Annotated in this window: 155 protein-coding genes and 1 pseudogene (1 of these 156 only partly in view); 93 read left to right on the top strand and 63 right to left on the bottom strand. The window is 66.4% G+C overall.

What is annotated here, in order from left to right; all coding sequences use genetic code 11:
* Positions 1 to 44: 44 nt before the first annotated feature.
* Entirely contained in the window at positions 45 to 455 is a 411-nt protein-coding gene (locus AC6H42_RS12285) for an acyl-CoA thioesterase (RefSeq protein WP_497548152.1), read from the bottom strand.
* A 14-nt stretch (positions 456 to 469) separates the two neighbouring features.
* Positions 470 to 1,525 (bottom strand): porin, encoded by a 1,056-nt coding sequence (locus tag AC6H42_RS12280; protein ID WP_057155092.1) that lies wholly within the window; start codon positions 1,523 to 1,525, stop codon positions 470 to 472.
* A gap of 157 nt (positions 1,526 to 1,682) precedes the next feature.
* Here AC6H42_RS12280 and AC6H42_RS12275 point away from each other — a divergent pair, with 157 nt between their 5' ends.
* Positions 1,683 to 2,594 (top strand): LysR family transcriptional regulator, encoded by a 912-nt coding sequence (locus tag AC6H42_RS12275; protein WP_057155090.1) that lies wholly within the window; start codon positions 1,683 to 1,685, stop codon positions 2,592 to 2,594.
* Positions 2,595 to 2,715: 121 nt separating this feature from the next.
* Here AC6H42_RS12275 and AC6H42_RS12270 read toward each other — a convergent pair whose 3' ends face one another.
* Both AC6H42_RS12270 and asd read right to left on the bottom strand, forming a co-directional pair.
* Positions 2,716 to 3,396, bottom strand: coding sequence for a thiol:disulfide interchange protein DsbA/DsbL (locus AC6H42_RS12270; RefSeq protein WP_497548151.1), 681 nt, complete (start codon positions 3,394 to 3,396; stop codon positions 2,716 to 2,718).
* A gap of 20 nt (positions 3,397 to 3,416) precedes the next feature.
* Positions 3,417 to 4,262, bottom strand: coding sequence for an archaetidylserine decarboxylase (gene asd, locus AC6H42_RS12265; RefSeq protein WP_057155087.1), 846 nt, complete (start codon positions 4,260 to 4,262; stop codon positions 3,417 to 3,419).
* Positions 4,263 to 4,452: 190 nt separating this feature from the next.
* Between asd and AC6H42_RS12260 the strand changes: the two genes are divergently transcribed.
* The 4 genes from AC6H42_RS12260 (at position 4,453) to AC6H42_RS12245 (ending at position 10,352) form a co-directional block, all read left to right on the top strand.
* Complete coding sequence (locus AC6H42_RS12260) at positions 4,453 to 6,600, top strand: TonB-dependent receptor plug domain-containing protein (protein ID WP_497548150.1); 2,148 nt, start codon at positions 4,453 to 4,455, stop codon at positions 6,598 to 6,600.
* 67 nt (positions 6,601 to 6,667) lie between these two features.
* Complete coding sequence (locus AC6H42_RS12255; RefSeq protein ID WP_229418160.1) at positions 6,668 to 7,108, top strand: hypothetical protein; 441 nt, start codon at positions 6,668 to 6,670, stop codon at positions 7,106 to 7,108.
* Positions 7,105 to 9,429: a GAF domain-containing protein gene (locus tag AC6H42_RS12250; protein WP_200953960.1), complete on the top strand. Its 2,325-nt coding sequence runs from the start codon at positions 7,105 to 7,107 to the stop codon at positions 9,427 to 9,429. The genes AC6H42_RS12255 and AC6H42_RS12250 overlap by 4 nt, the downstream gene beginning before the upstream one ends.
* On the top strand, positions 9,429 to 10,352 hold the full coding sequence (locus tag AC6H42_RS12245) for a LysR family transcriptional regulator (protein ID WP_057155083.1): 924 nt from the start codon (positions 9,429 to 9,431) through the stop codon (positions 10,350 to 10,352). Before AC6H42_RS12250 ends, AC6H42_RS12245 begins: the two co-directional genes overlap by 1 nt.
* A 16-nt stretch (positions 10,353 to 10,368) precedes the next feature.
* Here AC6H42_RS12245 and AC6H42_RS12240 read toward each other — a convergent pair whose 3' ends face one another.
* Positions 10,369 to 11,217: an aldo/keto reductase gene (locus AC6H42_RS12240; protein WP_057155201.1), complete on the bottom strand. Its 849-nt coding sequence runs from the start codon at positions 11,215 to 11,217 to the stop codon at positions 10,369 to 10,371.
* A gap of 213 nt (positions 11,218 to 11,430) precedes the next feature.
* On the opposite strand from AC6H42_RS12240, the gene AC6H42_RS12235 reads away from it, so the two are divergent.
* The 5 genes from AC6H42_RS12235 (at position 11,431) to AC6H42_RS12215 (ending at position 15,574) form a co-directional block, all read left to right on the top strand.
* Positions 11,431 to 12,387: a sugar-transfer associated ATP-grasp domain-containing protein gene (locus AC6H42_RS12235; RefSeq protein ID WP_162249894.1), complete on the top strand. Its 957-nt coding sequence runs from the start codon at positions 11,431 to 11,433 to the stop codon at positions 12,385 to 12,387.
* A 76-nt stretch (positions 12,388 to 12,463) separates the two neighbouring features.
* Positions 12,464 to 13,609, top strand: a complete 1,146-nt coding sequence (locus AC6H42_RS12230; RefSeq protein ID WP_497548149.1) for a PepSY-associated TM helix domain-containing protein — start codon at positions 12,464 to 12,466, stop codon at positions 13,607 to 13,609.
* Positions 13,610 to 13,785: 176 nt separating this feature from the next.
* The gene (locus tag AC6H42_RS12225) at positions 13,786 to 14,079 is read left to right on the top strand and encodes an H-NS histone family protein (protein ID WP_057155077.1); all 294 of its coding nucleotides are present in this window, start codon (positions 13,786 to 13,788) and stop codon (positions 14,077 to 14,079) included.
* A gap of 164 nt (positions 14,080 to 14,243) precedes the next feature.
* On the top strand, positions 14,244 to 14,858 hold the full coding sequence (locus tag AC6H42_RS12220) for an LON peptidase substrate-binding domain-containing protein (RefSeq protein ID WP_057155075.1): 615 nt from the start codon (positions 14,244 to 14,246) through the stop codon (positions 14,856 to 14,858).
* 86 nt (positions 14,859 to 14,944) lie between these two features.
* Positions 14,945 to 15,574: an FMN-binding negative transcriptional regulator gene (locus tag AC6H42_RS12215; protein ID WP_497548148.1), complete on the top strand. Its 630-nt coding sequence runs from the start codon at positions 14,945 to 14,947 to the stop codon at positions 15,572 to 15,574.
* Between the two features lie 21 nt (positions 15,575 to 15,595).
* On the opposite strand, the gene AC6H42_RS12210 is transcribed toward AC6H42_RS12215, so the two are convergent.
* Positions 15,596 to 16,549, bottom strand: coding sequence for a DMT family transporter (locus AC6H42_RS12210; RefSeq protein WP_497548147.1), 954 nt, complete (start codon positions 16,547 to 16,549; stop codon positions 15,596 to 15,598).
* Positions 16,550 to 16,693: 144 nt separating this feature from the next.
* On the opposite strand from AC6H42_RS12210, the gene AC6H42_RS12205 reads away from it, so the two are divergent.
* Together AC6H42_RS12205 and AC6H42_RS12200 are read left to right on the top strand one after the other, a co-directional pair.
* Positions 16,694 to 18,049: an erythromycin esterase family protein gene (locus AC6H42_RS12205; RefSeq protein WP_057155069.1), complete on the top strand. Its 1,356-nt coding sequence runs from the start codon at positions 16,694 to 16,696 to the stop codon at positions 18,047 to 18,049.
* On the top strand, positions 18,046 to 19,137 hold the full coding sequence (locus AC6H42_RS12200; protein WP_497548146.1) for a chemotaxis protein CheB: 1,092 nt from the start codon (positions 18,046 to 18,048) through the stop codon (positions 19,135 to 19,137). Before AC6H42_RS12205 ends, AC6H42_RS12200 begins: the two co-directional genes overlap by 4 nt.
* Before the next feature lie 107 nt (positions 19,138 to 19,244).
* Here AC6H42_RS12200 and AC6H42_RS12195 read toward each other — a convergent pair whose 3' ends face one another.
* Positions 19,245 to 19,814, bottom strand: coding sequence for a DUF1294 domain-containing protein (locus tag AC6H42_RS12195; protein ID WP_497548145.1), 570 nt, complete (start codon positions 19,812 to 19,814; stop codon positions 19,245 to 19,247).
* Between the two features lie 17 nt (positions 19,815 to 19,831).
* Positions 19,832 to 20,854, bottom strand: a complete 1,023-nt coding sequence (trpS, locus tag AC6H42_RS12190; RefSeq protein ID WP_057155065.1) for a tryptophan--tRNA ligase — start codon at positions 20,852 to 20,854, stop codon at positions 19,832 to 19,834.
* A 288-nt stretch (positions 20,855 to 21,142) separates the two neighbouring features.
* Between trpS and AC6H42_RS12185 the strand changes: the two genes are divergently transcribed.
* Positions 21,143 to 21,850 carry a hypothetical protein gene (locus tag AC6H42_RS12185; protein ID WP_497548144.1) on the top strand — a complete coding sequence of 236 codons (708 nt, stop codon included), beginning with the start codon at positions 21,143 to 21,145 and terminating at the stop codon, positions 21,848 to 21,850.
* Between the two features lie 60 nt (positions 21,851 to 21,910).
* On the opposite strand, the gene AC6H42_RS12180 is transcribed toward AC6H42_RS12185, so the two are convergent.
* Positions 21,911 to 22,315, bottom strand: a complete 405-nt coding sequence (locus AC6H42_RS12180) for a YXWGXW repeat-containing protein (RefSeq protein ID WP_057155061.1) — start codon at positions 22,313 to 22,315, stop codon at positions 21,911 to 21,913.
* A gap of 197 nt (positions 22,316 to 22,512) precedes the next feature.
* Here AC6H42_RS12180 and AC6H42_RS12175 point away from each other — a divergent pair, with 197 nt between their 5' ends.
* The 10 genes from AC6H42_RS12175 to AC6H42_RS12130 all read left to right on the top strand — a co-directional run bounded on the left by AC6H42_RS12175 (position 22,513) and on the right by AC6H42_RS12130 (position 30,152).
* The gene (locus tag AC6H42_RS12175; RefSeq protein WP_057155059.1) at positions 22,513 to 24,456 is read left to right on the top strand and encodes a CocE/NonD family hydrolase; all 1,944 of its coding nucleotides are present in this window, start codon (positions 22,513 to 22,515) and stop codon (positions 24,454 to 24,456) included.
* A 244-nt stretch (positions 24,457 to 24,700) separates the two neighbouring features.
* Positions 24,701 to 26,071, top strand: coding sequence for a reverse transcriptase family protein (locus AC6H42_RS12170; RefSeq protein WP_497548154.1), 1,371 nt, complete (start codon positions 24,701 to 24,703; stop codon positions 26,069 to 26,071).
* A gap of 81 nt (positions 26,072 to 26,152) precedes the next feature.
* Positions 26,153 to 26,368, top strand: coding sequence for a DUF4287 domain-containing protein (locus AC6H42_RS12165; RefSeq protein WP_057155055.1), 216 nt, complete (start codon positions 26,153 to 26,155; stop codon positions 26,366 to 26,368).
* A gap of 97 nt (positions 26,369 to 26,465) precedes the next feature.
* A complete protein-coding gene (locus tag AC6H42_RS12160) occupies positions 26,466 to 26,921 on the top strand; it encodes a GNAT family N-acetyltransferase (RefSeq protein WP_497548143.1) in 456 nt (151 codons plus the stop codon).
* Positions 26,922 to 26,956: 35 nt separating this feature from the next.
* A complete protein-coding gene (locus AC6H42_RS12155; protein ID WP_057155197.1) occupies positions 26,957 to 27,370 on the top strand; it encodes a GNAT family N-acetyltransferase in 414 nt (137 codons plus the stop codon).
* Positions 27,352 to 27,825 (top strand): nuclear transport factor 2 family protein, encoded by a 474-nt coding sequence (locus tag AC6H42_RS12150; RefSeq protein ID WP_082551776.1) that lies wholly within the window; start codon positions 27,352 to 27,354, stop codon positions 27,823 to 27,825. Before AC6H42_RS12155 ends, AC6H42_RS12150 begins: the two co-directional genes overlap by 19 nt.
* A 27-nt stretch (positions 27,826 to 27,852) precedes the next feature.
* Complete coding sequence (locus AC6H42_RS12145; protein ID WP_229418159.1) at positions 27,853 to 28,479, top strand: DUF6928 family protein; 627 nt, start codon at positions 27,853 to 27,855, stop codon at positions 28,477 to 28,479.
* A 16-nt stretch (positions 28,480 to 28,495) separates the two neighbouring features.
* Positions 28,496 to 28,705 carry a DUF7661 family protein gene (locus AC6H42_RS12140; RefSeq protein ID WP_497548142.1) on the top strand — a complete coding sequence of 70 codons (210 nt, stop codon included), beginning with the start codon at positions 28,496 to 28,498 and terminating at the stop codon, positions 28,703 to 28,705.
* A gap of 175 nt (positions 28,706 to 28,880) precedes the next feature.
* Positions 28,881 to 29,297: a hypothetical protein gene (locus AC6H42_RS12135; protein ID WP_157200909.1), complete on the top strand. Its 417-nt coding sequence runs from the start codon at positions 28,881 to 28,883 to the stop codon at positions 29,295 to 29,297.
* 549 nt (positions 29,298 to 29,846) lie between these two features.
* Complete coding sequence (locus AC6H42_RS12130) at positions 29,847 to 30,152, top strand: hypothetical protein (protein WP_497548141.1); 306 nt, start codon at positions 29,847 to 29,849, stop codon at positions 30,150 to 30,152.
* Positions 30,153 to 30,211: 59 nt separating this feature from the next.
* Here AC6H42_RS12130 and AC6H42_RS12125 read toward each other — a convergent pair whose 3' ends face one another.
* Positions 30,212 to 30,814: an NAD(P)H-dependent oxidoreductase gene (locus tag AC6H42_RS12125; RefSeq protein ID WP_057154764.1), complete on the bottom strand. Its 603-nt coding sequence runs from the start codon at positions 30,812 to 30,814 to the stop codon at positions 30,212 to 30,214.
* Positions 30,815 to 30,961: 147 nt separating this feature from the next.
* Between AC6H42_RS12125 and AC6H42_RS12120 the strand changes: the two genes are divergently transcribed.
* The 3 genes from AC6H42_RS12120 (at position 30,962) to AC6H42_RS12110 (ending at position 34,731) form a co-directional block, all read left to right on the top strand.
* Positions 30,962 to 31,879, top strand: a complete 918-nt coding sequence (locus tag AC6H42_RS12120; protein ID WP_057154763.1) for an AraC family transcriptional regulator — start codon at positions 30,962 to 30,964, stop codon at positions 31,877 to 31,879.
* Between the two features lie 91 nt (positions 31,880 to 31,970).
* Positions 31,971 to 32,444 carry a (2Fe-2S)-binding protein gene (locus tag AC6H42_RS12115; RefSeq protein WP_057154762.1) on the top strand — a complete coding sequence of 158 codons (474 nt, stop codon included), beginning with the start codon at positions 31,971 to 31,973 and terminating at the stop codon, positions 32,442 to 32,444.
* 10 nt (positions 32,445 to 32,454) lie between these two features.
* Entirely contained in the window at positions 32,455 to 34,731 is a 2,277-nt protein-coding gene (locus tag AC6H42_RS12110) for a xanthine dehydrogenase family protein molybdopterin-binding subunit (RefSeq protein WP_497548140.1), read from the top strand.
* Positions 34,732 to 34,739: 8 nt separating this feature from the next.
* Here AC6H42_RS12110 and AC6H42_RS12105 read toward each other — a convergent pair whose 3' ends face one another.
* A complete protein-coding gene (locus AC6H42_RS12105) occupies positions 34,740 to 35,672 on the bottom strand; it encodes an AraC family transcriptional regulator (RefSeq protein WP_497548139.1) in 933 nt (310 codons plus the stop codon).
* Between the two features lie 165 nt (positions 35,673 to 35,837).
* On the opposite strand from AC6H42_RS12105, the gene AC6H42_RS12100 reads away from it, so the two are divergent.
* Complete coding sequence (locus tag AC6H42_RS12100; protein WP_057154759.1) at positions 35,838 to 36,578, top strand: SDR family oxidoreductase; 741 nt, start codon at positions 35,838 to 35,840, stop codon at positions 36,576 to 36,578.
* A gap of 23 nt (positions 36,579 to 36,601) precedes the next feature.
* On the opposite strand, the gene AC6H42_RS12095 is transcribed toward AC6H42_RS12100, so the two are convergent.
* Genes AC6H42_RS12095 through AC6H42_RS12080 form a run of 4 tightly spaced genes read right to left on the bottom strand, consistent with a single transcriptional unit; the run spans position 36,602 to position 40,342 of the window.
* On the bottom strand, positions 36,602 to 37,537 hold the full coding sequence (locus AC6H42_RS12095; RefSeq protein WP_057154758.1) for an EamA family transporter: 936 nt from the start codon (positions 37,535 to 37,537) through the stop codon (positions 36,602 to 36,604).
* Between the two features lie 27 nt (positions 37,538 to 37,564).
* Positions 37,565 to 38,395 carry a substrate-binding periplasmic protein gene (locus tag AC6H42_RS12090; RefSeq protein ID WP_497548138.1) on the bottom strand — a complete coding sequence of 277 codons (831 nt, stop codon included), beginning with the start codon at positions 38,393 to 38,395 and terminating at the stop codon, positions 37,565 to 37,567.
* Positions 38,392 to 39,660, bottom strand: coding sequence for a TCR/Tet family MFS transporter (locus tag AC6H42_RS12085; protein ID WP_057154757.1), 1,269 nt, complete (start codon positions 39,658 to 39,660; stop codon positions 38,392 to 38,394). The genes AC6H42_RS12090 and AC6H42_RS12085 overlap by 4 nt, the downstream gene beginning before the upstream one ends.
* Before the next feature lie 22 nt (positions 39,661 to 39,682).
* Complete coding sequence (locus AC6H42_RS12080; RefSeq protein ID WP_057154756.1) at positions 39,683 to 40,342, bottom strand: HD domain-containing protein; 660 nt, start codon at positions 40,340 to 40,342, stop codon at positions 39,683 to 39,685.
* A gap of 183 nt (positions 40,343 to 40,525) precedes the next feature.
* Between AC6H42_RS12080 and AC6H42_RS12075 the strand changes: the two genes are divergently transcribed.
* Positions 40,526 to 41,017 carry a chemotaxis protein CheW gene (locus tag AC6H42_RS12075; protein WP_057154755.1) on the top strand — a complete coding sequence of 164 codons (492 nt, stop codon included), beginning with the start codon at positions 40,526 to 40,528 and terminating at the stop codon, positions 41,015 to 41,017.
* A 5-nt stretch (positions 41,018 to 41,022) separates the two neighbouring features.
* The gene (locus AC6H42_RS12070) at positions 41,023 to 42,639 is read left to right on the top strand and encodes a methyl-accepting chemotaxis protein (protein WP_057154754.1); all 1,617 of its coding nucleotides are present in this window, start codon (positions 41,023 to 41,025) and stop codon (positions 42,637 to 42,639) included.
* On the opposite strand, the gene AC6H42_RS12065 is transcribed toward AC6H42_RS12070, so the two are convergent.
* A complete protein-coding gene (locus tag AC6H42_RS12065; protein ID WP_057154753.1) occupies positions 42,636 to 43,406 on the bottom strand; it encodes a reverse transcriptase-like protein in 771 nt (256 codons plus the stop codon). The two genes, AC6H42_RS12070 and AC6H42_RS12065, sit on opposite strands and share 4 nt — an antisense overlap.
* Before the next feature lie 177 nt (positions 43,407 to 43,583).
* Between AC6H42_RS12065 and AC6H42_RS12060 the strand changes: the two genes are divergently transcribed.
* From AC6H42_RS12060 to AC6H42_RS12035, 6 genes are all read left to right on the top strand, one after another.
* The gene (locus AC6H42_RS12060; RefSeq protein ID WP_497548137.1) at positions 43,584 to 45,389 is read left to right on the top strand and encodes an ABC transporter ATP-binding protein; all 1,806 of its coding nucleotides are present in this window, start codon (positions 43,584 to 43,586) and stop codon (positions 45,387 to 45,389) included.
* Entirely contained in the window at positions 45,379 to 47,226 is a 1,848-nt protein-coding gene (locus AC6H42_RS12055) for an ABC transporter ATP-binding protein (RefSeq protein WP_497548136.1), read from the top strand. Before AC6H42_RS12060 ends, AC6H42_RS12055 begins: the two co-directional genes overlap by 11 nt.
* A gap of 65 nt (positions 47,227 to 47,291) precedes the next feature.
* Positions 47,292 to 48,581, top strand: a complete 1,290-nt coding sequence (locus AC6H42_RS12050) for a sigma-54 interaction domain-containing protein (RefSeq protein ID WP_082551730.1) — start codon at positions 47,292 to 47,294, stop codon at positions 48,579 to 48,581.
* 150 nt (positions 48,582 to 48,731) lie between these two features.
* Complete coding sequence (locus AC6H42_RS12045) at positions 48,732 to 49,775, top strand: LLM class flavin-dependent oxidoreductase (protein WP_057154750.1); 1,044 nt, start codon at positions 48,732 to 48,734, stop codon at positions 49,773 to 49,775.
* A 26-nt stretch (positions 49,776 to 49,801) separates the two neighbouring features.
* Positions 49,802 to 50,938, top strand: coding sequence for an LLM class flavin-dependent oxidoreductase (locus AC6H42_RS12040; RefSeq protein WP_057154749.1), 1,137 nt, complete (start codon positions 49,802 to 49,804; stop codon positions 50,936 to 50,938).
* A gap of 183 nt (positions 50,939 to 51,121) precedes the next feature.
* Positions 51,122 to 53,488 (top strand): TonB-dependent receptor, encoded by a 2,367-nt coding sequence (locus AC6H42_RS12035; protein ID WP_497548135.1) that lies wholly within the window; start codon positions 51,122 to 51,124, stop codon positions 53,486 to 53,488.
* A gap of 58 nt (positions 53,489 to 53,546) precedes the next feature.
* On the opposite strand, the gene AC6H42_RS12030 is transcribed toward AC6H42_RS12035, so the two are convergent.
* Positions 53,547 to 54,605, bottom strand: coding sequence for an ABC transporter substrate-binding protein (locus AC6H42_RS12030; RefSeq protein ID WP_057154747.1), 1,059 nt, complete (start codon positions 54,603 to 54,605; stop codon positions 53,547 to 53,549).
* 261 nt (positions 54,606 to 54,866) lie between these two features.
* On the opposite strand from AC6H42_RS12030, the gene AC6H42_RS12025 reads away from it, so the two are divergent.
* From AC6H42_RS12025 to AC6H42_RS11995, 7 genes are read left to right on the top strand one after another with little or no spacing between them, the layout of a single operon-like run.
* Positions 54,867 to 55,592: a class II aldolase/adducin family protein gene (locus AC6H42_RS12025; protein ID WP_057154746.1), complete on the top strand. Its 726-nt coding sequence runs from the start codon at positions 54,867 to 54,869 to the stop codon at positions 55,590 to 55,592.
* 9 nt (positions 55,593 to 55,601) lie between these two features.
* Entirely contained in the window at positions 55,602 to 56,768 is a 1,167-nt protein-coding gene (locus AC6H42_RS12020; RefSeq protein WP_057154745.1) for a PhnD/SsuA/transferrin family substrate-binding protein, read from the top strand.
* Positions 56,769 to 56,784: 16 nt separating this feature from the next.
* Entirely contained in the window at positions 56,785 to 57,690 is a 906-nt protein-coding gene (locus tag AC6H42_RS12015; RefSeq protein ID WP_497548134.1) for an ABC transporter permease, read from the top strand.
* Between the two features lie 2 nt (positions 57,691 to 57,692).
* Positions 57,693 to 58,451 carry an ABC transporter permease gene (locus AC6H42_RS12010; RefSeq protein ID WP_497548133.1) on the top strand — a complete coding sequence of 253 codons (759 nt, stop codon included), beginning with the start codon at positions 57,693 to 57,695 and terminating at the stop codon, positions 58,449 to 58,451.
* Positions 58,452 to 58,460: 9 nt separating this feature from the next.
* On the top strand, positions 58,461 to 59,267 hold the full coding sequence (locus AC6H42_RS12005) for an ABC transporter ATP-binding protein (protein ID WP_082551728.1): 807 nt from the start codon (positions 58,461 to 58,463) through the stop codon (positions 59,265 to 59,267).
* A gap of 30 nt (positions 59,268 to 59,297) precedes the next feature.
* Positions 59,298 to 60,350 (top strand): ABC transporter substrate-binding protein, encoded by a 1,053-nt coding sequence (locus tag AC6H42_RS12000; RefSeq protein ID WP_057154743.1) that lies wholly within the window; start codon positions 59,298 to 59,300, stop codon positions 60,348 to 60,350.
* Positions 60,351 to 60,372: 22 nt separating this feature from the next.
* Positions 60,373 to 61,425 carry an ABC transporter substrate-binding protein gene (locus AC6H42_RS11995; RefSeq protein WP_057154742.1) on the top strand — a complete coding sequence of 351 codons (1,053 nt, stop codon included), beginning with the start codon at positions 60,373 to 60,375 and terminating at the stop codon, positions 61,423 to 61,425.
* Here AC6H42_RS11995 and AC6H42_RS11990 read toward each other — a convergent pair.
* Both AC6H42_RS11990 and AC6H42_RS11985 read right to left on the bottom strand, forming a co-directional pair.
* Positions 61,422 to 61,982: a YXWGXW repeat-containing protein gene (locus tag AC6H42_RS11990; RefSeq protein ID WP_057154741.1), complete on the bottom strand. Its 561-nt coding sequence runs from the start codon at positions 61,980 to 61,982 to the stop codon at positions 61,422 to 61,424. The two genes, AC6H42_RS11995 and AC6H42_RS11990, sit on opposite strands and share 4 nt — an antisense overlap.
* A 209-nt stretch (positions 61,983 to 62,191) precedes the next feature.
* Positions 62,192 to 62,443 (bottom strand): hypothetical protein, encoded by a 252-nt coding sequence (locus AC6H42_RS11985; RefSeq protein ID WP_057154740.1) that lies wholly within the window; start codon positions 62,441 to 62,443, stop codon positions 62,192 to 62,194.
* A gap of 227 nt (positions 62,444 to 62,670) precedes the next feature.
* Between AC6H42_RS11985 and AC6H42_RS11980 the strand changes: the two genes are divergently transcribed.
* The 7 genes from AC6H42_RS11980 (at position 62,671) to AC6H42_RS11950 (ending at position 75,379) form a co-directional block, all read left to right on the top strand.
* Positions 62,671 to 66,207 (top strand): penicillin-binding transpeptidase domain-containing protein, encoded by a 3,537-nt coding sequence (locus AC6H42_RS11980; RefSeq protein ID WP_497548132.1) that lies wholly within the window; start codon positions 62,671 to 62,673, stop codon positions 66,205 to 66,207.
* A 159-nt stretch (positions 66,208 to 66,366) separates the two neighbouring features.
* Entirely contained in the window at positions 66,367 to 67,701 is a 1,335-nt protein-coding gene (locus tag AC6H42_RS11975) for a hypothetical protein (RefSeq protein ID WP_497548131.1), read from the top strand.
* Positions 67,698 to 68,294, top strand: coding sequence for a hypothetical protein (locus AC6H42_RS11970; protein ID WP_057154737.1), 597 nt, complete (start codon positions 67,698 to 67,700; stop codon positions 68,292 to 68,294). The genes AC6H42_RS11975 and AC6H42_RS11970 overlap by 4 nt, the downstream gene beginning before the upstream one ends.
* Before the next feature lie 3 nt (positions 68,295 to 68,297).
* Positions 68,298 to 69,560: a hypothetical protein gene (locus AC6H42_RS11965; protein WP_497548130.1), complete on the top strand. Its 1,263-nt coding sequence runs from the start codon at positions 68,298 to 68,300 to the stop codon at positions 69,558 to 69,560.
* A complete protein-coding gene (locus tag AC6H42_RS11960) occupies positions 69,557 to 70,651 on the top strand; it encodes a hypothetical protein (protein ID WP_497548129.1) in 1,095 nt (364 codons plus the stop codon). Before AC6H42_RS11965 ends, AC6H42_RS11960 begins: the two co-directional genes overlap by 4 nt.
* 101 nt (positions 70,652 to 70,752) lie before the next feature.
* Complete coding sequence (locus AC6H42_RS11955) at positions 70,753 to 73,071, top strand: SPFH domain-containing protein (protein WP_057154734.1); 2,319 nt, start codon at positions 70,753 to 70,755, stop codon at positions 73,069 to 73,071.
* A gap of 7 nt (positions 73,072 to 73,078) precedes the next feature.
* On the top strand, positions 73,079 to 75,379 hold the full coding sequence (locus AC6H42_RS11950) for an SUMF1/EgtB/PvdO family nonheme iron enzyme (RefSeq protein WP_497548128.1): 2,301 nt from the start codon (positions 73,079 to 73,081) through the stop codon (positions 75,377 to 75,379).
* Positions 75,380 to 75,448: 69 nt separating this feature from the next.
* On the opposite strand, the gene AC6H42_RS11945 is transcribed toward AC6H42_RS11950, so the two are convergent.
* Genes AC6H42_RS11945 through AC6H42_RS11935 form a run of 3 tightly spaced genes read right to left on the bottom strand, consistent with a single transcriptional unit; the run spans position 75,449 to position 78,441 of the window.
* Entirely contained in the window at positions 75,449 to 75,787 is a 339-nt protein-coding gene (locus tag AC6H42_RS11945; RefSeq protein ID WP_497548127.1) for a hypothetical protein, read from the bottom strand.
* The gene (locus AC6H42_RS11940; RefSeq protein ID WP_057154732.1) at positions 75,788 to 76,087 is read right to left on the bottom strand and encodes a hypothetical protein; all 300 of its coding nucleotides are present in this window, start codon (positions 76,085 to 76,087) and stop codon (positions 75,788 to 75,790) included.
* Positions 76,088 to 76,098: 11 nt separating this feature from the next.
* On the bottom strand, positions 76,099 to 78,441 hold the full coding sequence (locus AC6H42_RS11935; RefSeq protein ID WP_497548126.1) for a hypothetical protein: 2,343 nt from the start codon (positions 78,439 to 78,441) through the stop codon (positions 76,099 to 76,101).
* Positions 78,442 to 78,632: 191 nt separating this feature from the next.
* Here AC6H42_RS11935 and AC6H42_RS11930 point away from each other — a divergent pair, with 191 nt between their 5' ends.
* The gene (locus AC6H42_RS11930) at positions 78,633 to 79,031 is read left to right on the top strand and encodes an OsmC family protein (RefSeq protein WP_057154730.1); all 399 of its coding nucleotides are present in this window, start codon (positions 78,633 to 78,635) and stop codon (positions 79,029 to 79,031) included.
* A 17-nt stretch (positions 79,032 to 79,048) separates the two neighbouring features.
* A complete protein-coding gene (locus tag AC6H42_RS11925) occupies positions 79,049 to 79,945 on the top strand; it encodes a pirin family protein (RefSeq protein ID WP_497548125.1) in 897 nt (298 codons plus the stop codon).
* A gap of 6 nt (positions 79,946 to 79,951) precedes the next feature.
* On the opposite strand, the gene AC6H42_RS11920 is transcribed toward AC6H42_RS11925, so the two are convergent.
* The 8 genes from AC6H42_RS11920 to AC6H42_RS11885 form a co-directional block, all read right to left on the bottom strand.
* Positions 79,952 to 81,370: an FHA domain-containing protein gene (locus tag AC6H42_RS11920; RefSeq protein WP_497548124.1), complete on the bottom strand. Its 1,419-nt coding sequence runs from the start codon at positions 81,368 to 81,370 to the stop codon at positions 79,952 to 79,954.
* A 245-nt stretch (positions 81,371 to 81,615) separates the two neighbouring features.
* Complete coding sequence (locus tag AC6H42_RS11915) at positions 81,616 to 82,626, bottom strand: PP2C family protein-serine/threonine phosphatase (protein WP_497548123.1); 1,011 nt, start codon at positions 82,624 to 82,626, stop codon at positions 81,616 to 81,618.
* 2 nt (positions 82,627 to 82,628) lie between these two features.
* Positions 82,629 to 83,165 carry an SH3 domain-containing protein gene (locus AC6H42_RS11910; protein ID WP_497548122.1) on the bottom strand — a complete coding sequence of 179 codons (537 nt, stop codon included), beginning with the start codon at positions 83,163 to 83,165 and terminating at the stop codon, positions 82,629 to 82,631.
* An 8-nt stretch (positions 83,166 to 83,173) separates the two neighbouring features.
* Positions 83,174 to 84,904: a hypothetical protein gene (locus AC6H42_RS11905; RefSeq protein WP_497548121.1), complete on the bottom strand. Its 1,731-nt coding sequence runs from the start codon at positions 84,902 to 84,904 to the stop codon at positions 83,174 to 83,176.
* Complete coding sequence (locus tag AC6H42_RS11900; protein ID WP_497548120.1) at positions 84,882 to 87,380, bottom strand: FtsW/RodA/SpoVE family cell cycle protein; 2,499 nt, start codon at positions 87,378 to 87,380, stop codon at positions 84,882 to 84,884. Before AC6H42_RS11900 ends, AC6H42_RS11905 begins: the two co-directional genes overlap by 23 nt.
* Entirely contained in the window at positions 87,377 to 88,516 is a 1,140-nt protein-coding gene (locus tag AC6H42_RS11895) for a serine/threonine-protein kinase (RefSeq protein ID WP_497548119.1), read from the bottom strand. Before AC6H42_RS11895 ends, AC6H42_RS11900 begins: the two co-directional genes overlap by 4 nt.
* A gap of 107 nt (positions 88,517 to 88,623) precedes the next feature.
* Entirely contained in the window at positions 88,624 to 89,082 is a 459-nt protein-coding gene (locus AC6H42_RS11890; RefSeq protein WP_057154725.1) for a glycine zipper domain-containing protein, read from the bottom strand.
* A 103-nt stretch (positions 89,083 to 89,185) separates the two neighbouring features.
* The gene (locus AC6H42_RS11885) at positions 89,186 to 89,722 is read right to left on the bottom strand and encodes a GNAT family N-acetyltransferase (RefSeq protein ID WP_057154724.1); all 537 of its coding nucleotides are present in this window, start codon (positions 89,720 to 89,722) and stop codon (positions 89,186 to 89,188) included.
* 124 nt (positions 89,723 to 89,846) lie between these two features.
* Between AC6H42_RS11885 and AC6H42_RS11880 the strand changes: the two genes are divergently transcribed.
* The 3 genes from AC6H42_RS11880 to AC6H42_RS11870 all read left to right on the top strand — a co-directional run bounded on the left by AC6H42_RS11880 (position 89,847) and on the right by AC6H42_RS11870 (position 94,541).
* Positions 89,847 to 91,262, top strand: a complete 1,416-nt coding sequence (locus AC6H42_RS11880; protein WP_057154723.1) for a M20/M25/M40 family metallo-hydrolase — start codon at positions 89,847 to 89,849, stop codon at positions 91,260 to 91,262.
* A gap of 89 nt (positions 91,263 to 91,351) precedes the next feature.
* Positions 91,352 to 93,271 (top strand): TOL_0244 family TonB-dependent receptor, encoded by a 1,920-nt coding sequence (locus AC6H42_RS11875; RefSeq protein ID WP_497548118.1) that lies wholly within the window; start codon positions 91,352 to 91,354, stop codon positions 93,269 to 93,271.
* A gap of 55 nt (positions 93,272 to 93,326) precedes the next feature.
* Positions 93,327 to 94,541 carry a voltage-gated chloride channel family protein gene (locus tag AC6H42_RS11870; RefSeq protein WP_497548117.1) on the top strand — a complete coding sequence of 405 codons (1,215 nt, stop codon included), beginning with the start codon at positions 93,327 to 93,329 and terminating at the stop codon, positions 94,539 to 94,541.
* Positions 94,542 to 94,601: 60 nt separating this feature from the next.
* Here AC6H42_RS11870 and AC6H42_RS11865 read toward each other — a convergent pair whose 3' ends face one another.
* The 4 genes from AC6H42_RS11865 to AC6H42_RS11850 form a co-directional block, all read right to left on the bottom strand.
* Positions 94,602 to 94,811 (bottom strand): hypothetical protein, encoded by a 210-nt coding sequence (locus AC6H42_RS11865; protein ID WP_157200882.1) that lies wholly within the window; start codon positions 94,809 to 94,811, stop codon positions 94,602 to 94,604.
* 215 nt (positions 94,812 to 95,026) lie between these two features.
* A complete protein-coding gene (locus AC6H42_RS11860) occupies positions 95,027 to 96,250 on the bottom strand; it encodes an ABC transporter permease (protein ID WP_229418136.1) in 1,224 nt (407 codons plus the stop codon).
* A 17-nt stretch (positions 96,251 to 96,267) separates the two neighbouring features.
* Positions 96,268 to 97,023 (bottom strand): ABC transporter ATP-binding protein, encoded by a 756-nt coding sequence (locus tag AC6H42_RS11855; protein WP_057154718.1) that lies wholly within the window; start codon positions 97,021 to 97,023, stop codon positions 96,268 to 96,270.
* Entirely contained in the window at positions 97,020 to 98,255 is a 1,236-nt protein-coding gene (locus AC6H42_RS11850) for an efflux RND transporter periplasmic adaptor subunit (protein ID WP_057154717.1), read from the bottom strand. The genes AC6H42_RS11855 and AC6H42_RS11850 overlap by 4 nt, the downstream gene beginning before the upstream one ends.
* 863 nt (positions 98,256 to 99,118) lie before the next feature.
* Here AC6H42_RS11850 and AC6H42_RS11845 point away from each other — a divergent pair.
* The 4 genes from AC6H42_RS11845 to AC6H42_RS11830 all read left to right on the top strand — a co-directional run bounded on the left by AC6H42_RS11845 (position 99,119) and on the right by AC6H42_RS11830 (position 105,663).
* A complete protein-coding gene (locus tag AC6H42_RS11845; RefSeq protein ID WP_057154716.1) occupies positions 99,119 to 100,747 on the top strand; it encodes a sensor domain-containing diguanylate cyclase in 1,629 nt (542 codons plus the stop codon).
* Between the two features lie 119 nt (positions 100,748 to 100,866).
* Positions 100,867 to 101,700, top strand: a complete 834-nt coding sequence (locus tag AC6H42_RS11840) for a hypothetical protein (RefSeq protein ID WP_057154715.1) — start codon at positions 100,867 to 100,869, stop codon at positions 101,698 to 101,700.
* Between the two features lie 22 nt (positions 101,701 to 101,722).
* Positions 101,723 to 103,963: a penicillin acylase family protein gene (locus AC6H42_RS11835; RefSeq protein ID WP_497548116.1), complete on the top strand. Its 2,241-nt coding sequence runs from the start codon at positions 101,723 to 101,725 to the stop codon at positions 103,961 to 103,963.
* A gap of 89 nt (positions 103,964 to 104,052) precedes the next feature.
* Positions 104,053 to 105,663: a hypothetical protein gene (locus tag AC6H42_RS11830; RefSeq protein WP_057154713.1), complete on the top strand. Its 1,611-nt coding sequence runs from the start codon at positions 104,053 to 104,055 to the stop codon at positions 105,661 to 105,663.
* Between the two features lie 30 nt (positions 105,664 to 105,693).
* On the opposite strand, the gene AC6H42_RS11825 is transcribed toward AC6H42_RS11830, so the two are convergent.
* Both AC6H42_RS11825 and AC6H42_RS11820 read right to left on the bottom strand, forming a co-directional pair.
* The gene (locus AC6H42_RS11825) at positions 105,694 to 106,875 is read right to left on the bottom strand and encodes a trans-sulfuration enzyme family protein (protein WP_057154712.1); all 1,182 of its coding nucleotides are present in this window, start codon (positions 106,873 to 106,875) and stop codon (positions 105,694 to 105,696) included.
* Positions 106,872 to 108,248, bottom strand: a complete 1,377-nt coding sequence (locus AC6H42_RS11820) for a pyridoxal-phosphate dependent enzyme (protein WP_497548115.1) — start codon at positions 108,246 to 108,248, stop codon at positions 106,872 to 106,874. Before AC6H42_RS11820 ends, AC6H42_RS11825 begins: the two co-directional genes overlap by 4 nt.
* A 231-nt stretch (positions 108,249 to 108,479) precedes the next feature.
* Between AC6H42_RS11820 and AC6H42_RS11815 the strand changes: the two genes are divergently transcribed.
* The 4 genes from AC6H42_RS11815 (at position 108,480) to AC6H42_RS11800 (ending at position 113,859) form a co-directional block, all read left to right on the top strand.
* Positions 108,480 to 109,034 (top strand): thymidine kinase, encoded by a 555-nt coding sequence (locus tag AC6H42_RS11815; RefSeq protein WP_057154710.1) that lies wholly within the window; start codon positions 108,480 to 108,482, stop codon positions 109,032 to 109,034.
* A 114-nt stretch (positions 109,035 to 109,148) separates the two neighbouring features.
* Complete coding sequence (locus AC6H42_RS11810) at positions 109,149 to 110,849, top strand: phospholipase D-like domain-containing protein (protein WP_497548114.1); 1,701 nt, start codon at positions 109,149 to 109,151, stop codon at positions 110,847 to 110,849.
* Between the two features lie 76 nt (positions 110,850 to 110,925).
* Entirely contained in the window at positions 110,926 to 111,462 is a 537-nt protein-coding gene (locus tag AC6H42_RS11805) for a hypothetical protein (protein ID WP_497548113.1), read from the top strand.
* Between the two features lie 144 nt (positions 111,463 to 111,606).
* The gene (locus AC6H42_RS11800) at positions 111,607 to 113,859 is read left to right on the top strand and encodes a carboxy terminal-processing peptidase (RefSeq protein WP_497548112.1); all 2,253 of its coding nucleotides are present in this window, start codon (positions 111,607 to 111,609) and stop codon (positions 113,857 to 113,859) included.
* A 156-nt stretch (positions 113,860 to 114,015) separates the two neighbouring features.
* Here AC6H42_RS11800 and AC6H42_RS11795 read toward each other — a convergent pair whose 3' ends face one another.
* On the bottom strand, positions 114,016 to 114,810 hold the full coding sequence (locus AC6H42_RS11795) for an AraC family transcriptional regulator (protein WP_057154706.1): 795 nt from the start codon (positions 114,808 to 114,810) through the stop codon (positions 114,016 to 114,018).
* A gap of 92 nt (positions 114,811 to 114,902) precedes the next feature.
* Here AC6H42_RS11795 and AC6H42_RS11790 point away from each other — a divergent pair, with 92 nt between their 5' ends.
* The 4 genes from AC6H42_RS11790 (at position 114,903) to AC6H42_RS11775 (ending at position 120,654) form a co-directional block, all read left to right on the top strand.
* Complete coding sequence (locus AC6H42_RS11790; protein ID WP_497548111.1) at positions 114,903 to 116,126, top strand: MFS transporter; 1,224 nt, start codon at positions 114,903 to 114,905, stop codon at positions 116,124 to 116,126.
* Between the two features lie 704 nt (positions 116,127 to 116,830).
* Entirely contained in the window at positions 116,831 to 117,901 is a 1,071-nt protein-coding gene (locus AC6H42_RS11785; protein ID WP_497548153.1) for a rhodanese-like domain-containing protein, read from the top strand.
* A gap of 45 nt (positions 117,902 to 117,946) precedes the next feature.
* The gene (locus AC6H42_RS11780) at positions 117,947 to 118,864 is read left to right on the top strand and encodes a phosphatidate cytidylyltransferase (RefSeq protein WP_497548110.1); all 918 of its coding nucleotides are present in this window, start codon (positions 117,947 to 117,949) and stop codon (positions 118,862 to 118,864) included.
* Positions 118,861 to 120,654, top strand: a complete 1,794-nt coding sequence (locus AC6H42_RS11775; RefSeq protein ID WP_497548109.1) for a bifunctional alpha/beta hydrolase/class I SAM-dependent methyltransferase — start codon at positions 118,861 to 118,863, stop codon at positions 120,652 to 120,654. Before AC6H42_RS11780 ends, AC6H42_RS11775 begins: the two co-directional genes overlap by 4 nt.
* Here AC6H42_RS11775 and AC6H42_RS11770 read toward each other — a convergent pair.
* The 3 genes and pseudogenes from AC6H42_RS11770 to AC6H42_RS11760 all read right to left on the bottom strand — a co-directional run.
* Positions 120,605 to 121,222 carry a CDP-alcohol phosphatidyltransferase family protein gene (locus AC6H42_RS11770; protein ID WP_497548108.1) on the bottom strand — a complete coding sequence of 206 codons (618 nt, stop codon included), beginning with the start codon at positions 121,220 to 121,222 and terminating at the stop codon, positions 120,605 to 120,607. The two genes, AC6H42_RS11775 and AC6H42_RS11770, sit on opposite strands and share 50 nt — an antisense overlap.
* Positions 121,219 to 121,506: a hypothetical protein gene (locus AC6H42_RS11765; RefSeq protein ID WP_497548107.1), complete on the bottom strand. Its 288-nt coding sequence runs from the start codon at positions 121,504 to 121,506 to the stop codon at positions 121,219 to 121,221. Before AC6H42_RS11765 ends, AC6H42_RS11770 begins: the two co-directional genes overlap by 4 nt.
* Positions 121,507 to 121,928: 422 nt before the next feature.
* Positions 121,929 to 122,282, bottom strand: a pseudogene (locus tag AC6H42_RS11760) (hypothetical protein); the annotation flags it as partial.
* 233 nt (positions 122,283 to 122,515) lie between these two features.
* On the opposite strand from AC6H42_RS11760, the gene AC6H42_RS11755 reads away from it, so the two are divergent.
* Both AC6H42_RS11755 and AC6H42_RS11750 read left to right on the top strand, forming a co-directional pair.
* Entirely contained in the window at positions 122,516 to 123,613 is a 1,098-nt protein-coding gene (locus AC6H42_RS11755; RefSeq protein WP_229418135.1) for a patatin-like phospholipase domain-containing protein, read from the top strand.
* On the top strand, positions 123,610 to 124,374 hold the full coding sequence (locus tag AC6H42_RS11750; protein WP_497548106.1) for an SDR family NAD(P)-dependent oxidoreductase: 765 nt from the start codon (positions 123,610 to 123,612) through the stop codon (positions 124,372 to 124,374). The genes AC6H42_RS11755 and AC6H42_RS11750 overlap by 4 nt, the downstream gene beginning before the upstream one ends.
* A gap of 22 nt (positions 124,375 to 124,396) precedes the next feature.
* On the opposite strand, the gene AC6H42_RS11745 is transcribed toward AC6H42_RS11750, so the two are convergent.
* A complete protein-coding gene (locus AC6H42_RS11745; RefSeq protein WP_497548105.1) occupies positions 124,397 to 125,500 on the bottom strand; it encodes an HAF repeat-containing protein in 1,104 nt (367 codons plus the stop codon).
* A 93-nt stretch (positions 125,501 to 125,593) separates the two neighbouring features.
* On the opposite strand from AC6H42_RS11745, the gene AC6H42_RS11740 reads away from it, so the two are divergent.
* Positions 125,594 to 127,909, top strand: coding sequence for a gluconolaconase (locus tag AC6H42_RS11740; protein WP_497548104.1), 2,316 nt, complete (start codon positions 125,594 to 125,596; stop codon positions 127,907 to 127,909).
* Positions 127,910 to 127,921: 12 nt separating this feature from the next.
* On the opposite strand, the gene AC6H42_RS11735 is transcribed toward AC6H42_RS11740, so the two are convergent.
* Positions 127,922 to 128,710 (bottom strand): LytR/AlgR family response regulator transcription factor, encoded by a 789-nt coding sequence (locus AC6H42_RS11735; protein ID WP_497548103.1) that lies wholly within the window; start codon positions 128,708 to 128,710, stop codon positions 127,922 to 127,924.
* Entirely contained in the window at positions 128,707 to 129,768 is a 1,062-nt protein-coding gene (locus AC6H42_RS11730; protein WP_497548102.1) for a sensor histidine kinase, read from the bottom strand. Before AC6H42_RS11730 ends, AC6H42_RS11735 begins: the two co-directional genes overlap by 4 nt.
* 155 nt (positions 129,769 to 129,923) lie before the next feature.
* On the opposite strand from AC6H42_RS11730, the gene AC6H42_RS11725 reads away from it, so the two are divergent.
* The 6 genes from AC6H42_RS11725 (at position 129,924) to AC6H42_RS11700 (ending at position 135,160) form a co-directional block, all read left to right on the top strand.
* Entirely contained in the window at positions 129,924 to 130,757 is an 834-nt protein-coding gene (locus AC6H42_RS11725) for a DUF2306 domain-containing protein (protein WP_497548101.1), read from the top strand.
* 228 nt (positions 130,758 to 130,985) lie between these two features.
* Positions 130,986 to 131,786, top strand: coding sequence for a glycine-rich domain-containing protein (locus AC6H42_RS11720; RefSeq protein ID WP_057154693.1), 801 nt, complete (start codon positions 130,986 to 130,988; stop codon positions 131,784 to 131,786).
* Positions 131,787 to 131,879: 93 nt separating this feature from the next.
* On the top strand, positions 131,880 to 133,070 hold the full coding sequence (locus AC6H42_RS11715) for an acyl-CoA dehydrogenase family protein (protein ID WP_497548100.1): 1,191 nt from the start codon (positions 131,880 to 131,882) through the stop codon (positions 133,068 to 133,070).
* Between the two features lie 11 nt (positions 133,071 to 133,081).
* Positions 133,082 to 134,221 (top strand): acyl-CoA dehydrogenase family protein, encoded by a 1,140-nt coding sequence (locus tag AC6H42_RS11710; RefSeq protein ID WP_497548099.1) that lies wholly within the window; start codon positions 133,082 to 133,084, stop codon positions 134,219 to 134,221.
* Between the two features lie 29 nt (positions 134,222 to 134,250).
* Complete coding sequence (locus AC6H42_RS11705) at positions 134,251 to 134,715, top strand: MaoC family dehydratase (RefSeq protein ID WP_497548098.1); 465 nt, start codon at positions 134,251 to 134,253, stop codon at positions 134,713 to 134,715.
* On the top strand, positions 134,708 to 135,160 hold the full coding sequence (locus tag AC6H42_RS11700) for a MaoC family dehydratase (RefSeq protein ID WP_057154689.1): 453 nt from the start codon (positions 134,708 to 134,710) through the stop codon (positions 135,158 to 135,160). Before AC6H42_RS11705 ends, AC6H42_RS11700 begins: the two co-directional genes overlap by 8 nt.
* Before the next feature lie 34 nt (positions 135,161 to 135,194).
* Here AC6H42_RS11700 and AC6H42_RS11695 read toward each other — a convergent pair whose 3' ends face one another.
* Complete coding sequence (locus AC6H42_RS11695; protein WP_057154688.1) at positions 135,195 to 135,425, bottom strand: hypothetical protein; 231 nt, start codon at positions 135,423 to 135,425, stop codon at positions 135,195 to 135,197.
* 224 nt (positions 135,426 to 135,649) lie between these two features.
* Here AC6H42_RS11695 and AC6H42_RS11690 point away from each other — a divergent pair, with 224 nt between their 5' ends.
* On the top strand, positions 135,650 to 137,068 hold the full coding sequence (locus AC6H42_RS11690; protein WP_497548097.1) for a pectate lyase family protein: 1,419 nt from the start codon (positions 135,650 to 135,652) through the stop codon (positions 137,066 to 137,068).
* Positions 137,069 to 137,091: 23 nt separating this feature from the next.
* Here the strand turns inward: AC6H42_RS11690 and AC6H42_RS11685 are convergent, their stop codons facing one another.
* The 15 genes from AC6H42_RS11685 to AC6H42_RS11615 form a co-directional block, all read right to left on the bottom strand.
* The gene (locus AC6H42_RS11685) at positions 137,092 to 138,015 is read right to left on the bottom strand and encodes a diguanylate cyclase domain-containing protein (protein ID WP_057154686.1); all 924 of its coding nucleotides are present in this window, start codon (positions 138,013 to 138,015) and stop codon (positions 137,092 to 137,094) included.
* Positions 138,012 to 142,583 (bottom strand): PAS domain-containing protein, encoded by a 4,572-nt coding sequence (locus AC6H42_RS11680; protein WP_497548096.1) that lies wholly within the window; start codon positions 142,581 to 142,583, stop codon positions 138,012 to 138,014. The genes AC6H42_RS11685 and AC6H42_RS11680 overlap by 4 nt, the downstream gene beginning before the upstream one ends.
* Before the next feature lie 141 nt (positions 142,584 to 142,724).
* Positions 142,725 to 143,984: an acyl-CoA dehydrogenase family protein gene (locus tag AC6H42_RS11675; RefSeq protein WP_057154685.1), complete on the bottom strand. Its 1,260-nt coding sequence runs from the start codon at positions 143,982 to 143,984 to the stop codon at positions 142,725 to 142,727.
* 11 nt (positions 143,985 to 143,995) lie between these two features.
* Positions 143,996 to 145,075: a phosphotransferase gene (locus AC6H42_RS11670; protein ID WP_057154684.1), complete on the bottom strand. Its 1,080-nt coding sequence runs from the start codon at positions 145,073 to 145,075 to the stop codon at positions 143,996 to 143,998.
* A gap of 77 nt (positions 145,076 to 145,152) precedes the next feature.
* Positions 145,153 to 145,737 carry a prepilin-type N-terminal cleavage/methylation domain-containing protein gene (locus tag AC6H42_RS11665; protein WP_057154683.1) on the bottom strand — a complete coding sequence of 195 codons (585 nt, stop codon included), beginning with the start codon at positions 145,735 to 145,737 and terminating at the stop codon, positions 145,153 to 145,155.
* A 27-nt stretch (positions 145,738 to 145,764) separates the two neighbouring features.
* The gene (locus AC6H42_RS11660) at positions 145,765 to 146,472 is read right to left on the bottom strand and encodes a type II secretion system protein (protein WP_057154682.1); all 708 of its coding nucleotides are present in this window, start codon (positions 146,470 to 146,472) and stop codon (positions 145,765 to 145,767) included.
* 2 nt (positions 146,473 to 146,474) lie between these two features.
* The gene (locus tag AC6H42_RS11655; protein WP_497548095.1) at positions 146,475 to 147,215 is read right to left on the bottom strand and encodes a hypothetical protein; all 741 of its coding nucleotides are present in this window, start codon (positions 147,213 to 147,215) and stop codon (positions 146,475 to 146,477) included.
* On the bottom strand, positions 147,202 to 147,690 hold the full coding sequence (locus AC6H42_RS11650; protein WP_057154680.1) for a hypothetical protein: 489 nt from the start codon (positions 147,688 to 147,690) through the stop codon (positions 147,202 to 147,204). The genes AC6H42_RS11655 and AC6H42_RS11650 overlap by 14 nt, the downstream gene beginning before the upstream one ends.
* Positions 147,687 to 148,358 carry a hypothetical protein gene (locus AC6H42_RS11645; RefSeq protein WP_497548094.1) on the bottom strand — a complete coding sequence of 224 codons (672 nt, stop codon included), beginning with the start codon at positions 148,356 to 148,358 and terminating at the stop codon, positions 147,687 to 147,689. The genes AC6H42_RS11650 and AC6H42_RS11645 overlap by 4 nt, the downstream gene beginning before the upstream one ends.
* Positions 148,355 to 149,920 (bottom strand): hypothetical protein, encoded by a 1,566-nt coding sequence (locus AC6H42_RS11640; RefSeq protein WP_497548093.1) that lies wholly within the window; start codon positions 149,918 to 149,920, stop codon positions 148,355 to 148,357. The genes AC6H42_RS11645 and AC6H42_RS11640 overlap by 4 nt, the downstream gene beginning before the upstream one ends.
* Before the next feature lie 7 nt (positions 149,921 to 149,927).
* Positions 149,928 to 151,136, bottom strand: coding sequence for a type II secretion system F family protein (locus AC6H42_RS11635; protein WP_057154678.1), 1,209 nt, complete (start codon positions 151,134 to 151,136; stop codon positions 149,928 to 149,930).
* Positions 151,136 to 152,848: a GspE/PulE family protein gene (locus AC6H42_RS11630; RefSeq protein ID WP_057154677.1), complete on the bottom strand. Its 1,713-nt coding sequence runs from the start codon at positions 152,846 to 152,848 to the stop codon at positions 151,136 to 151,138. The genes AC6H42_RS11635 and AC6H42_RS11630 overlap by 1 nt, the downstream gene beginning before the upstream one ends.
* A 2-nt stretch (positions 152,849 to 152,850) precedes the next feature.
* A complete protein-coding gene (locus AC6H42_RS11625; protein ID WP_057154676.1) occupies positions 152,851 to 154,860 on the bottom strand; it encodes a tetratricopeptide repeat protein in 2,010 nt (669 codons plus the stop codon).
* Complete coding sequence (mshL, locus tag AC6H42_RS11620) at positions 154,857 to 156,713, bottom strand: pilus (MSHA type) biogenesis protein MshL (RefSeq protein WP_497548092.1); 1,857 nt, start codon at positions 156,711 to 156,713, stop codon at positions 154,857 to 154,859. The genes AC6H42_RS11625 and mshL (AC6H42_RS11620) overlap by 4 nt, the downstream gene beginning before the upstream one ends.
* Before the next feature lie 110 nt (positions 156,714 to 156,823).
* Positions 156,824 to 159,004 carry an ExeA family protein gene (locus AC6H42_RS11615; RefSeq protein ID WP_497548091.1) on the bottom strand — a complete coding sequence of 727 codons (2,181 nt, stop codon included), beginning with the start codon at positions 159,002 to 159,004 and terminating at the stop codon, positions 156,824 to 156,826.
* 137 nt (positions 159,005 to 159,141) lie between these two features.
* On the opposite strand from AC6H42_RS11615, the gene AC6H42_RS11610 reads away from it, so the two are divergent.
* From AC6H42_RS11610 to AC6H42_RS11540, 15 genes are all read left to right on the top strand, one after another.
* Positions 159,142 to 160,845, top strand: a complete 1,704-nt coding sequence (locus AC6H42_RS11610; RefSeq protein WP_057154673.1) for a GspE/PulE family protein — start codon at positions 159,142 to 159,144, stop codon at positions 160,843 to 160,845.
* A 1-nt stretch (position 160,846) separates the two neighbouring features.
* Positions 160,847 to 162,073, top strand: coding sequence for a type II secretion system F family protein (locus AC6H42_RS11605; protein ID WP_057154672.1), 1,227 nt, complete (start codon positions 160,847 to 160,849; stop codon positions 162,071 to 162,073).
* On the top strand, positions 162,073 to 162,618 hold the full coding sequence (locus AC6H42_RS11600) for a type II secretion system protein (protein ID WP_057154671.1): 546 nt from the start codon (positions 162,073 to 162,075) through the stop codon (positions 162,616 to 162,618). Before AC6H42_RS11605 ends, AC6H42_RS11600 begins: the two co-directional genes overlap by 1 nt.
* A gap of 62 nt (positions 162,619 to 162,680) precedes the next feature.
* Positions 162,681 to 163,142: a type II secretion system protein gene (locus AC6H42_RS11595; RefSeq protein WP_057154670.1), complete on the top strand. Its 462-nt coding sequence runs from the start codon at positions 162,681 to 162,683 to the stop codon at positions 163,140 to 163,142.
* A 22-nt stretch (positions 163,143 to 163,164) separates the two neighbouring features.
* The gene (locus AC6H42_RS11590) at positions 163,165 to 163,710 is read left to right on the top strand and encodes a prepilin-type N-terminal cleavage/methylation domain-containing protein (protein ID WP_497548090.1); all 546 of its coding nucleotides are present in this window, start codon (positions 163,165 to 163,167) and stop codon (positions 163,708 to 163,710) included.
* Positions 163,700 to 164,263, top strand: a complete 564-nt coding sequence (locus tag AC6H42_RS11585; protein ID WP_497548089.1) for a prepilin-type N-terminal cleavage/methylation domain-containing protein — start codon at positions 163,700 to 163,702, stop codon at positions 164,261 to 164,263. Before AC6H42_RS11590 ends, AC6H42_RS11585 begins: the two co-directional genes overlap by 11 nt.
* Complete coding sequence (locus tag AC6H42_RS11580) at positions 164,260 to 165,117, top strand: prepilin-type N-terminal cleavage/methylation domain-containing protein (RefSeq protein WP_057154668.1); 858 nt, start codon at positions 164,260 to 164,262, stop codon at positions 165,115 to 165,117. The genes AC6H42_RS11585 and AC6H42_RS11580 overlap by 4 nt, the downstream gene beginning before the upstream one ends.
* Entirely contained in the window at positions 165,114 to 165,563 is a 450-nt protein-coding gene (locus AC6H42_RS11575) for a hypothetical protein (RefSeq protein WP_057154667.1), read from the top strand. Before AC6H42_RS11580 ends, AC6H42_RS11575 begins: the two co-directional genes overlap by 4 nt.
* A 176-nt stretch (positions 165,564 to 165,739) precedes the next feature.
* The gene (locus AC6H42_RS11570; RefSeq protein WP_057154666.1) at positions 165,740 to 166,684 is read left to right on the top strand and encodes a type IV pilus biogenesis protein PilM; all 945 of its coding nucleotides are present in this window, start codon (positions 165,740 to 165,742) and stop codon (positions 166,682 to 166,684) included.
* Positions 166,681 to 167,397, top strand: coding sequence for a hypothetical protein (locus AC6H42_RS11565; RefSeq protein ID WP_057154665.1), 717 nt, complete (start codon positions 166,681 to 166,683; stop codon positions 167,395 to 167,397). The genes AC6H42_RS11570 and AC6H42_RS11565 overlap by 4 nt, the downstream gene beginning before the upstream one ends.
* Positions 167,394 to 168,134, top strand: a complete 741-nt coding sequence (locus tag AC6H42_RS11560; RefSeq protein ID WP_057154664.1) for a type II secretion system protein GspM — start codon at positions 167,394 to 167,396, stop codon at positions 168,132 to 168,134. Before AC6H42_RS11565 ends, AC6H42_RS11560 begins: the two co-directional genes overlap by 4 nt.
* Positions 168,119 to 168,472 (top strand): hypothetical protein, encoded by a 354-nt coding sequence (locus AC6H42_RS11555; RefSeq protein ID WP_057154663.1) that lies wholly within the window; start codon positions 168,119 to 168,121, stop codon positions 168,470 to 168,472. Before AC6H42_RS11560 ends, AC6H42_RS11555 begins: the two co-directional genes overlap by 16 nt.
* Positions 168,473 to 168,507: 35 nt before the next feature.
* Positions 168,508 to 170,292, top strand: a complete 1,785-nt coding sequence (gene mshL / locus AC6H42_RS11550; RefSeq protein ID WP_057154662.1) for a pilus (MSHA type) biogenesis protein MshL — start codon at positions 168,508 to 168,510, stop codon at positions 170,290 to 170,292.
* Positions 170,292 to 171,182: an ExeA family protein gene (locus AC6H42_RS11545; RefSeq protein WP_497548088.1), complete on the top strand. Its 891-nt coding sequence runs from the start codon at positions 170,292 to 170,294 to the stop codon at positions 171,180 to 171,182. The genes mshL (AC6H42_RS11550) and AC6H42_RS11545 overlap by 1 nt, the downstream gene beginning before the upstream one ends.
* Positions 171,179 to 172,504, top strand: a complete 1,326-nt coding sequence (locus tag AC6H42_RS11540; RefSeq protein ID WP_082551716.1) for a tetratricopeptide repeat protein — start codon at positions 171,179 to 171,181, stop codon at positions 172,502 to 172,504. The genes AC6H42_RS11545 and AC6H42_RS11540 overlap by 4 nt, the downstream gene beginning before the upstream one ends.
* A gap of 49 nt (positions 172,505 to 172,553) precedes the next feature.
* Here the strand turns inward: AC6H42_RS11540 and AC6H42_RS11535 are convergent, their stop codons facing one another.
* The 3 genes from AC6H42_RS11535 to AC6H42_RS11525 form a co-directional block, all read right to left on the bottom strand.
* Positions 172,554 to 173,552: an HD-GYP domain-containing protein gene (locus AC6H42_RS11535; protein WP_057154771.1), complete on the bottom strand. Its 999-nt coding sequence runs from the start codon at positions 173,550 to 173,552 to the stop codon at positions 172,554 to 172,556.
* Between the two features lie 25 nt (positions 173,553 to 173,577).
* Positions 173,578 to 174,756 (bottom strand): pyridoxal phosphate-dependent aminotransferase, encoded by a 1,179-nt coding sequence (locus tag AC6H42_RS11530; RefSeq protein WP_497548087.1) that lies wholly within the window; start codon positions 174,754 to 174,756, stop codon positions 173,578 to 173,580.
* A 93-nt stretch (positions 174,757 to 174,849) separates the two neighbouring features.
* Positions 174,850 to 175,287: a putative toxin-antitoxin system toxin component, PIN family gene (locus AC6H42_RS11525; RefSeq protein WP_057154658.1), complete on the bottom strand. Its 438-nt coding sequence runs from the start codon at positions 175,285 to 175,287 to the stop codon at positions 174,850 to 174,852.
* A gap of 37 nt (positions 175,288 to 175,324) precedes the next feature.
* Between AC6H42_RS11525 and yaaA the strand changes: the two genes are divergently transcribed.
* A complete protein-coding gene (gene yaaA / locus AC6H42_RS11520; RefSeq protein ID WP_057154657.1) occupies positions 175,325 to 176,095 on the top strand; it encodes a peroxide stress protein YaaA in 771 nt (256 codons plus the stop codon).
* Between the two features lie 87 nt (positions 176,096 to 176,182).
* Here the strand turns inward: yaaA and AC6H42_RS11515 are convergent, their stop codons facing one another.
* Positions 176,183 to 177,004: an outer membrane protein assembly factor BamD gene (locus AC6H42_RS11515; protein ID WP_497548086.1), complete on the bottom strand. Its 822-nt coding sequence runs from the start codon at positions 177,002 to 177,004 to the stop codon at positions 176,183 to 176,185.
* Between the two features lie 64 nt (positions 177,005 to 177,068).
* Between AC6H42_RS11515 and AC6H42_RS11510 the strand changes: the two genes are divergently transcribed.
* A protein-coding gene (locus AC6H42_RS11510) for an RluA family pseudouridine synthase (protein WP_057154770.1) crosses the window boundary here: on the top strand, positions 177,069 to 177,763 show its 5' portion. 379 nt of this gene lie beyond the right edge of the window; 695 of the gene's 1,074 nt are visible here — the first part of the coding sequence; its start codon is at positions 177,069 to 177,071; its stop codon lies beyond the right edge, outside the window.

Genomic DNA, 177,763 nt, shown 5'->3' with positions numbered 1-177,763 from the left:
CGGCGGGTTAGCGGGGCGCGCCGCGCGTAAGCCGCCGGGCGGCGCTACAGCAGCTGCCGCAAGTCATCCGGGATGGAAATGGCCTTGTTGGTATCGAGCGAGGTCGTCACCAGCACCTGCCTGGACACCACGCGTACTTGCCCGCCCGCGCTGGCGCTTAGCCGCAGCGCAATCGAGCTGCTCCCCACGCGCTCGACGCCCAGCGACAGCGTAAGGCGTTCCCCCATCTTGCTGGGCGCCTTGAACTCGCAATCGAGCTTCACGATCGGCAGTCCGCAGCGCCGCGCGCCGATAAAGTGCGCATATCCTATTCCCAGCCCCTCGTTGAACCAATCCTCCACCAGGCCATTGAACAGCACCAGGTATTGAGGAAAGAAGACGATGCCGGCCGGGTCGCAATGCGCAAACCGGACCAGCACTTCGCGTTCGAAACTGACCTCCGGCTTGGCATCCATGATGGGTTCCCCGCTTAGAAGGTGTGGCGCATGCCGAGGTTGATGGCGCGGTCGCCCGAGCCCACTTCGGTGGCGTTGCCTACGGTGTAGAAGCCGGTGGCGCCCTTGGCCGCGTCGTTGTCGATGCTGGCGTAGGCCAGGTAGACGTCGGTGCGGCGCGACAGGTAGTAGCTGTAGCCCACGCCCCACTGGTCGGCGCCGCGCCTGGTGCCGGCGCGGTCCTTCTTGTTGATGATGGAGGCGCGCAGCGTGTGCGGGCCGTACGGCACGGTCACGCCCAGCAGCAGGTCGCGCGAATCGGCCTGGCCGTTCGGGTTGATGGTGTTGTTGATGTTGACCGTGCCCCGGTTGACCGAATAGGCCAGCGCGGCCTTGGCCACGCCGAAATCGTAGGTGGCGCCCAGCATGGTGGTGCGGCCCTTGGTCATGGCGGCGGTGCCGGCCGGAATACTGTTGATGTTGGCGTAGGCTGCCTTGATGCTGAGCGGGCCGCTGGTATAGCCGGCGTTGGCGCCGATATTGCGGCCGGCGTCGCTGTTGCCGGCCACTTCGCCCAGGCCGTAGGCCAGCTCGCCGGAGAAGCCCATGGTATCGGGCATGGCGTATTTCACGGTGTTGTTCATGCGGATGCCGGCGTTCGACATCAGGTTGGCGGCGGAGCCTGCGGTGCTGAGCGACTGGAAGGGATCGATATTGGTCATGGCCATGAACAGCGGCGTGTATTGGCGGCCCAGGGTCAGCGTGCCGGATTTGGTCTGCAGGCCGACCAGGGCCTGGCGGCCGAACAGTACGCCGCCCTGGCCGCTCACGCCGGTGTCCAGGCCGAAGCCCATCTCCAGCGCAAAGATGCCTTTCATGCCGTCGCCCAGGTCCTCGCTGCCGCGGAAGCCGAGGCGCGAGCCGCCTTCCACGCCGCCCGTCAGCTTGGTGATGTTGCCGGCCACGCCGCCCGATTCGCGCACGATGCCGGCGTCGACCGCGCCATACACGGCGACGCTGCTTTGCGCGGCGGCCAGGCCGGAGAGGGAACAGGCGGTACACATGGCGACTGAGAGCAAGGTCTTTTTCATCTTGTTTTCCTGGTTGGGTTGGGGAGCCTGCGGAATATACTTTAAGCTTAAACATATTAGGTGTAAATCAGTTTATGCAAGGCGTTGCCGGCTGCGTTGTTTTCTGGGCAGCGCCTGATGTGGTAAGGTGCGCGGGCATACACAGCATGGAATTCTTATGGCGGATATCGACCCCGGCGACTTGCTCCTGTTCGCCCGGATAGTGGAGTGCGGCAGTTTCAGAGCGGCGGCGGATCGGGTGGGGCAGCCCAAGTCCACCGTGTCGCGCCGGCTGTCGCTGCTGGAGGCGCAGCTGGGCGAACGCCTGCTGCAAAGGACCACCCGGCGCCTGGTGCTGACCGAGTTCGGCGCCAGCCTGCTGGAACACGCGCGCAAGGTGACCGAGGAAGTGGAGGCGGCCGGCGCGCTGGCGCAGCACCGCCAGCAGGCGCCCAGCGGCTTGCTGCGCGTGTCCATGCCGGGCGACTTCGCCAACCACACCATGGGCGCGCTGATGGCGCGCTTCATGGAAAAGTATCCGGCCATCTCGCTGGAGATCGACTTGTCGCCGCGCCGGGTGGACCTGGTGGCCGAAGGCTTCGACCTGGCCATCCGCATGGGCAATCTGCCGGACGACTCCACGCTGGCGGCGCGCGCGGTGGCCATCAGCAAGCTGGCGCTGTATGCCTCGCCCGGCTACACCACGTTGCGCGGCCTGCCCGAGCATCCGGACGACCTGTACCAGCATGACCTGCTCAGCCTGCCGCCCAAGCTGAACGGCATGATGCGCTGGCGTCTGCTGCGCGGCAAAACCGAGTGGGAGCGGGAACTGCCGGCGCGCATGATCGCCAACTCGCCGGAGCTGCTGGTGCGCATGGCCTGCACCGGCATCGGCATCGCCGCCAGCACCGAGCTGTTTGCGCAGAGTTTCCTGGAAAGCGGGCAGTTGGTGCGGGTGCTGCCCGAATGGAGCTTCCCGACGGTGACCGGCTGGGCCGTGTTCCCGGGCCGCCGGCTGATGCCGGCCAAGACCCGGGTGTTCCTGGACATGCTGGAATCGCTGGACGGGCTGGTGGGCTCAGTTGCTTGATGGCGCTCAGGTCAGGGGCGCAAGTGACCGGCTAGCAAGATGAGGCATTCTTCCGATTGGGGAATCGCATGTCTGCTCGCGACGGAGTGGAGAGCCCACAGCGCAGCCGCCCGCCATCGCTTTACTTGCCCAACTCCTGCTGCGCCTTGAGCACCAGCGCGTCCATCACCTGGAACGCTGCCGCTTCCACCGACGCGCGTGGCAGGTTGGGGTTGCTTTCGGAGACGATGGAGGGCGAGGTCAGGTAGCGGCCGTTGATGACAACGGTGGGCGTGCCGTCGACGCGGTAGCTGCCAACCAGCTTTTCCAGGTTGCGCAGGCGCGTCAGCACGCCGAAGGAGTTGTAGGCGGACTGGAATTGCGCCTTGTCGAGGCCGTTTTTCACCGCCCACTCCAGGTTGTCCTCGTCGGACTTCAGGCGCTTGCGCTCCACATGCCAGGTGTTGAGCACCTTGCCGTGCATGCTGTCGTCCAGCTTCATCGCTTCCAGGGTCAGGAACAAGTGCGCTTCCGGATCGGCGGCGCCGGTGTGCGGCACGTGGATGCGGCGGAACTGGATGGCCTCGCCTTGCTTCTTGACCCACGCCGCCAGGCCCGGCTCCAGCATGTTGCAGGCCGGGCAGTGGTACATGAAGAACTCTATCACCTCCACCTTCTTGCCTTGGGCCTGCGGCGTCACCGGCGAGGCCAGCGTGCGGTATTCAGCGCCGTCGCGCGGCACGGCGGGAGAGGCGGCGGCTGGCAGGGCGGCAACGGCGGCCATGGCCAGGCTCACGGCAAAGACGGTACGTTTCAGCAGCATCGCAGTTTTATCCGGCAGGGTTATTTAAGGTTGGCCATGGTTTCGCCCAGGCGCACCGGGCCGGCCGGCTGCCAGCTGTCGTTGAAGTGCAGCTTGTCCTTGGGGAACAGCATGACGACGGTGGAACCGAGCAGGAAACGGCCCAGTTCGTCGCCTTTCTTCAGCACGATGTCCTGGTCGGCATACGTCCACTCTTTCACGCTGTCGTGGCGCGGCGGGTTGACCACGCCGTGCCACACGGTGGCCATGCTGCCGACGATGGTGGCGCCCACCAGGGTCATGACGAAGGGGCCGCTGGCGGTGTCGAACACGCACACCACGCGCTCGTTGCGGGCGAACAGGCCGGGAATGCCGCGCGCGGTGGTCGGGTTGACCGAGAACAGCTCGCCCGGCACGTAGATCATGCGCGTCAGCTTGCCGTCGCACGGCATGTGGATGCGGTGGTAGTCGCGCGGACTCAGGTACAGGTTGGCGAAGCTGCCATGCTGGAACTGCGCGGCCAGTGCCTGGTCGCCGCCCACCAGCGCGGTGGTGCTGAATTTGTGGCCCTTGGCCTGGAAGATCTGGTCGTCCTCGATAGCCCCGAACTGGCTGATGCGGCCGTCCACCGGGCAGATGAAGTCGGCGTTGGCCAGCGGGCGCGCGTCCGGCCGCAATGCGCGGGTGAAGAATTCGTTGAAGGAGCTGTAGCTGGCGATGTCCGGATTGGCCGCCTCGGCCATATTGACGTCGTAGCGGCCGACAAACCAGCGGATCAGGCGGGTTGTCATGGCGCCGGCCTTCGCGCCGGCCACGCGGCCTGCGAAGTTGGTCAGCGCGCCCTTGGGCAGCAGGTATTGCGGCAGTACAGCAAGACGGTCGGACACAGTTATCACACCTATCAATATAGACGAATACGCATTATAACGGCGCGCCACGCGCAGAGGACATTTTCTGCTCCCTTAGCGACAGGGCGCACGATTGAATCTATTTCCCAATAACAAGCAATTATGAGAAAATGTAGCCTTTTTTGCAAAGTTATACTGCGCCATGCCTCGCTTTCATACTGCAATTAATTTGTCGCTCGCCGCTGCCGCCGTGGCTTCCGCCCTGAATGCCTGGGCGGCGCCGGCTCTATTGAAGGATGAGAAGACGTCTATACAGAAAGTGGAAGTGACAGCGTCCGGGGCCGGCTACGACGCGCGGCGCGACGACACGGCCAGCAAGATCATTGTAGGCAGCGAGGAGATCCTGCGCTACGGCGACAGCAACGTCGCCGATGTGCTGAAACGGCTGCCGGGCGTGACCGTGACCGGCGGGCGCGGCGGTGCGGTCGACATCCGGCTGCGCGGGCTGGGTAGTGGCTACACGCAAATCCTGCTGAACGGCGAGCGCGCGCCCGCCGGCTTTGCGGTGGACCAGCTGTCGCCGGACGCCATCGAACGGGTGGAGATCATGCGCGCGGCGAGCGCCGAATTCAGCACGCAGGCCATCGCCGGCACCATCAACATCGTGCTCAAGAAGGCGGTCAGGAGCGCGCAGCGCGAGCTGAAGGCCACGGCTGGCCGCGGCAACGATTTTTCGCAGGCAAACGGCGTCTTCACCCTGTCCGACAAGGAGGGCAATTTCTCCTACTCGTCCGTGCTGAGCATGAACCGGCTGAACTTCCACTGGCTCAAGCTGATCGACGACAACGGCGCCGATGCGGCCGGCCGCGCCAGGCTGCTGCGCCATGCCGAGTCCAACGACGTGGGCCGGCTGGAGAACCTCAGCCTGGCGCCGCGCCTGAACTGGACGCTGGCCAACGGCGACACGCTGACCTCGCAGAACCTTATCGCCTCCAACCGTTACCGCTTCGTCGGCACCGTCGATACGGCCACGGTGTTTGGCGCGCCGCAGGAATTCGACGCCACCGCCAACGACCTGCACCAGCGCAATGACTACTACCGCACCGACCTCAACTGGGTGCACAAGCTGGCCGGCGGCGGCAAGCTGGATACCAAGCTGGGCCTGAACGCCAACCGGCTCAGCAACGGGACGCGCCAGACCGGCTCCAGCCACGCCGTGCCGGGGCTGGACCGCCAGGTGGATACGCTGTCCAAGGAGCGCGGCTACACGTTCACCGGCAAATACTCGACCCCGCTGGTGCCCGGCCACGCGCTGTCGATGGGCTGGGACGGCGCCGACAGCCGCCGCGACGATACCCGCCTGCAGCGCGAAGTGCCGCTGGCGGGCGGGCGCGCCTCCACTATGGACGAGGATTTCAGCGCCGACGTGCGGCGCCTGGCGCTATATGCGCAGGACGAATGGGACTTCACGCCGCGCCTGTCGATTTACGCCGGGCTGCGCTGGGAAGGGTTGCAGACCGACAGCCACGGCGCGGGCTTCGACCCGGTGCGCAACCGCAGCAGTGTGCTGAGTCCGGTCTTCCAGGGTTTATGGAAAATACCGGATAGCAAGGACCAGGTGCGCCTGGCGCTGACGCGCACCTATAAGGCGCCGGCCACCACCATGCTGATACCGCGCCGCTTCCTGGCTGTCAACAACACCCAGAACACGCCCGACCAGCGCGGCAACCCCGCATTGAAGCCGGAACTGGCGCTGGGGCTGGACCTGGCATACGAGCATTACTGGTCGGAATCGGCCTTGCTGAGCGCCAGCGGCTTCGTGCGCAAGGTGAGCGACTACACGCGCCCGGGGCTGCTGCTTGAAGAGGGCCGCTGGGTGCAAACCTCGGTCAATGACGGCAAGGCGGTGGCGCGCGGGCTGGAACTGGAGGCCAAATTTCCGCTCAAGGCGGTGATGCAAACCGCGCATACGCTCGACTTGCGCGCCAGTGTCAGCCGCAACTGGTCGCGCGTCGATGCGGTGCCCGGCCCGTACAACCGCCTGAACCAGCAGTTGCCACTGACGGCCACGCTGGGTGCGGACTACAAATCGGCGGACGGGGCGTTGACGGCCGGCGGCAGCTTTATCTTCAAGCGCGGCGGAGTGATGCGGATCAGCACGGAACAGTCCAGTTTCGTGACGGCCAAGCGTGACCTGGACGTCTATCTGCTGTACAAGTTCACGCCCAAACACGCGCTCCGGCTCTCCATTGTCAGCGCGCTGGCCGAGGATTGGCTGGAAGAATATACCTACACCGACGCCCGCGGCAGCCTGCGCCGCAACTCGCTGGCGCCCGGCGCGGCGCAGTTCCGGGCCGGACTGGAGTGGAAACTGTAGCGCGGCGACGTCGGCCGGGGCCGGCAGCGCGGTTTTCCCCGGCCGGGACGGATGGTATGATTGCTGCATGACAAACACCATCCACGCCGAGCCGGACGCACTCAGTCTTGCCCTGTCCGAAGTGCGCGACCTGCAGCGCACTGTCGTTGTGCTGCGCACCGAACTGGAACAGGCCCAGCACGAGCGCCAGCGCCAGGTGCAGGACGCGCAGGCCGCAGCGCACAACGACACGCAGCAACTGCGCGCCACCGTGTTGTCGCTGCGCGATGCGCTGGAGCTGGCGCACGGCGAGCGCGACAACGCCGTCAAGGCCGCGCTGGCCGCTTCCCTCGCCGAAATCGCCCAGTTGCGCGACACCATCGCGGTGCTGCGTACCGGGCTGGAGCGCGCGCTCGCCGAGCACGCCAGCCTGCAGCAGCAGAGCGCCAGCGCGCAGCGCGCCGAGGTGCAGCAGTTGCAGGACACCATACGCGCGCTGCGCAGCGCGCTGGAAGGCGCGGCCGCATGAACGATATGGCAAAGGGCGGCGTCGTCCCCGGCGGCGGGGGCAGGCAGCGCGGCCAGGGCGGCCTGCCGCGCGCGGCATCGGGCGCGCAGTCGCGCTTGCGCATGGCCGAGCTGCTGCTGGAAGTATCGCGCCGCATGGCGGCCTACGACACGCTGGACGAGATCCTCACCGCGCTGGTGGAGGTGACCACCGAGGAGCTGGAGGCCGAGCGCGGCACGCTGTTCCTGAACGACCCGGAGACCAATGAACTGTTCTCGCGCGTGGCGCAGGGCGAAACCCAGCGTGAGATCCGCTTCCTGAACAGTTCCGGCATTGCCGGCCACGTGTTCACCACCGGCGAGCCGCTGATGATTGCCGACGCCTATGCCGACCAGCGTTTCAACCGCGCCATCGACGAGCAGACCGGCTTTGTCACCCGCAACATCCTGTGCGTGCCGATCCGCACCTTCAAGGGCGAGATCATCGGCGTGTCGCAAACGCTGAACAAGCAGCGCGGCCAGTTCACCCGCAAGGATCTGGAACTGCTGGCGGCGCTGACCACGCAGGGCACGCTGGCGCTGCAAAGCGCGCGTTTCCTGGAAAGCATGCAGAAAGTGCGGCGCCAGGAGATGGAATTCATCGACGTGGTGTCCGAAGTGACCGCCGACATCAAGCTCGGCTCGCTGCTGCAGCGCGTGATGGGCGAAGCCACCCGCCTGCTCAGTGCCGAACGCTCGACGCTGTTCCTGAACGACGAGAAGACCGGCGAGCTGTGGTCGGAGGTGGGGCAGGGGCTGGACTCGCTGCAGATCCGCCTGCCGAACACGGCCGGCATCGCCGGCGCCGTGTTCAGCTCCGGCAAGACCATCAACATCCCCTACGCCTATGCCGACCTGCGCTTCAACCCGGCGTTCGACAAGCGCACCGGCTTTTTCACGCGCTCCATCCTGTGCGTGCCCATCGTCAATAAGCATGGCAAGACCATAGGGGTGACGCAGGTGCTGAACAAGCGCGGCGGTCCGTTCAGCCTGGAGGACGAATCGCGGCTGCGGGCGTTCACGGCGCAGATTTCCATCGCGCTGGAAAATGCCAAGCTGTTTGCCGACGTGCAGCAGATGAAGAACTACAACGAGGCCATGCTGGAGTCGATGTCCAACGGCGTCATCACCCTCGACGGGCAGGAGAAAATCGTCACCTGCAATGCGGCCGGCCTGCGCATCCTGCGCGCCGAGGCGGCCCAGCTGCTGGGGCGGCCGGCGGCGGAGTTCTTCACCGGCCCCAACACCTGGGTGCTGGACAAGCTGCGCCTGGTGGAGGAAAACCATGTGGCCGAGCACTTCATGGACGCGCCGCTGATCGTCGGCGAGGACACCATTTCCGTCAATTTCAACGTGCAGCCGCTGTTGTCGGTGGAGAAGAAGCGCATCGGCTGGATGCTGATGCTGGAAGATATCTCCAGTGAAAAGCGGCTAAAAGCCACCATGTCGCGCTATATGGACCCCGGCATCGCCGACCAGATGGTGGCCAACGGCGCCGAAATGCTGGGTGGCAAGAACGTCAACGCCACGGTGCTGTTCTCGGACGTGCGCAGCTTCACCACCATCACCGAGCAGCTCGGCGCGCAGGGCACGGTGGCCTTGCTGAATGAATACTTCACCATGATGGTGGACTGCATCCAGCGCGAAGCGGGCATGCTGGACAAATTCATCGGCGACGCCATCATGGCCGCCTTCGGCATCCCGGTGGCGCACGAGGACGACCCGGACCGCGCGGTGCGCACCGCCATCGCCATGATGGCCGAGCTGCGCGCCTGGAACGTGCAGCGCGTGCGCGACGGCAAGCTGACCGTCGATATCGGCATCGGCTTGAACACGGACCAGGTGGTGTCGGGCAATATCGGCTCGAAGAAGCGCATGGACTACACCATCATCGGCGACGGCGTGAACCTGGCGGCGCGGCTGGAGTCGGCCTGCAAGCAGTACGGCGCCCACATCCTGATCAGCGAGTTCACCTACCGGGCGCTGCGCGGCACCTACCGCACGCGCGAGCTGGACATCGTGGTGGTGCAGGGCAAGACCAGGCCGGTGGCGATCTACGAGGTGCTCGACTACCACACCGAAGACAGCTATCCCAACCTGATCGACGCCATGGGCCTGTTCCGCAACGGCATTATCAACTACCGCCAGCGCAAGTGGGCAGCGGCGCGCAAGCTGTTCGAGGAAGTGCTGGCGCTCAATCCCGGCGACAAGGCGGCCGCGCTGTACATCGAACGCTGCCTGCGCCTGGCGGCCGAACCGCCGCCGGACCACTGGGACGGTACTTACGTCATGCAAAGCAAATAATGAAAATTCCACGGAGCACGCTGGAGCAGTGGCAGGTGCTGCAAGCCATCGTTGAATGCGGCGGCTACGCGCAGGCGGCGGAAGCGCTGCACCGCAGCCAGTCCTCGGTCAGCTACATGGTGGCCAAGCTGCAGGAGCAGCTGGGCATTGAACTGCTGGAAATCGACGGCCGCCGCGCCCGGCTTACCCAGAACGGCGAAACCCTGTTGCGCAAGGCGCGCGAGCTGCTGGACGATGCCTTCCAGCTGGAAGAGCTGGCCGCCAGCCTGAACGAAGGCTGGGAATCCGAACTGCGCTTCGCGGTCGACAGCCTGTTCCCCAGCGAACTGCTGATCCAGATCCTGCAGGAGTTCGAGCCGCTGGCGCGGCACACGCGGGTGAACCTGGAGGAAACCATCTTGTCGGCCTCGGACGACGTGCTGCGCGAAAAGCGCGCCGACGTGGTGATCGCCAACTATGTGCCCAGCGGTTTCCTGGGCGACGCGCTGCTGGACATCGAGTTCCTGGCCGTGGCCCACCCCAGCCACCCGCTGCACGGCCTGAACCGCGACCTGAACGAGGACGACCTGGAGCGGCACCTGCACATCGTGGTGCGCGACGGCGGCGTGTCCGCGACGCGCGATTTCGGCTGGCTCAACACGGCCCAGCGCTGGACCGTCACCAGCCCCGCCACGCGCACCGAGATGGTGTGCGCCGGCCTCGGTTTTGCCTGGATGGCCACGCACAAGATCCAGCACCAGCTCGCCTCCGGCCTGCTGAAGCCGCTGCGCCTGCGGGTGGGACAGAAGCGCAAGCTGTCGCTGTCGCTGATCATCGCCAACGCCGAGCGCCCCGGGCCGGCCGCCTGCCAGCTGGTGAGCATCATCCGCGCCGTCATCGCCCGCCACTGCAAATACAAGGCCGGCGGCTGCCCGGCGATCTGAGCGCCGGCCGCCCTGCTCAGCGCATGGCCAGCGGGCTGTGGCGGCGGGGCAGGGGATAGCCCTGGTCCAGCTCGGCCAGGTCTTCAGCGCTGAGTTCGTAATCGAGCGCGGCGCGGTTCTGGCGGATGTGGTCGGGATTGGCGGCCTTGGGGATGACGATCACGCCGTCCTGCCGCAGCAGCCAGGCCAGCGCGATCTGCGCCGGGGTGGCGCCGTGGCGCCGTGCCACCGTTTGCAGGCTGCGGTTGTCCAGCATGGCGCGCTGTTCCAGCGGATTCGATTCCAGCGGCGAGTAGGCCATCAGCGGCACTTGCTGCTGCTGCGACCACGGCAGCAGATCCCATTCAATGCCGCGCTTGGCCAGGTTGTACAGTACCTGGTTGACGGCAATGGCGCCGCCGCCGGGCAGGGCGCGCGCTTCGCGCATGTCGGCCAGGTCAAAATTGCTGACGCCATAGGCGCCGATCTTGCCGGCTTGCTGCAGCGCCATGAAGCCGGCCAGCGTTTCCTCCAAGGGCACCGAGCCGCGCCAGTGCAGCAAGTACAGGTCGATCTGCTCGACCTTGAGGCGCTTCAGGCTGCGCTCGCAGGCCGCCACCACGCCGGCCCTGCTGGCGTTGTGCGGATAGACTTTGCTTACAAGAAAGGCCTCGTCGCGCCGGCCGGCAATCGCTTCGCCCACCACTTCCTCGCTGCCGCCGTCGGCGTACATTTCCGCCGTGTCGATCAGCGTCATGCCCTGGTCCATGCCGAGCTGCAGCGCGGCCACCTCGTGCGCGCGGTAAGTGGGATCTTCGCCCATGTTCCAGGTGCCCTGGCCCAGCGCCGGCACTTGTCGGCCCGACAATAAAACCACACTCTTCATTTCCACCTCCGGCATGTGAAAGTTTGCATTACACTGGTCTCCTCTCTTCCGGAGGAGGTCTCGATGAGTCTATTGCTAGGCAAGTTGCGGATGGCGCGCGATGCGGGCGGTAAACCCGCTTTTCGGCAAGTATGGGAGGCCGCCAGCCTTCGATTGCGCCGTTCCCCGGTCGGGATCAGCGAATATTTCGATTATGGCATCTGGCACAACTCCGTGACACCCGCCAGGCGTGCGGAATTTATCGGCTGGCGCGCGAGCAGCGCACTGGACCGCGAATTGAACGCGCCGCAATCGCGCGTGCTGGCAAACGACAAGCTGATCAACCACGTGATCCTGCGCTCGGCCGGCTTCCCGGCCCCGGAGCCGCTGGCCACCTACACCACGGCAGGGCGCCGCATCGACAGCGAAACCGCGCTCACCAGCAAAGACCAGGTGCTGGCCTGGCTGCGCGGCGACGTCTACCCCTTCTATGTCAAGCCGATCTCGGCCGGCTATGGGCGCGGCGTCCTGGGCGTGGCCGGCATGGAAGGCGAGCGCCTGCGCCTGCTGGACGGCAGCGAGATCGGCCTGCCGCAGTTTCTGCAGCCCTTCGATTTCGAGCCGTACGGCGGCATGCTGTTCCAGCGCCCGCTCAAGGCGCACCCGGCCATCACGGAGCTGACGGGGTCGGAAGCGGTGAGCTGCGTGCGCTTCATCTGTTTCGTCACGCCCGGCGGGCCGGTGCTGCACACGGCGTTCTGGAAAATCACCGTGGGCCGCAATATGCTCGACAATTTCTCGCACGGCGACTACGGCAACTGCCTGGGCGATGTCGACCCGGAGAGCGGCCTGGTGCGGCGCGTGATCAGCCGCATGGGCCCGGGCGGCGAGATCAGCCGCCATCCCGGCACCGGCCGCGAGCTGGTGGGCTTTGCCTTGCCGGACTGGCAGCGCGCGGTGCGCCTGGTGTACGCCGCCAGTGCGCTGTTCCCCGGCCTGCGCCTGCAGAATTGGGACGTGGCCTTGTGTCCGGAAGGCCCGGTGCTGCTGGAATTGAACACCGAATCGGAATTGGCGGTGCCGCAGGCGATTTCGGGCCGCGGCTTGATGGACCAGCGCCTGCGTACCATCCTGGCCGAGATCGGGCAGGGCGAGCTGGCGCACCGCGCGGCGGTGGCGGGTCGTCACTAGCGGAGTGATACCGGTAATTGAGAACTATTCTCACGAATGCTATGATGCGGGCTGACCGAATCATTGCTTAGAGAAAATGTCCACCGCAGCCGTTCCCTTGCGCCGCATCTCGTTCCGTCCGGCCATGGCGTGGCTGCACCGCTGGGCCGGGCTTACGCTGGGCCTGCTGTTCGTGCTGATGGGCCTCAGCGGCACCCTGCTGGTGTTCGAACACGAGATCGACGAAGCGCTCAATCCGCAGCTGTTCCATTCCACCCCTGCGGCGGCGGCGTGCAGCGCGCCGCTGACGCCGGACGCCGCCGCCGCGACGGTGCAAGCGCAGTGGCCGAAAGCCCGCGTCGGCGGCGTGTTCCTGCCGCGCCACGAAGGCGGCAGCTGGCGCGTCACGTTCAAGGCGCCCGGGATAGAAACCGGCGAAGCCTTGCTGGATGCCTGCAACGGCGCGCTGCTGGGCAGCCGCGACCGGGCGGCAGTGGGATTCGGCGCGCAATATCTGATGCCCATGATGCAGACCTGGCATTTGAATATGTTCCAGGGTAAGTCCGGCCGTTTGGCGCAAGGTTATATCGGCGCCGCTATTGCGGTACTGCTGGCAGTGGGCCTTTACCTGGCATGGCCAGCCAAGCGCCAATGGCTGCGCGCGCTGCGCATTAAACTGAATCAGAGCACTTACCGCAGCCATTACGACTTGCACCGTTCCATCGGCTTGTTGGCGCTGCTGCCTTTACTGCTGCTGGCGCTGACGGGCTTTTACAACGGATTACCGGAAGTGGTCAGCTCCATGGTCGGCAGCGTGGCGCAAACCGGCGCGGAGCGGCGCGCTATCGCGAGGCCAGCCTTGCAAAAAGGCGAAACCGCGATTAGCTGGAACCAGGCGCAGGCGATAGCCGCGCCGTATTTGCGCGACGGCGCCGCCATGGCCGGCATTTCGCGCCAGCCGGACAAAGGAATATTCATTGCACGCCTGCGCCGCGCCGACGACTGGCAGCGTACCGGCACGCTGCGGATTTACATCGATATGCGCAGCGGTAAAATACTGGAAGCCATCAATCCCTTATCCGGCAAGCCGGGCGACCGTTTCCTGGCCGCGCTGTTCCCTCTGCATTCCGGCCAGCTCGGGGGCGCCCCGGTGAAATGGCTGGTGGCGCTGGCGGGATTGTTGCCGGCGCTGTTTTTTATAACCGGTATTACTACCTGGTTACTGCGCAGGAAAAAGAAATAGTTTAGAACGCGGGTGTGGACATGGCTCAACGCTGGCGTGGAAAATATGCCTCCCGTTTCATATTTAGCTAGAATGCGGGCGTATTCTTGTGGTAAATTGCGGTCTTGAATTCTCACAGATTGTCACGCATCGCTTTTGTGGGAATCTCTTATCAACCATAGAGGAAGAGTTGAGTCATGACCACTTATCAGGAATACCAGGCAAAAATCGCTGAACTGCAAAACCTGGCGGAATCCGCCCGCCGCGACGAGCTGAATTCGGCTAAAGAGAAAATCGCCGCCATCATGCGCGAGCACGGTCTGACCCTGGCTGATCTGGCTGGCACGGCCAAACCTGCAAAAGTAAGCAAGCCACGCGCACCGGTGCCGATGAAATATCGCGACACCGCCACCGGTCAAAGCTGGACCGGCCGTGGCCGCGCACCGAAATGGCTGGAAGGTAAAAACAAGGAAGACTTCCTGATTAAGTAATCAGGTTGTTGTTGCAAAAAATATCCGGCATGCCCGCGTGGGCCTGCCGGATATTTTCATTTATGCATCACAGTGTGGCATTCGCCACAAAACCTGCATGTTTCCTCGCCCTGGCGCTAGAATTTTGCTCGGCGGCATGACGTATTTCGTGCGATGATGGCAAGATGCCATCCATACCGCTATTTCCTCTTAATACAGTACTGTTTCCAGACGGACACTTGCCGCTGCAAGTATTCGAAGTCCGTTATCTCGACCTGGTGAAGAAGTGCATTGCCCGTTCGGAAGAGTTCGGAGTGGTGGCGCTCGCGTCCGGCAGCGAAGTGCAGCGCCCGGAGCAGCATGAGGAATTAACGGACATCGGCACCATGGCCCGCATCGTGGACTGGTCTTCTCCCATGTCCGGCCTGCTTCAGCTGACCTGCGTGGGCACGCAGCGTTTCCGCATCAATTCGGCTTCCCAGCTCAAGCACGGCCTGTGGATGGGCGAAGTGGACATGCTGGAACCCGACATGCAGGTGCCCGTGCCCAGCGAGCAGCAGGACGTGGCCGAAGCGCTGGGCGCCGTGATCCGCTCGCTGCAGAAGCGCCAGCTGCCGACCACCCAGATGCCCCTGCTGCCGCCGTACAAGCTGGACGACGCCGGCTGGGTGGCCAACCGCTGGTGCGAGCTGCTGCGCATGACGCCCACCCGCAAGCAGTTGCTGATGGCCCAGCAAAACCCGGTGCTGCGCCTTGAACTGGTGCAGGATGTGCTGTGCGAGAGCGGGCTGCTGGAGTAGCTGGCTCCACATTTCCACGACGTCCTGGCTCTCGCCGCGTGCCGCAAGCCTCGTTACACTGGGGCCATCGCCACTGTGGAGCCGTCATGTACAACCAAGCCGCTTTTCTCGAAGAACGCCCCGAGGTGCTGCACGCACTGCTGCGCGCCCACCCGCTGGGCACGCTGATCGTCGCCAGCGGCGGCAGCGTCAGCGCCGACCTGATTCCGTTCATCCTGTACCCCGAGGAGGGCGCGCGCGGCGTATTGCGGGCCCATGTGGCGCGCGCCAATCCGGTCTGGCAGGCCTTGCGCGACGGTGGTGAATGCCTGGTGCTGTTCCAGGGGCCGCACGCCTATATCAGCCCGAGCTGGTACGCCGGCAAGGCCGAGCACCACAAGGTCGTGCCAACCTGGAACTACGCGATGGTGCAGGCGCGCGGCGCCGCGCGCGTGGTCGAGGATGGCGCCTGGCTGCACCGTGCGCTGGGCGACCTGACCGCCGTGCACGAGGCCGGGCTGCCGCAGCCGTGGCAACTGTCCGATGCCCCGCCGGATTTCCTGGCGGCAACCATGAAAGCCATCGTCGGTATCGAGATTCCGCTGGCGTCGCTCGAGGGCAAATGGAAGGCGAACCAGAACCGCAGCGCGGCCGATCGCGACGGGGTGGTGCAGGGCTTGCGCAGCCGGCCCGACGGAGCGGCCATGGCCGCGCTGGTGCAGGCGACGCTGAAGTAGCGGCAACGGTATCGGCCCGTTTTATGGCGGGGGCAGGTCTTCCTCCATGGCGTGCACCCGCACCGACCACATCACGCCCACCGCCAGCAGCACGATGGCGGCCGCTTCCAGCGGACGCGGCCATTGTTGCTTGTAGAGAAAGCCGTACAGCAGCGCGAACAGCGTTTCGAACAGGATCAGCTGGCCGGACAGCGTAACCGGCACGCGCCGGCTGGCGATGTTCCACAGGTGATTGCCGATGACCGACGCGCCCAGTGCCAGCAGGGAATTGGTGATCCAGAACATGGTCCAGTCCCGTCCGCTGGCCTTGCCGGCGGCGCCCAGCACGTCGCCGTGCCACACGGCCAGGGCCGCGGCGCCGATCAGCAGCGCGATCAGGCCGCTGGACAAGCCATACAGCGCCGACCATTCGGCACTCGTGAAATGCGGGTTGCGCTTCAGGTAGCGCGCGTTGTCCAGCGTGTACCAGCTCCAGCACAGCAGTGCACCGGTGGCGCACAGCACGCCCAGCAGGGTTTGCAGCACGGGGTGGCCTGCATTGCCGGCATGCATGAACACATCCACATTGATGCAGGCGATGCCTGCAGCGGCCACCAGCAGCGGCAGCGCCAGCTGGCGCAACGGCAGTGCGCCGTGGTCCTTGCGGCCCATCAGCGTGACCGAGATCGGCAGCACGCCGATGATCAGCGAGGTGGGCGCCACGCCGGCCAGCTTCACGCCGAGCGCCAGCAGCATGTAATAGACGATGTTGCCGGCCAGCGCATGGCGCACCAGCGCCGCGTAGTCGCTGCGCTCGAGCCGCGCGTACAGGCGGCCCAGGCGCGGCAGCATCAGCCCGAAGGCGATGGCGCCGTAGGCGATGTAGCGGCCCACCGCCATTTCCACCGGCGAGAACGCCGACAGCAGTTCCGGCACGATGAACACCATGCCCCACATGGCCCCGGCCAGCAGGCCGCACAGCACTCCATTCCACATCTGTAAGCTCTCCGGTTCACAAGGGCGACAGTGTCGCACAGCAAGGCGCGGCGCGGAAGGCCGGCCTTGCGCCGCATCGCGTGCGGCGCAAGGCGTGTGGCGCGGCGCGATGGATGGGACTATCATGGCGGTAGGGAGGCCATCATGACTGCTTCAGCCACCGCCCTGGCGCTGCGCGCCGAGTTGCTGCCGCTGGCGGACGACCCGCACTACGATCATCTGCTCGAGCAAATCGGCGCATCGAGCATCGTGCTGCTGGGCGAATCCACGCACGGCACCACCGAGTTCTACCGCCTGCGCACGGAGATCACCAAGCGCTTGGTGGTCGAGCGCGGCTTTGACGCCATCGCCGTGGAGTGCGACTGGCCGGACGCGCTGCGCGTGAGCCGCTACGTGCAGCATTCCGACGGCGACATCAATGCGGCCGACGCGCTGGGCGGTTTCCAGCGCTTTCCGCAGTGGATGTGGCGCAACACGGAAGTGGTGGCGCTGGTGGAATGGCTGCGTGCGCATAATGCGCAGGCGGGCGACCCGGCGCGGCGCGTAGGCTTTTACGGGCTGGACCTGTACAGCCTGCGCAAGTCCATGCACGCCGTGATCGAATACCTGGACAAGGAAGACCCGGCCGCGGCGCGCCGCGCCCGCGAGCGCTACGCCTGCATCGACCACATGGCCGACTTTCCGCAGCGCTACGGCTATGCCGCCACCTTCGGCATGACGCGCGATTGCGAGGACGAACTGGTGGGCCAGTTGCGCGAGCTGAGCCTGCAGGCGGCGCGCTTGATGGCGCGGCCCGGCGCGGCGGTGCCGGATCAGTTGTTCTACGCGCAGCAGAACGCGCGCGTTGCGCGCAATGCCGAAACCTATTACCGGGCCATGTTCCAGCACGGCGACGCGGCCTGGAACGTGCGCGACACCCACATGGCCGACACGCTGCTGGCGCTGCGCCAGCACCTGGGCGCGCGCAAGGGGCGGGCGCCGGCCAGGATCGTGGTGTGGGCGCACAACTCGCACATCGGCGACGCGCGCGCCACCGAGATGGGCGAGGGCGGCCAGATCAACCTGGGCCAGCTGGTGCGGGAAAACTATCCGCCAGGCGAGTCCTTCCTGCTCGGCTTCACCACCCACACCGGCAACGTGACCGCCGCCAGCGATTGGGACGGCCCGGCCGAGCTGAAAGCGGTGCAGCCATCGTTGCCGCACAGCATCGAGCGCCTGCTGCACGCCAGCGGTGCGGCGCTGCCCGGCAATGAGTTCCTGTTGCCGCTGCGCGGACGCGACAGCGTGCTGGCGCACCTGCCCGAGACGCTGATCGAACGCGCCGTCGGCGTCGTGTACCGGCCTGAGACGGAACGCCGCAGCCACTACTTCCGTGCCGACCCTGTACGCCAGTTCGACGCGCTGATCCATATCGACCGCAGCACGGCAGTGCCGCCGCTGGAACGGTCGGCCTCGTGGGCGATGGATGAAGCGCCCGAGACCTATCCTTCCGGGCTATGACGCCAGCCACCGACAAAGTGATTGTGATCGGCGCCTCGGCGGGCGGGCTGGATGCGTTGAAACGCGTGCTGGGCAAGCTGCCGGGCGACTTTCCCGCGCCGGTGCTGGTGGTCATGCATATCGGCGCGCGCGAGAGCATCCTGCCGGCGCTGCTGCGCAAGGTTTGCGCGCTGCAGGTGCGCCATGCGCGCGACGGGGAATTGCTGGCGCAGCCGATGATACTGGTGGCGCCGCCGGACCGGCACATGATGGTGGCGCGCGACGGCCCGATCGGCTGCGTGCGGCTGACGTACGGCGCGATGGAGAACTACACCCGGCCCGCCATCGATCCGCTGTTCCGCTCGGCCGCCGCCGCGTACGGCGCGGGCGCCACCGGCGTGATCCTGACCGGCTACCTGGATGACGGCACGGCTGGTTTGCAAGCCATCAAGGCCTGCGGCGGGACTGCCGTCGTGCAGGATCCGTCCGACGCATTTGCCGAGAGCATGCCGTCGAGCGCGCTGGAGCGGGTAGCGGTGGACTATGTTTTGAAACTCGACGATATCGGTGACATGTTGCTGACCCTGGCGGGCGCGCCGCTTCCGCCGTCCGAACTGGACGCCACGCAGGACTTGACCAAGGAGGCAGCCATGGAAAGCAAGCCGCGCGAGGTGCCGGAGTGGATTGCCGTGGAGAACCGCTACGCCGGCGGTGAAGGCGAGCTGCGTGACCTGGAGCGCATCGCCCGCCCGTCCACGTTCACTTGTCCCGAGTGCCATGGCGCGCTGTGGGAAGTCAGGGAGCGCGTGGCGGGCGCGGCGTCCAGCGGCAATGCAAACGGCAAGCCGCGCCCCCGCTACCGCTGCCACACTGGCCACAGCTTCACCGCGCTGGCACTGGAGCATACCCAGGACCGGGTGGTGGAGGAGGCCGTGTGGTCTGCCATCCGGGCGCTCCACGAAAAGGAAGAACTGGCGCGCCGCCTGGCCGAACACGCGCATTCGAACGGCCTGCCGGGGGCGGCTGCCGACTACCAGGCCCGCGCCGAGTCTGCCCGCCGCAGCGCCGCAGTGCTGCGGAATAACCTGGTGCGCGGCGCCGGCGGCTGATTGCTTCCCACGCCGCGCCGCACCTCGCTACGGTTGCCGCCCGGGCACGGCGGAGTACGACATCATGGCGGGCGATTTCCTGGCACGCTATGTGCGGTGAGTCCACCCTACGCGCCGGGGAAGCGCTGCGCCAGCCAGCCGAAGGCCGCCAGGTTGACGGCCACGGTGGCCCAGAACGCGAGCTGGAAGGAAGTCTTGCTGGATTTGTGGCGCAGCCATTGCTGCGCCATGATGGCGCCGGGCCAGCCGCAGCACAGGCCGAGCAGCAGCAAAGTGCTTTCGGGCGTACGCCAGCGTCCCGCCTTGGCGGCGGACTTGTCGATGGCGTAGAACATGAAACAGACCACGCTGGCGCCTGCGTACAGCAAGGCGGGCCAGGCGGGAATCCGCCATAGCAGGATGGCGACCAGGTACAGCACGGCGAGCGCGCCGATAGCCAGGTAGGACGCGGCGCCGGCGCCGCTGACACCGCCATTTCCGGCGCCATTGCCGCCGCGGCGTCCGGAACCGGCGCGACCGGGCCCGGCATTGCCGCTCCGTTGGACGCCTTCAGCCAGGTCGATAATGCGTGGCGCGCGCTTGCCGCCCTTGGCCGCAGACGGGCCGCGCTCGGGCTGCTGGGCCGGGTCGCCCGAGCGCTTGGGCTTGGCCGGTTCGCGCGGCGCGGCAGGAGCCATGCGGGCTGCGCTGCCGGTTAGAAGTAGCTCAGGCCCAACGCGGCCTTCACTTCGTCGGCCGTCCTGGCAGCCACTTCGCGCGCCTTGGCCGTGCCTTCCTTCAGGATCTGCATGACCTGGCCCTTGTCCTTGGCGAATTCTTCGCGGCGGGCGCGGATCGGCGCCAGCATTTCCTGCAGCACTACTTCCAGGCGTTTCTTGACGATGCTGTCGCCCAGCCCGCCGCGCACGTAGTGCGCCTTCATTTCTTCCAGCGCCGCCTTTTCGGTGTCGAATGCGTCCAGGTAGATGAAGGCCACGTTGCCTTCCAGGTGGCCGGGGTCCTGCACGCGCAGGTGCAGCGGGTCGGTGTAGACCTTTTTGACGGCGGCGGTGATCTCGTCGGCGGTGGCGCCCAGGTTGATGGTGTTGCCCAGGGACTTGCTCATCTTGGCCTTGCCGTCGATGCCAGGCAGGCGGCCGATTTCCGGCACCAGCGCCTTGCACTCGACCAGGATGTCGCGGTTGGCCAAACGGTTGAACTTGCGCACGATTTCGTTGGTCTGCTCGATCATCGGGATCTGGTCTTCGCCCACCGGCACCAGCGAGGCCTTGAAGGCCGAAATGTCAGCCGCCTGGCTGGCTGGATAAGTCAGGAAGCCGGCCGGGATGTCGCGTTCGAAGCCGCGCAGGATGATTTCCTGCTTCACGGTCGGATTGCGCTCCAGGCGCGCCACGGTCACCATGTTCAGGTAGTAGAAGGTCAGCTCGGCCAGTTCGGGGATCTGCGACTGGATCAGGATGGTGGACTTGGCCGGGTCGATGCCCACGGCCAGATAGTCCAGCGCCACTTCCACCACGTTGCGGTGCACCTTGTCGGTGTCTTCCATGTTGTCGGTCAGCGCCTGCGAGTCGGCCAGCATGATGAACTGCTTGTACTCGTGCTGGTAGGTCACGCGGTTGCGCAGGCTGCCGACGTAATGGCCCAGGTGCAGCGGACCGGTAGGACGGTCGCCGGTCAGGATCACGGACGGGGTGGTGGGCGTTGCTGGCTGGCTCATACGGGTTCCTTGGGGTTCCTAAGTGTCGCCCCGCACGATGCGCCAAGAAAAACGCCACCCTGCGAAGGCGGCGTTGACTAAATACTCACATCACTGTGCAGTGGCCGCGCTATGTCAGCGGGACCACCAATTCAGGCAGGTGCGATGTGGTTGGAAATATTTCATGCCCGTATGGTTGCAGTTTGCCGCGGCCCTGTCAAGGTTGGCGCCCGTTTGCGCAGTGTCATTCCACTTGTTTGTTGATCGTGGTAAATTAACAAGATTGCAATCAGCGTCACGAGGTCGAGAATGAATCAGCACAGCTTGAAGAAGAGCGCGGAGCCTGCCCGCCACGACGGGAAAAAGGAATCCATGGTCAAGCAGTTGCTGCTGGCTGCCGCGCGCGGCGCCGGCGCAGGCGTGCTGCGGGTGGCGCTGGCGCTGCTGGCGGCCGTTCTGGTCAATGCGGCCGGGGTCACGCTGGCGCTGGCCTTCAGCGCGGATGCCTGGATGGGCCATGGCGGTTCGGTGCTGTTCGCACTGCTGATCGGCGTGCCGTTCATCGTCGCCGTGGGCGTGACGGGCATGATGGCGTACAAGCAGGGCTTGATGGGCATCCTTAGCCGCTTGCTGGAGACCCAGGCGCCGGCCCTGGCCGGACTTGGCGCCAGCTTGCTTGAGAAATTTTTGAAGACAATGGACTACCAGCCCGGCGGCCCGCTCAGCGGCGCCTTGCTTGACCAGTGGCGCAAGTTCCTGAAGTTGCAGGACGACCTGCCTCGGCCGCTGCCCTTTCTGTTGGGCGCGCTGGCCGACAAGGTGCCATTTTCCGAGAGCATCACAGAGGTGGCGAGCGGCGATATGACGCTGCAGGAAGTGGCCCAGGAGGCCATGGAAGACATGGTTCAGCTTGCCATAGAGGGCGGCTTGCGCCCCGAACCCGGGCCGCTGTTCGGGGCACTGGCGCTGCAGTTCGCGTTGTGGGTGATGCTGGCCGCCGTATTGCACTACCGCTAGCCGGCGCCGGCCCCGGATGTGGCCGGGGCGGCGGGATGACCATGGGGGATAGGCGGCGGCTCAGTGGCGGTTAGGGTTGTTTGGCCGGTCGTCGTGGCGGTTCGGTACGCCGTCGCCATCCCGGTCACGGTCTACACGGTTCGGTACGCCATCGCGGTCGCGGTCGCCGCGATGCCAGCCGCCGCGTTCCACCACCCAGCGGCCGTCGCGCTCTTCCCACACGGTGGGGCGGTACACGTAGCCATTGCGGTCGCGTACCCATTTGCCCTTGACCCATACGTTGCGGCGCCCGTTCCAGTCCCAGTGGCCCGCCACCCAGGTATAGCCCCGGCGCGCTTCGGGCACGCTTTCGTGGCGCGGCGGCGGTGGCGCGGTGCGCACGACAATGACGTCGGCGAACGATGGCACGGCAACCCCGCCACCCAGCGCGGCCGCCATGGCAGCGGCTATCAGCAGTTTTTTCATGATGACACTCCTCGTTCTGTTGTGTGTGCAGCCAATGTAGGCTGGCTCAGCCTTATGATCTGTGCGGCGACGCGCATAGTGATAGGCAAGTTGCAAGCAGAGGTAACAGGATAGAAAAAGTGCGTTACAAAAGTTGCATTGCGCTATGAATGGCAACTGTCTACCATGGCCCGCAGCACAAAATTGGAGACATACCCATGCGCAACAAGCGTACCCGCACCCTCATCCAGCTGCCGGCCCTGGCGGCGCTTTCCCTGTTCGTCTCGTCCGCGCTGGCGCAAACGCCGCCGATGGCGGTGGACATTCCCGCCAGCTTCACCGCCCCGGTGAACCAGGCCGACTATGTGAAGAAAGTGGTGATGGTGCCGATGCGCGACGGGGTCAAGCTGTATACCGTGATCGTCATCCCCAGGGGCGCGGGCGTGAATGGCGCCAAGGCGCCCATCATGCTCACCCGCACGCCGTACAACGCGGCACGGCGCGCCCAGCGCAACATCAGCCCCAGCATCCGGGCCATCCTGCCGCAGGGTGACGAAACCTTTATCGACGAAGGCTATATCCGCGTGTTCCAGGACGTGCGCGGCAAATACGGCTCCGAGGGCGAGTACGTGATGACGCGTCCGCTGAGCGGCCCGCTCAACAGCAGCAAGATCGACCACGCCACGGACGCCTGGGACACCATCGAGTGGCTGACCAGGAACGTGCCCGAGTCCAACGGCAAGGTTGGCATGGTGGGTTCTTCGTACGAAGGCTTCACGGTGATGATGGCGCTGATGGACCCGCATCCCGCACTGAAGGCGGCGGTGCCGATGAGCGCCATGGTGGACGGCTGGCGCGGCGACGACTGGTTCCACAACGGCGCCTTCCGCATGCCCAGCCTGCCGTACATCGGCGGCCAGACCTCGGTCAAGGGGCGCGGCGAAGCGGTCGCCAGCGGCTATTTCGACGATTATGAGGGCTTTCTGCGTGCCGGCTCGGCCGGCGACTACGCCAGGAAGTTCGGCCTGGACCAGCTGACCTACACCAAGAAGCTGTTCGAACACCCGGCCTACGACAGCTACTGGCAGCACCAGGCGATCGACAAGCTGGTGGGCGCGCGCAAGCTGAGCGTGCCGACCATGCACGTGGTGGGGCAGTGGGACCAGGAAGACATCTACGGACCGTACGCCGCCTACGCCGCCATGGAGCCGCAGGACAAGGCCAACAAGCTGAACTACCTGGTGATCGGTCCATGGCGGCACAGCGGCGTGAACTACGACGGCTCCAGCCTGGGCGCCATCAAGTTCACCGGCGACACCGCACTGGAATTCCGCCGCAACGTGATGCAGCCCTTCTTCAACCAGTACCTGAAGGACGGCGCGCCGGTGGCCGACACGCCGCCCGTGCTGAGCTATCAGACCGGCACCAACCGCTGGCAGCGCTTCGACAAATGGCCGCAGTCGTGCGCCAGCGGCTGCCCGGCCGCATCCAAGGCCATCTACCTGCAGGCCGGCTACAAGCTGGGTTTCGAACCGCCCGCGGCCGGCGCCGCGTATGACGAATACGTGTCCGACCCGGCCAAGCCGGTGCCATTCGTGCCGCGCCCGGTGCGCATGCATGACGAGAATGTGTGGAAACCGTGGCTGGTGAGCGACCAGCGCTTCACCTCCGACCGTCCGGACGTGCTGACCTATGTGACCGAGCCGCTGCAAGCACCGCTGCAACTGTCCGGCCAGCCGATGGTAAACCTGTACGCCGCCACCAGCGGCACTGACGCCGACTGGGTGGTCAAGCTGATCGACGTCTATCCGGATGAGATGCCGTCGCAGCCAGAGCTGGGCGGCTACCAGCAAGGCATCTCGATGGACATTTTCCGTGGCCGCTACCGCAACAGCCTGGAGCGCGCCGAAGCTATCCCGGCCAACAAGGTGGAACGCTACCGCTACGCACTGCCAAACGTAAACCATGTGTTCCTGAAAGGCCACCGCGTGATGGTGCAGATCCAGTCCAGCTGGTTCCCGCTGTACGACCGCAACCCGCAGCGCTTCGTGCCCAATATCTTCCACGCGCAGCCGTCGGACTACATCAAGGCCACCCAGCGCATCTACCACGCGCCCGGCTCGGCCAGCGCGATTGAACTGCCGGTGGTGGAAGCGCGCTGATCCTGCGCGTCTATCCTCCTGGGTTGACCGTTGTGCGAAATTGCCCTACTGTGTCGGCGGGGCGGACTCCTTCAAGCCGGCCTGTCCCTGCTTCGTGCAGGGACAGCCTCTACGGGGCTACCCCGTGGTAACTTGATTGGTTCAGCATTTCGCCGCATGGGCCTGGTTGCGCTTTCGCGCAAAGCCGCTCACGCATCACGAGACTCGTTGAAGGACCTCCGCCCCTTTTGGATCTTTGCTGCGCATGAATACAAAGCAGTTCACCGTGCTGGCGCTGGCCGATATGGTGCTGGCCACGGACGGCAGCCTGGCCAGCCTGATCGGCGCATGCAATCGCGTATTCGACGCGGAACCGCCGTGGGTGCCCGCTGCTTGCGCGGCGCTCATCGAACGAACCGGTGACTACTTCCACTACTACAGCAGGCGAGAACTGGCCGCTCTCCTGCTGGAGTGCATTGGCCACGGAAGCGCTGGCGCGCGCGATAAAGACGCGGAGCCGAGGCACGAGCGGGGGCTGGAGTGCTTAGTGATGCCGGACGTGCGGCGCTTGTGTGTGGAGCCGGCTGTGCGCCCGCCCAAGCCAGCCTGGCTCGCCGCGCTTGCACTGCCGGACTTACCGACTGCCGGCGCGCTGGCCGCCTGGCTGAACGAACCGGTCGGCGCCCTGGACTGGTTCGCCGACCAGTGGCGCCTCGCGCGCGATGCGCAATCGCCGCTCCAGCATTACCACTATCGCTGGGTACCCAAGCGCAGCGGCGGGCAACGGCTGATAGAAATACCGAAGGCGCGGCTGCGGCGCATCCAGCAGAAAATCCTGCGCGAGATACTGGACATGGTGCCGCCGCACCCGGCCGCGCATGGCTTCCGGCGCGGCCACTCCTGCGTCACGCACGCGGCGCTGCACGCCGGCCGGCATGCCGTGATCCGCATGGACCTGAAGGACTTTTTTCCGAGCATACAGCTGTCACGCGTCCATGCGCTGTTCGAAAAGCTGGGCTATCCGCATAGAACGGCCGGAACGCTGGCCCGGATTTGCGTCAACCGCACGCCGCAGGGCGCCTTGCGCGACAAGCTGGCCGGCGGGGCGCTGCCTTGGCTTGAACGCCAGGCGCTGAAGTCGCCCCATTTGCCGCAAGGGTCCCCTTGCTCGCCCGCGCTGGCCAATCTGTGCGCCTACCGTCTCGACATTCGGCTCTCGGCGCTGGCACAATCCCTGGGCGGGTCCTACAGCCGCTATGCAGATGACCTGGCATTCTCCGGCGGCCCTGCGTTCGCGCGGGCAGCGGACCGTTTCCACGTGCGGGTCGCCGCGATCGCACTGGAGGAAGGCTTCCGCGTGAACACGCACAAGACCCGCCTGATGCGTGAGGGCACGCGGCAGCAGGTGACAGGCATCGTGGTAAACGCCCATACCAATGTCGCGCGCGACGAATACGACAAGCTGAAGGCCACGCTGACCAATTGCGTGCGCCATGGGCCCGCGTCCCAGAACCGCGACCGGCATCCGGACTTCAAGGCCTACCTTGCCGGCAGAGTTTCCTACGTGAGAATGGTGAACGCGGGCCGGGCGAGCAGGCTGCAAGGCCTGCTGGACGCCATCGCATGGGCAGCCTGAAAAAATAATCTCGCCTGCTTGTCGATTCCGGCCGCGCCCGTCCGTCGTGTTCATAGTGACTGACTAGCTATGGAGAGAAAAATGAGCGACAAAGACGTTGTGAAGGGCCCGGCTTCCTACTTCCCTTCCATCGAGAAGAAATACGGGTATCCGGTCGCTCACTGGCTTGGCCTGCTGGCGTCGGCTGGCCAGATGAAGCACATGGAGCTGGTGAACTGGCTGAAGGCGGAGCACGGGCTTGGCCACGGCCATGCCAATGCACTGGTGGCCTACCACCTGGCCAAGCGCCAGGGTTAGGGCAGGGCAGCGCTGCATCGTCTTGTGAGAATGTGCGCATTTTCATAGGCCCCCACCTGTTATTCTGCTCACATTATTGTTGAATGCGGAGCGAACGATGGGCGTGCCCGTGACGCGGCTGGCCCATGCCGGCGACAAGGCCGGCATCTGGCACTTGTATCAGGCGGCGATGAAGCCGCATATCGAATCCATCTGGGGATGGGACCAGGACTGGCAGAGCGCCGACTTCGATCAAGCCTTTTCGTCGTCCGCGAGTTATGTTGTGGAAGTGGACGGCGAGTTTGCGGGCTACTTCCAGCTGGACTTGAACCCGGACGACATCTATCTGCGCATGCTGGTGCTTGCGCCAGTATTCCGCTCCAAGGGCCTGGGTGCGCGCCTGCTGGGGGAACTGTGTCACATGAGCGTCCAATCGCGCCGGCGCCTCAGCTTGCGCGTGTTCCGAGTGAACGGCGATGCCAAACGATTTTACGAACGGGAAGGCTGGACCGTGGAGTCCGAGGACGACCTGTTCTGGATGATGACCCACGCGGGCTGCAAAGGAAGGGAATGAACTACAGGCGGGCAACCGTGCAGGATATTCCTGCCATGTCGGCGATACGCCTGGCGGTGACGGAGAACGTGCTGTCCGATCCTTCGCGCGTAACGGAGCAGATGTACAGGGACTATCTGCACCTGCTCGGCCGTGGCTGGGTGGCCGAGTGCGAAGGCGTGATCGCCGGTTTCTGCTACGCGGACAAGGGCCAGTCGTCGATCTGGGCGCTGTTTATGGCGCAAGGGTATGAGGGGCAGGGCATCGCCAGGCGCCTGCTGCAGCTGGCTGTCGACTGGCTGTTCGAGCAGGGCAGCGCGAGCATCCGGCTGACCACTACAGCAGGCACGCGCGCCGACGCGTTTTACGCACGCCAGGGCTGGACGCGCGGCATGCTTAACGAGCGTGAAGCGGTGTTCACGCTAGCTAACTTAAAGAGAACCCACAAGCCATGTCAGGAAAATACTTAGTCAAACCGCGATTCGTTCAGCAGTGCCTGGCCCTCGCGCTGGCGTGTGGCGCGAACGCCGCTGCTGCCGCAGCGCCGGACGCCAGCCCTGCGCTGGTGGAGTTGGTACAGCGCCATGCCGAAGCGCAGCGCGACTTCGACCAGGCCACGCTGAAAACCGTTACTGCCGAAAACTATGTCGAAGTGTCTCCCGCCGGCGAGGTGGACAGCCGGGAGAAAATGCTGTCCTTCTACGCTCCCGAGCAAAAACGCCCGCCGCCGCAGCTGCAGGTGAGTGAGCCGATGGTGCGGGTGCTGGGCGAGACCGCCGTCGTTCTCGCCAAACTGACCTACACCATGGGCGCGGAAGGCCAGGCCCGTACCTTCGCCATGCGTGCCAGCTATGTCGCGCAACTGAAGGAAGGCAAGTGGAGACTGGTGGCGGCGCAGTACACTGGCATACGCCCCCCGAAATAAGGGGAGCCAATGGGAGCGAAGACTTGGATGCTGGTGTACAGCAAAGGGAACCCGGCGGAGATCTTGAAGGGGAAGCCGGAGCTGGACCGTGAAGCAAGCATTGCGCTCGCGCAGCGGCTGTTCCCGTCCGAGAAATTGGAGGCCTTGAGCGATGTTGACTTGTCTTACACCTGCCCGCCGGACAATGAGCTGGTGGTCGGCTGCTTCCCCGGTCTCGCGGTGGTGGCTGCAAAGGAGTTCGGCATCGACTGCCCGTCCAGGTTGCCCGTGGCGTTCCTGGAACAATTCCCCGGCTACGGCATCTATTTGCACGCCATGCATAGCGTGGTCGACTGGTTTGCTTATGCCGTGTGGTTGGATGGGAAGCTGCAACGCTCCCTGAGCCTGTCGCCGGACAGTGGGGTGCTGGAAGATATCGGAGCGCGGCTGCCGTTCGAGCAGCCTTACTGGAACGGCGCCCATCCGGCCGTCGATCCGGATGAAGATGAAGCCGACTATCCCTTCGTTTTCCATCCGCTGGAGTTGGGCGAGGCCGCCCTGGCAGCGTTGTTTGGCTACCAGTTGGAAGGCATGATCGATCCCGCGCATCTGCAGCCGGAAACGGTGCCGTTGATGCGCTTCAAACGTAAAAAAGCCTGGTGGCGGTTCGGCTAGTGCGAAAGAGATGCAAATGAAATTCAATATCTACGGCAGGTTTCAGCTTGATGTCAGGCGTGTTGGCGACGAGTGGGAAGTCTATCGCCTGGACTATGGCAAGCGCGTTCCCATGGAAGAAATCGTCATCCCACCGACGCTACCCGAGGACGAAATCGCCATCTATCTGGACGATATTTTCCACGAACTTGCCGGGTTCGGTCAAAGCATAGAGGTGCTGGTTTGAACCGCAGAGAGTTGAACATGTAGGCCGAGAAACAAGTCACAGTTTTGAGGGCGGCTAACGTGCGCTAGCTTGGACTTGACCTGATACCAATTGGCAGATGAGTTAGAGTTCTGACAGGCCGCAACCGGCCAGAAGCTGCCGCTCAACCTATGATTAGTTTTTTTATTTGAGATTTATGAGCAACCAACATTGGCGAATTGAAGAACTCAAGCATCATTCGAAAGACATTTCTTGGCTCGATGCCAGTGAGGTCAGCCAGGCTTACAAGTTGGTTGGTCTTTATGATTCGAAAAGTCACCTTGGTTTGAATGCCCACACAGTTGGTTCAGTGGAGCGACTTGAGTTCGACGAGGACGTATCAACTGCTACCGATTGGTTGCGGCCTCGTATTTCTGGCATTCAGGAATTGATAGTAGTGTTTGGTGGGGATGATTGCTTCCGTTGCAGTGGCAACTTCTTTGTAGAGAATTGGTCGGACATTTTTATGCCCGCACGCGACGATGCGATGGCCTACTCACCAGAAAGCTCTATCATTCTATTCTACTGCCATGAAAATGAATTCGAGGTTGGACAACGGATTATTTTTGACTGAAATCGGCCATAAGCGGACGCCTGAGCCAATGAAACTTTCTGCACTAAATAGATGACAATTGAGCCGATTACTTCCATCCAGATTTCCCTCACCGTTGATAAAGCGGTCGTTTTGTTCGAGTTCGTGCGGCGATTTTCAGATTCGGATTCCCTGGAAATCGTTGACCAGGCCGAACAGCGAGCTCTGTGGAACCTATGCTGTGTTTTCGAGCGAGGCGCTTTGAGCTCTCTTGAGGACGATTGGCCCGTGTTGTTGCAGCAAGCTCGCGACAGGCTGCGCGATGAGACGTAATTTGTCTGGACACCCGCCCGCCCATGTCCGCAATGGGGCGAGATCTGCCGGATGTGACAATTCGTGAATTTTCCATGCAGGCAACATGCTATCCTGAACACCAACGGCTGGGGCCGGCTAGAAGCGGTCCTTCAATGTTCGGCAAACGTGGACGTTGATGTTGCTGCCGTTTCTTGTCACTTGGACGAATTAGTACGAATTCGATAAGCTTGCTGCAAGCATGTTCATGTCACTTGTCATCGTCGTTTTGGAGGCCCTATGGAACACATCTATCTTGCAATCTTACTTGGGGCATTGATTCTGGCGGGCGTTGCAAAGCTGGTTCGATCCTCAGGGCAGTCCCATATATTAACAATCAACTACGCACTGATCACCGATCCCGAGCAATTGCACCGCTGGGCCGCTAAGTGTTTCTCCATGACCGCTTTCGCAGCGGCATTGCTTGCGCTCGCCGCGTTTGCCGCACCGGCTTACGCCAAGCTATTTCTAGTGCTATTTTGTATCTTGGTGTTAGGTGCAGCGGTGGCAGTTTTACTGGGCGCGCGTAAGTTCAGGATCGCATAAGGCGGTTGGATGGGAACGACCGCTTTGGGGCGGAAGCCGCCGCCCGGTTGACAAAATCATCAGGTCAAATGAGGCATGATGGCAGCCAGATGTCCGCGCAGCCGCGCGATATCGCCCTCGATGTCCGCGTGCTTCACCACGTCGTGTGATGAGAACGCAGGCAGCACTTCGGCGCCGCAGAACTTGTAATTGGCGGTGTTGGACACGAACACGTCGTCCACTGACTTGCCCTCGAATAGCCGCTGCTGCGGATTGCCGAATGCTTCCCGGGGTGCGTTCCAGGTCAGCGACATCATGTAGCGCTTGCCTTGCATCTTGCCGCCGCTGCCGTACTGTCTGCCCGGCTCGTCGCGGCTGCGGCCGTCGTCCACCAGCAGGCGCTGTTGCACCAGCCCTGCAGTAAATACCTCATCGACGTATTTCTTGTAGATCCACGGCATGCCGAACCAGTACACCGGCGATTGCAGGATAATCACGTCCGCCCAGACGTGCTTGTCTACTTCCGCGTCGATGTCGTAGCCCCTCTCGATGACCGATTCACGCACCTCGTAACCGCGCTGCGCCATCTCTTCGCGGATCACGCCCGCCATGGTGCGGTTCAGCTTGCCGCTGGCGATGCCCTGGTACGCCTGGTGGGCGTTGATAATCAATACACGTTTCATTTTGCGTCCGATAGAACTTATGATGGCTGGCATTGTCCGGCCGTTTGTGGCCGGAACGCTTGCCGGAATCGATGCAGTTCTTGCCTGATCCGACGAGCCGCCGGTGCCGCCGATGGAAAAGCCCGGTAACCGTGCTACGCTGCAAACATGAACTCATCGCATACCTCAAGCAGCGCGGCTCGCGCGGAATTGGCGCGCGTGGTCGGCGCGATTGCCCAAACCGACGGCGAGCATGCCAACGCCATTTCGTCCCTGATGTTTTACCGCCGCAGCGCAGTCAGCGATCCTGTGCCGTGCATCTATGGGCTCGGATTAGGCATGGCCCTGCAGGGCGGCAAGCGCGTCACGCTGGGCGGCGAGATCTACGACTATGGCCCGGGCCAGTCGCTGGTCACCGCCATGGACCTGCCGGTGGTGTCCTATGTCACGCGGGCCGCCAGCGGCGAGCCTTATCTGGGCATGTGGCTCGGACTCGATTGCGGCCGTCTGGCGCAGGTGGCGGCAAGCATGGACTTGTCGGCGCCACTGGCGTCTGCCAGCGCGCGGGCGCTGTCGGTGGTGGATCTGGACGAGGGCCTCACGCAGGCCTTGACCCGGCTGGTGCGGCTGCTCGACGAACCCGGATTGATCAAGCAATTGGCGCCGTTGATCGAGCAGGAGATCATGGTGCGCCTATTGAGCGGCGCGCACGGGCCGGCCTTGCGCCAGTTGGTGGCGGCGGGTTCGCCCAGCCAGCAGATCGCGCGCGTGATCGGCTGGCTGAAGCAGCACTACACTGAGGACTTCCCCATGGACGACCTGGCCGCGCAGGCGCACATGAGTCCTTCGACCTTTCGGCTGCACTTCCGTGCCGTGGCCGGCATGAGCCCCCTGCAGTACCTGAAGCAGCTGCGTCTGCAGGATGCACGCCAGCTGATGCTGAACGAGGACATCGATGCCGGCAGTGCGGCGGTGCGGGTGGGCTACGAGAGCGCGTCGCAGTTCAGCCGCGAGTATACGCGCTTGTTCGGCGCGCCGCCGCTGCGCGATATCCGGCGCTTGCTAGAGTCGGTGGAAACTCGTTGAATCGGGCAAGATAACGGTCGGAAGCGGCAAACGCTTTCGGGGAACGGGCGGTCATACTGCAGCTGTTCCCCAACCAGGAGTTTTGCCCACCATGACCACGCTTACTGTCAACGGCCGCCAGCGCGCCATCGAAGACGATCCAGGCACGCCCATCCTCTGGGCGTTGCGCGACACGCTCGGCTTGACCGGCACCAAATTCGGCTGCGGTGCTGCGCTGTGCGGCGCCTGCACCGTGCACCTGGACGGCCAGGCGATCCGTTCCTGCATCACGCCGATCTCGGTCGCCGAAGGCAAGAAGATCACAACCATCGAAGCGGCCACGGACGGCAGCGACCGGGTTGGCGCGGCCGTGCAGGCGGCGTGGATCAAGCACGACGTTGCGCAATGCGGCTACTGCCAGAGCGGCCAGATCATGAGCGCCACCGCCTTCCTCAAGTCGCTTCCGCGCGGCAAGCAGCCCACTATGGCTGAAATCGAATCCGCCATGGCAGGCAATATCTGCCGCTGCGGCACCTATGCCCGCATCCGCGCCGCCATCGCCGACGCCGCCCGCACGCTCGCCTGAAGGAACTTCCATGCTGCCCCATATCGATCCAAATCAATTCGATCTGAACCAATTGCCGCGCGCCCTGCAAAAGATGCTGGCGCGAGAAGACGGCCTTGAAGCGGCGCAGCCACCGCGCCGCGCCTTCCTGAAAATGCTGGGCGTGTCCGGGCTGGCGCTGGGCGCCTTCCCGCAATTGGCGTCGGCGCAAGGCCAGGCGCCGGCCGCGCTCAAGGCCACCGAACAGCCGCTCGCTTTCGTGCGGATCGCCCCCGACGGCATCGTGACGGTGACCGTCAACCGCCTGGAATTCGGCCAGGGCGTGCAGACCGCGCTGCCGATGATACTGGCCGAGGAACTGGACGCGGACTGGAAGCTGGTACGCAGCCAGCTAGGTTCCAATGATCCGGCCTACGTCGATCCCATGTTCGGCATGCACCTGACCGGCGGCTCGAACTCCATCAAGAACAGCTTCACGCAGTACCGTGAACTGGGCGCCCGCGCCCGCGCTATGCTGCTGGCTGCCGCCGCGCAGCGCTGGAACGTGGATGCCGCCAGCCTGAGCACGCGCGCAGGAACGGTGCTGGGGCCGGGTGGGCGCGAGCTTGGCTATGGCGAGTTGGCCGAGGCCGCGGCGGCGCTGCTGGTACCGCAAACGGTCACGCTGAAAGATCCGAAGGATTTCCGCATCATCGGCCAGCCCACCGGCCGGCTGGACGCGCGCGCCAAGAGCAGCGGCGGGCAGCATTTCGGCATCGACACCCGCCTGCCGGGCCAGTTGACGGCCCTGGTGGCGCGCCCGCCGGTGTTCGGCGCGCGCGTGGCGTCGCTGGACGATAGCGCGGCGCGCGCCATCAGGGGCGTGCGCGCTGTGCTGCGCGTGCCGCTGGACCGGGGCGCCGAGGGCGTGGCCGTGCTCGCGGACGGCTACTGGGCTGCCAGGCAGGGCCGCGATGCGCTCAAGCTGGAGTGGAACACGGAGGGCGTTGAGAAGGTGGACAGCGAAAGGCAGCTGCGCCAGCACCGCGAGCTGGCATCCCAGGCTGGGCCGCGCAAATTTGACGCCGACATGGCGCCGCTGGACCTTGCGCCGATGAAGATCGACGCCGAATTCGTGTTTCCCTACCTGGCGCACGCACCCATGGAGCCGCTCAACTGCACCGTCAAGCTGGAGCAGGGGGGCGCGCAGTTGTGGGTGGGAACGCAGTTCCACGGCGTGGACAGCGCCGCCGCCGCGCGCGTGCTGGGCATCAAGCCGGAGCAGGTGACGATGCACGTGGCGATGGCGGGCGGCGGCTTCGGCCGGCGCGCCGCCAGCAGCAGCGACTTCGTGGTCGAAGCCTGCGAGATCGCCAAGGCCGCGCGCGCCGCCGGCGTGGACGCGCCGGTGCGCACGGTGTGGAGCCGCGAGGATGACATACGGGGCGGCTACTACCGGCCCATGCATTTGCACCGCGCCCGCATCGGTTTCGATGCGCAGGGCAAGGTGCTGGCCTGGGACCACGCGCTGGTCGGACAGTCCATCACCTCCGGTTCGGTGTTCGAGGCTTTCCAGGTGAAGGACGGCATCGACGGTACCGCCACCGAAGGCATGCGCGACCCCTATCCCTTCCCGATGCGGCTCACCGTGCACCATCCCAAGCTGAACGTGCCGGTGCTGTGGTGGCGCAGCGTGGGTTCGAACCACACGGCCTTCGTAATGGAAACGCTGGTCGACGAGATTGCCCGCGCCACGAAGCAGGACCCGGTTGCCTACCGCATGAAGATGTTCGGCGACCAGCATGCGCGCCACCGCGCCGCGCTGCAGCTGGCGGTGGACAAGAGCGGCTACGGCAAGCGCCGCCTGGCGGCTGGCCGCGCTTGGGGCGTGGCGGTGCACGAGTCGTTCAGCACGGTGGTGGCCTACGTGGTGGAAGCGTCCCTGAAGGGTGGGCAGCCCAAGCTGCACCAGGTGACGGCGGGTGTGCACTGTAACCTGGCCGTGAACCCGCGCAGCATCGAGGCGCAGGTACAGGGCGCGGCGGTGATGGGACTGTCGATGTGTCTTCCCGGCGCGGCAATCACCCTCAAGGACGGCGTGGTCGAGCAGAGCAACTTCGGCGATTTCACGGTGGCGCGCATGACCGATATGCCGGGCTTCGCGGTGCACATCGTGCCGAGTGCGGAACCGCCGACCGGGATCGGCGAGCCGGGCTTGCCGCCGCTGGCGCCGGCCTTCGCCAACGCCATTGCGCGGCTGACTGGCAAGCCGTTACGCAACATGCCATTCGATCTGTCGGCCAAGCCTGCCCCCCCGGCGGCGGGCTGAGTCTCTGGCTACTGCACCGTGATGTAGGGGGCGCCGCGTTCGGCCGGCATCTGGCACAGCAGGGTGCGCATTTCGCGCGCCTCGTCGGCCGGCGTACGGCCGAAGAAGCGCTTGAACTCGCGGCTGAACTGCGAGCTGCTTTCGTAGCCTACCCGCGCCGAGGCAGTGGCCGCGCTCAGGCCGTCCTGCACCATGAGCAGGCGCGCCTTGTGCAGCCGGGTACTCTTCAGATATTGGATCGGCGAGGTCTGCGTGACAGCCTTGAAGTTGGCGTGGAAGGCCGCCACGCTCATGCCGGCCTCGCCGGCCAGCGTGGCCACGTCTACCTGGCTGCTCACGTCCGCATGGATGCGGCGCAGCGCCTTGCCGATCTTGCCGAAATGGCTCTGGTGCGCCAGCGCGGCGCGCAGCGAGCCGCCTTGCACGCCGGTCAGCACGCGGTACAGGATCTCGCGCATGGCGCTTGGCGCCAGCAGCTGCGTCTCCAGCGGCGACGTGAGCGCTTCGAGCAGGCGCAGCACCGCGTCGCACAGCTTGCCGTCCATCGGCGATGAAATGATGCCTTTGGGCTCGGCCGCGATGGCGGTGCCGGATTGCTCCACCGCCAGCATCAGTTCCGCCGCCATCTGCAGGTCGATGCGGATCGACACGGCCAGCATCGGCTCGGCCTCGGAGGCCAGCACGGTTTCCCCTTCGAACGGCAACGGCACCGACATTACCAGGAACTGCTGCGCGTCGTACACATAGGCCTGGCCGCCGAGGTAGCCGTGCTTGCGCCCCGAGCAGACGATGACGATGCACGGCTCGTACAGCACCGGCATGCGCGGAATGGGGCGGTTGGCGCGCATGAATTTCACGCCGTCCAAAGCCGACAGGGTGGAGCCTTCGGAAGGGGCAAGGCGGTTCAGCAGGGCCGTCATGCGTTGTTGTGGTCTTGGCATGGCTATCCAGTGGTTAGTAGGTTCGTGCATTCATTATGCCAGTTTTGGATGCGTTCCTCGCAAGGATTGGAGGATTAGGCAATAGGTCGAGATCATCCGGCATTCACGGGCAGGCCCCGCCTGCTTAAACTTCATCCCATCAACAACAGCTCAGGAGGGCGCATCATGACGCAGCAGCAAAATCAAAAAGTGGTCCTTATCACCGGCGCAAGCAGCGGCATCGGCGAGGCGACGGCGCGCTTGCTGGCACAACAGGGCATGCACGTGGTAGTGGGCGCACGCCGCACCGACCGGCTGGAACTGCTGGTGGCGCAAATCCGCGCTGCCGGCGGCTCGGCGGACTTCAGCGCGCTGGATGTGACCGACGCGGACGACGTGCAGACTTTCGTGCTGGCCGCCCACAAGCGCCATGGCCGCGTGGACGTGATGATCAACAACGCCGGCGTGATGCCGCTCTCGCGCCTGGACGCGCTCAAGCTGAAGGAGTGGGACCGCATGATCGATGTCAACGTGCGCGGCGTCCTGTACGGCATCGCGGCGGCACTGCCGTTGATGCAGGTGCAGCGCTCGGGCCAGATCATCAACATGGCATCGATCGGCGCCTATACGGTGAGTCCGACGGCGGCGGTATACTGCGCCACCAAGTTCGCCGTGGCCGCCATTACCGAGGGCTTGCGGCAGGAGGTGGGCGGCGACATCCGGGTGACGCTGGTGTCGCCGGGCGTGACCGAGTCCGAGCTGGCCGAGAGCATTTCGGACGAGCGGGGACGCGCCGAGATGAAGGAGTTCCGCAAGGTGGCCATCGGGCCGGACGCGATCGCGCGCGCCATCCTGTTCGCCATCGAGCAGCCGGCGGACGTGGATGTGAGCGAGATCGTGGTGCGGCCGACCGCCAGCCCTTACTGAAGCGCAGCTTCTGCAGGCTGCCGTCAGGCGTAGCGCATCAGTGCGGCGCCGCCGGCGATCAGGGCGATGGCGGCGTAGCGCTGTGGGCTGATTTTCTCGCCAAGGAAGAAGACGGCGATGGCGGCGGCGAACAGGATGGCGGTTTCGCGCAGCGCCGCCACGGCTGCCACTGGCGCCATCGTCATTGCCCATAGCGACATGGCGTAGGAGCCCAGCGTGCCGGCTCCGCCCAGCGCGGTCACGCGCCAGTGCGCGGCCGCGTAGGCGGCGAATTGCGCGCGGCGCCGCAGCAAGGTCCAGGCCAGCAGGCCGGCAGCGGTGAAGACGAACAGCCACATGGTGTATGCCACCGGGGAGCCGGAGTGACGCGCGCCGACGCCGTCCACCAGCGTGTAGCACGCGATGGCGCCGGCGTTCAGCAGCGCGTACAGCACGGCGCGGCCAGGGCGCTGTGGGGAGGGCGGGGTCAGCGCTGCGCCAGCTTGCGCAGTGTCACCCACAGCCGCCGCGCCGCCGGGCCGCCGCGCCGCTGTGCGACCGACTGGCGCCGCCCGCCGGTGCGCAAGCGCCATGCTGAAGATGCCGCCGCTGATGCAGGCCACGGCGCCGAACTGCATCGCCGTCAACTGCTCGCCGAGCAAAGGCGCGCTGGCCAGCGCCACCAGCAGGGGGGCGCTGCCGCGCATCAGCGGATAGGCCAGGCTCATGTCGCCGTGCCGGTAGGCGGCCGCCATCAGGCCGTAGTAGAAGTAATGGATGACGGTGGTGGCGAACAGCATCGGCCAGCTGGCGGGTGCGGGCGCCGGGAAGAAAGGCAGCGCCGCCAGCGAAATCAGCGCGGCGCCCGAGGCCACCAGGACCGAAGTGAGGAAAGCGTCCTTGCCGGCCTTGACGAGCGCGTTCCAGCCCGCATGCAGCAGCGCTGCCAGCAGGATGATGGCGACGACGTATCCTGGCATCGGCAGTACAGGCTCCGGCGCCCGCGCCTAGCGCGGGCGCACGCTTTCGGCCAGGATGGCGGGGCGGTGCACGCGCTGGAAGGCTTCCATCACGGCGTTGGACTTGGCCACCCGTTCCATCATGTCCAGCATGATGGCCTGGTCCTCCGGCTTGAGCGAGCGGCGCGACACGTAGATGCCGCTCTCGCTCCAGGGCAGTTCCGGTATCGGCTCCACCCGCAGCCGGTCCAGCATGCCGGCCAGGCGCGCGTCGCGCATCACGGCGCCGGCCAGTGTGGTCGGGCCCATGATGGTGACGTCGATGGCGCCGGATTGCATCAGCCGGGCTACCGCTACCGAGTCCACCTCCTGGAACAGACGTCCCTGCCTGGCCAGCTCCTTGATCAGCACCTGGTAAGGCTCGCCATAGTCGAAACCGCGCACCACGGCCACGCGCAGCTCCGGGCGCTGCAGCAGGTCCTGGGCGCTGGAGAGGGCGGGGCGTCCGCTGGCCACCGAAATGAGCGTGGCGCGATGGCCGATCAGGGGAATGAAAGTGCCGACCTGGTCGCGCGCCGGCGTGCGCGTGGCGGGCAGCATCAGGTCGGCCTTGCCCATTTCGAACAGCACCTCCTGGCGCGCGCGCGGCACCCCGGAGAATACCAGCTGGCAGCCGGCTTTCTGGCTGGCCGCGCGCAGCACGTCGGGATAGATGCCGGCCACGTCGCCGTTGCTGATGGTGATGCTGACACCGATCGGCGCCACCGGCACGGCGATCTCGCGCGAGCATTCCGCCGCGGCCGGCGCGGCCAGCGAACTGAACGTCGCCAGCACCGGCAGCAGCGCCAGCATTCCCGGCGCCGGCGGCCATGCCATCATGGCTGCACCGCCGTGCTGGCAGGCTGCTTCAGGTCGTGCGTGCGGAAGTAGTGCCGTGCCACCAGGATGGCCAGCGCCTGCATGGCCGCGCACACGAAAAAGCTGCTGCCGATGCGCCAGTCGTTGGCCGGCAAGTGGCTGACCTCGCCCAGGATGGCGCTGCCCAGCAGCGGCATGAAAATGATGCCGATGCTGCTGATCGACTGCAGGGAACCCATCAGCTCGCCCTGCTGGCCGGCGTCGGTGGCCTTGGAGATGATGCCTTGCAGCGCCGGGCCGGCGGCGAACGCCATCAGGTTACAGCAGATGAACAGGTACATCATCCAGCCTTGCGTGGCCAGGCCGTACAAGGTGTAGGTGATGCAGCCCGAGGCCAGGCCGATCAGCGTCAGGCGCACTTCGCCGAACCACTTGATGAAGACGCCCAGCAGGCCGGCCTGCACCACGGCGGCGGCCATGCCCACGCAGAACAGCGCGGCGCCGTTCTGGCCGGGGCTCCAGTCGAAGCGGAAGTGGGTGTACAGCACCCAGGTCGACTGCAGCATCATCTGCGCGCAGGTCATCAGCGCGAAGGCGATGATCAGACCGCGGATATCCTCGCGGCGGGCCAGCTTGAACAGGCCGTCGAGCGGATTGACGCGGGTGAGCTTGAACCTGGAGCGGCGCGATTCGGGCAGCGACTCGGGCACGCAGAAGTAGCCGTAGATGAAATTGGCGGCCGACAGGCCCGCCGCCACGTAGAACGGCAGGTGCAGGTCGATGCTGCCCAGCAGGCCACCCAGCATGGGGCCGGCGATGAAGCCCAGGCCGAAGGCGGCGCCGATCTTGCCGAAGCTCTTGGCGCGGTTCTCGTGGGTGGAAATGTCGGACGCGTAGGCCGAGGCCACCGACATGCTGGCCGAGGAGGCGCCGCCGATCACGCGGCCGATGAACATGCAGGCCAGGTTGGGCGCCCAGGCGGTGGACAGGAAGTTGATGCACATGCCGGCCATGGAATACAGCAGCACCGGCCGGCGGCCCACCCTGTCGCTGACGGCACCCAGCATGGGCATGAAAAGGAACTGCATCAGCCCGAACACGGCGCCCATCACGCCGTACCACAGTGCCTGCGCGTCGCGCGTGTGGACGAATTCTCCGACCAGGATGGGCAGCACCGGCACCACCAGGCCGATGCCCAGCATGTCGATGAACACGCACACCAGCACGAATTTGAGGTTGCCGTTGGAGGTGGTGGAAAGGGGAACGGGTTCGCTTTTGCTGGTCATGGGCGGAAAGATCGGATCTAGGCTAAGGCGTGGCGGGGCTGGCAGCCCATTCGGCGATGAAGCTGTCGCGGAAGGCGATCAGCTCGGCCAGGCGGCTTTGCCCGAGGCGGCGGCCGGCGGCGGTTTGCATCTTGGCCGGAAGCGTGGCCAGCTTCACGTCGATATGGTCGAGCGAATAGGCTTTGTCGTCCAGTTCGCGGTGCAGCGCCATCGGGTCGTCGGCGTGGGCCAGCGCGCAGCCCATGCGGCCGGCAGTGTAGAACATGCGGGCCAGGCCGACCGCGCCCAGCGCGTCGAGGCGGTCGGCGTCCTGCACGATCTTCGCTTCGATGGTTTCCGGCTTGATGCCGGCCGAGAAGCTGTGCGTTTCGATCGCGTGCGCGGTTGCGGCCAGCTTTTCGGGCGGGAAGCCCAGTTCGGCCAGCTGGCGGCTGGCCAGGCGCGCGGCCTGGCGCGAAGCCAGGTGGCGGTCCGGCGAATTCTTGGGCAGGTTCACCAGGTCGTGCAGATAGCAGGCTGCCAGCACCACCAGCGCGTCCGCCTCCGGGTAATCGTCCATCAGCAGCGTGGCGTTGCGCCACACGCGGTGCAGATGGTTGGTGTCGTGCGCGCCGTCATCGGCGGCGGCGGCGGTGGCCAGCGCCACCAGGCGCGGATGCCAGCTACTTAACAACGTATTCATTCTTCTCCTTGGGGCGGGGCATGCTGCTTGCCCTGCGATTGTGGCATTGAATTGCCAAGAAGGCCATAGCAGTTTGCGGTGCAAATACACTGAAACCGATAGACTTTATGTTGCTTCTGTGCATTTATTTGCTGCGTTGGACCTTGTTGTACGGTAACATTATGGCTCTTTTGAGAGGAACCTATGTCTACCGACGCTATTTCCGCCGCCAACGTCGCGGCCGCCGCCGAATACCTCGCCTTTACCCTGGGCCAGGAAGAGTACGGCATCGACATCCAGAAAGTCAGCGAGATCCGCAGCTATGAAGCGCCGACCCGCATTGCCAGCGCGCCGGAATTCGTCAAGGGCGTGATCAACCTGCGTGGCCTGATCGTGCCGATCGTCGACATGCGCATCAAGTTCAATGTGGGCGAACCGACATACAACCAGTTCACCGTCGTCATCATCCTGAACATCGGCCACCGCGTGGTGGGCATGGTGGTCGACAGCGTGTCGGACGTGACCATCCTGACCCCGGAGCAGGTCAAGCCGGCGCCGGAAATTACCTCCACGTTGAACACCGAATACATCGTCGGCCTGGGCACCATCGACGAGCGCATGCTGATCCTGGTGGACATCGACCGCCTGATGACGAGCGCCGACATGGGCTTGCTCGACTCGGCGCTGGCCGCCTGAGCGCCGTGAGCATGCTGTCCAACATCCGCATCGGCAAGCGACTGGCGCTCGGCTTTGCCGTCATCCTGGCCCTGTCCGTGGCCATTACCGGTATCTCCATCTGGCGCCTGCACGAAGTGGCCAACGCGACGCGCGCGATGATGGAAGTGCCGCTGGCGAAAGAGCGCATGATCAGCGACTGGTCGAGCAAGATCGACAGTGCGATCCGCCGCACCACCGCCATCGCCCGCAGCAGCGATCCGTCGCTGGTGGGCTTTTTTGCCGACGAGGCCAAGAAATCCAGCGCCGTGTCTGCCGAGCTGCAGAAGAAAATCGAAGCACTGGTGGACGAAGACGAGAAGGAACTGTTCAACCGCATCGGCGAGCAGCGCAAAATCTACCTGTCCTCGCGCGACAAGGTGACCAAGCTGAAGGCTGAGGGCGCGCTGGAGGAGGCCGAAGCACACTTCAGCAACGTGTTCGCGCCCGGTGCGGCCGCCTACCAGAACCTGATGGCCGAACTGCTGAAGCGCCAGCGCGGCAAGATCGACGCCATCGCGGTGGAAATCGAGAATGGGGCCGATACCAGCCGCAAGCTGTTGATAGCGCTAACCGCGCTGGTGCTGGCTTTGGGCGTGGTGTGCTCCTGGCTGCTGACCGCGAGCATTACGCGGCCGCTTGGCCAGGCGCTGGACGCGGCGCGGCGCGTGGCGGCCGGCGATCTGACCGGCACCATCCGTGTCAGCGGCAGCGACGAAACCGGCCAGCTGCTGGCGGCGCTGCAGGACATGAACAATGCGCTGCTGAACATCGTGATGCAGGTGCGCAGCGGTACGGCGGAGATTGAGACGTCGTCCACCGAAATCGCGGCCGGCAACCAGGACCTGTCGTCGCGCACCGAGCAGCAAGCGAGCTCGCTGGAGGAGACTGCCGCGTCGATGGAAGAGCTGACCGCCACGGTGAAGAACAACGCCAGCAACGCGCACCAGGCCAACCAGCTGGCCGACGCGGCGGCCGATGTTGCCGTCAAGGGCGGCGCCGTGGTCGCCGAAGTGGTGGGCACGATGGAAGCCATCAATGCCGCCTCGCGCAAGATCGTGGACATCATCTCGGTGATCGACGGTATCGCGTTCCAGACCAACATCCTGGCCCTGAACGCCGCAGTGGAGGCGGCGCGCGCCGGCGAGCAGGGCCGTGGTTTCGCCGTGGTGGCCAGCGAAGTGCGCACGCTGGCGCAGCGCTCGGCCGCCGCCGCCAAGGAGATCAAGGAGCTGATCGGCGACTCGGTGGACAAGGTGAACCAGGGCGGCAAGCTGGTGGCCGACGCCGGCGCGACCATGGAAGACATCGTGTCCAGCGTACACCGCGTGAGTACCATCATCACCGAGATCACCACCGCCAGCAAGGAGCAGAGCGCCGGCATCGACGAGGTGTACAAGGCGATCGGCGAGATGGACCAGGTTACGCAGCAGAACGCGGCGCTGGTGGAGCAGGCAGCGGCCGCCGCCGAGTCCATGCAGCATCAGGCGATGCAACTTGCCGAAGTGGTCAGTGTGTTCCAGGTGGGCGGCGCGGCCAAGCCGCCGGCAGGCCGCGCACCAGCTGCCCGCACGCAGGGCGGCAAGGCGCTGGCGCTGCGCTAGTCCTGCCCGGTCCAGGAGGCGATCGCCTGTTGCGACAGGCGGTCCGCCTCGCCATTGCGGTGGCGCGGCACCCAGTGCAGCGTCACTCGCCCCGATTTCCCCAGTTCCGTCAGCAGCCCCTGCACCCGTTCGCGGTGCAGTTCCAGCCCCTTCGCTCCCGTGCCCGCGCCGGCCGCCACGTCGCCGATCACGACCTGGCTGTCGCCGTAGATCGCCAACAGCGGCGGGCGGGCGGCGAGGGCGGCTTGCAGCAATGCCTCCAGCGCCAGGTATTCCGCTTCCCCGCTATTGCCATGTCCTGCACGCTGGCTGATCTCGATGCGTTCGCCGGCCGGGCCAAGCAGCAACGCACCTATGCCCAGCCGTCCCGGATTGGGATGGGCCGAGCCGTCGAACCATGCCTGCCATGCACCTGCCTGCGGCGCATGGCGCGCCCGCTTGCCGGCCAACTTCCCGGCGCGCGCGAGCAGTTTGGCCGCGCGCCGCTCCGCATCGTCCCGCTTCAACTTTGAACGAGCGGCCAGCAGGCGGTCGAGCGCTGACGGGCCATCCAGGGCTGCCGGTGCCGCCAGCCCCGCCGGCTCCGCTGCAGCCCGGTATCCGGCCGCCGCAGCCGACTGCTCCAGGATGCGCAGCAGCGCCTGCGCTTCGTCCAGTCCCGCGCTGGCGGCAAGGCGGCGCGCGGCCACGCGCTCGTTGTGGAAGGCGGCATCGGCCAAGGTGGCAAAACCGGCCTGGGCGGCTTGAGAAGGGCGTGGAATCGTCATGCCGCCATGCTACCGCCTGCACGCCGCCGGAATCAACAAGCGCTGCTGAAAATTGCACAGCGCTGCTGGTTTTTGCGCACGCCGGCGCGCGCGGCGGGCCAGGACGTGCCCTTGGGGCGCTGGCACGGATCGTGCGGATAGGGAAGCTCCAACCCACTCCCATCCGGACAAAGCACAGTGACCAAACCATCCAACGTCCGGCAGCCGCTATTGCGCTGCCTTGCCCTTTACCGGCTGATGCCGTGGCGCTTTGCGCTGACGGCCACGCTGTTCACCATTGTCAATCTCAGCCTCGCGTGGCAGCAATGGCTGGTAGGCCGCGCCGTGCACGACGTGGAAAGCGGCCGCGCCGTGCAGCGCCAGGCGGACGGCACGCTGGACTGGTCGCTGGCCCGCTACTGGCTGATCGCCCTGCTGGCGTTAGCCGCTGCGCGCGCGGTACTCCAATACGGCGGCGGCGTAATGGCGCTGATCATCGGCCAGGAACTGCTCACCATACTGCGCCAGCGCATCCTGCAGCAAGTGCAGCGGCTGGACCTGGCGTACCACTGGCGCCACGGCGTCGGTGAACTGGTCACCCGCACCACGCGCGACGCCGACAAGGTGCGCGATGCGCTCATCAGCTTCTGGCGCCAGGTATTCGAAACAGCGCTGGTGGTGATCGCCTCCATCGGCCTGCTGTGCTGGTACAGCCCCTTGCTTGGCCTGCCGCCGCTGCTGCTCACGCTGGCCGGCATCGGTATCTTCGTGGCGCAGACCGGCCAGCTGGTGCACCTGGACCGCGCGGCGGGCGCAGCGTACGACAAGGTGAACCAGGAGCTCAGCGAAGGGGTGAACGGCGTGCGCGTCATCAAGGGCTTCGGCCTCGAGCAGCGCCGCGTCGCGGTGTTCAGCGAGCATGTCGACCAATTCGTGCGGCTGGCGCGCAAGGCGCTGGCGTATTCGGCCTCGCATATCCCGCTGCCGCAGGCAGTGGTGGCGCTGGGCCACGTCTGGATACTGGGCTATGGCGCCCACCTGGTGCAGCAGGGCCGCATGAACGTGGGCGAGATCGTAGCTGCGCTGCTGGTGGCTAATACGCTGGTGTTCCGTATCGAAGGTGTGGGCAGGGTGATGCAGATCTTTGCCGATGCGCGCTCGTCGGCGGGCCGCATCTGGGAGTTGCTGGACGAACGGCCCGGCATGCGCGGCGGTGACGGCCAGCCACAGGGCCTGCCAGACGGTGCGCTGGGACTGCGCCTCACCGGTGTGGAGATCGCCGCGCCGGGCGGCAGCAGCGCTATCCTGTCCGGATGCGACTTTGAAGTGGCGCCGGGCGAGGTGGTGGCGCTGGTGGGCGCCACCGGAGCGGGCAAGAGCACGCTGGCGGGCCTGCTGCCACGGCTGCTGGAACCGGACCAGGGATCGGTGCGCGTCGGCTCGCCGTGGGGTGGCTGGCGCGACCTGCGTGGGCTGGACCTGGGACAGTTGCGCCGCAAGGTGCACGTGGTGCCGCAGGAAAGCTTTTTGTTCTCGGACACGCTGGCCGCCAACCTGCGGCTGGCCAAACCGGACGCCAGCGACACGGAACTGGAGCAGGTGCTGGCATGGGCTGCGGCCGCGGACGTGGTGCAAGGGCTGGAACACGGCCTGCAGACCCGCGTCGGGGAGCGCGGCGCCACACTGTCCGGCGGCCAGCGGCAGCGCATCTGCCTGGCGCGAGCGCTGCTGGCGCGTCCCGCCATCCTGGTGCTGGACGACGCCACCAGCGCGCTCGACGCCCTGACCGAACGGCGCGTGCTGGACAATATCCGCCGTCTGCACGCCAGCGGCGAATACCAGGTGACGGTGCTGATGGTCGCCAGCAAACTGTCCACCATCCTGCTGGCCGACCGCGTGGCGATGCTGTCCGGTGGCCGCATCGCGGCGCAAGGTACGCACCAGGCGCTGATGGCGTCGGACGCGGGCTACCGCGAACTGCTGGGAGGCGGCGATGGCCAATAAGCTGCGCGGCCAGACTGCACTGAGCGACATCGAGCTGGAACAGGCATTGGCCCGCAAGGCGCTGGACCGCAGCATGTTCTGGCGCCTGCTGCCGCTGCTGCGCCAGGTGCGCGGCCGCATCGCCGCCGTCATCGCCCTGGAAGCGCTGCTGGTGGGCGTGATCTTCCTGCGGCCCTGGTTCCTGCGCGAAGTGATCGACAACGGCTTTATCAGGACCGCCACCGGCATCCTGCTCGACAAGCACCTGCTGGCCTGGATGGCGGCCGGGCTGGCCGTCAGCTGGGTACTGCGTTTCCTGCTGTCCGGCCTGTCCCAGTATTTCGCCGGCGGCGCAGCCATCCATATCCTGAACGCGCTCCGGGTGCGGGTGTACGCCCACGTGCAGTCGCTCAGCGTGCGCTATTTCGACCAGACCAAGGCCGGCCGCATCATCTCGCGCGCCGACCGCGACGTGGACGCGCTCGAACCGCTGCTGATACAAGGGCCGCCGGAATTGCTGTCCGCGCTGCTGCGTTGCCTGGTGGCCGGCGCGGCGCTGTGGCTGATCTCGCCGCGCCTGTTCGCGGCGCTGGCTGCCGTGGTGCCGCTGCTGGCGGGCTTCACCTGGCTGTTCAGGCGCATCTCGCAGCAGAACTGGGCCCGCGTGGCGGAGGCGCGTGCGCGCTTCACGGCTCACCTGGTGGAAACCGTGTCCGGCGTGCGGCTGATCAAGCAGCTGGTGCGCGAGGATAGCAATGCGCAGCGCTACCTCGGCCTGCTGCGCCACTTCAACCACACCCTGGTGAGCGGCAATATCCGCTCCAGCTGGTTCCTGCCGCTCACGCAGGTACTCAGCACACTGGGCATGGGGTTGCTGCTGGTGGCGGGCGGCTTCGGTATCGCCGAGGGCAGCGTGACGGTGGGCCAGCTGGCGCAAAGCCTGTTCTACGTACACCTGTTTCTCGGCCCCCTGCAGGAGCTGAACGACCTGTTCGAGCGCTACTCGTCGGGCGCGGCCTCGGCGCAGCGCGTGTTCCTGTTGCTCGATACGGAGCCCGAGATCACCGATCCGCTCACGCCGCAGCAGCCCGCGCGACGCGGCGAGGTGGAGTTTGCCAATGTCGGCTTCTCCTACGACCCGGCCGGCGCGCGGCCGGTGATCCGCTCCCTGCAGCTGCACATTCCGGCCGGCCAGGTGCTGGCCATCGTCGGACCCACGGGGCACGGCAAGAGCACGCTGGTGCAGTTGCTGGCGCGGCTGTACGAAGTGCAGTCGGGCGCGGTGCTGGTGGATGGGGTGGACGTGCGCCACTATCGGCAGCAGGAGCTGCGCAAGGTGATCGGCGTGGTCCTGCAGGACAACGTGCTGTTCTCCGGCAGTGTGCTGGACAACCTGCGCCTGGCGGCGCCGGACGCCGGCGACGGTGCGCTGATCGCCGCCGTGCGCGAGCTGGGGGCGGACGCCGTGCTGGAACGGCTGCCGCAGGGCTACCGCACCGAGGTGGGGCCGCTGGGCGGCTTCCTCAGCCACGGCCAGCGGCAACTGGTGTGCCTGGTGCGCGCCTATCTTGCCAACCCCACCGTGCTGATCCTGGACGAGGCGACGTCCGCCGTGGACCTGCACACCGAGCGCCGCATCCAGGCCGCGCTGCGGCGGCTGTGCCGGGGCCGCACCGCCATCATCATCGCACACCGGCTTGCCACCATACGGGACGCCGACCGCATCGCGGTGATCTGGAACGGCGAGCTGGCCGAGCTGGGCGACCATGACAGTTTGATTGGCCAGGGCGGGGCATACGCCAAACTGTACGGCGCCTATGCGGCCGCGCAGCAGGCTACCGCCGGCGCGGATATGTGAAAACCGGATAAGCAAGCGTGGCACTATTCGTTTGCCAGGCTTAGGCAGCGCGCTATAGTCGATTCATGGAACTACTAGCCAACCACTTCACATCCGAATTCGCGCGCAGCGCCCATTTTGCCAAGGGGACGGAAAGCGACGGGGAACCGCTCGTCGCTTTCCGGGAAGCCCAGAAAATGAGCTTGCTGGTGCGCGCCACGGCCTTCGTTTTCGCCGATCCGCGTTCGCGCGAGCTGCACCAGCTGATCGAACGCATCGCGCCCAGCGAGGCGACGGTGCTGATCACCGGGGAAACAGGCACCGGCAAGGAGCTGATAGCGCGCCACGTGCATGCCCACAGCAGCCGGCGCGACGCCAGCTTCGTCGCCGTCAACTGCGGCGCCTTCCTGGAAACGCTGATCGAAAGCGAGTTGTTCGGCTACGAACGCGGCGCTTTCACCGGCGCGCACCAGGCCAAGGCCGGCTGGTTCGAAACCGCGCGCGGCGGCACGCTGTTCCTCGACGAGATTGGCGACTTGCCGCTGCCGATGCAGGTGAAGCTGCTGCGTGTGCTGCAGGAGCGGGAGGTGGTGCGGCTGGGCGCGCGCAAGGCGATACCGATTGACGTGCGCCTGATCGCCGCCACCAATGTGGACTTGGCCGAAGCGGTGCGGGCCGGGCGCTTCCGGGAGGACTTGTACTACCGGTTGCAGGTGATCTCGCTTCCGCTGCGGCCCCTGCGCGAGCGCCCCGGCGACATCATGCCGCTCACGCGCCACTTTCTGCAGGTCTATGCGCGCCGCCTGCACCTGGCCGATGTCTCGATCACGCAGGATGCGGAGCGCGCCTTGCTGGACTATCCGTGGCCAGGCAATATACGCGAGCTGGAAAATGTGATGCACCGCGCACTGCTGGTCAGCCACGATGGCGCCGTCACAGCGCACGACCTGAGTCTGCGCGGCTGGGCGCGGCATGAGCCGCCACCTGAAGTGCGCAGCGGGCCGCAGTATGCGGCGCCAGGGCCGTACGCGGTACCGGCACACGCAGCACCGGCATACGTTGCACCGGCATACGCTGCGTCGCCCTGGTCCGGCGCGGCGGGCGAGCAACTGGGCGCGGCCGTGCCTTCCGCCGGCGGCGGACCCGGGCACACAGTCGGCCCCGGCGCCGCGCCCGCCACGGCAAGCGCACGCTTGCATGCGGCCTGGCGCGCGCTGCTTGCTTCGGGCGAGAGCATCGACTTCGAAACGCTGCAGCAGGAACTCGCGCTGGCTGCGTTCGAGAGCACGGAACGCAACCAGGTGCGGGCGTCCAGGCGCCTGAATATCAGCCGCAACATCATGCGCACTTACCTGAAGAAGGCGGGCGTACTGTAGCTGCGCAAACACAGGCTGTTGCCAGGGCAGCAGCCTGTTCGTCGCGCAGCACGCGCGGCGTGCGCAGAAGGGTGGATGTGGCGTTTCCTGCATGGCACGGTTTCTGCGTTGCGTAGTGGGCTGACACCACAACTCACGAGGAGCTTCAACATGACCACGGAATTCATCTGGCAACTGCCTACCGCCGGCGATGGCCGCTACGGCGAAGCGGCCCGGCTGCGGCGCGGCGAACGCGCTGCGGACGCGGGCTCGCCCTACAGCGGCGGCGTGTCCGACCCGCGCGGCAGCCGCTTCAACTACTACGACTATCTGCACCAGGTGGCGCGCGCGGCCGACCTTTCAGGCTTCGACGGCGTGCGCATCGGCCACGACCTTCAGGGCGAGGAAGCGTGGATCGTTGCCGGCTACGTGGCGCGCGGCACGCGCCGCATCAAGCTGGTGACGGAATTTGAGGCCGCATGGGGCTCGGCGGTCTACGCGGCGAAGAATGCCGCCAGCTTCCAGCGCTTCACAAGCGGCCGCCTGGCCTGGCAGATCGCTCCGGGCGGGACTGCCGGGGATCGGCGCCGCCATGCCGACTACGCGGAGGACGCCGACGTGCTGCCGCGCATCGACGAATTCCTGACTGTGGCGCGCGGCGTCCTGACTACCGCACCGTTCAATTTCAAGGGCAAGTTCTTCGAAGTGGGCGAGGGCGGCTTCCGTGGCACGCTGGCCAACAATCCGGTACCCAAGGTCTACCTGTCCGGCGCCAGCGAGCAGGCCTTTGCGCTGTCCGCACGGCAAGCGGACGTGCACGTGCTCGATGCCGCCCCGCCGGAGACGCTGCGTGCGCAGGCCGCACACATTGCCGCGCTGGCTGCCGCTGCCGGCCGCAAGGTCGCCATTGGACTGCGCATCAGCGTGGTTGCGCGTGAAACGGAGGACGAAGCGCGGCGCGACGCGGCGATCCTGCAGAGCCAGTCCACCGCCGCGGTTGCCGCTGCTGCCGACGATGATGGACCCGGCCCGGCGGCCACACTGGTTGGCAGCTTCGAGCAGGTCGCCGATGGCCTGTCCGAATACGCCGCCGCGGGCGTATCCAGCTTCCTGTTGTCCGCCGCGCCGCATCTCGAAGAGGCCTACCGTTTCGGCGAAAACGTTCTGCCCGCACTGCGCGAGCGCCTTGCCGCCGCCGAGCGCCAGGCAGCCTGACCACATCATCCATACTGGAGCACACCATGACTGTCGACTTCTTCTGGCGCCTTCCCACCCACGGCGAGCCAAGCTCGCACCGCAGCCGCACTCCCTACCGTGGCGACACGCTGGCCGGCAACGCCCGGCTTGATCACGCCGGCGGCTATACTTACATTGACTACCTGGCCGAGATTGCGCATGCGGCCGAAGTGTCCGGCTTCCACGGCGGCCTGATTCCATCTTTCCCGATGACGGACGAACCTTGGGCCATTTCCGCGCTGCTGGCGCGCGAAACCGAAACGTTCCGATTCATGATTCCGTTCCAGCCGGGTTTCCTGAACCCAGTCGCCGCCGCACGCATGACGGCCAGCCTGCAGCGCGCCACCGGCGGGCGTGCGCTGTACAACGTCATTACCGGCGGCGGCGGCCCGGCGCAGCTGTGGTGGGGCGACTCCGCCGGCCACGACGACCGCTACCAGCGCACCACCGAATTCCTGGATGTGGTGCGCGGCGTTTGGCAAGGCGGGCCATTCTCGTACCAGGGCAAGTTCTACCAGCTGGAGCACGGCGGCCTGCCGGACCCGCTGTCGAAGGAAGAGTTCCCCGAGATTTACTTCTCCGGCTCTTCCGACGCCGCGCTGGCGTCGGCGTCAAAGCACGCGGACTACTACCTGACCTGGCTGGAGCCGTTCGCCGCGCTGCGCGAGAAATTCCGCCGCGTGAAGGAGAAAACAGATCTGCTGGGCCGCAAGATCAAGTGCGCGGTGCGCGTCGATATCGTGGCCCGCGCCACCGAGGAAGAGGCTTGGGATGAAGTGCGCAAAGGTTTCGAGCGGGTGGATGCCGAAACGCTGAAGCAGTTCCTGGCGCCGCAGGGTGATTCGGTTGGCGCAGCGCGCCAGCGCGCCAGCCTGCCTACCACGCTGAACAGCTATCGCGACCTGATCATCGAACCGAACGTCTGGTCGGGTTTCAACCTGCTGCGCGGCGGCCAGACGCAGGGCATTGTGGGCAGCTACCAGCAGGTGGCCGAGCGCCTCGACGAACTGGTGCAGCTGGGCGCAGATGCCTTCATCCTCTCCAGCACCCCGCACCTGGAGGAGGCCTACCGCGTAGGCGAAGAAGTGCTGCCGCTGGTGCGCGGCCACGTGCAGCCGCAAGCGCTGCGCGCAGTCGGATAATCCTTGCTGCCTGCAAAGCAGCACTGTCGCCCAGGCAGCATGCGCCGCCTGGGTGTTTCAAAATCAGCATTTCGCTTCATTTCAAAGAAGGCCTTGGTTTATAAGGCCTGCTTCTGCGGTGGCAGTCAGGCACGGCGCTTGCAATGAGTAACTTACCTCTTACTCATTACAAAGGAAGTGTCCATGCATCCCCAGCAATCGCCAGCCACCCGATTTAAACGCACCACCATCAGCCGTGAATTGCGCGCGGTTTTTGCCATCGCCCTGAGCGGCAGCCTTGCCCCCAGCCTGGCGCACGCGGAAGAGCAAGCCGATGCTGCCGCAGCGGCGGCCGCCAGCGTTCCCTACGTCGTGGGCGACCTGGGCGCGCTGCAAACCGTCACCGTCACCGCGCAGAAGCGCGAGGAGAAGGCGCAATCGGTGCCAAGCTCCATCACCGTCCTTGGCGGAAAGGAACTGCTGGCCGACGGGGTTGGCCGCTCCGCCTCGGAGATCCTGAACTTCGTGCCGAACGCCTCGGCGGGAACACAGCAGCACGGCCGTCCGCGCTGGTGGATACGCGGCGTGGGCGCCGGCCAGCAGCAGATCGACTTCCCGAACCCGGTCGGCTTTTATCTGGACGACGTCTACATCAGCAACTCGTCGGCCACCGGTTTCCCGCTGTTCGATCTGGACCGGGTGGAAGTGCTGCGCGGCCCGCAAGGCACCTTGTGGGGCAAGAACACCACCGGTGGCGCCATCAACGTCATTTCCAGGAAGCCCAGCTTCCGCAACAGCGGCTACCTGAAAGTGGACTACGGGCGCTACGACACCAAACTTGTGGAGGGCGCCATCGGCGGCGGACTGGTGGACGAGGTGTTGGCCGGCCGCCTGTCGTTCCACACCGAAGACCAGGGCGAAGGACGCTTTAACAACCTGTTCACCGGCAGCAAGGACGGCGCGCTGCGCGACAGCGCCGTGCGCGGCCAGCTGAAAGCGTTGCTCGGCAAGGACCTGAGCGCGAACCTGAACCTGCACTATCGCGACTACCAGACCGACGGCACCATCACCACCGTGGCCAGCTACGGCGCCAACGGTGTGTACCGCAACGGCTACATCCCCAGCACCAACCCGGACGACGTGAGCGCCAATGCGCCGGCCAACAGCTCGGTGAAGCAGGGGGGCGGACAACTGGCGCTGGAGTACCAGCTCGGCCCATACTCGCTCAACTCGATCACCGGTTTCGAAAACTACCGCACAGAGAGCCTGGGCGATGGCGACAACACCCCGCTGGAAATCAGCCGCAGCCACAGTTCGGCCAAGAGCCGCCAGTGGTCGCAGGAGCTGCGCCTGGCGTCGCCGCAGGATGACAAAGTGAGCTGGGTGGCAGGCCTGTTCTACTTCAACGAGAAGATCGATTCTGATTCCGCGTCCGCCCGCCTGCCGAACGGCGCCGCTCCGGCGCTCGCCGGCAGCACGCAGCCGGTCGGCTACAACAGCACCATCTACCGTCACGAGGCGCGCAGTTTCGCGGTGTTCGGCAGCGCCACCGCCACGTTCAGCGATCAACTGCGAGCCATCCTGGGCCTGCGCTGGACCACGGAGACCAAGGACCTGAACCTGCGCCGCAGGCAGGCCGCATCCGGTACACCGCAATTCGGCAATGTGGACAACTGGTGGAACACGGTCAGCGGCGCCAACTTTGGCGCGGCCGCCGTTGCCAACAACAACTTCGTTTCGACCCCGTCCACCACCTGGGATGCGCTGACCTGGGACTTTACGCCGGAATACCGGCTCAGTTCAACCGCGCGCGTCTACTTCAAGGCGGCGCATGGCATCAAGTCCGGCGGCTACAACACCAGCGCGACAGACGTGCGCGCGCTGAACACGGTGGCGCCGGAAACGCTGAACTCCTTTGAACTGGGCCTGAAATCCGAATGGTGGGACAACAAGCTCAATTTCAACGCCAATCTGTTTCGCTACGATTACAAGAACGTGCAGGTCAACATCACCGGCATCTACAACGGCGACCCGACCCAGAGCGTGAATTACCTGCAGAATGTGAGCAAGGCGCACGTGAACGGTGCGGAGTTCGAACTGGAACTGCAGCCGACCGACGAGCTGCACATCAACGCCAACATCGGCATCCTGCGCACCGAGTTCGACGAGTTCAATGTCCAGAACAACGGCGGCAACCGATCGGGCAATGAGTTCGTACGGTCGCCGCACGGCACCGCGTTGCTGCAGGCCGACTACCAGCTGCCCGTCGCCAGCGGCAAGCTGGTGCTCAGCGGCGACTGGCGCTACACCTCCAAGCAGTTCTACTATGTCGATCCGCAGACCGATACGCGCGGGCTGCTGAACCAGGGCGCCTACGGCATCGGCAACGCGCGCCTGTCGTACACGCTGCCGGGGGGGAAGCACACCTTCAGCGCGTATGTGAATAATGTAGGCGACAAGATCTACAAGAACCACACGCTGACCAGCTTCGTGCCGGGTACCGTGAATGGCGACACGGTGTACTGGGGCGCGCGCCGCACCTTTGGCCTGTCCTATACCGCGCAGCTTTGAAAGCCGGCTGCCGGGCTGTCGGCGGGTTAGCGCGTAGCGCACAACCCGCCGCTCTTTCTCAGGCCGCCGCGCGCAGGCTTTCGGCCACGCGGCGCTGCGCTTCTTCAAGCGGCCTGCGGTCTATCCACGCGTCGACATCCACGTCCCGGTCCAGGAAGCCGTGCACCAGCTGGAAGTGCTTCTGCTGCCGGAACAGTTCCACCTTTTCGTCAGACAAGTCCGGCGCCAGCGCCAGGTGAAAGCCGTCGCGGTAGGCTTCCGCCACGCCCTGGCCACCGGCCCGGGTCTCTCCCTGAAGGATCTGCAGCACCTCGTCCTTGTGGCTCTTGGCCCATTCGGCTGCGCGCAGCGTCTGCGTCAGGAAGCGCACCACCAGTTCGAAGTGGTCGCGCAGGAAGCCTTCGTGCACGGTGATGGGGCGCGGCGTGCCGTTGTTGACGCGGAAGCGGCGCTCCAGCTTGTCCAGGTCGATGCCGACCACCACGCCGGCATCGCGCGCCGCGTCGGCCGCTGCCGCACCTTTCACGTAGACCGCGTCCACCTCGCCCAGCAGCAGCGGCGAGATACCCTCCCACAGATTGGTGCCGAGGTTGCGGTATTCGGCCGGGCCGTTCTGGCCCAGCTCCACCAGTTCGACGTCGTCCAGCGTCAGCCCTGCGGAAGCCAGTACGCCCTTGTAGCCCGCCAGGCTCATGCCGCGTGCGATGCTGCGGCCGCGCCGGTTGTTCTGCAGGTCGTCGCTGCGGAAGGCCGGCAGCGCCAGGCGCTTGCCCTTCAGGTGTTCCGGCCTGGTGATGCCGGAGCCGGGACGGACCAGGATGGACTGCCACTCGTCTATCCACGTCAGGCCGATCAGCCGGGTCGGCGCACCTTGCGCCCGCGCCGGCAGCGCCAGCAGGTTGCCGCCTTCGCGCACCAGCGTTTCCAGCTGGTGGTCGTAGTGATGGCGCGCCAGCTCGCCGCCCACTTCCTGCAGCGTTTGCAGCTTGATGCCGTCGGGCGCGAATTCCTGGTCCAGCCATCCCAGCTTGTAGGCCAGGCCGGTGGCTGTCGGTACGGGACAACGGGTGAACCAAACCGTCTCGACGGGCTTGGCTTGCTTCTCGGTAGTGCGCATATTTGTCCTTGTTGTGGTGGGTGAGTAGCTTGAGTCGGTCCGCTTTGGCGGCCGCCTTCAGGGATTGCAGGAAGCATGCCCGCGCGCCATGCGTGCCGCACGCATGCCGCATGCTGCCGGCGCGACAGTGGCGCGGCATGCTGCTGCGATATCAACAGCGGCTGCTACGCCGCGCGCAGTGGCGGGCCTCGCCGGCGGGCATTTCGGCTGGCACGCGTCTTGCGAAAGTAGAGGCATGACCAACCCGCAGGGAGAAATGCAATGACTGAAGCACTGGTAGCACAAGCGCAGCTGAGCGTGCAGGTACAGGAGTTCGTGGAGCAGGTCCGCAAGGATGCGCAACTGGCGTTCAACGCGCTGCGCGAAACCGGCAGCCTGACCGCCAACGGCACCGTCGGATTCGTCGAACGCATTCCGGGCGAAGACAAGGTGGTGGTGGTGAACGATCCGGGCCCGTTCCGCAAGGGCCAGCCGCTGACGGCATCCGTCATCGGCCTGGATGGCAACGTCTATTCCGGGGCTGGCGGTGGCGGCGGCCGCTACCTGAAGCTGTTCAACGAGCGGCCGGAAGTGACGTCGATCTCGCACGTGCACTCGCCGGCGCTGGGCGCCTGGGCGCAGACACACCGCACGCTGCCGATCCGCTATGTGCCGGTGCAGCGCTTCCAGCTGATCCGGGAAATTCCGATCTATATCGACCGCCGTCAGGCGGAAGTGGATTTCATCCTGGGCTTGATCGGCAAGAATCCCCACTCCACCGCCATCCTGGAAGCGAACGGCGGCGCCACCGTGTGGGGCAAGCAGGGCTTGCTGAAGCTGGCGGAGTTCATCCTGCTGCTGGAGGAGGGCGCCAAGATCCAGATCCAGGCCGAAGCCGTCGGCGGCTCGCGCGACTTCGGTCCCGGCGTGCTGCTGCAGCAGTGGAAGATGAGCAATCTGATCGAGACTGCACGCGAACTGTCCCTGCTGCCTGCCAGCGATCTGTAAGGAGCTGAGATGATGACGACACTGCCCCTTCCGCGTCGGCGCGGCGCGCGCCTTGTGTTTGCAGACCTGCTGGCTGCTGCCGCCTGCGCGGTGTGCGCTGCCATGCCGGGTCTCGCGCAGGCCGGGCTGGCGTGGGCGGCTGGTGCGTCGCAAGTCGCTTCTGCCGCAGCCAGCGCCTCCGCGCCGCGCGCCGCGTTGCCGGCAACGGTGCGCATTGCGGCCGTGGCGCGTCCGGCGCCGGCCGGCAAGACCGTGTTTGCCGGCGCCTCGGCCCAGGTGGCCCAGGAGCGCTGGCTGGAAGCGGAGCTGGGCAAGCTGGGCGTGCGCCTGGAGTGGGTGCCGGTCACCACCAATGCGGTGGCGGCGCAGGTGAACGAAGGCTTCGCCAGCAAGAGCATCGACTTCGCCAGCTATGGCGACCTGCCTTCCATCATCGCCAACGCTTCCGGCCTGCAAACGCGGCTGGTGCTGCCGGGCGGCAGCCTGAACAACACCTACCTGGTAGTACCGCCGGGTTCGACTGCCCGCTCGATCCGCGACCTGAAGGGCAAGCGCATTGCGCTGCATCGCGGCCGGCCGTGGGAATACCCGTTCGCGCGCCTGCTGCAGGCCAATGGCCTGAAGCTGAGCGACGTGAGGATACTGAACCTGAATCCGCAGGCCGGCGCTGCCGCGCTGGCCACCGGCGGGGCCGATGCCTTCTTCACCCTGAGCGACGCCTTCGTGTTGGAGGACAAGAAGGTGGGCAAGATCATCTGGGCCAGCAAAAGGGCGCCGGAGGACTGGAAAATGCGCGCCGAATTATGGGGCGACAGCGCTTTCCTGCAGCGCTATCCGCAGGTGGCGCAGCTGGTGGTGTCTGGCTACCTGCGCGAGTACCACAAGGCGGCGGCAGCAGCCGATGCGGGGCGCGAGAGCTACATCAAGTCCGAGTCGCTCGGCGGGCAGAGCGAAGCGGTGGTGCGGCGCGAGCTGGAAGGCGACAGCACGCAATGGAAGGATCGCTGGTCGCCGCTGTTCACGCCGGCCGTTCGCGCGCACTATGCCGCCGAGGCGGAGTACGCGAAGCAGGCGGGCCTGATCGCCAGGCCGCTGTCGGTGGACGCCCTGTTTGCGCCGCAGTTCGTGAGGCAGGGCCTGGCCCAGCTGCAGCTGCAAGACTATTGGACCCGTTAAGGAAGGAGTGAACACAATGACGATAGCCGCCGCATACAGGCCGACGCAGCCATTGACCGGCGAGGCCGCGCCGCACGAGCTTGCGCAGCCGGCCAGGCAGGTGCATCGCCCGGCAGATGGCCAGCCAGCGGGCAGCGGGCGCCGCAAGCTTCCGTCCGGGCTGGCGGAACGCTGGCTGGCTGCGCGCTGGTCGGCCTGGACCGCCCCGGTGCTGCTGCTGCTGCTGTGGTCCGCCGCCACCGCCCTTGAGTGGGCGCCGCCGCAGATCCTGGTGTCGCCGTGGCAGGTGGCGCTAACGGCATCCGAGCTGGTGCAAAGCGGCGAGCTGCCGGACCACCTGAGCGTGAGTCTTTACCGCCTGTTCGCCGGCTTTGCGCTGGGCGGCGCGGCGGGACTGGCTGCGGGCGTACTGCTCGGCTTGTCCAAGCCATTGCGCGCCTACGTCGAGCCGACGTTCAGCGTGCTGCGCCAGTTGCCCACCGTGGCGCTGATTCCGCTGTTCATCCTGGTGCTGGGCATAGGCGAGAGTTTCAAGGTGTTCATCGTGGCCAAGGCGACCTTCTTCATCGTGGCGCTGGCCGCGCATGACGCCATCCGCAATCTGCCGGCGCGCTATTTCGAAGTGGCTTCGGTGTACCGCTTTTCGCGCTGGGACGTGATCCGCCGCGTTGCGCTGCCGGCCATTGTTCCCGACGTGCTCACCGGAGTGCGCATTGCGCTGTCCCGTTCCTGGATGGTGCTGGTCGGCGCCGAGCTGCTGGCTGCCGACAGCGGCCTTGGACAAATGATGGAGATGGGGCGCCAGATGTTCCGGCTGGATGTGGTCATGGTGGGCGTGGTGCTGACCGGCGTGATCGGCTTCACGCTGGACCGCAGCTTCCGCCTGATCGAGCAGCGCCTTACCCGCTGGAAGAAAGGCTGACCATGCAAACCAAAGCAATCGCGCTGTTCAAGGCCGCACTGCTGCCTGCGGTCTTGCTGGCCGCATGGCAGTGGGCGTCCGGGCAGGGCGCCAGCGCCGCCTATATTTTCGTCCCGCTGCCGCTGCTGTGGGACAGCCTGCTGCAGCTGCTGGCGTCCGGCGAGCTGTGGCTGCACGTGAAAGTGAGCCTGGGCCGCACGCTTACCGGCATTGCGCTGGGCGGTACGGCGGGCATCGTGACCGGCACGCTGATGGCACAGTCGCGCGTGGCCGAACGCCTGATCGGCCCCCTGTTCCACAGCATCCGGCAGGTGCCGCTGCTCGGACTGATCCCGCTGCTCGGCCTTTGGGTAGGCAGCGGCGACGCGGCCAAGCTGCTGGTGGTGTCCATCGCCGCCTTCTATCCGGCCACGCTCAATACCTGCGAAGGCATCCGCAATGTGGAGCAGCGCCTGCGCGAAGTTGGCCGGATTTTGACACTGACGCAATGGCAGACCTTCCGCCGCGTGCTGCTGCCGGCCGCCACGCCTGCCATCGTCACCGGGCTGACGCATGCACTGGCCTTTTCCTGGCTGGCCTGCATGGGCGGGGAGTTGCTGTTTGCGGCCGGCCCCGGCATCGGTTCGTTGCTGCTGAACGGCGAAGTGGCCGGCCGCATGGACGTGGTGCTGCTGGCGGTAGTGGTGATCGCACTGGTGGCACAGGCCATGAACACCATCCTGAACCGGCTTGCTCGCCGCATCCATCGATTTGAATCCTGAAGGAGCACCATGAACGCACCAATTTCCAAGGCATTGCTGCACGCATTGCCAAGCGCGCGGCCGCAGCGCCGCAGCGGCGGCCTGCTGATCGAGCATGTCAGCAAATCCTTCGATCTGAAAGGCGAACGCCTGCCAGTGCTGGACGATATCTCGTTCCGTGTGGAGCCGGGCGAGTTCGTCGCCATCGTCGGCGCATCCGGCTGCGGCAAATCAACTTTGCTGCGCCTGCTGGCCGGGCTGGATACCGAATACGAAGGCCGGCTGCAGCACGACGGCAAGGACATCCGGGACACGGATCTGAACCGGGGCCTGGTATTCCAGGATCACCGCCTGTTCCCCTGGCTGACGGTGCAGCAGAACATCGCCCTGGCATTCACCAACACCCGCGTTCCTGTGGCCGAGCGCCGCGAGCGCGTGGCGGCGGAGATTGCCCGCGTGGGGCTGGAAGGTTTCGCGGACGCCTTCCCGCACCAGCTCTCCGGGGGCATGTCGCAGCGGGCCGCGATTGCGCGCGCCCTGGTCGGCAAACCGGACGTGCTGTTGCTGGACGAGCCGCTGGGCGCCCTCGATGCGCTGACCCGTTTGCGCCTGCAGCAGGAGCTGCGCCGCCTGTGGCAGGACGAAGGCATCACCATGCTGATGGTGACGCACGATATCGACGAAGCGGTCTACCTGGCCGACCGTATCGTGGTGCTGGACGCGCGGCCCGGCCGCATCCGCCGCGTGCAGGAGGTGGCGCTGCCGCATCCGCGCCAGCGCGGCCAAGCCGGCTTCGTGGCCATCCGCGACAGCCTGCATGCAGATTTCATTCATTGATCCACTCACTAACCCAAGCAAGGAGCTGGCATGAGCAATTCCCTCGATACCCTGTGGTACACCCGCTGCCCGGTGCCGACCGGCCTCGGCATCGCGTTGCAGAAAGGCTGGCTGGAAGAGTCGTTCCGCTCGCAATGCACCAATGTCCAATCGCTGCGCGAATCGAACGACAAGGCGGTGCGCGAATCGCACTTCGACCATACGCTGCAAAATTCGGTGCGCCATGGCGGCAATATCCCGGCGCTGTGGGCGCGTGCGGCGGGCCGCGACACGCGCGTGCTGGGCCTGTCCTGGTCGGACGAGACGCAGCTGATCCTGTCGTTGCCGGACAGTGGCGTCAAGACCGTGCGCGACCTGAAAGGCCGCCGTTTCGGCCTGCCGCGCTGGACCTCGGCGCAGATCGACTTCGCGCGCGCCCAGGCCATACGCGGCCTGGAAAACGCCCTCAAGCTGGAGGGACTGGCCGTGAGCGACGTTGAGCTGGTCGATTTTGTCATCGAAGCGGGGCAGAGCGACGCGCCTGCGGTGCGCGCGGCCGGCAGCAATGTATTCGGCGGCCGCCGCAGCGGCGGGCAGAGCGCCGAGTTGCTTGGCCTGCTGCGCGGCGAAGTGGATGCGATCTTCCTCAAGGGCGCCAGCGCGGCCCACATCGCCAGCCTGTTTGGACTGCACACGGTGATCGACACCGGCGCGCACCCGGAACCGCTGATCCGCGCCAACAACGGCACTCCGCGCACGCTCACGGTGGACCAGAACCTGCTGGAGCACCATTTCGATTCGGCGGTGCGCGTCGTGGACCAGGTGCTGCGGGCCGAAGCCTGGGCGCGCGGCAATCCGGACGACACGCGGCGCTTCCTGGCGCGCGAATCGAACAGCAGCGAGTACTGGGTCACGGTGGCTTATGGCGAAGACGCGCACCTGCGGCTCGATACCGATCTGTCCGAGACGTCCATCGCCGGGCTGCAGGATTTCAGCGACTTCCTGTTCCGCTGGCAGTTCCTGCCCAATCCGGTGGACGTGCGCAGCTGGATCGATCCGCGTCCGTTCGAGGCGGCGCTGTCGCTGAACCGGCGCGCGGCCTGACGCCAACCAGGGAAGCAACAGCATGGACCGACGATCAATTCTGAAGCTGGGGCCGGCAGCGGCGCTGCTGCCCGGCGTTGCGCGTGCGCAGGGACAGCCCGAGGTGCTGCGCATCGCTGTCACCGCGTTTGCCGAAAACGGAAAGGCCAGCCTGGGCGGCACTCCCTACCGCGTGCAGCAGGACGGCTGGCTCGCGCGCGAGCTGGCCAAGCGCGGCGTGTTGCTGGAATGGTTTCCCGTAACGGGGGACACCGGCGCCACCATGAACGAGGCGTTTGCCAGCGGCCGCATCCAGTTTGCCAGCTACGGCGATTTGCCGTCTGTGATACTGAACGCGGGGGGCGTGCGGACACAGGTTATCGTGCCGGCGGGGCGCGGCGCGGACCTGTTCCTGCTGGTGCCCACCAACTCCAGCGCGCGTTCGCTGCTGGACTTGAAGGGCAAGCGCATCAGCGTGCATCGCGGACGGCCGTGGGAACTGGGTCTGCTGCACCTGATCGAGGATAACAAGCTCACGCCGCGTGACTTCAAGCTGGTGAACATGGACATCAAGCCGGGCGCCTCAGCGCTGGCTACCGGCGCGGTGGACGGCTTGTTCCAGCTCAACGGCTATCCCCTGGAGGACAAAGGCATAGGCAAGATCATCTGGACCAGCAAGGGGCAGCCGGACCGCAAGATGCGTGCGGAGTTGTGGGGGCGGAGGGACTTCACGCGGGCCAATCCGGAACTGGCTGAGCTGGTGGCCACGGCCTGGGTGAAAGCGCAGTACTGGGCGGCGCAGGAGGACAACCGGAACGCGGTGATACGCGACGGCACGCGCAACGGCACGCCGGAAAGCGTGATAAGGCGTTCCTATGATGATCCTTCGTTGCCGTGGAAAGACCGTTGGACGCCGTTGTACGATGACGTGGTGTACCGCCATTACAGGCGGGTGGTGGCTTTCGCCCGCAACCAGAAGCTGATACGGCAGCCGCTGCCGGCGGAAGAGCTGCTGGAGCCGCGTTTTGTCAACGCGGCGCTGAAGAACCTGGGACTGGCGCGGTACTGGAGCGCCAGCCCGGTGAAAACGGCTTAGTTGCGGCGCGGGTTGTCGGGACGCTGATCGTAGCGGTTGGGTACACCGTCGCCGTCACGGTCGCGGTCGTGGCGGTTCGGCACGCCGTCGCGGTCGTTGTCGTATCCGCGGCCGCGGTCATGGCCGCGATCGTGGCCATAGGCGCGATTGTTGTGGTTGTCGTAACGGTTCGGGATGCCGTCGCCGTCGCGGTCGCGGTCATAGCGGTTGGGGATGCCGTCGCGGTCCATGTCGCCCCGGCCGCGCCGGTCCCAGCGGCCTTCGTGGCGCACCCAGTGGCCGTTCGACTGTACCCACTGCGGCTGGGTGTAGTAGTAGCCCGGGCGTTCACGCAGCCAGTGGCCGGCGACCCACACGTGGCGGTGACCATTCCAGTTCCAGAATCCGGGAGCCCAGACATAGCCGTGGCGTGGCGGCGGCAGGCTTTCATAGCGCAGCGGAGGCGGCGCGGTGCCGATGACAAGATTGACGTCCACCTGGGCCGAAGCAGGCATAGGCGCGAAAGCGGCAGAGCTGATAGCCAGCAGGGCTGCTGCGTATAAGGTAGGCTTGATCATGTTGTTCTCCGTTGATATGAGTGACGCTGAATTCACTATATCAAGTGCTGCTTGCACGGAGAAAGGAAGATGCAACTTATTACAACTGACACAGCTGGAAAGACTTTAAACCTGCATGCAACGTGCGCTGGCGCACAGAAGAGGATTCGCCTGTCACGCGGGTGCGCTGTTGTGGCGCGTGGCGTGCAGGCGAATGTGCGGGGCCGGCATCAGATCTTGGCCGACGCGGAGGTTTTGCGCTCATCGTTCAGCAGTTGCAGCTTCTGCTCGGCGCTCAGGCGCTTGGCGCTGACGACTACGACTTGCATGTCCTTGGCGGCAGCGTAGGCCGGTGCGGCGGCACGGACTGCAACTGGCTGTGCTTCGGCGGTCGCGGTGTCGCTGTCAAGTACGTAGTTGGCGGCGCAGGCCAGGCCCAGGGTTACGACAAACAGGGCTTCGAAGTTTTTCAGGACGTTCATTTTGCTCTTCCTTCAGGTTGGTGGTCAGTGGTGTTTGGTGTTCCGATGACTGCACTGTACTCAAAGGCCATGCAGCCCTCCACCGCATTGCGACGGGCGGCGGATTTTGTGGCGCGAGATGCAAAATCCGGCGATAAAACGGTGTGGCCGCAATGGCAATCCGGCCACCTTTTCCTGCTTCCCCCTGCTAAGCCCAGCCATACGAATACCATCGGGGCGAGGGGCATATGCGGGCCAAGTTCAGTCACATTCTGCAGTCCATTGCTGAGCGCCGCCGCGCCTTGCGCCGGGCGCGCAACCTGCGCGCGGGCAGCGCAGGCAGCGCAGGCGGCCGTGAGCCTGCTGCGCACGCTGCGGGCCGTGCTGCGGGTCGCGTACAGGATGCGTATGGCGCGCTGTGGCGTTCGGCCGGCGCGTCCTGGCGGCGGCTTGCCGCCGCGCCGCGCGGTACGCTATGGCTGGCCGCTGCCGGCGTGCTCGCCGCACTGGGCGGCGCGGAAGCCATCATCGGCCATGCGCGCGCACTTGGTGCCGCTACCATCACGACGCTGGATGCCGCCAGCGCGCGCCATGCGGCAACCGTATATCAAGCCGCCCTGCCGGGCGCGACGCTGACGGTGGCGCGGCAGGCGGGGGTGCGCTTCAGTGCCGTTGCGGGCGGCGCCGTGGTGACGCTGGCGGGCATGCAGGGCATGGGCGCGGTGCGCGTGGACCTGTGCAGCCAGCTGCGCGAACCTGGCAGCGCGCGGCTGGTGCCGCTGAGGCTCGGTTACCGCTTCGATGACGTTCAGCGGTGGATGGACAAGCAGGCTGCGCAGGGCGTGGCGCCGTCGGGCGCGTTGCGCAATGTGCTGCTGGTCGGCGGCGAGTCAGCCGTATCGGCCGCCATGCCCGAGGTGCGCATCAGCGGCGACGCGGGCGCGGACTTCGGCGGAAAACCGCTGCAGCTTAGCTGGCGCAGCGCACCCGGCACGTCGGCGCGCTGGCTGGGAGACGCCGGGGCCGGCAGGGTTGAGGAGGCCGCCAGCGCCACGGTGGGTCTGTTCCGGCAGGGCTGGCTGTCCTGGGGCGACGGCGCCGCCATGCGCGTCGAGCGCCGCGCGAGCGTGGGCTGTCCGCAGGCTGGAGAACTGGTGGTACAGCTTTATCAGCTTCGGCAAGCGGGCAACGGCAGTCTTGCCGCCGCTCCGGCCACCGGCTTCGGCGACAAAGCGCTGCTGGCTGCGTTCCCCGCGGCCGGCGGCGCGGTGGCGGCCTATCTGCCGCCCGGCGTCTACCATGTCCCGGCCCAGGCGCCGGCCGGGCTGGAAGACCAGGCTTTGTTTGCCGCACTGCAGGCGGCGGGGCTGGTCCGGCTGGATGCCGGCGGCATGATCGCGATCGCTCCACGCGATTTGCCGCAATGGCTGGCCAGCGGCGCCTCCTCGCGCGCCACCGCGCTGGCGGAGTGGCGTGACGTCCGGCTGGACGGCGCAGGCATCAAACTGCTCAAGCGGCTCTACCACCAGGCCGACGGGGCATACGTGCGTCAGCAGGTCGACATCTACAACAGCGAGCGGCGCCTGCTGGCATGGCGCGTCAAATCGGGGCCCGCATGGGAAGCCAGCGCCGGCGACAGCCCGCTTGCGGCCTCCACGCACATGCCGCCCGCCGCCGCCCGCCTGTTCGCCGAACTGCCGCAAGGCTGGCAACCGTGGACGCGTGTCGCCTACTGGCCGCAGGCCAGCGCCGCGCAGACGGTGACGCTCAGCCTGCCGCTGACCGCTGCCGCCAGCGGCATAGCCGGAGCCGCAACACTCGCTGCGATAGGCGGTGGCGAAGCCGCAAGCGCGAGCGCGGGCAAAGCCGGAGCCGAAGCCGAAGTCGAAGCCGCATCCGTCTGGCCCGGGTCCGGCCCTGGGGGAGCAGCCGCGCGCGAGGGCGCCGCGCTGCAGCTTCTCATCGCCGGGCGGGTAGTGTCGGTCACCGGCGCCCGTGCGGCGCTCGCGCCGTCATGCACCGGGCGCGGCTGCGCCTCCGCGAGCGATGCCGTTCGGCTCACGCTGGAGCCGCTGGCGGGCGCACGCGCCATCAAGGTGGAGGTGCAGCCGCTCGACATGACAGGCGTGGCCGCGTCCGGCGACCAGGCTTACCGTCATCTGCGCGTGGCGGGCGGCCGCATCGTCTGGCAGCCGCTGGAGGCCGCCTTGCCGGGCGGCGCGGGCGGCGCGGCCGGCGCCGCCCGCGCTCCGGCCGGCGCCGGCGTGCAGCTTCAAGACCGCAACGGCACGCTGCTATGGGCCGATGGCGGCAGCACGCCGGCCGCGCTGGATGCTGGTTTGGGCGCCATGCTGGGCATCGCCCCGGAGCACGCAAGCAGCATCGCCGGCGTGCTTGCCCGCGCCTTCGCCAACGGCAGCGGCAGCGGCAGCGGCGCCCCATCTGCGGGCCTGCCAGCCAGCGGCAAGCTGTCGCTGGATTTGCCGCTGCAGGCCCTCGGCCAGCGCATCATTGAATGCATAGGCATGCGCCATGGCCGCTGGGACGGCAAGACCTGCGGCGGAGGCCAACCCGCGCCCCAGGGCCGGCACGCCGGACTAGTGCTGCTGGACGCCGAAACAGGCGACATCCTGGCTGCGGCAGGCGCCGGCAATGCCCCCGCCGGCGCAGCCAACTGGCCGGAAGTGCGCGACTTCGACCGCGCCAACCCTGCCCGCAGCCCCTTGCGCCTGCCAGCGCTGCAGCACGACGGCGGTGCCCACCGCAGTCCCGGCTCCACGTTCAAGATTGTCAGCGCGGTCGGCCTGGAACTGGCGGCAAAGTCCGACCCGCGTCTCGATGCGCTCCTGGGCGGCATGCCGCTGCCCGCCATCAATGCTGTGGCCCGCCAGCGCGGCTATTCCTTCGAGACCGGCGCCGCCACCTATCCTGCAAGCGCGTCCGCCGGCGCGGGCGCACGCATCACCAACTACAAGGAGCAAGGGCTGGACCGCCGCGCGCAGGAGGGCAGGCTGGGACTGCCGCAGGCGCTGACTTACAGTCTCAATACCTGGTTCGCCTGGTCGGCGGAAATGAGCGACCGCAGCCTGTTCGGCCGGCCCGACGGCGGCGTGCCCGGCGTGCAGGCGCTGGAATCGGGCGCGCTCGACCCGGTGCGGCCGATCGCGGCCGCCGCCCATCGGTTGGGCTTCGAGCAACGCCTGCGGCTGGACGGCGGCCTGTTGCCGAAAGACTTCGCCTGGCAAGCCTATGACGCGCTGCAAGCGACGCCGGCCCACATGGACACCATCCACACCCGTCACGAGCTGCGGCAAATGGCGATCGGCCTGCGCATGCAAGCCACCCCGCTGCAGATGGCGATGGTGTCGGCCGCCATAGGCCAGGGCGCCACGGTGGCGCCGCGCCTGCTGCTGGAATTGAACGGCAGGGCGGCCGGGGAGCCGCGGCAGGAGCCGCTGGGCATCCGGCTGGACCGCATCCGGGCCGGCATGAAAGGCGTGGTCGATTCGGGCACCGCCGCCGGCGCGTTCGGCGCGCAGTCGCTGGCGGCGCTGCGCCGTGGCCTGTACGGGAAGACCGGCACGGCCCCGGTCAGCGACGGCGCCGCCACGGTCTGGTTCACCGGCTGGCTCGAGCCTGGCAGCCTGCCGCATCAGCCGCATCGCCTCGCCGTGGCGGCCTTCGTCAGCCATTCCAGCACCACCGGCGGCGAGCACGCCGCGCCCATGGCGGCCGCCCTGCTGGCGGGTTGGCCGGGCCGGAACGTGGAACAGAAGGGTAAATAGCCCTGTAACAAGGGGAATGGATGAGCGCCGGATGTGGCATGATTTTGAAGTGTCCGTCGAAGACCATACGATCCCTATGGTCCGGCGGCACTTATTCTTCGAGTACGGGATCACATGCGGCTGCCGGGAACGCGTTATCAGGAACATGGTTGGGAACAGGTGCGCAAGCTCCTGGGCCGATGCTCGCTGCTGGCCGTGCGCCACATGGATTTGCATCTGCTGCTGGACGGCGCGCACGAAGCGGCGCAGCTGGATATCTACACCGATGCGCTGGCGGCCGAACTGCGCCTGGCGCAGCGCGGCGCGCGTGGCGAGGCGGCCGGCAACAGTTATGGCGAAAGCGTGTCAGAACTGGCGACCAGCCTGGCCTTCGAGCTGCAGGCGCAGCCTTCCTATTGGAGCGCCCTGGCCTCCGCCATCGCCGGCGAGCACGCCAGGCATGGTGCGTTCTGGCTGAAGCCGGGTAGCGAAGGCATGCTGCGCAAGAAATTCAACGATATGTACGCCGGCCTGCGCGACAAAGTGGACGCCGACAACTACCAGGTCGCCACCGGCCGCGCGTGCAGTCCGAACAAGATGTACACCTACCGCATGCTCGACACCGCCTACCGCGAGATCGAGCAGCTGTTCGCCAACTGGCGGCAGCACCCGGAGCAGGTGGCCGCGATCCTGGGCCGTGCGGCGGACGGCATTCCCATCGAAGCACGCCAGATGAAAACCATAGGCGGATTCAAGGCCGACTGGGTGATACGCTGGAGCGAGTCGCTGGAGCGCTTCGGCGGCGCGCCGGGGCCGCTGCACACCAAATCGAAGCGCTTCTCCAGCCTGAAGAACGGCCCAGAAAAAATCGCCGCGCTGATGGCCGACATTGCCGACTACGAAGCGCTGTCGGCCAATATGGGCGCGGCCGAGGACTGGCGCGGCGACGAGGATGAAGCCGCCGCCTGGATGGATGACTATCTGCGCGTGATCGGCGAGTCCGAAGCGGCTGAAGAGGAAGCGCCTCTGCCGGATGTGGTGGACCAGATCCTGCAGCCGCTGGCCGATGAGGAGGAGGACGAGGAGTTCGAAATCCCGGCCGAGGCGGCCGAAGGCGATGGTCCGGACGAGGATGGCGCGGACCTGCTGGCGCCCCCGGCCACCGTGCAGCCCGTACGCGACCCTGTGCTGGCCGCAGCAGACCAGGCCCTGGCTGCCAGCCTTTCCTTGCCCCTCCGCTTTATGGAACTGGCTACCGCTGCGCAGGACGGCGGCAGCCGGATGCTGCAGGTGCTGAGCGAGGAATCGCTGCCGATCCGGCTGGCGGTCTACCAGAAGCTGCTGGGCGCTGAAGATGAAAGCTATCCTGACGCCTGGCTGGACCCGGCCACCGGCGAGCTGCCGACCTTGCAGCAGCTGGCGGCACTGGACCGGATTTCGATGCCGACGTTGCGCAAGCGGCGCAACGAGGCGATCGGCAAGCTATACGCGATGAACAGAGGGATGCAGAGATGACCACGCCAGACCAGAAATTGCAAGAGCGCCTGCTGCTGTCGCGGGCGGCGCCGGGCGATCGCCTGATGCTGCCGGACGCCGTGTTGCTGGCGGCGCTGGATGGTAGCCGCGTATTGACGCCGAACGAGCGCCGGGCGTTGCAGGACTCTCCGCTGACCTTGCGCCGTTTCCGGCAGTTATCGCTGGAGCGGCGTTCGGAGCGCGCAACCGGGGGCGGTTCCGCGCCGCACGCGGCCAACGACCCGGTATGGCGTGGCAGCCACGGTATGCTGCGCGCCGCCTCCAGTGCCGCCGTGCTGGATGAGCTGGTGACCGACGACGGGTACTGGCAGCTGCATTTCCTGCCGGGCCAGGGGCCAGCTGGCGCCGGGTGGCAGATCATCCTGAAACTGGATGGGGACGCGCCATTCGCCGCGCGCCTGCTGCGCGAGCAGCCGATGCTGCGCGTGGTGGACGGCGGCGGCGCCATCTTGCTGCAAGGACGGCTGGATGCGGACGGCGAATGCGAGCGCGCATGGCCATTCGATACCGCGCCGATGGCGCATTTCCAGCTATACGGCGCCCGTTTCGCCGTTGAACCGGTGGCGTGCTAGGCCATGGGACTGTTCTCATTCGTCCGCCGCCGCAGCACAGCCGCGGATGCCGCACCAGGCTCGCCTTGCGCTGAGCTGGGACGCAGCGTGGTTGCGATGCGCTTGCGCGGCGAGTCGGTAGCCGGTGGGTGCGTACAGGTGGTGTTCAGCGAGGCGGGCCAGTCGCGGCGCGCCGCTGCCTCAGGCGTGCGCGGAACCGAAGTGGCGTACGGCTTCCATCCGGGGCCGTACGGCATCGATATGGCACCGTTTGCCGCTGCGCCGGAAACCGGCCTGCGCATCCGCTTCGTGATCGACGCGGCAGACCCGCGGGTGGCGCAGCAGCGCTTTGATTTGTATCTCTTTAGCGAAGTGGCGGAGGTGCTGACGGTGGAGGGCTTGCGGGCGGCCGTCGAAGCGGCGGTGCAAGAGGCGCTGGCGCAAGGCATGCTGGATCTGCCGCCATGCACTTCGCTGGACGAGTGGAATGCGTTCCGCGCCGGCCTTAACCAGTTGCTGTATACCCGGTTCGGCATCACTGTCGAGGATTGCCTGCCTGTCGATCTCGGCGAACAGGCCGACTACGCCGCCCAACTCCGCGCCCGCGCCCAGGCGCCCGCACCGGCTGCGGAGCCAGCCGGCGCCGGTCCAGCGGCCAGCCGCGCCAGCGTCACTGCACAAACGACCAGCGCAACCTCGACCGCCAGCGCTGCCACCGGCGCTGCTGCCGCTGCCACCGCCACCGACGCCGCTGCCACCGCTGCGGCCAAGGCCCCGCGCCGGGCCACCTTGGGCGCCGCCGCTCTCGGCGCGCCGTTGCTTGCCGGACAGGCTGCAGACGATGCACATGCGCTGCGCCGGCTGTTCCTGGAGCTTCCAGTGCTCTCCAGCGGCTTGCGCCAGGTCGCGCTGCCGCCGGGGCAGGCGCTTTTTCTGGCGCATCGCAGCCTGTTGCAGCGCATCGCCCTGATCGCACTGGATGTGAACACCATGCCCGTGCTGGCCCTGGCGGCGCCCAACCAGCCATTGCCAGCCGTGCAACAGCAGCGCCGGGCGCACCACAGCATCGAGGCCGCGCGCGGGCTGGATCAGGCCTGGGCCTTGCTGGCCCGTCTGCAACTGGCTGCCAACCCGCTGCAATTCGGCGCAGCCTGCGGCAGCACCGACCCCGAACCCATGCTTGCCGCCTTGCTTGACGACGCCGACCGCATCGTCTCCAACCTTGACCATCACTTGTCGCAGCGCCGTATCGCCAGCGCCGACGCGCGCCTGGAGCCCTCGCTATGAGCTGCGCCGCCACCGCGAAATTGCCCGCCAACGCCGAGTGCCGCTGTGTGCTGGCCGACGGCCGCGTGCTGACGGTAACCGCCAGCCGCCGCCCCCGCGCCAACCGCGCCGAAGTCAAATGCGCCGTTGCAGGCGCGCCTGCGCTGAGCGAGCGTATGCAGGAAGTGGTGCGGCTGGCGCGCCATACCGAGAGCCGTTTCGACAGCCGCGACCAGGTGGTGCTGAGCATGGACATCGCGCCTGCCGCAGAAGAACGCGGCTGGGAACTGGCCGCCGTGCTGGCCGACCGCATGGTGCGCGGCGCCTGGCAGCCGGGCTGTCCACAGGTCTACGCTTATGGCTGGTCTGACAACTGGCACTGCGGCAGTGTCGCCGGCCAGCCTGACCTCGCCGCAGCCCGCCTGCAGCAGCATGCCGCCAGGGGCCTGCTGGCCGTGCTGGGCGGCGCGGCTGCCGCTACCGTCGCGGATACTGCGTCCACGCTGCCCGGCAGCCTGTCGCTGACCCACCTGGGCGCCCTGACTGGCCACACCGATCCCTCGGCAGCCGTGTCCAGCGCGCGCGCCTGGTTCCCCTTGCACAGCGGCGGCATCAACGATAGCCTGAGCTGGGTCGAAGTGAGTGTCTACCCAGTAGAGCAGAGCGGCAGCGACGAAGAAGACACCATCGCCGTCCCCGGCCTGGGGCTGACCGCGCAGCTGGCCGTGCGCCAGGCACTGGCCGGCGCGCGCCACTTCGACGGCCGGGGCTTGGGCCGCTGGCGCACCGTGGTGCGTTTCGGCCAGCCACGCTTCCAGGGCGTTTCCTATGAACTGGCGCTGGTCATGGCCGACCGCCTTGCGCGCGGCCGTGAGTTTGTGCCGCGCGGCCGCATCATCGCCAGCGGCTGCTCTGGCGCCTGGCACGCCGGCCGCGTAGACACGGTGGAAGGACGCGAAGCGAAGCTGGAGTTGATACTAAAACAAGCGGTCCAGGGCGACCGCGTGCTGCTGCCCAAGGATTGGCAGAATGATATCGCCCCGGCCTGCGCCGCCGCGCTGCGCGCCCGGGGCGCCTCGCTGGTGTGCATAGAACGGATCGGAATCATATGAATCGTGCGCAAAGTACGAGCGGCGCGCCCCTGCTAAAATCAGGACCGGACGGGGCGGCAGTAGCGAATAAGGCAATACGTAAGGCTAACAAGGAGTTCGACATGTTCCGAATGTTTGGTTTTGGCGGCGTCAAATGCCCGCGCTGCGAGCATAAAAACGGCGCCGGCACGGGCTACTGCGCGAACTGCGGCGTGATATTGGGGGCACCGCACAATGAGCCGGTGCTGCGGGATAACCGCTGGATACCGGCCAACGATGAACTGGCCGTGTATTTCGGCGTGCGCCAGCTGGCGGGGATTTTCAACAAAACCTTGCGCGTTCCCGCCACCACCCGCGCTTACATCCTGCAAGCGGACAAGGCCACCGAAGTGCCGCAGGGCGAGTACGAAATCGAAGGCTTTTTCACCCGCCTGAACCACCTGTTGCGCGACCAGCATGCCGAGATCCTGATTACCCGTACCACGCCGCTCCCGGTGGAGTTTTCCTTCAGCGATCTGCACACCGCCGAGCACCTGAAGGTGGCGGCACGCTTCAAAGTCGCCATCAAGGTGGAGCATGTGCCTGCCTTCGCCCAGCATTTCATGACCGTGCCCGGCACCGTCACCACGCTGAACCTGCACGACCTGCTGGCCGATTCCGTGCGCCAGGTGGCAGCCGAATTCGTCGGCGGCCGTTCGATGCGCGACATGAGCGGCAACGCCGACCTGCGCCCGCAGCTGGACGAGCGCCTGCAAGCGGCGCTCAAGCTGCGCCTGGCCGAATTCGGCCTGGCCGTGGCGCAAGTGGACACGTTGTCCCTGCGGCACGACAAATTCGACAACAACCGCGAGCGGGTCGGTTCGCTGTGGTTGGTGGCCGACGAGCGCCATGCGCAGCTGGAGCACGTGAAGCAGCTCGATGAGCTGTACAACGAAGAAGAATGGCAAGCCATCTGGCGTGAGGAACAGAAAATCCTCAGCGACTTCCGCCGCGCCGAGCTGCGCCAGGACGCCGCCGTGGACAAGGCCGAACTGGCGCAGCAGGAGGCTGAACGGGTGCAGGCCATCCGCGCGCGCGAAGTGGATCTGTACGGCCGCATCATCGAATCGAGAACGCGCCGCCAGGCCTTCGAACGCGGCGCCGGCGCCACGCTGATCGAGCTCGAACACGAGCTGGCGAAGAAGAAGGCCGGCCGCGCCGGCGACGTGGCGGAATGGGAGCACGTGCGCCAGCTTGCGCAGATCAAGATGCGCACCGAACTGGAAGTGGCGCAGCAGGCCGCGCAGGAACAGCGCCAGTTGGCGCAGCAGCGTTTCTCGCACCAGCTGCACATGCAGCAGATCCAGAACCAGGTGGCGCAGGCGCTGACCATCGAAGACGAAGCGCACCGGCGCGCGCAGCTGGTGCGGCTGCGCCAAAGCGAGACCGACGCGCAGCAGCGCGAAGCGGAGCTGGAAGCGGAGCACCACAAGGCGCGCTTCCACGCGGTGGCGCTGGCCAATGCGGCGCGCAAGCGCGAGGCGGAGCGGGTGCAGGAATGGCAGGACCAGCAGCAGCTGGCGCACCAGCGCGAACTGCTGCGCGGCGAGGCCGTGAAGGACGCCGAGAACGGCGTGCGGGTGGCCGAGGTGAACCAGAAGCTGGAGCAGCTGCGGCGCGAAGGCGCAGCCGCCGACGCCGTGGCCCAATACGAAAAACTGCTGCGCACCATCGAAGCGGACGGCATCCAGCAGCGCCAGATGCAGGCCGTGGTGCAGCGCGCCGCGCTGGACCAGCTGGCAGTGGACGAGCAGCGCCTGGCGCTGAAACAGCGCGAGCAGGAAGCCGGCTGGCAGCGCGAACTGAAGAAGCTGGAGCACGAGCGCGAACAGAACTTCGCGCGCTGGAAGGGCGAATACGACACTTTGCTTGCCCAGCAGGCGCACGCGGCCGAGCTGGCGCGCATCGATATCGAGCGCATCGCCACCATCGGCAACCTGAGCGACACCGGCAAGGTAGCCATGGCCGCCGCTCCGAATGCCGCCGCGCTGGCGCAGCTGATGAAGGAACAGGTCCGCTCCGGCATGAGCCCGGAGCAGATCCAGGCCATGGCGGCGGTGGTGGCGGCCGAGAATAGTGTCAGTCCGGTGGACGCCATGCGCATGATGCAGGAGCGCGTGGCCGAAGAACGCGCCCACCGCGATGCGCAGGAACAAAAGGACAAGCAGCACCAGCTCGAACTGCTCAAGCTGCAGAACGCCACCCACGCCAACGCCCTCAGCTCGCAGATGCAGCTGGGCGTGGGCGTGGCCCAGGCGCAGGCCGGCGCGCCGGTGCACCATCATCATGTCCCAGCCGCCGGGGCTGCGCAGGCTGGGCCCCGCTGCTGCGCGAACGGCCACCCGGTTCCGGCCGACCGTCCGAACGCGAAATTCTGCGCCGAATGCGGCGTGCCTTTATAAGTTGAAGATGCAAACAGCAAGAGACAAGATACGTGAACTGCGTGCCTTGCACGACGATGGCCTGTTAAGTCTGCAAGAGTTCGACCGCCGCAAGAACGCTATCCTGGACGCCGAGTATTCGCCGCTGGGAGGCAGCGCCGCGCCAGGTGCACCCGCTTCGCCCATCCAGCTGCGCCAGGGCACGGAGCTGGGCCTGATGGCGGGCCAGGAGATCGGCCCGCAGAACCGGCGCTACCGGCTGGAACGGCTGATCGGCCTGGGTGGCATGGGCCAGGTGTGGCAGGCCACGGACCTGGCCACGCAGGAGGAGCTTGGCCATAGCGCCCAGGTGGCGCTGAAGATCCTGCCGCCGCAGCTGACGCAGAGCGCCACCCACACCAAGCTGCTGATCGAGGAAGCCACGCAGGCGCGCCGCCTGGCGCACGAGAACATCGTGCGTATTTACGAGTGGGCGCAGGACCCGGCCACCTCCAGCTACTTCATAATCATGGAGTGCCTGGACGGGCAGGACCTGGACGCCTGGCTGGCGCACAGCGGCCCGGCCACGCCGGAACAGATCGAAACCATGCTGCGGCCCGTGGCGCATGCGCTGGACTATGCCTGGGACAAGTTCAAGCTGGTGCACCGCGACATCAAGCCGGGCAACGTGTTCCTGACGCAAAAGGGCGAAGTCAAGCTGCTGGACTTCGGTATCGCCTCGCGGGCGCGCAATGCCGGCAGCAGCCTGGGGCTGCAAACGCCGAACGCAGGCACCACCGGTTACCGCGCCCCGGAGGCCGGGGCCAGCCAGCGGCAGCCCAGTCCCAAGCTGGACGTGTACGCGGTGGCGGTGATGATTTACCAGCTGCTGGAAGGGCGCCTGCCTTTCGACGACGACCGCAACGCCAGGTTTGCGCCGTCCGCCCCCACGGCGCTGAACGAACTGCAATGGCAGGTGCTGCAGCGCGGCTTTGCCTTCGCGCAGGACCAGCGTCCGGAGTCGGTAACGGCCTTGCTGGACGCCTTGCTGGGCGCTTCCGGCCCCAGCGAGGAGGAGCTGGCGGCGCAGGCGGCCGAGCGCCTGGAGCGTGAACGGAAACGCGAGCAGGAACAGCGCCGCGAGCAGGCCGCGCGCGCCGAGCAAGCGCGCGCGGAGGAACTGAAGCGCCAGGCTGAACTGGCCGAACGGCGCAAGGCCGAAGCGCAGGCCGCCGCCATTGAAAAAGTGAAGCTGGACCAGCAGCGGCGCGAACTGGAGCGTGCGCAGCGGCTGGAGGCCGAGCAGCAGGCCAAGGAGCGCAAGGCGCGCTTGCGCGAGCAGTTGCTGGCGCGGCGCGAGGCGGATGCGCTGAAGGCGCGCCAGGCGCAGGAGGAACAACAGCGCAAGGCGGCCCAGCTGAAGGCCGAAGCGGCCTACCGCGCCGAGCAGGAGCGGCACCGCAAGGAGCAGGCGGCGCGCAACGCGGCCGAGCTGGCGGCGCTGATGCCGACCCCGGGCAGCCCGGTGGCGGACGCCAGCGGCGTGCTGCGCGACCGCTTCCTCGACGGCACCGGCGCCGGCCCGGACCTGGTGCTGATACCGACCGGCCGCTTCCAGATGGGTTCTTCGGATTACGAGCGCGACATTGCCATCAAGGCCGGTTCGCAGAAGACCTGGCTGGACCGCGAAACGCCGCAGCATTGGGTGGGCATCGACTATCCCTTCGCCATGGGGCGCTTCCCGGTGACGGTGGGACAGTGGCGCCAGTTTGCGCGCGCCACGGGCTGGGAATCGATGTCCGACACGGATTGGGCTGCGCCGGGTTTTCAGCAGGACGACCAGCATCCGGTGGTGGGCGTGAGCTGGAACGACGTGCAGAAATACCTGGCCTGGCTGTCGGAGAAGACCGGCCAAGTGTACCGGCTGCCGAGCGAGGCGGAGTGGGAATATGCCTGCCGCGCCGGTACGCACACGGCGTTCAGTTTCGGCGACGAGATCAGCACCGAGATGGCCAACTACGACGGCAACTTCACCTACAACAATGGCGCCAAGGGCGAGTTCCGGCAAGGCACCACCAAGGTCAGCGCCTTCCAGCCCAATCCATGGGGGCTGTTCGACATGCACGGCAATGTGTGGGAATGGACCCAGGACGTGGTGCACGAGAATTACCAGGGGGCGCCTGGCGACGGCAGCGCATGGGAGCAGGGCGGCGATCCGGTGCGGCGCGTGCTGCGCGGCGGCTCCTGGCTGTACCAGCCTCGCTACCTGCGCGCCGCGCTGCGCAACGGCTATTCGGCCGTGCTGGCCAATGACATTGTCGGCTTCCGCGTGGCACGCAAACTCGCGTAGGGCGGGCAGAGGGCCGGCGGGCCGCGCCGGCGGCGCGCGCAACCTGCCGCGCGGCGCGGCCGCGCATCGTCAACCCAGGCAGCGCAGCTTGGGTGTCTGGCGCATGGCGGGCGCGTCCAGCGGGTCCACCACCAGGCGGGAGCCGCGCGCGGCGAAGCGGTAGCGCCGGCCGGTGGCGCCGCCCGTCACCACCAGTTCGGCCATGCCGTCATACACGAAGGGAACCCCGTGCGGCGTGGCGAAATGCGGCGCGGCCGCTGGCGCTTGTGCCGCTTCCGCGGCCTGGGCGCGCGCTCCCGGCGTGCCCATCGTCTGCGCACCCGCTCGCAGGCCCGCGCTGGCGCGGTAGCCTTGCGAGCCGTAGATTTTTTGCACCATGTGCTGGCGCTTGCTTCCGCAGCATCCCATTTAATTCTCCTCTTGCCGCAGCGCGCCGCGCACGCGCTCGAGCGTGATCGCTGCGGCGGACAGCGCGGGCCACAGCAGTGCAAAATGCTGCCAGCTACTGCTTAGCATGGCGGCGGCCGGCAGCGCCACCCACAGGCTCGCGCAGTAGAAGCAGTCCATGGCGCGTCCGAGGACGCCGTCGCCAGCCCAGCCGCGCAGGCGCGCCACCGCATCCCACGGCCCGTCTTCGGCGTGCAGCAGGTGGGTCACCCGCCACACGGCCAGCACGGCGAGCAGCAGCTCGTACCAGGCGCCGGCCATGTCCCGCCGCCTCAGCCGCGCACGTTCGGCGCACCCGGGGCGCCAGCGCGGCCAGTGGCGGCGGCACCGGCGCCCGCCAAGCCCGGCTGCGTTTCTCCCGGTTCCGGGCATACATCCGGGCACAGTTCGGGACGCAGGATGGTGAACGCGACCTCGAACTCGTTGCGGTGCACCTGGCTCGGATCGTTGCAGTTGGCGGTGCGCTTCCATGCCCGCAGCCGCAGGATGTAGGCGCAGCAGCGCTCGAAGTCGCTGCCGCGCAGCGTTACCTTGTAGTGGCCGCCGTACCAGTGCGGACGCGGCGCCCCTTGCATCAGCGCTTCCGCGTAGCTTGGTCCCACTTCGAAGGTAGGGTCGGCGACGAAGGTGCCGTGCAGGCCGGTGCCGATATCGAAGGTCTGCGCCACGCCGTACTCCGCCGTCATGGTGTAGGCGCCCAGGTGGCCGTCCTCCGTAGTCGGCGGCACGGTCACGCTGAAGTGCACCGTCAGCGTGTCGTTGGTGCTCAGCCGCACCATGTCGCAGGCGCTGATGCAGTACTGGCCGGGCGTGCCTTCGTTGACACAGATCTGGCGGATATGGCAGTCCGGCTCCACGGTGCAGTCGTGCACCGTGCCGGGGCCGCAGGGATGCAGGGCGGTAGGCAGCGGATGCACGTTGGCCTGGTTGTCGATGCGGATGTAGACCGACTCGGTGGTCTGCTGGCCGCAGCTGGGCAGGATGCGTTCGCTCGACAGCACCAGGTTGTCGGCCGCGTCGGCCGAGTAGCCGACGAAGCGCAGCTGGTACAGCGCGTCGGGCGTCAGGCCAGGGTTGGCCAGCGTGTCGAAGTAGAACAGCGTGTCGTAGTCGTACCAGATGACGGCGCCGCCGAAGCGGGGAACGGCCGGATGCAGGTCCTCATAGTGGCGGCGCGTGACCATTACGGTCTGGCCGTTCTTGAGTATGGGAGTGAAGGCTGGCGCCGGGGCTACCACCGCGCTGCTGCCGTCCCAGTAGCTGCGCGTGAAGCCGCCGAAGGCCGGCTCCGCCAGGTCGCTCCACGGGCCGCCGTTGCGCGACACCTGCACCTTGAAGTAGTCGACGTTGCTGCCCACGCCGCCGCGTATCTGCAGCGAGCCGTAGAAGGGCCGGTCCAGCGTCAGCGCCGGGTAGGCGTAGCCGCGCAGGTCCGGCGGACCGGCCGTGACGCCGATCTGCTCGGTGGCGGTGCAGCCGACAAAGGTCACTTTCAGGCATTCCGGGCATTCGGGATCGAAGCAGGACGGCAGGCAGCAGGCCAGGCTGTTGGCCAGCAGCGTGACGTGCAGGTTGGCCGGGATGTCCCAGCGGATCTGCGCGTTGCTTTCATTGCGTATCACGCGCAGCGTGTCGCCGCACAGCTGGGTCACGCGGAACACCACGTCCGGTGCGCAGTCGTTGCGGTCCCACCATGGCCAGATATGCAGCGCCGCCAGTTCGGGTGACGGCGGCAGCACCGCCATCAGCGTTTCGGCCGACATGGGCTCGTCCACCACGCCGGGCGCAGCCGGCATGCGGCTCTTGGGCGCCATGCTGGCTTGCGCGGCCAATTGCTGCAGGTAGAGCGGGTCGGGGCCGGGGCCGGGCGGCGCCGGCGGCAGGCGCAGGCCGGCGCGCGCCAGCAGCTCCTGGATCTGGTTCAGCATGTCCGGGTCCAGGGCCCAGCTCTGCAGCAGCCATGGCCGCCAGCGCAGGCAGCACCAGCGGAAGCGGATCACGAAGTTGCCGTTGACGTCGGTGACGGCGGACTTGATCAGGTCCCGGTGGTACCAGAAGAAGAAACGGTCCACGTCGTACGCTTCGACGGTGGCGCCGGGCACGGGCGCATCGCAGAAGCTCCACTGTCCGGTGGCGGGATTGTACTGCCAGCGGCGGCACACGACGCGGCCGCGCAGCGTGTAGGTGCGGCAGCAGAACAGCCAGCAGTTGTAGATCGAGATGTCCACCACAAGGATGCCCACATCCACCTTGACTTCGTAACTGGCGTTTGGCGATGGCTCCACCCCTTGCCCGGTGTCGCCGCCGCTGTCCGGATCGGCGCGCTGCCCGGCCAGGTCCACCACGTGGGAGAGGGTATCGATACCCATCAGTTCCATGTCGTCCAGGTCCGGGCCGGCCAGCAGCCGCACAGGGCATGGCAGCGTGGCACCGGGCAGCAGCGGCGCCTCGAACTGCACCGCGAAGCGCACGGGCTCTTGGCGGTTGCCGGCCTTGACCACGGTGGAGCCCAGCACCGCGCCGTCGCGCACCACTGCCACGCGCAGGTCCAGCTCTGGGTCGAATTCGTCTTCCGGTATTTTGCTCAAATCGATGGCGCCTGTAATTTCGCTCATGATGGTCTCCACGGTTGGCCTGGTATCTTTTGACTTTAAGAAGCGCAAGTGCCGATTGCCAGTCTTAAGCGGCCGCTGTTTGAGGCAAGTCATGCAAAGTGCATTCTGCGAGATGGGCGAATGGGATAGGCGAAGGGCGGGCAAACGGTGTACATTGTGGCTTCCAAGACTTATGCATGCGAGGAGCCCCTATGGCAATCAAAGTAATCCGTGACCAATCGCTGCCGATGCGGCATATCGCCCACGTGCGCAACCACATCATTTCGGTGGATGGCACGGTGGAAGAGGGCGGCAACGACGCCGGCCCGTCGCCGCACGACCTGTACGACGCGGCCATCAGTGCCTGCAAGGCGCTCACCGTGGTGTGGTACGCCAGGCGCAAGGGCTATCCGCTGGAGAACGTGGAAGTGACCACGGAGCGCGACGACAGCGAGGAGCGCAAGGGCGTGTACCGCCTGGCCGCCACCGTGCACCTGAGCGGCGACTTGAGCGAAACCCAGCGTGCCGAATTGCTGTCCGCCGCGCAGAAATGCCCGGTCCACAAGCTGATGACGGCGGTCACCACCGAGATCAGCACGGTACTGGCGTAAAGGAAGAGATAAGCGTCATGACTATTTCCAATATCCTGAAGGGCCACGACAAGGACCTCGGCGGCGGCTTCATCGTGCGCCGCTATCTGCCTTCGGCGGTAAAGCAGGCAGTCGGCCCGTTCATCTTCTTCGACCATTTCGGCCCGATCGACGTGGCGCCGGGTTCGGACCACGACGTGCGTCCGCACCCGCACATCGGCCTGGCCACCGTGACCTATCTGTTCGAAGGCGCGATGGACCACCGCGACAGCCTGGGGACGGTGCAGCGCATCGAGCCGGGGGCGATCAACCTGATGACGTCCGGGAAGGGCATTGTTCATTCCGAGCGCACCCCCAAGGACCTGGTGGACCAGCCGCACCGCACGCATGGCCTGCAGCTGTGGGTGGCGCTGCCGAAAGAGCACGAGGAATGCGAGCCGTGTTTCGAGCACACGCCGTCGGCCCACATCCCGTCGTTCCAGGTGGACGGCGCCAGCGTGCGGGTGTTGATCGGCACCGCCTTCGGAAAGACATCGCCGGTCAAGACCTATAGCCAGACGCTGTACCTGGACGTGGCGCTGCAGGCGGGGCAGGAAATCGGCCTGGCGGGACTGCCGGCCGAAGCGGCCATCTACCCCATCAGCGGCGAGCTGGAAATCGACGGCGTGCCGCTGGCGCTGCACACCATGGCGCTGCTGGACACGCGCAGCGCGCAGCGCGTGCGGGCAAGTTCGGCCGCGCAGCTGGTGGTGATAGGCGGCGAGCCGCTGGACGGGCACCGCTTCATGTTCTGGAATTTTGTCTCGTCGCGCAAGGAACGCGTGGTGCAGGCGGGCGAGGATTGGGAAGCGCAGCGTTTCCCGGCGGTGCCCGGCGAAACCGAGCGCATTCCGCTGCCCAAGCGTCCGGCCGGCAAGGAGCCGACCCCGCTGTAATGACGGTCAGGCGGTGTGCATGTCCTGCGCGGTGACGGTGCTGTGCAGGTCTTGCGCACCGGTGCGGATAATCCAGCTTTCCGGATACGGTTCGCTGGCGAAGCGCGTCAGGCGCGGCATGCGGCTCAGCTTTTCCATCGACGCGGCCGGGGCCAGCGCGGTTTCCTTGCCGGTGAGCTGGTCCAGGTGCCAGAAGCCGCCGTCGTGGTGCAGTATCAGCGGTAGCGCGGCAGCTTGCGGCGTGGCCTGGAAGCCCGGCATCGGGTAGCCCGGATGGCAGTTCGGCGCCAGCAGGAACAGGCATTCCGCGTGCGCGCCCTGGTCGATGCGGTGCAGGATCACGCCGTGCGGCATGATGGCCGACACTTGCAGCACCACGATGCCCTTGATGCTGGCGCTCATCTCGATGCGCATGCCCTGGCGCAGCCGCACCGGCTTGTTCTTGCCCGGCCAGACGCCATCCAGCAGCACGCCGTAGCGCGACACGTCTTCAATTTCAAAGCCGCCGCCATGCGGCGCCGGAATGCGGCGGATCACCGCGTGGCGGCCGGACAGGCGGCGCGTGAGGCCGTTGGCGTCCGGGCCGGCATCGGCAAAGTGCTGCAGCAGCACGTCAGCCTCCGGGTCCACCAGTTCAAAACGTCCCAGCACGCATTCTTCCATTGCGAACAGACGGATCTGGCGCTGCGCACCGGCTTCCGGGGCGGCGTTGACGAAGCTGGCCGCCGTCGACGGGTGCGGATGCACCGGTTCGCTGCGCGGCACGGCGATTTCGATCAGGTCCTCGTCCCAGGCGATGGTGGAGAACCCCATGTCCACTTTGCCTTGCGGCCCGTCCAGGCTGACGTGGGCGATGCCCGCGTTGCGGGCGGTAACGTCGATATCCAGGTTTTCGCCGCCCTGCGCGCCGCCGCTCACGTTCAGGCGGGCGATGGAGGCGTCATCGGCCATCACGCGCACATTCTTGTGCGTGCTGAGGAAGATGCGGTGAATTTCCGTGAGCGTCGCGTCCAGGCGCGGCACCAGGATGACGAATACGCATTCCCAGCGGCGCGTGGGCATGCCGGCGTGCTGGCTCAGGATCTCGGCGCTGATCTGGTACTGGCCGTGCTCCTTGTTTTTCGATGTGAATTCGACAAAGGCGGGGCGCCAGCCGCCGTCCGCTGCGCGCACGAACTGCTGGCGCGAGGCGCCGTTGGGGATCAGCTCGGACTGCAGTTGAATCGCCAGTTGCGGCGCGCAGTCTTCCGGCATGCCGCGCAATTCCATTTTCAGGGTCTGGCGCCCGCCTGCGGCGCGCGGGTCGAAGCCGCTGATGTGCAGCTGCGGACGGGGACGCGCGGTCTGGTAGGCGGGTGCGCCGGCCGGAGCATTACCTGCGTGACTGAGCACCGCGGCCGGCGAGGCGGCGCGGGCGTTGCGCATCGCACTCAGTAGTTCGTAACTGGTGGAGGCGGCTGCAGGCTGCTGATGTCCGCCCGCGCAAGCGTCTTCTCCGGGCAGGACCCAGAAAGTGCAGTGCGGGTGGTCAGGATTGCTGCATTTTTTCATGGCTGTAGGACCGGCGGCATAAACGAGAGCTTACGCGCTTTTGCTGGTCCGTGGCAACGGTTCCGGGCATTATTTGCGCCTGCCTGAACCATCCGGGCGGGCCTGCAACATCGGCGTGATCAAAATGGCAGCAGAGTGGCTGCCGGCAGTGCTGTTTCGTCAATATTGACAAGGCTGCGGCCAGTGCCGAAACGCAGCGCGATGGCTGTCAGGTTGTCAAGATGCAGGCCGGGCGGCGGCGCGGTCCGGTAGTTGCCGAACAGTGCGTGGACCGCGTCGGCAGCCGATGCCGCGCCGCCCAGCAGCTGCGGCCACCGCGCAATCCATTCCTGCGTTCGGTGGCAGGCCCAGAAGCCGTCCGTGGCCAGCAGATAAATCGCTTCGCTGCGCACCGCAAGGGCGCGGCGGTCGGCCAGCGGCTGCAAAAAGCCCGGCAAGTGCGCGCCGCCGAGCGCGCACAGCGCGTCGTCCAGCCGCTGCGGATCGGCGAAGGCGTTCCCGAGGATGAAGGCCTGGGCAATCTGGGGCCGGTGTTCGCCGTGCACCTGGCGCCACCACTCCCGCGCGTCCAGCATGCCTTGCATCGCGAAAGCCGTGGCCGGAACGTGGTCGATGGTGAGCACTTGCGCGTGCTCGCGCGTGATCTCGTACAAGCGCGAGTCGCCCACATGGTAGAGCAGTGGCACCTGCCCGGCCGGCAGCTCCAGCAGCGTGAGCGTGGTGCCGGGGCGGTGGCTATGGCCGGCATGGGCGGAATCCCCCGGGACGCTGAACTGCTGCTGGAGCTGCGCGTGCAGCGCGTCGAGGCGGGCGGTGAGTTCGTCCAGCGAGGCGCAGGCGGGCATGCGCAGCAGGCAGGCGGCCACCGCTTCCGCGGCCTGGCGTCCGTATCCGTGGCCGCCCATGCCGTCCAGTACGGCCAGGCGCACGTGCCCGCGCGGCCAGTTGGGCAGTTGCAGCGCGCGTTCGACCTGCGCGTGCAGGATGACGGCGCGGCCGTTGGCGTCGATCAGGACCAGGTTGTCCTGGTTTTCCAAGAGCTGGGAGGCGTTGGTACCGGCGCTGGCGGCGCTGTGGGCTGCGATGTCGAGGGATGGGCCGAAGTCGAGTGATTCGAACAGGGATGCCATGCTCATTCCGCCGTGCGCCGTAGCCACAGGCTGCTTACCCAGCCGGTGCTGGCGGCGCCGTCCGCCACGGCGCGCACTTCCCACCAGTCGCCGGAGCGCACGCCGGTTGGCACCACGCTGGCGCCGGCCGGCACCAGGGCCAGGCGCGGCGCGTCCACGCTGGCGGCGGCGCGCAGGTTCAGGTCGCGGTGCACACGGAAAGGATGCAGCGCGGTGCTGCGGGATCCGGCGGCTCGCGAAGGGCCGGCCGTGCTGCCTGCGCCGCCGGCGCGGCCGGCTGTTGGCGTTTCCGCCGCTGCTGCTGCGCTGGCCGGTGCGAAGGCGGTCGGCAATCCCGATTGCGCAAGTTGCGGCAGCGGGGCGCGGGCGAAGTGCAGTATCAGGCTGCCGCAGGCCCAGGCGCCCAGTCCTGCGATGCACAGGTTGCGCACGGTGGGGCGGCGCCACCAGGCACGCGGCGTCAGCCAGGAGGCCAGCACCAGGGTGATGGCCAGTCCGGCCAGCCAGGCCGCCGCGCCGTAGTAGGAGACCAGGTGCATGGCTCGGCTCACGCGTCGAATCGCAGCACGTAGTGGCCGGCGACGAGGTGGTGGCCTGCGGGCAGCAGGTAGGGCGCCTCCGCGCTCGCTTCGCCTATGCTGGCGACGAACTCCAAGTGCTCGTCCAGGTGATACAACGCCTGGGAGGCTGCCAGCCGGCCGATTTTGAAGCCCTGTGGCGCCGCCTCGAAACTGAAGGCGTTGCGCGACAGGCCGATGCGGTCGGCGCTGGCGCCGCCGCTGCCGCCGTTGCCGCCGCTGCCGCCGTTGCCGGTCTGGCCGTGCTGGCCCTGGTTCAGGAAGCTTGGCGAGTCGAGCACGCGCAGCGCCGCCAGTGCCGGCGAGCTGCGGCCAAACTGCAGGCGCGCACCCGCTGCGATGGTGTTGCTGAGCGGCTGTGCCAGGCATAGCGTGGCGCAATAGCGCTCGGCCATCGCGGGCGGTGCCGGCAGCAGGCGGATGGCGCGCGCGTCCACCGGCGTGAAGCTGGCGGGCGCGGTGATGCGCTGGCGGCCGCTGTCGGTGCAGGCGTACAGTTCGTCGCTGTCGTTGACCAGGAAGCTGATCGCCTTGGCCGCCGCCGGATCCGCATTCAGGCCAAGTGCGTGGCTGAAAGGCACCTCGAGGGTGCTGGCGCCGGTGTCGCGGTAGCGGCTCAGGCGCGGCAACGCCAGTGCCACCAGGCTGACGCGCTGGCGCCGCACCACCGGCGCGTAAGTCGCATCGGTGGCGTCCGCGTCGGCGCTGCGCGCGGCTGGGGACCGCGATGGCAGGGGAATGGCAGTCAGCTCCGCACTGTCGGCCGTCAGTGGCGGACGGGCTTGCCAGACTGCGGGGCGGGCCGTGACCGGGGCCGTAGCAGCGGGCATGGCCGGGATGCTGGCGCCCGCGCCGGCGCTGGCAGGGGCGCTCTCCGCGCCGCCGCGCGGCGCCGCAGCTGCCTGCGGCGCTGCCGGGATTGCCCAGTTGGCGTCCGCCATGCGGGGCGCGGACACTGGCGCGGAGCTGCTGCGGGTGATCTTCAGCAGCAGCCGCGCCGGCACACCCTGCGCATCGACGGTGCCGCGTTTCGAAGTGATGACATAGTGGCCCTGGCTGGCATCGAAACTGCAGTTGAAAGCGTCCTTGGGGCGCATCTGCACCACGGGCTGTGCGTCCGGGCCGTCATTGAGCAGCAGGATGGCGCCGTCGTCGCCGAACGGCCAGCCGCTGGCGGCGAAGCTCGCCATGTGCTCGCTGCCGCCAATCAGCGCAAGGCGCTGGCTGGGATACACGGCGCACACGGGTTTCCACACCGCGCTGTCGCGCGATACGCTGACGTTGAACAGCGCCTTTTCATTGGCTGCGGGTAGATAGACCGCGTGGCCGAAGCGCACCCCCACTTCGCCGGGCGCCAGCTCTTCCTTGCCCAGCACGTCGTAACGCACCTGGTCGCTGCCGAGCAGGTCGCCGAAATCCTTCTGGTGCAGCGCGGTCAGCGTTTGCGCCAGTTCGCGGGCGCGGTTGCCGCGCGTGAGATGGTAGTCGTCATCGACTTCCTCTTGCGGCAGCATCAGCGTCACATGCGAGAAGCAGCGGGTGGCGGCGCGGCCGCGATGTTCGCGCGGGCTGCGCTCCAGCAAGTCGCGCAGCAGCGGGCGGCGCGAGAACAGCGCCAGGCCCGGCGCCTGCCAGATCGCCTCGGCGTTGAAGACGTCGGGAATCCGGCCCAGGACTTCATGTTGGACGTAGATCGGCATGTTCATTCTCCTCTAAAGATTGCGCGCTGACCGCACAGCAGGCTAGCAGGGGGCACAGGAAAAACAGTAAATGGCTGCCGCCTGCGGACAGGAAGCTCATGGGCTGGCCCATGATGGGGAAGATGGCGAGATTGGTGCCCCAGGACAGCAGCAGATGTCCGAACACGAAAGCTGCGCCGCCGCAGAGCGCGAAGCAGCGGAAGCGGCCCAGCCAGGCCAGGCGGAAGTCGCGCGCCGCTGCTGCTGCCGCGCAGGCGCGCGCGGCGACGTGCAGCAGGCCGGCCACCAGCGCGGCCTGGCCCATCCACAGCAGCATGGCGCCGAGCAAGCCGTGGCGGTTGAGGAAGAACGCGGGCGCAAAGTCGTCCTGCACCGCGGGGATGTTGACGGCGGCGCCGGCGGACAAACCGAGCGAGCGCAGGCCCAGCATGCTGTCCGCGCCCCACCAGGCGCCGTCGGCGATGGCGCGGGCGCCGAGCAGCAATTGCTGGCCGGTGTGGGGATGGGACGCGGGTGCGAGCCAGACCTGGAAGCGGTCCGCATAGAAGCTGCCGGCCAGCGGCCATTGCGCCACGCCGTCGGCACCCGCGTCGCGCACCAGGGCGATGGCCGCCACTGCCGCGAGACCGGCGCACGCCAGTGCGGCGGCCATTGCGCGCTTGCCGGCCGCCACGGCGTAGGCGAAGGCCATCGACAAGCTCCACACCAGCAGCAGGATCAGCGGCGAGAAGTCGTCCACCTGGACCAGCGCGAGACCGAGCAGGGCCACAAACAGCAGCGCCGGCGCGGCCAGCTGCAGCCAGCGGGCCGCGTTACCTGTCTGGGGATAGCCGGGATCGTTCCAGCCCATGCGCAGCGCGAGGCAGTGGGCGGTGAGCGCGCTCAATGCAAGCTTGGCCAGTTCGACCGGCTGCAGGTCGAACACGCCGGTTTCGTCGCCCCACAGCACTTGCGCGGCCAGCGACGCGAGCGCGGCGGCGGCGAGCAGGGCAAGCAGCCATTCCATGCTGCGCTGGGGCATTGTGGCGGGTGCGTTGCGGCTCCACAGCAGCCATAGCGCTCCCGCGCCGCTGCCCACCGCGAGCAGGGCGGTGCTTTTCTGGTAGTAGCGCAGCCAGGAAGAGACGCTGGCGCCGAGGCCGAGTTCGAGCTGCGCCAGCAGGCCGGCGGCCAGCAGCAGCAGAGCTGCGGCGACCGGGAACGACAGGCGCCGGGGCGTGAGCATCCACAAGGCAAGGCCGGCGGCGCCCAGCAGCAGCGAGCATGCCGCGCCGGCGGGATGCCCGGCGCGTTGCGCCACGATCGCCGCGCCGCCGGCAAGCAGCAATGCGGCCGCTGCAATGGCCTGTGCCACATTGGCCGCGTAAGCCCTGCGAGCCTTGCGGCCCCGTCCCGCCGCGCAATCGCTGCCACCCATGCCACCGATGTCGCCCGTCCCAGCCGCGCCTGCGGGTGGTCCGGGACGCCCGGTGGCGGCTGCACCGCCCGGCTTGGCGAAATGCGCGAAGGCGAGGGCGCTGATGGCACTGGCGAGCAGGGCGAGCACGACGGGGGCCTGCAGGAAATTCCACAGTGCGCGCCGCTGCCATTGCCAGCTGACTTGCGGCGCGAGCCGGACGTCGGGCGCCGTGAACAGCGTGACATGCCGGGTCGGGGCCAGCGTCAGCACATCGCTGCCGGCCTGCGGCGCGAGGGTGCCGGCGCCGAGCTGAAAGCGCGTACGGCCGATGCTGAAAGCGCTTACGCCGGCCAACGGCTGCTCTGCTTGCCGCAGGCTGGTCCATGCTCCAGCACGTCCGACCCGCAGGGCGGTGTAACCGTCGTCCTGGCTGCCGCCGCTGAACTCGAGCGGCCCGCCGCTGCGGGCCAGCATGGCGGTGGCTGGTGTAACGCCCTTGATCCCGAGCCGGTTGCCGCAATGGAGGTTGCCGCCGAAGACCAGCGGCCGCGCCAGCGTCAGGGCGCGCGGTGCCGTGCGGTTCCACAGCGAGGCCATACGCGCGGCCGGCGACGCGTCCGGACAGGCAGGCTGGGCACTGCCGTCGCGGTACAGGGTGGCGCCGTCGTAGCGCCAGCTGCTGCCCCCGTACTGGAAGGCGGCCGATCCGCTGTCCGTGCCGCCGGCGTCCAGGTGGAACACGGCGGCGCCGACCTGGAAGCTGCCGGCGCCGGCCAGCGCCGCGCTGCCCATGCGTTTATCTTCGGCGCCGCGGTGCAGGACAACCGGCCGCGATGTGCTCAGGTTGCGCAGCAGCCAGGCCCCTTGCGCGTCGCGGCGCAGCTGCACGTGGATGCGCTCGGCCTGCGGCGCGGCCAGCTCACGCTCGCCTAGCGTGGCCTGCCCGCCGGGCGCGAGGCGTACTTCAATGGCGGCAGGGTGCCAGGCTGCGGGCGCACGCAGCAGGGCCCATGCCTGCAGGGCCGTCAGCAGCAGCAACGCTGCGGCCGTGGCGGCGAAAAGGCGCCCCCGCATCATGCCTCCGCGTCGCTATGCCAGTTGGCGTGGACATGCGCGTGGCCCCGGCCGGCCGCTTTCCCCCACCAATGGCCGGCCTGTGCCGGCGACAGCACGGCCGGCGCGCGCGGCGTCCAGTTGGCGTAGGCGGCATGCGGCGCCGGGCCGGCCGGCGTCCTGCTGCCTGTGACGCCAATAAGCGCAAGCTGGCGGCTGATGTCGATCGCGTGGCGCGGACGTGCTTGCGGTTCAGCTGCGAGCAGGTGGCGCAGCAGCCGGAGCGCGGCGTCGGCTGCTGCGCTGCCGGCCGGACGATCCTCCGCAGCGCCGTCGATGCCGGCAAAGGCCTGCGCGAACAAGGCTTCCTCATCCTGCTGCAGGATGGCGGGCAGGCCGCCATGCTGGCGCAGCAGCAGGCTGGCGCCTGCCGTGTGATGCTCGCGATAGGCATGGCCGCATGCGCCGCAGTAGCGCAGCTGGGCGCCGGTCGCCATGAAGTAGAACAGCGCGCCCAAGGCGAAGTAGTCGCTCTGGCGCCCGGTGGCGTAGCCGCCCCCGTCCCTCGGGAAGAATTGTTCGGGCGCCTGCCAATTGGCGGTGCCGGTATAAGTGTGGTCGCCGAGCGCGTCCAGGCGGCGGTTGGTGCCGAAGTCGGCCAGCTTGACGGTGCCCAGCTGTGCGTCGACCAGCACGTTGCCGGGCTTCAGGTCCAGGTAGCGCCAGCCGTACTGGTGCACCTTGGCCAGCGCCTGGTTGAGTTGCGCCATCCATGCCAGCAGGCGTTCCGGCTGCAGTGCCGCGCCCCGGCCGCACAGCGTTTTCATGTGGCGCCCCAGGTCGCAGTCCAGCAGTTCCAGCGCCAGCACAGGCAGGCCGTTGTGCCAGCCGCTGTCAAGCAGACGCACGATATGGCGCTCGTCCCAGGGTTCCAGCAGCTGCAGGAAGGCGATCTCGGTTTCGGCGCTGGCGATCCAGCGTTCGCGCTGCGCGGGCAGGGCGCGCGCCATTTGCGCTTCGTTGATCAGCTTGAGCGCCACATCGCGCGTGCCGCGCGGCCCCTCGGCGCGCCAGATGACGCCATAGGCCGAACCGCCGATGCGCTCGCGCAGGCGGTAGTGGCCCAGTTCAAGGGTAATGATGGTGTCGCTGGCTGTCATGGTACTCCCCACACGGCGGCATGCCGTCGCGGAGAGCTAGCGGAGGGACGTAAAAAAACGGCCTGGGCGCGAGGCGCAGGCCGTCAAGGGGTCCTACAGGGATAGGATCAGCGGTGGCCGTGACCACGGCCGTGGCCATGGTGGTGGCCACGGTCATAGCCGCGGTCGTAGCCACGGTCGTAGTAGTAGTCGCGGCGCGATTCGCGGTAATAGCGCGGGCGGGCCGGTTCAACGTACACCACGGCAGGCTCGTAATAGCGCGGCGCCGGTGCGTAGTAGACTGGCTGCGGCGCCGGCGCGTAGTACACCGGGGCAGGCTGGGCGTACACGCGGGTGGAGACGTAGCCGCCGCCATGGTGGCGGCCGCTGCTCAGGCTATTGCCCACTGCCGCGCCAACCAGGCCGCCGACCACCGCGCCGCCCGAGCCGTTCTGGCTGCCGATGGCCGCGCCGATCACGGCGCCGGCGGCGGTGTTGAAATCACGGTCGCCCGCAGCCATGGCCGTGGACGAGACGGCAACGGTGGCCAGCACTGCTACCGCACCCAGGAATTTTTTGATCAGCATGGTGTTCCCCTTTGCTCGGCCAGGACCGGAATGGTCGTGTCGCCGTCGTATGCGTACCACTATAGCCAACTCTGCCACGCGCACGGCACGAATATACACATTCTTACAAAGCCGTGCGCCGCGCCTCCCATTCGGGCCGCAGCAGGCTGTAGACGCTGACATCCTGATAACGCCCGTTGATGAAGAAGGCCCCGCGCAGCCTGCCTTCCTCGCTGAAACCGCACTTTTGCGCGATGCGCACCGAGCCGGCGTTTTCGGGCGCCGTGAGCAGCTCCAGCCGGTGCCATACTTGTACTTTAAACAGGTGATCGACTAGCAGTTGCAGCGCTTCGCTGATGTAGCCGCGCCCGGCCAGTGCCGGTTCCAGCAGCCGGTAGCCGATCTCGCGCGTGGTCGGCGTGCGGCTCTTGAAGTGCGTGATGACGCCGACGATATGGTGGGCGCGGTCCTCCACCACGAACAGCTCACTGTCGTCGGTGACGAAACCGTTTTGCATGAATTCCTTGCGCATGGCTTCGGGCGACTTGAATTGCTGCGAAAAATAGTCGCCGCGCGAGGGCAAGTCGTTGACCAGGGCGATGAAGGCGTTCAGGTCGGCGGTGAGCAGGTGGCGCAGCGTGCACAGTTGTCCTTTAAGCATGGCGGCTTCCGGCAGTCCAGGAAGCTTTAGTGTAAATCCAAAAACTCGTGCGCAACATTATTAAATACGTTATCGTTTCCGTCCTCGCCGCTATCCCTGGCGTGATACCGAACATAGGACCCGCATGAAAACCGTTTTGACCGTTTTGATGAGCTGCATGCTGAGCGCCGGCGCGATCGCCGCCCCAGCCAACGACCCCGCCACCCTGGGACAGATCCGCGACGCAGCGATGAAAAGTGATTACGCCTTCGAGCGCCTGGCCGACATGACGGACCTGATCGGCCCGCGCCTGTCCGGCTCGCGTGGCGCGGCGGCAGCCGTGGACCAGGTGGCCGACGCCATGCGCAAGCTGGGCGCCAAAGTGACCCTGCAGCCGGTGAAGGTGCCGCACTGGGTGCGCGGCGAAGAGAAGGCGGAGCTGGTGGACTACGCGGGCCGTCCGGCCGGCTTGAGCCAGCGCGTGGTGCTGACGGCGCTGGGCGGCTCCGGCGCCACGCCGGCCGCCGGCATCACCGCGCCGGTGATCGTGGTGCGCGACTTTGACGAACTGAAGGCGCGTGCCGCCGAAGTGAAGGGCGCCATCGTGCTGTTCGACGTCAAGTTCGACCAGGAGATGGCCGACCGCGGCCTGGCCGGCCCGGCCTACGGCCACGGTTCGCGTTTCCGCACCCAGGGTCCGAAAGTGGCCTCGCAAATGGGGGCGGCGGCGTTCCTGGTGCGCTCGGTGGGTGGCGCGGACTTCCGCCTGGCCCATACCGGCGCCACCGCGCTCAGCGAGGCCGACCGCATTCCGGCGGCGGCAGTGACGGCGGAGGACTCCATGCTGATCGCCCGCCTGCTGAAGCGCGGCCCGGTGAAAATGCACCTGACGCTGACGCCGCAGAACCTGCCCGACGCCGACAGCTTCAACGTCATTGCCGACCTGCCGGGCACCGACAAGGCCGATGAAATCGTGATCGTCTCCGGCCACCTGGACTCGTGGGACCTGGCCACCGGCGCGCATGACGACGGCGCCGGCGTGGCTGGCGCCATGGGCGTGCTGCAAACGCTGCAGGCGCTCAAGCTGCAGCCGCGCCGCACCATCCGCATGATCGCATGGATGAACGAGGAAAACGGCACGCGCGGCGGCAGCGCCTACCACGAAGCCAACAAGGGCACCATCCTGAAGCAGTTCGCCGCCATGGAAAGCGACGGCGGCGCCGGCCGTCCGTTCGGCATCATGGGCAGCGTGGAGCCGAAGGCCGTGAAGTACTTCGCGCCGGTACAGGCGGCGCTGCTGCCGATCGGCGCCGGCGTCTTCACGCGCCGCGACCACGTCGGCGCGGCCGACCTGTTCCTGCTGGAGAAGGACGGCGTGCCGCTGTTCCAGCCGGAAGTGGACACCTCGACCTATTTCCACTACCACCACACTGCGGCCGACACGCTGGACAAGGTGGACCCGGAGAACTTGCGCCGCCACGTCGCGGTGATGTCCACGCTGTCGTGGTATCTGGCCAACATGGAGCAGCCGCTGGGCCGCGCGCCGGCGGTTGAAAAGTAAAAAAAACGGCGACATTGACGCGGCATCGGCCGATGCCGCGTCAAAACGCGTATGATGTGTTTCAGAGTTTGATACGCGGGAGTGTGCTTATGGCCTTGAAACGCTGTCTGACCGGCGTGGCGCTTAGCCTCTTCCCTCATGCGGCCCTTGCCTATCCTGTTCAGGACAACTTGACCGGCATGTCGCTGGAAGAACTCGGGGCCGTCCGCATCACCTCCGTATCAAAACGCGAAGAACCCCTGGCCGATGCGCCCGCCGCAGTCTACGTGATCTCTGCCGCCGACCTGCGCCGCTCCGGCGCCGCCAGCCTGGTTGAGGCCTTGCGCCTGGCCCCCAATCTGCAAGTCATGCAAGTCAGTTCCGGAACCCATGTGGTGACCGCGCGCGGCTTCGCCGGCGACAACAACAAGCTGCTGGTGCTGGTCGACGGCCGCTCGGCCTATACCCCTTTGTTTGCCGGCGTGTTCTGGGACGCGCAGGATGTGCCGCTGGACGACATCGAACGCATTGAAGTGGTGAGCGGGCCTGGCGGCACGCTGTGGGGCACCAATGCGGTGAATGGCGTGATCAACGTGATCACCAGGCCGGCCAGCGCCACGCAGGGCGGGCGCGTCGCGCTCAGCGGCGGCAACGCGCGCAAGGACGGCACGGCGCGCTACGGCGCGGCCCTGGGCGAGAACGGCGCCTACCGCATCTATGGCAAGGCGTTCTCGGTGCAGAACACGGAGACCGCGTCCGGCAAGCAGATCAACGACGCCTGGCACAAGGCGCAGGCCGGCTTCCGCGCCGACTGGCGGCAGGGGGCCGACGGCTACACGGTGCAGGGCGATGCCTACCGCGCCCGCAAAGGACATCCCCTGCCGGGCAGCATCATCGTTACCGGGCTGACCGTCCCGCTGGGGGAGCTGGAACTGGGCGGCGGCAATCTGCTGGCGCGCTGGACCCGCCAGCTGGGCGGCGGCACCCTCAGCGCGCAGGCCTATTACGACCGCACCGAGCGCGACGTGCCGCCGTTCTTCAACGAGACGCTGGACATCCTGGACCTGCAAACCCAGTACACGATGGCGCCCGCCGGCCGCCACGCACTGGCCTTCGGTGCGCAGTACCGGCACGCGGACGACCAGCTACAGAACAGTGTGTATTTCGGCTTCCTGCCGGCGCGCCGGAAATCCAAGTGGACCAGCGTGTTCGCGCAGGATGAAGTGGCGCTGGGCGACGCCTGGCGCCTGACGCTGGGCCTGCGGGCCGAGCGCAACGGCTATACCGGCACCGAATTCCTGCCCAATGCCCGCCTGGCCTGGAAGGTGGGCGCGGACAGCATGCTGTGGGGCGCGGTGTCGCGCACGGTGCGCGCACCGTCCCGCCTGGACCGCGACCCGGTGGTGCCCGGCGTGCCGCCCTACCTGCTGGTGGGCGGGCCGGACTTCCAGTCCGAAGTGGCGCGCTTCTTCGAGCTGGGCTTCCGCAGCCAGGCGGGGCCGGACCTGCTGTATTCGATTAATCTGTACCGCGCGCTGTACGACGACCTGCACTCGCAAGAGCAGGTGCCGGGCCAGCTCAAGCTGAAATTCGCCAACGGCTTAATGGGCGCCTCGCGCGGCCTGGAAGCGTGGGCCAGCTGGCAGCTCACGCCGTCCTGGCGCCTGCGCGGCGCGGTGACGGCGCAGCACACCGACACCTGGCTCAAGCCCGGCGTGGTCGATCTTGGCGCCTCGCTCAAGCGCACCGGCCGCGACCCGGCCTATACCGCTTCGCTGCGTTCCAGCTGGCAGATGAGCGGGGAGCGCGAGTTGGACGTGGCGCTGCGCCGGGTGGGAGCGCTGTCCGATCCGGACGTGCCGGCCTACACGGCAGTGGACATGCGCTTCGGCTGGAAGCTGCGTCCCGCGCTGTCGCTATCGCTCACCGGCAACAACCTGTTCGGCGGCGGACACGGCGAAGTGACCGAGGTGGCCTACCGCACGCATGTGCGGCGCAGCGTGGCGCTGGAACTGGTGGCCTGGTTCTGAAGCGCACTGCATGCGCCTTGCCGGGCCAGCGTTCCTTTGCTACGATGGCCCGACCTTGACCCAGCCATTCTCCTATCTCGCCAAGTGGACCGTGATTGCCAGCCTCGTCGCCGTGCTGGCCGGTTCCGCGTCGGCGCTGTTCCTGTTCGCGCTGGATGCCGCCACCGCGTGGCGCCAGACCCATCCCGCCATCGTCTGGCTGCTGCCGCTGGCCGGCTTTGCGGTCGGCTGGATCTATCTGCGCTTTGGCCGTTCGGTGGAAGCGGGCAACAACCTGCTGATCGACGAGATCCACGATCCGAAGCAGGTGGTGCCGCTGCGCCTGGCGCCGCTGGTGCTGGGCGGGACCATCGTCTCGCACCTGTTCGGCGCCTCGGTGGGGCGCGAAGGCACGGCGGTGCAAATGGGCGGCGCGCTGGCGGACCAGCTCACGCATGTATTCCGGCTGGAGCATGAAGACCGGCGCATCCTGCTCATGGCCGGCATCAGCGCCGGTTTCGCCTCGGTGTTCGGCACGCCGCTGGCCGGCGCCATTTTCGGCCTGGAAGTGCTGGCCATCGGGCGCATGCGCTATGACGCCATCTTCCCATGCATGCTGGCTGCCATCGTCGCCGACCAGGCGGGCATGGCCTGGGGTGTGCAGCACATGCACTACGCGGTGGGGCCGCAGGTGCCGGTCGGCGCGCTGGCGCTGCTGGCGGTGATGGCGGCCGGTGTCATGTTCGGCCTGGCCGGCATGCTGTTCGCGAAGGCGGCGCATGGCGCGGCCGCCTTCATGAAGCGGCGCGTCGCCTACGCGCCGGCGCGCCCGCTGCTGGGCGGTGCCGCAATCGCGCTGGCGGTATGGGCCATAGGCAGCGACCGTTATGTCGGCCTTGGCCTGCCCGTCATTGCGGACGCCTTCCGGCACCCGCTTGCGCCGTGGGATAGCCTGGGCAAGTTCGGGTTCACCGTGGCCTCGCTGGGCAGCGGCTTCAAAGGCGGGGAGGTCACGCCGCTGTTCTATATCGGCGCCACGCTGGGCAACGCGCTGGCGCCGTTGCTGCACCTGCCATTCGCGCTGCTGGCCGGGCTGGGCTTCGTGGCGGTGTTCGCAGGCGCGGCCAACACGCCGATCGCGTGCACGGTGATGGCGATGGAACTGTTCGGCCCCGAAATCGGGCCATACGCGGCGCTGGCCTGCGTGGTCAGCTACCTGTTCTCAGGCCATACCGGCATTTATCACGCGCAAAGGCGCAGCCACGCCAAGACTGGCGTGGAGCGCAAATAGTCGGTGGAAAATATGGTCAAACAACCGGCGGGGAGGGGGCCGGCGCGGGTGATGCCTGCGTCAGTTGCCTGGGACGGCGGTGGCTACCTGTTGCGCTACCAGCGCGTCGCGCTTGCAGTGCTTGGGCATGCTGGTTTTAGCGCCGGAATCGATGCCGGCGATCACGTCTGCGCACGCGCTGCCCGCTCGTTGCGCGTGGGAGGGCGCCATCAAGCCGTTCAGTACGTAAAAGAAGTAAAACGCAATCGCTGAGATAGTGAATGTTTTCATTTTGACTCTACCCGTTGCAGTGTAGAAAAAGTCTAACACATCAGCATGCGGCTGAGGTCATCAATCGTTAAATTTCATGCTCCTGTAACAATTCCTGGTGCGTTCGCGCAACAAAAATAGTTATAATTTCTACATCGCAAGTTTTCGAATTGATAACCTTAGTACATTGTAGGTCAAATCCTACGGAATGTAACATGCTTATTACTACTGAGTCCTTACTCATAGCGCAGGCAGTCCACCGGCAGCAGCTTCGACGCCCGGCGCGCAGGGTAGAAACCGAAGAAAACGCCCACTAGTGTGGAAAAACCACAGGCGACGGCCACCGCGCTGGATGTAATTTCCACTTTGAAATCACTGGCGGAGCTGATGCCGGCCGCCGCCGCGCTGGCAAGCAAGATCCCGGCCACGCCGCCGGCCAGGCAAATGGCCACCGCTTCGGTGAGAAACTGCAGCAGTACGTCGCGCGGCTTGGCGCCGATGGCCATGCGGATGCCGATCTCGCGCGTGCGTTCGGTGACCGACACCAGCATGATGTTCATGATGCCGATGCCCCCCACCACCAGCGAAATGGCGCCGATCAGGCCAAGCAGCACGGCCAGGCCGGTGCTGATCTTGTTGGCGGTTTCGGCGAAGGAGGCCAGGTTGTCGACCCGGAAGTCGTCCGGTTCCTCGAACTTGATGCGGTGGCGGTCGCGCAGCGTTTCGTTGATGTCGGAGATGGCGTCGGCCAGCTGGCCCCCGGAGCGGCCCTGCGCCACCACGTAATGGACGTTGTCGGGGAAGGGCAGCCGTATCAGGCTGGAACTGGCGGCGGTGATGGGCACCACCACGTATTCGCTCAAGTCGCCTCCGTCGACCTGCTTGCCTTCGCCATACAGCACGCCCACTACCTGGAACGCTACGTTCTCGATGCGGATGTATTTGCCCAGCGGGTCGGTCTTGTAGAAAAACTGGTCGGCGATTTTCTGGCCGATGACGACCATGCGCGCGCCGGCGCGCACGTCCGCCTCGCTGAAGATGCTGCCCTGGTCTATTTTCCAGTTGCGGATCTTGAACATCGCAGGGGTGACGCCGAACACCGTCTTGGACGCGGTTTCGCTGCCGGCCGACAGGTTGAAACCGCCCTGCAGCACCGGCGCGGCGCCGGACAGCGAGGGCAGGGCGTTGAGCGCGGCGGCGTCCTGCATGGTGAGAGAAGGGGCGGCGTTGTTGCGCAGGCGCTGCTGCTGCGCGCGGTTGCCGCCGGGGGAGATGAACAGCATGTTGGTGCCCAGCTGTTCCAACTCCGCGCTGATGAAACGCTTCATGCTGTCGCCCACGGCCAGCAACAGCACCACCGAGGTGATGCCGATGATGATGCCGAGCATGGTCAGCGCGGTGCGCAGGCGGTTGGCGTTCATGGAGCGGAACGCCTCCACCACTACCTGTAGAAAGTTCATGTCGTGACCGAGTAAAGTTATGCGCTGGCGAGCAGCTGCTGTTCGTGGCCCAGGGCCAGCTGGCGCAGGCCTTCCATCGCGGGACCGTCGTACAGCACGCGGCCGTCCTTCAGCCGCATCAGGCGCTTGGCGTAGGCGGCGATGTCCGGCTCGTGCGTCACCAGCAGGATGGTGATGCCGCGTTCGTCGTTGAGCTGCTGGAAGGCGCGCATGATGTCGATGCTGGTTTGCGTATCGAGGTTGCCGGTCGGTTCGTCGGCCAGGATCAGCGGCGGGTCGCCCACCAAGGCGCGCGCGATCGCCACGCGCTGCTGCTGGCCCCCGGACAGCTGGTTGGGCGTGCGCCGGGCGAAGTCCGCCAGGCCGACCCGCTCCAGCTCAAGCAGCGCCTTGGCGTGCGCCTTGCCGCGCGCTACGCCGGCGTAGATCAGCGGCAGCGCCACGTTCTCGGCCACGCTCATGCGCTTGATCAGGTTAAAGCTCTGGAACACGAAGCCGATGGTGCGGTTGCGTATCGTGGCCAGCTCGGCGCGCGACAGCGACAGCGTGTCCACGCCGTTCAGCAGGTAGCTGCCGCTGCTGGCCTGGTCCAGGCAGCCGAAGATGTTCATCAGCGTGGACTTGCCGGAGCCTGACTGGCCCATCACCGCCAGGAAGTCCCCGCGCGGTACCGCCAGGTCGATGCCGAACAGGACCTGCGTTTCCACGTTGCCCGAGTAGTAGCTCTTGGTGACCTGGCGGATGTCGATCAGCGTATCGGAGGCGGTCGTCACGCGCCGCCCTCCGGCTTGCCGCTCATGGCACGGGTAATCACCTTGTCGCCCTTCTTCAGCGCGCCGCCCACCACTTCCGTGTAGCGGAAGTTGGACAGGCCGATGCGGATATCCACCGGCACCGGCTGGTTCTTCGCGTCCAGCGTGTAGATCTTGAAAGAGCGCTGCAGGTCGTTCTTGCTGCGGAAGGCCAGGTCGTCCTCCTGCTGCGGAGCGGGGACGGCGGCCGCGGTGGCTGTTGCCGAGGCCGAGGCACTGGCCAGCAGCTCCTTCTTCTTTTTGGCTTCCTTCTCCAGCTCCTCGTCGCTCAGGCGGAAGCGCAGCGCAGCGGTGGGAATGCGCAGCACGTTCTGGCGGTTGCCCACCACCAGCCGCACCTGCGCGGTCATGCCTGGCTTCAGCAGTTCGTCCTGGTTGTCCACGTCCAGCACGACGTTATAGGTCACCACGTTCTGCAGCACGGTGGCGGCCAGGCGGAACTGGCGCATGCGGGCGCTGAATTCCTTGTCCGGGTAGGCGTCCACCACGAAGCGCGCCTCCTGGCCTTCCTTCAGCGCGCCGATGTCGGCTTCCGACACGTTGGTGTCGATCTGCATCTTGGTCAGGTCGCGCGCGATCTGGAACAGATTGGGGGTGGTGAACGACGCCGCCACGGTCTGGCCCAGGTCGATGGTGCGCTTGATGACGACGCCGTCGATGGGGGCGCGAATCACGCTGTTGTTCAAGTCCGCCTGCGCGCGGTCCAGCTGCGCCGAGGCCAGCTTGATGTTGGCCTGCGCCACCTCCACCTCGCGCTTGGACTGGTCCAGCGACAGCGGCGACACATAGCTTTGCGCCACCAGCGTCTGGTTGCGCGCGTAGGTTGCTTGCGCCAGGCGCAGCGAAGCCTGGGCTGAGGCCAGGCCGGCCTCGAACTGCCGGATCTGCGCGTTGAAGATGGTGGGATCGAGCTTGAGCAGCACCTGGCCTTTTTTCACGCGGTCGTTGAAGTCCGCGTGCAGCTCGATCACCGTACCGGACACTTGAGAGCCGACATTGATCAGTGCCACCGGGTTGATGGTGCCGTTGGCGGTGACGGTCTGGGTGATGTTGCCGATATCGGCGGCAGCGTCGCGGTACCTGGAAGGCTCGACCACGGGCGGCTTGGTTTTCTGATGGTAGGCGGCGGCAGCGCCGCCCAGTACCAGCAGGCCGATTGCCAGCATGGTTTTCTTCCGGGCGAAAAAGGTCATCGTTTGCTCATTCCAGTTGGGGATCCGCAGCGGCGCGGACCGGCCTTGGCAGTATTATGCAAGTTTGTAAAGTTTGCAATACTAAATGGCAAGATATTGCCATGGGGAATAAGATTCGCTGCCAGCGGCGCCCGGGGCTGTGGGCGCCGGCGGTACGGCAGCCGGGCCAGCCATTTCCGCCGCAAAGACAATAAGGTTGCTAGCCGTAAAAGCTTCGCGGACGCGCCGTAAAAAAACAAAAGCCCGCATGGAGCGGGCTTTCGTACATCTAGGCTGTGTATTGGTACCCCGGGCCGGAATCGAACCGGCACGCCCTTGCGAGCGGGAGATTTTCGTACCACTACGGTTTTCACCGCCAGCTGCCGCTACCGGCAACTGTTCGTGGTCTGGACTATGCCTTCACCGTGGCGCTCGCGCGCGGTAGGTGCCTGCCGTCTAGTCTCTACACGTTCCCGGCTTGCGCCAGGCTTCGCTCGGCATTGCCTCGACGTGATGTCAGGGGTTTCACCGAATTTGACAGGTTTCACCACCGGCCTTTCGACCAGCGGGCTCAAATTGTTTAAGTCTCATGTGTCTACCAGTTTCACCACCGGGGCATACACAGCCCCGCATTATGCCATGACAGCTGCTCAACCGGCAAATTTGCATTGGAGCAACGTAATCGGTGACGCGGCAGACGGCGTACGTTGCCATGCCGCAACACCATGCATCGAGAAAGATTCTTAGGCGAAACACCTACCCGTTATCCACTATAATTCTCCCATGTCCGCCGGCGCCCGATCTTCGCGCTTGGCAACGGAACTGGCCCAACCTCCGCCGGAAGTTTGTATCGCTATGCGCGCAGTGCGCGGCAGGAGGCTCCCATGCGGCCGGTTTTACACTTTTTCCTCAGTTTCAAATTCAAGATCACCCTGCTGGTCACCGCCATGGTGCTGATTGCCGGGCTGGGCGTGGGCGGCGTGTCGCTGCTGATCGCCGAGTCGGCCATGCGGCAGTCCATCGCGCAGCAGGAGCTCACCTTGCTGGCCAGCGCGGCGGCGTACGTGGACCGCGACATCATCGCCAAGCGCCAGCTGCTCAAGTCGCTCACCGAGCAGGTCGCGGGCAAGGAACCTTCGCTGGGCGACATGCAGACGCTGCTGGAAGCGCATGGTTCCCTGCGTGACGAATTCTTCAACGTCACCGTATTCGACATCGAAGGCAACCTGGTGGCCAGCCTGCGCGACCGTCGCGCCAAAGGCACGCTGAACGTGGCGGCCCGCAAGTATTTCCAGGACACGCTGCGCGCCCGCGAGGGGGTGACGTCGGCGCCGTTCCGCAGCGTGTTGTCGGGCAAGCCGGTGGTGGCGTTGACGCAGCCGCTGCTGAATGCCAAGGGCGAGATCATCGGCGTGCTGCTGGGCGCCATCGAGCTGCTGCGGCCCTCGTTCTCGGCGCGGCTGGACAATCTGCGCGCCAGCGCCGGCGGCTACCTGTTCATCGTGGCCGGCGACGGCACCTTTGTGCATCATCCCAACAAGGCACTGCTGCTGAGCCGGGGCGACGCCGGCGACGGGTCCCTGGTGGACGCGGTGCTGGGCAGTGCCGATGGCTGGACCGACGACTTGCTGGACGAGGGCGTGCCGACCCTGTTGGCGCACCAGCGCCTGCGCGAGGTCGACTGGACCATCGCGGTTTCCTATCCGATCCAGAGCGCGTTCGCCCCCATGGCGAGCGTGCGCGTGCGGGCGTTTGCCGCCGCCACCACGGTAACGCTGCTGGCCGGACTGTTCGGCTGGCTGCTGGTCAAGCTGATGCTGCGCCCGCTGCTGCACCTGCACCGCAGCGTGGTCGACATCGAGAGCGGCGCCGCCAATATCCAGGTGTTCGACGTGCCGGGCCGGGATGAGTTTGCACAACTGAGCCGGGCATTTTTCTCGCTGTCGCAGCGCCGCGAGCGGGCCGAACAGGATTTGCACCGCCTGGCCACCACCGATGCGCTGACCGGCATCAACAACCGCCGCATGTTCGACGAGTTCTTCCCGCGTGCGCTGGCCCGCGCCCAGCGCAGCGGCCAGCAGGTCGGCATGGCTTTCCTCGACATCGACCATTTCAAGGCCATCAACGACCTGCACGGCCACGCCGCCGGCGACGCCGTGCTGGTCGAGTTCGCGCGCCGCCTGACCGCTGCCGTGCGCTACACCGACACCGTGGCCCGGCTGGCCGGCGACGAGTTCGTCATCGTGTTCGAGCAATTGCCGTCCGGCGCCGAAATGAGCTTGTTGGGCAGCAAAATCGTCGACGCCATGCGGGCGCCGTTCATACTTGGCAACACCTCGCTGGCAGTGACCACCAGCGTGGGCATCGCGCTGACCACGGCGCATCCGGTGTCGGCCGACGATGTGATACGGGCGGCCGACCAGGCGCTGTACGGGGTGAAGGCGGCGGGCCGCAATGGCTTTGCTGTCAACTGCGTGGGCGCGGAGCGGGTATTGCGGGTGCGCCGGGCATAAGCGCCGGCGGCGGCCCCGGCATCTTGGGTTGGGCACGCAATTGGTGTAGCATGCTGGACGGCGTGGGGGCAGGGTGCGCGTAGCGCGCCGGCCGCGCCTGCTTTTTCCAGGAATACCGAATGCAAATCCAAATCAATGACATGCTGCGCAGCTATATCGACCCGCTCACCGAGGCCGAGTACGCTGCGCTTGAACGCAGCATCCTGGCCGAGGGCTGCCGCGACGCGCTGGTGCTGTGGAACGACGTGCTGGTGGACGGCCACAACCGCTACTCCATCTGCCAGCGCCACAGCATTCCGTTCAAGGTGATCCAGAATGAGTCCTTCCACAGCATGGAGGACGTGATGCTGTGGATGATAGACAACCACCTGGGCCGCCGCAGCGTGTCGGACTTCCAGCGCGGCGTGCTGGCGCTGCGCAAGAAGGACATCATGGACGCCCGCGCCGCCGAGATCGCCGCCAAGGCGGCCGCCGAGGACGCGAGCATCGCGCCGCCCGAGCCGGCCGACGAGGCGGCGCCCACGCCGGCCAAGGTGCGCACCTCCCGCGAGGACATCGCCCGCGCAGCGCGCCTGAGCAGCAACACCATCAGCCAGATCGAGAAGATCCAGAAGACCGCCGCGCCTGAACTGGTGGAGGCGGTCCGCGCCGGCACCATTTCCATCAACGCGGCCGCCACGGTGGCCTCGTTGCCGGAGGCCGAGCAGGTGGCGGCGGTGGCGGGCGGCAAGAAGCTGCTGCAGCAAGCCGCCAAGGAAATCCGCGAACAGCGCGCCGCATCGCGTCCGCCGAAGGAAGCCAAGGGCGGCGAGGACGGCGGCCACGCCGAGCCGCAGAGCGAAGTGGAGCAATTGCGCGCCGAAGTGGCGCAGCTGAAGGACCGCGTGTCCAAGCTGCGTAACGAGAACGCGGAGCTGCGCGAACGTATCGCGCAGCTGGTTGACGCTTCCTGAACCGGGGGGCCGTATGTCGAGAATGCGTCTTCTGCTTGCGGCCGCCTGTGCCGTTCCCCTGTGCGCGTACGCGGCGCCGCCGCCTTCGTCTGCCGCCACGCCAGCCCCGGTAGCGCCCGCTGCGGCTGCGGCGCTGCCCAAGGCCGAGGCTGCCCGCCTGAAGGCGCTGGCGCAGCGCGTGACTATCCTGCGCGACAAGTGGGGCATCCCGCACGTCTATGGCCAGACCGACGCGGACGCCGTGTTCGGCTTGCTCTACGCGCAGGCGGAGGACGATTTCCCGCGCGTGGAACTGAATTTCATCAATGCCATGGGCCGCCTGGCCGAAGTGCAGGGCGAGACCGCACTGTACCGCGACCTGCGCATGAAACTGTTCATCTCGCCGGCCGGCCTGAAAGCCCAGTACGCCGCCAGTCCTGCCTGGCTGAAAAAGCTGATGCAGGCCTGGGCCGACGGCCTGAACTATTACCTGCTGACGCATCCCTCCGTCAAGCCGGCGCTGATCACGCACTTCGCGCCCTGGATGGCGCTCAGTTTCAGCGAGGGCAGCATCGGCGGCGACATCGAGTCGGTCGACCTGAAGGAGCTGGAGCGCTTCTACGGCCAGGCGCCGCAGACCGGCGCGCCTGGCCCCGCCGCGACCCTTGCCGGAAGCGACCTGGACCGTGAGCCCAGCGGCTCGAACGGTTTCGCCATCGCACCCGCCATCAGCAAGAGCGGCAACGCGCTGCTGATGATAAATCCGCATACTTCGTTCTACTTCCGTCCCGAGGTGCAGCTCAGCAGCCAGGAAGGCCTGAACGCCTACGGCGCCGTGACCTGGGGCCAGTTCTTCGTCTACCAGGGCTTCAACGACCGCCTGGGCTGGATGCACACCTCCGGCGGCGGCGACGTGATCGACGAGTACCTGGAAACGGTGAGCGGCAGGGACGGCAAGTTCTTCTACAAGTATGGCCACGAGGAGCGCCCGCTGAAGGCGGTGCAGCTGCGCCTGCCGTACAAGAGCGCCGGCGGCATGGCGGAAAAGACCGTCACCGCCTACTTTACGCACCGTGGTCCGGTGGTGCGTTCGGTGGGTGGCCGCTGGGTGTCGGTGAGCCTGATGAACGAGCCGCTGAAGGCCTTGCAGCAGTCGTGGCTGCGCACCAAGGCGCGCAGTTACGCCGAGTTTCACAAGGTCATGGAGCTGCGCACCAACTCGTCCAACAACACCGTGTATGCGGATTCGGACGGCAACATTGCCTACTTCCACGGCAATTTCATCCCGGTGCGCGACCCGCGCTTCGACTACCGCAAGCCGGTGGACGGCAGCGACCCGGCCACCGACTGGAAGGGCTTGCACGCGGTGAAGGACACCATCCAGCTGTTCAATCCGAAAAACGGCTGGATCCAGAACACCAACAGCACGCCGTTCACGGCAGCCGGCGCCTACAGCCCGAAAGCATCCGACTATCCCGCCTACATGGCGGCGCAGCCCGAGAACGCGCGCGGCATCCACGCGGTGCGGGTGCTGGAGAACAAGAAGGACTTCACGCTGGACAGCCTGATCGCCGCCGCCTACGACAGCCAGCTCACCGCCTTCGAACCGCTGCTGCCGCAGCTGTTCGCGGCCTGGGAAGAGCTGCCGGACGGCGACACGCTCAAGTCCAGCCTGGCGCCCCAGGTGCACGTGTTGCGGCGCTGGGACATGCGCTATTCGCTCACGTCGGTGCCGACCGCGCTGGGCATCTTCTGGCTGCAGGACCTGGCCAAGATCTTCGGCCCTGCCGCCAAGAAGCAAGACATGCCGGTGCTGGACTACATCGCCACCCAGCTGGCGCCGCAGGAGCGCCTGTATGCGCTGGCGCGCGCGTCGGCCAAGCTGACCGAGGACTTCGGCAGCTGGCAGACGCCGTGGGGCGAGATCAACCGGTTCCAGCGCCTGACCGGCGACGTGGTGCAGCCTTTCGACGACAGCAAGCCCAGCATTGCGGTGCCATATGCGTCCGGCAACTGGGGCGCGCTGGCCGCTTACGGCCAGACCTCCACGCCGAAGACCAGGCGTATCTACGGCGAGCGCGGCAACAGCTTCGTGGCGGCGGTGGAGTTTGGCAAGCGGGTGCGCGCCAAGAGCATTTTGGCCGGCGGCCAGAGCGGCAACCCGGCGTCGCCGCACTTCATGGACCAGGCCGAGATGTACGCGCGCGGCGAGTTCAAGGAGGTGCTGTTCTACAAGGAAGACGTGGAGAAGCACCTGGAACGCAAATACCACCCGGGCGAGTAACCATATTCGTCCGGTTCGGCTGCCGCGATTGACGCAGATCATGGTGGCCGGGCCTTGAGGGAACATGCTGTGGCGTAGGGAGGTGCGCCATGGCTGACTTGGAAAAACGCGACGGACCTGCGCGTCCGGTCCAGATACGCGACTTCATCTTTGTGCGCGAGTTGAGCGAGGTCTACTTGCTGCTCGACTTCATTTCCGGCCGCTGGGACAAGGGCCTGGAGCCGGACGTGCAGATGCTGATCGAGGAAATTTGCGAGATCGGCTGGCCGCCCGAGGACGGCCCCAAGACCCAGGCGCACCAGGCCGCCATTCTGCTGAACGCCAAAGACAAGCTCAACGCCGCCGCCAAGCCAGCCAACGGGGCGACGATAGCCTTCACCTTGCTGGTGGTGGGGGAGGACGACCCGCGCCAGCGCAAACTCTGGGGACGCCATGCGGACAGGCGCGGCACCGCAGCGCGCTCGGGCGAGCGGACCGACCAGCGCGCGCGGGGCAGGCAGGGCAATGGCGGCCCGGAATACCCGGTGGCAGCGCCCGGACTGGGAGGACCGTCCGGGCCGGGCGGCTGGCGCGAAAGCGCGGCGCAGAACGGCGAGCGGCGCACCGGCAACGGGAATAACGGCGGCAATGGCGGCAGTGGCGGCAGTGGCGGCAATCCGTGGGCCGGCGGCCGTGACTGGCCGGGGCGGCGGGGAGGCTGCAACAACGGCGACCTGATCGCGCCCGGCGGCGGTTTTACCCGGCCGCCGACCCGCATGTCGCTGGCGCGCACGGCGTTTCCCGGCCTGATCGGACCGGCGGGCAGCTTTAGCCGGGGCATCTGGCGCATCGTGGTGGGGCTGCTGATCTGGCTGGTGTTTACCTGTTTGCTGTCCTGGAACGTCACGGCGGGCAATGTGATCCTGACCCATCTGGACACACTGCGCTCCCAGCAGCGCGAACTGACCGCCAAGGTGTCCAGCGCCGAGGCCAAGCTGGCGGCGGACGAACTGGCGCGGCTGGCGAAAGCCGCACCGCAAAGCGGAACGGCGGCAGCCGTAGCCGGCGCCGCCGCGCCGCCGGCGCCGCCGCTGATCGTGTATTGCGACCCGGCCCGTGCACCGCAGCAGGACGCCACGCCGCTGGCGCAGCGCTACCGCAGCGTGGAGGAATACCATTTGTGCATACAGGACAACCGGCTGGACCGCGAGCGTGCGGTCACCCGCCGCAACCTGGCCGCCTGGCTGCAGCCGTGGAAGGCGCTATACCGTACTGCGACGTATTTCCTGGAGCCCATCCCCGAGCCGAGGCTGCGCTCAGGCCGTGCGCCGCGCCAGAGCGGCGACGAGGAAACCGCGCGCATCCTCACGCTGGTGCTGGGTAGCGCCGTGCTGCCGCTGTGCTACGGCATTCTGGGCGCCGGCGCGGCAGTGGTGCGCGACCTGTGGCGCAAGATGCGGGAGAGTATGCTGTCGCCGCGCGACTATTCGCTGGCGCTGGGGCAACTGGCGCTGGGCGCCACCATAGGCGCGTGCATCGGGCTGTTCGTCAACGCCAGCGGCACCGGCAGCACGGCGGAGCCGGCCTTGGCGGGCGCGTGGACACTGAGCGGTTCGGCGCTGTCGTTCATTGCAGGCTTTGGCGTGGAGGGCGTGTTCCAGGCCATGGAAAGCTTCGTCCGGCGCGTGTTCAACGTGCCGGACCCGGCCAAGCCGCGTTAGTCCGCTTCGCCGGCCGCCCTTCCTGCTGGCTCAGATCGCGGCCAGCGCGTTCTGCAAGTCCCGCCGCAAGTCGTCCAGGTCTTCGATGCCGACCGACAGCCGGATCAGTCCGTCGCCGATGCCGAGCGCGGCACGCTGGGCGGCCGGGATGCTGGCGTGCGTCATCAGCGCGGGGTGCTCGATCAGGCTTTCCACGCCGCCCAGGCTTTCCGCCAGCGCGAACACTTCGCAACGCTCCAGGAAGCGGCGCGCGCCCGCCAGGTCGGTGTGCAGGTCGATGGAGATGATGCCGCCGAAGCCTTCCATCTGGCGCCTGGCCAGTGCGTGCTGCGGATGCGACTGCAGGCCTGGGTAGAACACCTTCTTCACCTTGGGCTCGCGCTCCAGCCATTCGGCCAGCTGCAGCGCGCTGGCGCAGTGCCGCGCCATGCGGATGGCCAGCGTTTTCACGCCGCGCAGCGCCAGGAAGCTGTCGAACGGCGAGGCGATCGCGCCCACCGAGTTCTGCAGGAAGCCCAGCTGCTCGCGCCACTCGGCCTGGCGCGGCTCGCCCGCCACCACGGCGATGCCGCCGATGATGTCCGAATGGCCGTTGAGGTACTTGGTGGCCGAGTGCACCACGATGTCAAAGCCGTGCTCAAGCGGGCGTTGCACCAGCGGGCTGGCGAAGGTGTTGTCGGCCACGGCGATGATGTTGCGTTCGCGGCAGATCGTGGCGATGGCTTGCAGGTCGGCCAGCTTGAGCATGGGGTTGGTCGGCGTTTCCACCCACACCATGCGGGTTTCCGGGCGCAGCGCGGCCAGCAGGTTTTCCGGCTTGGTCAGGTCGACATAGGTGAAGTCGTGGCCGGCGCTGCGGCGGCGCACGCGCTCGAACAGGCGGTAGCTGCCGCCGTACATGTCGTCGCCCGCGATGATGTGCGAGCCGGCGTCGGCAATTTCAAGCACGGTGGAGATGGCGGCCAGGCCGGAGGCGAAGGCATAGCCCTGCACGCCGCTTTCCAGGTCGGCTACGCAGCGCTCCAGCGCCCAGCGGGTGGGGTTGTGCGAGCGGCCGTAGTCCAGGCCTTTGTGCACGCCGGGGCTTTCCTGCACGAAGGTGGAGGTGGCGTAGATCGGCGGCATGATGGCGCCGGTGGACGGGTCCGGCGACTGCCCGGCGTGGATCACGCGGGTGGCCAGGTGGGCTTTGTGTTCTTTGTTTGAGCTCAAGATAGCGTCCTGCGCAAGTGGTTGAGGAGATCGAAGCGGGTGATCAGGCCGTAGAACTTGCTGCCGTCGGCCACCACGGCGGTCAGGCCCCGGTCCAGTGTGCTGCGCAGGGCCTGTACGCTGGCGGAGGGATGCAGGGTCTCCAGGCGTGCGGTCATGGTGGCGCCGACCAGGCTACTGAACTGCTCGGCGTGATTGTCCACCTTCAGCAGCAGGTCCGATTCGTCGATGATGCCCACCAGCTTGCCCTGTTCCAGCACCGGCAGCTGCGCCAGGTCGGCCGCGCGCATGCGGTTGAAGGCCACCAGCAGGGTGTCGGACGGGGCCACGCTGACCACGTCGCCCTCGTCGTAGCGGCGGCCGATCAGGTCGCGCAGGTCGCCGGTCTGGGCGCGCTGCACCATGCCCTGGTCCACCAGCCAGCCGTGATTGTACATCTTGGACAGGTAGCGGGTGCCGGTGTCGGCCACGAAGGTGACCACGCGCTTGGGCGCGGTCTGCTCGCGGCAGTACTTCAGCGCCGCAGCGAGCAGGGTGCCGGTGGAAGAGCCGCCCAGCACGCCTTCCGCGCTGAGCAGGGCGCGCGCGCTGTCGAAGCTTTCCTGGTCAGAAATGGTGTAGGCCTTGCGCACCGAGCGCATGTCGGCGATGGACGGGATGAAGTCCTCGCCGATGCCTTCCACCGCCCACGATCCGCTGGTGTCGGACACCTTGCCGCTGGCGATGTACTCGGCCAGGATGGAGCCCTTGGGGTCGGCCAGCACGAATTCGAGCTGCGGCTGCACCTTGCGGAAGAAGTTGCTCAGTCCGGTCAAGGTGCCGGACGAGCCCACGCCCACCACGATGGCGTCCACTTCGTGCGCCATTTGTTCCCAGATCTCGGGCGCGGTGGTGGTTTCGTGCGCCAGCGGGTTGGCGGGATTGTTGAACTGGTCGGCGTAGAAAGCGCCCGGCAGTTCGCGCGCCAGGCGCGCTGCGTAGTCCTGGTAGTACTCGGGGTGGCCCTTGCCCACGTCCGAGCGGGTCATGTGGACCTCGGCGCCGAGCGCCTTCAGGTGCAGCACTTTTTCGGTGGACATCTTGTCGGGCACCACCAGCACCACGCGGTAGCCCTTGATGCGGCCCACCAGCGCCAGGCCCAGTCCGGTATTGCCGGCGGTCGCTTCAATGATGACCCCGCCCGGCTTCAGGCGGCCGTCGCGCTCGGCGGCCTCGATGATGGACAGGCCGATGCGGTCCTTGATGGAGCCGCCGGGATTCTGCGATTCCAGCTTGAGGAACAGGCGGCAGGGGCCGGTGTCCAGCCGGGTGACTTCGATCAGCGGGGTATTGCCGATCAGGCCGAACAGGGCGGCCTCGTGGGGTTTGTTCATAAACACTCCTCGCTTAGAAACGGCGCCGGCCGATTGTGTCGGCCGCGCCTTCCGTGAAAAGGGCGGATGTTAGGCCGCACAAAACACGCTGGGAAGGAATCATTCTGTGCTTGTATATGCAATTTTTGCATCTTTACAGTATGCGCCAATTTCGCGGGCGCGGCAAAGACCTGCCCATGGCCGTGGCGACGCCTTATAATCCGGCTTTGATTACTCTCTCAAGCAACAACTGTGGCGAAACTCTATTTCCGATACTCGGCCATGAACGCCGGCAAATCGACGGCGATGCTTCAGGTCGCCCATAACTACGAAGAGCAGGGCCAGACCGTGCGCCTGTTCACCGCCGCCATCGACAACCGCTACGGCGTCGGCAAAGTCACCTCCCGCCTGGGCCCGCAGCGCGAGACTGAAGTATTCGACGCCGAGACCGATTTCCTCAAGGAGATTGACCAACGGATCGCGTGTTTGCTGATAGACGAGGCGCAATTTCTCACCACCGTCCAGGTGCAGCAGCTGCACAAGCTGGCCCAGGTGCGCGGCATCCCGGTGATCACCTACGGCCTGCGCAGCGACTTCCGGGGCGAGCCTTTCCCCGGCTCGGCCTACCTGCTGGCGCTGGCCGACGACATCGAGGAACTCAAGAACATCTGCACTTGCGGCAAGAAAGCCACGATGAATATCCGCGTGGACCAGGATGGCAAGCGCATGAAGGAAGGCGAGCAAATCAGCATCGGCGGCAACGAGAGCTACCGCCAGGCCTGCGGGCGCTGCTTCTACTCGGAGTAGGGCTGCACCGTCCTGATGCAGCGCAACAATGCGTGAGATTGTCGGGCCGTTTACCTGCTAAGCTTCCTTGGCTGGAATTGTCAATTTGATATTTTCACTCAAGGGAGAGCGGATATGAGCCGGATTCAGCTGGGCGCTTACTGTAATACCGACGACACTTTTCTGGTCTGGAAAGCCGATGTGCTGGCAGGGTGCATCGGCTTCGCCATCGAACGCGTCTGGCTGCACAGCGACGAGCCCGGCCGCGTGCTGAACCAGGCGGAATACCTGGTCAACCGGGTGGGATTTGCCGGTGACGCGGGGGCCGGGCCGAACCAGCGCCAGCCCTCCAGCGTATGGCCGTTCCAGCGCTATAACTGGACCGACCACGAGCTCGGTTTCAAGGACCGCGCCAAATACCGCGTGGTGCCCATGGTGGGCGTACCCGGCGCACTCAGCGCCAAGGAAGAATGGGCCAGCGACTGGGTACAGGTCGATGCGGTACAGCCCGGCAAGGGCCGCCTCAGCTGCTTTTTCAACCGTCCGATGGCGGCCTCGCCGTGGATGGCGCGCATCGTGGCCGAGCAGGGCATCCGCAGTTCCACCGAGCTGGTGGAAACCATTTCCGACGTGTCGAGCCGTTCGCTGCGCAGTTTTTGCGGCGGCACCCTGATCGTGGGCTTGCGCCAGCTGTTCGACCATGCCGATCGCCATCCCGGCGTGCATCTGTACGCGGCGCTGTTCGAGCTGGAGGACGAAGAGGTGGTGCGGCGCTTTTGCAAGCTGGGCGCGCGCGCCCATATTGTGCTGGCCAACGGCAGCGCCAAGGAGTCCGAGCCGGACGCCAACGCGGTGGGGCGCGAACTGGTGCGCGAAGCGGGCTGCGACGTGACAGACCGCATGACGTCGCTGCCCGGCCAGGTGGGCGACCTGGGCCACAACAAGTTCATCGTGGTGGTCGATGGCAACGAGCCGGTACGGGTCTGGACCGGGTCCACCAATCTGACGCCGACCGGCTTGTTCACGCAGGTCAACAACGCGGTGCTGGTCGAGAGCGGCGAACTGGCGGCGCAGTATCTTGCGCAATGGCAGCGCCTGGCAGAGGCGCAGAGCGCCGTGCCGTCCTCGCTGAAGAAGACCAACGCGGCGCCGGCCGCCGGCACCGATAGCCCGGCCCGTATCGAACCCTGGTTTACGCCCACCGTGAAGCAGGGCGACCTGAAGCGGCTCCAGCAATTGGTGGAAGGGGCGCAGGAGGGCATTCTGTTCCTGTCCTTCATGCCGGGTCCGAACGGGCCCGTGCTCGACGTGCTGGAAGAGCGCGCCGAAGGTAGCTTCGTGCGGGGCGTGCTGAACCAGTTCGTCGGCGGCGCCAAGGGCAAGCTGGTGGCCGCGCTGGTGGGCGGCAGCCAGGCCGACCCGATGGACCTGGACGTGTTCAAGCCTTCCGGCATCCAGCAGCAGTTCGCCTTCTGGGCGGCGGAATTCATGCGCGGCGGTAAGATCTCGGTGCTGGTGCACAGCAAGGTGCTGTGCATCGACCCCTTCGGCGCCAAGCCGGTGGTGGTGACCGGCTCGCACAATTTCTCGTCGATGGCCTCGGAAAGCAACGACGAGAACTTCCTCGTCATCGAGGGCGACGCCGCGCTGGCGCAGGCCTACGCCACCCATATCATGTCGGTCTACAACCATTACCGCTGGCGGCAGTACGTGGCGTCCACCCTGGCGGCCGACGGCGAACCATGGCAGAAGCTGGACAGCAAGCCAAGCTGGCAGGAATCGCGCGTGCGGTCGGCCAGGCAGCAGGCCGAGTGGCGGTTCTGGCTGAACGATTGAGACAATTCGGGGCGGGTTAAGGGCGGGGGGGCGATTAGTTGTGCCCTGCGGGACGGAAACTCGGTATTATTCGACCATGTTCGATTGTGCCGCCATCGCCCCCGCCTGGTTCTGCCAGCATCGCGATGTGCTGCTGGACGTCTCGCTCTACCTGCTGCCCTCGCTGGCGCTGGCGCTGGTGATCCGGCGCTTGTCCTCGGTCCATCCGGTCTTCTTCCTGTTCACCCTGGCGGGCACCATTTGCCACGAGCTGGCGCATTTCTGTATCGGCTTGCTTACTTGGGCGCGGCCGGCGGGCTTTTCCGTGGTGCCGCGCAGGGTGGGGCGCAACTGGCAGCTCGGCTCGGTAAGCCTGACCCGGGTGCGCTGGTACAACGCGGCGCCGGTGGCGCTGGCGCCGTTCCTGGTGCTGGCCGTGCCGGTGGCGGTGGCGCTGTGGCGCACCCATCCCGGCTGGCAGTTCCAGCCGCTCGACTTGCTGCTGGCGTTTGCCGTGGCGCCCCAGTTCCTGGCCTGCTGGCCGTCCTCGGTGGACTGGAAGATTTCGCTGCGCTCGTGGCCCTATGTTGTCATAGGCGCAGTGGCCTGGTCGGGGTCACGATTTGTTACATGAATAAAGTCCCCTTTCCTTTAATCATGCCTTAAGCTTCCTCACTGAAACTGTGTTCTCCAGCGGGCCGCCGGTTGCCTGCTATCCTGTAGAATAAAGCGCAGCTGGACCCAGTTTTCCATGAAATCAAGTTTTCGGAGTAAGCCGATGAAGAAGCAGATGCTGTTGAGCGCGATTGCGCTGGCCGTTTCGGTACAGGTGGGCGCGGCAGCGCCCGAAAAAGCAGCGGACGTTGTCAAGCCACAGGCTGTGCAGTCCCAGGCCGCGTTGTGGGCCTCGCACGTCATGTCGCGCTATCACTACAAGGCTACCCCACTGGACGATGCGATGTCGGAGAAGATCTTCGACCGCTACTTCAAGTCCCTGGACGGCGAGAAGCTGTTTTTCGTGCAAGCGGACGTGGACCAGTTCGCGTCCATGCGCAGCAAGATGGACGACGCCATCATGTCGGAAAACCTGACAGTGCCGTTTGCCATCTACAACCTGTACCAGCAGCGCTTCAACGAGCGCATCGGCTATGCGCGCGAGCTGCTGAAGACCAAATTTGATTTCTCGCAGGACGAGAGCTACCAGATCGACCGCGAAAAGGCCGAGTGGCCGAAGACCGAGGCCGAAGTCAAAGACCTGTGGCGCAAGCGCGTCAAGAACGACTGGCTGCGCCTGAAACTGGCCGGCAAGGACGACAAGGCCATCCGCGAGACGCTGGACAAGCGCTACGAGAACTACCTGAGCCGTTCGCGCAAGCTGAACAATGAAGACGTGTTCCAGATCTTCATGAACGCGTACGCCATGTCGATCGAGCCGCACACCAATTACCTGGGGCCGCGCGCCGCCGAGAATTTCGACATCGCCATGCGTTTGTCGCTGGAAGGCATCGGTGCCCAGCTGCAGCAGCGCGACGACTACACCGTGGTGCGCGAAGTGGTGCCGGGCAGCCCGGCCGCCTTGTCGGGCAAGCTGAAAGTGGGCGACCGCATCGTCGGCGTGGCCCAGGGCGAGAGCGGCAGCTTCACCGACGTGGTGGGCTGGCGCATCGACGACGTGGTGCAGCAGATCCGTGGCGCCAAGGATTCCGTGGTGCGCCTGCAGATCCTGCCGGCCGATGCCGGCCCGGACGGCAAGCTGGCGCAGCTGTCGCTGGTGCGCAAGAAAATCAGCATGGAAGAACAATCGGCCAAGAAATCCATTCTGGAAGTGCGTGACGGCAATGCCAAGCGCCGCGTGGGCGTAATTTCCCTGCCGACCTTCTACCTGGACTTCGAGGCGCGCCGCCGTGGCGACAAGGATTACAAGAGCGCTACCCGCGACGTGGCGCGCCTGCTGGCCGAACTGAAGAAAGAAAAAGTCGACAACGTGCTGATCGACCTGCGCAACAATGGCGGCGGCTCGCTGACCGAGGCGGTGGAACTGACCGGCTTGTTCATCGACAAGGGCCCGGTGGTGCAGCAGCGCAACGCGCAGGGCAAAGTGGAAGTGGAAAGCGACACCAACGCCGGCCTGGCCTGGGATGGCCCGGTAGGCGTGCTGATCAACCGCAGTTCGGCCTCGGCGTCGGAGATCTTCGCCGCCGCGCTGCAGGATTACGGCCGTGGCCTGGTCATCGGCGAGCCCTCGTTCGGCAAGGGCACCGTGCAGACCCTGGTCAACCTGGACCGCTATTCGCAGGGCGACAAGCCGCGTTACGGCGAGCTGAAGATGACGGTGGCGCAGTTCTTCCGCATCAATGGCGGCACCACGCAGCTGCGCGGCGTGACGCCGGACATCAGCCTGCCGTCCATGTCGGACCCGGAAAGCTTCGGCGAGTCGAGCTACGACAATGCGCTGCCGTGGGTGGCCATCAAGCCTGCCGTCTATATCCCGGCAGGCGAGCTGAAGGACATCGTGCCGATGCTGGACAAAAAGCACGAGGCGCGCGTGGCCAAGGACAAGGACTTCCAGTACCTGGCCGAAGACATCGCCCTGGTGAAGAAGCAACGCAAGGACAACACCATTTCGCTGAACGAGACCGTGCGCCGCAAGGAGCGCGACCAGCAGGAAGCGCGCGCCAAGCTGCGCGAAGCCCGCTTGCTCAGCCTGGTGGCCTCGCCGGATGACCCGGTGCTGATCCCGGACGCCAAGGAAGCGCTGAACAAGGCCATCTCAGCCAAGCCGGCCAATGCCAACGCCAAGGCTGCGCGCCAGGTGGCGGCAGTGAAGGGCGCGTTGCGCACCGACGACGGCCTGCAGGCGGACGAGCGCGGCTTGAGCGCCGAGCTGGACGCAGAGAAGGCCGCCAAGGCTGCCAAGGACGTGCTGCTGAATGAGGCGGTGCATATCCTGGCGGACGAAGTGGGCCTGCTGAAGACCGATACCCGACTGGCCTCCCGCGTGCTCCCATACGCAGCCGATGTGGGAAAGTAAGTATTTTTGCCAAGTTATACGCATCGTTTATTTCTATCATCACTAATATAAAGTAGAAATATACGATGCTCTACGGCATCATAGCTCCTGTCTCCTCTATTCTCCTCAAAGAGATTAGATTTAGCCCGCTCCCGTAGCGGGCTTTTTTTTGCCTGCCTAGCCCGGGACGCGCCATTCGGTCAGATAGTCTTGCGGAGTCTTGCCCAGCACACGGCGGAACATGGCGGTGAAGGCGCTGGGGCTGGCGTAGCCGAGGGCGCTGGCGATGCTGGCCACGCTGTCGCCGCGCGCCAGGCGGATAAAGGCGTCGGCCAGGTGCACTTGCTGCACCCATTGCCGGAACGGCAAGCTGGTCTCCTTGGGAAACAGCCGCATCAGCGTGCGGCCGCTGGCGCCGGCATGGCAAGCCCACTCATCGATCGAACGCGCATTGCCGGGGTTGGCCATGATGGCTTCGCACACGCTGACCAGGCGCCGGTCGCGCGGCCAGGGGATGGCGATCGGCACCGTGGCGGCGGCGCCCAGTTCCGACAGGATCAGGGCGGCAAGGTGCTCGCCCCGGCCGGGAATAGGGTATTCGGCCGGCTCGGCGGCGAGCGCCAGCACCAGTTCCCGCAGCAGATTGCTCACCTCGATCAAGCGGCAGCCGGTCTGCAGGCTGGGCAGCGCGTCGGGCGCAACGTACAGCGAACGCATGCTGACCTTGGTAAGCATGGTCAGCTCGTGGGCCACGCCTGGCGCAATCAGCAGGGCGCGGCGGGGCGGGATCAGCCACACGCCGACATCGGTGGTGACGCGCATGATGCCTTCGATGGCGTACAGGAATTGCGCCCGCTGGTGACAGTGGCGCGGGATCAGTTGCCTGAACGCCTGCTCCTTCGGCAAGGCGACAATGGCGCGCGGCACGGCCTGCAAGGCGTCTGCGGTGAGAATGTCCGGGGTAGTCTGCATGGCGGAATGTGGCAGTTGGGCGACGATTTATGGCAGATGCTTGCCAAACCACCATATTACACTGCAACTCCGCCAACCGAGCCAGTCTTATCATGAACACCGTCTTACCGCGTACCGTCAACGCAGCCGTCCATACCGCCCCCACGCAGGCGCAGGGCACCGTGATGCGCATCCTGGGCGCAGTCGCTTTCGTGCACCTGCTGAACGACCTGATCCAGGCACTGCTGCCATCCATCTACCCCATGCTGAAAGAGCAGTTCAGCTTGAGTTTCACCGAAGTGGGCCTGATCACGCTGACCTTCCAGTGCACCGCTTCCATGTTGCAGCCGTGGATCGGCCTCTATACCGACCGCCGTCCGATTCCCTTCCTGCTGCCGGCGGCCATGTGCTTTACCCTGGCGGGCATATTGATGCTGTCCGTGGTCAGCACCTTTCCGGCCTTGCTGGCGGCGTCCGCCCTGATCGGCATAGGTTCGTCGGCCTTCCACCCGGAAGCCTCGCGCGTGGCGCGCATGGCCTCGGGCGGGCGCTTCGGCTTCGCCCAGTCGCTGTTCCAGGTCGGCGGCAATACCGGCAGCGCGCTGGGTCCGCTGCTGGCGGCCGGCATCGTGGTGGGCCGCGCGCAGGGCAATATCGCCTGGTTCTCTCTGTTTGCGCTGGTGGCGATCGCCGTGCTGTACCGCGTTTCGCATTGGTACAAGGAACATCTGCGCACTGTCACGCGCAAGGCGGGTACGGCAAGCGGTCCCAAGTTGTCGCGCAAGCAAGTGCTGGGTGCGCTCGGCGTGCTGGCGCTGCTGGTATTTTCCAAGTACATCTACATGTCCAGCCTGACCAGCTACTACACCTTCTACCTGATCGAGAAGTTCGCGTTGCCGGTGGCGAGCACGCAGCTCTATCTGTTCCTGTTCCTGGCCGCGGTGGCCGCCGGCACCTTCCTGGGCGGGCCGATCGGCGACCGCATCGGCCGCAAACGCGTGATCTGGATCTCCATCCTGGGCGCCGCGCCATTCACGCTGGCGCTGCCGTACGCCAACCTGTTCTGGTGCGCGGTGCTGACGGTGATTATCGGCTTCGTGATTTCCTCTGCGTTCTCGGCCATCGTGGTGTTCGCCCAGGAACTCGTGCCGGGCAACGTGGGCATGATATCGGGGATCTTCTTCGGGCTGATGTTCGGCATCAGCGGCATCAGCGCCGCAGCCATGGGAAAAGTGGCGGACGCGGCCGGCATCGGCTATGTATTCCAGATCTGCTCCTTCCTGCCGCTGCTGGGTATCCTCACCATTTTGCTGCCGGACGTGGGAGCGGAAGCGTGATATGCGCTTTGATGATTTCCCTCATCATGAAGATAAAGTAGCAATGTATGCTGCTTTGCGGCATCATAGTTCCTGTCTCCTCTATTCTCCTCCAAGAGATTAGATTTAGCCCGCTCCCGTAGCGGGCTTTTTTTTTCTGGGTTGCAGGGACTGCAGCGGAGCGCCCGGCGTGCAGTTTTCCTTATATTCGACTTAATTATCTCGCTCATCATCAATATAAAGTAGACGTATTTGCTGCGACGCGGCATCATAGCTCCTGTCTCCTCTATCCTCCTCCAAGAGATAGAATTAGCCCGCTCCCGTAGCGGGCATTTTTTTGCGCGCAGGGAATCCAACGGCCCTGGCTCACGCAGGCAGCCTATCGGCGCAGCGATGGAGGCTGGAGCGACCACCTCCAGCGTTCTGAGTTGCCGCGCGACGCAGTACGCGGTGCGACGCGGCAGCTGAAGGTGAATGTCATATACGATCTGATTATTTCTGTCATCAGAAAGATAAAGTGGATTTATATGATGCGATGCCGCATCATGATTCCCGTCTCCTCTATTCTCCTCCAAGAGATTAGATTTAGCCCGCTCCCGCAGCGGGCTTTTTTTTGGTGCATCGCGGCCCCGGCCTGGCGGGTGTTGCGCCCCCCGCTCCGGAATTTCATCGTATTGCCATGCCGCTTTGCTATCATTGAAAGATCGACTCTTTCTTTCATGATTATGATCTTCCGCCAGCTTTTCGATCCGACTTCCTCCACTTACACCTATTTGCTGGGTGACAGCGGCGAAGCCGTGCTGATCGACCCCGTCTACGAGCAGGTGCCGCGCGACCTGGCCCTGTTAGGCGAACTGAACCTGCGCCTGCTGGCCTCGCTGGATACGCATGTGCACGCGGACCATGTCACCGGCGCGTGGCGCCTGCACCAGCGCTGCGGCAGCAGCATGGCGGTGGCCGAAGCGGCCGGCGCGGCCTTGGCGGACCGTCCGCTGCGCCACGGCGACCGGATCCAGTTCGGCAGCCGCCACCTGACCGTGCGCGCCACGCCCGGCCACACCAATGGCTGCCTGACCTATGTGCTGGACGACGAAAGCATGGCTTTCACAGGCGACAGCCTGCTGATACGCGGCTGTGGCCGCACCGACTTCCAGGGCGGCAGTCCGCAGCAACTGTTCGCTTCGGTGCGCGAGCAGATACTCACGCTGCCGGACGCCTGTCTGCTGTACCCGGCGCACGACTACCGCGGCATCACCGTCACCAGCGTGGCAGAGGAGCGGCGCTTCAACCCGCGCCTGGGCGGCGACGTCGACGAGGGGGACTTCGCCGGCCACATGAACAACCTGAACCTGCCCCATCCCAAGCTGATGGCGGTGGCCGTGCCCGCCAATCTGCGTTGCGGCCAGCCGGAAGGCGGCGAGGGCGAAGTCCCGCCCGACGCGCAAGCCTGGGCGCCGCTCACGCTGCGTTTCAGCGGCGTGTGGGAAATCGAACCGATGACGCTGCTGGAGCACGCGGACCAGGTGCAGATCGTGGACGTGCGCGAAGCTCCCGAGTTCATCGACCGCCTCGGCCATTTGCCGGGCGCGCGGCTGGTGCCCTTGTCGCAGCTGAAAGACCGGCTGGACGACTTCGACCGCGACCGTCCCGTGGTGGCCGTGTGCCGCTCGGGCGTGCGTTCGGCCCAGGCCAGCGTGCTGCTGGCCAAGGCCGGCTTCACGCAGGTGGCCAACCTGGCTGGCGGCATGCTGCGCTGGAAGGCCGAAGCGCTGCCGGTTGCACAGGACGTTGCCTAATAGGAAATTCGTCGTATAATTGCAATTCAAGCAATTGAGGCGATTATGCAATTAGCCCTATCCCTGCTGGGCACGGAAATCCTGACCGCGCTCGGCATGCTGTACCTGATGCTGGGCATGGCCTCGCTGGGCGTCGGCCTGAGCTTGCGCGCGCGGCCGCAAAGCCAGCTCAGGCTGCAAGTCAACGCCTGGTGGTGGATCTTCCCGGTGGTCACCATCAGCCTGTTGCTCCATCCGGCTGGCGCGCCCATGCTGGCACTGTTGATCGGCGCGCTGGCATTGCGCGAACTGGCGCCGTTCGCCGTTCCTGGCAACGCCGTCAAGGCGGTCTTCGCTTGGTCCGCCGCCATCATCCTGGCGGCCACGCTGGCATTGACATTCGTCAAGCCGCCGGCAATTACCACGCTGCTCGCGCTTGCCATCCTCGTAACACTGATATATTTCCTCCGGTCACGTAGCAATTCCGCGCTGGTGTGGCTCTTGTGGTTGGGACTGTGCTTCAGCGTCAGTTTTCTGCCGCGCTACGAGGCGCTGCCGCTGGCGCCGCACCAGCGCCTGGGCTGGTTGTTCTACCTGTACGTGCTGACCTCGCTGAACGACGTGGCGCAGTTCATCAGCGGCACGCTGTTCGGCCGCCACCGCATCGCCCCCGGCATCAGCCCGAACAAGACCTGGCAGGGACTGCTGGGCGGGGTGGCGGCGACCCTGCTGCTGTCGCTGGCGCTGGGCAGCTATCTGCATCTGGCGGATGCGGCCCGTCTGGCGGCGTACGCCGTGCTGCTGTCGCTGGGCGGCTTCTGCGGCGACCTGATGTTCTCGGCGGCCAAGCGGGTGCTGGGCGTAAAAGATTTCTCGCAACTGATACCCGGCCACGGCGGCATCCTGGACCGGGTGGACAGCCTGGTGGTCACCGCGCCGCTGCTGTACTTTCTCATTATCACCACTCAAGGGAAGCTCGCATGAAAGCTGAACGCTCACTGGCCTGGCGCACCACCGAATCCGGCTTCGACTGCAAGGACGGCACGCGCCTGTTCTACCGCGCCTGGGAGCCGCTGGCGCCGCGCCAGGACGGGCCGCGGCGCGCGCTGGTGTTTCTGCACCGGGGGCACGAGCATTCCGGCCGCATCCAGCCGCTGGTGGAGCAGTTCGGCTTCGCGCAGGACCACGCTTTCGCCTGGGACGCGCGCGGCCACGGCTACTCGCCCGGCGAGCGCGGCGACGCGCCCAGCTTCGAGGCCCTGGTGGAAGACTTCGACACCTTCATCCGCCACATCCGCGGCGCGCACGGCTTCGCCGAGGAAAATATCCTGGTGGTGGCCAACAGCGTGGGCGCCGTCATCGCCGCCACCTGGCTGCACGACTACGCGCCGCGCGTGCGCGGCGTCATCATGGCCGCCGCCGCTTTCGAGATCAAGCTGTACGTGCCGCTGGCCAAGCCCGCGCTGCGCTTTGCGCGCCGCTTCAAGCCGGAGCTGTTCGTCACCAGCTACATCCGCCCCGGCATGCTGACCCATTCGGCGCAGGAGGCTGCCGCTTATGGCGCGGATCCCCTGATCGCCAAGGCCATCTCTGCCTGCGTGCTGCTGGGCCTGGCAGACACCGCCAGGCGCATCGTGCACGACGCCGCCGCCATCGACACGCCGGTGCTGATGCTGGCCGCCGGCAAGGATTTCGTGGTGAAGGAGGGGCCGCAGCAGACCTTCTTCGAGCGCCTGTCCTCGCCGCTGAAGCGTTATGTGCGCCTGCCGGATGCATTCCACGCGCTGTTCTACGAGCAGGACACCAGCGTGGCGTTGCATGAAAGCCGCCAGTTCGTGGAGCACTGCTTCGAGCGCGCGCCGCTGGCGCCGTCGCACTACCTGAACGCGGACCGCGACAGCCACAGCGCGCGCCGCTACGCCGCCATGCAGGCCGGGGAGAGCTGCGGCGCGCTGGCCAAGGGCTGGTTCGGCCTGCAGCGCGTGATGCTGGGCGCGATGGGCGGCGTGAGCGACGGCATGAAAATCGGCCTGCAGCACGGCTTCGATTCCGGCGCCTCGCTGGACTATGTGTACCGCAACCAGGCCGGCGGCCGCTTCATCATGGGCAAGACCATGGACCGGGGCTATCTGGACGCGGTGGGATGGCGCGGCATCCGCCTGCGCAAGCGCCAGCTGCAGCAGATGCTGGGCGAGCGCATCGCGGCCCACACGGGCGCCGCGCCGCTGCGCATCCTGGACATTGCAGCAGGCTCGGGCCGCTACGTGCTGGAGACAGTGAAGCGCTTCCAGGACAAGGACATCCAGGTCACCCTGCGCGACTACACGCAGCACAACCTGGACCAGGCGCGCATGCTGGCGGGACAGTTGCAGTTGCGCGCCAGCGTGGACTGCCAGCTGCGCGACGCTTTCAATCCCGGCAGCTACCAGGCGGCCGAAGGCGGATATGACATCGTCATCGTGTCCGGCCTGTACGAGCTGTTCAGCGACAACGAGCCGGTGGCTGCGTCGCTGACGGGCATCTTCAGCGTGTTGCGGCCGGGGGGCTACCTGATTTATACCGGCCAGCCCTGGCACCCGCAGCTGGACATGATCGCGCTGACCTTGACCAGCCATCGCGGCACGCCGTGGCAGATGCGTCCGCGTCCGCAGGCGGAAATGGACGGGCTGGTGGCCTATGCCGGCGGGCGCAAGCTCGCCACCAGCATTGGCCTGGAAGGGATCTTCACGGTGTCGCTGGCGCAGAAGCCCGCAGCGCCTGGCGCAGGCGGTTGATCACGGTCCAGACCGACAGCGCAAGCACCAGCATCAGCATGCCGTTCAGCACCAGCGGCGCGGCCTGGTAACCGATCAGCAGGGCGAGCAGCCCGAACCAGAAGGCGCGGTCGCTCTTGCCCATGGGGCCGTCGAAGCGGCGCGCGCCGCCCACGCTGAGCGCGAGCACACCGGCGAACTCGGCCAGCAGCGCGCCTACCACGCACAGCACCACCAGCGGCGCGTGCAACGCGGCGGCCAGCGTGAAAGGCAGGTACAGCGCGGCGTCCGATACCTGGTCGCAGAGCTCGTTGAGCAGCGTGCCCAGGCGGGTCTTTTGCCCGGTGGCGTTGGCCAGCATGCCGTCGATGGCGTTCAAGGCCATGCGCAACAGCAGGAAGGCGGGCAGGCCCAGCCACAAGCCGGTCCAGCCGGGCTGCCAGGCCAGTACAGCGCCATAGGCCACGGATAAGAGCATGGTGGCCAGCGTGATCTGGTTGGGCGTCACGCGGCAGCGCAGCAGTGCGCGCATCAGCGGCTGCAGCAGTTGCTGGAATTTCGGTTTCAACTGGTAGATCGAGAAGCTCATTGCTTGGCGTACTCCGTGTAAAGTTGGGCGATAAGGCGGCTGCGCTGGTAGCCCATGGCGCAGTGCAGGTAAATGTCGCGGCCCTGGCTGGCGTGGGTGGCAATGGCGGCCAGGATGGGCTGGGCCGAGCGCGCATCCAGCGTGTGCAGGTCCAGCAGCGGAAAGTGCTGGTAGGGGGGCGGCGCAGCGCGGGCGTTTCGCTCAGTTCGTTGGACAGGTCGATCACGGCGCAGCCGGCGGGCAGGCGCGCCGCCTCGGCGTTGCTCAGGCGCCTGCCCACCCACAGGCGCTCGCTGTGCCGGTCGAAGGGCGGCTTGTGCCGTTCGCGCCAGCGCACCAGCTGCCAGGTCAGCAGGTAGCCGCCCAGGTAGGGCGCGTAAAGCAGCCAGATCCACAGCGGGTGGCGGCCGTTGCGCTTGTGCAGGAAGGCGGCGTCGCGGCGCTGGTAGGCCCAGGCCACCAGCAGCAGGCTGGCGCACAGGTACAGCCACCACGGGCCGCCCAGCGCAACCCACGCCAGCAGGGACAGCCCGGCCAGCAGCGTGTAGCAAAATGCGACCGGCTTGGCGGTGGCGTGTCCGGCGGCGCCTTGTGCCGGGGCGGCAAGGTGGGCTACGCCGGCGCGCACTGCTGCACGGCCGGGCAGGGCGCGGATGGCCAGCATGCCGAGCAGGGCGCCTCCCGCGACGTCGGCCAGATGGTGCTGATAGGTGAACACGGTGGCGGCGGCAACCAGCATCAGCCAGGCGGCGAGCACTGCCCGCGCTACCGCGCGGCTGCGGAGCGCGCTGCTCAAGGCTGGCCAGAAAATCAGGCAGTAGGCCACGTGGAGCGACGGCAACTGGTTGTACGGCTGGTCCATGGCGGACAGTTGCGCGAACAGCCAGGCCGGCAGCGCCGCGTCCACGGCGGGCCGCTCGAAGCCGAAGCGCAGCGGGAACGCGGCAAATACCAGGCAGGCAGCGACAGTGGCAAAGGCCACGCGGCGGCTCAGCGCGGACAGCTCGGCGCGGCTGGCCGCCAGCACGAAACTCAGTACGAACAGCAGGCCGGACGTCATGTAGGGCAGCACCATCCAGGGCAGGAAGGGCAGCGCCGCATCCCACGGCAGCGCCACGCTGCCCGTCGTGCCGGCGCGTTGGGCAAGATGGTTCGCCAGCGGGTAACATAGCCCGAACAGCGCGCCGTTTAGCGCTAGCTGCGTTACACGCTCGCGCATGCTGGGCACTGCTTCCGGCTCCATGGTCGAACTGTCCTTGTTAATATCTATGTAATTGATGCATTATGGCACGCATGATGCGAGCACAACCAGATGAACGCTACGAACGCTGCATGGTGCTGGCCGGCGGCGGCTTTCGCTTCGGCTACTATCTCGGCATGCATGCCGCCGCCGTGGACGCTGGCCAGGAACCGGACCTGCTGCTGGCCACCTGCGGCGGCGCGGTAGCCGGCGCCATCATCCGCAACCTGCCCGACAGCGCCGCCCGCAAGGCTTGGGTGGCTTCCCCGCAGATGTACGAGTTCTTCTGCGGCCTGCAGTCCGGCCCGCAGGCCGCACCGTTGCGGGCGCTGGCCAACGTGGCGCTGCGCCGCCTGCACCCCGGCAAGGCCGCGCGCCTGCCGGACCTGTTTGGCGACTATCTGTTCGAGATACCCGCCGTGCTGCCATTGCCGCCGGCGGCCGGGCAGGGCGGCGCCGCGCTGGCCATCATCGGCGGCAAGCTGCTGTTTGGCGAGCACGAGGTGGGCCAGGCGCGCCAGGGCCGCCAGCTCTATGGCGTAACGCTGTTCTGCGGCAGCCGCACCGCTGCGCTGGCTGACGGCCTGCCGTCCGCCATCGGCAGCGGCGGGTGGACGGACGCGGTGGCGCCGTCTCTGCTGGTCGACACCGCCATGCCCTTGGCCGACGCGGTTCGCATCTCCATCTCGGACATGTATTACTTCCGCTGCCATTCCGTTGCCAGCGGCGACTACACCGGCGGCGTGGTGGATCTGTTCCCGGTGGAACTGGCGCGCAGCCTGGCGCGGCACGTCACCATGGAAATGAAGCCGCCGTACGACCAACTGATGGCCATTCCCGCCTTGCGCGCCGTGTTCGGCTTTGACGGCAACCGCCGCATGCGGCACGTGCACGGCCAGGCGGTGGATGTGTGGGTCGATACCAGCGACGTCGGCGTCGCGCTGCGCGACAACGGCATCCAGAAGCGCGTGGACTGGCTGCGCAACCGCGTCCGCCTGGTGGCGCCGCCCAGTTATCCGCGCTACGTCGAGCAGGTGGAGGCGCAGTGGCATTATGGTTACCAGCGCGCCGCCGAAGCGTACGCGCTGGCAGCAGAGGGCCGCCGCCCGGCGATGCGCCTTGCCACGCGGCACAACAAGGCGCTGGCATGAACGTGCGGTTGAACGTCCTTATCATTGGCGGCACCAGCGGCATCGGGCTCGGACTGGCCCGGCACTACTGGGAACAGGGCGCGCGCGTGGCCATCTGCGGCCGTCGCCCGGAGAAGGTGGCCAGCGTGCCGTTCGCCAGGGATGAAAGAGTCAGCCTTCACGCCTGCGACATTGCCGACCGCGCCGCCGTGGCGCGCCTGGTGGCCGAGGCGGCCGGCGCCGGCGGCGGAATCGACCTGCTCATCGTCAGCGCCGGCCAGTACACCGACGCCGCCGCCATCGCGCGCGACCGCACCAGCACCTTGCCCGTGCTGCGCGTCAACGTGGGCGGCCTGGACAACGCCTTCAGCGCCGCGGCCGATACCATGATGGCGCGCGATGGCGGCAAAGGCGGGGGCCACCTGGTGGCGGTCGCCTCCATCGCCGGGCTGCAGGATGAATATCCGAACGGCTCGCTCTACAGCGCCAGCAAGCGCGCCGCCATCGCCATCTGCGACGCCTACCGCAAGGCGCTGGCGCCGTTCGGCATCGCCGTCACCGCGATCGTGCCCGGCTACGTGGACACCGCCCGGCTGCGCGAACTGAACCACGGCGACGCCAGTGGCAAACCCTTTCTCATGTCCGAGGCCGAGGCCGTGCAGCGGATCGCCGCCGCCATCGCCCGGCGTGATGAGCGCTGCGTGTTCCCATGGCAGATGCATGCGCTGGTGAAAGTGTTCAATCTGCTGCCGGGCTTCCTCAAGCGCGCGCGCAAAAAGTAGCCGCGCCGGCGCTCAGTAGCGCTCAGTAGCGCGCCAGCACGATACCGCGATACCGGCGCCGCAGCAGCATCAGCGCCACGGCCGTGCCGATCGCCATTGCGATCATCCCCATGAATTCGCGGTGCCCCTTCGGCACCACCGGAATCATGTCCGAACGCATCGTGGCGGCCGCATAGCGCTTGCTCAGATAAGTGGCACCGGCCACCAGTTCATTGTCGTTGATGGCGTTGGTCAGGTACAAGCCCTTACCCGCCTGGTGCACCAGCATCTTGCCGTCGCGGTAAACGAAGGAGCGCCGTTCTTCGCCGATCAGGATGGTACCCACCACGTGGCCCGCCGCGTTGATGCCGGTGGCGTAGCTGTTGCCGTAGCCGATCAGCGCGCCCAGGTCCACCATCTTCTGGCCGTCGTGCAGGAAGGCGTGCCAGCGCCGGTTGGGCATTTCCGACGCGCCAACGATCAGCCCGTCGTCATTGATGCCGGTGGCCGCGCTGGAGCGTCCGCCCAGCGTTCCCAGGTTGATCATGCCTTCGCCCGGGCGGTACAGGAAGGCGCGCCGGTAGCCGTCCGGCAGGGCCGCCGTGCCCACCACCGCGCCGCTGTTGTTAATGCCGGATGCATAGCTGATGTTGCCTCCCAGCGTGCCCAGGTCCAGCATGCTGCCGCCGGCGTCCAGCATGAAAGCGCGGAAGTAGCCGTCGGCGGTGTCGGCGAAGCCTGCCGCCTGGCCGGCCGCGTTGACGGCGGTGCCGTAGCTGCTGCCGCCGCCCAGTGTGCCCAGGTCGCGCATCGGCTCGCCCTTGCGCACCAGGAAGGCGCGCCAGTGGCCCTTGCCGTCCTGCGCCGACCCCACCACCAGGCCGTCGTCGTTGATGCCCTTGGTGTAGCTGTCGCTGCCGCCCAGCGTGCCCAGTTCCAGCACGCCTTTGTCGTACAGCACCGCGCGCTGCTTGCCGTCTTCGTCCTCGATCACCGCCGCCACCTGGCCGTTGGCGTTGATGTCGACCGCGATGCTGGCTTCCTTGCTGTTGGCCGCGAAGCCTGGCAACTGCTGCACTTTGGCGGCCGCGCTGACACTGCACAGGCCCAGCATGAGGGTGAGGGGCAGCAGCGAGGCTTTCAGCATGGCAGTCTCCGGGCTGGTTATGAGAACGGTAACTATAGCATTGGCGCCACCTTTTCGGTTAAGCTCGGTCTTCATTCATGGATGGGTTGTAACGTGGCGGCGAAGCAGAATTATGTGGCCCTGGCGGGCATAGGCGTGGTGGCGGCAGCGACGGGCGCCGGCGTGTATTTTTACCTGCAGGCCCGCGCGCCGCAGCCGGCACCGCAGGCGGCAGGGGCGGGGCGGGGGCAGGTTGCGGCGAAGACGCCGGCGTTCTGGACCGCGCGCGTCACCACGCTGGCCGGCGACGGCCTGGCAGGTGCCGTTGAGGGCAATATGCCGCTGACCGTGGCGCGCTTCGCGGACCCGTACGGCGTGGCGGTCGATGCGGCGGGCAATATCTACATTGCCGACGCCGGCGACAACAACCGCATCCGCAAGCTCACGCCGGGCGGCGCCACCTCCACGCTGGCTGGCGGCAAGGAAGGGTTTGTGGACGGGCCGGGTGCGCAAGCCAGGTTCAACACGCCGTCCGGCATCGCTATCGACGCCCAGGGCAACCTGTATGTGGCCGACACCGGCAACAACGCGATCCGCAAGGTGGCGCCGGACGGCACGGTCAGCACGCTGGCCGGCAATGGCGCGGCCGGCACGGCGGACGGCAAGGGCAAGGATGCGCAATTCAACGGCCCGGTGGGCGTGGCGGTGGGCGACGACGGCGTGGTCTACGTGGCCGACACCTACAACGACGCCATCCGCCGCATTGCGCCCGACGGCGCCGTCACCACCATCGCCGGCAGTGGCGCGCCTGGCGACGCGGACGGGCCCGCGCTCAACGCCGGTTTCGACACGCCGTGCGCGCTGGTGCTGGACGGCGACGGCGGGCTGCTGATCGCCGACACGCGCAACAACGCCATCCGCAAGCTGGGCAAGGACGGCATGGTCAGCACCGTGATGCGTGCGCCGGAAAACAACCGGCAAGCCGTGCTGCGGCGCCCGATGGCGCTGGCGCGCACCGCGGACGGCCACCTGTACATCGCCAGCGGCTCGCAGGGCCGCATCCTGCAACTGACGCCGCAGGGCGAGCTGGGCGGGCTGCTCGACATCGGCCAGCGTGTCGAGCCGGAGTACGGCAGCGACGGTAAGGTGCAGCTGTACGCGCCGCGCGGCATGGCGCTGGCGCGCAATGGCAGCCTGGTGGTCAGCGACGCGGCCACCTTCCGCATCCACCGCCTCAGCGCCGCCACGTCGGCCGACGCGCTGCCAGCGCCGCCTCAGCCAGCCGCTGCTGCCGCCGGCAACAGCGGCAGCAGCGGCGGCGCGCCGCAGTCCGCCGCTCTGGCCGCGTTGCCGATGGGCGCCGCGCAGGCTGAAGGCAAGGGCACGGATGCCGGCTCCGGCTCCGGCGCCAGCTTGCCCAGAGAATCGGCTCCGGCCCGGCGGGCGGCCCCGGTGACCACGATGCTGTGGCCGGTGGGCCCGCAGGACCAGCCGCACGAGATTGTCGGCGTGATGGGGGAAGTGCGCGGCAACTTCGAGGGCGAAAGCCGCGACCACTTCCACGCCGGACTCGACGTGCAGGCCGACGTCGGCAAGCCGGTGCTGGCGGTGGCGCCCGTCAAGGTCAGCGACCCCCTGCCCAACTGGGGCTTCGGCAGCCTGAGTGAAGGCATCGCGCTTGGCAACATCTCCTACATCCACATGCGCGTGGGCCGCGACCCCAAAAACGCTCCGCTGGACCAGCGCTTCCAGCTGCTGCTCAACGCCAAGGGCAAGCCCGAGCGGGTGCGCGTGCGGCGCGGCGCGCGCTTTGCGGCCGGCGACATGCTGGGCACCATCAACGGCATGGCCCACGTCCACCTCGACTACTACGACCAGGGCAAGGCCCTCAACCCGCTCAGCCTGCCGTTCAAGGGCCAGCTGGATACGGTGCGCCCGCGCATCAACAGCATCACCCTGTTCGACAGCCGGGGCAAGCTCATCAAGGCCGCCAAGCGCAAGCCGCTGATCGTCCAGCGCAGCGCGGGCGAACTGAGCATCGTGGTGGACGCCTACGACCAGATGGACGGCAACGAAGCGCGCCGCCGCCTGGGCCTGTACACGCTGGGCTACCAGCTGCTGCGCGAGGACGGCAGCCCGGTGGCCGGCTACGAGCAGCCGCTCATCACGCAGGTGTACGACGAGCTGCCGCGCAACCGCGAAGCGGTGAAATACGCCTACGCGCCGAACAGCGGCATCACCGTCTACGGCAGCAAGGCCACGCGCTTCGCCTACATGCTCACCAACCGCATGGTCCACGGCCAAGTCACGCCCGGCATGTGGAACGTGGCCGGGCTCGCGCCAGGCAACTACCGGCTGCGCGTGCTGGCCGCCGACTACGCCGGCAACAAGGCGGTTGACGGGCGCGACCTGCCGTTCACGCTGGAATAGCCTGGCCGGCAGTTACATCTGCCGGAAGTGGTGCAGATAGCTGCGGCTCACGGGCAGCACTTCCGCGTGCCCCCGCAGGTGCACGTCGGCCGTTTCGTTCACGCCGCGCACCACCTCGCGCACGTAGTGCAGGTTGACGATGGCGGACCGGTGGATCTGCACGAAGCGTTCGGGGTCCAGTTCGTCCGCCAGCTCGCGGATGCTCTTGCGTATCAGCGCTTCGCCGTCGTCCCACACCACCGTGGTGTACTTGCCGTCCGCGCGCAGGTAGGCCACCTGTTCCACCGGGATCAGGCGCATGCGGCTGCCGCTGGAGGCCTTGATCCATTGCAGCCAGGCGCGCGCGGGCACGCGCTGGCGCAGTTCGCCGGCCATGCGCTGCAGCACGGCGTCCAGCATCGCGTCGGTGGCCACGCGCTGTCCGGCGCCCGCGCCGGCGCTGAGCCGCTCTTGCAGGCGCTGCACCGTGTCGGCCAGCCGGGCCGGGTCCACCGGCTTCACCAGGTAATCGATCGCGCCCTGCTCAAAGGCTTGCACCGCGTATTGTTCGTAGGCCGTGATGAACACGATCTGCGCGCGCCGCGCCAACGCGCGCGCCGCCTCGATGCCGTTCAACCCCGGCATGTGCACATCCAGGAACACGACGGCGGGCTGGTGCGCGTCGAACAGTTCCACCGCCTCGCGCCCGTTGCGCGCGTCCGCCACGATGTCCAGCTCGGGCCACAGCCGCGCCAGCTGGGAGCGCAGGTGCTCGCGCAGCAGCGGTTCGTCGTCGGCGATCAGGGCGGTGATGCGATTCATGCGGTGCTCCGTGGCGGGAAGGTCAGTTCAACGTGCAGGCCGTGCGGCTCGGCCTCGAGCAGGTCCAGCCGCGCGCCGGCGCCGTAGAACGCCTGCAGGCGGGTCCGCACATTGCCCAGTCCAGTGCCCGGCTGGGCGGACTCGGACATGCCCACGCCGGTATCGCTCACCCACAGGGTGACCAGGCCGCTGGCCGCGTCGGCCTTGCCGCCGACTTCGATGCTGCCGCCGTCGGTGCTGGGATCGATGCCGTGCCGGACGGCGTTTTCCACCAGCGTCAGCAAGGCCATGGCCGGGAAGGCCTGGCCGTGCAGTTCGGCCGCCGCGTCCAGCTTGTAGCGCAGGCGGTCCGGCATCCGCAGGTGCATCAGCTCCAGGTAGGCGCGCACCAGCTGCAGTTCGCTGCCCAAGGTGGCATCGGCGTCGTGCAGGCGCGGCATGGCGGCGCGCAGGTAGGCGATCAGGTGGCGTAGCACCGGCCCGGCGTTGCCGGAGCCGGACTCGACCAGCGCCTGGATGTTGGCCAGCGTGTTGAACAGGAAGTGCGGTTCGATCTGCGCTTGCAGCAGGCGCAGGCGGGCATCCAGCAGTTCGCGCTCCAGCGTATTGCGCTCGCGCTCGGCTTGCAGCAACGCGGCCCGCGCGCGCGCGCGGCGCTCCATGCGCAGTCCGGCCATGGCCGTGATGGTGCCCAGCAAGAACATTACGATGGCCAGCATGGCGTAGCCCGACACTTCCCTGGACGAGCGCATGAAGACCAGCGTGTTCCCGCGTTGCATGGCCACCAGCGTGGCGAGCGTGGCAGCCGGCGCCGTCAGGCCCGTGGCCGCCAGGCGCAGCAGCGCCTGCGGCACCCAGCGCACGCGCCAGCGCGCGGAGGCCGTGTAGGCCAGCAGCATCGCCATGCCGATGGAGACGATATGGCCCGCCACCGTGAGGTAGGGCGTCTTCGACATCGCGTGCAGCAGCCAGGACAGCTGTCCGGTGAGGAACAGCACCACCAGGAACTGGCGCCAGGTCGGCAGGGCAGGCGGGGAGGGCGGCGGCGCTTTAATCATCCTGCAACAATAACCGTTCGCAGCCTGCGGTTCAAGCCGCAGGCCGTCGCTCACGCCGCGAAAACCGCCGCTCGTCGCACCGGCGCGCCGCAGGCGGCCAAACGCGGGACGCACCGGTCTACATTGGCAGCAAGCCCACTAACCGGAGATCCCGCATGAGCACCATCCAAACCCAAGCCGTCCCGCAGTACCTGGTTGGCCCGCAGGCCGCGTCCACGGCATTAAAAGCTTCGGCGACGCTGTGGTTCGCCGTGGCCGTCGCCGGCCAGTTGCTGTTCGCCTGGTACGTTGCTGCGCTCTATGGCGGCGCCGTGGTGCGCGGCGACCCGGCGCGCTGGAACTCGGTGGCGCCGCACGCGCACGTGCCCGGGGACACGGCCGGCAATGCCGCCTTCGGCCTGCACATGCTGCTGGCGGTCATCATCACGGTCGGCGGCGCACTGCAGCTGATTCCGCAAGTACGCCGCCGTGCGCCGCGCTTCCACCGCTGGAATGGACGGATCTACGTGCTGCTGGCGGCCGTTGCCAGCGTCACCGGCCTGTACATGGTCTGGGCGCGCGGCACGGTGGGCGATCTGTCGCAGCACATCGGCGTGAGCGCGAACGGCGTGCTGATACTGCTGTGCGGCGCCATGGCCGTGCACCACGCGCGCGCCCGCGACGTCGCCCGCCACCGTCGCTGGGCGCTGCGCCTGTTCCTCGTGGTGAGCGGTGTGTGGTTCTTCCGCGTGGGCCTGATGTTCTGGATCTTCGTCAACCAGGGGCCGGCTGGCTTCGATCCCAGGGCCTTCACTGGCCCCTTCCTCACCTTCCTGTCCTTTGCCCAGTTCCTGTTGCCGCTGGCCGTGCTGCAGTTGTACCTGCGCGCGCGTGACGGCGGCGGCGCGGCGGCGCGCATCGCCATGGCGGCCGGCCTCGCCATGCTGACGGCAGCCATGGGCCTGGGCATCTTTGCCGCAAGCGCCATCATGTGGCTGCCCCGCCTGTGAGAAAGTTCACAATTGATTGCACCCGCTGCTATGGTGAACGATCGCTCAATTGTTAAATATGAGCGGTATTGTGACAATTGGTGAGTATCTCAAAATGGCTTTGAAATAATATGGTTCGCAAGCAAAACAAGTCCCGGCGGCAGCGTACGGGACCGGGGTGACAGTCGCGTAGTGGTCGGCGTGGCTGGAGCCAATCCAGAACCGCGGCCACTACGTGGAGGTAGAGTCATGTCCAAAATTTCGGAGACACAAAAGGAATTCCTGCAAAAACTGAACAGCCTGGACTTCGGTCCGCTGGCCTACAAGCTGATGAATCCCGAAGACCGTCCCGGCCTGTCGCTGGAGCAGGCAGCCGACGCCATCACGCGCTACAAAGGTTTCCTGTTCCTCACCCACAGCAATCCGGGCAAGGCCATTTCGCCGTCGCGCTATGTCGACTACGCGTGGCACAACCACATCCTGGATACCGAGCTCTACCTGGCGCAAACGGCCACGCTGTTCGGCAAGCCGCTGCACCACTTCCCCTTCTTCGGCAAGCGCGGCGCGGCGGACGAACGCGAGCTGCTGGCCGCAGCCGAGTACACGCGCGGCCAGGCACGCAGCTATTTCGGCTGGGACGACGACGACTGGTGCGGCACCGGCGGCCCGAAAGGCCCGCGCCCCCCGAAGGGGCTGGCGGAGCTGGCCGGCATCCTGTTCCCCGCCGGCGTGAGCCCGGCCGGGCTGGCGCGCGAAGCCGACACCTTCAGCCTCCAGGTGGGCAACTTCCGCCACACGGTGGAACATATCGGCGGGCAGGGTAGCCAGATGTTCGCCATGCAGGGATCGCGGCTGGACTACCTGGAGAAGCTGCTCAAACTGCCGATCTGGGTTATCGTTTGCATGCCGGCGGAACTGAGCGTGATCGACGAGATCGTCTCCATCCGCAAGGAGCGGCTGGCCGAGGTGTCCAAGGCGCTGGTCGAGCAGCGCCTGGCGCCACAGGGCTTCAAGCGTGAAATGGTACAACTGGAGGCGGTCGTCCACTAAATCGTGCATGAAAAGGTATTGCCGCTGTCTCCTTGTGGAGTACAATAAATGAACGGTCGTGCTTTTTGCGATTGATCATAACAAGGAGACAGCATGGATTTGAACTACTCGTCCGAGGATCTGGCGTTCCGCGACCAGGTGCGCGCCTTCCTCGAAGCCAACCTGCCCGCCGACCTGCAGCAGAAGGTGCGCAAGCACCTGCGCCTGTCGCGCGAGGATTACGTCCGCTGGCACCAGATTGTCGCCAAGCAAGGCTGGGTCGCCCCGGCATGGCCGGTCGAGTACGGCGGTCCGGGCTGGAACGCCACCCAGCGCCACATCTGGGAAGAGGAATGCGCCATCGCCGGCACGCCGGCCATCCTGCCGTTCGGCATCAACATGGTGGCGCCCGTCATCATGGCCTTCGGTAACGACGAGCAAAAAGCCTACTTCCTGCCGCGCATCCTGAGCTGCGAAGACTGGTGGTGCCAGGGCTACTCCGAGCCGGGCTCCGGCTCCGACCTGGCCTCGCTGAAAACCACCGCCGAGCGCGTGGGCGACCATTACATCGTCAACGGCCAGAAGACCTGGACCACGCTGGGCCAGCACGCCGACATGATCTTCTGCCTGGTGCGCACCGACAGCACGGTGCGCAAGCAGGAAGGCATCTCCTTCCTGCTGATCGACATGAAGACGCCGGGCATCACCGTGCGCCCCATCATCATGCTGGATGAAGACCACGAAGTGAACGAAGTGTTCTTCGACAACGTGAAGGTGCCGGTCGCCAACCTGATCGGCAAAGAGAACAAGGGCTGGACCTACGCCAAATACCTGCTGGGCCACGAGCGCACCGGCATCGCGGCGGTGGGCCGTTCCAAGCGCGAGCTGCAGTTCCTGAAGAAAGTGGCGCTCAAGCAGCTCAAGCGCGGCAAGCCGCTGCTGGACGACCCGCTGTTCGCGGCCAAGGTGGCCAACCTGGAAATCGAGTTGATGGCGCTCGAGACCACGGTGCTGCGCACCATCTGCCAGGAAGACCAGACCCCCGGTCCGCAAGCGTCCATGCTGAAAGTGCGCGGCTCCGAAATCCAGCAAATCCTCACCGAGCTGATGATCGAAGCGCTGGGGCCGGACGCGCTGCCGTTCGACACCAGCTATCTGGAAGGCAAGTCCGAGCACGCCGTCACCGGCGAGGACGACAACGCGCCGCTGGCCGGCTACTACTTCAACTTCCGCAAGACGTCGATCTACGGTGGCTCGAACGAGATACAGAAAAACATCATCACCCAGATGATCCTGGGCCTGTAAGGGGAGACAGCATGGACTTTACTTTCAAAGAAGAACAGCAGCAGTTCGCCGACGCCCTGCGCCGCTGGGTGGACAAGGACTACACTTTCGAAACCCGCAAGCGCATCATCCACTCGCCGTCCGGCGTGTCGGACGAGGCGTGGGCCACGCTCGCCGAGCTGGGCATGCTGGCACTGCCGGTGCCGGAGGAGCAGGGCGGCTTCAACGGCAGCGCGGTGGACATGCTGGTGGTGATGCAGGAGCTGGGACGCGGACTGGTGGTGGAACCCTACCTTGCCACCGTGATGGGCGCGCAATTCCTCAAGCTGGGCGGCGGCCATGCGCAGCTGCTTGAACAAGTGGCAGGCGGCGAGCTGAAACTGGCTTGCGCGCTGGGGGAGCAGCAGTCGCGCCACGACCTGAGCGACGTCGCGGTCAGCGCCCATGAGCACGGCAACGGCTTTGTGCTGAGCGGCGCCAAGACCGTGGTGATCCACGGCGGCCAGGCGGGCGCCTTCATCGTGTCCGCGCGCAGCGGCGGCGAGCAGCGCGACAAGGGCGGCATTTCACTGTTCGTTGTGCCGGCCGCTACCAGGGGCGTGACGGTCACCGACTACCGCACCATTGACGGCCAGCGCGCCGCCACCGTGCAGTTCAGCGCGGCCGAAGTGCCCGCGTCCGCGCTGCTGGGCGGCGTCGGCGCCGGCTGGGACATCCTCGATGCGGCCGCCGACTACGGCGCCACCTTGCTGTGCGCGGAAGCCGTGGGCGCCATGGACGCCATCTTCGCCGCCACGCTGGACTACCTGAAGACGCGTCAGCAGTTCGGCGCGCCGATCGGCAAGTTCCAGGCCCTGCAGCACCGCATGGCCGACATGTTCATCCACCTGGAACAGGCCCGTTCGATGGCCATGCTGGCGGCCGTGAAAGTGGCCTCCACCGATGTGGAAGAACGCCGCCGGGTGGTGTCGGCCGCCAAGGTGCGCGTGGGGCATGCCTGCAAATTCGTCGGCCAGCAGGCGGTACAGCTGCACGGCGGCATGGGTGTGACGGACGAGCTGCCGGCGGCGCACCACTTCAAGCGCCTTACCATGATAGACCTGACACTGGGCGACGCCGACCACCACCTGGAACGCTTCATCGCCCAGCCCGGATTCAAACATGCCGCTTAAAATGGCGCATTAATTCAAGGAGAGGCTGCATGAAGAAATGGTATTTCGAGGATTTTTTTGAAGGCCAGGAGATTACGCTGGGTAGCCGGCACGTGACGGAGGAAGAGATCATCGCCTTCGCCACCCAGTTCGACCCGCAGCCTTTCCACGTCGACCACGAAGCGGGCGCGCGCTCCATCTTTGGCAAGCTGGCCGCCAGCGGCTGGCATACCTGCGGCATGATGATGCGGCTGGTGGTGGATGGCATCCTGAACGACTCGTCCAGCATGGGTTCCCCCGGCCTGGACGGCATCCGCTGGATCAAGCCCGTGCACGGGGGTGACACGCTGAGCGTCAGCTATGTGACCAAGGAAGTGCGGCCGTCGAGTTCCAAGCCGGACCGGGGCGTGGTGGTATCGGTCTGGAAGGCCACCAACCAGCGCGGCGAGCTGGTGTGCACGGTGGAAGGCATGGGCATGTTCGGCCGCAGGCCGGCGGGAGCGGCCCATGCGTGACATCGCCACGCTGGAGGAGATGAAAACGCTGGTGGGCGAGGAAGTGGCCGTGTCGGACTGGATCGACATCACGCAGGAACGTGTAAACCAGTTCGCGGTCGCCACCAACGACCATCAATGGATCCATGTGGACGTGGAGCGCGCCAAGCGTGAATCGCCGTTCGGCGGCACCATCGCGCACGGCTTCCTCACGCTGTCGCTGGTGCCGGCCATGCTGGAGAGTGCGCTGCGCATGGTGGACATGAAGATGGGGCTGAACTACGGCCTCAACAAGGTGCGCTTTCCTGGCCCGGTGCCGGTCGGCAGCCGCCTGCGCGCGCGCATGACCATCCAGTCCATCGAGGACATCGAAGGCGGCGCGCAAGTGCAGTGGGGCGTGGTGATCGAGCGGGAAGGGCAGGCCAAGCCGGTATGCGTGGCGGAGTTTGTGATGCGGCGGTATTAGGCGGCTTGCAACGGAGCCGATCCAGCCGCAAGCGTCAGTGCCGCAACTCCGAGTGGGGATTGATGGCAAATACCCGGCCGTCCATCACCAGGCTGGGCAGTACTTTGACGCCTGCTCGCTCAGCCTCGTCCAGCCGTTCCGGCGCCAGGCCGAGATTGACGATTTCAGTGGTGTAACGGGCCGGGTCCAGCGCTGCGCCGAATAGGTCTGCCATGGACAGGCATAGCTTGCAGCCGTCGTGATAAAAAATAGCAGTGGTTTTCATGGATAAGTCCATTCAATGGTGAGTTGTCGGGAGGTGGCATTCTAGCACGATAATTAGGAATCCTACTTAAATCTGTGCTGCGCATTGCGCTGCGCTAAGCTTTTGAAAGTGTTGCATGGCGGTGTGGAAATGTTGCAATTGGGCGGCAACTGCTACGCCTGCGGTTGTATGATGTCTGTTGACTGGCGGCGCTGATGTTGCCAGCTTACAAAGGGAGACACATCTTGACATCGAAACAGATTGTTTTGGCGGGCATGGTAGCGTTGCTGTCCTCAAGCGGCGCAGCGCAGGCGGCTGACTGGCCGGCCGGCTATTCCAAGTGCGCGGACGAAGGCAATACCTGCAAGGCGGGCAGCAGCGCCCGCGTGGTATCGTTCGGGATCAAGGATAGGTTTGTGGTGCAAACGCGGTCCGGCGACATCGCGTGCACGGTGGCCAGTTTCGGCTCGGATCCTTACCCGGGGCTGGCGAAGAAGTGCGCCGTCGGCCCGATCGGCGGCGCGGCGCCGACCCCGGCGCCCGATCCGGAACCGGCCCCGGCTGCGGACGCCAGCAAGGAAGCGGCCCCGGCCGGCGGCTGGGCCGGGAGCAACGGCGGCACCACCGGCGGCGCGGCGGCAGCGGCTACCGCTATCTACAAGGTGAACACGCCGTCGCAATTGCTGGCCGCGCTCAAGGCGCAGGGCAGCAATGCCAAGATCATCAAACTGTACGGCACCATCGACATGGCGTCGGCGGACAACGGCGGCCCGTTCACCAGCACCAGCGACCAGTCCCTGCGCAGCAAGGTCAAGGTCGGCAGCAACAGCACCCTGATCGGCATGGGCAGCGACACCCGCCTGGTGAACGGTTCGATCTCCATCAGCGATGCGCAGAACGTGATCGTGCGCAATCTGAACATCGTCAATCCGTGCGATGTGAACCCGGTGTGGGACCCGAACGACGGCAGCAGCGGCAACTGGAACTCGGAGTTCGACAGCGTGGTGATCAGCAATTCGAAGAACGTGTGGGTGGACCACAATGTATTCACGGACGCGCCGCTGACCGACGACAAGCTGCCCATCAGCAACGGCAAAGTCAAGCAATGCCATGACGGCGCGCTGGACGTGAAGAACGGTTCGGACTACGTGACCGTGTCCAACAACCGCTTCGAACTGCACCAGAAGAACAACCTGGTCGGCTCGTCGGACAGCACCACCAGCGACGATGGCCACCTGACCGTCACCTTCAACAACAACCACTTCCTGCATGTGGCGGAGCGGGCGCCGCGCGTACGCTTCGGCAAGGTACACTTGTACAACAACTACTTCGAGGGCAGCCGCTCGCACGCGGTCTATCCGCACCACTACAGCGTCGGCGTGGCCTACAAGGCCAAGATCATTTCGCAAAACAACGCCTTCGACATCGCCGGCGCCACCAGCTGCACCAATATCCTGACCAATCCTGGATCGTCGAGCAAGACCGGGGCCATCACGGACGCCGGCTCGCTGCTGAACGGTACGGCGCTGGACGTGGCCGGCAAGTGCAGCTTCAGCGCGTCCGTTGGCTGGACCCTGCCATACACGCCGGCGCTGCTGGCCACATCGGCGGTCAGGCAGTCGGTATTGAGCAACGCCGGCACCGGCAAGCTGACGGTGCCTTAGCCAGCATGGCTGCGTGTCCCCGCTCAGTCCTGGGGGGACATGCAGTAGCGGTTGCGGCCGGTTTCCTTGGCGCGGTAGAGCAAGGCGTCGGCGCGCCGGATCAGCGCGCTGGCGTCGGACTGGTCATCCGGCATCGCGGTGGACACGCCCATGCTGACGGTCACTTGCGGGCCGACCGACGATGCCTTGTGCGGGATTTGCAGCAGCCGTACCTCGTCCAGGATGCGCTGCGCCACCACCTCGGCGCCTTCCGCCCCCACCTGCGGCAGCAGGATGATGAATTCCTCGCCGCCATAGCGCGCCAGCAGGTCGGGCGGACGCCCGGCACAGCGCTTCATGGCCGCGCTCACCTGCTGCAGGCACAGGTCGCCAGCCTGGTGGCCGTAGGCGTCGTTGTAGTGCTTGAAGTGGTCGATGTCGATCATGATGATGGCCACCGGCGTGCCGTCGCGCCCGCAGCGGCGCCATTCGTTGTCCATGGCTTCGTTGAAGCTGCGGCGGTTGGCCACGCCGGTCAGCGAGTCGGTCAGGGTCAGTTCGCGCATGGCGTCGGCCTGGCGCTTGACGGTCAGCTGGGTGCGCACCCGCGCGCGCACCACGGCCACGTTGAACGGCTTGCTGATGAAGTCCACCGCGCCCGCTTCCAAGGCCCGGGTTTCGTCCTCGGGCGTGCTCAGCGCGGTGACGAAAATCACCGGGATGTCGCGTACGGCGGCCGAGGCGCGCAGCGCGCCGCACACCTCGTAGCCGTCCATGCCGGGCATGACCGCGTCCAGCAGGATCAGGTCCGGCTGCTGGTTGTGCGCAATCTGCAGCGCCTTCTCACCGCTGAGGGCAAACAGCACGTCATGCTCGTCGCGCAGCGCATGGTGGAGAATCTGGATGTTCTCCATCGCGTCGTCGACGATCAGGATGCGTCCGTTCATCGCCAGGTCGCTCCAGCTCATGCAGTGTCCTTTCGCTTCAACATATCTTGTACCAGGTGCTCGGCGGCGGTGAAATCCAGGGTTTCCACGGCATGGGCCAGGGCCAGCACGGCGTCGTGCCCGTGCTGCTCCAGCGCCGGGCGCAACGCCTGGAAGTGGGTCAACGCTTTCATGTTGTTAGTTTGTAGCAAGCATAGCAGGTCTGCCAGCGCTTGCGGCAGATCGGCGCCGCCCGCCGCCGGGCCGCTGACCGCCGCTGCAGCCGGCAGCGGCAACGGCAGCGTGCGCGCGGCCTCGGTCACCACGCTGATCGACTGGTCCAGCGCGGTCAGCAGGAAGGCCAGGTCGGTTTCGCTGCCTTCATGTAACGCCACTTCGGCCTGCGCGCTGAGGCGGGCGATGTCGCCGGCGCCCAGGTTGGCCGCCACGCCCCGCAGGCGGTGCAGCAGCTGGGCTGCGGCGTGCTGCTTGCCGCTTGCCAGCAAGATGCGCACTTCGCCCACGGTGCCGCCCTGCGAGTTCTCGAAGCGCTTGAGCAGGCCGACAAAGGCCGGGTAGTTGCCGGCCAGGCGCTTGAGCGCGGCCTCCAGGTCTATGCCCGGCAGGCTGGTCGGCCTGTCATCGTCGGGCGCCTGGCGCCAGCTCTCGTCGGGCGCGGCGCGTCCCGGGTGCAGCGGCGCCAGGCGCAGCAAGGTGGCCAGCAGTTCGTCCACGTCGATCGGCTTGGGCACATGCGCGTTCACGCCGGCTTCCACCGCCAGCTGGCGGTCCTCGTCCAGCGCGTTGGCCGTCATGGCAATGATGGGCAACTCCTTCAAGCCCATGGCGCGCAGGGTGGCGGTGGCTTCGTAGCCATTCATCACCGGCATCTGCAGGTCCATCAGCACCGCGTCGTAGCGTTCCGGATCGGCTTTCAGCAGCTCCACCGCCACGCTGCCGTTGCAGGCGATGTCCACCCGTGCGCCGGCATGCAGCAGGATGTACTGCGCCATTTCCTGGTTGATCTCGTTGTCCTCCACCAGCAGCACGCGCATGCCTGCCAGGCGGCCCGACAGCGGCGTGTGGGCCGGCAGGGCGGACTGGTGGGCGGTGCCGGTGCGTACCGCCACCACGCTGGCCAGCAGGCGGGACGGCGTGGTTGGCTTGGCCAGGATGGTTGCGATGTGCAGGCTGTCGGCGATGGGGATCAACTCCTCGGTGTAGTGGTCGGGTGCCATCATGATAGTCGGCGGCAGCTGCAGGGTATCGTCCGTGTGCGCCTGGGTCAAGAGCGAAATGCCGTCCAGGTCCGGCAGGCCGGCGTCCAGCAGCAGCAAATCGAGCTGGCGCGCGGCGCCGGCGCGGGCCAGCTTGCGCAGCTGGGCCAGGCCGGCCTGGCCGCTGTCGGCGCTCCACACGCGCCAGCCCAGCGCCTGGCACTGGCGCGTCAGCATGTCCAGTACGGTGGCGTTATCCTCGACAATCAGCAGGCTGAGGCCTGCCACGGCGGGCGGCAGTTCGCGCGCCGCCGGCAAGCCGTGCACGGCGCGCTCCAGGGTGCAGGCAAAGCGGAAGGTCGACCCTTTGCCCAGTTCGCTGTGCAGGCTGATGGAACTGTTCATCAGGTCCACCAGCCGGCGGCAGATGGCCAGGCCGAGGCCGGTGCCGCCGTACTGGCGGCTGGTGCTGTTGTCGCCCTGCGAAAAGGCTTCGAACAAGTGGGCCTGCTGGGCCGGGCTGATGCCGATGCCGGTGTCGCGCACGGCAAATTCCAGCGTGGTGGAGGTGGCGCTGGACGCCAGCTGCCGCACCGACACCACCACCTCGCCGTGTTCGGTGAACTTGACGGCGTTGCCGGCCAGGTTGAGCAGCACCTGCTGCAGCCGCATGGCGTCGCCCACCAGGTCCAGCGGCACGTCCGGCGCCACGTTGAAGACCGGCTCCACCCCCTTGTTCCACGCATTCTGGCCGACCAGCACGCCGATGCTGGTGAGGATATGGTCGAGGTTGAAGGGGCTGTGTTCCAGCTTGAGCTGGCCGGCCTCGATCTTGGAGAAGTCCAGCACGTCGTTGACCACTGCCAGCAGCGACTGTGTGGCCAGCTGGATCTTGCCCACGTAGCTGCGCTCGCGCCGCTCCAGCGGCGCCTCTTCCAGCAGCCGCGCCAGGCCGATGATGGCGTTCATCGGAGTGCGGATCTCGTGGCTCATATTGGCCACGAAGGCGCTCTTGGCGCGGCTGGCCGCTTCGGCCCGGTCGCGCGCGCGCACCAGCTGCTCGTTCAGGTCGTGCAGGCGCAGCTCGGTGCGCTTGAGTTCGGTCACGTCCGACACCATGACGAAAAAGCCGCGCACCTTGCCGGCCTCGTCCAGGTCGGGGATGTAGTTGGCCCACACGAAGTGCGATTCGCCGCTGCGGTCGGGCCGGTCCTGGTAAAAGCTCTGCGGCTGGCCGGCCAGCGCGGCTTCGACGCGCTGCCGGTTGCGCCGGTACAGCTCGCCTCCGATCACTTCCACCAGCGGCGCGCCGATCACCTGGTCTATCCCCAAGCCCATGAATTCGACGAAACTGCGGTTGGCGAAGCGGCAGCGCAGTTCCTGGTCCCAATAGGTGACCATGGCCGGCACATGGTCGGTCACGGTGCGGATAAAGGCGTTGCTGCGCGCCAGGCTGAGCGAAGTGGCGCGCAGCACCTCGTCGGCGCGCTTGCGCTCGGTGATGTCGATGGCCATGCCCAGCAAGTGGGTGGGAGTGCCTTGCTCGTCGCGCAGCGCCACCTTGCGGGTGTTAAGCACGCGCACCGTGCCGTCGGCCGCCGTGACTTCCTCCTCGGCGATCTCCACCACCTCGTTGCTGGCCAGCACGGTGCGGTCGGCGCGGGCGAAGGCGTCGGCCTGTTCCGGCAGGAAGAAGTCGAAGTCGTTCTTGCCGAGGAACTGGGTGCGTGGCCGGCCCAGGGTCAGCTCGGCCTGGCGGTTCATCATCTCGAAGCGCAAGTCGGCGGCGCGCTTGACAAACAGCATGGCAGGCATGTTCTCCACCACCTGCTTGAACAGCTGCTTGGACTGGCGCAGCTGGCGCTCGATGTTCTTCTGCGGCGAAATGTCCACCAGCAGGCCGGTGATGCCTATCATGCGGCCGGTGGCGTCGTGCACCGGGAAATAGCTGGAGAGCCAGTGGGCGGCCCGGTCCGGATGGTCCGGCGCGGTGCCGGACATTTCGACGCCGGAGACGGCCAGGCCGGTGGCCAATACCTGGCGGTAGTCGCGCTCCACGTCCAGCCGCACCTGCGCGTCGCGAATGACGTCGCTGAAGTAGCGGCCAATGTGCTCGGACACCGGCTTGTCGTTGATGGCCGCCAGGTAGTCGTTGATCATGACGATGCGCAGGTCCATGTCGACAAAGCTGAGGCCGACCGGCGCGCTGGCGTACACGTTCTCCAGCAGGGCCTTGGACGCTTCGAGCTGGGCGGTGCGTTCGGCCACCAGGGTTTGCAGCTCGTGGCGGTGGCGCTGGATGTCGCCTTCGACCTGCACCAGCGCCTGCGCCACCTCGTCGGCCTCGCGGAAGGTCATGTGCGGCAGGGCCATGGTTTCGCCGCCGGCCAGCGCGCGCGCAGGACCGGTGAGGCTGGCGATGGAGCGGGCGATCTGGCCGCCCATCAGCCAGGCCAGCACGATGCCCACCAGCAGCAGCATGCTCACGGCGCCAGCCACCAGCGGCACCGATGGCAGCGCCGCGTCCAGCATGGCCTGTTGCTCGGGCATGCCCACGCCCACCGCCCACTGGCGTCCCGGCAGCAGGCTCAGGCCGGCAAACACGGAAGTCCCGTCGCGCGATTCGGTCAGCCGGGCGCCTTCGCCGCTGCCTTGCAACACCTCGCGCGACTGGGCCGAAATCTGCGTGCCGACAAAGCGTTCCGGTTCCTTGTTGCGGTCCACTATCACGCCGTCTGCGCCGATCAGTGCGATCAGCCATTGCGGCGACAGGCGCTGGGCTTCGGCCGCCTCGGCCAGGCGGTTCGGCTTGAGCACGGCGGTCAATACATGCAAGGTCTTGCCGCCGCGCTGCACCGGCACATCTACCGCAACTTCGGGCTGGTATGGCAGATCGCTGCGGGGCAGCACGGAGAGCGCTGGGCGGCCCTGCGCGATGGCGGGGGCGACGCGGGCGGCCTGGGCTGCCTGCGCCGCGTTGCCTGGACTGGCGGCGCCGGCCTGCGGCGGCGGGGAAGCGGCGGTCGGCTCAGCGGGGCCGACGGTGAGCAGCACGCGGCCGGCGGTGTCGCTCAGCAGCAGGCGCTGGACCGGCAGCGCGGGGCGCAGCTGGCTGGCGGCCTGCGCCGCGAAGCCGGCCAGGTCGCCACGCTCCAGGCTGGGCGAGCTGGCCAGGGCCAGCGCCGCGATTTCGGCCTCGCCGATGTCGTAGCCGATGGCGGTTGCCAGCGCGCGCGCCGTCGCCAGGGCCTCGTGCTGGAATTGCAGCTGTTCGCGCTGGTAGAAGTGCTGCAGCAGCACGCCCAGGCCAAGCACCGACGGCAGCGCGCAAGCCAGCACCAGCAGAGCGATCTGCGAACGTATCGATGGCAGCTTGGCTGTATTGTGTGGCACCGCATGGCCCCCGGTTTGCGTGGATAGCGCTCTGATAATAGCCGAGCGCCGCGTGGCGACCAAGCGAATTGTCGGCGGGCATGCTGGCGCGCCGCCCCGGCGCAACAGCGCGCTGCGGTGCGCCGCCGGAGAGTGCTATGCCTAGCTGCGCGTGATGGGCAGGCCGAGGTCTTCCTTCAGCGGCATGTGCTTGGCCAGTTCCAGCTTGGCAATCGCGTTGCGGTGAACCTCGTCCGGGCCGTCGGCCAGCCGCAGGGTACGGTTGCCGGCCCACTGGTAGGCCAGCGGGAACTCGTCGGACACGCCGGCCGCGCCGTGCGCCTGGATGGCCCAGTCCAGCACCTGCTGGGCCACGTTCGGCGCCAGCACCTTGATCATGGCGATCTCCGCTTGCGCGCCCTTGTTGCCCACCTTGTCCATCATGTAGGCGGCTTTCAGGGTCAGCAGGCGCGCCGTGTCGATCTGGATGCGCGCTTCGGCAATGCGCTCGCGCCACACGCCCTGTTCGGAAATGCGCTTGCCGAAAGCCACCCGGCTGTGCAGGCGCTGGCACATCAGCTCCAGCGCGCGCTCGGCCACGCCGATGGCGCGCATGCAGTGGTGGATGCGGCCCGGGCCCAGGCGGCCCTGGGCAATCTCGAAGCCGCGCCCTTCACCCAGCAGGATGTTGGCGGCAGGCACGCGCACGTTCTCGAATACCAGTTCGCAGTGGCCATGCGGCGCGTCGTCGTAGCCGAACACGGGCAGCGGACGCACCACGGTCAGGCCGGGCGTGTCGGCCGGCACCAGTATCATCGACTGCTGCTGGTGGCGGGCGGCGTTGAAGTCGGTCTTGCCCATGGTGATATAGATCTTGCAGCGCGGGTCGCCGGCGCCGGAAATCCACCATTTGCGGCCGTTGATGACATAGTCGTCGCCGTCGCGGTCGATGCGGGTTTCGATGTTGGTGGCGTCCGACGAGGCCACGGCCGGCTCGGTCATGGCAAAGGCCGAGCGGATTTCGCCGCGCAGCAGCGGCTCCAGCCATTGCTGCTTGTGCTCTTCGCTGGCGTAGCGCTCCAGGGTTTCCATGTTGCCCGTGTCCGGCGCGGCACAGTTGAATACTTCCGGCGCCCAGGGCACGCGGCCCATGATTTCGCACAGCGGCGCGTAGTCCAGGTTGGACAAGCCTTCCGGCGCGCGCGTCGATTTCGGCAGGAACAGGTTCCACAGTCCCTGTTCGCGCGCCAGCGGCTTGAGCTTTTCAATGATCTCGGTCGGGATCCAGCGGTTGCCTTTTTCGCGGCCGTTACGCTCCACTTCCTGGTAAAACACTTTTTCGTTCGGGTAGATGTGCTGGTCCATAAAGGCCAGCAGTCTGGCTTGCAGCTCTTTGCAGCGCTCCGAGTATTCGAATTCCATGCCGGTCTCCTTTAGATTTGTTTGCCGGACGCGTAAGCCCAGGCCAGTTCAGCCATGGGGCGCGCCATCTTGCCCGATTCCAGCGCCTGGGCGCTGGCGGCGGTGCCGTCCACATAGCGTTTCATAATGCCTTGCATGATGCTCGCCAGGCGGAACATATTAAACGCCAGGTAGAAGTTGAAGTCTTCCAGGCGGATCCGTTTGCCGGTGCGCTCGGCGTAACTGGCGATGTACTCCTGCTGGGACGGAATGCCCAGCGCCTTCAGGTCCAGCCCGGCGATGCCGCGGAACTGGCCCGGCTCGATGTTCCAGCCCATGGCGTGGTAGGAGAAGTCGGCGAACGGGTGGCCCAGGGTGGACAGCTCCCAGTCCAGCACGGCCAGGATGCGCGGCTCGGTGGGGTGGAAGATCATATTGTCCAGGCGGTAGTCGCCGTGCACGATGGAGGTGTCGTCGCCGGGCGGGATGTTGTTGGGCAGCCACGCGATCAGCTGGTCCATCGCCGCGATCTGCTCGGTTTGCGAGGCCACGTATTGTTTGCTCCAGCGCTCGATCTGGCGCTGGAAATAGTTGCCCGGCTTGCCGTAGTCACCCAGGCCGATGGCGCTATAGTCGATGCTGTGCAACTGCGCGATGACGCGGTTCTGCTCGTCGTAGATGGCGGCGCGCTCGGCCGGCGTCATGCCGGGCAGGGCCTGGTCCCACAGCACGCGGCCGTCGACGAACTCCATCACGTAGAAGGCGCGGCCGATCACGGATTCGTCGGTGCACAGCGTGTACTGGCGGGCCGCCGGGAAGCCGGCCTTGTTGAGCGCGTCCATCACGCGGTACTCGCGGTCGATGGCGTGGGCCGAGGCCAGCAGCTTGGCGGCCGGGGCGGGCTTGGTGCGCAGCACGTAATGCTGCTGTTGTGCGCCGGCGCCCTTGCTCAGCTTGAAGGTCGGGTTGGACTGGCCGCCCTTGAACTGGACCACGGCCAGCTCGCCCTCCGGGTAGCCTTCCACGTGCTGGCGCAGGTAAGCGTCCAGCGCCGCCACGTCGAACTGGTGGCGTTCGGACACTGCTTTGGTGCCCATGAATTCCTCAAACATCGCGTCTCCTGCGTTGGGATGGTTTTTTAACGTAGTTTTATTCTATCGCAAAAAAACGAACGCGCGTACTTTTTTGTTCAGAAGAAGATCGCGAGGCGGGTAACGATGGCGCCGGTGTTGGTGTAGGCGGTGACGCCGGGGCCGACGGCGGCGCGCACCGAGCCGGTGTTGGGTTTGCCGTCGTCCAGCTTGGCGTCGATCTGTTCGGCCACGGTGTCGGGCAGGTTGTCGATGCGCACGCCATTGCCGCCGCGTCCGCCCACCACGTCGTTGTAGATGTAGACGGCGCCGCCCTGGGCGCTGGTCATGAAGTCGGTACTGCCGTTGAAGGAACCGGTGATCAGTCCGGCCAGCGCCAGGTGCTGCGGCGCCAGCTGGTATTCGCTGATCTGGCCATCGCCATTGCCGTTGCCGGTGGCGCCCGGCACGTGGGCGGTGGCCAGCGGATCGTCGCCCGGCAGGGCGCGGAACTTGTCCTGGTAGGCGTTTACGGCCGAGGTCAGCGCGTTGGCCTGCTGGATGATGTTTTTCACCTTGGCACTGTCGATCAGGCTTTGACCCTTGAGTACTCCGCCCAGCAGCAGGCCGATGATGACCAGCACGATAGCGATTTCTACAAGGGTGAAGCCTTGCTGGGAACGGTTGCAGGCTGGCTTGCGCATGGGTAAGTCCTTTCTCTGTGTCGAATTCTAAGGCAGCACCTGCGCCGCAACCATCCTGTTGAACAGGATGTTGGGCGAGACCCACACCACCATGTCGTCGAACTCGCCGCCCGGCAGGGCGCGGTTCTCGCTGGGGTTGCGTGCCATGAAATTGATGTCGGCGCCGGCGTTGTTCTGTTCGTCCTCGTTGCTGCGCGAACCGTTGGCCAGCAGCCGGCCGGCGTCGCTGGTGGCGCCGTAGCCGTTCTTGCCGTGCGACAGGATCACGGCGGGAATGTCGGCCGGCGCCGTCGCGGCGGCCAGGTTGCCCAGCCCGTCGCGCGTGTAGACCGTGATGTCGCGCGCCGTGACCAGCTTGAAGCGGTCCGCGCTGTCGGCGAAGGCGGGCGTGACGCTGTAGCGGTACAGGTGGTTCCAGGCGTCCAGCCGGGGCAGGCCGAGGGTGGCCCAGGGCAGGTAGCCGTCGCGGCGTTCGCCGGTGCAGCGGTTGCCGCTGCGGTCTTCCTGGCCGTCGCTGGCGGAGACGGCGGGGCAGGGCAGGTAGCCGTAGCGCACCGCAAAGCCGACCAGCGCCTCGCGCGCCTCGTCCAGCGCGCGCTGGGTGTCGGCGGCCTTGCGCTGTTCGAGCTGCATGCTGAGCGGCGTGAGCAGGCCGCCCACCATGAGGCCGACGATCACCAGCACGATGGCGATTTCGACCAGGCTGAAGCCGCGTTGTTGGTTTATGGTGTGCATGGTCAGTTGGGCAGGGTGCGGGCGGCGCGCATGCGGGCATACAGGGGTTGCAGCGTCAGCCAGGCAACCTGGTCGTCGAATTCGCCGCCGGGCGCGTTCGGGTCGCCGCTGGCGACGCGCGTGATGAAGTGCCTGCTGGCGCCTGCGTTGACGGCTTCGTCGTCGTTGAGCTGGCCCGGGTTGGCTTGCTCCACGCCTTCGGCCGAGGTGCCGTAGTTGTTTTTGCCGTGCGAGAGCACCACCAGCGCGGCGCAGCGGGTTTGTGCGGTGCAAGCCGTGCCGCCGGCCACGTAGCGCAGTTCGCCGTCCGCGCCGCGCTGCTGCACGGTGCGGGTGGCGGCAGCGCTGGCGGGCTGGTATTCATAGCTGGTGAATGCCGCTGTGACACTGTAACGCAGGCGCTTGCCCCAGGCGTCTTCGCCGGCCACGCCCAGCGCCACCCAGGGCAGGTAGCCGGTGCATAGCTCGTCGCTGGCGCAGGGCAGCGGCTGCTCGCGGCCGTCGGTGGCCGAGATGGCGGGGCGCGGCAGGCGGCCGTTGGCGGCGGCGAAGCCGGTCAGCGCATCGGTGGCCTGCGCCAGCAGCATCTGGGTGCGCTGCGCGCGGCGCGCTTCCACGGTGTTGGCGCCGAAGGCCGACATCAGCAGCGAGGAGCCGGCCAGCGCGAGCACGGCAAGCAGGATCAGCAGCACGGCGCCCTGCTGGCGCGGCGGCTCGCGACGCGGCCGCTTACTGGCCCGCATTGGTGATGGCGCCGGTGGCTTCGTCATAGCTTTGGCCAGGTTTCAGGGTGATGCGTTTGCCCGACGGCAGCTTGATCGACACGGACCGGTCCGGCAAGACCTGGCTGCCGCGCGCAGCCAGCGGGGCGTCGTTCAGCCAGACCGTGGTGGCGCCGTTGCTGCGCTGGACCACACCGTTCAGCAGCAGCGGCTCGGGCGGTGTGGCGGGCAGCGCGGCCGTGGCGGCTATTGCGGGCTGGCTTTCCACCGCGCTGCCGTCGCGGCGGGCGTCGAGCAGGGCGCGTTCCTGCGGCGTGGAGAACAGGCGGCCGAGATGGCGTGACTGTCCCGGCTGGGCGTGCGCCTCGGATGAGGCGGCGGATGCCGCCCACGATGGCGCGGCCACGGCCAGCCTCAGGGCCGGAGCCACCACGACGGCTAGCGTCACGGCTGCAGCCAGCGCAGCAGCGCCCGGGCGGGGTGTCAGGGGCGTCATTGCGGCCTCCATTGCTGGGCGATGCGCGGGGCGGGGGCCGGCGTGAGGGTGAGCCAGTTGAGGGTGCAGTCGGCGCTCAGCGTGGGCGCGAGCGGGGTGGGCAGCCCGCTGGCCGCGCGCTTGATGCTGCACTCCTGCGCGCTGTAGAAGCTGCGCTGGCGCAGGTCGTCCAGCAGCACGAACAGGTCGCCCTCGTGCAGCAGGTCCATGTGCAGATGCATGCGGCTGCCGTGCAGGCGGTAGCCGCCCAGTTCCATGCCGGCGCCCATCCGCACCGGCTGCTGCGGCTCCAGCTCGTAGCTGACCGGCATCAGCTTGCGCTGCTCCTGGATCTGGCGGATGGCATCCACCCAGTCGAGGCGGTTTTCCTGGCCGATCAGTCCGCGCTCGCGCAGCGCGGCGTACTGCGGCTGGTACAGGCGGATTTCACGCTTCTCGGTTTCGGCGTTGAACAGGCGGTCGCGCGCGGCGTTGCGCTTTTGCTGCGCCCAGGCCTGGAAGTCGCGCGCCTGGTGCCAGTACCAGCGGCTGGCGCTCACGGCGCCGATGGCCAGCGCCACGGTGAGCACGAAAGCGATTGCCTGCAGCCTTATCAGCGCGAACTCGCGCAGCCAGTATGGCAGGGTGGTTGCGCGCCTGGGCTTGGGTTTGCGGTTTGCGGGACTCATGGCGCCAGGCTCAGGTTGAGTACGAATTGGGCGGGCTTGCCCCCTGCCGCGGCGGTGCTGCCGCTAAGCTTGGCGCCCGGGCTGATGTCGAGCACGGTGCGTTCGATAGCCACCGTCAGCTTGGGATTGCGCGCCAGTTCCTGGGCGAAGGTGTTCATGCTGTCCACGATGCCGCGCGCGTTATTGCTCATCAGGGCCACCTCGGCCTCGACGCGCAAGGTTTGCGGCGGCTTGGACGGGATGCCCAGCACCCGCGCCGGGATCGGCACCGCGCCGGCGTCTGCGCCATTCGTTCCGCCGCCGGAAGCCGTGGCGGGCAGGCCGTCCGCCGCCACGCGCCAGTCCAGGCGCACCACCTGCACCTGCGGCACCTTGTCCAGCGCGGCGCTAAGCATGCCCATCATGTCGATCGGCGCCGGCGCCTGCGTGGCGAGCAGGCGTTCAATGGTGACCGCCGCTTTCATGTTGGCGGTCGGCGCCAGCGACGGCGGCATGTCGGACATGCTGACGCGGTAGCTGGCGTCGTAGCCTGCCGCCTCCCGGTTGAGGCGCTCGCCGTCGTCCTGGGCGCCGACGTAGGCCCACAGGTTCCCCGTGACCCACATCAGCGCGCAGATGGCGACTGCCGCGCTGGAGGCCATCAGCGCCCGCCGCACCCGCCACAGCCGGAAGTAGCGGCCTTCCTCGCCCAGCTTGTAGTGGCTGGCCGGACGGGTGCGTGCCAGCAGCTCCAGGAACATGGGATCGGCCAGCGGCGCGTCCTCGCTGGGCAAGCCGATGCCGGCCAGGCCGGCCGCGATCCCCAGCGGAATGAAGTGGTAGACCGTCTCCGGCCCGTTCTCGCACTGGCCGCTCCAGCGCTCCAGTTCCTGGTCTTGGGCGATCATTACCGAGTGCAGTTGCTCGCCGCGTTCCAGCAGGCGCACGCTAACCAGGAATTGCTGGGTACGGGCCGTTTCCACCCCGGCGTTGACGGCCGTGCCTTCCCGGTCCGCCGCCAGTGTCAGGCGGCTGAACTTGAGGCAGCCCTTGTGGAAATAGCTCTGGCGCACCCCGGCCGATTGCTGCGTCACCAGCAGCAGGTGTTCGTGCTCCCGCCCCACGCCCAGCCGGTCGGCCAGTTCCTCGCCCAGCAGCGGCACCGAATACACGCCGGCCAGCGGCGTTTTCAGTAGCTCGAGCGCTTCTGTCCAGGGCTGCAGCAGCGCGGGATTGGTCAGCGCCGAGCACAACACGATATCGTCGCGCCGGCCTTCCTCGGCGCGGCCCTGTATGGTGGCCTGGCGGTAAGGCGTTTCACGGTATTGCTGCAGCAGGCGCCGCTCCAGCAGGTTGCGGCCCGCCTTGCCGCCCACGTGCGGCAGCAGCAGGCGCTGGAAATCCTCCTCCACGACGTCGGCCAGCAGCAGCGCCGGCGCGCCCGGATGATGGTGTGCCAGGTAGTCCAGGAAGGCGTCCACCCCGGCGCGGGTCGCGGCGAAGCTGGCCGGGCCGGCCAGCCGCCCCGCCTCCCACCGCCAGGCGTCCAGTCTTTCGCTGCCAAGATAGAGCAGATGCTTCATGGTCGCTTCACAGTCTGATACTGCTGATGGTGTCGTAAATCGGGCCCAGCACCGACAGCATGATCCAGCCCAGCATCAGGCCCAGGGTCACCGTCATGGCCGGTTCTATCATCGCTTGGGCGCGCTCTATCATTTCCTTCACTTCGCGGTCGTAGAAGTAGCTGGCGTTGTGCAGCGCGCGGTCCAGCGCGCCGGTGGCTTCGCCCACTTTCAGCATGCGGATCACCAGCGGCGGGAAGATGCCGGTGTTCTGGAACGCCGCCGTGACGCTGTGGCCCTCGGAAATGAGCTGCGCCGCGCGCCGCAGCCCGGCCGCCACCACGCGGTTGCCGACAATGCCTTCGGACAGCCGCAGGCACTCCAGGATGGTGATGCCGGAGGCGTACATCAGCGCGAAAAAGGTGGCAAAACGCGCCAGGATAATCTTGTGCAGCACCGGGCCCACCAGCCAGATGCGCAGCTTGAACGCGTCGAAAGCATAGCGCGCCCGCTCGCTGCGGCCCAGCCAGATGCGCAAGCCCACCCAGGCCAGCACCGGCAGCAGCAAGATGGCGTACCAGAACTGGATGAACACGCCGGACAGGGCGATCAGCGCGCGCGTGTGCAGCGGCAGCTCGTTGCCCATGTTCTTGATGAAGGCGGTCAATTGCGGCACCAGGTAAATCATCAAGAAGAAGGTTACGCCCAGCACCACCACCGCCACCACCGCCGGGTAGGTGACAATCTTGCGGGTGCGCGCGGCCAGTTCGTCCTGCCACTTCAGGCTGTCCGACAGATTCTTGAACACCTCGGCCACCTTGCCGCTTTGCTCGCCGGCGTGGATCAGGCTGGTAAATGTGTGGTCGAACACTTCCGGGTGCGCAGCCAGCGCGTCCGACAGCTGCAGGCCGCCTTCGATGCTCTCGATCAGCGCGGTCAGCACCTCGCGAAAGCGCGGGTGCTGCTCCATGCTCTCGCGCAGGTCGTCCAGGCCTTCCAGGATGGGCACGCCGGCGCCGGTCATCTGCTCCATGTGGAAGCAGAAGTTGATCAGGTCGGCGCGCGTGATGGCGCGCCGGCCCAGCACCAGCAGCTTGTCGCGCGTGACCGTGTAATCGATCAGGTCCAGCTCCATGCGGCCCAGGCGCAGCTCCAGGTCCGGCACGTTGGCCGCGTCCATATTGCCCGGCAGGACCTGGCCGGTGTTGTCCATCGCCGTGTACAGATAGTGCGGCATCAGCTCAGCCTGTCCGTCAGATCGACCACGCGCGACACTTCCTCCAGCGTGGTCACGCCTTCCAGCACGCGCCGCATGCCGTCGTCCACCAGGGTCTTGAAGCCGGCCGATTTCGCCGCGTTGCGCAACTCGCGCGCCGAGGCGCGGCGGCCGATCAGCTCATCGAGCTCGGCGTTCATCTTCAGCAGCTCCATGATGGCCAGGCGGCCCTTGTAGCCCTGGTGCGCGCAGCGCTCGCAGCCCACCGCGCGGTACAGCCGGGTGGGACTGTCGCCGCGCGCGTCCTCGGGCAGGCCGAGCAGGCGGCGCTCCACGGCGTCGGCCGTGAACGGCTCGCGGCAGTGCGGGCACAGGCGCCGCACCAGGCGCTGCGCGATCACGCCGATGATGTTGCCGGCCATGACGTCGGGCACGATGCCGATGTCGAGCAGGCGCGACACGGAGCCGATGGCCGAGTTGGTGTGCAGGGTGGAATAGACCTGGTGGCCGGTCATGGCGGCGGCGAAGGCCATTTCGGCGGTTTCCCTGTCCCGCACCTCGCCCACCAGGATCACGTCCGGGTCCTGCCGCATCATGGAGCGGATGCCGTCGGCGAAGCCCATCTTGGCGGACTCGTTCACCGAAGTCTGGCGGATCATGTTCATCGGGTATTCCACCGGGTCTTCCAGCGTCATGATATTGACGCTTTCGGTGTTGATGTGGTTCAGGATGGAATACAGCGTGGTGGTCTTGCCGCTGCCGGTGGGGCCGGTCACCAGGATCACCCCGTCCGGGCGGGCGATCATCAGCTTGAGCAGGGTCAGCTCGGCCTCGTCCAGGCCCAGGCCGTCCAGCGGCACGATGCCTTTCTGGCGGTCCAGCACCCGCAGCACCAGGTTCTCGCCGTGCGTGGTGGGCTGGGCCGAGGCGCGGAAGTCGATCTGGCGGCCGGAAAACTTGATCGAGATGCGGCCGTCCTGCGGCGCGCGCGTTTCGGCAATGTTCATATTGCTGATCACCTTGAGCCGCACCGCCATGGCCGGCCAGTAGGATTTGTGCAGGCTGCGGATCTGGCGCAGGATGCCGTCGATGCGGTAGCGGATGCGCAGGAAGCTCTGCTCGGGCTCGAAGTGGATGTCCGAGGCGCCGTTTTGCACCGCGTCGGCCAGCAGCGCGTCGATCAGGCGCACCATGGGCTGGCTGTATTCGTCGCTCGTCGTGCCCAGGCTGGCGTAGTTCACCTCGCCCGTTTCGATCTCGTGCAGGATGCCGTCGATGGACAGCTCGAAGCCGTAGTACTGGTCGATGGCGCGCTGGATGTCGGACTCGTTGGCCAGCATTGGCGTGATGGTGATGCCCTGCACCAGCATGGCGTTGATCTGGTCCAGCGCCACGATGTTGCTGGTGTCGGACATGGCCAGCACCAGGTTGTCGATGTCGCGCTGGTAGACGATGGGGAACACGCGGTAGCGCTTGGCCACTTCCTTGGGGATCAGCTTGAGGGCGATGGCGTCCACCACCAGGCTGTTCAGGTCGGCGCTTGGCGTGTGCAGGTTTTCGCTGAGCGCCTCGCGCATGGTCGCTTCGGTGACGAAGCCGAGCGCGATCATCATCTTGCCCAGCGGCTCGCCGCTGCGTTTCTGCTCGATAAGGGCGATGCGCAGCTGGTCTTCGCTGATGACGCCTTTCTGGATCAGCAGCTTGCCGAGGGGGATTTTCGGGGTGTCGGGCATGGTCAGTTCGGCTCCGCCAGCTGGCGCATGCGCGCGCGCACCGCCTCGCTGTCGAAACCGGCCGGACCGGCCTGGGACAGCGCCAGCGCGCGCTGGTAATAAGTAAGGGCCAGCTTGGGCTGGTTCAGGCGGTCCAGGCCCACGGCCAGGTTGAAGGCGTAGTCCGGATTGTCCGGGCTGGCGCTGTAGGCGCGGAAATAGGCTTGCTGGGCGTCGGTCCAGCGCGACTGGCGCGAATACAGGTTGCCCAGGGCGAACTGGAGCGGCGCCGAGTCCGGCGACTTGCGCAACAGCTCCTTGAGGCGCCGCTCGGACTGTCCGGTGTCGCCGGGACGCAGGCTGAGCATGCCGGCCAGCGCTTCCGGGTCGCTCGGGTCCAGCTCCAGCAGGCGCATATAGCTTGCCGAAGCCAGCGCGGCGTCGTTGCGGCGCTGGGCCACGGCGGCGCTGCCCAGCAGGGCGTCGCGGCTGTTCGGATCCTGCCGCAGGGCGGCGGCGTACTGGTCGGCAGCGGTAGGCAGGTCGCCGTCGAGCAGGGCCCGGTAGCCGTACTGCAGCGCCGGATCGATGCGTGGCGCGTTGCTGCGGCGGCTCACTTTGATGTCGCTGCTTGCCCAGGACGCGTCCGCCGGGCGTGTGCCGGCGCCTCCAGCAGGGCTGGCAGCCGATGCGCTGGACCAGCCCGCAGCCGGGGCGCTGGCTGGTCCGCCTTGCAGCGCGCCGCCTTGTCCGGCGACGCCGGCAGCCGGTGCTGCGGCGGCGGCAAATGGCGGCGGCGTGCCGCTTTGCTGGCCGGCCTGCATCTGCATGGCCCGTTCGATCTCTTCGGGGGTGGCCATCACGGTATTGGCGGCAGGCGCCGCATTGCGTGCCGATCCCAGCATGGAACTCGACCCGGAAGGTCCGCGCGCGGCGCCGCCTTGCGATGCCAGTGGCGCATAAGAAGGCGGTGGCGCGGCCAGCGGCGCACCCGCATGGTCTCCGCCGGGCGCCTGTCCGGGCGACACGCCTTGCTGCTCCAGCGGTGCCGGGCCGGCCAGCGTGCCGGCGGTGCTTCCCGGCGTCCCCGGCGCGCCGCCCGGGGGCACGACGACGGTGCCGCTTTTGGCGCCTGCGGCGTCGGGCGGCGGCATCGGCACCATGGGCAGATGGGCGCCTGGGCCGGGCACCGACGTGGCGCGCCAGTATAGATAGCCGAACAGTGCGACCACCAGCAGCAGGATGCCGCTTAGCACGGCAAGCCGGATGCGTGCCGGGTCCCAGCCCACCTTGTCTTCTGCCGTCGTGGCGCGCGCGGCCGCTGCCGCACGGGCCCTGGCCGCTGCGCCTGAGGCAGGTGCGGGCCTGGCCGTGGCGCCCGCCGCCGGCTTGCCGGCCTCGCCGCCGCCCAATGCACTGCCGTGCGCTATGCCACTGTGCGCTACTCCGCCGTTCGCTGTACCGGCGTCCGCTGCCATGCCGCCCGCCGTATCCCCTGCCGGCCGGCCTGCGGGCGAATTGAAGTGGTCAGAGATGCGCTGGCCGCCGCCTTGGCGGCGGTCTCCGACGCGCGCGTCCGGTCTGCCGGCGGCCGCAAGCGCGGCTGCCGGCGAGGGCGGCTGCAGGCCGGTGTCGGCCCAGGCGGCCTGCGCCGGGCCGGCAGGCTGCAAAGCCTGCGGCAACGGCGCCGCCTGCGCCGGTTTGTCCTGCAAGTCCTGCAAACTGAGTTCGCTGCGGGTGGTCCGCGCGCCGCCCACGCGGGCCTGCGGTGGCGTCGGGTCGTGCGGTGCTTCCTCGGCCGGCGTCAGGGCCGGGATCTGCTCCGCTTCGGTTTCGGGCATCAGCGGTTCATCCAGCGGCGCCAGGGAAAATTCCGCCGCGCGCGGATGAAGCTGTTCCGGCGTCAAGTCCTGCGGCGTCAGCGCCAGCACGCCGTCAAACGCCTCGGACGGCTTCTCCGCAGCCTCTTCGTCCGGCAGGCTGTTCTGTTTGGAGCGCTCGGCCTTCTTGAGCGCCTGCATCAGCAAGCTCATAGCCCACCAGCCTTGCCCGCCACTGGCGGCTCCGTGTAGGCGGGCGAGGGCATGGATGCCTGGCCCGGCAGCAGGTAGCGGTAGTCCTTGTAGTCCCCGTTCACGCTGGCGTCCTTCACCACCACGGGGCGCATGAAGATCACCAGTTCCGTCTTGCTGGCCTTCTCGTTGCGGTAGGAGAACAGGTTGCCGACCACCGGCAGCGTGCTCAGCAGAGGTACGCCGTCCTTCGCGTTATCGACCGAATCCTGCATCAGCCCGCCCATGACCGCCACCTGGCCGTTGCTGATCTTCATGATCGACTCCAGTTCGCGCGCCTGGATCACCGGCACCTCGCTGCGCACCCCGTTCTCCTGCAGCGCCGGATTCGGGTCCCGCACGTAGCCGACGATGCGCGTGATGGTGGGGCGCACGTTCAAGGTGACTTCGTCACTGTCCGCGATCTGCGGCGTCACGCTCATCACGAAGCCCACCGGCACGGTCTGCAAGGTGGACTCATAGGTGGCCGGCGCCGTCACCGTGCCGGTAGAGTTAAGCACGGCGGGCGTGACCTTGATGGTGAAGAACACATTGTTGTCCACCACTTTCAGCATCGCGGTCTGGTTGTTCAATACGCTGATCTTCGGACTGGACAGCACTTTGACCTTGCCGAACGACTCCAGCAGCTGGATCGTGGCCGTGAGGTTGCCGGGGTTCAGGTAGTTCAGCACGAACATGCCGGGCGTGGTGCCGGGCGTGATACCGGTGGGCAGCGGCGTGTTGCCCACCTGGCCCTGGTTCATGCTCAAGCGCCCGTTCAGGCCGGACCAGTTGATGCCTTGCTGGTACTGATCGCCCAGCTTGACCTCGATAATCGTGGCCTCGATCAGCACTTGCCGCTTGGCGCTGTTGACCACCAGGTCGAGGAACTCCTGGATCTTCTCGTGCTGGCGCGCGGTGGCGCGCACCGCGATCAGCCCGCTCTCGGGATTGACCACGATGGACGGATCGTTGCGGGTGCGCCCGCGTTGCGAGAAGGGCATGGCGTTGTCGCCGAAGGGCTGCGGCGCCGCGCTCATCGGCGCGATGGCGCCCTGGCCGGAGCCCTGCGTCCCTGCTCCGCCCTGCAGGGCGGCTTGCTGGCTTTGCGCCTGGGCCGCCATCTGCGCCAGCGGGTCCACTTGCGTGTCGCCCAGCGTGGATGCGCGCAGCATGTCGCGGATGTTCTTCTCCAGGCTGTACCAGAAATTGTTGTCCGAGCGGTTGGCCACCGAGGTGGTCGAATTGTTGTTGCCGCTGGTGGGGCCGCCGGCGCCTGCCGGAGCCGACGCCGTGGCGGCACCGACCGGATTGCTGCTCTGGCCCGCCGGGCCGCCGCCGGTGGTTGAAATCTGCGTGGCGATGTTGACGCTGCTGCTGGTGCTGCGCGCCACGTTGACGTAATCGACCTTGTAGTTGCGCCATTCCGGCGAGTCCGGCAGCACCACCAGGTTGCTGCCTTCGATCTCGTAGCGCATGTCGACCTGGCGCGCGATGCGGCCCAGCAGTTGCGGCAGGGTCTGGTCCAGCGCGTTCAGCGTGACGGTGCCGTCAATGGCGGGATGGATGTCCACGTTCATGCCCGCGTCGCGTGCCAGCGCGAACAGCAGCGACTGCACCGGCACCTTGTGCACGGTAACGCTGTAGGTCTCGACCCTGGCAGACGGCTTGGGCGGCGGCGGCAAGGCGCTCTGGCGCACGGGTTCGGGAATGGCGCCGGCCACGCGCGGCGTGTCGGCGATGTGGGCAGGCGACACCGGCAACTGCGGCGTGGCGCAGCCGGTGATCAGGAGGACGCAGGCAACCGGTATCAACGGAGCGGCGAGTTGTTTCATGTGCGGAACGCCCCAGGCAAGCGAAATATTGTAATTTTGAAACGTCAACCAGCATCATCTAACAAAAACAACAACAGGGGCGCACGGTTCAATTTCCGCGCGTTAATAGTTCAGCTTGCCTGTTTTCCCGGGCTGACCTTGTCTGCCGCCTTGCCTGCCGCCTTGGCTACCGCCTGGCGGATGCCCTTGATGGTACGGATTTTGTGGTGAGTGCCGGAACGTTCGGCAAGCTCGGCCTGGACTTCCATGACCTTTTTTGCGGAAGCGAAACTGCCGTACACGATGGCGATGCGGCGCTCGCCGTTGATGAGCATGGGGTAGCTATGGACCTCGCTCAGGCCGATGGCAGCGCGGGTGTCGGCGAGGAATTTCTCGGCGCGCGCAGACTCGCTGGCGGGGAAGTTTGCGATCTGGACGCAGAAATTGTTGTCCGGCTCGTCGCGCAGCCAGGTTTTGCTGGCCGCCAGGGATTGTTTCAACAATCCCGGCTTGCTGGGCGGCGCAGCAGGTTGCGCCGGCCGCGAGGGCGCTGATGGCCGTGCAGCCGGACTGACCGCCGGGGGGGCGTCCGGGATGGCAGCCGGATTTGCGTCCGGCGGTAGCGCCATTTGAACCGGTGGCTGCGCGGACGCGGCGACTGCGTTGGTGGCGGCCGCTGGCTGTGCTGCTTCCACCGCGGCCGCAATGCTGGCCGGAGCGATGGCCGGACGGAACAGGAAGGCAGCGGTGGCAACCCCGGCGACCGCCAGCATCGCGCCACTGATGACCAGCATGTTGCGCTTCAGGGGATGATTCCTTGGCGGTGATGTTTGCGCAAAAGCGGCTTGCAGGGTGGCGGCCGCGTCGTACTGCGGTGCCGGGGGGAGCGCCGCAGGCTCGGGTGCAGGCGGCTGTGCGGGAATCGGGGCGGCATCGTCGAGCAGTTGGGCCTGTGATGGTTCAGTCGACAGCTGCGCGGCTTGGGGGGCGCCAAAGGCCGGGGAAGAGGCGTCTTCGGCGAAGAGCCGGGCCTGGGCTGCAATCGGTGCGGGCGGCTGAGCGCTCCGAGTGCTGGTTGCGGCGCTGGCGGCGTCGCCCAGCCGCACCACTGGTTCCTGCGCTGCGAACGCGCCCAGGGCGATAGGGGCAAGCGCCGGCGGCAAGTCCGCAGCGGAGGCCGCGTCATCGTCGGTCTGGGTGCTTTCTGCTAGCGTGTTATCGCCGGGGCCTGTGGCCGGGGCCACGCTGGCCGACGCCTGGATCCCTTCAACTGCGAGCTCGTCCGGGGATGCGGCTAGCTGCTGTGTTCTGTCCAGGGGGCACGCGTCAAGACTTGCGTCGGCTGGCGGCGCATCCGTGGCCGCAGGATTTTCTCGGCCCGGGGCGTCAGCCGCTTCAACCGGTTCTGGCGAGACAGGTGCTGACGGTATTGGCGGCGCGGGGTGGGCTGGTACGCCTTTGATGGCGTCGCGCACGTGGAACATGGCGACGGCGGGGGCGCTGGCTTGTGCGGCGACGCTCAGCGACTTGTCCGCCAGCGCAATGAGCGCGCGCAAGTCCGCGCCGGCGGTGCGGGCAATAAGCTTGGCTGCGTCCAGCTGGAACAGCGCGCCGTCGGCGTGCCCAGCCATGCGCAGGCGATGTGCCAGCAGTTCGGGGACCAGCTCGGAGGGCAGGGGGGGCAGCACAAAGCTGAGCGTGATGCGCTCGCGCAGTTGGCGCAGCCGCGGCTGGCGCAGCACGTTGCTCAGTTCGGGCGTCCCCAGCAGCACAACCGGCAGCAAGTTGTTCGCGCCGTCATTCAGATTGGTGAGTTGACGCAGCGTTTCCAGCGTGTCCGCAGGCAGCAGCTGCGACTCTTCCACCAGCAGCACCGCCCGCCTGCCGGCAGCGCGTTCGGCCGCCAGATGGCTGTACAGCATCCGCATCACCTCGTCGTTGCGCATGCCGCCCGGCGCCAAGCCGAGCTGGCGGGCTATACCGCAGACCGCGTCCTGGGCGGACAGGGGAAACGAGCCCGTGCCGGGACCTCCGGCCCCGGACCGTGGCGCCTGCTGTGCAAAAACCGTCTGGCCCAGCAGCACTGTTTGAACGGGCGGCACCGATTGCGCCAGGCGCTCCGCCAGCACGCCGCACAGCATGGTCTTGCCGCTGCCGGCCTCACCGGTCACTTTAATGACGCCGTCGCCCAGCCTGAGCGCGTATTGCAAAGCCCCCAGCAACTCGCGCCGCGCCGCATCCTCAAAGTGGAAAGCGGGGGCGGGAGCGCGGTTGAAAGGCGGGCGGGGCAGGTGAAAGTGGTCGAGGGCCATAAACGTCGCGTGCTGTATGGATGAGCACTGTAGCAAATATCGGACTGGTTTAGCCAGTAGGCACCACATATTACTCGTAGAAACGGCCTGATCTGGCATAAAATGGCCGCGACCATTGTGTAACGTCTGGAGTGTGTATGGCTCGGCCCGAAAAAGTCCGTTTAGGTGAAATCCTGGTGCAGCAAAAGCTGCTGACGGAGGAACAACTCGGACTGGCGCTGGCCGAACAGAAGCGCAGCGGCCGCAAACTCGGCCGGGTGTTCATCGAAAGCAGCTACGTTACCGAGGAGCAGATCGCCGGGGCGCTGGCGCGCCAGCTCAACATCCCCTACATCAACCTCAAGTTCTACAACATCAACCCGGAAGTGGTGCGCCTGCTGCCGGAAACCCAGGCCCGCCGCTTCCGCGCATTGGTGCTGGAGGACCGCAAGGGCTCGCTGCTGGTCGGCATCGCCGACCCCACCGACCTGTTCGCCTACGACGAAATCGCCCGCCTGGTGCATCAGAACATCGAGCTGGCCGTGGTCAACGAGACCGAGGTGCTGGCCGCCATTGACCGTATCTACCGCCGCACCGAGGACATTACCGACCTGGCGCGCGAGCTGGAGCAGGACCTGGGCGACGTGTCGGTGGACTTCGGCGCGTTGGCCGCCAACCCCGGCCTGGAAGAGGCGCCCATCGTCAAGCTGCTGCAGTCGGTGTTCGACGACGCCACCCAGGTGCGGGCTTCCGACATCCACATCGAGCCGCAGGAAAGCCGGCTGCAGATCCGCTTCCGCATCGACGGCGTGCTGCACCTGCAGACCGAGGCCGACATCAAGATCGCCCCCGCGCTGGCGCTGCGCCTGAAGCTGATGTCGGACCTGGACATCTCCGAAAAGCGCCTGCCGCAGGACGGCCGCTTCGCCGTGCGCGTGAAGAACCAGCGCATCGACGTGCGTATTTCGACCATGCCGACGCAGTACGGCGAGTCGGTGGTGATGCGTCTGCTGAACCAGGGCGGCATCAACTTGCGCCTGGACGCGATCGGCATGCCGCGCGGCATACTGGAGAAGTTCCGCGCCATCGTGCAGCGCCCCAACGGCCTGGTGCTGGTGACTGGCCCCACCGGCTCCGGCAAGACCACCACCTTATATAGTGCGTTGGCCGAGCTGAACTCGGTGGAGAAGAAACTGATCACCGTGGAAGACCCGGTGGAGTACCGCCTGCCCGGCATCAACCAGGTGCAGGTGAACGACAAGATCGAACTGAACTTCGCGCGCGTGCTGCGTTCCGCGCTGCGCCAGGACCCGGACATCGTACTGGTGGGCGAGATGCGCGACCAGGAAACCGCCCAGATCGGCCTGCGCGCTGCGATGACCGGCCACCTGGTGCTGTCCACGCTGCACACCAACGACGCCGCCAGCACCCCGCTGCGCCTGATGGACATGGGCGTGCCGCGCTACATGGTGGGCAGCTCGCTGCAGGCCGTGCTGGCGCAGCGCCTGGTGCGCGTCATCTGCGAGAGCTGCACCACGCAATACACGCCCACGCCCACCGAGCACGAATGGCTGCGCCTGGAGTTGAACGACAAGGTGGACATGGCGCGCTACTTCCACGGCAAGGGCTGCTCGCACTGCAACGGCATGGGCTATCGCGGCCGTACCGGCGTGTACGAACTGCTGGAGATGACCCAGGCGGTGGTGGATGCGTCGCACCACCATGACACCAGCCATTTCATGAAGGTGGCGCACGCGCAGATGCGCGGCGAAACGCTGCGCCGGCATGCGGTGCACCTGGTGATCCAGGGCCGCACCACCATCGCTGAAGCCATGCGCATCAGCAACCAGTACGAGGAGTGACGTGCCATTCTTCGCCTATAAGGGCCGCAATGCGCGCGGCGAACTGTTGCAGGGGGTGCTGGAGGGCGCCGACAGCAATGCCGTGGCCGACCAGCTGTTCGGCACCGGCGTCACGCCGGTGGAGATCACCCTCACGCGGCAGGCCGTCAGCAAGGATGGCGAGAACTGGTGGACCCGGCTCACTGAGAAAAAGGTGACCTCGCTCGACGTGCAACTGTTCAGCCGCCAGATCTATACCTTGCTCAAGTCCGGCGTGCCCATCATGCGCGGGCTGGCGGGCTTGCAGGAATCGGCCATCAGCAAGTCGTTCGGGCGTGTCATCAAGGATTTGCGCGAGTCGCTGGACGCGGGCCGCGAACTGTCGGCCGCCATGCGGCGCCATCCTGAAGTGTTCAACAACTTTTACCTGTCCATGGTGAAAGTCGGCGAAATGACCGGCCGGCTGGACGAAGTATTCCTGCGCCTGTTCGACCACCTGGAATTCGACCGGGAGATGAAGAACCGGGTGAAGAGTGCCACGCGCTATCCGACGTTTGTCATTATCGCCATGACGCTGGCCATGATTATCGTCAACATCTTTGTCATTCCCCAATTTCAAAAGGTCTTCGAGAGCTTCCGTGCCGAGTTGCCACTGATGACGCGCATCTTAATAGGCACGTCAAAATTCACCGTCGATTATTGGCCGGCATTGCTGATCGCGGCAGTGGCGGGCTTCCTGGCTGCCCGCGCCTGGGTCGGGACGCCCAACGGGCGCTTCAGCTGGGACAAGGCCAAGCTGCGTTTCCCTATCGCCGGAAAAATTGTGCACAAGGCTACGATGGCACGGTTTGCGCGCAGCTTTGCGTTATCCAGCCGTAGCGGAGTGCCTATCGTGCAGGCGCTGACAGTGGTGTCTCAGACTGTCGATAATGCCTATTTGTCGTCGCGGGTTGAGCAAATGCGCGACAGCGTGGAGCGCGGCGACAGCATTCTGCGCACGTCCATAGCGGCGGGGGTATTCACGCCGGTGGTGCTGCAGATGATCGCGGTCGGCGAAGAGTCGGGCGCGCTGGACGATTTGATGGACGAGATCGCCGAAATGTATGAGCGCGAGGTCGACTACGAATTGAAAACCCTGGCATCCCAGATCGAACCGATCATGATCACCTTCCTGGGCGCCATGGTGCTGGTGCTGGCCCTGGGTATCTTTCTGCCGATCTGGAACCTGGGGCAAGCGGCGCTGCATTAATGTCTAAACCGCGCCAGTTCAGGATTCGTGTAGCGTCGCCGCAACGGTTGCACGCGAGAGGGTTTAGCCTGCTTGAGCTGGGTGTTGTTGCGATTATTTTCAGTGTGCTGGCGGCTGTGCTGCTACAGCGGTTGGCTTTTTATCAGGACCAGGCGGAACGGGCCGGCGCGCAATTATTGGTGGCAAATATGCGTAGCGCCTTATACGGCAAGGTTCTCGAGGCGGCAGTGCAGCAAGATAATGCTCAACTCGCCCGGTTAGCGGGCATGAACCCGGTTGGGCTGCTGAAACGATTACCCGAAAACTACAAAGGTGAGCTTGATGCTTTGACAGCAAATCGTCTCGAGCCGGGTTACTGGTATTTCATTCGGGACAAGCGCATGCTTGTCTATGTGTTCAGTGGGGAAAAAAGTTTTCCTATGGATTCAAATTTGCGCTGGTATTTCAAGGTAGAATTCAGCCGCTTGCCCACAAAAAACGCCAAGCCGGATGGAGCGCATGACCAGAATGGCAGCGTAGCCCTGATTCAAGTTGACGGAAGCTGAGGTCGTTATACATACTGACTGCAGGCCGTCACAATTTCTTTCAGACTAAGTTGGAGTAATAAATGCAAAACAAACAATTGGCTTCGTTGCGTGGTGGCGCTCAAGCAGGTTTTACCCTGATTGAACTGATCGTCGTTATTGTGATTCTGGGCATTCTGGCCGCCACGGCGTTGCCGAAGTTTGCTGACATGGGGGCAGATGCGCGTCGTGCCAAACTGATGGGCGCGCGTGGTGCTGTTGCCAGCGCGGCGTCGCTCGTGCATGGCCGTTGGCTGGTAACCGGCAGCGGGGTGGCCGGTAACGTGACAATGGAGGGTACGACCGTTGTGGCCGCCAATGCCCAAGGCTACCCAACCTTCGGCGCAATTGCAGATGCTGCGGGCTTGTCGACCAACGAGTACAACATTGTTGCGACTGCCGATCCGGTAACGATTTCGGTCGATGTCGCAAATGCCGGGACCTGCTTCTTTACCTACACGGCTTCGACTGGCGCGGTCAGTGCGGCCACCACCTCCAAGTGCTAGTCTGACCAACGACGCGCAGGCTGTGGCTTTGCCACGCGGCGTCGCCCAACTGCCTGGCCATCCGGCCAGGCAGTTTGGGTTTACGCTGGTTGAACTGATCATCGTCATGGTAGTGATAGGTGTGCTGGGCGCCGTCGCGGCGCCGCGCTTCTTTCAGCGCCAGGGTTTCGACGCCGTCGCTTATGCCGACCAGGTACGCAGTGTGATCCGTTACGGGCAGAAGCTGGCGATCGCGCAGAACCGCAACGTGTTTGTGCGGCTGGACGGCGCCAGCGTGGCGTTGTGCTACGACGCTCCTGGCACCTGCGCGCAGCGGGTGCAGCCGGCCAGCGGCGCCAATTCCGGCAGCAGTGCCACGCTGCAGCGCTGCGGCAATGCCACTGCCTGGGCCTGCGAGGGCGTGCCTTCCGGCCTGAGCATCACTGCCCATCCCAACTTCTTCTTCGACCCTTCCGGCGAGCCGTTCCTGGCCGCAGGCGGCAGCCTTCCCACGCAGACGGTTGCCGTCACCGGCGATGGCTTGAACCACAACGTCATCGTCACCACCCAAACCGGCTATGTCTATTAACCGGCGCCAGCGCGGCTTGACCATGATCGAGCTGATCATTTTCATCGTCATCGTCGGCGTGGCCGTGGTCGGCATCCTGCAAGTGCTCACGCTGAATACGCGCAGCAGCGCCGACCCGGCCCGCCGCAAGCAGGCCATGGCGATTGCCGAGGGCCTGATGGAAGAGGTGCGGCAGGCGGCTTTTACCTGGTGCGACTTCAGCGATCCGCTGGTCGAGGAAGCTGCGGGCCCGGCAGGCTGCACCACCCGGGCGGAAGGCCCGGGACCGGAACCGGGCGCAGTGCGGCCGTTCGACAATGTGAACGACTACGGCAGCGCCAACGGCGCGCCGGTGCCGTACACCACCGATGTCACCGGCAATGCTTTCCCTGCCGGCTACAACGCGACCGTCACCGTGGCCAGCCAGGCGCTGGCGACAGTGCCGGCCGGCAGCGCGCTGCGCATCACTGTCAGCGTAGCGTACGGCACCGAAAGCGTGGTGCTGGAAAGCTACCGTACCCGCTACGCGCCGAACAGTACGCCGATCAGCCCCAAATCGGTGGGCTTGCCATGAAGCGGCGGCACTTCAATCGGCGCGCGCGCGGTTTCACGCTGGTGGAAGCCATTATCGTGATCGTCATCACGGGTATCGTGGCGGGCATGGTGGCGGTGTTCATCCGGGCGCCTGTGCAGAGCTATGTCGATACGGCGGCGCGCGCTGAGCTGAGCGACACGGCCGACCTGGTGCTGCGCCGCATGAGCCGCGAGTTGCGCCTGGCGCTGCCGAACTCCATGCTGCTGTCGAACGATGGGCGCTCCATCGGCTTCCTGCTGACCAGCACCGGCGGCCGCTATATCGACGAAACCGATAATCCGGTTGCCGGCGTGTTGCCGCTCAGTTTCACCAACACTGCCGCGACGACCTTTCATATGGCGGGCGCTGCGCCGGTTGGCCGCGAGGCCATCGTGCCGGGCAACTTTATCGTGGTCTACAACCTCGGCCGCAGTCAGGCGCCTGCCGACGCCTACAGCATGCGCAACGTGGCGCGTGTGACGGCCGTCAACGGCACGCTGATCACGATGAATGCGAATCCCTTCGCCAATGAAAATCCGGTCATGCCGTCGCCCGATCACCGGTTCCAGGTAGTGACCGGCGCCGTTACCTACCAGTGCGGGCTGCCGGCCGGTGGCGGCGAGGGCACGCTGACGCGTTTCTTCAGCAACCAGATACCGTTGAACGCCGATGTGCCGGCCCCGGTGGCGGGCACCGGCCAGCTGATGGCTGGCATGGTGGCCGCGTGCGAGTTCCGCGCCACGCAGCTGGCCACCGTGCAGGCGGCGCTGGTTACCATCACGCTCACGCTGCGCCATCGCAACGGCGAACAAGTCACCCTGGTGCGCCAGGTCCACGTGGACAACACGCCATGACATTCAAATTCCATCGTGCGATACGGCGCAGGCTGCAGGCCGGCGTCAGCCTGGTAACTGCCATCTTCCTGCTGGTGGTGCTGTCCGCATTGGGAGCGGCCATCGTCTCGCTGTCCGCCGGCCAGCAGGTCAGTTCGGCGCTGGACCTGACAGGGACGCGCGCCTACGAGGCGGCACGCTCGGGCGTTGAGGTGGGACTGTTCCAGAACACGCAAGCCGGGCAATGCGCGCCGCAGGTGTCGCTGGTGCCGCCCGCGCCCACGATGGCCGCCTTTACCGTGACGGTGCGCTGCGTCGTCAACCAGACTGCCAACTTGCCAGGCGGCTTGCCGCAAGTAACGGTCATCACGGCCACCGCTTGCAACCAGCCGGCCAACAATGCCTGCCCGAACCCCGCGCCGACTTCGCCGGACTATGTGCAGCGCGTGGTCACCGTGCAGTTCTGAGCGGCCGATGCCGGGCGCGCCTGTCGTGTCCCGGCAATTTTTGTCTCCATTCGGCAAAAAGCAGCCGAAAGTTGTTTCAAGGGGCCAAATATCGCCTCGCCGGGTCAGGAATCTTGAATATAATCAAGCCACTGCGACGGTTTGTGAATGCATCGCTAAATCATTGAGACGGTTTTATGATTTTTTGGGGTAAAGCGAAGAAGAAAGAGGGCTGGCTGGCCATTGCGCTGTACGCCGATGGCGTGCTGGCTGCGCTCGTCGAGCGCCGCCGCGATGCCAAACCCGTCGTGCAGATGGCGTTGTTCGTGCAGGGTAGCCGCGACCAGGCCGGCGCCGCCCTGGCGCGCTTGCACAAGGACATGAACACGGCCCAATACCAGTGCTCCAGCCTGCTTGGCATGGGCGAGTACCAGCTGCTGATGCTGGAGGCGCCGAACGTGCCCGCCGAGGAAATGAAGACGGCGGTGAGCTGGCGCCTGAAGGACATGATCGACTTCCCCGTCGCCGACGCCACCGTGGACGTGGTCGAGGTGCCGGTGGCCAGGAACGGCCCGGCGCACAACCACCAGTGCTTCGCGGTGGCGGCGCGCAATAGCCTGATCGAACCGCGCCAGCATCTGTTCGCCGACCACAAGGTCGGCCTGTCGGCGATCGACATCCCGGAAATGGCGCAGCGGAATATCTCGGCTTTGCTGGAGCCCGAAGGGCGCGGCGTGGCCATGCTGTCGTTCGACCTGGACGGCGGCCTGCTGACGGTCACCTTCGGCGGCGAGTTGTACCTGGCGCGCCGCATGGACGTGACGCTGGCACAGCTGCTGGGCGGCGACCGCGACAAGGTGCAGCAATTGCACGATCGCATCACGCTTGAATTGCAGCGCTCACTGGACCACTTCGAGCGCCAGTTCAGCTATGTGGCCGTGTCCAAGCTGGTGCTGGCGCCGACCGGCAGCCCCGCGCTGCACGAGTACCTGGCGCGCAATCTGTACCTGCCGGTGGAAGTGCTGGATCTGGATAGCGTGCTGGATCTGGACAAGGTGCCGGAATTGCGCGACGCGGCGCAGCAGGCGCGCTACTTCATGACGCTGGGCGCGGCGCTGCGCGACGAAGGAGCCAGCTCGTGAGCCAGCAGATCAATCTGTTCAACCCGCGCTTCCTCAAGCAGAAGAATTACTTCTCCGCCGCTGCGCTCGCCGCCGTGCTGGGTGTGGTGCTGGTGGGCGGCCTGGCAGCAGGCATGGTGGCGCGCCAGCGCGCTGCGGCCCTGGAGACGCGCGCGGCCGACGTGAAGAGCGAGCTGGCGGCGCGCGAAGCGCGCAAGGCCGCTGCCGCCACCGAATTGGCGCCGCGCCAGCGCAGCACGTCGGTGCAGCAGGAACTGGAGCAGGCGGAGGCAGAGAGCCGCGCGCTGCTGGGCGTGTCGGCCATACTGGACAAGGGCGAGTTCGGCAATACGCGCGGCTACTCGGCCTATTTCAAGGCATTCGCGCGCAGCCGCGTGAGCGGCTTGTGGCTGACGGGTGTGCAGATCGTCGGCGCCGGCAATGAAATCGGCTTGCAGGGACGCACTTTGCAGGCCAGCCTGCTGCCCGGCTACCTGAACGGCTTGTCGCGCGAGCCGGTGTTGAAGGGCACCACCTTCGGCCATCTGGAAATGGCGCAGCCCAAGCCGGCAGAGACGGCGCAGGGTGGGCAGGGCGGACAGCGTGCCCCTGCGCTGAGCCCGCTACCGCCGGGCGCGGCACCGGCGAACGCCGCAGTCCCGGCCGCCGTTGCGCCGTACATCGAATTCAGCCTGCAAGCCTTGCCGGCCGGCGCCAAGACGGAGGGCATATGAAGCAGCAATGGTTGAAACTGGCTGCCCGCGTGGAAGCGCTGAGCTTGCGCGAGCGGCTGATGGCGTGCGGCGCCGCCGCCGCCGCGCTGCTGTTCATTCTCTACACCATCATGATCGAGCCGGCCCTGGCGCGCGAGAAGTCGCTGCACGCCGTAATCGACCAGCAGCGGCAGCAGATCGCGGCCATAGATGTCGAGCTGGCGCAGCGCCAGGCGCTGGCGTTGATCGATCCCGACCAGGCCAGCAAGGCGCGCCTGGCGAAGCTCAAGGCTGAGAACGACACCATGCGCAAGGCGCTGCGCACCGTGCAAAAAGGCTTGGTGGCGCCGGAAAAGATCAGCCAGATGCTGGAACAGTTGCTGCAGGGTGGCAAGCTGAAGCTGGTGTCGCTGAAGACCTTGCCGCCACGCGGCATGAGCGATGGCCGCTTTTCCGAGCCGGAAGCGGGCGCCATGCCGGGCCTGCTCCAGGCCGCGCCTCCGCCGGCCCAGGCCGGCGCTGCCGGCGGGAAAGCGCCGGACCCGGCCGCCCAGCAGGAATTGTTGTACCGCCATGGCGTGCAACTGGAACTGCAAGGCAGCTACCTGGACATGGTGAGCTATATGGAAGCGCTGGAACGCATGCCGTCCCAGCTGTTCTGGGGCAAGGCCACGCTGGAAGCGCAGGAATACCCGAAGGCGCGCCTGACGCTGACGCTGTACACACTGAGCCTGGACACCAAATGGATATCGCTGTGAAGACCCGTGCCGCCATCCTCGCCTGCGTCCTGGCCGGGACCGCCGTCGGCGGCGCCGCGCAGGCGCAGACCCTGTCCGATCCGACCAGGCCGCCGGCAGTGCTGGGCGTGCCGGGCGGAGCTGGCGAGGGCGAGGCCGGCAACCCGGCTGCGCCGCAGCTGCAATCCATCCTGGTGTCGCGCGAACCAGGCGGGCGCCGCGTCGCGGTGATTAATGGCGAAATGGTGCGGCAGGGAATGAAATTCGGCGACGCCATCGTTGAGCGGGTGGGCGAGACGGAAGTGGTGCTGCGCCGGGGCAAATCCCGTGAAACGCTGAAGTTGTTCGCGAAACCATAATGCATATAAAAGTGCGACCAAACCGAGTAGAACACATGCAAAAACTCATACACATCGCTTGCGCCATCGGCGCCGCCGCCAGCCTGGCGGCCTGCCAGAGCCAGATCGCCGCGAAACGCGACACTTATGAGGAGATCAGCAACGAGGTGCGGCAGGCCGCGGCCAAGTCGCCCAAGCAGGCGGCCGCGCCGGACGCGGTGGAATCGGCCCTGATCCCGCCGCTGCCGGCGCTGGCTGCGCAGCTGCCCAAGGCGCGCGCGGTGCTGGACGAGCGCTTCAACGTGGCCTTCAACCAGGTCCCGGTGCAGCAGTTCTTCAACTCCATCGTGGCCGGCACCCGCTACAACATGCTGATCCATCCTGAAGTGAGCGGCACCATTACCGCGCACCTGAAGGACGTGACGCTGTTCGAGGCGCTGGACGCGGTGCGCGAGCTGTACGGCTACGACTACAAGGTGGAGGGCACGCGCATCTACATCCGTCCGCTGACCATGCAGACCCGCATGTTCAAGGTCAACTACCTGACCGCCAACCGCAAGGGCAGCTCGAATGTGCGCGTGTCGTCGACGTCGGTCGGCACGGTCGGCGCCACCACCTCCGGCCAGACCGGCAATGGCAGCAATAACGGCAGCAACCAGGGCAATGTGCCGCAGCCGGCGCAGCAGGGCAACCCGGTGCAAACGCAGCGCGACGCCAGCAACGTCACCACCACCTCCGACACCGATTTCTGGGCCGACCTGAAAGAAGCGCTGACGGCGCTGATGGGCGGCGTGGCGGACGGCCGCAGCCTGGTGATCAGCCCGCAGTCCGGCGTGATCGTGGTGCGCGCCATGCCCGAACAGCTACGCAATGTGGACCAGTACCTGAAAGCCACCCAGCTGGCGGTGGAGCGCCAGGTGATCCTGGAGGCGAAGATCCTGGAAGTGCAGCTCAACAGCGGCTTCCAGAGCGGCATCAACTGGGCCTCGTTCGCGTCCTTCAAGACCGGCCACGACAACCGCGTCTCGGCCGGCTTCCTGCAGCCCGGCTCGGCGCTGCAGCCGCTGCCCTTCCAGGGCGGCCAGCCGCCCACCATGACCACCGGCGCCGGCCTGGCCGCCAGCACCGGCTTTGCGCTGGCCAATGCCGCCAACAACGCCGGCTCGCTGTTCGGCCTGGCATTCCAGACCAGCAATTTCGCCGCCATGATTTCCTTCCTGGAGTCGCAGGGTTCGGTGCACGTGCTGTCCAGCCCGCGCATCGCCACCATGAACAACCAGAAGGCTGTGCTGAAGATCGGCACCGACGAGTTCTACGTCACCGGCGTCAGCACCACCACCAATTCCAACGCCACCGGCAACACCACCAGCCCCAACGTGACCTTGCAGCCGTTCTTCTCCGGCGTGGTGCTGGACGTGACGCCGCAGATCGACGACGACGGCAACATCATGCTGCACGTGCACCCGTCGGTCAGCCAGGTCACCACCGTCAACAAGGTGGTCAACCTGGGCAGCGCCGGTTCGTTGAACCTGCCGCTGGCAGCATCGAGCACGTCCGAGATGGACAGCATGGTGCGTGGCCAGGATGGCCAGATCGTCGCGATCGGCGGCCTGATGCGCCAGTCCTCCACCAACGACCGCTCGCAACTGCCCGGCGCCGGCGACCTGCCGGTGGTCGGTGCGCTGTTCCGCAATACCGACCAGCAGACCCAGAAGCGCGAACTGGTGGTGCTGATCAAGCCGACCATCGTCGATGGCGCCGCCAGCTGGACCCAGGACATGCAGGACGCCAGCGGCCGCATCGAGAAGCTGGACCCGCGCCGGCCTTCGGAGCGCCGCTGATGTACCAGTCCCACTTCGGCCTGCGCGAGGTGCCTTTCAGCATCACGCCGGACACCAGCTTTTTCTTCACCAGCCCGCATTCGCAGGAGGCGCTGAACACGCTGCTGGTGGCCGCCCGGAGCGGCGAAGGCTTCATCAAGATTACCGGCGAGGTCGGCACCGGCAAGACGCTGCTGTGCCGTAAGTTCCTGGCCACCCTGGGCGAGGAATTTGTCACCGCCTACATCCCGAATCCCTATCTCGAACCGCGCACGCTGATGCTGGCCCTGGCGGACGAACTGGAGCTGACGCTGGCGCGCGACGTGGACCAGCACCAGCTGCTCAAGTCGATCAATTACCGGCTGCTGGAACTGGCTGGGCAGGGCAAGCAGGTGGTGCTGTGCCTGGACGAAGCGCAGGCCATCCCGGTGGAGAGCCTGGAGGCGCTGCGCCTGCTGACCAACCTGGAGACGGAAAAGCGCAAGCTGCTGCAGATCGTGCTGTTCGGGCAGCCCGAACTGAACGCGCACCTGGAAAGCCCGACCATCCGGCAACTGGCGCAGCGCATTACCTTCCATTACCACCTGGGCGCGCTGTCCAGGGATGACCTCGATTACTACCTGGCGCACCGCCTGCGGGTGGCGGGCTATGCCGGCGGACGGCTGTTCGGCCACAGCGCGGTGCGCCAGCTGTATGCGGCCACCGGCGGCATTCCGCGCCTGGTCAACATCATGTCGCACAAGGCGCTGATGCTGGCTTACGGCGAAGGACGGCAGCAAGTGGAGAGACGCCACGTGGCGCTGGCTGCGTCCGACACCGTGGCGGCGCCGCGTGCGCGCTGGCCGTGGTTTGCCGGTGCGGCCGGATTGGCGCTGGCGGCCTGCGCACTAACCTGGGCGTTGATCAAATGAGCCTGATAAATAAAATGCTGCAGGATCTGGACGCGCGCGGCGGCGCACAGGCGGGGCGCGGCAACGTGCCGCAGATGCGCCCGGTCTCCGCTGGCAGTCAGACAGGGCGCGCAAAGATGGCGGCCGGCGCCGGGCTGGCCGTGGTGCTGCTGGCCGCAGGCGGCTGGCTCGGATGGCGCTATCTTCAGCGCCCGCCCGCGCTCACGTCTGGTACTGCGCCATTTGCGGCGCCTGCGGCCGCCATGCCCACGCAGGCGGCTGTCAACGCGGGGCCGCCGAACGCGCAGGGCGGCGCCGTGCAAGCGGACGCCGCCGCCGTGCATGCGGCGCCGGGCCATGCGGCAGTGGCCGCGCAGCCGGCTGCGGCGACGCCCGGGGCGGCGAATGGGGCAGCCAAGGGGCAGGCCGCGCAGCCGAATACGGCCCGCCTGCTGGCCGTGGCCCGTCCGATCCCGGTTGCACCGGCGGCCGTGCCTGCCGATGCCGGCGACGCCACCGCCAACTTTACGCGCCGACCACAGCGTACGCAGGCGGAGGAAAAGAGCGCGGCCCAGCTGGCGGCCGAACTGAAAGCAGCCAGAAAGCAGGCACGGCAGGCGAAAGCCGAAGCCGAGCGCCTGGCGGCAGGCGGCCGTGCGGCGGAGCGTGCCGCTGCAGGAACCGCCGCCGCTGCGCGCACGGTGAAAGCAGACGGCAAGCCCGTGCGCGGCGCGGACATCGCCATCCAGCCGGGCACCGGGGGCGTCACCGTCACCTCGCAGCAGCAGGGCGAAAACGCCTACCGGCGCGGACTGGCTGCCTTGCAGGAGGGCCGCGTGCAGGAGGCGCTGGCGAATATGGAGCAAGCCGTGTTCCTCTACCCGCGCCACGACACCGCGCGCCAGACCCTGGTCGGCCTGCTGATCGAGAACAAGCGGCACGAGGAAGCGATGCGCCATTTGCAGTTCGGCCTGGGCCTCGATCCCAAGCAGCCGCAGATGGCCATGATCTTGGCGCGGCTGCAGATTGAAAAGGGCGGCCCGGCGATTGAAACCTTGCAGCGCAGCCTGCCTTATGCGGCCGGCAACGGCGATTACCTGGCCTTCCTGGCAGGCGCATTGCAGCGGGCGCAGCGCAACCGCGAGGCGGCGGAGCAATATCAGGCCGCGCTGCGGCTTCAGCCGCAGAACGGCGTGTGGTGGATGGGACTGGGGATTTCGCTGCTGGCCGAGAAGCGCAACGCCGAGGCGCAGGAGGCGTTCACGCGCGCCAGGAACAGCGGCAACCTGTCGCAGGAACTGCAGAGCTTCGTCGAGCGCAAGCTGCAGCAGCTGGCGCGCTGAGGGACGGCGGCCCATGCAGCGGCACTGCTAAGCCGCCATTGCATGCGGCCTACAAGCTCGCCTGCTCGCCCCAGATCTGTTTCATGCTGAAGCGTACGTCGGCCTGGTCCTCGCTGAGGACTTCCGCAATCGCGCATTCCGGATCGCTGGCGCGGCGCAGCGCCTGGCTCAAGCCGCTCGCGTCGCGCAGCGATTTGCCGCTGGCGTCGCGCAGGCAATGGATGTGGATGTCGCCGCCGCCGTCGCGCTGCATCACCACGCCCACTTCGCCGTTTTGCAGCCGCACCAGCGCCCCCGGCGGGTATTTGCCGATCTGGCTGATGAACTGGTCCGCCAGCAGCGGGTCGCTGACCCGCGCCGGGTCGCCCAGCAGGTTGTGCAGCGCCTTGTCCGGCAGCACCGAACAGCGGTAGTTGCGGGCCGATACCTGTGCGCAGTAGCGGTCGGCCAAACTGATCAGGCGCGCGTTCTGCGTGATGTCGGCGCTGGTGCGGCCTTCCGGGTAGCCGGTGCCGTCGTCGTTCTCGTGGTGCATCAGCACGCAGGCGATCCATTCCTCGTCTTCCACGCCCGCGTCGCGCAGCAGGCCCACGCTTTCCTCCGGGTGGCGCCGCACGATGGACATTTCCTCGCTGGTCAGGCTGGAACTTTTGTTGAAAGTGTTCTGGTGCCGCAGCATGCCCACGTTCATGGTCAGCGCTGCGGCGGTAATGACCAGCAGTTCCTCGCGCGTCTTGCGCATGCGCTGCGCCACCAGGGCGGCCACGATGGCGGTTTCGATGCAATGGCGCACCGCGTACGTGCCGGCGATCTGGCTCAGGAAGATGCAGGCCAGCGCCACGTCGTGGTTCAGTTCCACCGCGGCCATCACTTCGCGCGCGATGGCCAGCAGCTCGCTCTGCGCATTGGCCTCGTTGCGCAGATCGGCCAGCAGCTTTTCCAGCCGGCGGTTGGATTTGTTCAGCGCGTTAAGTACCGAAGGCCGCGCCATGGCGAGGTTGCTGTTGTCGCCCAGGACGATGTCTTTCAAGCTGCTGTACTGGTTCATGATGGTCCCCGTGCCGCCGGTCTTCTTATATGCCGGCCAGGCGTTCAAGCGCCAGGGCCAGTGTGTCGTCCTTCTTGGCAAAGCAGAAGCGCACGATGCCCGACTCCTTGCCCTGCTGGTAAAACGCCGAAACCGGTATCGCCGCCACCTTGATCTCGGTGGTCAGCCATTCCGCGAACTGCGCTTCCGGCATGTCCGAAATGGCGCCGTAGCGCACGCACTGGAAATAAGTGCCGTCGGCCGGCAGCAGCTCGAAGCGGCTGCCTTGCAGGCCATTGCGGAAGATGTCGCGCTTGCGCTGGTAGAACGCCGGCAGGTCCAGGTAGGGCGCCGGGTCGGCCATGTAGCCGGCGATGCCGTGCTGCATGGGCGTGTTGATCGAGAACACGTTGTACTGGTGCACCTTGCGGAACTCCGCCATCAGCGCCGCCGGCGCTGCCACGTAGCCGATTTTCCAGCCGGTGACGTGATAGGTTTTGCCGAAGCTGGAAACGACGAAGCTGCGCGCGGCCAGGTCCGGGTGGCGGCAGATCGACTCGTGGCGCTGGCCGTCGTACACCATGTGCTCGTACACCTCGTCCGACAGGATCAGCACATTGGTGCCGCGCACGATGTCGGCCAATGCCAGCATGTCCGCTTCGCGCAGCACGCTGCCGGTGGGATTGTGCGGGGTGTTGATGACGATCATGCGGGTTTTGCCGCTGACGGCAGCCTGCACCTTGTGCCACGGCACGCTGTAGCCGGCCGCGCCCACTTCCATCTGCACCCGCACGGCCACGCCGCCGGCCAGTTCGATGGCGGGCAGGTAGCTGTCGTATGCCGGTTCGATGACGATCACTTCCTCGCCCGGATGGACCGCGCACAGGATGGCGGTGGTCAGCGCCTGGGTGGCGCCGGCGGTGACGGTGATCTCGGCGTTGACGTCGTATGCATGGCCGTAGTGCGCGGCAATCTTGGCGACGATGGCCTGCCGCAGCACCGGCGCGCCGGTCATCATCGGATACTGGTTGAAGCCGGAGCGCATGGCGTCGGTCACCATATCGACCAGTGTCGGCTCGCAGGCGAAGTCGGGGAAGCCCTGGCCCAGGTTGACGGCGCCGTGTTCGGCGGCCAGCGTGGACATGCGGGTGAAGACGGTGGTGCCGACGGCCGGCAAGCGGGTGGTCAGGACGGGCGTTGCAGGCGGAATTTGACGGCTGTTCATAGGGCGTTGGCGTAAGAATGCGTTTGCTTATTCTAGCGCAGGCGCCCTGGTTCGGTGTTGCTCAAAAGCCCGCTATTTTATTGCACGGGAGGTTCAGGCCTCCAGTGTCCACGCTTCCGGCACCATCACCTTGAACATGCCGGCCTTGGCCAGGCGCTTGCCCAGTTTCAGCAGCGCCTTGTCCTTGGTGATGAGGATGGCCGCGCCGGCGTCGCGCGCCAGTTCCAGGAATTTCTGGTCGTCGCGGTCGGTGCACACCGGCAGGCGGATGCCCGACTCCGGCGGCGCCACCACCTTGATCAGCTGGTCGAAGCGCGCCGCGCTCAGGGGACGGCTGTCGTCGTCCAGCGGCAGGTGCTGGTAGTGCAGCACCACCAGGTATTCCTCGCGGCAGTCGGCGCGCGTGATGGCTTCCACGGCGCCGCTTTCGATGGCGGACAGCAGCGCCGCCCAGCGCGGGTCATTGAAGACGAACAGGTCGAGGCAGACATTGGTGTCCAGCACGATGCGTTTTGGCGAAACAGGTATCATGTCGGTTCTTGATATGAAGTAAGTATTCTTAAAATTTATGCTGATAGTGCTTTCGCCCGCCAAAAGTCTCGACCTGGAGACCCCTCCGACCACCAAGCTGCACACCCAACCCGATTTTCTCGACCATTCCGAGCAGCTGATCAACCGCCTGCGCGAATATTCGCCGGCCGAGATCGGCGAACTGATGGATATTTCCGATGCGCTATCCTCGCTGAACGTGGCGCGCTATGCCTCCTGGACCAAGGATACGTCCGAAGCGCGGCAGGCGGTGATGACGTTCAACGGCGACGTGTACGACGGCCTGGCCGCGCGCACGCTCACGCCCAAGCAGCTTGACTACACCCAGCGCCGGGTGCGCATCCTGTCCGGCCTGTACGGCATGCTGCGCCCGCTGGACCTGATCCATCCGCACCGGCTGGAGATGGGTACGCGCCTGAGCACGCCGCGCGGCAAGGATTTGTACACCTTCTGGGGCGACACCATCGCCGATGCGCTGAACCAGACAGCGGAAGAGCAGGGCGCCGAGGTGCTGGTGAACCTTGCCTCGGAGGAATATTTCAAGTCGGTCAAGCGCGCCAGGCTGGGCATGCCGGTCATCACGCCCGTGTTCGAGGACTGGAAGAACGGCAAGTACAAGATTATTTCGTTCTATGCCAAGCGCGCGCGCGGCCTGCTGGCGCGCTACGCGGCGGTGAAGAACATCACCAATCCGGAAAAACTGAAGGCCTTCGACGTGGACGGCTACGCCTTCGACAAGCAGGATTCGGACGAGCGTACCTGGGTGTTCCGGCGCCGCGTTGCGGACTGAGCCTGGCGGCTTGCGGCGTCCCGCCTGACCCGCCCTACAGCGGCACGCAGGGCGGGCTGGACGCGCAGCGTCGTATCCCGCCCGTCCTTAGCCCCAGAGTTTCCACCACTGGCGTTCTTTTTTCACGCCTTCGTCGAGGAATTTGCTGTTCGGGTAGTTCTGCTTGAACACGCGCAAGGCGTCGTCGTGCAGTTTGACGTTGCCCATTTTCTCGTAGCCGCGGATCATGATGAACAGCGCTTCCTCGATCGACGGCGAGTCGCGGTAGTCGCTGATCACGCCCATGGCGCGGTTCACGGAGGCCAGATAGGCGCCGCGGCGGTAGTAGTAACGCGCCACGTGCACCTCGTAGGAGGCCATCGCGTTGATCAGATACTTCATACGGTCGATCGCATCCGGCGTATACTGGCTGTCCGGGAACTTGTCGACCAGCGCTTTAAACGCTGCGAAGGCTTCGCGGGTGGCTTTCGGATCGCGCTCGGTGGGGTCCTGTTCGTAGATGAAGTTCAGGAAACCGATCTGGTCGTTAAAGCTGATCAGGCCGCGCAGGTAGTACATATAGTCCACGTTGGCGTGATTGGGGTGCAGCTTGATGAAGCGCTCCACGGCGGCCAGCGCCTGGGCCTGGTCCTGCGCCTTGTAGTTGGCGTAGGCGATTTCCATCTGGGCTTGTACTGCGTACGTACCGAACGGATAGCTCGATTCCAGCCTTTCAAACAACTGAATTGCGCGCTCGTAGTGTCCGCCTGCCAATTCCTCCTTGGCCTCCGAGTATAATTTCGTAGCGGACCAGCCTTTGGTTTCATCTGCCTTTTCCGGCAGCAAGCTGCAGCCGGAAAGGCCAAGCAGTGCGAAAGTTACTGCGGTTGCTGCTGCTTTTGCTGCGATAGCCGAATATTTTTTTTGCATGTTGTTTTGCAAGAACGTTTAACCAAGATTGTACAACTGGCTGATTATAGCCGATGGGAATGCTGTGATTTTAACTAATAACGAAATAGACGCCGACTTTGATGCTGACTTCCTGGGCGAAGACGAGGCCGGCGACGCGCTGGCCCCTATCGTACTCGAATTGAGCCCCGAAGCGTGCGGCGAACGCCTCGACAAAGTCATCTCCAAGCTGGTGCCCCAGTTTTCGCGCGGCCGCCTGCAGATGTGGATCGAGGACGGCTTCGTTACCGTGGACGGCAAGACCTCCAAGACCAAGGCCACCGTGTATGGCGACGAGAAGGTCGTCATCCTGCCGCAGCCGGACCAGGAAACCGAGGCTTACAAGCCGGAAGAAATGGACCTGGACATCGTCTATGAAGATGAGCACTTGATCGTGGTCAACAAGGCGGCCGGTGTGGTGGTTCACCCGGGCAACGGCAACTGGAGCGGGACGCTGCTGAACGGCCTGCTGCACCATTGCCCGCAACTGATCGGCGTGCCGCGCGCCGGCATCGTGCACCGGCTGGACAAGGACACCAGCGGCCTGATGGTGGTGGGCAAGACCCTGGCCGCCCAGACCGACCTGGTGCGCCAGCTGCAGGCGCGCACCGTCAAGCGCGAATACTGGTGCCTGGTGTGGGGCACGCCGCAGTCCGGCGGCACCATCAACGCGCCCATGGGCCGCCACCAGAAGGATCGCGTCAAGATGGCCGTGTCCACCGGCCTGGGCGCCAAGCCGGC

The organism is Massilia sp. NBRC 108631, from assembly GCF_059704565.1.
Note: the sequence above shows the minus strand (reverse complement) of the source record. Positions and strands in the feature narration are given on the sequence as shown.

What these genes read in the sequence shown, in the direction of transcription:
- AC6H42_RS11810 (WP_497548114.1), top strand. Translation starts at nt 109,149, where the DNA reads ATGAGCCGGATTCAGCTGGGCGCTTACTGTAATACCGACGACACTTTT.
- AC6H42_RS11780 (WP_497548110.1), top strand. Translation starts at nt 117,947, where the DNA reads ATGCAATTAGCCCTATCCCTGCTGGGCACGGAAATCCTGACCGCGCTC.
- AC6H42_RS11615 (WP_497548091.1), bottom strand. Translation starts at nt 159,004, where the DNA reads ATGGCCCTCGACCACTTTCACCTGCCCCGCCCGCCTTTCAACCGCGCT.
- AC6H42_RS12250 (WP_200953960.1), top strand. Translation starts at nt 7,105, where the DNA reads ATGAACGATATGGCAAAGGGCGGCGTCGTCCCCGGCGGCGGGGGCAGG.
- AC6H42_RS12270 (WP_497548151.1), bottom strand. Translation starts at nt 3,396, where the DNA reads ATGCTGCTGAAACGTACCGTCTTTGCCGTGAGCCTGGCCATGGCCGCC.
- AC6H42_RS12095 (WP_057154758.1), bottom strand. Translation starts at nt 37,537, where the DNA reads ATGCCAGGATACGTCGTCGCCATCATCCTGCTGGCAGCGCTGCTGCAT.
- AC6H42_RS12140 (WP_497548142.1), top strand. Translation starts at nt 28,496, where the DNA reads ATGAAATTCAATATCTACGGCAGGTTTCAGCTTGATGTCAGGCGTGTT.
- AC6H42_RS11655 (WP_497548095.1), bottom strand. Translation starts at nt 147,215, where the DNA reads ATGCGGGCCAGTAAGCGGCCGCGTCGCGAGCCGCCGCGCCAGCAGGGC.
- AC6H42_RS12000 (WP_057154743.1), top strand. Translation starts at nt 59,298, where the DNA reads ATGAGCAATTCCCTCGATACCCTGTGGTACACCCGCTGCCCGGTGCCG.
- AC6H42_RS11895 (WP_497548119.1), bottom strand. Translation starts at nt 88,516, where the DNA reads ATGACAGCCAGCGACACCATCATTACCCTTGAACTGGGCCACTACCGC.
- AC6H42_RS11745 (WP_497548105.1), bottom strand. Translation starts at nt 125,500, where the DNA reads ATGCTGAAAGCCTCGCTGCTGCCCCTCACCCTCATGCTGGGCCTGTGC.
- AC6H42_RS11715 (WP_497548100.1), top strand. Translation starts at nt 131,880, where the DNA reads ATGGATTTGAACTACTCGTCCGAGGATCTGGCGTTCCGCGACCAGGTG.
- AC6H42_RS11675 (WP_057154685.1), bottom strand. Translation starts at nt 143,984, where the DNA reads ATGGAATTCGAATACTCGGAGCGCTGCAAAGAGCTGCAAGCCAGACTG.
- AC6H42_RS12025 (WP_057154746.1), top strand. Translation starts at nt 54,867, where the DNA reads ATGACTGAAGCACTGGTAGCACAAGCGCAGCTGAGCGTGCAGGTACAG.
- AC6H42_RS11645 (WP_497548094.1), bottom strand. Translation starts at nt 148,358, where the DNA reads ATGAGTCCCGCAAACCGCAAACCCAAGCCCAGGCGCGCAACCACCCTG.
- AC6H42_RS11795 (WP_057154706.1), bottom strand. Translation starts at nt 114,810, where the DNA reads ATGCAGACTACCCCGGACATTCTCACCGCAGACGCCTTGCAGGCCGTG.
- AC6H42_RS12035 (WP_497548135.1), top strand. Translation starts at nt 51,122, where the DNA reads ATGCATCCCCAGCAATCGCCAGCCACCCGATTTAAACGCACCACCATC.
- mshL (WP_497548092.1), bottom strand. Translation starts at nt 156,713, where the DNA reads ATGAAACAACTCGCCGCTCCGTTGATACCGGTTGCCTGCGTCCTCCTG.
- AC6H42_RS12280 (WP_057155092.1), bottom strand. Translation starts at nt 1,525, where the DNA reads ATGAAAAAGACCTTGCTCTCAGTCGCCATGTGTACCGCCTGTTCCCTC.
- AC6H42_RS11960 (WP_497548129.1), top strand. Translation starts at nt 69,557, where the DNA reads ATGAGCTGCGCCGCCACCGCGAAATTGCCCGCCAACGCCGAGTGCCGC.
- AC6H42_RS11790 (WP_497548111.1), top strand. Translation starts at nt 114,903, where the DNA reads ATGAACACCGTCTTACCGCGTACCGTCAACGCAGCCGTCCATACCGCC.
- AC6H42_RS12230 (WP_497548149.1), top strand. Translation starts at nt 12,464, where the DNA reads ATGTCCACCGCAGCCGTTCCCTTGCGCCGCATCTCGTTCCGTCCGGCC.
- AC6H42_RS11775 (WP_497548109.1), top strand. Translation starts at nt 118,861, where the DNA reads ATGAAAGCTGAACGCTCACTGGCCTGGCGCACCACCGAATCCGGCTTC.
- AC6H42_RS11540 (WP_082551716.1), top strand. Translation starts at nt 171,179, where the DNA reads ATGAGCCTGATAAATAAAATGCTGCAGGATCTGGACGCGCGCGGCGGC.
- AC6H42_RS12010 (WP_497548133.1), top strand. Translation starts at nt 57,693, where the DNA reads ATGCAAACCAAAGCAATCGCGCTGTTCAAGGCCGCACTGCTGCCTGCG.
- AC6H42_RS11885 (WP_057154724.1), bottom strand. Translation starts at nt 89,722, where the DNA reads ATGCTTAAAGGACAACTGTGCACGCTGCGCCACCTGCTCACCGCCGAC.
- AC6H42_RS12130 (WP_497548141.1), top strand. Translation starts at nt 29,847, where the DNA reads ATGGAACACATCTATCTTGCAATCTTACTTGGGGCATTGATTCTGGCG.
- AC6H42_RS11995 (WP_057154742.1), top strand. Translation starts at nt 60,373, where the DNA reads ATGGACCGACGATCAATTCTGAAGCTGGGGCCGGCAGCGGCGCTGCTG.
- AC6H42_RS11820 (WP_497548115.1), bottom strand. Translation starts at nt 108,248, where the DNA reads ATGAACAAACCCCACGAGGCCGCCCTGTTCGGCCTGATCGGCAATACC.
- AC6H42_RS11990 (WP_057154741.1), bottom strand. Translation starts at nt 61,982, where the DNA reads ATGATCAAGCCTACCTTATACGCAGCAGCCCTGCTGGCTATCAGCTCT.
- AC6H42_RS12175 (WP_057155059.1), top strand. Translation starts at nt 22,513, where the DNA reads ATGCGCAACAAGCGTACCCGCACCCTCATCCAGCTGCCGGCCCTGGCG.
- AC6H42_RS11985 (WP_057154740.1), bottom strand. Translation starts at nt 62,443, where the DNA reads ATGAACGTCCTGAAAAACTTCGAAGCCCTGTTTGTCGTAACCCTGGGC.
- AC6H42_RS11650 (WP_057154680.1), bottom strand. Translation starts at nt 147,690, where the DNA reads ATGACGCCCCTGACACCCCGCCCGGGCGCTGCTGCGCTGGCTGCAGCC.
- AC6H42_RS11695 (WP_057154688.1), bottom strand. Translation starts at nt 135,425, where the DNA reads ATGAAAACCACTGCTATTTTTTATCACGACGGCTGCAAGCTATGCCTG.
- AC6H42_RS11700 (WP_057154689.1), top strand. Translation starts at nt 134,708, where the DNA reads ATGCGTGACATCGCCACGCTGGAGGAGATGAAAACGCTGGTGGGCGAG.
- AC6H42_RS12150 (WP_082551776.1), top strand. Translation starts at nt 27,352, where the DNA reads ATGTCAGGAAAATACTTAGTCAAACCGCGATTCGTTCAGCAGTGCCTG.
- AC6H42_RS11800 (WP_497548112.1), top strand. Translation starts at nt 111,607, where the DNA reads ATGAAGAAGCAGATGCTGTTGAGCGCGATTGCGCTGGCCGTTTCGGTA.
- AC6H42_RS11625 (WP_057154676.1), bottom strand. Translation starts at nt 154,860, where the DNA reads ATGAGCTTGCTGATGCAGGCGCTCAAGAAGGCCGAGCGCTCCAAACAG.
- mshL (WP_057154662.1), top strand. Translation starts at nt 168,508, where the DNA reads ATGCAAAAACTCATACACATCGCTTGCGCCATCGGCGCCGCCGCCAGC.
- AC6H42_RS12220 (WP_057155075.1), top strand. Translation starts at nt 14,244, where the DNA reads ATGCCATCCATACCGCTATTTCCTCTTAATACAGTACTGTTTCCAGAC.
- AC6H42_RS11785 (WP_497548153.1), top strand. Translation starts at nt 116,831, where the DNA reads ATGATCTTCCGCCAGCTTTTCGATCCGACTTCCTCCACTTACACCTAT.
- AC6H42_RS12285 (WP_497548152.1), bottom strand. Translation starts at nt 455, where the DNA reads ATGGATGCCAAGCCGGAGGTCAGTTTCGAACGCGAAGTGCTGGTCCGG.
- AC6H42_RS11720 (WP_057154693.1), top strand. Translation starts at nt 130,986, where the DNA reads ATGTCCAAAATTTCGGAGACACAAAAGGAATTCCTGCAAAAACTGAAC.
- AC6H42_RS12075 (WP_057154755.1), top strand. Translation starts at nt 40,526, where the DNA reads ATGTCTACCGACGCTATTTCCGCCGCCAACGTCGCGGCCGCCGCCGAA.
- AC6H42_RS11910 (WP_497548122.1), bottom strand. Translation starts at nt 83,165, where the DNA reads ATGCACCTGGTCTCCTACTACGGCGCGGCGGCCTGGCTGGCCGGACTG.
- AC6H42_RS11915 (WP_497548123.1), bottom strand. Translation starts at nt 82,626, where the DNA reads ATGGCATCCCTGTTCGAATCACTCGACTTCGGCCCATCCCTCGACATC.
- AC6H42_RS12245 (WP_057155083.1), top strand. Translation starts at nt 9,429, where the DNA reads ATGAAAATTCCACGGAGCACGCTGGAGCAGTGGCAGGTGCTGCAAGCC.
- AC6H42_RS11980 (WP_497548132.1), top strand. Translation starts at nt 62,671, where the DNA reads ATGCGGGCCAAGTTCAGTCACATTCTGCAGTCCATTGCTGAGCGCCGC.
- AC6H42_RS12120 (WP_057154763.1), top strand. Translation starts at nt 30,962, where the DNA reads ATGAACTCATCGCATACCTCAAGCAGCGCGGCTCGCGCGGAATTGGCG.
- AC6H42_RS12205 (WP_057155069.1), top strand. Translation starts at nt 16,694, where the DNA reads ATGACTGCTTCAGCCACCGCCCTGGCGCTGCGCGCCGAGTTGCTGCCG.
- AC6H42_RS12160 (WP_497548143.1), top strand. Translation starts at nt 26,466, where the DNA reads ATGGGCGTGCCCGTGACGCGGCTGGCCCATGCCGGCGACAAGGCCGGC.
- AC6H42_RS11880 (WP_057154723.1), top strand. Translation starts at nt 89,847, where the DNA reads ATGAAAACCGTTTTGACCGTTTTGATGAGCTGCATGCTGAGCGCCGGC.
- AC6H42_RS12105 (WP_497548139.1), bottom strand. Translation starts at nt 35,672, where the DNA reads ATGCCAAGACCACAACAACGCATGACGGCCCTGCTGAACCGCCTTGCC.
- AC6H42_RS12165 (WP_057155055.1), top strand. Translation starts at nt 26,153, where the DNA reads ATGAGCGACAAAGACGTTGTGAAGGGCCCGGCTTCCTACTTCCCTTCC.
- AC6H42_RS12050 (WP_082551730.1), top strand. Translation starts at nt 47,292, where the DNA reads ATGGAACTACTAGCCAACCACTTCACATCCGAATTCGCGCGCAGCGCC.
- AC6H42_RS11735 (WP_497548103.1), bottom strand. Translation starts at nt 128,710, where the DNA reads ATGAATCGCATCACCGCCCTGATCGCCGACGACGAACCGCTGCTGCGC.
- AC6H42_RS11935 (WP_497548126.1), bottom strand. Translation starts at nt 78,441, where the DNA reads ATGAGCGAAATTACAGGCGCCATCGATTTGAGCAAAATACCGGAAGAC.
- AC6H42_RS11630 (WP_057154677.1), bottom strand. Translation starts at nt 152,848, where the DNA reads ATGCCCGACACCCCGAAAATCCCCCTCGGCAAGCTGCTGATCCAGAAA.
- AC6H42_RS12135 (WP_157200909.1), top strand. Translation starts at nt 28,881, where the DNA reads ATGAGCAACCAACATTGGCGAATTGAAGAACTCAAGCATCATTCGAAA.
- AC6H42_RS11875 (WP_497548118.1), top strand. Translation starts at nt 91,352, where the DNA reads ATGGCCTTGAAACGCTGTCTGACCGGCGTGGCGCTTAGCCTCTTCCCT.
- AC6H42_RS12195 (WP_497548145.1), bottom strand. Translation starts at nt 19,814, where the DNA reads ATGGCTCCTGCCGCGCCGCGCGAACCGGCCAAGCCCAAGCGCTCGGGC.
- AC6H42_RS11955 (WP_057154734.1), top strand. Translation starts at nt 70,753, where the DNA reads ATGTTCCGAATGTTTGGTTTTGGCGGCGTCAAATGCCCGCGCTGCGAG.
- AC6H42_RS11670 (WP_057154684.1), bottom strand. Translation starts at nt 145,075, where the DNA reads ATGTTTGAGGAATTCATGGGCACCAAAGCAGTGTCCGAACGCCACCAG.
- AC6H42_RS11555 (WP_057154663.1), top strand. Translation starts at nt 168,119, where the DNA reads ATGGATATCGCTGTGAAGACCCGTGCCGCCATCCTCGCCTGCGTCCTG.
- AC6H42_RS12155 (WP_057155197.1), top strand. Translation starts at nt 26,957, where the DNA reads ATGTCGGCGATACGCCTGGCGGTGACGGAGAACGTGCTGTCCGATCCT.
- AC6H42_RS11570 (WP_057154666.1), top strand. Translation starts at nt 165,740, where the DNA reads ATGATTTTTTGGGGTAAAGCGAAGAAGAAAGAGGGCTGGCTGGCCATT.
- AC6H42_RS12240 (WP_057155201.1), bottom strand. Translation starts at nt 11,217, where the DNA reads ATGAAGAGTGTGGTTTTATTGTCGGGCCGACAAGTGCCGGCGCTGGGC.
- AC6H42_RS12045 (WP_057154750.1), top strand. Translation starts at nt 48,732, where the DNA reads ATGACCACGGAATTCATCTGGCAACTGCCTACCGCCGGCGATGGCCGC.
- AC6H42_RS12090 (WP_497548138.1), bottom strand. Translation starts at nt 38,395, where the DNA reads ATGATGGCATGGCCGCCGGCGCCGGGAATGCTGGCGCTGCTGCCGGTG.
- AC6H42_RS11840 (WP_057154715.1), top strand. Translation starts at nt 100,867, where the DNA reads ATGCAAATCCAAATCAATGACATGCTGCGCAGCTATATCGACCCGCTC.
- AC6H42_RS12255 (WP_229418160.1), top strand. Translation starts at nt 6,668, where the DNA reads ATGACAAACACCATCCACGCCGAGCCGGACGCACTCAGTCTTGCCCTG.
- trpS (WP_057155065.1), bottom strand. Translation starts at nt 20,854, where the DNA reads ATGAGCCAGCCAGCAACGCCCACCACCCCGTCCGTGATCCTGACCGGC.
- AC6H42_RS11950 (WP_497548128.1), top strand. Translation starts at nt 73,079, where the DNA reads ATGCAAACAGCAAGAGACAAGATACGTGAACTGCGTGCCTTGCACGAC.
- AC6H42_RS12145 (WP_229418159.1), top strand. Translation starts at nt 27,853, where the DNA reads ATGCTGGTGTACAGCAAAGGGAACCCGGCGGAGATCTTGAAGGGGAAG.
- AC6H42_RS11710 (WP_497548099.1), top strand. Translation starts at nt 133,082, where the DNA reads ATGGACTTTACTTTCAAAGAAGAACAGCAGCAGTTCGCCGACGCCCTG.
- AC6H42_RS12030 (WP_057154747.1), bottom strand. Translation starts at nt 54,605, where the DNA reads ATGCGCACTACCGAGAAGCAAGCCAAGCCCGTCGAGACGGTTTGGTTC.
- AC6H42_RS12180 (WP_057155061.1), bottom strand. Translation starts at nt 22,315, where the DNA reads ATGAAAAAACTGCTGATAGCCGCTGCCATGGCGGCCGCGCTGGGTGGC.
- AC6H42_RS11925 (WP_497548125.1), top strand. Translation starts at nt 79,049, where the DNA reads ATGACTATTTCCAATATCCTGAAGGGCCACGACAAGGACCTCGGCGGC.
- AC6H42_RS12115 (WP_057154762.1), top strand. Translation starts at nt 31,971, where the DNA reads ATGACCACGCTTACTGTCAACGGCCGCCAGCGCGCCATCGAAGACGAT.
- AC6H42_RS11850 (WP_057154717.1), bottom strand. Translation starts at nt 98,255, where the DNA reads ATGACCTTTTTCGCCCGGAAGAAAACCATGCTGGCAATCGGCCTGCTG.
- AC6H42_RS12225 (WP_057155077.1), top strand. Translation starts at nt 13,786, where the DNA reads ATGACCACTTATCAGGAATACCAGGCAAAAATCGCTGAACTGCAAAAC.
- AC6H42_RS11890 (WP_057154725.1), bottom strand. Translation starts at nt 89,082, where the DNA reads ATGCTGATCAAAAAATTCCTGGGTGCGGTAGCAGTGCTGGCCACCGTT.
- AC6H42_RS12100 (WP_057154759.1), top strand. Translation starts at nt 35,838, where the DNA reads ATGACGCAGCAGCAAAATCAAAAAGTGGTCCTTATCACCGGCGCAAGC.
- AC6H42_RS11965 (WP_497548130.1), top strand. Translation starts at nt 68,298, where the DNA reads ATGGGACTGTTCTCATTCGTCCGCCGCCGCAGCACAGCCGCGGATGCC.
- AC6H42_RS11535 (WP_057154771.1), bottom strand. Translation starts at nt 173,552, where the DNA reads ATGAACCAGTACAGCAGCTTGAAAGACATCGTCCTGGGCGACAACAGC.
- AC6H42_RS11860 (WP_229418136.1), bottom strand. Translation starts at nt 96,250, where the DNA reads ATGAACTTTCTACAGGTAGTGGTGGAGGCGTTCCGCTCCATGAACGCC.
- AC6H42_RS12080 (WP_057154756.1), bottom strand. Translation starts at nt 40,342, where the DNA reads ATGAATACGTTGTTAAGTAGCTGGCATCCGCGCCTGGTGGCGCTGGCC.
- AC6H42_RS11900 (WP_497548120.1), bottom strand. Translation starts at nt 87,380, where the DNA reads ATGATGCGGGGGCGCCTTTTCGCCGCCACGGCCGCAGCGTTGCTGCTG.
- AC6H42_RS11600 (WP_057154671.1), top strand. Translation starts at nt 162,073, where the DNA reads ATGTCTAAACCGCGCCAGTTCAGGATTCGTGTAGCGTCGCCGCAACGG.
- AC6H42_RS11685 (WP_057154686.1), bottom strand. Translation starts at nt 138,015, where the DNA reads ATGAGCTGGAGCGACCTGGCGATGAACGGACGCATCCTGATCGTCGAC.
- AC6H42_RS11770 (WP_497548108.1), bottom strand. Translation starts at nt 121,222, where the DNA reads ATGAGCTTCTCGATCTACCAGTTGAAACCGAAATTCCAGCAACTGCTG.
- AC6H42_RS11575 (WP_057154667.1), top strand. Translation starts at nt 165,114, where the DNA reads ATGACATTCAAATTCCATCGTGCGATACGGCGCAGGCTGCAGGCCGGC.
- yaaA (WP_057154657.1), top strand. Translation starts at nt 175,325, where the DNA reads ATGCTGATAGTGCTTTCGCCCGCCAAAAGTCTCGACCTGGAGACCCCT.
- AC6H42_RS11525 (WP_057154658.1), bottom strand. Translation starts at nt 175,287, where the DNA reads ATGATACCTGTTTCGCCAAAACGCATCGTGCTGGACACCAATGTCTGC.
- AC6H42_RS11635 (WP_057154678.1), bottom strand. Translation starts at nt 151,136, where the DNA reads ATGCCGCACTATCTGTACACGGCGATGGACAACACCGGCCAGGTCCTG.
- AC6H42_RS11730 (WP_497548102.1), bottom strand. Translation starts at nt 129,768, where the DNA reads ATGATTAAAGCGCCGCCGCCCTCCCCGCCTGCCCTGCCGACCTGGCGC.
- AC6H42_RS11545 (WP_497548088.1), top strand. Translation starts at nt 170,292, where the DNA reads ATGTACCAGTCCCACTTCGGCCTGCGCGAGGTGCCTTTCAGCATCACG.
- AC6H42_RS11660 (WP_057154682.1), bottom strand. Translation starts at nt 146,472, where the DNA reads ATGCACACCATAAACCAACAACGCGGCTTCAGCCTGGTCGAAATCGCC.
- AC6H42_RS12185 (WP_497548144.1), top strand. Translation starts at nt 21,143, where the DNA reads ATGAATCAGCACAGCTTGAAGAAGAGCGCGGAGCCTGCCCGCCACGAC.
- AC6H42_RS11755 (WP_229418135.1), top strand. Translation starts at nt 122,516, where the DNA reads ATGATGCGAGCACAACCAGATGAACGCTACGAACGCTGCATGGTGCTG.
- AC6H42_RS11725 (WP_497548101.1), top strand. Translation starts at nt 129,924, where the DNA reads ATGAGCACCATCCAAACCCAAGCCGTCCCGCAGTACCTGGTTGGCCCG.
- AC6H42_RS12125 (WP_057154764.1), bottom strand. Translation starts at nt 30,814, where the DNA reads ATGAAACGTGTATTGATTATCAACGCCCACCAGGCGTACCAGGGCATC.
- AC6H42_RS11920 (WP_497548124.1), bottom strand. Translation starts at nt 81,370, where the DNA reads ATGCGCAACGCCCGCGCCGCCTCGCCGGCCGCGGTGCTCAGTCACGCA.
- AC6H42_RS11835 (WP_497548116.1), top strand. Translation starts at nt 101,723, where the DNA reads ATGCGTCTTCTGCTTGCGGCCGCCTGTGCCGTTCCCCTGTGCGCGTAC.
- AC6H42_RS11530 (WP_497548087.1), bottom strand. Translation starts at nt 174,756, where the DNA reads ATGAACAGCCGTCAAATTCCGCCTGCAACGCCCGTCCTGACCACCCGC.
- AC6H42_RS11640 (WP_497548093.1), bottom strand. Translation starts at nt 149,920, where the DNA reads ATGAAGCATCTGCTCTATCTTGGCAGCGAAAGACTGGACGCCTGGCGG.
- AC6H42_RS11805 (WP_497548113.1), top strand. Translation starts at nt 110,926, where the DNA reads ATGTTCGATTGTGCCGCCATCGCCCCCGCCTGGTTCTGCCAGCATCGC.
- AC6H42_RS12275 (WP_057155090.1), top strand. Translation starts at nt 1,683, where the DNA reads ATGGCGGATATCGACCCCGGCGACTTGCTCCTGTTCGCCCGGATAGTG.
- AC6H42_RS12215 (WP_497548148.1), top strand. Translation starts at nt 14,945, where the DNA reads ATGTACAACCAAGCCGCTTTTCTCGAAGAACGCCCCGAGGTGCTGCAC.
- AC6H42_RS11595 (WP_057154670.1), top strand. Translation starts at nt 162,681, where the DNA reads ATGCAAAACAAACAATTGGCTTCGTTGCGTGGTGGCGCTCAAGCAGGT.
- AC6H42_RS12210 (WP_497548147.1), bottom strand. Translation starts at nt 16,549, where the DNA reads ATGTGGAATGGAGTGCTGTGCGGCCTGCTGGCCGGGGCCATGTGGGGC.
- AC6H42_RS12110 (WP_497548140.1), top strand. Translation starts at nt 32,455, where the DNA reads ATGCTGCCCCATATCGATCCAAATCAATTCGATCTGAACCAATTGCCG.
- AC6H42_RS12055 (WP_497548136.1), top strand. Translation starts at nt 45,379, where the DNA reads ATGGCCAATAAGCTGCGCGGCCAGACTGCACTGAGCGACATCGAGCTG.
- AC6H42_RS12200 (WP_497548146.1), top strand. Translation starts at nt 18,046, where the DNA reads ATGACGCCAGCCACCGACAAAGTGATTGTGATCGGCGCCTCGGCGGGC.
- AC6H42_RS11610 (WP_057154673.1), top strand. Translation starts at nt 159,142, where the DNA reads ATGGCTCGGCCCGAAAAAGTCCGTTTAGGTGAAATCCTGGTGCAGCAA.
- AC6H42_RS11930 (WP_057154730.1), top strand. Translation starts at nt 78,633, where the DNA reads ATGGCAATCAAAGTAATCCGTGACCAATCGCTGCCGATGCGGCATATC.
- AC6H42_RS11970 (WP_057154737.1), top strand. Translation starts at nt 67,698, where the DNA reads ATGACCACGCCAGACCAGAAATTGCAAGAGCGCCTGCTGCTGTCGCGG.
- AC6H42_RS12170 (WP_497548154.1), top strand. Translation starts at nt 24,701, where the DNA reads ATGAATACAAAGCAGTTCACCGTGCTGGCGCTGGCCGATATGGTGCTG.
- AC6H42_RS11940 (WP_057154732.1), bottom strand. Translation starts at nt 76,087, where the DNA reads ATGGCCGGCGCCTGGTACGAGCTGCTGCTCGCCGTGCTGGCCGTGTGG.
- AC6H42_RS11515 (WP_497548086.1), bottom strand. Translation starts at nt 177,004, where the DNA reads ATGCAAAAAAAATATTCGGCTATCGCAGCAAAAGCAGCAGCAACCGCA.
- AC6H42_RS11705 (WP_497548098.1), top strand. Translation starts at nt 134,251, where the DNA reads ATGAAGAAATGGTATTTCGAGGATTTTTTTGAAGGCCAGGAGATTACG.
- AC6H42_RS11905 (WP_497548121.1), bottom strand. Translation starts at nt 84,904, where the DNA reads ATGCCGATCTACGTCCAACATGAAGTCCTGGGCCGGATTCCCGACGTC.
- AC6H42_RS11830 (WP_057154713.1), top strand. Translation starts at nt 104,053, where the DNA reads ATGGCTGACTTGGAAAAACGCGACGGACCTGCGCGTCCGGTCCAGATA.
- AC6H42_RS12065 (WP_057154753.1), bottom strand. Translation starts at nt 43,406, where the DNA reads ATGACGATTCCACGCCCTTCTCAAGCCGCCCAGGCCGGTTTTGCCACC.
- AC6H42_RS11865 (WP_157200882.1), bottom strand. Translation starts at nt 94,811, where the DNA reads ATGAAAACATTCACTATCTCAGCGATTGCGTTTTACTTCTTTTACGTA.
- AC6H42_RS11580 (WP_057154668.1), top strand. Translation starts at nt 164,260, where the DNA reads ATGAAGCGGCGGCACTTCAATCGGCGCGCGCGCGGTTTCACGCTGGTG.
- AC6H42_RS11585 (WP_497548089.1), top strand. Translation starts at nt 163,700, where the DNA reads ATGTCTATTAACCGGCGCCAGCGCGGCTTGACCATGATCGAGCTGATC.
- AC6H42_RS11750 (WP_497548106.1), top strand. Translation starts at nt 123,610, where the DNA reads ATGAACGTGCGGTTGAACGTCCTTATCATTGGCGGCACCAGCGGCATC.
- AC6H42_RS12040 (WP_057154749.1), top strand. Translation starts at nt 49,802, where the DNA reads ATGACTGTCGACTTCTTCTGGCGCCTTCCCACCCACGGCGAGCCAAGC.
- AC6H42_RS12020 (WP_057154745.1), top strand. Translation starts at nt 55,602, where the DNA reads ATGATGACGACACTGCCCCTTCCGCGTCGGCGCGGCGCGCGCCTTGTG.
- AC6H42_RS11665 (WP_057154683.1), bottom strand. Translation starts at nt 145,737, where the DNA reads ATGCGCAAGCCAGCCTGCAACCGTTCCCAGCAAGGCTTCACCCTTGTA.
- AC6H42_RS12015 (WP_497548134.1), top strand. Translation starts at nt 56,785, where the DNA reads ATGACGATAGCCGCCGCATACAGGCCGACGCAGCCATTGACCGGCGAG.
- AC6H42_RS12005 (WP_082551728.1), top strand. Translation starts at nt 58,461, where the DNA reads ATGAACGCACCAATTTCCAAGGCATTGCTGCACGCATTGCCAAGCGCG.
- AC6H42_RS12085 (WP_057154757.1), bottom strand. Translation starts at nt 39,660, where the DNA reads ATGACCAGCAAAAGCGAACCCGTTCCCCTTTCCACCACCTCCAACGGC.
- AC6H42_RS11560 (WP_057154664.1), top strand. Translation starts at nt 167,394, where the DNA reads ATGAAGCAGCAATGGTTGAAACTGGCTGCCCGCGTGGAAGCGCTGAGC.
- AC6H42_RS11945 (WP_497548127.1), bottom strand. Translation starts at nt 75,787, where the DNA reads ATGGGATGCTGCGGAAGCAAGCGCCAGCACATGGTGCAAAAAATCTAC.
- AC6H42_RS11845 (WP_057154716.1), top strand. Translation starts at nt 99,119, where the DNA reads ATGCGGCCGGTTTTACACTTTTTCCTCAGTTTCAAATTCAAGATCACC.